Annotated in this window: 186 protein-coding genes, 1 other RNA gene and 5 pseudogenes (1 of these 192 cut by a window edge); 103 read left to right on the top strand and 89 right to left on the bottom strand. The window is 60.1% G+C overall.

Annotated elements, in window-relative coordinates:
- Positions 1 to 231 precede the first annotated feature (231 nt).
- Both AC1DRN_RS01215 and AC1DRN_RS01210 read right to left on the bottom strand, forming a co-directional pair.
- Positions 232 to 1,059: an amino acid ABC transporter permease gene (locus tag AC1DRN_RS01215; protein ID WP_223460535.1), complete on the bottom strand. Its 828-nt coding sequence runs from the start codon at positions 1,057 to 1,059 to the stop codon at positions 232 to 234.
- A complete protein-coding gene (locus tag AC1DRN_RS01210; RefSeq protein ID WP_108218844.1) occupies positions 1,056 to 1,877 on the bottom strand; it encodes an ABC transporter substrate-binding protein in 822 nt (273 codons plus the stop codon). The genes AC1DRN_RS01215 and AC1DRN_RS01210 overlap by 4 nt, the downstream gene beginning before the upstream one ends.
- 112 nt (positions 1,878 to 1,989) lie before the next feature.
- On the opposite strand from AC1DRN_RS01210, the gene AC1DRN_RS01205 reads away from it, so the two are divergent.
- The gene (locus AC1DRN_RS01205) at positions 1,990 to 2,889 is read left to right on the top strand and encodes a homocysteine S-methyltransferase family protein (RefSeq protein WP_457265681.1); all 900 of its coding nucleotides are present in this window, start codon (positions 1,990 to 1,992) and stop codon (positions 2,887 to 2,889) included.
- Between the two features lie 134 nt (positions 2,890 to 3,023).
- Here the strand turns inward: AC1DRN_RS01205 and AC1DRN_RS01200 are convergent, their stop codons facing one another.
- From AC1DRN_RS01200 to AC1DRN_RS01190, 3 genes are read right to left on the bottom strand one after another with little or no spacing between them, the layout of a single operon-like run.
- Positions 3,024 to 3,695, bottom strand: coding sequence for a GNAT family N-acetyltransferase (locus tag AC1DRN_RS01200; protein ID WP_457265680.1), 672 nt, complete (start codon positions 3,693 to 3,695; stop codon positions 3,024 to 3,026).
- Positions 3,696 to 3,704: 9 nt separating this feature from the next.
- Entirely contained in the window at positions 3,705 to 4,151 is a 447-nt protein-coding gene (locus AC1DRN_RS01195; protein ID WP_457265679.1) for a GNAT family N-acetyltransferase, read from the bottom strand.
- Between the two features lie 10 nt (positions 4,152 to 4,161).
- Positions 4,162 to 4,785, bottom strand: a complete 624-nt coding sequence (locus AC1DRN_RS01190; protein ID WP_457265678.1) for an FMN-binding negative transcriptional regulator — start codon at positions 4,783 to 4,785, stop codon at positions 4,162 to 4,164.
- 92 nt (positions 4,786 to 4,877) lie between these two features.
- Between AC1DRN_RS01190 and pdxR (AC1DRN_RS01185) the strand changes: the two genes are divergently transcribed.
- Complete coding sequence (pdxR, locus tag AC1DRN_RS01185) at positions 4,878 to 6,431, top strand: MocR-like pyridoxine biosynthesis transcription factor PdxR (RefSeq protein ID WP_457265677.1); 1,554 nt, start codon at positions 4,878 to 4,880, stop codon at positions 6,429 to 6,431.
- A 118-nt stretch (positions 6,432 to 6,549) separates the two neighbouring features.
- Here pdxR (AC1DRN_RS01185) and AC1DRN_RS01180 read toward each other — a convergent pair whose 3' ends face one another.
- From AC1DRN_RS01180 to AC1DRN_RS01155, 6 genes are all read right to left on the bottom strand, one after another.
- Entirely contained in the window at positions 6,550 to 7,650 is a 1,101-nt protein-coding gene (locus tag AC1DRN_RS01180; RefSeq protein ID WP_457265676.1) for a polyamine ABC transporter substrate-binding protein, read from the bottom strand.
- An 11-nt stretch (positions 7,651 to 7,661) separates the two neighbouring features.
- Positions 7,662 to 8,693: a histone deacetylase family protein gene (locus tag AC1DRN_RS01175; RefSeq protein ID WP_457265675.1), complete on the bottom strand. Its 1,032-nt coding sequence runs from the start codon at positions 8,691 to 8,693 to the stop codon at positions 7,662 to 7,664.
- Positions 8,694 to 8,961: 268 nt separating this feature from the next.
- Positions 8,962 to 9,954 (bottom strand): AraC family transcriptional regulator, encoded by a 993-nt coding sequence (locus AC1DRN_RS01170; RefSeq protein ID WP_223460516.1) that lies wholly within the window; start codon positions 9,952 to 9,954, stop codon positions 8,962 to 8,964.
- A gap of 160 nt (positions 9,955 to 10,114) precedes the next feature.
- Entirely contained in the window at positions 10,115 to 11,119 is a 1,005-nt protein-coding gene (locus tag AC1DRN_RS01165; protein ID WP_457265674.1) for an asparaginase, read from the bottom strand.
- A gap of 102 nt (positions 11,120 to 11,221) precedes the next feature.
- Positions 11,222 to 12,673 carry an alanine/glycine:cation symporter family protein gene (locus tag AC1DRN_RS01160; protein WP_477786605.1) on the bottom strand — a complete coding sequence of 484 codons (1,452 nt, stop codon included), beginning with the start codon at positions 12,671 to 12,673 and terminating at the stop codon, positions 11,222 to 11,224.
- Between the two features lie 418 nt (positions 12,674 to 13,091).
- Positions 13,092 to 14,516 carry an aspartate ammonia-lyase gene (locus AC1DRN_RS01155; protein WP_223460509.1) on the bottom strand — a complete coding sequence of 475 codons (1,425 nt, stop codon included), beginning with the start codon at positions 14,514 to 14,516 and terminating at the stop codon, positions 13,092 to 13,094.
- A gap of 180 nt (positions 14,517 to 14,696) precedes the next feature.
- On the opposite strand from AC1DRN_RS01155, the gene AC1DRN_RS01150 reads away from it, so the two are divergent.
- A complete protein-coding gene (locus tag AC1DRN_RS01150) occupies positions 14,697 to 15,608 on the top strand; it encodes a LysR substrate-binding domain-containing protein (RefSeq protein WP_223460507.1) in 912 nt (303 codons plus the stop codon).
- A 36-nt stretch (positions 15,609 to 15,644) separates the two neighbouring features.
- Here AC1DRN_RS01150 and AC1DRN_RS01145 read toward each other — a convergent pair whose 3' ends face one another.
- Positions 15,645 to 16,235 carry a zinc metalloprotease gene (locus AC1DRN_RS01145; protein ID WP_223460505.1) on the bottom strand — a complete coding sequence of 197 codons (591 nt, stop codon included), beginning with the start codon at positions 16,233 to 16,235 and terminating at the stop codon, positions 15,645 to 15,647.
- Positions 16,236 to 16,620: 385 nt separating this feature from the next.
- Between AC1DRN_RS01145 and purE the strand changes: the two genes are divergently transcribed.
- The 4 genes from purE to AC1DRN_RS01125 all read left to right on the top strand — a co-directional run bounded on the left by purE (position 16,621) and on the right by AC1DRN_RS01125 (position 19,343).
- On the top strand, positions 16,621 to 17,112 hold the full coding sequence (gene purE / locus AC1DRN_RS01140; RefSeq protein WP_046038893.1) for a 5-(carboxyamino)imidazole ribonucleotide mutase: 492 nt from the start codon (positions 16,621 to 16,623) through the stop codon (positions 17,110 to 17,112).
- An 11-nt stretch (positions 17,113 to 17,123) separates the two neighbouring features.
- The gene (locus AC1DRN_RS01135; protein ID WP_223460503.1) at positions 17,124 to 18,206 is read left to right on the top strand and encodes a 5-(carboxyamino)imidazole ribonucleotide synthase; all 1,083 of its coding nucleotides are present in this window, start codon (positions 17,124 to 17,126) and stop codon (positions 18,204 to 18,206) included.
- Positions 18,207 to 18,473: 267 nt separating this feature from the next.
- Positions 18,474 to 18,719, top strand: a complete 246-nt coding sequence (locus AC1DRN_RS01130) for a GlsB/YeaQ/YmgE family stress response membrane protein (protein ID WP_008018299.1) — start codon at positions 18,474 to 18,476, stop codon at positions 18,717 to 18,719.
- Positions 18,720 to 18,806: 87 nt separating this feature from the next.
- Positions 18,807 to 19,343, top strand: coding sequence for a DUF3299 domain-containing protein (locus AC1DRN_RS01125; RefSeq protein WP_223460501.1), 537 nt, complete (start codon positions 18,807 to 18,809; stop codon positions 19,341 to 19,343).
- 138 nt (positions 19,344 to 19,481) lie between these two features.
- Here AC1DRN_RS01125 and AC1DRN_RS01120 read toward each other — a convergent pair whose 3' ends face one another.
- Positions 19,482 to 20,381: a D-hexose-6-phosphate mutarotase gene (locus AC1DRN_RS01120; RefSeq protein ID WP_457265673.1), complete on the bottom strand. Its 900-nt coding sequence runs from the start codon at positions 20,379 to 20,381 to the stop codon at positions 19,482 to 19,484.
- A 69-nt stretch (positions 20,382 to 20,450) separates the two neighbouring features.
- The gene (locus AC1DRN_RS01115; RefSeq protein ID WP_007942704.1) at positions 20,451 to 20,855 is read right to left on the bottom strand and encodes an acyl-CoA thioesterase; all 405 of its coding nucleotides are present in this window, start codon (positions 20,853 to 20,855) and stop codon (positions 20,451 to 20,453) included.
- 364 nt (positions 20,856 to 21,219) lie between these two features.
- Here AC1DRN_RS01115 and AC1DRN_RS01110 point away from each other — a divergent pair, with 364 nt between their 5' ends.
- From AC1DRN_RS01110 to AC1DRN_RS01075, 8 genes are all read left to right on the top strand, one after another.
- Complete coding sequence (locus AC1DRN_RS01110; protein WP_457265672.1) at positions 21,220 to 22,518, top strand: MFS transporter; 1,299 nt, start codon at positions 21,220 to 21,222, stop codon at positions 22,516 to 22,518.
- A gap of 168 nt (positions 22,519 to 22,686) precedes the next feature.
- Positions 22,687 to 23,688, top strand: a complete 1,002-nt coding sequence (locus tag AC1DRN_RS01105) for a phosphate ABC transporter substrate-binding protein PstS (protein WP_007992839.1) — start codon at positions 22,687 to 22,689, stop codon at positions 23,686 to 23,688.
- A 163-nt stretch (positions 23,689 to 23,851) separates the two neighbouring features.
- Complete coding sequence (locus AC1DRN_RS01100; protein WP_477786604.1) at positions 23,852 to 26,134, top strand: ABC transporter permease subunit; 2,283 nt, start codon at positions 23,852 to 23,854, stop codon at positions 26,132 to 26,134.
- A 15-nt stretch (positions 26,135 to 26,149) separates the two neighbouring features.
- Positions 26,150 to 27,820, top strand: a complete 1,671-nt coding sequence (gene pstA / locus AC1DRN_RS01095) for a phosphate ABC transporter permease PstA (RefSeq protein ID WP_223460495.1) — start codon at positions 26,150 to 26,152, stop codon at positions 27,818 to 27,820.
- A gap of 184 nt (positions 27,821 to 28,004) precedes the next feature.
- Positions 28,005 to 28,838 (top strand): phosphate ABC transporter ATP-binding protein PstB, encoded by an 834-nt coding sequence (gene pstB, locus AC1DRN_RS01090; RefSeq protein WP_007995399.1) that lies wholly within the window; start codon positions 28,005 to 28,007, stop codon positions 28,836 to 28,838.
- A gap of 111 nt (positions 28,839 to 28,949) precedes the next feature.
- The gene (gene phoU / locus AC1DRN_RS01085; RefSeq protein ID WP_007992846.1) at positions 28,950 to 29,711 is read left to right on the top strand and encodes a phosphate signaling complex protein PhoU; all 762 of its coding nucleotides are present in this window, start codon (positions 28,950 to 28,952) and stop codon (positions 29,709 to 29,711) included.
- A gap of 167 nt (positions 29,712 to 29,878) precedes the next feature.
- Complete coding sequence (locus AC1DRN_RS01080; protein ID WP_223460492.1) at positions 29,879 to 30,787, top strand: response regulator; 909 nt, start codon at positions 29,879 to 29,881, stop codon at positions 30,785 to 30,787.
- 206 nt (positions 30,788 to 30,993) lie between these two features.
- A complete protein-coding gene (locus AC1DRN_RS01075; protein WP_223460490.1) occupies positions 30,994 to 31,890 on the top strand; it encodes a peptidoglycan DD-metalloendopeptidase family protein in 897 nt (298 codons plus the stop codon).
- A 46-nt stretch (positions 31,891 to 31,936) separates the two neighbouring features.
- Here the strand turns inward: AC1DRN_RS01075 and AC1DRN_RS01070 are convergent, their stop codons facing one another.
- The 3 genes from AC1DRN_RS01070 to phoB form a co-directional block, all read right to left on the bottom strand.
- The gene (locus AC1DRN_RS01070) at positions 31,937 to 33,277 is read right to left on the bottom strand and encodes a hemolysin family protein (protein WP_218431557.1); all 1,341 of its coding nucleotides are present in this window, start codon (positions 33,275 to 33,277) and stop codon (positions 31,937 to 31,939) included.
- A gap of 124 nt (positions 33,278 to 33,401) precedes the next feature.
- Complete coding sequence (gene phoR, locus AC1DRN_RS01065; protein ID WP_256357357.1) at positions 33,402 to 34,688, bottom strand: phosphate regulon sensor histidine kinase PhoR; 1,287 nt, start codon at positions 34,686 to 34,688, stop codon at positions 33,402 to 33,404.
- 75 nt (positions 34,689 to 34,763) lie between these two features.
- Positions 34,764 to 35,453 (bottom strand): phosphate regulon transcriptional regulator PhoB, encoded by a 690-nt coding sequence (gene phoB, locus AC1DRN_RS01060; RefSeq protein ID WP_003229608.1) that lies wholly within the window; start codon positions 35,451 to 35,453, stop codon positions 34,764 to 34,766.
- A gap of 153 nt (positions 35,454 to 35,606) precedes the next feature.
- Between phoB and AC1DRN_RS01055 the strand changes: the two genes are divergently transcribed.
- Positions 35,607 to 35,990, top strand: a complete 384-nt coding sequence (locus tag AC1DRN_RS01055; protein WP_223460489.1) for a COG4315 family predicted lipoprotein — start codon at positions 35,607 to 35,609, stop codon at positions 35,988 to 35,990.
- Between the two features lie 78 nt (positions 35,991 to 36,068).
- Here AC1DRN_RS01055 and ubiA read toward each other — a convergent pair whose 3' ends face one another.
- Together ubiA and AC1DRN_RS01045 are read right to left on the bottom strand one after the other, a co-directional pair.
- Complete coding sequence (gene ubiA, locus AC1DRN_RS01050) at positions 36,069 to 36,959, bottom strand: 4-hydroxybenzoate octaprenyltransferase (protein WP_223460487.1); 891 nt, start codon at positions 36,957 to 36,959, stop codon at positions 36,069 to 36,071.
- Positions 36,959 to 37,522, bottom strand: a complete 564-nt coding sequence (locus AC1DRN_RS01045; RefSeq protein ID WP_223460485.1) for a chorismate--pyruvate lyase family protein — start codon at positions 37,520 to 37,522, stop codon at positions 36,959 to 36,961. Before AC1DRN_RS01045 ends, ubiA begins: the two co-directional genes overlap by 1 nt.
- Before the next feature lie 200 nt (positions 37,523 to 37,722).
- Here AC1DRN_RS01045 and AC1DRN_RS01040 point away from each other — a divergent pair, with 200 nt between their 5' ends.
- The 3 genes from AC1DRN_RS01040 (at position 37,723) to AC1DRN_RS01030 (ending at position 39,530) form a co-directional block, all read left to right on the top strand.
- Positions 37,723 to 37,893, top strand: a complete 171-nt coding sequence (locus tag AC1DRN_RS01040) for a rubredoxin (protein WP_007995385.1) — start codon at positions 37,723 to 37,725, stop codon at positions 37,891 to 37,893.
- An 18-nt stretch (positions 37,894 to 37,911) separates the two neighbouring features.
- A complete protein-coding gene (locus AC1DRN_RS01035) occupies positions 37,912 to 39,060 on the top strand; it encodes an NAD(P)/FAD-dependent oxidoreductase (protein ID WP_223460483.1) in 1,149 nt (382 codons plus the stop codon).
- Between the two features lie 194 nt (positions 39,061 to 39,254).
- Positions 39,255 to 39,530 carry an HU family DNA-binding protein gene (locus AC1DRN_RS01030; RefSeq protein ID WP_223460480.1) on the top strand — a complete coding sequence of 92 codons (276 nt, stop codon included), beginning with the start codon at positions 39,255 to 39,257 and terminating at the stop codon, positions 39,528 to 39,530.
- A 133-nt stretch (positions 39,531 to 39,663) separates the two neighbouring features.
- Here AC1DRN_RS01030 and AC1DRN_RS01025 read toward each other — a convergent pair whose 3' ends face one another.
- The gene (locus AC1DRN_RS01025) at positions 39,664 to 40,014 is read right to left on the bottom strand and encodes a DUF6124 family protein (RefSeq protein WP_223460478.1); all 351 of its coding nucleotides are present in this window, start codon (positions 40,012 to 40,014) and stop codon (positions 39,664 to 39,666) included.
- A gap of 388 nt (positions 40,015 to 40,402) precedes the next feature.
- Between AC1DRN_RS01025 and AC1DRN_RS01020 the strand changes: the two genes are divergently transcribed.
- Entirely contained in the window at positions 40,403 to 40,786 is a 384-nt protein-coding gene (locus AC1DRN_RS01020) for a helicase (RefSeq protein ID WP_223460476.1), read from the top strand.
- Positions 40,787 to 40,883: 97 nt separating this feature from the next.
- On the opposite strand, the gene AC1DRN_RS01015 is transcribed toward AC1DRN_RS01020, so the two are convergent.
- The 6 genes from AC1DRN_RS01015 to exbB form a co-directional block, all read right to left on the bottom strand.
- Positions 40,884 to 42,284, bottom strand: a complete 1,401-nt coding sequence (locus AC1DRN_RS01015) for an aminoacyl-tRNA deacylase and HDOD domain-containing protein (RefSeq protein ID WP_223460474.1) — start codon at positions 42,282 to 42,284, stop codon at positions 40,884 to 40,886.
- Between the two features lie 78 nt (positions 42,285 to 42,362).
- Positions 42,363 to 44,438 (bottom strand): ATP-dependent DNA helicase RecG, encoded by a 2,076-nt coding sequence (gene recG / locus AC1DRN_RS01010; RefSeq protein ID WP_223460471.1) that lies wholly within the window; start codon positions 44,436 to 44,438, stop codon positions 42,363 to 42,365.
- A 9-nt stretch (positions 44,439 to 44,447) separates the two neighbouring features.
- On the bottom strand, positions 44,448 to 45,377 hold the full coding sequence (locus AC1DRN_RS01005) for a hydrogen peroxide-inducible genes activator (protein ID WP_008000272.1): 930 nt from the start codon (positions 45,375 to 45,377) through the stop codon (positions 44,448 to 44,450).
- A 286-nt stretch (positions 45,378 to 45,663) separates the two neighbouring features.
- Positions 45,664 to 46,413 (bottom strand): energy transducer TonB family protein, encoded by a 750-nt coding sequence (locus AC1DRN_RS01000; protein ID WP_015097375.1) that lies wholly within the window; start codon positions 46,411 to 46,413, stop codon positions 45,664 to 45,666.
- Complete coding sequence (gene exbD / locus AC1DRN_RS00995) at positions 46,410 to 46,838, bottom strand: TonB system transport protein ExbD (RefSeq protein WP_108217242.1); 429 nt, start codon at positions 46,836 to 46,838, stop codon at positions 46,410 to 46,412. Before exbD ends, AC1DRN_RS01000 begins: the two co-directional genes overlap by 4 nt.
- Before the next feature lie 6 nt (positions 46,839 to 46,844).
- Positions 46,845 to 47,789 (bottom strand): tonB-system energizer ExbB, encoded by a 945-nt coding sequence (gene exbB / locus AC1DRN_RS00990; protein WP_223460469.1) that lies wholly within the window; start codon positions 47,787 to 47,789, stop codon positions 46,845 to 46,847.
- A 188-nt stretch (positions 47,790 to 47,977) separates the two neighbouring features.
- On the opposite strand from exbB, the gene AC1DRN_RS00985 reads away from it, so the two are divergent.
- Positions 47,978 to 48,835: an SDR family oxidoreductase gene (locus tag AC1DRN_RS00985; protein ID WP_223460467.1), complete on the top strand. Its 858-nt coding sequence runs from the start codon at positions 47,978 to 47,980 to the stop codon at positions 48,833 to 48,835.
- 139 nt (positions 48,836 to 48,974) lie between these two features.
- On the opposite strand, the gene AC1DRN_RS00980 is transcribed toward AC1DRN_RS00985, so the two are convergent.
- The 6 genes from AC1DRN_RS00980 to AC1DRN_RS00955 all read right to left on the bottom strand — a co-directional run bounded on the left by AC1DRN_RS00980 (position 48,975) and on the right by AC1DRN_RS00955 (position 54,281).
- Positions 48,975 to 49,715 (bottom strand): hypothetical protein, encoded by a 741-nt coding sequence (locus AC1DRN_RS00980; RefSeq protein ID WP_223460465.1) that lies wholly within the window; start codon positions 49,713 to 49,715, stop codon positions 48,975 to 48,977.
- A 67-nt stretch (positions 49,716 to 49,782) separates the two neighbouring features.
- On the bottom strand, positions 49,783 to 50,163 hold the full coding sequence (locus AC1DRN_RS00975; RefSeq protein ID WP_003229509.1) for a RidA family protein: 381 nt from the start codon (positions 50,161 to 50,163) through the stop codon (positions 49,783 to 49,785).
- Between the two features lie 28 nt (positions 50,164 to 50,191).
- Positions 50,192 to 52,297 (bottom strand): bifunctional GTP diphosphokinase/guanosine-3',5'-bis pyrophosphate 3'-pyrophosphohydrolase, encoded by a 2,106-nt coding sequence (gene spoT / locus AC1DRN_RS00970; protein WP_223460463.1) that lies wholly within the window; start codon positions 52,295 to 52,297, stop codon positions 50,192 to 50,194.
- A gap of 57 nt (positions 52,298 to 52,354) precedes the next feature.
- A complete protein-coding gene (gene rpoZ, locus AC1DRN_RS00965; protein ID WP_007921129.1) occupies positions 52,355 to 52,618 on the bottom strand; it encodes a DNA-directed RNA polymerase subunit omega in 264 nt (87 codons plus the stop codon).
- Between the two features lie 166 nt (positions 52,619 to 52,784).
- Positions 52,785 to 53,405, bottom strand: coding sequence for a guanylate kinase (gene gmk, locus AC1DRN_RS00960; protein ID WP_223460460.1), 621 nt, complete (start codon positions 53,403 to 53,405; stop codon positions 52,785 to 52,787).
- Between the two features lie 12 nt (positions 53,406 to 53,417).
- On the bottom strand, positions 53,418 to 54,281 hold the full coding sequence (locus AC1DRN_RS00955) for a YicC/YloC family endoribonuclease (RefSeq protein ID WP_115948392.1): 864 nt from the start codon (positions 54,279 to 54,281) through the stop codon (positions 53,418 to 53,420).
- A 268-nt stretch (positions 54,282 to 54,549) separates the two neighbouring features.
- On the opposite strand from AC1DRN_RS00955, the gene rph reads away from it, so the two are divergent.
- The 3 genes from rph to gltS all read left to right on the top strand — a co-directional run bounded on the left by rph (position 54,550) and on the right by gltS (position 57,258).
- The gene (gene rph, locus AC1DRN_RS00950; protein ID WP_223460458.1) at positions 54,550 to 55,272 is read left to right on the top strand and encodes a ribonuclease PH; all 723 of its coding nucleotides are present in this window, start codon (positions 54,550 to 54,552) and stop codon (positions 55,270 to 55,272) included.
- 28 nt (positions 55,273 to 55,300) lie between these two features.
- Positions 55,301 to 55,669, top strand: a complete 369-nt coding sequence (locus tag AC1DRN_RS00945) for a DUF4870 domain-containing protein (RefSeq protein WP_007996522.1) — start codon at positions 55,301 to 55,303, stop codon at positions 55,667 to 55,669.
- 383 nt (positions 55,670 to 56,052) lie between these two features.
- Entirely contained in the window at positions 56,053 to 57,258 is a 1,206-nt protein-coding gene (gene gltS / locus AC1DRN_RS00940) for a sodium/glutamate symporter (RefSeq protein ID WP_223460456.1), read from the top strand.
- A 106-nt stretch (positions 57,259 to 57,364) separates the two neighbouring features.
- Here the strand turns inward: gltS and AC1DRN_RS00935 are convergent, their stop codons facing one another.
- Positions 57,365 to 58,144, bottom strand: a complete 780-nt coding sequence (locus tag AC1DRN_RS00935) for an exodeoxyribonuclease III (RefSeq protein WP_003176915.1) — start codon at positions 58,142 to 58,144, stop codon at positions 57,365 to 57,367.
- 81 nt (positions 58,145 to 58,225) lie between these two features.
- Here AC1DRN_RS00935 and pyrE point away from each other — a divergent pair, with 81 nt between their 5' ends.
- On the top strand, positions 58,226 to 58,870 hold the full coding sequence (pyrE, locus tag AC1DRN_RS00930; RefSeq protein WP_008047079.1) for an orotate phosphoribosyltransferase: 645 nt from the start codon (positions 58,226 to 58,228) through the stop codon (positions 58,868 to 58,870).
- 177 nt (positions 58,871 to 59,047) lie between these two features.
- Here pyrE and argB read toward each other — a convergent pair whose 3' ends face one another.
- From argB to coaBC, 4 genes and pseudogenes are all read right to left on the bottom strand, one after another.
- Positions 59,048 to 59,953 (bottom strand): acetylglutamate kinase, encoded by a 906-nt coding sequence (gene argB, locus AC1DRN_RS00925; RefSeq protein ID WP_008047078.1) that lies wholly within the window; start codon positions 59,951 to 59,953, stop codon positions 59,048 to 59,050.
- Between the two features lie 17 nt (positions 59,954 to 59,970).
- Positions 59,971 to 61,347, bottom strand: a pseudogene (locus tag AC1DRN_RS00920) (phosphomannomutase/phosphoglucomutase); the annotation flags it as partial.
- Between the two features lie 266 nt (positions 61,348 to 61,613).
- Positions 61,614 to 62,069: a dUTP diphosphatase gene (gene dut, locus AC1DRN_RS00915; RefSeq protein ID WP_007975171.1), complete on the bottom strand. Its 456-nt coding sequence runs from the start codon at positions 62,067 to 62,069 to the stop codon at positions 61,614 to 61,616.
- A 5-nt stretch (positions 62,070 to 62,074) separates the two neighbouring features.
- On the bottom strand, positions 62,075 to 63,283 hold the full coding sequence (gene coaBC, locus AC1DRN_RS00910; protein WP_477786603.1) for a bifunctional phosphopantothenoylcysteine decarboxylase/phosphopantothenate--cysteine ligase CoaBC: 1,209 nt from the start codon (positions 63,281 to 63,283) through the stop codon (positions 62,075 to 62,077).
- Between the two features lie 135 nt (positions 63,284 to 63,418).
- Between coaBC and radC the strand changes: the two genes are divergently transcribed.
- Entirely contained in the window at positions 63,419 to 64,093 is a 675-nt protein-coding gene (gene radC / locus AC1DRN_RS00905; RefSeq protein WP_477786602.1) for a RadC family protein, read from the top strand.
- A gap of 127 nt (positions 64,094 to 64,220) precedes the next feature.
- Here the strand turns inward: radC and AC1DRN_RS00900 are convergent, their stop codons facing one another.
- Complete coding sequence (locus tag AC1DRN_RS00900; protein ID WP_223460454.1) at positions 64,221 to 65,807, bottom strand: ABC transporter substrate-binding protein; 1,587 nt, start codon at positions 65,805 to 65,807, stop codon at positions 64,221 to 64,223.
- A 446-nt stretch (positions 65,808 to 66,253) separates the two neighbouring features.
- Here AC1DRN_RS00900 and rpmB point away from each other — a divergent pair, with 446 nt between their 5' ends.
- Complete coding sequence (rpmB, locus tag AC1DRN_RS00895; protein WP_007975166.1) at positions 66,254 to 66,487, top strand: 50S ribosomal protein L28; 234 nt, start codon at positions 66,254 to 66,256, stop codon at positions 66,485 to 66,487.
- An 11-nt stretch (positions 66,488 to 66,498) separates the two neighbouring features.
- On the top strand, positions 66,499 to 66,654 hold the full coding sequence (gene rpmG / locus AC1DRN_RS00890; protein WP_003177274.1) for a 50S ribosomal protein L33: 156 nt from the start codon (positions 66,499 to 66,501) through the stop codon (positions 66,652 to 66,654).
- 117 nt (positions 66,655 to 66,771) lie between these two features.
- On the opposite strand, the gene AC1DRN_RS00885 is transcribed toward rpmG, so the two are convergent.
- Positions 66,772 to 67,134 carry a cupin domain-containing protein gene (locus AC1DRN_RS00885; protein ID WP_223460452.1) on the bottom strand — a complete coding sequence of 121 codons (363 nt, stop codon included), beginning with the start codon at positions 67,132 to 67,134 and terminating at the stop codon, positions 66,772 to 66,774.
- Between the two features lie 235 nt (positions 67,135 to 67,369).
- Here AC1DRN_RS00885 and AC1DRN_RS00880 point away from each other — a divergent pair, with 235 nt between their 5' ends.
- Together AC1DRN_RS00880 and AC1DRN_RS00875 are read left to right on the top strand one after the other, a co-directional pair.
- The gene (locus tag AC1DRN_RS00880) at positions 67,370 to 68,863 is read left to right on the top strand and encodes an aldehyde dehydrogenase (protein WP_223460450.1); all 1,494 of its coding nucleotides are present in this window, start codon (positions 67,370 to 67,372) and stop codon (positions 68,861 to 68,863) included.
- Positions 68,864 to 69,049: 186 nt separating this feature from the next.
- Positions 69,050 to 70,195, top strand: a complete 1,146-nt coding sequence (locus tag AC1DRN_RS00875) for an MFS transporter (protein ID WP_223460448.1) — start codon at positions 69,050 to 69,052, stop codon at positions 70,193 to 70,195.
- Here the strand turns inward: AC1DRN_RS00875 and AC1DRN_RS00870 are convergent.
- Positions 70,192 to 71,766 carry a phospholipase D family protein gene (locus tag AC1DRN_RS00870; RefSeq protein ID WP_223460446.1) on the bottom strand — a complete coding sequence of 525 codons (1,575 nt, stop codon included), beginning with the start codon at positions 71,764 to 71,766 and terminating at the stop codon, positions 70,192 to 70,194. The genes AC1DRN_RS00875 and AC1DRN_RS00870 overlap by 4 nt on opposite strands.
- Before the next feature lie 60 nt (positions 71,767 to 71,826).
- Positions 71,827 to 73,260, bottom strand: a complete 1,434-nt coding sequence (locus AC1DRN_RS00865) for an aminotransferase-like domain-containing protein (protein WP_223460443.1) — start codon at positions 73,258 to 73,260, stop codon at positions 71,827 to 71,829.
- 179 nt (positions 73,261 to 73,439) lie between these two features.
- Here AC1DRN_RS00865 and AC1DRN_RS00860 point away from each other — a divergent pair, with 179 nt between their 5' ends.
- A complete protein-coding gene (locus AC1DRN_RS00860) occupies positions 73,440 to 73,685 on the top strand; it encodes a DUF1127 domain-containing protein (protein WP_223460441.1) in 246 nt (81 codons plus the stop codon).
- Positions 73,686 to 73,828: 143 nt separating this feature from the next.
- Here AC1DRN_RS00860 and AC1DRN_RS00855 read toward each other — a convergent pair whose 3' ends face one another.
- Positions 73,829 to 75,136: an NAD(P)/FAD-dependent oxidoreductase gene (locus tag AC1DRN_RS00855; protein WP_223460439.1), complete on the bottom strand. Its 1,308-nt coding sequence runs from the start codon at positions 75,134 to 75,136 to the stop codon at positions 73,829 to 73,831.
- A gap of 147 nt (positions 75,137 to 75,283) precedes the next feature.
- Here AC1DRN_RS00855 and AC1DRN_RS00850 point away from each other — a divergent pair, with 147 nt between their 5' ends.
- Positions 75,284 to 75,637: a YkgJ family cysteine cluster protein gene (locus AC1DRN_RS00850; protein WP_007975156.1), complete on the top strand. Its 354-nt coding sequence runs from the start codon at positions 75,284 to 75,286 to the stop codon at positions 75,635 to 75,637.
- A 141-nt stretch (positions 75,638 to 75,778) separates the two neighbouring features.
- Here the strand turns inward: AC1DRN_RS00850 and AC1DRN_RS00845 are convergent, their stop codons facing one another.
- A complete protein-coding gene (locus AC1DRN_RS00845) occupies positions 75,779 to 76,267 on the bottom strand; it encodes an Lrp/AsnC ligand binding domain-containing protein (RefSeq protein ID WP_007975155.1) in 489 nt (162 codons plus the stop codon).
- Positions 76,268 to 76,424: 157 nt separating this feature from the next.
- Between AC1DRN_RS00845 and dadA the strand changes: the two genes are divergently transcribed.
- The 6 genes from dadA to AC1DRN_RS00815 all read left to right on the top strand — a co-directional run bounded on the left by dadA (position 76,425) and on the right by AC1DRN_RS00815 (position 82,696).
- Entirely contained in the window at positions 76,425 to 77,729 is a 1,305-nt protein-coding gene (dadA, locus tag AC1DRN_RS00840; RefSeq protein ID WP_223460437.1) for a D-amino acid dehydrogenase, read from the top strand.
- The gene (locus AC1DRN_RS00835; RefSeq protein WP_223460435.1) at positions 77,701 to 78,054 is read left to right on the top strand and encodes a RidA family protein; all 354 of its coding nucleotides are present in this window, start codon (positions 77,701 to 77,703) and stop codon (positions 78,052 to 78,054) included. The genes dadA and AC1DRN_RS00835 overlap by 29 nt, the downstream gene beginning before the upstream one ends.
- A 97-nt stretch (positions 78,055 to 78,151) precedes the next feature.
- The gene (gene alr / locus AC1DRN_RS00830; protein WP_223460433.1) at positions 78,152 to 79,225 is read left to right on the top strand and encodes an alanine racemase; all 1,074 of its coding nucleotides are present in this window, start codon (positions 78,152 to 78,154) and stop codon (positions 79,223 to 79,225) included.
- A 127-nt stretch (positions 79,226 to 79,352) separates the two neighbouring features.
- On the top strand, positions 79,353 to 79,901 hold the full coding sequence (locus tag AC1DRN_RS00825) for a cupin domain-containing protein (protein ID WP_008023455.1): 549 nt from the start codon (positions 79,353 to 79,355) through the stop codon (positions 79,899 to 79,901).
- A gap of 182 nt (positions 79,902 to 80,083) precedes the next feature.
- On the top strand, positions 80,084 to 80,506 hold the full coding sequence (locus tag AC1DRN_RS00820; protein WP_223460541.1) for a c-type cytochrome: 423 nt from the start codon (positions 80,084 to 80,086) through the stop codon (positions 80,504 to 80,506).
- A gap of 267 nt (positions 80,507 to 80,773) precedes the next feature.
- Positions 80,774 to 82,696, top strand: a complete 1,923-nt coding sequence (locus AC1DRN_RS00815; RefSeq protein WP_477786601.1) for an acetyl-CoA hydrolase/transferase C-terminal domain-containing protein — start codon at positions 80,774 to 80,776, stop codon at positions 82,694 to 82,696.
- A gap of 142 nt (positions 82,697 to 82,838) precedes the next feature.
- On the opposite strand, the gene AC1DRN_RS00810 is transcribed toward AC1DRN_RS00815, so the two are convergent.
- The gene (locus AC1DRN_RS00810; RefSeq protein WP_477786600.1) at positions 82,839 to 83,411 is read right to left on the bottom strand and encodes a xanthine phosphoribosyltransferase; all 573 of its coding nucleotides are present in this window, start codon (positions 83,409 to 83,411) and stop codon (positions 82,839 to 82,841) included.
- A gap of 55 nt (positions 83,412 to 83,466) precedes the next feature.
- On the bottom strand, positions 83,467 to 85,476 hold the full coding sequence (gene rep / locus AC1DRN_RS00805; protein ID WP_477786599.1) for a DNA helicase Rep: 2,010 nt from the start codon (positions 85,474 to 85,476) through the stop codon (positions 83,467 to 83,469).
- Between the two features lie 263 nt (positions 85,477 to 85,739).
- On the opposite strand from rep, the gene AC1DRN_RS00800 reads away from it, so the two are divergent.
- Positions 85,740 to 87,413, top strand: a complete 1,674-nt coding sequence (locus AC1DRN_RS00800) for a putative bifunctional diguanylate cyclase/phosphodiesterase (protein ID WP_223460427.1) — start codon at positions 85,740 to 85,742, stop codon at positions 87,411 to 87,413.
- Positions 87,414 to 87,470: 57 nt separating this feature from the next.
- Here the strand turns inward: AC1DRN_RS00800 and AC1DRN_RS00795 are convergent, their stop codons facing one another.
- Positions 87,471 to 88,868 (bottom strand): NorM family multidrug efflux MATE transporter, encoded by a 1,398-nt coding sequence (locus AC1DRN_RS00795; RefSeq protein WP_223460425.1) that lies wholly within the window; start codon positions 88,866 to 88,868, stop codon positions 87,471 to 87,473.
- Between the two features lie 157 nt (positions 88,869 to 89,025).
- Between AC1DRN_RS00795 and AC1DRN_RS00790 the strand changes: the two genes are divergently transcribed.
- From AC1DRN_RS00790 to AC1DRN_RS00780, 3 genes are all read left to right on the top strand, one after another.
- The gene (locus tag AC1DRN_RS00790) at positions 89,026 to 89,946 is read left to right on the top strand and encodes a LysR substrate-binding domain-containing protein (protein WP_223460423.1); all 921 of its coding nucleotides are present in this window, start codon (positions 89,026 to 89,028) and stop codon (positions 89,944 to 89,946) included.
- Between the two features lie 185 nt (positions 89,947 to 90,131).
- A complete protein-coding gene (locus AC1DRN_RS00785) occupies positions 90,132 to 92,108 on the top strand; it encodes a methyl-accepting chemotaxis protein (RefSeq protein WP_223460421.1) in 1,977 nt (658 codons plus the stop codon).
- Between the two features lie 159 nt (positions 92,109 to 92,267).
- Entirely contained in the window at positions 92,268 to 93,482 is a 1,215-nt protein-coding gene (locus AC1DRN_RS00780; protein WP_223460419.1) for an aldose 1-epimerase family protein, read from the top strand.
- A 104-nt stretch (positions 93,483 to 93,586) separates the two neighbouring features.
- Here the strand turns inward: AC1DRN_RS00780 and pdxR (AC1DRN_RS00775) are convergent, their stop codons facing one another.
- Positions 93,587 to 95,089, bottom strand: coding sequence for a MocR-like pyridoxine biosynthesis transcription factor PdxR (gene pdxR, locus AC1DRN_RS00775; RefSeq protein WP_223460417.1), 1,503 nt, complete (start codon positions 95,087 to 95,089; stop codon positions 93,587 to 93,589).
- Positions 95,090 to 95,400: 311 nt separating this feature from the next.
- Between pdxR (AC1DRN_RS00775) and AC1DRN_RS00770 the strand changes: the two genes are divergently transcribed.
- The 3 genes from AC1DRN_RS00770 to glyA are packed head-to-tail and all read left to right on the top strand — an operon-like array spanning position 95,401 to position 98,790.
- Positions 95,401 to 96,651, top strand: a complete 1,251-nt coding sequence (locus tag AC1DRN_RS00770) for a benzoate/H(+) symporter BenE family transporter (protein ID WP_223460415.1) — start codon at positions 95,401 to 95,403, stop codon at positions 96,649 to 96,651.
- Complete coding sequence (locus AC1DRN_RS00765; RefSeq protein ID WP_223460413.1) at positions 96,651 to 97,469, top strand: YggS family pyridoxal phosphate-dependent enzyme; 819 nt, start codon at positions 96,651 to 96,653, stop codon at positions 97,467 to 97,469. The genes AC1DRN_RS00770 and AC1DRN_RS00765 overlap by 1 nt, the downstream gene beginning before the upstream one ends.
- 55 nt (positions 97,470 to 97,524) lie before the next feature.
- The gene (glyA, locus tag AC1DRN_RS00760) at positions 97,525 to 98,790 is read left to right on the top strand and encodes a serine hydroxymethyltransferase (protein ID WP_223460411.1); all 1,266 of its coding nucleotides are present in this window, start codon (positions 97,525 to 97,527) and stop codon (positions 98,788 to 98,790) included.
- 111 nt (positions 98,791 to 98,901) lie between these two features.
- Here glyA and AC1DRN_RS00755 read toward each other — a convergent pair whose 3' ends face one another.
- The 3 genes from AC1DRN_RS00755 to AC1DRN_RS00745 all read right to left on the bottom strand — a co-directional run bounded on the left by AC1DRN_RS00755 (position 98,902) and on the right by AC1DRN_RS00745 (position 102,015).
- Positions 98,902 to 100,395, bottom strand: coding sequence for a YifB family Mg chelatase-like AAA ATPase (locus AC1DRN_RS00755; protein ID WP_457265670.1), 1,494 nt, complete (start codon positions 100,393 to 100,395; stop codon positions 98,902 to 98,904).
- Positions 100,396 to 100,666: 271 nt separating this feature from the next.
- Positions 100,667 to 101,467: a hypothetical protein gene (locus tag AC1DRN_RS00750; protein WP_223460353.1), complete on the bottom strand. Its 801-nt coding sequence runs from the start codon at positions 101,465 to 101,467 to the stop codon at positions 100,667 to 100,669.
- A gap of 101 nt (positions 101,468 to 101,568) precedes the next feature.
- Positions 101,569 to 102,015, bottom strand: a complete 447-nt coding sequence (locus AC1DRN_RS00745) for a hypothetical protein (protein WP_223460351.1) — start codon at positions 102,013 to 102,015, stop codon at positions 101,569 to 101,571.
- A gap of 283 nt (positions 102,016 to 102,298) precedes the next feature.
- Here AC1DRN_RS00745 and AC1DRN_RS00740 point away from each other — a divergent pair.
- Together AC1DRN_RS00740 and AC1DRN_RS00735 are read left to right on the top strand one after the other, a co-directional pair.
- Positions 102,299 to 102,450: pseudogene (locus AC1DRN_RS00740) on the top strand (type II toxin-antitoxin system RelE/ParE family toxin); the annotation flags it as partial.
- 8 nt (positions 102,451 to 102,458) lie between these two features.
- The gene (locus AC1DRN_RS00735) at positions 102,459 to 102,764 is read left to right on the top strand and encodes a HigA family addiction module antitoxin (RefSeq protein ID WP_223460349.1); all 306 of its coding nucleotides are present in this window, start codon (positions 102,459 to 102,461) and stop codon (positions 102,762 to 102,764) included.
- A gap of 51 nt (positions 102,765 to 102,815) precedes the next feature.
- Here the strand turns inward: AC1DRN_RS00735 and AC1DRN_RS00730 are convergent, their stop codons facing one another.
- Positions 102,816 to 103,337 carry a BRO-N domain-containing protein gene (locus AC1DRN_RS00730; RefSeq protein ID WP_223460347.1) on the bottom strand — a complete coding sequence of 174 codons (522 nt, stop codon included), beginning with the start codon at positions 103,335 to 103,337 and terminating at the stop codon, positions 102,816 to 102,818.
- 418 nt (positions 103,338 to 103,755) lie between these two features.
- Positions 103,756 to 104,016 carry an accessory factor UbiK family protein gene (locus tag AC1DRN_RS00725; protein WP_008015521.1) on the bottom strand — a complete coding sequence of 87 codons (261 nt, stop codon included), beginning with the start codon at positions 104,014 to 104,016 and terminating at the stop codon, positions 103,756 to 103,758.
- 419 nt (positions 104,017 to 104,435) lie between these two features.
- Here AC1DRN_RS00725 and glnK point away from each other — a divergent pair, with 419 nt between their 5' ends.
- The 4 genes from glnK (at position 104,436) to sutA (ending at position 107,212) form a co-directional block, all read left to right on the top strand.
- On the top strand, positions 104,436 to 104,774 hold the full coding sequence (gene glnK, locus AC1DRN_RS00720; protein ID WP_002555808.1) for a P-II family nitrogen regulator: 339 nt from the start codon (positions 104,436 to 104,438) through the stop codon (positions 104,772 to 104,774).
- Between the two features lie 35 nt (positions 104,775 to 104,809).
- Positions 104,810 to 106,147, top strand: coding sequence for an ammonium transporter (locus tag AC1DRN_RS00715; protein ID WP_223460345.1), 1,338 nt, complete (start codon positions 104,810 to 104,812; stop codon positions 106,145 to 106,147).
- Between the two features lie 214 nt (positions 106,148 to 106,361).
- Entirely contained in the window at positions 106,362 to 106,787 is a 426-nt protein-coding gene (locus AC1DRN_RS00710; protein WP_223460343.1) for a secondary thiamine-phosphate synthase enzyme YjbQ, read from the top strand.
- Between the two features lie 101 nt (positions 106,788 to 106,888).
- The gene (gene sutA, locus AC1DRN_RS00705; RefSeq protein WP_223460341.1) at positions 106,889 to 107,212 is read left to right on the top strand and encodes a transcriptional regulator SutA; all 324 of its coding nucleotides are present in this window, start codon (positions 106,889 to 106,891) and stop codon (positions 107,210 to 107,212) included.
- 184 nt (positions 107,213 to 107,396) lie between these two features.
- Here sutA and AC1DRN_RS00700 read toward each other — a convergent pair whose 3' ends face one another.
- Genes AC1DRN_RS00700 through lptM form a run of 6 tightly spaced genes read right to left on the bottom strand, consistent with a single transcriptional unit; the run spans position 107,397 to position 112,010 of the window.
- The gene (locus AC1DRN_RS00700; RefSeq protein WP_223460339.1) at positions 107,397 to 108,104 is read right to left on the bottom strand and encodes an HAD family hydrolase; all 708 of its coding nucleotides are present in this window, start codon (positions 108,102 to 108,104) and stop codon (positions 107,397 to 107,399) included.
- Complete coding sequence (gene xerC, locus AC1DRN_RS00695; RefSeq protein WP_008015515.1) at positions 108,101 to 109,000, bottom strand: tyrosine recombinase XerC; 900 nt, start codon at positions 108,998 to 109,000, stop codon at positions 108,101 to 108,103. Before xerC ends, AC1DRN_RS00700 begins: the two co-directional genes overlap by 4 nt.
- A 2-nt stretch (positions 109,001 to 109,002) precedes the next feature.
- Positions 109,003 to 109,728, bottom strand: coding sequence for a DUF484 family protein (locus AC1DRN_RS00690; protein WP_223460337.1), 726 nt, complete (start codon positions 109,726 to 109,728; stop codon positions 109,003 to 109,005).
- A gap of 13 nt (positions 109,729 to 109,741) precedes the next feature.
- The gene (dapF, locus tag AC1DRN_RS00685; RefSeq protein ID WP_223460335.1) at positions 109,742 to 110,572 is read right to left on the bottom strand and encodes a diaminopimelate epimerase; all 831 of its coding nucleotides are present in this window, start codon (positions 110,570 to 110,572) and stop codon (positions 109,742 to 109,744) included.
- A gap of 4 nt (positions 110,573 to 110,576) precedes the next feature.
- Positions 110,577 to 111,824, bottom strand: coding sequence for a diaminopimelate decarboxylase (gene lysA / locus AC1DRN_RS00680; RefSeq protein WP_457265669.1), 1,248 nt, complete (start codon positions 111,822 to 111,824; stop codon positions 110,577 to 110,579).
- Between the two features lie 9 nt (positions 111,825 to 111,833).
- Complete coding sequence (lptM, locus tag AC1DRN_RS00675) at positions 111,834 to 112,010, bottom strand: LPS translocon maturation chaperone LptM (protein ID WP_218431702.1); 177 nt, start codon at positions 112,008 to 112,010, stop codon at positions 111,834 to 111,836.
- A gap of 199 nt (positions 112,011 to 112,209) precedes the next feature.
- On the opposite strand from lptM, the gene cyaY reads away from it, so the two are divergent.
- From cyaY to rnk, 3 genes are all read left to right on the top strand, one after another.
- Positions 112,210 to 112,542, top strand: a complete 333-nt coding sequence (gene cyaY / locus AC1DRN_RS00670) for an iron donor protein CyaY (protein ID WP_008050853.1) — start codon at positions 112,210 to 112,212, stop codon at positions 112,540 to 112,542.
- Positions 112,543 to 112,546: 4 nt separating this feature from the next.
- Positions 112,547 to 112,771 (top strand): DUF1289 domain-containing protein, encoded by a 225-nt coding sequence (locus tag AC1DRN_RS00665; RefSeq protein ID WP_223460331.1) that lies wholly within the window; start codon positions 112,547 to 112,549, stop codon positions 112,769 to 112,771.
- 125 nt (positions 112,772 to 112,896) lie between these two features.
- Positions 112,897 to 113,307, top strand: coding sequence for a nucleoside diphosphate kinase regulator (gene rnk, locus AC1DRN_RS00660; protein WP_477786598.1), 411 nt, complete (start codon positions 112,897 to 112,899; stop codon positions 113,305 to 113,307).
- Positions 113,308 to 113,314: 7 nt separating this feature from the next.
- Here rnk and AC1DRN_RS00655 read toward each other — a convergent pair whose 3' ends face one another.
- The 3 genes from AC1DRN_RS00655 to AC1DRN_RS00645 all read right to left on the bottom strand — a co-directional run bounded on the left by AC1DRN_RS00655 (position 113,315) and on the right by AC1DRN_RS00645 (position 117,116).
- The gene (locus AC1DRN_RS00655) at positions 113,315 to 116,158 is read right to left on the bottom strand and encodes a class I adenylate cyclase (RefSeq protein ID WP_223460329.1); all 2,844 of its coding nucleotides are present in this window, start codon (positions 116,156 to 116,158) and stop codon (positions 113,315 to 113,317) included.
- A 194-nt stretch (positions 116,159 to 116,352) separates the two neighbouring features.
- Positions 116,353 to 116,598: a TIGR02647 family protein gene (locus tag AC1DRN_RS00650; protein WP_007980796.1), complete on the bottom strand. Its 246-nt coding sequence runs from the start codon at positions 116,596 to 116,598 to the stop codon at positions 116,353 to 116,355.
- 233 nt (positions 116,599 to 116,831) lie between these two features.
- Positions 116,832 to 117,116 carry a hypothetical protein gene (locus AC1DRN_RS00645; protein WP_223456453.1) on the bottom strand — a complete coding sequence of 95 codons (285 nt, stop codon included), beginning with the start codon at positions 117,114 to 117,116 and terminating at the stop codon, positions 116,832 to 116,834.
- Positions 117,117 to 117,240: 124 nt separating this feature from the next.
- Between AC1DRN_RS00645 and AC1DRN_RS00640 the strand changes: the two genes are divergently transcribed.
- The gene (locus tag AC1DRN_RS00640; RefSeq protein ID WP_223456455.1) at positions 117,241 to 117,900 is read left to right on the top strand and encodes a glutathione S-transferase family protein; all 660 of its coding nucleotides are present in this window, start codon (positions 117,241 to 117,243) and stop codon (positions 117,898 to 117,900) included.
- A gap of 137 nt (positions 117,901 to 118,037) precedes the next feature.
- Here AC1DRN_RS00640 and argH read toward each other — a convergent pair whose 3' ends face one another.
- Entirely contained in the window at positions 118,038 to 119,432 is a 1,395-nt protein-coding gene (argH, locus tag AC1DRN_RS00635; protein ID WP_223456457.1) for an argininosuccinate lyase, read from the bottom strand.
- Between the two features lie 340 nt (positions 119,433 to 119,772).
- On the opposite strand from argH, the pseudogene AC1DRN_RS00630 reads away from it, so the two are divergent.
- The 8 genes and pseudogenes from AC1DRN_RS00630 to rsd all read left to right on the top strand — a co-directional run.
- Positions 119,773 to 119,895, top strand: a pseudogene (locus AC1DRN_RS00630) (sensor histidine kinase); the annotation flags it as partial.
- The gene (locus AC1DRN_RS00625; RefSeq protein WP_223456459.1) at positions 119,892 to 120,638 is read left to right on the top strand and encodes a LytR/AlgR family response regulator transcription factor; all 747 of its coding nucleotides are present in this window, start codon (positions 119,892 to 119,894) and stop codon (positions 120,636 to 120,638) included. The pseudogene AC1DRN_RS00630 and the gene AC1DRN_RS00625, both read left to right, overlap by 4 nt.
- 138 nt (positions 120,639 to 120,776) lie before the next feature.
- Entirely contained in the window at positions 120,777 to 121,718 is a 942-nt protein-coding gene (gene hemC / locus AC1DRN_RS00620) for a hydroxymethylbilane synthase (RefSeq protein ID WP_223456461.1), read from the top strand.
- A complete protein-coding gene (locus tag AC1DRN_RS00615; protein WP_223456463.1) occupies positions 121,715 to 122,482 on the top strand; it encodes a uroporphyrinogen-III synthase in 768 nt (255 codons plus the stop codon). The genes hemC and AC1DRN_RS00615 overlap by 4 nt, the downstream gene beginning before the upstream one ends.
- Before the next feature lie 16 nt (positions 122,483 to 122,498).
- Positions 122,499 to 123,662, top strand: coding sequence for a uroporphyrinogen-III C-methyltransferase (locus tag AC1DRN_RS00610; RefSeq protein ID WP_223456464.1), 1,164 nt, complete (start codon positions 122,499 to 122,501; stop codon positions 123,660 to 123,662).
- A complete protein-coding gene (locus AC1DRN_RS00605; RefSeq protein ID WP_223456466.1) occupies positions 123,659 to 124,897 on the top strand; it encodes a heme biosynthesis protein HemY in 1,239 nt (412 codons plus the stop codon). Before AC1DRN_RS00610 ends, AC1DRN_RS00605 begins: the two co-directional genes overlap by 4 nt.
- A 263-nt stretch (positions 124,898 to 125,160) precedes the next feature.
- Entirely contained in the window at positions 125,161 to 125,712 is a 552-nt protein-coding gene (locus AC1DRN_RS00600) for a disulfide bond formation protein B (RefSeq protein WP_223456469.1), read from the top strand.
- Between the two features lie 178 nt (positions 125,713 to 125,890).
- On the top strand, positions 125,891 to 126,349 hold the full coding sequence (rsd, locus tag AC1DRN_RS00595; protein ID WP_223456471.1) for a sigma D regulator: 459 nt from the start codon (positions 125,891 to 125,893) through the stop codon (positions 126,347 to 126,349).
- A 60-nt stretch (positions 126,350 to 126,409) separates the two neighbouring features.
- Here rsd and AC1DRN_RS00590 read toward each other — a convergent pair whose 3' ends face one another.
- Positions 126,410 to 127,075 carry an FKBP-type peptidyl-prolyl cis-trans isomerase gene (locus AC1DRN_RS00590; protein WP_223456473.1) on the bottom strand — a complete coding sequence of 222 codons (666 nt, stop codon included), beginning with the start codon at positions 127,073 to 127,075 and terminating at the stop codon, positions 126,410 to 126,412.
- A 192-nt stretch (positions 127,076 to 127,267) separates the two neighbouring features.
- Between AC1DRN_RS00590 and AC1DRN_RS00585 the strand changes: the two genes are divergently transcribed.
- Entirely contained in the window at positions 127,268 to 128,395 is a 1,128-nt protein-coding gene (locus AC1DRN_RS00585; protein WP_223456475.1) for an AlgP family protein, read from the top strand.
- Here AC1DRN_RS00585 and AC1DRN_RS00580 read toward each other — a convergent pair.
- Positions 128,392 to 128,856 (bottom strand): TIGR02444 family protein, encoded by a 465-nt coding sequence (locus tag AC1DRN_RS00580; protein WP_223456477.1) that lies wholly within the window; start codon positions 128,854 to 128,856, stop codon positions 128,392 to 128,394. The genes AC1DRN_RS00585 and AC1DRN_RS00580 overlap by 4 nt on opposite strands.
- A gap of 50 nt (positions 128,857 to 128,906) precedes the next feature.
- Here AC1DRN_RS00580 and AC1DRN_RS00575 point away from each other — a divergent pair, with 50 nt between their 5' ends.
- From AC1DRN_RS00575 to AC1DRN_RS00555, 5 genes are all read left to right on the top strand, one after another.
- Positions 128,907 to 130,817 carry an ATP-binding cassette domain-containing protein gene (locus AC1DRN_RS00575; RefSeq protein ID WP_223456479.1) on the top strand — a complete coding sequence of 637 codons (1,911 nt, stop codon included), beginning with the start codon at positions 128,907 to 128,909 and terminating at the stop codon, positions 130,815 to 130,817.
- The gene (locus AC1DRN_RS00570; protein WP_223456481.1) at positions 130,817 to 131,398 is read left to right on the top strand and encodes a mechanosensitive ion channel family protein; all 582 of its coding nucleotides are present in this window, start codon (positions 130,817 to 130,819) and stop codon (positions 131,396 to 131,398) included. Before AC1DRN_RS00575 ends, AC1DRN_RS00570 begins: the two co-directional genes overlap by 1 nt.
- A gap of 222 nt (positions 131,399 to 131,620) precedes the next feature.
- Positions 131,621 to 132,253 (top strand): homoserine/homoserine lactone efflux protein, encoded by a 633-nt coding sequence (rhtB, locus tag AC1DRN_RS00565; protein WP_108217186.1) that lies wholly within the window; start codon positions 131,621 to 131,623, stop codon positions 132,251 to 132,253.
- Positions 132,254 to 132,415: 162 nt separating this feature from the next.
- Positions 132,416 to 134,314 carry a cytochrome c/FTR1 family iron permease gene (locus AC1DRN_RS00560; protein ID WP_223456483.1) on the top strand — a complete coding sequence of 633 codons (1,899 nt, stop codon included), beginning with the start codon at positions 132,416 to 132,418 and terminating at the stop codon, positions 134,312 to 134,314.
- A gap of 124 nt (positions 134,315 to 134,438) precedes the next feature.
- On the top strand, positions 134,439 to 134,894 hold the full coding sequence (locus AC1DRN_RS00555; protein WP_223456485.1) for a YaiI/YqxD family protein: 456 nt from the start codon (positions 134,439 to 134,441) through the stop codon (positions 134,892 to 134,894).
- 133 nt (positions 134,895 to 135,027) lie between these two features.
- Here the strand turns inward: AC1DRN_RS00555 and elbB are convergent, their stop codons facing one another.
- Positions 135,028 to 135,696, bottom strand: coding sequence for an isoprenoid biosynthesis glyoxalase ElbB (gene elbB, locus AC1DRN_RS00550; protein WP_223456487.1), 669 nt, complete (start codon positions 135,694 to 135,696; stop codon positions 135,028 to 135,030).
- 115 nt (positions 135,697 to 135,811) lie between these two features.
- Here elbB and AC1DRN_RS00545 point away from each other — a divergent pair, with 115 nt between their 5' ends.
- Positions 135,812 to 137,047, top strand: a complete 1,236-nt coding sequence (locus tag AC1DRN_RS00545) for a sterol desaturase family protein (RefSeq protein WP_223456490.1) — start codon at positions 135,812 to 135,814, stop codon at positions 137,045 to 137,047.
- Here the strand turns inward: AC1DRN_RS00545 and AC1DRN_RS00540 are convergent.
- Positions 137,028 to 137,660 carry a DedA family protein gene (locus AC1DRN_RS00540; RefSeq protein ID WP_223456492.1) on the bottom strand — a complete coding sequence of 211 codons (633 nt, stop codon included), beginning with the start codon at positions 137,658 to 137,660 and terminating at the stop codon, positions 137,028 to 137,030. The genes AC1DRN_RS00545 and AC1DRN_RS00540 overlap by 20 nt on opposite strands.
- Before the next feature lie 205 nt (positions 137,661 to 137,865).
- Here AC1DRN_RS00540 and hemB point away from each other — a divergent pair, with 205 nt between their 5' ends.
- A complete protein-coding gene (hemB, locus tag AC1DRN_RS00535; RefSeq protein WP_223456495.1) occupies positions 137,866 to 138,879 on the top strand; it encodes a porphobilinogen synthase in 1,014 nt (337 codons plus the stop codon).
- 18 nt (positions 138,880 to 138,897) lie between these two features.
- The gene (gene ppk1 / locus AC1DRN_RS00530; RefSeq protein ID WP_223456497.1) at positions 138,898 to 141,126 is read left to right on the top strand and encodes a polyphosphate kinase 1; all 2,229 of its coding nucleotides are present in this window, start codon (positions 138,898 to 138,900) and stop codon (positions 141,124 to 141,126) included.
- A gap of 166 nt (positions 141,127 to 141,292) precedes the next feature.
- On the opposite strand, the gene ppx is transcribed toward ppk1, so the two are convergent.
- The 5 genes from ppx to AC1DRN_RS00505 form a co-directional block, all read right to left on the bottom strand.
- Entirely contained in the window at positions 141,293 to 142,795 is a 1,503-nt protein-coding gene (gene ppx / locus AC1DRN_RS00525) for an exopolyphosphatase (protein ID WP_223456500.1), read from the bottom strand.
- 234 nt (positions 142,796 to 143,029) lie between these two features.
- Positions 143,030 to 143,767, bottom strand: coding sequence for an amino acid ABC transporter ATP-binding protein (locus tag AC1DRN_RS00520; protein ID WP_223456502.1), 738 nt, complete (start codon positions 143,765 to 143,767; stop codon positions 143,030 to 143,032).
- On the bottom strand, positions 143,754 to 144,404 hold the full coding sequence (locus tag AC1DRN_RS00515; protein ID WP_223456504.1) for an amino acid ABC transporter permease: 651 nt from the start codon (positions 144,402 to 144,404) through the stop codon (positions 143,754 to 143,756). The genes AC1DRN_RS00520 and AC1DRN_RS00515 overlap by 14 nt, the downstream gene beginning before the upstream one ends.
- Positions 144,401 to 145,069: an amino acid ABC transporter permease gene (locus tag AC1DRN_RS00510; protein ID WP_223456506.1), complete on the bottom strand. Its 669-nt coding sequence runs from the start codon at positions 145,067 to 145,069 to the stop codon at positions 144,401 to 144,403. The genes AC1DRN_RS00515 and AC1DRN_RS00510 overlap by 4 nt, the downstream gene beginning before the upstream one ends.
- A gap of 22 nt (positions 145,070 to 145,091) precedes the next feature.
- Complete coding sequence (locus AC1DRN_RS00505; protein WP_223456508.1) at positions 145,092 to 145,877, bottom strand: transporter substrate-binding domain-containing protein; 786 nt, start codon at positions 145,875 to 145,877, stop codon at positions 145,092 to 145,094.
- A gap of 256 nt (positions 145,878 to 146,133) precedes the next feature.
- On the opposite strand from AC1DRN_RS00505, the gene AC1DRN_RS00500 reads away from it, so the two are divergent.
- The 5 genes from AC1DRN_RS00500 (at position 146,134) to AC1DRN_RS00480 (ending at position 151,374) form a co-directional block, all read left to right on the top strand.
- The gene (locus AC1DRN_RS00500) at positions 146,134 to 146,841 is read left to right on the top strand and encodes a FadR/GntR family transcriptional regulator (RefSeq protein WP_223456510.1); all 708 of its coding nucleotides are present in this window, start codon (positions 146,134 to 146,136) and stop codon (positions 146,839 to 146,841) included.
- A gap of 121 nt (positions 146,842 to 146,962) precedes the next feature.
- Entirely contained in the window at positions 146,963 to 147,292 is a 330-nt protein-coding gene (trxA, locus tag AC1DRN_RS00495; protein ID WP_003206727.1) for a thioredoxin TrxA, read from the top strand.
- A gap of 247 nt (positions 147,293 to 147,539) precedes the next feature.
- Positions 147,540 to 148,799, top strand: a complete 1,260-nt coding sequence (gene rho, locus AC1DRN_RS00490; RefSeq protein WP_057712815.1) for a transcription termination factor Rho — start codon at positions 147,540 to 147,542, stop codon at positions 148,797 to 148,799.
- A gap of 140 nt (positions 148,800 to 148,939) precedes the next feature.
- On the top strand, positions 148,940 to 150,406 hold the full coding sequence (gene ubiD / locus AC1DRN_RS00485) for a 4-hydroxy-3-polyprenylbenzoate decarboxylase (protein WP_108217171.1): 1,467 nt from the start codon (positions 148,940 to 148,942) through the stop codon (positions 150,404 to 150,406).
- On the top strand, positions 150,406 to 151,374 hold the full coding sequence (locus AC1DRN_RS00480) for a CDP-6-deoxy-delta-3,4-glucoseen reductase (protein ID WP_223456512.1): 969 nt from the start codon (positions 150,406 to 150,408) through the stop codon (positions 151,372 to 151,374). The genes ubiD and AC1DRN_RS00480 overlap by 1 nt, the downstream gene beginning before the upstream one ends.
- Positions 151,375 to 151,386: 12 nt before the next feature.
- On the opposite strand, the gene AC1DRN_RS00475 is transcribed toward AC1DRN_RS00480, so the two are convergent.
- Entirely contained in the window at positions 151,387 to 151,863 is a 477-nt protein-coding gene (locus AC1DRN_RS00475) for a sn-glycerol-3-phosphate transporter (RefSeq protein WP_223456514.1), read from the bottom strand.
- Between the two features lie 313 nt (positions 151,864 to 152,176).
- Between AC1DRN_RS00475 and AC1DRN_RS00470 the strand changes: the two genes are divergently transcribed.
- Positions 152,177 to 152,845, top strand: coding sequence for a gamma-glutamylcyclotransferase (locus tag AC1DRN_RS00470; RefSeq protein WP_223456517.1), 669 nt, complete (start codon positions 152,177 to 152,179; stop codon positions 152,843 to 152,845).
- Positions 152,846 to 152,967: 122 nt separating this feature from the next.
- On the opposite strand, the gene AC1DRN_RS00465 is transcribed toward AC1DRN_RS00470, so the two are convergent.
- Positions 152,968 to 153,945 (bottom strand): NADPH:quinone oxidoreductase family protein, encoded by a 978-nt coding sequence (locus AC1DRN_RS00465; RefSeq protein WP_223456519.1) that lies wholly within the window; start codon positions 153,943 to 153,945, stop codon positions 152,968 to 152,970.
- A gap of 150 nt (positions 153,946 to 154,095) precedes the next feature.
- On the opposite strand from AC1DRN_RS00465, the gene AC1DRN_RS00460 reads away from it, so the two are divergent.
- The gene (locus tag AC1DRN_RS00460) at positions 154,096 to 154,503 is read left to right on the top strand and encodes a flagellar basal body-associated protein FliL (RefSeq protein WP_223456521.1); all 408 of its coding nucleotides are present in this window, start codon (positions 154,096 to 154,098) and stop codon (positions 154,501 to 154,503) included.
- A 142-nt stretch (positions 154,504 to 154,645) separates the two neighbouring features.
- On the opposite strand, the gene AC1DRN_RS00455 is transcribed toward AC1DRN_RS00460, so the two are convergent.
- On the bottom strand, positions 154,646 to 155,098 hold the full coding sequence (locus tag AC1DRN_RS00455; RefSeq protein WP_223456523.1) for an EVE domain-containing protein: 453 nt from the start codon (positions 155,096 to 155,098) through the stop codon (positions 154,646 to 154,648).
- Between the two features lie 195 nt (positions 155,099 to 155,293).
- Here AC1DRN_RS00455 and AC1DRN_RS00450 point away from each other — a divergent pair, with 195 nt between their 5' ends.
- The gene (locus tag AC1DRN_RS00450) at positions 155,294 to 155,449 is read left to right on the top strand and encodes a hypothetical protein (RefSeq protein ID WP_007978897.1); all 156 of its coding nucleotides are present in this window, start codon (positions 155,294 to 155,296) and stop codon (positions 155,447 to 155,449) included.
- A gap of 35 nt (positions 155,450 to 155,484) precedes the next feature.
- Here the strand turns inward: AC1DRN_RS00450 and AC1DRN_RS00445 are convergent, their stop codons facing one another.
- The 4 genes from AC1DRN_RS00445 to AC1DRN_RS00430 form a co-directional block, all read right to left on the bottom strand.
- Positions 155,485 to 156,090, bottom strand: coding sequence for a 5-formyltetrahydrofolate cyclo-ligase (locus tag AC1DRN_RS00445; RefSeq protein ID WP_223456525.1), 606 nt, complete (start codon positions 156,088 to 156,090; stop codon positions 155,485 to 155,487).
- 87 nt (positions 156,091 to 156,177) lie between these two features.
- Positions 156,178 to 156,356, bottom strand: a non-coding RNA gene (gene ssrS / locus AC1DRN_RS00440) — 6S RNA.
- A 30-nt stretch (positions 156,357 to 156,386) separates the two neighbouring features.
- Positions 156,387 to 156,704: a cell division protein ZapA gene (locus AC1DRN_RS00435; protein WP_008055229.1), complete on the bottom strand. Its 318-nt coding sequence runs from the start codon at positions 156,702 to 156,704 to the stop codon at positions 156,387 to 156,389.
- A complete protein-coding gene (locus AC1DRN_RS00430) occupies positions 156,701 to 156,910 on the bottom strand; it encodes a TIGR02449 family protein (protein ID WP_007982902.1) in 210 nt (69 codons plus the stop codon). Before AC1DRN_RS00430 ends, AC1DRN_RS00435 begins: the two co-directional genes overlap by 4 nt.
- Positions 156,911 to 157,105: 195 nt before the next feature.
- Between AC1DRN_RS00430 and AC1DRN_RS00425 the strand changes: the two genes are divergently transcribed.
- The 9 genes and pseudogenes from AC1DRN_RS00425 to gcvH all read left to right on the top strand — a co-directional run bounded on the left by AC1DRN_RS00425 (position 157,106) and on the right by gcvH (position 166,263).
- Positions 157,106 to 157,663, top strand: coding sequence for a YecA/YgfB family protein (locus AC1DRN_RS00425; RefSeq protein WP_223456527.1), 558 nt, complete (start codon positions 157,106 to 157,108; stop codon positions 157,661 to 157,663).
- A gap of 27 nt (positions 157,664 to 157,690) precedes the next feature.
- The gene (pepP, locus tag AC1DRN_RS00420) at positions 157,691 to 159,025 is read left to right on the top strand and encodes a Xaa-Pro aminopeptidase (protein WP_223456530.1); all 1,335 of its coding nucleotides are present in this window, start codon (positions 157,691 to 157,693) and stop codon (positions 159,023 to 159,025) included.
- A complete protein-coding gene (ubiH, locus tag AC1DRN_RS00415) occupies positions 159,022 to 160,209 on the top strand; it encodes a 2-octaprenyl-6-methoxyphenyl hydroxylase (protein ID WP_223456532.1) in 1,188 nt (395 codons plus the stop codon). The genes pepP and ubiH overlap by 4 nt, the downstream gene beginning before the upstream one ends.
- A gap of 38 nt (positions 160,210 to 160,247) precedes the next feature.
- Positions 160,248 to 160,358 (top strand): annotated as a pseudogene (locus AC1DRN_RS00410) (tetrameric acyl-CoA thioesterase); the annotation flags it as partial.
- Between the two features lie 9 nt (positions 160,359 to 160,367).
- Positions 160,368 to 161,585: a 2-octaprenyl-3-methyl-6-methoxy-1,4-benzoquinol hydroxylase gene (locus tag AC1DRN_RS00405; RefSeq protein ID WP_223457000.1), complete on the top strand. Its 1,218-nt coding sequence runs from the start codon at positions 160,368 to 160,370 to the stop codon at positions 161,583 to 161,585.
- 247 nt (positions 161,586 to 161,832) lie between these two features.
- Complete coding sequence (locus AC1DRN_RS00400; protein WP_223456534.1) at positions 161,833 to 162,837, top strand: extracellular solute-binding protein; 1,005 nt, start codon at positions 161,833 to 161,835, stop codon at positions 162,835 to 162,837.
- A 138-nt stretch (positions 162,838 to 162,975) separates the two neighbouring features.
- Complete coding sequence (locus tag AC1DRN_RS00395; protein WP_477786597.1) at positions 162,976 to 164,592, top strand: ABC transporter permease; 1,617 nt, start codon at positions 162,976 to 162,978, stop codon at positions 164,590 to 164,592.
- Between the two features lie 156 nt (positions 164,593 to 164,748).
- The gene (gcvT, locus tag AC1DRN_RS00390; RefSeq protein ID WP_223456536.1) at positions 164,749 to 165,831 is read left to right on the top strand and encodes a glycine cleavage system aminomethyltransferase GcvT; all 1,083 of its coding nucleotides are present in this window, start codon (positions 164,749 to 164,751) and stop codon (positions 165,829 to 165,831) included.
- A gap of 48 nt (positions 165,832 to 165,879) precedes the next feature.
- Positions 165,880 to 166,263: a glycine cleavage system protein GcvH gene (gene gcvH, locus AC1DRN_RS00385; protein ID WP_150716298.1), complete on the top strand. Its 384-nt coding sequence runs from the start codon at positions 165,880 to 165,882 to the stop codon at positions 166,261 to 166,263.
- Positions 166,264 to 166,317: 54 nt separating this feature from the next.
- Here the strand turns inward: gcvH and AC1DRN_RS00380 are convergent, their stop codons facing one another.
- Positions 166,318 to 167,460, bottom strand: coding sequence for a DegT/DnrJ/EryC1/StrS family aminotransferase (locus AC1DRN_RS00380; RefSeq protein WP_223456537.1), 1,143 nt, complete (start codon positions 167,458 to 167,460; stop codon positions 166,318 to 166,320).
- A gap of 154 nt (positions 167,461 to 167,614) precedes the next feature.
- Here AC1DRN_RS00380 and gcvP point away from each other — a divergent pair, with 154 nt between their 5' ends.
- A complete protein-coding gene (gene gcvP / locus AC1DRN_RS00375) occupies positions 167,615 to 170,488 on the top strand; it encodes an aminomethyl-transferring glycine dehydrogenase (RefSeq protein ID WP_223456538.1) in 2,874 nt (957 codons plus the stop codon).
- A gap of 194 nt (positions 170,489 to 170,682) precedes the next feature.
- Here gcvP and AC1DRN_RS00370 read toward each other — a convergent pair whose 3' ends face one another.
- The 5 genes from AC1DRN_RS00370 to AC1DRN_RS00350 all read right to left on the bottom strand — a co-directional run bounded on the left by AC1DRN_RS00370 (position 170,683) and on the right by AC1DRN_RS00350 (position 174,745).
- Positions 170,683 to 171,000 (bottom strand): DUF2388 domain-containing protein, encoded by a 318-nt coding sequence (locus AC1DRN_RS00370; protein ID WP_150753894.1) that lies wholly within the window; start codon positions 170,998 to 171,000, stop codon positions 170,683 to 170,685.
- A 68-nt stretch (positions 171,001 to 171,068) separates the two neighbouring features.
- Positions 171,069 to 171,518: an NfeD family protein gene (locus tag AC1DRN_RS00365; RefSeq protein ID WP_223456539.1), complete on the bottom strand. Its 450-nt coding sequence runs from the start codon at positions 171,516 to 171,518 to the stop codon at positions 171,069 to 171,071.
- Between the two features lie 8 nt (positions 171,519 to 171,526).
- Complete coding sequence (locus tag AC1DRN_RS00360; protein WP_223456540.1) at positions 171,527 to 172,447, bottom strand: SPFH domain-containing protein; 921 nt, start codon at positions 172,445 to 172,447, stop codon at positions 171,527 to 171,529.
- Positions 172,448 to 172,531: 84 nt separating this feature from the next.
- Complete coding sequence (gene tfpB, locus AC1DRN_RS00355) at positions 172,532 to 174,316, bottom strand: type IV pilus assembly ATPase TfpB (RefSeq protein ID WP_223456542.1); 1,785 nt, start codon at positions 174,314 to 174,316, stop codon at positions 172,532 to 172,534.
- Positions 174,317 to 174,406: 90 nt separating this feature from the next.
- Complete coding sequence (locus tag AC1DRN_RS00350; protein ID WP_223456544.1) at positions 174,407 to 174,745, bottom strand: hypothetical protein; 339 nt, start codon at positions 174,743 to 174,745, stop codon at positions 174,407 to 174,409.
- A 126-nt stretch (positions 174,746 to 174,871) separates the two neighbouring features.
- Between AC1DRN_RS00350 and AC1DRN_RS00345 the strand changes: the two genes are divergently transcribed.
- Complete coding sequence (locus AC1DRN_RS00345) at positions 174,872 to 175,336, top strand: Lrp/AsnC family transcriptional regulator (RefSeq protein WP_008015415.1); 465 nt, start codon at positions 174,872 to 174,874, stop codon at positions 175,334 to 175,336.
- 111 nt (positions 175,337 to 175,447) lie between these two features.
- Here the strand turns inward: AC1DRN_RS00345 and AC1DRN_RS00340 are convergent, their stop codons facing one another.
- The gene (locus AC1DRN_RS00340; RefSeq protein WP_223456546.1) at positions 175,448 to 176,815 is read right to left on the bottom strand and encodes a CYTH domain-containing protein; all 1,368 of its coding nucleotides are present in this window, start codon (positions 176,813 to 176,815) and stop codon (positions 175,448 to 175,450) included.
- Between the two features lie 157 nt (positions 176,816 to 176,972).
- On the opposite strand from AC1DRN_RS00340, the gene argE reads away from it, so the two are divergent.
- Both argE and argA read left to right on the top strand, forming a co-directional pair.
- On the top strand, positions 176,973 to 178,121 hold the full coding sequence (argE, locus tag AC1DRN_RS00335; protein ID WP_223456549.1) for an acetylornithine deacetylase: 1,149 nt from the start codon (positions 176,973 to 176,975) through the stop codon (positions 178,119 to 178,121).
- Between the two features lie 270 nt (positions 178,122 to 178,391).
- Positions 178,392 to 179,690 carry an amino-acid N-acetyltransferase gene (gene argA / locus AC1DRN_RS00330; RefSeq protein ID WP_223456551.1) on the top strand — a complete coding sequence of 433 codons (1,299 nt, stop codon included), beginning with the start codon at positions 178,392 to 178,394 and terminating at the stop codon, positions 179,688 to 179,690.
- Positions 179,691 to 179,707: 17 nt separating this feature from the next.
- On the opposite strand, the pseudogene tauA reads toward argA, so the two are convergent.
- Positions 179,708 to 179,827 (bottom strand): annotated as a pseudogene (gene tauA / locus AC1DRN_RS00325) (taurine ABC transporter substrate-binding protein); the annotation flags it as partial.
- Positions 179,828 to 180,320: 493 nt separating this feature from the next.
- On the opposite strand from tauA, the gene AC1DRN_RS00320 reads away from it, so the two are divergent.
- The 9 genes from AC1DRN_RS00320 (at position 180,321) to AC1DRN_RS00280 (ending at position 189,351) form a co-directional block, all read left to right on the top strand.
- Positions 180,321 to 181,661 (top strand): OprD family outer membrane porin, encoded by a 1,341-nt coding sequence (locus AC1DRN_RS00320; RefSeq protein ID WP_477786596.1) that lies wholly within the window; start codon positions 180,321 to 180,323, stop codon positions 181,659 to 181,661.
- A gap of 415 nt (positions 181,662 to 182,076) precedes the next feature.
- On the top strand, positions 182,077 to 183,420 hold the full coding sequence (locus tag AC1DRN_RS00315) for an OprD family porin (protein ID WP_223456555.1): 1,344 nt from the start codon (positions 182,077 to 182,079) through the stop codon (positions 183,418 to 183,420).
- A gap of 292 nt (positions 183,421 to 183,712) precedes the next feature.
- The gene (locus AC1DRN_RS00310) at positions 183,713 to 184,351 is read left to right on the top strand and encodes a peroxiredoxin (RefSeq protein ID WP_223456557.1); all 639 of its coding nucleotides are present in this window, start codon (positions 183,713 to 183,715) and stop codon (positions 184,349 to 184,351) included.
- Between the two features lie 332 nt (positions 184,352 to 184,683).
- Positions 184,684 to 185,277 (top strand): NADPH-dependent FMN reductase, encoded by a 594-nt coding sequence (ssuE, locus tag AC1DRN_RS00305; protein WP_223456559.1) that lies wholly within the window; start codon positions 184,684 to 184,686, stop codon positions 185,275 to 185,277.
- Between the two features lie 90 nt (positions 185,278 to 185,367).
- Positions 185,368 to 186,333 carry a sulfonate ABC transporter substrate-binding protein gene (locus AC1DRN_RS00300; protein ID WP_223456561.1) on the top strand — a complete coding sequence of 322 codons (966 nt, stop codon included), beginning with the start codon at positions 185,368 to 185,370 and terminating at the stop codon, positions 186,331 to 186,333.
- Between the two features lie 25 nt (positions 186,334 to 186,358).
- A complete protein-coding gene (gene ssuD, locus AC1DRN_RS00295) occupies positions 186,359 to 187,507 on the top strand; it encodes an FMNH2-dependent alkanesulfonate monooxygenase (RefSeq protein WP_223456563.1) in 1,149 nt (382 codons plus the stop codon).
- 9 nt (positions 187,508 to 187,516) lie between these two features.
- The gene (gene ssuC, locus AC1DRN_RS00290; protein ID WP_223456565.1) at positions 187,517 to 188,299 is read left to right on the top strand and encodes an aliphatic sulfonate ABC transporter permease SsuC; all 783 of its coding nucleotides are present in this window, start codon (positions 187,517 to 187,519) and stop codon (positions 188,297 to 188,299) included.
- On the top strand, positions 188,296 to 189,102 hold the full coding sequence (gene ssuB / locus AC1DRN_RS00285; protein WP_223456566.1) for an aliphatic sulfonates ABC transporter ATP-binding protein: 807 nt from the start codon (positions 188,296 to 188,298) through the stop codon (positions 189,100 to 189,102). The genes ssuC and ssuB overlap by 4 nt, the downstream gene beginning before the upstream one ends.
- A gap of 33 nt (positions 189,103 to 189,135) precedes the next feature.
- Positions 189,136 to 189,351 (top strand): TOBE domain-containing protein, encoded by a 216-nt coding sequence (locus AC1DRN_RS00280; protein WP_007967989.1) that lies wholly within the window; start codon positions 189,136 to 189,138, stop codon positions 189,349 to 189,351.
- A 207-nt stretch (positions 189,352 to 189,558) separates the two neighbouring features.
- On the opposite strand, the gene AC1DRN_RS00275 is transcribed toward AC1DRN_RS00280, so the two are convergent.
- The 3 genes from AC1DRN_RS00275 to AC1DRN_RS00265 form a co-directional block, all read right to left on the bottom strand.
- Positions 189,559 to 190,191, bottom strand: a complete 633-nt coding sequence (locus AC1DRN_RS00275; RefSeq protein WP_223456567.1) for a TetR/AcrR family transcriptional regulator — start codon at positions 190,189 to 190,191, stop codon at positions 189,559 to 189,561.
- A 90-nt stretch (positions 190,192 to 190,281) separates the two neighbouring features.
- A complete protein-coding gene (locus tag AC1DRN_RS00270) occupies positions 190,282 to 191,034 on the bottom strand; it encodes a carbonic anhydrase (RefSeq protein ID WP_223456568.1) in 753 nt (250 codons plus the stop codon).
- 216 nt (positions 191,035 to 191,250) lie between these two features.
- Positions 191,251 to 192,627, bottom strand: coding sequence for a glutamine synthetase family protein (locus AC1DRN_RS00265; RefSeq protein WP_223456569.1), 1,377 nt, complete (start codon positions 192,625 to 192,627; stop codon positions 191,251 to 191,253).
- 667 nt (positions 192,628 to 193,294) lie between these two features.
- Between AC1DRN_RS00265 and AC1DRN_RS00260 the strand changes: the two genes are divergently transcribed.
- Positions 193,295 to 193,489, top strand: partial view of a glutamine synthetase family protein gene (locus AC1DRN_RS00260; RefSeq protein ID WP_223456570.1) — the beginning only. 1,164 nt of this gene lie beyond the right edge of the window; 195 of the gene's 1,359 nt are visible here — the first part of the coding sequence; the start codon lies at positions 193,295 to 193,297; its stop codon lies off the right edge, out of view.

Below are 193,489 nucleotides of genomic sequence, written 5' to 3'. Positions count from 1 at the left end.
CCCGTCGTTGGTGGGACAACAGTCGATGGGCCTTGAATTGGGTGCTTAATCTCGCGTGGTTTGATCGCTTGGGACTTCCACGTCTCTCCTGACCTCAATCCCTCGAACCGCCCGGTGCGGACCCGCATGCCGGGTGGTGTGGCAGGGGTACGGTCTATGAAGGCCGTCCCCTATGCCGATTCGCGTTGTTAGCCGAGTCGTTTTTATGGCGTCACCACGCATCAAGTGAACTCATCGGTTATGCAAATACGCCTTCCCGTAGTGACGCTCCATCCTTGCCTGAACCAGCTCCAATCCAATCGACATCACCCAATAAATCACCGCTGCGGTCGTCAGCATCTCGATGTACCGATAGCTCGACCGCCCATACGATTGCGCCAAAAACATCACTTCCCAAACCCCCATCACTGAGATCAGCGACGAGTCCTTGAGCATGGAGATGAACTGGTTGGTGGTCGGCGGGATGATGGTGCGCATGGCTTGGGGCAGGGTGACGCGCCAGAAAATCACGGTTTCGCGCATGCCCAGGGCCAGTGACGCTTCCCGTTGGCCGTGGGAAACGCCGAGGATGCCGGCGCGGAAGATTTCGCTCAGGTAGGCGCCGTAGTTCAGCGACAGGGCGATGATCCCGGCCGCGATGGCGCCGGGTACTACGCCCAGTTGGGGCAGGCCGAGGTAGATCAGCAGAATCTGGATCAGCAATGGTGTGCCGCGAAAGAACGAGGCGTAGAAACTGGCGATGCCGAACGCCACGGCGCTTTTCGACAGCCGCCCCAGGGCGGTGATGAAACCCAGCAGCGACGAGGCGACTATTGAACACAGGCACAGAAACAACGTCAGCGCCGCGCCTTGCAGGAAGCCGTTGGGCGCCAGGTGCACGCCGACGAGGTTGGGCAGTTTGTCGAGGATGATCGAGAACTTCAGGTCGAAGCTCAGGAAGAAACTGGCGAACAATCCGAGCATCGCCGCCCAGGTCAAGTACAGCCGTGTGCGGAAACCGAAGATCCGTTGCAGCCGTGACTCAGCCGGCGGCTGGGGAGGTTTGGGGAAAGAAGTCATTTACTGATATCAGCGCCGATCCATTTTTGCGAGAGCTTGCTCAGTGTGCCGTCCTGTTTCAGCTGAGCGAAGACGTCACGCACTTTGGCGTCCCACTGGGCGTCGCCTTTTTCAATGGCCACCGAGTTCGGCTCCGAGTACAGCGGCTCGCCGGCGAGTTTGAAGCGCTTGTCTTCGGTCAGGCGCGGTTGGGCGGTGACAAGGTTGGTGAGGATCGCGTCCAGTCGCACGCCAGCGCCCAGGCCGAGGTCCTGGAACGCCACGTTGTCAGTGTCATACGGGGCGATCTGCACGTCCTCGAACGGGTACTGCAATTGGGTGTCTTCGGCGCCTTCGATCACCAGGTTTTTGTTCAGGTAGCTTTCATAGCTGGAGGCGCTGGTGAGGCCGACTTTCTTGCCGCTCAGGTCCTTGGCGCTGTGGATGCTGTCGTCCTTGGCGTTGACCACGATCACCGCTGGCGAGGCGTAGTACTCGACCGGGAAGTCGAAGACCTCGGCGCGGGCCTTGCTCGGGGTCATGGAGCAGATGCAGATGTCGTAGCGCCCACTCCAGCGGCCGGCAGCGATCACGTCCCAGGACGGGGTTTCGAGGCGCAGTTTGACGCCCAGTTTGTCTGCCACGGCCTTGGCCACGTCGACGTCGAAGCCATCGAGCTGGTTCTGATCATTGAGGAACGAGAAGGGTGGATAGCTTTCCATCAACACGCCCACCAGTTCTTTTTTTTGCTCGACGCGATCCAGCGTGGCGCCGCCAAAGGCTTGGGTGGAGGCAGCCAGAATCGTCAGGCCCAGGGCCAGGAGTGGTTGGAATTTCACAGTCGATTCCTGATAAAAAAGAGGTTGTCATTAACCGGATGGTGCGTATTAAATAGTTATAAGAACGACTCCGATAGTGAGTTATTTTCATAAGCTTATGAGTGAAAAGCATATGGGCGCAGCAAGCACAGTGATTCTGGATGGCGGCATGGGTCGTGAGTTACAGCGCCGAGGCGCGCCGTTCCGGCAGCCTGAGTGGTCGGCGCTGGCCTTGAGCGAAGCGCCGCAAGCGGTAGAGGCGGTGCACTCGGCTTATATCGAAAGCGGTGCGAACGTGATCACCAGCAACAGTTACGCGGTGGTGCCGTTTCACATTGGCGAAGAGCGTTTTGCAGCAGAAGGGCAGGCGCTCGCGGCGTTGGCCGGTGAGCTGGCTCGGCGCGCGGTAGAGGCTTCGGGCAAAGCGGTGCGTGTGGCCGGTTCATTGCCGCCGCTGTTTGGGTCCTATCGCCCGGACCTTTTTGATGCTGGTCGGGCGACTGAATTGTTGGCGCCGCTGGTGAAGGGTCTGGCACCTCATGTCGATCTGTGGCTGGCAGAAACCCAGAGTTCGATCGTTGAAGCGCGAGCGATCCACGCCGGTCTGCCAACGGACGGCAAGCCGTTCTGGCTGTCGTTTACCCTGAAGGATGAGGACACGGACGAAGTGCCGCGCTTGCGTTCGGGCGAGCCGGTGGCTGAAGCCGCCGCCGTGGCGGCTGAGTTGGGCGTCGAAACGTTGCTGTTCAACTGCAGCCAGCCGGAAGTAATCGGTGCTGCGATTGATGCCGCGCGGGAAACCTTCGAGCGTTTAGGGGTGAAGATTCACATCGGCGCTTATGCCAATGCCTTCCCGCCGCAACCGAAAGAGGCCACGGCCAATGACGGTCTGGACCCGTTGCGTGAAGACCTTTATCCGCCGGGTTACTTGCAGTGGGCGGCGGATTGGAAAGAACGCGGCGCCAGTCATTTGGGCGGTTGCTGCGGGATCGGGCCGGAGCATATTGCGGTGCTTGCCCAGAAACTCGCCTAAAAGCATCGCGGGGCAAGCCATGCTCCTACAGGTTTGGTGGCGTCCACAGATCGTGTGTCCGGCCCATATCCCGTAGGAGCAAAGCTTGCTCCGGGCGGCGTTCCGACGATAGCGTCCGTCCAGGCGCTACCGAATCAGGTGCGGCACTCCGCCAACGTTTTCACCTGCCCCGAATCCGTCTGGTTCTTATCGGATAGCCACCGCTCAAACCCCGCCCCGATCGCTGGCCATTCCGAGTCCAGAATCGAATACCACGCCGTATCCCGGTTCTGCCCCTTCACCACCATATGCTGACGAAACACGCCCTCAAAACTGAACCCCAGCCGCTCGGCCGCGTATTTGGAGCGGGCATTGCCGTTGTTGCACTTCCACTCCAGACGGCGATAACCCAGCGCAAAGGATTCCTTGGCCAGCAAATAAATCGCCTCGGTGCTTTTCGGCGAGCGCTGCATCGGCGCGCCGAACGTGACATGGCCGATCTCGATCCGCCCTTGTGAAGGGACAATCGACATCAAACTGAGGATGCCCTGCACATCGCCGCTAGCACGGTCGATCACGCTGAAGAAATACGGGTCGCTATTGGCCGCATGATTGTTCAGCCAATCGTTGAAAACGCTGCGCTCCGGGAAAGGCCCATAAGGCAAATAATCCCAGAGTTTCGGGTCGGCACCCGGGCCTTGCAGGGCCTTCCACAAACCATCGGCGTGACGCGCCGGGTCGAGTTTTTCCAAGCGGATGTAACGCCCTTCGATCAGTTGAGCGGTGGGTGCCGGGACGCCTTTCCAGTCGGCGAGTGAAATCGACATGCTGTTCTCCTAGATGGCTTTGCGAAACTGGATGAAACCGGGGCGTTCGGCGATGCGCTCGTAGAGCTGGATCGCGGTGGCGTTGGTTTCGTGGGTCAGCCAGTGGACCTTGTTGCAGCCGTCGGCCTTGGCCGTGGTGTAGACGAATTCGATCAGTTGCCGGCCGACGCCGGTGCCGCGGGTTTCCGGGGCTACCAGCAAGTCTTGCAGGTAGCAGGAGTTTTCGATGGCCCAGTTCGAACGATGGTAGATGAAATGCACCATGCCCACCGCTTTGCCGTCGGCCCAGGCGAGTGCGGCGTGGGTTGGCTCGTTCGGATCGAGCATGCGCTGCCAGGTGCTTTGGGTGACGGCCTCCGGCAATTCGGTGTTGTAGAAATGCAAGTAGGCTTGCCACAGCGGCAACCAGGCCGCGTGATCACCGGCGGCGACCTGGCGAATGTCGATTTGACTCATGGTGATTTCCTTAGCGCATCAATTGGGCGAGGGTTTGGTCATTGATGTCGGGGCTGGCGGCCAGGCCTTCGCGCACGCCGGCGATGTCGGCGGGGCTGCGGTTTTGACTGAGCTTGCGCTTGCCTTCCAGGCGGTCGATGGGGATGGCGAAACCGACGATGGCCTTGAGCATGCCGTCGATGTAATCGGCGGGGGCATCGGCCACTGACCACGGTTGGGCGCGGCCAGCTTCATGACGGTCGGTAAGGGTGCTGACGATGTCGAGCAGCCGCCCGCCATCGCTGAAGGTTTCGGCTCGGCCATAGGCGTGTACAGCGACGTAGTTCCAGGTTGGCACGACTTTGCCGTGTTCGGCCTTGCTCGGGTAGAGGCCGGGGCTGACGTAGGCGTCGGCACCGGCAAAAATCAGCAGGGCTTCGGCGCCGTCGCGCAGGTCTTTCCACTGTGGATTGGCTTTGGCCAGATGCCCGTACAACGTACCGTTCGAGCCTTGTTCGCAATGCAGCAGCACCGGTACATGGCTGGCTTGCAGGCCGCTTTCACCGTAGGTCACCAATATGGCGAGGCGGGTGGCGAGGATCAGTTCATGCAGTTGGGACAACTCGTCGATGGCAAAAGCACGTGGTGTGTACATGGAGATATTTTCCTTGGCGAATGTCTGCATCCTAGGCAGGCTATTGGTCTGTTGTAAGAGCCATTAATGACCAATTTCATGGGTCCATTGCGATGACCAGCGAACCACTGTCCCTGACCTTCAACCCGGCGGGTATCGAACTTGATCGTCGCCAGGGGTTGAGTCGGCAGCTCTATCAGGCATTGCGGATGCGGGTACTCGACGGGCGACTGGCCAGCGGCACGCGTTTGCCGGCCAGTCGGGATCTGGCTGCCGCGCTGGCGATTTCCCGCAACAGCGTAGTGCGCGCCTACGATCAGCTTTACGCTGAAGGGTTTATCGAGGGGCGGGTAGGTGACGGGACTTACGTCGCGCAATTACCCCATGCAACCTTGCCGGCAAAAAAACTATCCACAAAAGTATCCACAGGGTTTTCAACAGGCTTACCCACAGCTTTATCCACAAATTGGCTTGATTTGCCTGTGGATTCATCCAGCAAAGTTACCCACAGGGACGCCTTGACCCGTGTTGAAAAGAATCATTTACCCATGCCGCCCAGCGGTCCGCCCAAGGCTTTTCGGGTCGGTGTTCCTGCGTTCGATCTGTTTCCGTTCGAGGTCTGGGCCAAGCTGAATGCGGCTTTCTGGCGTAAACCGGATTTGCAGCAACTGTGCTACGGCGATCCGGCCGGCGATGCACGCTTGCGCGGGATGATCGCCGCGTATTTGCGCAGTTCCCGTGGCATGCAGTGCACGGCTGAGCAAATTGTGATCACCAGTGGTGCGCAGCAGGGGATCAGCCTTTGTGCACAGCTGCTGGTGGGGCCCGGTGACGGGGTGGCGATTGAAAATCCGGGGTATCGGGCGGCCGGTCATGCGTTCGCCGTGGCAGGTGCCCGGCTGCATGGGGTGGCGGTGGATAGCGAGGGTATCGACTGCGGTGAACTGGCACAGCTGAGCGATTGCCGTCTGACCTACGTCACCCCGTCCCATCAGTACCCCACCGGGGTGGTGATGAGCCTGGCTCGCCGTCTGGAATTGCTGGCCTGGGCCGAACGCACGCAGGGCTGGATCGTCGAGGATGACTATGACGGCGAGTACCGCTACAGCGGTGCGCCGCTGGCACCTTTGGCAGCACTGGATCGGCATGGCCGGGTGCTCTACGTCGGCACGTTCGGCAAAGTGGCGTTTCCGGCATTGCGCCTGGGTTACCTGGTGTTGCCGCGTGGTCTGGTTGAGGCTTTCGCGCGGCGCCGTGCAGTGGATGTACGGCATTCGGAGGTCAGTACTCAGGCGGTAATGGCCGAGTTCATGGCGGCCGGGCATTTCCAGCGACATATCCGGCGGATGCGGCGTGCGGCGCTGAGCCGGCGTAATGCGTTGCTCAGCGACTGGCCGGCGGAGATTCCCGGTGTCGGCCCGTTACCCGTGGTCGCCGCCGGATTGCACATGACCGTGCCGGTCGACAGTGTGGCGCGTGAACGTGAACTGATCGAGTTGGCACAAAGTGTCGATGTCGAGATCAACGGCTTGAGCAGTTATTGGTTGCCCGATTCCGCGACGCCGATGGATCAGCGCGCGGGACTGGTACTGGGCTTTGCCGCCGTGCCCGAAAAGGCGATCGAATCAGCATTGGAGCGATTGCGCAGGGTGTGGAAGGTGCTCTGAGGAGGGCGGCCTGCTCGGTCCGCCTACGAGCATGCACCATGAGCGGTAAATAAATATCGCGGGCAAAAAAAGACCTGCGCGAGCGCAGGTCCTGGTGACGGCGGGAACGAGACAGTTATCAGGTGCCGGACTTGATCTTGGTCCAGGCCCGGGTGCGCGCCCGTTCGGCATCGCGGGGCAACGGTTGCAGGGTGTAGAGCGTGCTCATCGCCGTGTCGGTCGGGTACAGGTTCGGGTTGTTGCGGATCACCGGGTCGACCATTTCCGTGGCGTCCTTGTTCGGGTTCGGGTAGCCGACGAAGTCACTGACCGGTGCAATCACTTGAGGCTGCAGCAGGTAGTTGATGAAGGTGTAGGCGTCTTCGGGGTTTTTCGCCCCCTTCGGAATCGCCAGCATGTCGAACCAGATCGGCGCGCCTTCCTTCGGCAAACGCATGTCGACGACCACACCGTTCCTGGCTTCCTTGGCGCGGTTGGCGGCTTGCGAGAAGCTGCCGGAATAACCGACTGCGACGCAGATGTCACCGTTGGCAATGTCGGCCATGTACTTGGACGAGTGGAAGTAGGTGATGTACGGACGGATCTTCATCAGCAGCGCTTCAGCCTTGTCGTAGTCCGCAGGCTTTTTGCTGTTGGGGTCCAGGCCGAGGTGTTGCAGGGCCAGCGGCAGGATCTCCGACGGCGAGTCGAGCAGGGCGACGCCGCACTGCTTGAGCTTGCTGATGTTCTCTTCCTTGAAGATCAGGTCCCAGCTGTCCAACGGCGCGTCGACACCCAGCGCTGCTTTGACTTTATCCGGGTTGAAGCCGATCAGGATGGTGCCGTACATGTAAGGCACGGCGAACTTGTTGCTCGGGTCGTTGGCTTCGATCAGCTTCATCAGCTTGGGGTCGAGGTGGTTCCAGTTCGGCAACTTGCTGCGATCCAGCGGCTGGAACACGCCGGCTTCGATCTGCTTGGCGAGAAACACATTGGACGGCACCACCACATCGTAGCCGGAATTGCCTGTCAGCAGCTTGGCTTCCAGCGCTTCGTTGGTGTCGAAAATGTCGTAGACCAGTTTGGACTGGGTGTTCTGGGCTTTGAAGTCTTCCAGGGCCTTGGGGGTGATGTAGTCGAACCAGTTGTAAACGCGCAACGTGCGCTCCTCAGCGTGCACGGCACCGCCAAGCAACGTGGCGCAAAGCGCGGGAGCGATAAAGCGCTTGAGTCTGTTCATTGTTTTTTTCCTCACTGAGCGCTTTCAAAACCTTCGAGAACGTTCACGGCGTTGATGCCGATTTCCTCTACGGCATAGCCGCCTTCCATGACAAACAGCGTGGGTTTGCCGAGCGTCGCGATGCGCTTGCCCATGGCCAGGTAGTCCGGGCTGTCGAGCTTGAATTGCGAGATCGGGTCGTCCTTGAAGGTATCGACGCCCAGGGACACGACGATGATGTCGGCGCCGTAGTTTTCGATCTCCTTGCAGGCCTGTTCCAGTGCCGCACTCCAGGTGTCCCAGCCGCTGCCGGCGGGCAATGGGTAGTTGAAGTTGAAACCTTCACCGGCGCCTTCGCCACGTTCATCTTCATAGCCAAGGAAGAATGGGAATTCGGCTTCCGGATGACCGTGGATCGAAGTGAACAGCACGTCGCTGCGTTCGTAGAAAATCGACTGGGTACCGTTGCCGTGGTGGTAATCGACGTCGAGGATTGCGACCTTCTTGTGGCCCTGATCGAGGAAGGCCTGGGCGGCGATGGCGGCGTTGTTGAGGTAGCAATAACCACCCATCAAGTCGCCGGCGGCGTGGTGTCCCGGCGGACGACACAGGGCGAAAGCAGAACGGGCGCCGCGCTGGATTTCCGCTTGGGCGGTGAGCGCGACTTGCGCTGCGCTGTACGCCGCTTGCCAGGTGCCGGCGGTGATCGGGGCGCCGCCATCAAAGCTGTAATAGCCGAGCTGGCCGTGCAGGCTGGTCGGTTTGACGTGGCGTAACGTGCGGGCTGGCCAGGTGTAGGGCAGCAGGTCACCGTCGGTGTTGAATTCGGTCCAGCGTGCCCAGGCGCCCTTGAAGAAATCGAGGTAGTCGCGGCTGTGGATGCGCGCGATGGGCTCCAGACCGAAATCCTTCGGTGCTTCTACAGGGCCCAGGCTCTGGTTTTTCACCCGTTGCAGCACGTGGTCGGCACGGGAAGGCATCTCGAAGCAGGGCTTGAGTTGTCCATCGATAAGTTCACAACGGCCGTGGTGCAGGTGGTGATCGTCCGAGTAGATCGTCAGCATTTCTTGTTCTCCGCAGGCTGATTCGGTTGAACACAGTCTTGCGGTGCAGACGGTTTAGGAGAACGGCAGGAAAGGCCAAAAGGGGATCGATATGGCCAAAACATTTGACCGAAATTCGCCCCTTGATAATGCGGAGCTCTCGCGGCCGCCATCGCGAGCAAGCTCGCTCCCACAGGTGAGCCTCAGTGCCCGCGATTTTTGTGTAAAACGCATAACCCTTGTGGGAGCGAGCTTGCTCGCGATGGCGGCAGATCGGCCACTACAGCCATCAGGGCCGAAACTGACTGGGTGCCACACCACTCCAGCGCACAAACGCATGGCGAAAACTCGCGGTCTCGCTGAAACCCAGGGCTTCGGCGATTTGATAGATCGGCAGCTGATCCTCGCAAAGCATTTGCTTGGCCTGCTCGAAGCGCAGTTCGTCGAGCAGTTCCTGATAGCTGCAACCCATGTCCTTGAGATGCCGGCGTAAGGTCCGCGCCGAACAGTTCATTTGCTCGGCCAACCCCTCCAGCCCCGGCGCCGCATTCAATTGCGCGCTGAGCAATTGGCGGATCCGCCCCAGCCAGGCCTGGCGCCCGGTGAACTCGATGTTCTGTTTGCGGCAGCGTTCGGCCATGGCCTGGTGGGTGATGATATCGGCCAGCGGCAGAGGCTGGTCGAGCCAGCGCTTGTCGAAGGCGAAGGCGTTGTTCCGCGCGCCGAAGTGCACTGGGCAGTTGAAGTGTTCGGCGTAGGTCACTTCGTAATCGGGCGCGGCGTGTTCAAAGCGGGCGCCGAGCAAGGGCAGGGGATGGCCGAGCAGGTCGTCGCAGGTGACTTTCAGCGACACCAGGCAGAACTCGGCGTTGAACACCGCCATGGCCGGGCTCTCGCGGTAATCAGCGGCGGCGAACCAGATGCGCTCGCCATCGTTTTCAAGGCTCAACTCGAAAAGTGTTCCCAGCAGCGCCGGATAACGCATTGCCAGACGCAAAGCGTCACCGAAGGTGGCACTGGTGAGCAGGGCGTAACCGAGCATGCCGTAGCAGGAAACGTGCATCCGCCGGCCCAGTTCCAGGCCGATGTCACGTTTGAGGGCAACGGCGTTGGCACAGACCTGCATTTCCTGATTGGTGGTGATGCACGTGTCGGCACGGTTCAGATCCGCCGCACTGATGCCGCTTCCGGCCAGCAGCGCTTCGCTGGACAAGCCTTGTGCCTTGAAGGCATCGAGTACCAGGGAGACCGCGTTGAGCGTGGTGAGGTGGGAGTGGAGCATGAGGACTTCCAGCCTTGGGATGCTGGAATGCGGAGCAAGTTGTGTGCCGATGACCCTGTGGGAGCGGGCTTGCTCGCGAAAGCGGTCTGTCTGTCACATCAATATTGGATGTGCCGTCGTCTTCGCGAGCAAGCTCGCTCCCACAGGGTTATGTGTTGATTCAGCTCAATTCGCCGCAAAGGTCGAGTTCGACAAGCCGACGGACTTCGTCCGTTTCAAGCCCCGCACCCAACAGCCCATGCAACTTGCCGAACGCCGCCTCACGGGTCATGCCGCCACCGGACAACACCCCAACGCCACGCAGGCGACTGCCCGCCTCATACACGTCCAGCTCGACACCGCCTTCATGGCACTGCGTCACCGCGACCACGACTACGCCGTTGTCCCGCGCGCGCCCAAGGCTGGCGAGAAACCCGGGGTTGTCGCTCGGGCCGGTGCCGCTGCCGTAGCACTCCAGCACCAGGCCTTGAATGCCACTGTCGAGCAAACCATCCAGCACCTCGGCGCTGATGCCGGGGAAGAGCGGCAGCACGGCGACGTTCGCCAATTGTTTGGGCTGATTGTAATTCAACTGTGTTGGGAGCGAAGGCACCTTCACGCCACCGCCCTGACGCTCCAGTCGTTTGAACGGATGTCGGCCAAAACTGCGTACCTTCGCGCAGCGGGTCGGGTCCAGCAGTTCGCCATGGAAGTACAGATGTACGTCCGGCGCGATGCCTTGGCCCAAAGCGACCAATGCGCCGCTGAGGTTTTCCCAGGCATCGCTGTCGGTGACGCCGGCTGGCAGCATCGAGCCGGTGAAGCACACGCGGGCGTGCAGGCCGAGCAACTGGAAACTCATGGCGGCGGCACTGTAGGCCAGGGTGTCGGTGCCATGCAGGATCAGCACGCTGTCGCAGCCCTGAACATCCACCGCGTCGACCACCGCTTCGCGCAGTTGTTGCCAATACGCCGGGGTCATGTTGGCGCTGTCGATCAGCGGCGACATTTCGCGAAAGCGCCATTGCGGCACCACCAGTTCAGGCTGGCTGTGCAGATAGTCGCGCATCCGCGCTTCGAAACCGGACGCTGGAGCCAGGCCGTTTGCGCTAGCCTGCATGCCGATGGTGCCACCGGTATAGAGCACCATGACGTGCTGGGCGGCAGGGTAGGTCGAGGAATTCATGAAGATTCTCCGAAAGGAAGAGTTCCTGTGGGAGCAAGCTCACTCCCACAGTTTTTCGCACTTTAACTGACAGGCGCAGGGGATGCGCCTGTCGTTTACCGATCAGCGTTGCGCTGCAGGCACACCTTGCGACTCAACTTCAGTCTTGCCGACAGCGGCTGGCGGATTGGCCGGCCAGGCGTTGCGGTCCAGGTCCAGGTCCGGGAACTTGGCCGAGTCGAACACTGGCGTCTTGATGCCAGCGGCGCGCTGGTCATCGTAGTCACGCAGGATGCGCATGCCGACCTTGAACAGCAGGAACAGCGCGATCAGGTTGACGAATGCGAGCATGGTCATGGTGATGTCGGCGAAGGCAAATACGGTGCCGAGGTTTTCGATGGCGCCCCAGAAAATCAACACCAGTACCAGCGCGCGATAGCCCATCAGCGCCTYGCGGTTTTCACCGATCAAAAAGCGCAGGTTGCTCTCGCCCAGGTAGTAGTTGTAGAGGATCGAGGTGAACACGAACAACGCCAGGGCCACGGAGATGAACATCCGGCCCCAGTCACCGACCACGGCGGCCAGGGAGTTCTGGGTCAGGGCAATGCCGTCGCCTTCGAAGCCCGGGGTGTAGAAGCCGGAGAGCAGGATCAGCAGCGCGGTGCAGGTGCAGATCACGAAGGTATCGAGGAACACACTGAACGCCTGCACCACACCTTGTGCCACCGGGTGCTCGACCGCCGCAACCGCCGCCACGTTCGGCGCACTGCCCAGGCCTGCTTCGTTGGCGAATACGCCACGCTTCACGCCCATGACGATGGCGCTGCCGATCAGGCCGCCGAAGGCCTGGTCCAGACCGAAGGCGCTCTTGACGATGGTCATCAGCATGCCCGGCACATGGTCGAACTGCAGCACGATCACGTAGAGGGTCACGCCGATGTACACCAGGGTTTTCACCGGCACCAACAGGTCGGCGACCTTGGCGATGCGCTTGATCCCGCCGATGAACACCAGGCCCAGCAGCACGGCCAGGCCGATGCCGGTGTAAGTGGTGTCGAGGCCGAACGCGTTGTTCAGCGAGTGCGTCACGGCGTGGGCTTGCAGGCCGTTGAAGGCGAACCCGAAAGTCACCAGCAAAAGGAACGCCATCAGCATGCCCAACCAGCGTTTTTGCAGGCCGTGCTGGATGTAATAGGACGGGCCGCCACGGAACTGGCCGTCGGAATCGCAGCGCTTGTAGAGCTGGCCGAGGGAGCATTCGAAGAAGCTGCTGGACATGCCGACCAGCGCGGTCACCCACATCCAGAACACGGCACCGGGGCCACCGAGGGTCACGGCAATGCCGACCCCGGCGATGTTGCCCGCACCGACGCGGCCGGCGAGGCTGAGCATCAGGGCCTGGAACGAACTGAGTTGCCCGGCGCTGCTTTTGAGGCTGTCGCGGAACACCGCGAACATGTGGAAGAAATGACGCAGTTGAACGAAACGCGAGCGGATCGTGAAGTAGCTACCGAGCCCGACAATGAGCACGATCAGTACTTTCCCTGAGAGGAAGTCGTTAATGACTTCGAGCATGGATTATTCCTCGCTGTTTTTTGTGTAGGCGGATGCTGGCCGGATAGACATATCGAGTTACACCCGCTGGCACACGGCACAACAGGCGGGTCAACGTTCGTCCCGGTTTCATATCGCGGGTTTGTTATTAGTTCGGGTTTCGCATGGGTTGAGGCCTCGCTACCGACGACCGCTCACACGAAGAGGGGCGGCACTATACCGATGCTTTCCTGTGGGAGCGAGCTTGCTCGCGATTGCGATAGTTCCTTCAACATTTGTGTCGACTGACCGGACGCCATCGCGAGCAAGCTCGCTCCCACAGGTTTTGCTTTTGCTGCGGTTAAAAAAAAGGGCCTGGAGATTGATCTCCAGGCCCTCAAAAGGTGAGAGGTGTCTAGTCCCTCGACCTGGTGAGCGGTGCTAAAAATAACGCGTCGGGTTATGCCTTCAGAGGCACCAGACGCGGAGCAATCATGTTTTCCGGGCGCAGGATATCGGCGAGCATGGCTTCGTCGAGCAGACCTTCTTCGCGCACCAGTTCCAGCACGCCGCGGCCGCTTTCAAGGGCGAGGCCGGCGATGCGGGTGGCATTTTTGTAGCCGATGTAAGGGTTCAGCGCGGTGACCAGACCGATCGAGTGCTCGACCAGTTCACGGCAGCGTGCTTCGTTGGCGGTGATGCCGACGATGCAGTGCTCGCGCAGCATGTCCATGGCGCGTTGCAGCAGGCGGATCGAGTCGAAGATCTTGAAGGCGATCAGCGGCTCCATCACGTTCAGTTGCAGCTGGCCGCCTTCAGCCGCGATGGTCAGGGCCAAGTCGTTACCGATGATCTGGAACGCCACCTGGTTGACCGCTTCCGGAATAACCGGGTTGACCTTGCCTGGCATGATCGAACTGCCTGGCTGACGTGCCGGCAGGTTGATCTCGTTGATGCCGGTACGTGGGCCGCTGGACAGCAGGCGCAGGTCGTTGCAAATCTTCGACAGCTTGACCGCGGTACGCTTGAGCATGCCGGAGAACAGCACGAAGGCGCCCATGTCGGAGGTAGCTTCGATCAGGTCGGCGGCCGGAACCAGCGGTTGACCGCTGATCACTGCCAGGCGCTGAACGGCCAGGAGCTGGTAACGCGGGTCGGCGTTGATGCCGGTGCCGATCGCGGTGCCACCCAGGTTCACTTCAGTCAGCAGTTCCGGGGCCAGCGTCTTCAGACGGGCCAGGTCTTCACCCATGGTGGTGGCGAAAGCGCGGAATTCCTGACCCAGGGTCATCGGCACGGCGTCTTGCAGTTGGGTACGACCCATCTTCAGGACGTGGTTGAATTCTTCACCCTTGGCCGCGAACGCCTGAATCAGGCTGTCGAGACTGGCGAGCAGGGCATCGTGACCCAGCAAAAGACCCAGACGGATCGCCGTCGGGTACGCGTCGTTGGTCGACTGCGCCATGTTCACGTCGTCGTTCGGGTGCAGGTACTGGTATTCGCCTTTCTGGTGACCCATGGCCTCCAGCGCGATGTTGGCGATGACTTCGTTGGCATTCATGTTGGTCGAAGTGCCAGCGCCGCCTTGAATCATGTCCACCACGAATTCTTCGTGGAAGTCGCCGCGGATCAGACGTGCACAGGCTTCGCTGATGGCAGCGTGCTTGGCTTCGCTCAGGTGACCCAGCTCACGGTTGGCGTCAGCAGCGGCCTGTTTGACCATGGCCAGGCCGACAACCAGTTTCGGGTAGTGCGAAATCGGAACGCCCGAGAGGCGGAAGTTATTCACCGCTCGCAGGGTCTGAATACCGTAATACGCTTGAGCGGGTACTTCGAGAGCGCCAAGCAGGTCATTTTCTGTGCGGAATGATGCAGCGGAGGACATGATAGAAATCATCTCAATATGGACCCGGTCTGTGCCGGAACGCTGTGAATGCTAGGCCTGTACAAAATTTTGGGCCAATGCTGTTAAACACTAGGCTATGCATATTCGGCATAATGCCCGTGTGACGCCGGCTTGACGGCGAACGTGTGACCTAAATTGGTGCGTGTCCGGGAGGACGTGATGAATCTGGAAAGCAAATGGCTGGAGGACTTCAGTGCCCTGGCCGCCACCCGCAGTTTCTCCCAGGCCGCCGAGCGGCGTTTCGTGACGCAGCCGGCGTTCAGCCGGCGAATCCGCAGCCTGGAGGCGGCGCTGGGGCTGACCCTGGTCAACCGTTCGCGCACGCCGGTGGAGCTGACGGCGGCAGGGCAATTGTTTCTGGTCACCGCGCGAACCGTGGTCGAACAGCTCGGCGAAGTGCTGCGCCATCTGCATCACCTGGAAGGCGGGCAGGGCGAAGTGATGCAGGTCGCTGCCGCGCACTCTCTGGCACTTGGTTTCTTTCCGCGCTGGATCGCGCAGTTGCGCAACGAAGGCCTGAACATCGCCACGCGGCTGGTGGCGACCAACGTGGGCGATGCGGTGCATGCGTTACGCGAAGGCGGTTGCGATCTGATGCTGGCGTTCTACGATCCGGACGCCGCGATGCAGATGGACCCGGAAATCTTCCCCTCGCTGCACCTTGGCCACACCGAGATGCTGCCGGTGTGTGCCGCCGACGCCGACGGCAAACCCCTGTTCGACCTGGAAGGCGAAGGCAGTGTGCCGTTGCTGGCGTACAGCGCCGGTGCGTTTCTCGGCAGGTCGGTGAACATGCTGTTGCGTCAACGGGCGCTGCGTTTCACCACGATCTACGAAACCGCCATGGCTGACAGCCTGAAAAGCATGGCCCTGGAAGGCCTGGGCATCGCCTGGGTGCCGCAACTGAGCGTGCGCGCCGAACTGGCGCGCGGTGAGTTGGTGGTCTGCGGCGGGCCGCAGTGGCATGTGCCGTTGGAGATTCGCCTTTACCGCTGTGCGCTTGTGCGCAAGGCCAATGTGCGGTTGTTGTGGCGCAAGTTGGAAGGTGGTGCAGCGAGCCCGGCTTCGTGAGAATGATTATGGCGACTTTCGCAAGGTAGCTTGAACTTATGGAAAGCGATTGAGATATTCGCGAATATTTTCCCTGTTCTTGTCGCTGAAGCGGTAAACGTTTCCACGTACATGAGAAAACTCATCGGCGAGCATGATTGTGTCGTGCCACCAGCCGTCATAGATCACTTCACTGTCTTCGTGGGTCGCGCCAAGCATATGACCTATTTCATGTGCGGGAATACGATAAGAGGTGATCGATGCAATTGCGCAATGACCTTTGAAAAAGGCATATCCGCCTATGCCCCCCAAGAGTCCGCCCAACTTTTCGTGGATATTCTCTCGGGTCAACAAGAGGATTTTGGTTAAATTCACGTCATGACGATCGCTTGCCAAAATTCCTGCATACCAATTTTTAATCAAGTCTTTCCAGCCATTCAGTGCAGCTACAGCATCCTCATTTTTGTAGTCGTATACTGACATTTCAGGGATGTCGCTCTGACGATGCATATCGATCTGGACGGTGCGTCCCGAGATATATTCAAGTTCGGTTTTAAGCCAGGCAAAATAGTCTGAATATAAACTGTTTTTTTGATGATGTTGAAGGTCGTTGTGGAGGATGATGATGAGGCTGATAGGTTTTTTCATGTTTTTTAACTTCCTGTTCAGTTAGGGGTTTCCTGAGATTTGATAGTTGACGGTGATCGGCACTTCCGGCAAGTTTAAGTTTATTTAAAATTGTTTTAAGTGTACTGAGGTGGTCGCTTCTGCTGCGACTTTTATTAAAGTAAGAAAATGAATAGTTCACGTCATACCTCGGTTTAGCCGGCTGACTCGATAGTCAAGAAATGGGCATTTTCAGACCGCATGACAGATGGTCGCACCGGGGGCTGTTTATCTGCCTCATTACGGTATACTGCGCGGCCTTCGGCCGGTTACGACTGGCCATAATTCGTACAATCAAGCCACGCATTCTGCGTGGCTTGTTGTTTTTTGATGCGCCTGCGGGCGCCCAGAGAGAAGAGGCACGACGATGAGTGCACTGGTTGGCGTGATCATGGGCTCCAAGTCCGATTGGTCCACCCTTAGCCACACCGCCGATATGCTGGAAAAGCTCGGCATCCCCTACGAGGTGAAAGTGGTTTCTGCCCACCGCACCCCGGACCTGCTGTTCCAGTACGCTGAAGAAGCCGAGGCGCGGGGCATCGAGGTGATCATCGCCGGTGCCGGTGGCGCGGCCCACTTGCCAGGCATGTGTGCGGCCAAGACCCATTTGCCGGTGCTGGGCGTACCCGTGCAGTCCGCTATGCTTTCGGGCGTTGATTCGCTGCTCTCCATTGTGCAGATGCCAGCAGGCATTCCGGTTGCCACTCTGGCCATCGGCAAGGCGGGCGCGATCAACGCAGCGCTGTTGTCGGCGAGTATCCTGGGCGCCAAGCACCCGCAGTTCCACGCGGTGCTGAAAACCTTCCGTGCTGAGCAGACAGACAGCGTCCTGGACAATCCAGACCCACGCATCGCCTGAGGTTGTTGACGATGAAGATCGGTGTAATCGGTGGCGGCCAGTTGGGTCGCATGTTGGCACTGGCGGGCACTCCGCTGGGCATGAACTTCGCTTTCCTGGACCCGGCGCCGGATGCTTGCGCAGCCGCGTTGGGCGAACACCTGCGAGCCGATTACGGCGATCAGGATCACCTGCGTCAGCTGGCCGATGAAGTCGATCTGGTGACCTTCGAGTTCGAAAGCGTTCCGGCCGAGACCGTGGCTTTCCTCTCGCAATTCGTCCCGGTCTACCCGAGCGCCGAAGCCCTGCGCATCGCCCGCGATCGCTGGTTCGAGAAGAGCATGTTCAAGGATCTGGGGATTCCTACCCCGGCGTTCGCCGACATCCAGTCCCAGGCCGACCTGGACGCCGCCGTGGCTTCCATCGGTCTGCCGGCGGTGCTGAAAACCCGTACTTTGGGTTACGACGGCAAGGGCCAGAAAGTCCTGCGCACGCCAGAAGATGTGGTGGGTACCTTTGCCGAACTGGGCAGCGTTGCCTGCCTGCTGGAAGGCTTCGTGCCGTTCACCGGTGAAGTCTCGCTGATCGCCGTGCGTGCCCGCGACGGTGAAACCCGCTTCTATCCGCTGGTACACAACACCCACGAAAGCGGCATCCTCAAGCTGTCCGTGGCCAGCACCGATCACCCGTTGCAAGCCCTGGCCGAAGACTACTCCAGCCGTGTGCTCAATCAGCTGGATTACGTCGGCGTGATGGCGTTCGAGTTCTTCGAAGTCGACGGTGGCCTCAAGGCCAACGAAATCGCCCCGCGCGTGCACAACTCCGGGCACTGGACTACCGAGGGCGCTGAGTGCAGCCAGTTCGAAAACCACCTGCGGGCCGTCGCCGGTCTGCCGTTGGGTTCGACGGCCAAGGTCGGCGAAAGCGCGATGCTCAACTTCATCGGCAAAGTGCCGGACACCGAGAAGGTCGTGGCCATCGCCGATTGCCATCTGCATCACTATGGCAAGGCCTTCAAAGTCGGCCGTAAGGTCGGTCACGCCAACCTGCGTTGTGCGGATCGCGAAACGCTGACCGCGCAGATCCTCAAGGTCGAAGCGCTGATCGCCGAATAGTTTCATGTGGCAGCGGCGGAACCATTCAGGGGCCGCCGTTCTCTCATGGCAGGATGCCAAAGTCTGACTAGGCTTTGGCTAGGTGTCCTGTCTCACCAATACTGTTCCTTTTTGACGGGGTCTGTTGCCGTCATGCTGCGTTGCCGCTCCTCGCCATAGCCAGCTATGACTCGTCGCGGCGCCTTGCCTGACAACAACAGTCACTCGCCAAAAGAGGAACATTATTGGTGAGACCGGACACAGCCACTTCATTCAGAGGGAAATGCCATGGGAATTATCGGAACCATCTTTATCGGCTTGATTGTCGGCCTGCTGGCACGGTTCCTGAAACCGGGCGATGACAGCATGGGCTGGATCATGACCATCCTGCTCGGTATCGGCGGTTCGCTGGCGGCCACTTACGGCGGTCAGGCCCTGGGCATCTATCAGGCTGGCCAAGGCGCAGGTTTCATCGGTGCGTTGGTTGGCGCGGTCATCCTGCTGGTGATTTACGGCCTGGTCAAAAAGAACTGAGCCAATCGACAAAGTCCTCTCGGCGGCACAAGCCGGGAGGGCTAGAATGCTCGGCGTTTCCTGTTCTTCCCTTTGCCGAGCACCTTCATGCGCCGTCTTTTGTTGACTCTTGTTTTACTGGGTTCGGGCCTTGCCCATGCCGGCGAACTGCCGGAAACCGACTGGCTTGAATTGATGCCAAAGTCGGACCAGAAGGCCCTCGAGGCCATGCCTGAAATCGACCACAACTCCCCTGAAGCCAATGGCACTTTCACCGACAAGGGCGGAATGAAGCAGGCCAAAGGCTTGCCGGCGGTGATGTACTCGACCAAAACCGTAGCGTCGATGAACGACAAGAACATCCGCATCGGTGGTTATCCGGTGCCGCTGGAGTCCGACGCCAAGGGCCGCAGTACATTGTTCTTCCTGGTGCCGTACCCGGGCGCGTGCATCCATGTGCCGCCGCCGCCGCCCAACCAACTGGTGCTGGTGCGTTATCCAAAGGGCTTGAAGCTGAACGATATCTACACGCCGCTGTGGGTCACCGGCACGCTGAAAGTCGAGAAGGTCAGCAATGACCTGGCCGATGCGGCGTATGCGCTGGATGCGCAGACGGTCAGGGTAGTGAAAGAGTCGGATCTGTAACGCGCCGCCAGAAGGCCTGGCACAAGAAACTGTGGGAGCGAGCTTGCTCGCGATGAGGCGATAACATTCAACATTTATGTTGCCTGTTACACCGCCATCGCGAGCAAGCTCGCTCCCACATTTGTTTTGTGGTGTTGCTTAGAGCGGCTTGCTACCGACGCTCACGCCCAGCGTATGGCTCGCCCCTGGTGCCAGGTTCACCACATCGCTCATCACGTTCGCCGTCTCGATGCACAGCATGCGCTGCCAACCGTCGTCGGCCATGTCGCTGAACGCGGCGGCGCGGTCGATCCACGGGTTCCAGATCACCGCCGTACGCGAGCCGGTGCTGGTCAGTACGATGCGTCGCTCCCAGGCCGGATCGACGATGTTCAGCTGTGGCGGGACGTCGAGATAGATGCGGTCAGTTTCGCCGGAAAAGCGCAGATCACCGGATTGTTGCTTGGTTTTCCAGTCTTCCAGCGTTTCGATGTAGCTCAAGTCATTCAAGCCTTCGACATGCACGTCGCGCACATCACTGACGGCAAAGTAACTGTGCAGCGCCTGGCTGATGCTGACGGTTTCGGCGCCCCGGTTGTGGCTGGTCAGCTGGATGTGCAATTGCTCGTCGAGGTGAATATTCAGCGTCAAATCCACCTGGTGCGGCCAGCCGGGAAAGCCGCCTTCGGGGTAGGGCAGAAGGAATTCGACCTTCAGGCTTTCGCCTTCGGCTTTGATGCCGCCCAGCTCCCAATCCATCGCTCGCACTAAGCCGTGAGCCGACGGCGCTTCATTGCTGACGCGCATCGCCTGCACGCTTTGCGGGTTGCGCGCAAAGTTGCCGAACCACGGCCAGCACACCGGCACGCCGGCACGGATGCTTTTGCCTGTCTTGAACACGGCTTCGTCGTTGAGCCAGATCAGCGGCGGCTGGCCGGCCAATTGATAGCTGAGGATGTGCGCGCCTTGCTGGGCCACCAGTAATTCGGCTTGACCGTGGCGGATGCGCCAGCAGTTCAGTTCATCCAGTTTTACAGCTTCAACATTGGGCGTGCTCATGGGACAGCTCTCGATCAGTAACGTGGACGACTATCGACCGCAAAACGGCTACCAGGTTTAGAAGCTCTTTCAGCGAGCCCGAGGCGGAACCGAACGGGTGCGACCGCTGCCGTCGATGGCAACGAATACAAACACCGCTTCGGTAACTTTACGCCACTCGCTGGACAGTGGATCGTCGCTCCAGACCTCGACCATCATCTTGATCGAGCTGCGGCCGATTTCCAGGGCCTGGGTATAAAAGGAGAGCTGCGCGCCCACCGCCACCGGAACCAGAAAGGCCATGCGGTCGATCGCGACGGTGGCAACGCGTCCGCCAGCGACTTTGCTGGCCATAGCGGTGCCCGCCAAATCCATCTGCGCCACCAGCCAGCCGCCGAAAATATCGCCGAAGCCGTTGGTTTCGCGAGGAAGCGCGGTGATTTGCAGGGCCAGGTCGCCTTGCGGGATCGGATCTTCTTGTTCGAGCTCTATCATTCCGGGGGTGCCTCTGACCCGTGACTCTTCGTTGGTATTGCTGGTGGTAGCCGTCTTCGGGAAAAACGATTCAGCACCGAACATACTACGTTCGTCACGTTTTCCATAAGGCGCCTAAAGGGAAACTCTGCGAAATCGCCTATGAACCCTGACAGGCGTTTTCGCACAGCAACCCCTCAAAAACCGGAGCAGGCTTTGAGTATATCGGTCGGTAGACTCCGCGACGACCGTCCGGTTCTCATTTTGACCGTCAAAAACGCACCTCTATGTGCTTTTTCGAACAATTTGCTATCGTGCCGGACCTGCTCAAACCTCAGCCAGCGTTGTTGAGGTTGCAGATCCGACTATAAGAGAAKCCCTTGCCATGACCACAGCGCCCTCGAGCATCGCGCAGCCAGACCAACCCGCACGTCCGCTGACCCGCAACGACTACAAGACTCTATCGTTGTCTGCTTTGGGCGGCGCGCTGGAGTTCTACGATTTCATCATCTTCGTGTTCTTCGCCACGGTGGTGGGCAAGCTGTTCTTCCCGGCGGACATGCCCGAGTGGCTACGTCTGATGCAGACCTTCGGCATCTTCGCCGCCGGCTACCTGGCACGGCCACTGGGTGGCATCGTGATGGCGCACTTCGGCGACCTGCTGGGCCGAAAGAAAATGTTCACCCTGAGCATTTTCATGATGGCGGTGCCGACCTTGATCATGGGTCTGCTGCCGACTTATGCACAGATCGGCATGTGGGCACCGATCCTGCTGCTGCTGATGCGGGTGATCCAGGGCGCGGCCATTGGCGGTGAAGTGCCGGGGGCGTGGGTCTTTGTTTCCGAACACGTTCCGCAGCGGCATGTCGGCTACGCCTGCGGCACCCTGACCAGCGGCCTGACGGCGGGTATCCTGCTCGGCTCGCTGGTCGCCACGGCGATCAACAGCATCTACACCGCGGTGGAAGTAGCGGATTACGCCTGGCGCATTCCGTTCCTGCTGGGTGGCGTGTTTGGTTTGTTCTCTGTGTACCTGCGTCGCTGGTTGCACGAAACCCCGGTGTTCGCCGAGCTGCAACTGCGTAAGGCCCTGGCCGAAGAGGTGCCGCTGCGGGCGGTGCTGCGTGACCATCGTGGTGCGATTGCCATTTCGATGTTGCTGACCTGGCTGCTGTCGGCCGCCATCGTGGTGCTGATCCTGATGACCCCGACCGTGTTGCAGATGGTCTATCACGTCTCGCCAACCACGTCCCTGCAGGCGAACAGCGTGGCGATCGTATTCCTGAGCTTTGGCTGCATCATTGCCGGCGCACTGGCCGATCGCTTCGGTGCGGGACGAGTCTTCGTGATCGGCTGTACAGCGTTGCTGGCCAGTTCCTGGACCTTCTACCACAGCCTGGCAGACCATCCCGACTGGCTGTTCCCGATGTACGCCCTGACCGGTCTGCTGGTCGGCACCATCGGCGCGGTGCCGTACGTGATGGTCAAGGCGTTCCCGCCCGTGGTGCGTTTCAGCGGCCTGTCGTTCTCGTACAACGTCGCCTATGCGATTTTCGGTGGTCTGACGCCGATGATCGTCAGCCTGTTGCTCAAGGAGAGTGCGATGGGGCCTGCTTATTATGTGGCGGTGCTGTGTGGGGTGGGGATTCTGGTAGGTGCATATCTCTGGAAGAAGGGCCGCTGACAGCGAACGATCACAGCACTCCTCACATCTATAGTTACAACTGAAAGGGCAGCCTTCCGAGCGGAGTGCTGGCCTTTCATCCAATTGTCATATTTCAGCCATAGAGTGTTCACACGGCCTGCTGATACTTGGCCCCGAATAACACACCCTATCTGCTAGGAGTAAGGCATGAAACTGAAGCGTTTGATGGCGGCAATGACTTTTGTCGCTGCTGGCGTTGCGACTGCCAACGCGGTTGCCGCTGTTGACCCTGCTATCCCGAGCTACACCAAGACCACTGGTGTGTCGGGCAACCTGTCCAGCGTTGGTTCCGACACTCTGGCCAACCTCATGACCCTCTGGGCCGAGAACTACAAAAAAGAATACCCGAACGTAAACATCCAGATTCAGGCCGCTGGCTCCGCCACTGCACCACCTGCGCTGACTGAAGGCACCTCCAACCTGGGCCCGATGAGCCGCAAGATGAAGGACACCGAACTGGCTGCCTTCGAGCAGAAGTACGGCTACAAGCCAACCGCTATCCCGGTTGCCGTGGACGCCCTGGCTGTATTCGTACACAAGGACAACCCGATCCAGCACCTGACCATGGAGCAGGTCGACGCGATCTTCTCGTCGACTCGTCTGTGCGGCGCTAAAACCGAAGTCAAAACCTGGGGCGACCTGGGCGTGACCGGCGACCTGGCCAACAAGCCGGTTCAACTGTTCGGTCGTAACTCGGTATCCGGCACTTATGGCTACTTCAAGGAAGAAGCCCTGTGCAAAGGTGACTACAAGCCAAACGTGAACGAGCAACCAGGTTCGGCTTCGGTCGTGCAGTCGATCAGCTCCTCGCTGAACGGCATCGGTTATTCGGGCATCGGTTACAAGACCGCTAGCGTGAAAACCGTTGCTCTGTCCAAGAAGGGCAGCACCGAGTTCATCGAAGACACCGAAGAAAACGCCCTGAACGGCAAGTACCCGCTGTCCCGCTTCCTGTACGTATACGTGAACAAAGCCCCGAACAAGCCTCTGGCCCCGCTGGAAGCCGAGTTCGTGAAACTGGTTCTGTCGAAACAGGGCCAGGAAGTTGTTGTGAAAGACGGTTACATCCCACTGCCGGCCAAAGTAGCTGCCAAAGCTCTGGCTGACCTGGGTCTGGCGGAAGGCGGCGCTGAAGTCGCAAAAAAGTAACAAATTGAGTCTAGAGTGAATCGCTCTGGACTCACATGGGGGCGGCAGGAGCCGCCCCCATACACCTCGAATTCTCTATCCACTGCTGGTTACCGCTAGCGGCGGATTTGTCGCGTCACTGCATTGTCATCTTTCTGTCATACAGGATCGCTAGGGTGTGCGCATGAATGATCTGGCCAATTCCAACATGACTACTAATCCCCCCAAGCGAATTGACTTCAATACGCCTGAGCTACAACGCAAGCGCCGCATTCGCGCGCTCAAAGATCGCCTGACCCGCTGGTACGTCCTCGTTGGCGGCCTAGCTGTACTGGGCGCGATCACCTTGATCTTCTTCTTCCTTGCCTACGTCGTCGCGCCCCTGTTCCAGGGTGCCAGCCTGACCGCCAAGGACGCCATCACGCCGGCCTGGATGCAAGACGCCGGCAAGCCGCTGATGATCTCCCTGGAAGAGCAGAACCAGGTTGCGATGCGGGTTTCCGACAAGGGCCAGGCATTGTTCTTCGACATCGACAGTGGCGCTGAATTGAAGCGCGTCGATCTGTCGATCCCGGCCGGCACCACCGTGACATCCATCGGAGAAGATCAGCCAGGTCACCCGCTGGTGGCCGTGGGTCTGTCCAACGGTCAGGCTCTGGTGTTCCGTCACACCTATAAAGTCAGCTACCCGGAAGGCAAGAAAACCATCACCCCGGCCGTCGAGTATCCGTACGGCGAAGCGCCAATCGCGGTCAACGAAGCCGGCGGTGCGCTGGAGCACGTCAGCCTCAACGCCAACGATTCGACCCTGATGCTGGTTGGCGCCACCGGTTCGCAACTCAATGTTCTGTCGCTGACCAGCGAAGAGAACATGATGACCGGCGAAGTCACCAACGAGCAGAAGCGCATCGACTTGCCGCAGATGAACGAGCCGGTGAAGAACATCTTCGTCGACCCGCGTCAGCAGTGGCTGTACGTGATCAACGGGCGTGCCCAGGCCGACGTGTTCAGCCTGCGCGACAAGAGCCTCAACGGTCGCTACAAGCTGCTTGAAGACGGTGAAGCTCAAGTCACTGCCAGCACCCAGCTTGTGGGCGGTATCTCGCTGATCATCGGTGACTCCAAAGGTGGCCTGGCCCAGTGGTTCATGGCTCGCGACCCCGATGGCGAGCAACGCCTGAAGCAGATCCGCACCTTCCAGATGGGCACCACGCCTATCGTTGAAATCACTGCTGAAGAACGCCGCAAGGGCTTCGTTGCCCTTGACGCTTCCGGCAAGCTTGGCGTGTTCCACAGCACCGCCCACCGCACCTTGCTGGTGGAGCCAGTCGCTGAAGGCCAAGGCGTTTTCGGTCTGTCGCCTCGCGCCAACCGCGTGATCGTGGAAGCCGGCGGCAAGTTGCACCCGCTGCTGCTCGACAACCCGCACCCGGAAGTATCGTGGAGCGCACTGTGGAGCAAGGTCTGGTACGAGAACTACGACGAACCTAAGTACGTCTGGCAATCGACCGCCGCCAACACCGATTTCGAACCCAAGCTGAGCCTGTCGCCGCTGACCTTCGGTACCCTGAAAGCCGCGTTCTACGCCATGCTGCTGGCCGCTCCACTGGCCGTTGCCGCTGCGATCTACACCGCGTACTTCATGGCCCCGGGCATGCGCCGCAAGGTCAAGCCGGTGATCGAGTTGATGGAAGCGATGCCGACGGTGATCCTCGGATTCTTCGCTGGTCTGTTCCTCGCGCCGTATGTGGAAGGGCACTTACCGGGCATCTTCAGTCTGCTGATGTTGCTGCCGATCGGCATTCTGGTCGCCGGTTTCACCTTCAGTCGCCTGCCTGAGTCGATCCGCCTGAAAGTCCCGGATGGCTGGGAAAGTGCGCTGCTGATTCCAGTGATCCTGTTCGTGGGCTGGCTGTCGCTGTACATGAGCCCGTTCATGGAGAACTGGTTCTTCGGTGGCGACATGCGCATGTGGATCTCCCACGACCTGGGCATCACCTACGACCAGCGCAACGCCCTGGTGGTCGRCCTGGCCATGGGCTTCGCGGTCATCCCGAACATCTACTCCATCGCCGAAGACGCCGTGTTCAGCGTGCCTCGCGGCCTGACCCTGGGGTCCCTGGCCCTCGGTGCCACGCCGTGGCAGACCATGACCCGCGTGGTGATCCTCACCGCCAGCCCGGGCATCTTCTCGGCGCTGATGATCGGCATGGGCCGGGCGGTCGGTGAAACCATGATCGTGTTGATGGCAACCGGTAACACCCCGGTCATGGAAATGAACCTGTTCGAAGGCCTGCGCACCCTGGCAGCCAACGTTGCAGTGGAAATGCCCGAATCGGAAGTCGGCGGCAGCCACTACCGCGTGCTGTTCCTCTCGGCGCTGGTGCTGCTGTTGTTCACCTTCGTCATGAACACCCTCGCAGAACTGATTCGTCAGCGTCTGCGCAAGAAATACTCGTCGCTTTAAGAAAGGTAGAAGTCTGTGAAACAGAACTCCCTGAAAGGATGGTTCAAGAGCGGCGCCCCCGGCGTCTGGATCAGCGGTGGCGCGGTGTCCATCGCGGTCATCATGACCATTGGCCTGCTGGCAGTGATTGCCGTGCGTGGCCTGGGTCATTTCTGGCCGGCGGATCTGATCCACGCCAGCTACGACGTACCGGGCCAGGGCCAGCACCTGGTCATTGGCGAAGTGGTGCAGAAGGAAGAAGTGCCACGTGCCCGTCTGAAGAGCGCCGGCCTGCCGGTGCCTGACGAAGGCCCTGAATTCATGACCCGCGAGCTGATCAAGGTCGGCAACCGTGACCTGAACGGCAACGACTTCACCTGGATCGTCGGCGAGTGGCTGACCAACCAGGCGACACCGCCAGAGCTGATGGCCGTCGAGCGTCGCGAGTGGGGTAACTTCTACGGTTATCTGGTCAACGTCAAACAGGATGGCAAGGTCATCGCCGAAGGCGAAGCGGCATGGCCTGAGTTGCAGGCCCGTGTCGACCGCGTCAACAAGCTGGCTGCACAGCTCAAGAACCTGGAAAAAACCGACATCGGCGCGATCAACGCCGGTCTCGAGCGCATTCGCTTGCACGGCCGCAAGCTTGAGCTGGAAGGCAAACTCGACGCCACCGCACAAGCGGACATGGAATCCGAGCGCGCCGAACTCAATGCTCGCTATCAGGATGTTGAAGCGCGCCTGAGCGACCTGCACGCGCAGTTCAACCGCGACAGCCTGACCGCCCGCGATGCGAACGGTAAGGAAATCGAAATCGGTATCGGTAAAGTGGTTCACGCCTATCAGCCGAACGCCATGAGCACGACCACCAAGATCGGTTTCTACTTCAGCAAGGTCTGGGAATTCCTGAGCGACGACCCGCGTGAAGCCAACACCGAAGGCGGGATCTTTCCGGCCATCTTCGGCACCGTGATGATGACCCTGATCATGGCGATGATCGTGACCCCGTTCGGCGTGCTGGCGGCGGTGTACCTGCGTGAATACGCCAAGCAGAACGCGCTGACCCGGGTGATCCGCATCGCGGTGAACAACCTGGCGGGCGTTCCGGCCATCGTTTACGGCGTGTTCGGCCTGGGCTTCTTCGTCTACGTACTGGGTGGCTCGCTCGACCGTCTGTTTTTCCCGGAAGCACTGCCGGCACCGACCTTCGGTACACCGGGCCTGCTCTGGGCTTCGCTGACCCTGGCGCTGCTGGCGGTGCCGGTGGTGATCGTGGCCACCGAAGAAGGCCTGGCGCGGATTCCTCGCACCGTGCGTGAAGGCTCGTTGGCCCTCGGCGCGACCAAGGCGGAAACCTTGTGGAAGATCGTGCTGCCGATGGCCAGCCCGGCCATGATGACCGGCATGATCCTCGCCGTGGCTCGCGCCGCGGGTGAAGTGGCGCCGCTGATGCTGGTGGGTGTGGTGAAACTGGCGCCGTCGCTGCCGGTGGACGGTAACTACCCGTACCTGCACCTGGACCAGAAGATCATGCACCTGGGCTTCCACATCTATGACGTCGGCTTCCAGAGCCCGAACGTCGAAGCTGCGCGGCCGCTGGTGTACGCCACGGCGCTGCTGCTGGTGCTGGTGATTGCGACGCTGAACCTGTCGGCGGTGTACATCCGTAACCACCTGCGCGAGAAGTACAAGGCTTTGGACAGCTAAGACAAATCCTGTGGGAGCTGGCTTGCCAGCGATGGCATCACCGCGGTGCTACTGGCAGACCGAGTCACCTGCATCGCTGGCAAGCCAGCTCCCACAAGGATCGGCGCAAGCCTCAGATTTTCAGTAACCCATTGGCCAGGCCAGTGGTTAAACGAACCGAATTTGTTAGCACAGGGAGCCTCCCATGCAGCACGAAGCACATACCCACGGCATCAACATGTCGGCGCTGGGTCGCGACAAGCAGAGCCTGAACCTCGAGCAGGAAACCGTGGCCATCGAAGTGCCGGGCCTGAGCCTGTTCTACGGCGAAAAACAAGCGCTGTACGACGTCAGCATGAATATCCCGAAGCAGCGCGTGACCGCCTTCATCGGCCCGTCCGGCTGCGGCAAGTCCACGCTGCTGCGTACCTTCAACCGCATGAACGACCTGGTGGATGGCTGCCGTGTCGAAGGCGAGATCAACCTGTACGGCAGCAACATCTACCGCAAGGGCGAAGACGTGGCCGAACTGCGTCGCCGCGTCGGCATGGTGTTCCAGAAGCCGAACCCGTTCCCGAAAACCATCTACGAAAACGTGGTTTACGGTCTGCGCATCCAGGGCATCAACAAGAAACGCGTGCTCGACGAAGCTGTCGAGTGGGCGTTGAAAGGCGCGGCATTGTGGGACGAGGTCAAGGACCGTCTGCACGAGTCGGCACTGGGCCTGTCCGGTGGTCAGCAGCAGCGTCTGGTGATCGCCCGCACCATCGCCGTGGAGCCGGAAGTGCTGCTGCTCGACGAACCGTGCTCGGCACTTGACCCGATCTCTACGCTGAAAGTCGAAGAGCTGATCTACGAACTGAAATCCAAGTTCACCATCGTCATCGTGACCCACAACATGCAACAGGCGGCGCGGGTGTCCGACTACACCGCGTTCATGTACATGGGCAAACTGGTGGAATTCGGCGACACCGATACCCTGTTCACCAATCCGGCGAAGAAGCAGACCGAAGACTACATCACCGGTCGCTACGGCTAGCAGCAGCCACAAGCCGCACGCTTCAAGCGGCAAGTAGGAGCGGTTCGGGTACGACACACATCAGCTTGCAGCTTGTAGCTTGCAGCTCACAGCTTTTGCGGAGCAGACAACATGATTTCTAAGGAAGGCCTTACACACCACATCTCCCAGCAGTTCAACGCCGAACTGGAGGAAGTGCGCAGCCACCTCCTGGCCATGGGCGGGCTGGTCGAGAAACAGGTCAATGACGCGGTGACCGCGCTGATCGAGGCCGACTCCGGCCTGGCCCAGCAGGTGCGCGAGATCGACGACCAGATCAACCAGATGGAACGCAACATCGACGAAGAATGCCTGCGCATTCTGGCCCGTCGTCAGCCGGCGGCTTCCGACCTGCGCCTGATCATCAGCATTTCCAAATCGGTGATCGACCTGGAGCGCATCGGTGACGAAGCGACCAAGATCGCCCGTCGCGCCATCCAGCTGTGTGAAGAAGGCGAAGCGCCGCGCGGTTACGTCGAAGTGCGCCACATCGGTGACCAGGTGCGCAACATGGTCCGCGATGCACTGGATGCCTTTGCCCGTTTCGACGCCGAGTTGGCGTTGTCGGTGGCGCAGTACGACAAGATCATCGACCGCGAATACAAGACCGCACTGCGTGAGCTGGCGACCTACATGATGGAAGATCCGCGTTCTATCTCGCGGGTTCTGAGCATTATCTGGGTGCTGCGTTCGCTGGAGCGTATCGGCGACCACGCACGCAATATCTCGGAGCTGGTGATTTACCTGGTGCGCGGCACTGACGTGCGGCACCTGGGCCTCAAGCGCATGAAGGAAGAAGTTGAAGGAACCAGTGGCGAAACCGCTAATGTTCCGGGCAAAACTGACGATAAGTAAGATTGCCCAAGTAAAGCGCCCGGCCTTTTGGCCGGGCGTTTTTGTTTGCGGCTTACAAATTCGAAAAGCAGCACCCGCGAACGAAAAGTCCGGCGTGACTGAAGGTTTTTGGCAATGTGCCATCAGCAAGGCGGTATGCTGGCCGGGATTTTTTAAAGGGGTGGTGGATGAGTAAGGTCAGTGTGTTGGTCGTGGACGACGCGTCGTTCATTCGTGACTTGGTGAAAAAGTGCCTGCGCAATTATTTCCCGGGCATGCGGATCGAAGACGCGATCAACGGCAGAAAGGCCCAGGCCATGCTGGCCAAGGAAGCCTTCGACCTGGTCCTGTGCGACTGGGAAATGCCGGAAATGTCCGGCCTGGAATTGCTGACCTGGTGTCGTGAGCAAGACAACCTCAAAACCATGCCATTCGTGATGGTGACCAGCCGTGGCGACAAGGAGAACGTCGTCCAGGCGATCCAGGCCGGAGTTTCCGGTTACGTCAGCAAGCCGTTCACCAACGAGCAACTGCTCACCAAGGTCAAGCAGGCGCTGCACAAGGTCGGCAAACTCGACGCCTTGATCAACGTAGCCGCGACCAAAACAAGCTCGGCATTCGGTAACGACTCCCTCGCCGCCTTGACCGGTGGCAAGGCGCCCGTTGCCACGCCAACGGCCGCACCCGCACCTGCACCGTCCAAGGGCTTGCTCAACAATCCGCCGGTCAAGGCGCCAGCGGCCTCTTCGGCACCCGCCAGCGGCCGTGGCCAGGGTCAACTGCGTTTGCCGAACGGCATCCAGCAATGTGTGATCAAGGCCTTGAGTCTCAAGGAAGCCCTGCTGGTGGTGAAGCGCAGTGAGACCCTGCCGCAGATCCTCGACAGCGCCGTGCTGGACCTGGAGCAAGGCGACAATGCCGAAGTCGCCCGCCTCAACGGCTATCTGCACGCCGTCGTGGCCCACGAACCGAAGCCTGACAGCGACTGGCTGCAACTGACCTTCCGTTTTGTCGATCAGGATGCGCAGAAGCTCGATTACATCTCGCGCCTGATTGCGCGGGGTACGGCGCAGAAGCACTTCATTCCTGGCGCTTAAGGCGCGTCGCCTGACAGTCCGCCATCGCGAGCAAGCTCGCTCCCACAGGTCCGGCGTGAATCCTGTGGGAGCGAGCCTGCTCGCGAAGGGGCCATCACTGCTACCGCATATCTGCTGAACACCTTTTCTGAAACATCTGCCGACTACCCGGGTCCATTGCAGCTGCTAGGCTCAATCCCAGGCCTCACTCGACAGAATCCTTGCTCATGTTCACGCGCCTGCTGTTTTTATGTGGCCTGTTCATGGTCGCCACCTCGGCCATGGCCATGACTATCTACAAGTCCAAAGACGCTTATGGTGTGGTTTCCTACAGCGACCGCCCCAGCAAAGGCGCCCACGTGTTCGTTTTTCGCGATGGCATGGTCGAGCACCTTGAGCGTCAGGTGCGCCTCGTCGTCATGAAGAAAAATGGTGTGCACAGCGTTTACGTGCGCAATGACCTGTATGCGCCGGTAGAAGTCGAATTGAGTTTTGCCGGGGTGAAGAACGCCAGCGGTGTGCCGGGCGGGACGATTCGGCGCGTGATACCGCTACGCAGCAGCGTTCGCCTGGCGCAGCTTACGGCGACTAAAGGTGGAAGGCCCCTCGCGTACGTCCCGAAGTTCAAATACTCCCTGGGCGACCCCTCAGGGCCCACGGTGGGCTATCGGTACCCCTTGCCCTGGCGTGGCGGACCGTTCCGGATCAGTCAGGGTGCCAATGGCCCCTACAGCCATTTCGGGCCCAAGAGCCGATATGCCATAGACATCGCAATGCCTGAGGGTACGCCGATCATTGCCGCGCGTGGCGGCGTGGTGGTGAAAACCGAAAATCGCCAGAGCGGGCGCGGCACTGATGCATCCGGCAATTTCGTGCGGGTGCTGCACGATGACGGGACCATGGGCGTTTACCTGCACCTGAAGAAAGGCTCGGTCTGCGTTCGGGAAGGTCAGAGGGTAAAGGTCGGCAGTGCGTTGGCGTTGTCCGGCAACACCGGCAACAGCACCGGGCCGCATTTGCACTTCGTGGTGCAGCGCAATACCGGGCTGGGGCTGGTGTCGATTCCTTACCAGTTCAACCAGCCGGTGGGTGCGTTGCCCAACTTTGCGTTGGGCAAGAAGTGAGGCGTTGTCTGGTCTGACGCCATCGCGGGCAAGTCGGATAAGCCGGTTAATCCAGCATCAACACCTTGGCCAGAACGATCTTCGGCCCTTTCATCTTCTTGATGATGATCCGCAGGCCTTCGACTTCCAGCACTTCTTCCTCTTCCGGAACACGCTTGAGGCTCTCGTAGACCAGCCCGGCGAGGGTTTCGGCTTCGACGTGGTCGAGGTCGATGCCCAGCAGTCGTTCAACCTTGAACAGCGGTGTATCGCCCCGCACCAGCAGCTTGCCCGGCTGATACGCGAGGATCCCGCGTTCGGCCTTGCGGTGTTCGTCCTGGATGTCGCCCACCAGCACTTCCAGCACGTCTTCCATGGTCAGGTAGCCGATGATGTTACCGTCGGCCTCTTCGACTACAGCGAAGTGCGAGCCACCCTTGCGGAACTGCTCCAGCAACTGCGACAACGGCATGTGCCGCGACACGCGCTCCAGCGGTCGGGTCAGTTCGGCCAGGTTGAACGACTCGGGAATGTGGTCCAGCGCCGCCAGTTCCAGCAGCAGATCCTTGATGTGCAGCAGGCCGACGAACTCCTGGCGTTCGCTGTCGTACACCGGATAACGGCTGAACTTGTGGCGACGGAACAACGCCAGGATTTCCTTGAGCGGCGCATTGAATTCCAGGGTGACCAGGTCTTCTCGGGAGTTGGCCCAGTCGACCACTTCCAGCTCGCCCATTTCCACCGCTGACGCCAGCACGCGCATGCCTTGGTCGCTCGGATCCTGGCCACGGCTGGAGTGCAGGATCAGTTTCAGTTCTTCGCGGCTGTAATGGTGTTCGTGGTGCGGGCCGGGCTCACCTTGGCCAGCGATGCGCAGGATCTGGTTGGCGCTGGCGTTGAGCAGGTAGATGGCCGGGTACATGGTCCAGTAGAACAGGTACAGCGGCACGGCGGTCCACAGCGACAGCAATTCGGGTTTGCGGATCGCCCAGGATTTCGGGGCCAGCTCGCCGACCACGATGTGCAGGTAGGAAATGATGAAGAAGGCGGTGAAGAACGAAACAGCCTTGACCACTTCAGCGGAATCTACGCCCACGGCACTCAGTACAGGCGCCAGAAGGTGCGCAAACGCAGGTTCACCCACCCAGCCCAGGCCCAGGGAGGCGAGGGTGATACCCAATTGGCAGGCCGACAGGTAAGCATCGAGCTGACTGTGCACGGTGCGCAGGATGTGCCCGCGCCAGCCGTTTTTGTCAGCGATGGCCTCGACCCGGGTCGAGCGCAGCTTGACCATGGCAAATTCCGCCGCAACGAAAAACCCGTTGAGCAAAACCAGGATCAGAGCAAAAAGAATCATGCCGAAGTCGGCGAAAATTGTAGCGAGGGTCAAGCCAGGGGAAGGGTCCATGATGGAGTTTTGCGGGTTCCGTATAATCGAGAGGGAAGTAAAAAACCGCGCCTGAAAGGCAGGCGCAAGTCAGCCAATGTAGCGGCTGACCGGCCAGTTGCCTAGTGGTGCGTGCTGACCGGTATCAGTCGGCGGTGCTGATAACCCGGGATTTGGTGACCTGGGCCGGGGCAAAGTGGCAGGTGAAGGTGCTGCCGTGGCCCGGTACGCTGCTGATTTCCATCCGCGCCCGATGCCGTAACAAGACGTGTTTGACGATCGCCAGCCCCAGGCCGGTGCCTCCGGTGTTGGAGTTGCGGCTGGAGTCGACGCGATAGAAGCGTTCGGTCAGGCGCGGCAGGTGTTTGGCATCGATGCCGATCCCGGAATCCTGCACGCTCAAGTGCGCCCCTTGGTCATCGCCCCACCAGCGAATGCGGATATTGCCTTCGGCCGGGGTGTATTTCACCGCGTTGAACACCAGGTTGGAAAACGCGCTGCGCAACTCCGCTTCGCTGCCCTTGAGCAGAATCGTCGGGTCGGCTTCCAGGGTGATTGTCTGGTTTTTCTGGCCGGACAACTGCTGCGCATCGCTCTTGATCGATTGCAGCAAGCCGTCGATCGGCACCGGCTGGTTGTCCGACGGATAATCGGTGGCTTCCAGCTTGGCCAGCAACAACAGATCGTTGAGCAAGGTCTGCATGCGTCCGCCTTGTTGCTGCATCTGCTGCAAGGCACGGCTCCAGCGCGGGTTCACCTCGTCGACGTTATCGAGCAAGGTTTCCAGGTAGCCGCAGATCACCGTCAACGGTGTGCGCAGTTCATGGGAAACGTTGGCGATGAAGTCTTTGCGCATTTGCTCAAGCTGATGGATACGTGTCACATCGCGCACCAGCATCAAGTGTTCGTTGTTACCGTAACGGGTGATGTACAGCTGGATGCGCACGCGGTCGTTGGTCGGCGAAGGAATTTCCAGCGGCTCGGCGTAGCTGTCTTGCTCGAAGTATTCCTTGAAGCGCGGATGGCGCACCAGGTTGGTCACCGGCTGGCCGCTGTCCTGCGGGGTCTTGAGGCCCAGCAGGGTTTCGGCGGCGCGGTTCCACCATTCCAGGTTGCCGTCGCTGTCGAGCATGATCACCGCGTCTTTCAGCGCGGCGGTGGATTCCTGAACCCGGTCGATCACCGCTTGCAGGCGTCCGCGTACCCGTTGGTCGCGGCGTTGCAGGTGATAAATGCTGTCGAACACTTCCCCCCACAGGCCATAGCCGTCGGGTGGTGCTTCATCGGGTTTATGCAGGCGCAGCCACTCGTGCAGACGCAGCAATTGCTTGAGGGTCCAGGCCAGGTAAAGACCCAGGCCTGCGGCGAGGCTCCAGCCGTAATAGCCGGTGATCAGGCCGATCACCAGGCAGGCGGTGACCAGCAGCAGCATGTGGCGAATCAGGGTGCCATGCCAGTTTTGGTTCACGAAAAAAATACGTCCTTGAAAGTGGAACCGCTGCGATCATCAGGCCTTGGTCGAGAACCGGTAGCCAGTGCCGCGCACGGTTTGTACCAGATTTTCGTAAGCATCGCCGAGGGCTTTGCGCAGGCGTCGAATGTGCACGTCAACCGTACGCTCTTCGACGTAGACGTTGCCACCCCAGACCTGATCCAGCAACTGGCCACGCGTGTAGGCGCGCTCCTGGTGGGTCATGAAGAATTGCAACAGGCGGTATTCGGTCGGACCCATCTCGGCGGGACGGCCATCGATGGTCACGCGGTGGCTGATCGGGTCCAGCAGCAGGCCGCCGACTTCGATCGGTGCTTCGCCATCGGTCGGGCCGGCACGGCGCAGCACGGCCTTCAGGCGCGCGACCAGCTCACGGGGGGAAAACGGCTTGGTGATGTAGTCATCGGCGCCGACTTCCAGGCCCTGGATCTTGTTGTCCTCTTCGCCCTTGGCGGTGAGCATGATGATCGGGATGTCCCCGGTCAGTTCATCACGCTTGAGACGACGGGCCAGCTCGATGCCGGAGGTGCCGGGCAGCATCCAGTCGAGCAGGATCAGGTCCGGTTTGCGGTCGACGATAATGGCGTGGGCCTGCTGGGAGTTTTCAGCCTCCAGGCAGTCATAGCCGGCCATTTCCAATGCAACGGCGATCATTTCGCGAATAGGCGCTTCGTCGTCGACGATCAGAATGCTCCTGCCAACCATGCCCTTAATCCTCTTGTCATTTAACTGTCTTGCGCCGCATTAGATAACGGAATTATTGCAGTCGTGTGACAGTATTTTAGTCGGTCGGCGATTGGCTGGATCCTGGGCTAAGCTTTAAGTCCGAATCCTGACAACCACAAAAGGAAGGTTTCCATGAACTACATTGCTCAATCCTGGAAGGCTTTGCTGGTCACTGCTGCGTTAACGCTGCCGACACTGGCCTTTGCCGCCGAACCGGGCATGATGAAAGACGGCATGATGGTCGACCACAAAGGCATGACGGTCTACACGTACGACAAGGACGCGGGTGGCAAGTCGATGTGCAACGGCGACTGCGCCAAATACTGGCCGCCAATGATGGCGCCGGCGGGTGCCAAGGCCGAAGGTAAATGGACAGTCATCAAACGTGATGATGGCAAGATGCAATGGGCCTTCGACGGCAAGCCGCTGTACTACTACGAGGACGACAAAAAACCCGGAGACATGACGGGTGACAAGAAAAAAGACGTCTGGCACGTTGTTCACGAGCATATGTAACGGTTGTAGCGTGCCGCACCAGATCGCTGCCTTCGTTGCTCTGCAGGAGCTGCTGAAGGCGGCGATCTTTTTGATGCTTCAACGCAGCGCGTAATCCAGCACAATCCCGACGAAAATCGCCAAACCCGCCCAGTGATTGTGCAAAAACGCCTTGAAACAGCGCATCCGGTCCTTGCCTCGGGTGTACCAGAATTCCCACGCAAAACAGCCCGCCGCCGCCAGCAAGCCGAGATGGAACCAGCCACCGAGCTCGAACTTCGACCCGGCCAGCAACAAGCAGGCCAGCGCCAAGCCTTGCAGGGTCAGGATGATCACCCGGTCTGCATCGCCAAACAGAATCGCCGTGGATTTCACGCCGATTTTCAGGTCGTCATCGCGGTCAGTCATCGCGTAATAGGTGTCGTAACCCACCGTCCACATCAGGTTAGCGATCCACAGCAGCCACGCGACAGCCGGCAATTCACCGGTTTCGGCGGTAAAGGCCATCGGCATGCCCCAGGAAAACGCCGCGCCCAGTACCACTTGCGGGTAATAGGTGTAGCGCTTCATGAACGGGTAACTGAACGCCAGCGCCAGGCCGCCCAATGACAGCCAAATGGTCGCGGCATTGGTGCACAGCACCAGCAGGAAACTCACGCCCATCAGTAACGCGAAGAACACCAGCGCCTCTTTGGAACTGATCTTGCCGCTCACCAGCGGCCGCTGTTCGGTACGCTTCACATGGCCATCGACTTTGCGGTCCGCCCAGTCGTTGATCACGCAGCCGCCGGCGCGGGTCAGCACCACGCCGAGGACGAAAATAACGATATTGGCCAGGGACGGCGAACCCTTGCCAGCAATCCACAGCGCCCACAGCGTCGGCCACAGCAGCAGGTAAATGCCGATCGGCTTGTCCATGCGCGTCAGCTGAATGAAGTCCCAGGCCCGAGGATTCAAGCGGTTCAAGGACTTGAGCAGGCTTTGGTACATCAGTGGTTCTCCGGTTGGACGCGGGCGGCGTTCCATAGGGAAGGCAGGAAAATTTCGGCCACCAGCACGCTCAGCGCGCCACGGTCAAAACGCGAACGGCGGCCCCACAGCCCTGGCGATTGCACCTCGGCGGGCAGCCACGCTTGCGGATAATGGCAAACCTCGATGGCCCGGCGCTGAAAGGCCTGATCGCAAAACAGCAATTCGCCCAGCGAGCGGCTGCCCAGTTCGTCCATGTGCAAGCCGTCGCCTTGCAATGCACTGCGTGACGCCACGCTGCGCGCAAACACCCACGCCTGGCCGTGACCGCGCAAATACACCTCACGAACCCAGCCCTCACTGCCTTCGGTCAGGTCCAGTGCTGCGCATTCGTCGGCACGCAGGGGCTGCCAGCCTTCGAACGTCGGCGAGACGCTGAAGGCATCATTCGACAGATGAATCAGACGTCTGGTCAGCGAGCCTTCGTCGAACAGCCAGTCGAGGGTGGAGGCATCGGGGAGGGGCGCCAGTTCGCTGCGCGAGAGCCAGAGAGGAGCTGGAGAGGGGGATTCTGTGTGTTGCACAATGAGTCATTATTGGCAGCAAATGAGGCGGCGAGCTTAACATGTTGGCCGCTGATATCGATTGAAATGGCCTGCCGTTGCGCCGAACAGGCTTGCATCCGGCGGCCCCGATCAGTACAAAACGCGCTGAGTTGGGCGGCAGTGCTACAACCATCGACCGTCCGGCCGGCAAAACGCCTGAACCCTGAGGAAGTACCTGAATGAAAAAGTGGCAATGTATCGTCTGCGGCCTGATCTACAACGAAGCCGACGGTTGGCCGGATGACGGCATTGCGCCGGGCACCCGTTGGGAAGACGTCCCGGCAGACTGGCTGTGCCCGGACTGCGGTGTGGGCAAAATGGATTTTGAAATGATCGAAATCGCTGCCTGAATAATTGAGGAGTAAGGAATGAACGCACCTGTCGTAATCATTGGTACCGGCCTGGCGGGCTACAACGTGGCCCGCGAGTTTCGCAAACTCGATAGCGAAACCCCGCTGCTGCTGATTACCGCCGATGACGGACGCTCCTACTCCAAGCCGATGCTCTCCACCGGCTTCGGCAAAAACAAGGATGCCGACGGTCTGAGCATGGCCGAACCCGGCGCCATGGCCGAACAGCTCAGGGCCGAAATACGCACCCACACCCGCATCAGCGGCATCGACCCGGGCCACAAACGCCTGTGGATCGGTGAAGAAGCGGTGATCTACCGCGACCTGATCCTGGCCTGGGGCGCCGAAACCGTGCGCGTGCCCATCGAAGGCGACGCGGCGGACTGCGTATTCCCGATCAACGACCTGGAAGACTACGCATGCTTCCGTGCGGCGGCGGCCGGCAAGCGCCGCGTACTGCTGCTCGGTGCCGGCCTGATCGGCTGCGAGTTCGCCAACGACCTGACCCTGGGCGGCTACGAAGTGCAACTGGTTGCACCGTGCGAACAAGTCATGCCGACCCTGTTGCACCCGGCGGCCGCCGCTGCGGTGCAGGCAGGCCTCGAAAGCCTCGGTGCGCGTTTCCACCTCGGGCCGGTGCTCAACCGCCTGCAGCGCGTGGCTGACGGCCTGGAAGCGCACCTGTCCGATGGCCAGGTGATCCCGTGCGACGTGGTGGTCTCGGCCATCGGCCTGCGCCCACGGGTCGACCTCGCGGCAGCGGCCGGTCTGCAGGTCAACCGCGGCATCATGGTCGATCGGCACCTGAAGACCTCCCACGCCAACATCTACGCCCTGGGCGACTGTGCCGAGGTCGACGGGTTGAATCTGCTGTACGTCATGCCTCTGATGAGTTGTGCGAGGGCGCTGGCGCAAACCCTGGCCGGCACCCCGACCGCCGTCACCTATGGGCCGATGCCGATCACCGTCAAAACCCCGGTGTGCCCGTTGGTGGTGTCCCCGCCGCCACGGGGCGCAGAGGGCATTTGGACCGTCGAAGGGCAGGGCGCCGACATCAAGGTTTTATGCCGCGATGCCGCGGGCAAGCTGCTCGGTTACGCCCTCACCGGTGCCGCCGTGATGGAAAAACTGGCCCTGAACAAAGAGCTTCCAGCTCTGTTGGCGTAAATACCGGTCGTTCTGTCGGAATCACCCCCCTTTTGCCCCAACAATGGCCGCGCCGATACTGGCGCGGGGCCTCACTGCGTGCCATCCTCACTCCTGTCTGCCGCAGAGTAGAGCACCTGCGGCGCTTTGGGCGCTGCTCCGCAGAGAGCAGCACGGACATAACAACAACAAACCGTCAAAGGGGCTTCACTCACATGCGTAAACCAGAACTCGCTGCAGCCATTGCTGAAAAAGCAGACCTCACCAAAGAACAAGCCAACCGCGTTCTCAACGCCGTTCTTGAAGAAATCACCGGTGCCCTGCACCACGGAAAAAGCGTGACGCTGGTGGGCTTCGGGACCTTCCTGCAACGCCATCGCGGTGCACGCACGGGCAAGAACCCGCAAACCGGTGAGCCAGTGAAAATCAAGGCCAGTAATACCGTTGCGTTCAAGCCGGGCAAGTTTTTGAAAGACAGCGTTAATCCGTAATCCGTTTTCACCTCCCGCGCAGCGGGGGAGTGGAATAAAAAATGGGCACGCCAACCAGGGTTGGGTGCCCATTTTTTGTGGGGGGGGCGAATCAGCCGAGCCCGCTTTGTTGTTTGGCGAGGATCGCCGCCATTTACGGCTCATCCAGATGATCCAGTGCCCGCTCTACCAGCAAATGCGCCCCCTCAGCCACGCGACTGATCGCCAGGGCTACTGAGCGGCGCGAGCCGTCTACATCATCGGCCAGGTCAGCGGCGATGGCGCTGATGGACAGCAGATCTTCCGAGGCATTGGCCAGTAGGGTTTCGGTATGGATGTCCGGGCAGACGCTGAAGAGCTGACCCCTGCGTTTCGACTTTTCTTGTTCTGGTGGAGCGAAGTGGTGGTCGAGGACGCGTTCGGCAGCCTCGTGGAGTTTTTTGGAATCGAGGGATTCGTAGGGGGATGTGGCTTCGTTTTCGGATGCGTCGGGTATCGGAGTCATTGGTGTAAATCCTTGGTTAAGAAGTTTTGCTCCCGATTTCGGACTTGCACATCCGGTCGCCGTTTTTGGTGGTGACGATCAGAGGTTATCGATGAATTCAAAATTCGCCTAGTTCATGTATAAGGCAGCATTTTGAAGGAAGTTTCCGATAGGTTTGCAGGGTAGAGGGATCAAAAGATCGCAGCCTTCGGCAGCTCCTACAGAATGTGTTTCTTCAGGTACAGAAGTGGCGTGTGGAGTGGCTGGAGTGATGTGTTGATAATTGTGACTTAGTAGTCATCGTGCAGGTAATGGTAATGATCTTCTGCTAATGCAGCTGGATACTGGTGTTATCACCTGAAGCCGTTAAACTGCCCCGGCCGTTCATTTTTCTCTTGAGGCTGTGCGCATGAAATTTCGTTTTCTGCTGTGGATGCTGGGTTTATTGATGGGTAAGGCCAGCCGGACCAATCCGGCGTTTCAGCAGCAACTGGGTGACAAGGACCTGGTGTTTCAGCTGCAGACCCTGGACGGAAAAGTGGCGCGGCATTTCCGCGTGAAGGAGCAACGCATCACCAGCCAATCGGGTGTGCATGCCGAGCCAGCGTTTGCGATTGCCTTTAAAGACGCCGCGTACGGCTTTGCCACGATGCAGGCGAAGAACAAGCAACTGGCGTTCATGACGGGGATTCAGGACAAGTCGATTCAGATCAAGGGCAACCCGGCGCTGGTGATCTGGTTTCAGGGGTTGACCAAGTATTTGAAGCCGAAGAAGGCCAAGCCCAAGGCTTGAGGCCTTTCAGGTAGACCGAGTGATATTCATTGCGAGCAGGCTCGCTCCCACAGGGTTCASCTGAAYCCTGTGGGAGCGAGCCTGCTCGCGATGCTTTTCAGCCTTGAGTGAACTGCGAAGCCAGTTCACGCAGCAGCAGTTCAGCCTCAAGCACTTTACTGACGACATCGTCGGCTTTGTCGCGACTGATGCCCAGGCGTTCGAGCAGGGCGTCGGGGATGCCTTCGTCGGGGCCGGAGCCGATGCCACGGCTGCGCAGCAGGCGCACCGACAGGCACACCAGGTTCGGGTATTCGGCGTAGGCGCCATCGTAGGCCGGGTCGTGCTGGAAGCGCAGGGCGGTGGCCAGTTCTTCAGGCATGTCCCAGAAACGCATCAGCCATGAGCCGATCTGTTCACGACTGATGCCCAGCAGGTGTTGTTCCACGAAGCTGTGGCACAGGTGCGGGTTGACCTCCAAGTGGCGGCAGATCAGTGAAAAGTGCGGCGGGAACACGTGGGCCAGCAGCAGGTAGCCGAAGTTGTGCAGCAGGCCGGCCAGGTAGGTCAGGCCGGCTTCCGGACGCTGTGCACGAGGCATGGCGCGGGTCAGGCCTTCGATGACGGCGGCGGTGTAGATCGATTGCTGCCAGTACGGCGTGGAATGTTGCGGGTGATCCTTGGGCAGGCTCAGGGTTTTACCCAGGGCCAGGCCCAATGCCAGGTTGATCACCAGGTCGAAGCCCAACACGCGCACGATGGCATCTTCCACCGAGCGGATCTTGCCCGGCGAGGCGTAATACGGCGATGCCGCCCAGCTCACGACTTGTGCAGCCAGCGCCGGGTCGGTTTCGACCACGCCGGTGATGTCGTCGATGGTGGCATTGGGGTCGACGCGCAGCTTGATGATTTTTTGCGCGGTTTCGGCCAGTGGCGGAATTTCGATGGTCGCTTCCAGACGCTGCTGGATGCGCCGCGCGGTGAACGCCTGGACGGCCTGGGTGATTTCCTCGCGGTCGTCATCGGGGCGGTCGAGGTTGGGACGAATGCTGGACAGGTTTTCGCCGAAGTTGGCGGCGCTGGCCTTGGTCAGCATGGTCTTGAAGTCTTCGCTGGAGATTTCCAGCAGCACGCCCGGCTCACCGGAATTGACCAGCAGCTTTGGTTCGCGCAGCAGGCTTTCTTCGTACAGGCACGGAGAACTGGTGAGCGCCGGCAGGCCAGGCAACAGGCTCAGGTTGTGTTTGCCGAGCATTTTTTCCAGGCGTTCGACGGGTACGGCAGTGAGGCGGCGACCGGTGAGTTCGGTCAGGCGATTGAGGTCGAGCAACTGGCTCTGCGGGAACAACACCATCAACGCACCGACGCTGTCATCCAGCAGAACGGCCTGCACTTTGCGCGCGGCATTGAGGCCGTGATGGTCCAGCACTTCTTCGTAGGCAATGGCCAACTTGCCCAGCATCAGCCGAATAACCGACGGAGCGTGCGGGGTGGCGGGTGCGAGGGCAACTTCGGTCATGGACTGTATCCGTTTCAAAACAATTGCAGGAGTATAACCAGCTTGCTCAAACCCATGGCCCGGAAACTGCGACGGTGCTTACACTTGGCCGTATTGCTGCCCGTGACGCAGCCAGCGGTCGAGTAGCGGGCTGACGTGGGTCGGCCAGCGTTCGAGCAATGCCTGGGCTGCATCCCGTACGGCGGGCAACAAATCGGCATCGCGCATCAGGTCTGCGACCTTGAATTGGAGCAGGCCGGTTTGCCGGGTGCCGAGCATTTCGCCGGGGCCGCGCAGTTCCAGATCCTTTTCGGCGATGACGAAACCATCGTTGGTTTCGCGCATGATACCCAGGCGCTGGCGGCCGATCTGCGACAGCGGCGGATGGTAGAGCAGCACGCAATGGCTGACGGCACTGCCCCGGCCGACGCGGCCACGCAACTGGTGCAGTTGCGCCAGGCCCAGGCGTTCGGGGTTCTCGATGATCATCAGGCTGGCGTTGGGTACGTCCACGCCCACTTCGATCACCGTGGTCGCGACCAGCAGTTGCAGGTTGCCGGCCTTGAACTCGGCCATCACCGCGGCTTTTTCTGCAGGCTTCATGCGGCCGTGGATCAGCCCGACCTTCAACTCGCCGAGGGCGGCGGTGAGGTCCTCATAGGTGGTTTCGGCGGCCTGGCAGGTCAACTCTTCCGACTCTTCGATCAGTGTGCAAACCCAATAGGCCTGACGCCCTTCGGCGCAGGCGCTACGCACCCTCTCGATGACTTCGACCCGCCGGGTGTCGGTGATCAGCACGGTGTTGACCGGGGTTCGGCCGGGGGGCAGTTCGTCGAGGATCGAGGTGTCGAGGTCGGCGTAGGCGCTCATGGCCAGCGTGCGCGGAATCGGCGTGGCGGTCATGATCAACTGGTGCGGGCACATGCGCCCGCCGACGCCCTTCTGCCGCAAGGCCAGACGCTGCTGCACGCCGAAACGATGTTGTTCGTCGATGATCACCAGCGCCAGGTTCTTGAATTGCACTTCGTCCTGGAACAGCGCGTGGGTGCCAACCACCATCGGTGTGCCGCTGGCGATTTGCTCCAGCGCGGCTACGCGGTTCTTGCCCTTGAGCTTACCGGCGAGCCACGCGACTTCGATGCCCAGCGGTTCGAGCCAGCGCTTGAAGGTGATGAAGTGCTGCTCGGCGAGAATCTCGGTGGGCGCCATCAGCGCGACCTGATAGCCGGCCTCCAATGCTTGCAGCGCTGCAAGGGCGGCTACCACGGTTTTACCGGCGCCAACGTCGCCCTGGATCAGCCGTAGCATCGGCTCGTGCTGGCTGAGGTCGTAAGCGATTTCGTTGCCGACCCGTTGCTGGGCACCGGTCGGGTTGAAGCCGAGGTTGGCCAGGTATTTGGCCGGCAGTTGCGTGGCTTTGGGCATCGCGGGCGCACGCAGGGAGCGCATGCTTTCGCGCAGACGCTGTTGTGACAATTGATGGGTCAGCAGTTCTTCGAAGGCCAGGCGGTGCTGTGCCCAGTGGTGACCGAGGGCCAGTTCATCGACGTCGGCATCGGCGGGCGGGTTGTGCAGGTAGCGGATCGCATCGGCCAGCGGCGCTAACTGGTAGTCGCGGGCCAGTTCGTTCGGCAGCCAGTCGGGCAGGCTGCTGGGGCCGAGCAGGGTGAGGGTCTGCATGCACAACTGGCGCAAGCGCTGTTGGGTCAGGCCTTCGGTGAGCGGGTAAACCGGGGTCAGGGTTTCATCCACCGGAGGTGGTTCGTCGCCGGTGATGGCGCGGTATTCCGGGTGGTAGATCTCCAGCCCCGAAGCACCGGGCCGCGCCTCGCCGTAGCAGCGAATCCGCGTGCCGCGTTTGAGGCCTTCTTTCTGCGCGTTGCTGAAATGGTAGAAACGCAGGCTTAAGCCACCGGTGCCGTCCTGTAGTCGAACCACCAGGCTGCGCCGACGGCCCATGACCACGTCGGCGCCGCTGACGGTACCTTCGATGACCGCGTCCTGTCCGGGTCGCAAAGCGCCAATCGGAACCACGCGGGTGCGGTCCTGATAGCGCAGCGGCAGGTGAAACAGCACGTCCTGGAGGTTTTCCAGGCCGACTTTGGCCAGTTTCTCGGCCATGGCTTCACCGACACCCTTGAGTGCCGTCACCGACACTTGCGACAACTCGCTCATGACCGTTGCTTAGCCCGCAGCGACTTGCGTCGCTGGCTTGGCCACCGAGCACAGGCGAATGGAGTCGGCGAGGATTTCAATCGCCTTCGGACGCGGGAAGCTGGCGCGCCAGGCAATGGCCACGGTGCGGAACGGTACGGGTGCCGAGAGCGGGCGCACTTCGATCACGCCGGGGGCGTAGTGATGGCTGTCGACTGCCGATAACGGCAGGATCGAAATACCCAGGCCGGACGCGACCATGTGGCGAATGGTTTCCAGGGAGCTGGATTCCACCGTGGTGTGCTTGGCGCCGTCGTTGCCTTTGGTCAGGGTCGGGCAGGCTTCCAGTACCTGATCGCGGAAGCAGTGGCCTTCGCCGAGCAGCAGCAGGCTCTTGTCGTTGAGCAGGCTGGCGTCGATGGATTCTTTTTGCGTCCACGGGTGCTGCGCTGGCATGAGCACGTAGAACGGCTCGTCGTAGAGTTGCAGGGTCAGCACGTCGGCTTCATTGAACGGCAGGGCGATGATGATCGCGTCGAGTTCGCCGTTGCGCAGTTTGTCGCGCAGCACGTGGGTGAAATTTTCCTCGATGTACAACGGCATCTGCGGGGCGACCCGGTGCAGTTGTGGAATCAGGTGCGGAAACAGGTAAGGCCCGACGGTGTAGATCGCGCCGACTTTGAGCGGGGCGGTCAGTTGATTCTTGCCGGCTTGGGCCAGTTCGCGGATGCCCTGGGCTTGTTCCAGCACTTTTTGCGCCTGGGCAACGATGCCTTCGCCGACTGGGGTCAGGCGCACGGCGCTTTTGCTGCGCTCGAAAATCAGCACACCGAGTTCGTCTTCAAGCTTTTTCACGCCCACCGAAAGGGTCGGCTGGCTGACGTGGCAACGCTCGGCCGCGTGGCCGAAGTGCTGCTCTTGGGCGAGGGTAACGATGTAGCGTAATTCTGTAAGAGTCATAGCAAGCGTCCATGAAGTTGCGGGCCAAGCATACCGGCTGCAATCGATAGACGCACGTTATCAGACTGAGTGTGTCGAGTGACACCGGACAATGCCGGATTGCCGCTGGCAGATAAGCGAAAGGCACCTTTCGGTGCCTTTTGGGCTTGGAACGCGACCTTCCTGCTGGCAGAAACCTCTGTGGGAGCGAGCTTGCTCGCGATGACGGTTTAACATTCAACGTAGATGTCGAATGTTATGCCCTCATCGCGAGCAAGCTCGCTCCCACATGGGCTGGCGGTGTTTTTTAGCGCCGGCGTTTTTCCAGCGAGTAAACAAAGGGTGCAACAATTTCGATGGAGCCATTGGTCAGCATGTCGGCCGGTGGCTTGGGCAGCGGTTGGGCGCGGCGGATCATTTCCAGGGTGGCCCGGTCCAGATCGGCAGTGCCCGAGGCGCCTACCAGCTCAAATGACAGTACATTGCCTTCGGCATCCACAACGAAACGCAAGCGGTTCATGCCTTCCTTGCCCCGCGCCTGTGCGCTCGCAGGGTACTTTTTGTACTTCTGCAGGTGCGCCAGCAGCGTGCCTTGCCAACTGGCCTTGGCCGCCAGTTGAGCCGGCGAAGGGCCGGGCGCAGGTTGCGCGGATTTCTCCGTTGGCGCCTGAGTCTGTTGCGTTTCGGCCGGTTTCTCTTCGGCCGGCTTTTCCTTCGGCGGTTCGGGTTTCTTCTCTACCGGCTTGGGCGGCTGCGGCTTCGGCTTGGGTTTGACCGGCTTGGGCACGGCAATTTCAGCTTTCGGCGCTTCGGCGAGCTTGGGTATCGGCAGTTCTTCAACCGGAGCCGGTGGCTGCGGCGGGGTGACTACCTTCGGCGGAGCAGGCGGTGGCGGGGCAGGAACCGGTGCCAACTCGACCATCATTGCCTGAGGGGGCAATTCGATGGGCGGACGGGCGGACCAGTTCAGCGCCAGCGCGATGGCCAGCGCGTGAACACCCAGCACCACGGCCAGGCTACCGCTGTAACGCGTCAGCTTATGGCGCGTCGTGATCATTTTTTGGCTGCCGACTCGAGACCGACCAGACCCACCTTCAGGTAACCGGCAGAGCGCAGGTTGTCCATCACGCTCATCAGGTCGCCGTAATCCACGCCTTTGTCGGCCTGGAAGAAGATTGTCGTGTCTTTCTTGCCCTGGGTTTTGGCATCGAGCGTGGCGCCGAGTGCTTCGGCCTTCACTTCGTCTTCGCCGAGGAACAGGCGCTGGTCAGCCTTGACGCTGAGGAACACCGGTTTCTCTGGCCGCGGCGCCGGTTTGGCGGTCGAGGCGGGCAGGTCGACCTTGATGTCCACGGTGGCCAGAGGGGCCGCCACCATGAAGATGATCAACAGCACCAGCATCACGTCGATGAACGGCGTGACGTTGATTTCGTGGTTTTCGGACAGATCGTCGTCTGCCCCTTCTTTCAAATGCAGGCCCATGGCCGATTACCCCACTTTCACCATGTGCGGTTGCGAGCTGCGCTCAGGCTGGTGGTCGAGGTCGCGGCTGACCAGCAGCAGGACCTGTGCCGAAGCGTCGGACACCTGGGCCTTGTAGCCGGCAATGGAGCGGGCGAAGACGTTGTAGATCACGACTGCCGGGATCGCTGCAACCAGGCCCAGCGCGGTAGCCAGCAGGGCTTCGGCGATGCCTGGAGCGACGACGGCGAGGTTGGTGGTCTGGGTTTTGGCAATGCCGATGAAGCTGTTCATGATGCCCCACACGGTGCCGAACAGACCGACGAACGGCGCAGTCGAGCCGATGGTCGCCAGTACGCCGGTACCGGTGCTCATGTTGCGACCGCAGGCCGCGACCAGGCGCTCAAGACGGAAGCTGACGCGTTCCTTGATGCCTTCTTTCTCACGGCTGTTGACCGACAGGCGCATCTCTTCGAGGGCGTCATGTACCAACAGGTTGGCCAGGGTGCCTTCCTTCGCCGCAGTGACGCTGGCTTCCTTGAGGGAGGCAGATTTTTTCAGTTGGGCGATTTCACCACGCAGTCGACGCTTGGCGCCCATCAGCTCAAGACCCTTGGCGATCCAGATGGTCCAGGTGATGATCGAGGCGATGGCCAGGCCGATCATCACGATTTTCACGATGATGTCGGCATTCTTGTACATGCCCCACGGCGACAGGTCATGGGCCATGCCCAGGGTGTTGTCGGCTTCGAGGACTTCAGGAACGTCTTCACCCAAGGTTTCTGCCGGTGCTGCCTGGGCAGGATCGGTCGCGGCCGGTGCAGGTGCTGTAGCGGCGGCCGGAGTAGCGGGTACCTGGGCATCGGCGAAAGCGGCGACTGGTGCGAGCATCAGGCTGAGGAGCAGGGCGGCCACCGCGCTCCAGGCGCGAGGTCGATTGGTTGGCGAAGCGGAGAATTGATTGCGTGTCATGCTGGCCGGACCTGAGAGAAAAAACGGGTGATGTTCTTCCAGGCCTCGAAGGCCGAGAACAAAAGTGGGGAGGCATTATTGCAATTAATTCTTGTTAACAAAAGTAATAGCGTCTCTTTTTTTCCTGCATTGCTAGCCGCCTGTCTATTGCCGGCGCTAGTCTGTGGCTTTCCGATGGGAGTTTTCTGATGTCTGCGCCTACTGTTTTGATCGCCGGCTGCGGTGACGTCGGCAGCCGCCTGGCCACACAATTGCTGGCGGCGGGGTGGGAGGTCCATGGCCTGCGACGCGACGTTTCACGTCTGCCCAAGGGCGTCATCGGTGTTGCCGGTGACCTGTTCGACAAAGACTGCCCGGCTACCTGGCCAATCGGCGCGGTGGATTATCTGGTGTATTGCGCGGCGGCCACCGATCACGACGAAGCCGGCTACCGCGCTGCGTATATCCAGGGTCTGGAGCATGTGCTGGAGTGGCTGAACGACTACGGGCAGATGCCCAATCGCCTGTTGTTCGTTTCCAGCAGCAGTGTTTACGGTCAGCAGAATGGCGAATGGATCGACGAGACTTCACCGACCGTGGCGGCGGGCTATTCCGGGCGTGTGATGCTCGAAGCCGAGCAGCTTGCCCTCAAAAGCGGAATTCCGGCGAGTATCGTGCGCCTGACCGGCATTTATGGTCCGGGCCGTGAGTGGCTGCTGACTCAGGTTCGTCGGGGGTATCGCGTGGTAACCGATCCGCCGTTGTATGCCAATCGGATTCATGCCGACGATGCCGCTGGGTTGATGGCGTGCCTGCTTGAGGCGGATCGGCGTGGCGTGGCGCTGGATGATGTCTACATCGGCGTCGATGACGCACCGGCCGCGCTGGCGGATGTGGTGGGCTGGTTGCGTGAGTATCTGGGTGTGACCGAATGGGCCGATGACGACAGCGTGCGTCGCACTGGCAGTAAGCGCTGCAGCAATTCGCGGGCGAAGGCCTTGGGCTGGAAGCCGAAGTACCCGAGTTTTCGCGAGGGGTATGCGGCGATTCTTGAGGGGCGCTGCTGACTTTCAGGCACTCTGAAACAACTGTGGGAGCGAGCTTGCTCGCGATGAGGCCATAACATCCAACATCATCGTTGACTGTTATGCCGCCATCGCGAGCGAGCTCGCTCCCACAGTGTTTTGTGGTTTTCTCAACGGACGCTTACTGCTTTTCGAGCAACCACTTGCGCTCACCCGGGGTGAACGAGGGCATCTCGTCCGCCTGCGCGGTGTTCACGGTCTGGAAAATCTCCAGTTCCTTGCCCTTGCGCGCAAAGATCCAGGCGTTGCCCTGGCCATTTTGTTGCAGCCACATATTGTCGTTGCCGCCGCTCATGGATGCGCAATCGCCGGCCAGGCACAACGCATAGCGGTCGCTGCCTGGCAGGCCGGTCACCTGGCCATCGGCCTGGAATTGCACGTTGCTGCCTTCGCCGGGACCGCTGACGATTGTCCAGCCGCCGCCCATGTAGGCTGAATACAGTGCACGCTCGAAGCTGGCGCCGATCGGAGCGCCCTCCGGCACCGGGATCTGGGCGCGGTCGAAGACCTGTTCGGGCTCGTTGTCGCTGGCGGACTGGCTCAGTTGCTTGCCGTCACGCTTCAGCTCGCTGGCCGAACTGCCATAAAAGTCGACTTTCCAGGCACCGGACTCTTCACCCAGCAGTTTGCCTTCGACGTTTTCAAAGCCGTTGGTGTAGCGGGCCTGACTGGCCTTGGTGTTGATGTCCCATTCCAGATTCGGGCCATAGGCCTGGAGCGCTTCACGCAGGGGGACACCTTTGGCTGCAGCATCGATCGCCACCTGGTTGATCCAGGTGCCGCTGACATCACGATCGGCAGGGTTGCTGGCACATCCGCCCAGGAACAGGGCGAGCAGCGAGAGAGCGAGCGCGTTGCGCATGGTGGAATCCTTTCAAGCTTTCTTTACAGCAGAGCAGTCGGCGCAGATTGGGGCTGCGCCGCTCGCATTACTCGATGACCAGGATGGCATCCATTTCAACCTGCGAACCCTTTGGCAGGGCTGCTACACCGATGGCGGCGCGGGCAGGGTAAGGCTGGTCGAAGTACTTGCCCATGATCTCGTTGACCTTGGCGAAGTGGCTCAGGTCGGTGAGGAAGATGTTCAGCTTGACGATGTCCTTGAACGAACCGCCAGCGGCTTCAGCCACGGCCTTGAGGTTCTCGAACACCTGGACGGTCTGGGCTTCGAAGCCTTCAACCAGTTCCATGGTTTTTGGGTCCAGGGGAATCTGACCCGACATGTAAACGGTGTTGCCAGCCTTGATCGCCTGGGAGTAAGTACCGATGGCGGCCGGGGCCTTGTCGCTGGTGATAACAGTCTTGGTCATGTATGACTCCTTGTAATGTGTTGGCGAGCTATGCACGCATGCGGGTGATGCGAATCACCCCGGACAAGGCGCGCAGTTTCTTGATCACGCGGGCCAGGTGCACGCGGTCGTGCACGCTGACCACCAACTGGACCACGCTGATGCGACCATCGCGTTCGTCCATGCTGATTTTCTCGATATTGCCGTCGGCCGCGTTGACGCTGCTGGCCAGCAGGGCGATCAGGCCGCGCTGGTGCTCCAGCTCGACGCGCAGCTCGACGTTGAATTCGCCGGTGACATCCTTGGCCCACGAGAGCTGGATGCATTTTTCCGGGTTGTGGCGGATTTCGCTGATGTTGCGGCAATTATCCAGGTGCACGACCATGCCTTTGCCGGCGGACAGGTGGCCGACAATCGGGTCGCCCGGGATCGGCGTGCAGCACTTGGCGTAGCTGAGCACCAGGCCTTCGGTGCCGCGAATCGCCAGCGGGCCTTCCGGACTTGGCAAATGTTCGCCTTCGCCCAGCAGTCGGCGGGCCACCACATAGGCCATGCGATTGCCCAGACCGATGTCTTCGAGCAAATCTTCGATCAGTTCGAGACGGTACTCGGTAAGCATGGCCTTGACGCGTTCAGCCGGGATTTTCTCCAGCGCGCTGTCGAAACCGTTGAGGACCTTGTTCAGCAGGCGTTCGCCGAGGCTGATGGATTCGGAGCGGCGTTGCAGTTTCAGTGCGTGGCGGATGTGCGTGCGCGCCTTGCCGGTGACCACGAAGTTAAGCCAGGCCGGGTTCGGGCGGGCGCCGGGGGCGCTGACAATCTCGACCGTGGAGCCGCTTTGCAGCGGTTCGGACAGCGGCGCGAGACGACGATTGATTCGGCAGGCAATACAGCTGTTGCCCACGTCGGTGTGCACTGCGTAAGCGAAGTCGACCGCGGTGGAGCCCTTGGGCAGCTCCATGATCCGGCCTTTGGGGGTGAACACGTAGACCTCGTCCGGGAACAGGTCGATCTTCACGCTTTCGATGAACTCCAGCGAGTTGCCGGCGCGTTGCTGCATTTCCAGCACGCCTTTGACCCACTGGCGGGCGCGGGCATGGGTGCCTTTGGGCTGCTCGTCGCCACTGGATTTGTACAGCCAATGGGCGGCGATGCCGTTGTTGGCCATCTCTTCCATTTCGCGGGTGCGGATCTGGATCTCGATCGGTACGCCGTGCATGCCGAACAGCGTGGTGTGCAGCGACTGATAGCCGTTGGCCTTGGGGATCGCGATGTAATCCTTGAAGCGTCCCGGCAGTGGCTTGTACAAATTATGTACAGCGCCCAGCACGCGGTAGCAGGTATCGACCTTGTCGACGATGATCCGGAACGCGTAGACGTCCATGATCTCGTTGAAGGCCCGACGCTTGCCGCGCATTTTCTTGTAGATGCCGTAGAGGTGTTTCTGCCGGCCGCTGACCTCGCCCTGGATGCCATCGATAGCCAGGCAGTGGCTCAAGGACTCTTCGATCTTGTTGACGATTTCCTTGCGGTTGCCCCGGGCGCGTTTGACCGCCTGGTAGATCCGCGCGGAACGCATCGGGTGCATGGCCTTGAAACCGAGGTCTTCGAATTCTATGCGGATGGCGTGCATGCCCAGCCGGTTGGCGATGGGCGCATAAATTTCCAGGGTTTCCTTGGCGATGCGTCGGCGTTTTTCGCCGGACAACACTTCCAGGGTGCGCATGTTGTGCAGACGGTCGGCTAGCTTGACCAGGATCACGCGAATGTCGCGGGCCATGGCCATGGCCATTTTCTGGAAGTTTTCAGCCTGGGCTTCCGCCTTGGTCTCGAAATTCATCTGGGTCAGTTTGCTGACCCCGTCGACCAGTTCGGCCACGGTTTCGCCGAACTGCGCTTGCAGCGCTTCCTTGGCAATGCCGGTGTCTTCGATCACGTCATGCAGCATTGCAGCCATCAGGCTCTGATGGTCCATGTGCATGTCGGCAAGAATATTCGCAACCGCGAGTGGGTGCGTGACGTACGCCTCGCCGCTACGGCGGCGTTGGCCGTCGTGGGCTTGTTCGGCGTAGAAATACGCTCGGCGGACCAGGTTTACCTGGTCCTTGCCGAGGTAGGTCGATAAGCGATCGGCGAGGGCGTCTATGCTCGGCATGATATCTCCTGCCGTAAGCTTTTATCCCGCGCCGTGCTACGTCGACCAGGCATAGGCTTAGACGGCCTCGTTGGACTCGTCCTCGAATGCAGCAAAAAGCGGTTCATCTTCAACGATTTCGGCTTCGGCGATAGCTGCGTAGTCGATCAGGCCTTCAGCGATTTCGCGCAGGGCGACGACGGTAGGCTTGTCGTTTTCCCATGCTACTTTCGGCTCTTTGCCGCCGGTGGCCAGTTGACGGGCACGCTTGGTAGAGAGCATGACCAGCTCAAAGCGGTTATCCACGTGTTCTAGGCAGTCTTCAACGGTTACGCGGGCCATGGTCTTCCTCGTAGCAAATGCAATATGCGCGCTGCCCGGATGGGCGAGCGGACTCAACAGTTTAAAAAATCACCAGCGATTAGGGAAGCGCTGATTTTTTGACCAAGCCCTTCAACGCGCTGCAAGTACCAATGTAAAGCCCTTGCAGCTGTTTTGGGAAGAGCTGTCAGGCAAGCAATTCAGCAAGTAATTTGCCGTGGCGCTGCTGCTGGCGTTTCTGAATCAGCTGATTGGCGCGGAAAATCGCCTTCAGATCGTGCAGTGCGTGGGCGAAATCGTCGTTGATGATCAAGTAGTCGTAGTCGACATAGTGGCTCATTTCGCTGACGGCTTCGCGCATCCGRCCGTCAATGATCTCGTCACTGTCCTGGCCGCGATTGGTCAGGCGCTGGTGCAGGGCCTGTAATGACGGCGGCAAAATGAAGATCGAGCGGGCCTGAGGCATCAGCTTGCGCACTTGCTCGGCACCTTGCCAGTCGATTTCCAGAATCAGGTCGTGGCCTTCGTCCAGGGTCTGCTGCAGGTGGCTTTGCGAAGTTCCGTAGAGATTGCCGAACACTTCGGCGCGCTCGAGGAAATCTCCGTGCTCGATCATTTTCACGAACTCGCTACGGTCGACGAAGTGATAGTTCACGCCATTCACTTCACCGGGGCGCATGGCGCGGGTGGTGTGGGAGACCGAGACGCGGATCTCCGGATCGGCGTCGGTCAGGGCCTTGACCAGACTGCTCTTGCCCGCGCCAGAAGGGGCGGAAATGATGTACAGGGTGCCAGTGCTGTGTGTCATGTCGGGGTAGCCTTACTCAATATTCTGCACTTGTTCGCGCATCTGCTCGATCAACACCTTGAGGTTGACCGCAGCCTGGGTGCTGCGCGGGTCGAAGGCTTTGGAGCCCAGTGTGTTGGCTTCGCGATTGAGTTCCTGCATCAGGAAGTCCAGGCGCCGACCGGCAGCGCCGCCGGATTTGAGCACCCGGCGAACTTCGATGATGTGGGTGCTCAGGCGATCCAGTTCTTCGGCGACGTCGCTTTTTTGCGCGAGCATGACCATTTCCTGTTCCAGGCGCTGCGGGTCCATCTCGGCCTTCATGTCGGCGAAGCGGTCGAGGACTTTCTGGCGCTGGGTGGCGAGCATTTGCGGGACCAGTTCGCGCAAAGTCACCACGTCGTCTTCGATGGAGGTCAGACGCTCGTTGATCAGCCGCGCCAACTCCGCGCCTTCGCGCTCGCGGCCGGCCTTGAGTTCCTTGAGGCCCTGATTGAACAGAGCCAGCGCTTCGGCGTTCAAGGCTTGCGGATCGATGGCGTCGCCTACCAGTACGCCGGGCCAGGCCAGGACTTCCAGCGGGTTCAGCGCAGCCGGGTTCTTGATCAGGCTGGCGATGGTCTCGGCGGCGGCGACCAGTTGCGCGGCACGTTCCTGATCAATTTGCAGCGCCTTGCCGGTGTTTTCTTCGGTGAAGCGCAGGGTGCATTCGAGCTTGCCCCGCGATATACCCTGGCGCAGGGCTTCACGAACAGCGCCCTCGAGGTCGCGAAAGGACTCCGGCAGGCGCAGGTGGGGTTCCAGGTAGCGGCTGTTGACCGACCGCAGCTCCCAGCTCAGGGTGCCCTGGACGCCGGCGTTTTCGACGCGGGCGAAGGCGGTCATGCTGTGCACCATGGCGGTACCTCGCAATGCAGATCGGCACCGAACCGAGGTTCCGGGAATCCGATATCAATGAATTAAAGCCGACTGACGGCAAAGGCGCAGGATTGTAGCGCAGTGGCGCGGATGCGCCCAAACACACGGTGTGACAAAGAGCGGCAGGCCTTCGCCGACGTGCGGTGCAGAGCCCTCGGTCGTCGGCGGAATTTTTTAGACGTGCCCAGTGGCGGCCGGCGGCTCTATAATGCTCCGCAGTTTTCCGTCCCCAGTACAGGTACTCCCTATGATACGTCCAAGTGGTCGCGCTGCCGATCAGCTCCGCTCGATCCGCATCACCCGCAACTACACCAAACACGCCGAGGGTTCTGTGCTGGTCGAGTTCGGTGATACCAAGGTCATCTGCACCGTCAGCGTTGAGCCGGGCGTACCGCGTTTCCTGAAAGGCCAGGGCCAGGGTTGGTTGACTGCCGAGTACGGCATGCTGCCGCGTGCTACCGGCGAGCGTAACCAGCGTGAAGCCAGCCGTGGCAAGCAAGGTGGTCGCACCCTGGAAATCCAGCGTCTGATCGGTCGCTCCCTGCGCGCTGCGCTGGACATGTCCAAGCTGGGCGACGTCACCCTGTACGTCGACTGCGATGTGATCCAGGCCGATGGCGGTACCCGCACGGCTTCGATTACCGGTGCCATGGTTGCGCTGATCGATGCCTTGAAAGTCATCAAGAAGCGTGGCGGCCTGAAGGGTGGTGACCCGGTCAAACAGATGATCGCTGCTGTCTCCGTGGGCATGTACAAGGGTGAGCCGGTGCTTGACCTCGACTACCTGGAAGACTCGGCCGCCGAGACGGACCTGAACGTGGTGATGACCAGCGCTGGTGGTTTCATCGAAGTCCAGGGCACTGCCGAAGGCGCGCCGTTCCAGCCTGAAGAGTTGAACGCCATGCTCGAGCTGGCGAAGAAAGGCATGAACGAGATCTTCGAACTGCAAAAGGCCGCATTGGCCGACTGACCGGACTGCTCCAGGCAAGGAGGACGCCATGAGTGATGAGCAACTGCCACTGCCCACGCCGAGCCAAGAGGTGCGTCAGTGGGCCATGTTTTGCCACTTGTCCGCCTTGCTGGGGATCTGGATTCCGTTTGGCACGATCATCGGCCCGCTGATTCTCTGGCAGATGAAGCGCGAGATGGACCCGTTCATCGATGCTCAGGGCAAGGAAGCGCTGAACTTTCAGATCTCCGTCGCCATTGCCTCGGCCATTTGCTTCTTGCTGATGGTGGTGATTATCGGGTTCTTCCTGTTTGGCCTGATCGCCATCGGTGCGCTGGTGCTGACGATCATCGCCGGGGTGAAGGCCAATGAAGGGCAGCCTTATCGGTATCCGTTCACCTGGCGGTTGATCAAGTAAGCCAGGACGCTGATGCTGTTTTAAGCGCAGTTCAATACAAATGCCCCGACATGTTGGGGCATTTGTATTTTTGCAATCAGATTAATCTCTAATGTTGCGTACTTGGTCGCTCGCTGTTCAAGCGAAGTTCATTCGTGCAAATAAAACTTCTTACACGTTTAGTCACAAACTGCAAAGCTCAGTGCAGCTTGTATGCTTGGCAATGAGGCTTGGCGATTGATAAAGTTGCCGCAAGTAATATTTATAATGAAATATTTCGATATATTCGGACCATTGACGGCCTCTGAATCCAATACTAGTCAGTGTTGAGATGGATCAACCTGTTCAAGAGGCGTGCCCAGGTAAAAAGTTCGCCCCTGAATGTTACGGCAAGAATATCCCAAATGCTTCAGCTCGATTTTTATGGAACACTTGTTGCCGCCTCTTTAGTACTTTTGCTGGGGCGCGCTCTTGTCTCACGTATTGGCTTTTTACGTATTTATAATATCCCGGAGCCTGTAGCAGGCGGCCTGGTGGTTGCTTTGGGCCTTCTGGCTTTGAGAACCCTCGATTTTGAAATCCGATTTGATACCTCGCTGCAAACTCCCTTGATGTTGGCGTTTTTTGCCACCATCGGCTTGAGTGCAGACTTCGCCAGCCTGAAGAAGGGCGGGCGCGTCGTGGGGATCTTTCTGCTGGCGGTTGTCGGACTTCTGGTGATCCAGAATGCGATGGGCATCGGACTCGCAACGGCGTTGGGGCTCGATCCCTTGATGGGCTTGCTGACGGGTTCGATTACCTTGGCAGGCGGCCACGGTACAGGTGCTGCGTGGGGGGCGACGTTCAGCGAGAAGTTCGGTCTGGCGTCTGCCTCTGAACTGGCCATGGCCTCTGCGACGTTTGGCCTGGTGCTGGGCGGTTTGATTGGTGGGCCGGTTGCCCGCCTGCTCATCAGCCGTGTCCAGACACCCGGCCTCGAGCAGGAAAAGCCACGGTTGCCCAAGGGTTTTGAGCAGCCGAACAAAGAGCGCTCGATCACGTCATTTTCACTTGTCGAGACACTGGCTCTGATCGCGGTCAGCCTGCTGACGGGCTCACTCCTGAATGGGTGGCTTCAAGGAACCGCATTTGAGTTGCCGACATTCGTTTGCGTGTTGTTCGTGGGCGTGGTTTTACGAAACGGGCTTTCGGCGCTTGGCGTGTATCAGGTGTTTGAGCGTGAAGTCTCAGTGCTGGGGAACGTCAGCTTGTCGCTGTTTCTGGCGATCGCTCTGATGTCGCTCAAGCTGTGGGATCTGGCTGCACTGGCTTTGCCGATCTTCATCATCCTGGCTGCACAAACGCTGGTCATGGCACTGTTCGCGATTTTTGTGACGTTCAGGATGATGGGCAGTAACTACGATGCGGCTGTACTGGCGTCAGGGCACTGCGGTTTTGGACTGGGTGCCACGCCAACAGCCATCGCTAACATGCAAGCGGTGACACAGCGCTACGGACCTTCGCAGATAGCCTTCCTGGTGGTGCCAATGGTGGGTGCTTTCTTCATCGACATCATTAATGCGATCGTGATCAAGTTGTACCTTGCACTGCCGTTTATCGCCGCGGCTTGAAGTTCAGGTCGCTGGGAGCCCCTGGATAGAGCGCATAAAAAATGCCCGTATCTTGCGATACGGGCATTTTTTCGACTGTCTATCAGACTGCTCAGTGAAAAATCACTTAGATCGTCAGCGTCCAGTCGTAGTCCACGATCAGCGGTGCGTGTTGCGAGAACCGCGGCTGGCGTGGCAAGCGTGCGCTACGCACGAAGCGGCGCAGGCCTGGGGTCAGCAGTTGATAGTCGAAGCGCCAACCGAGGTTAAGCATCTCCGCCTGTTCGTTGTCTGGCCACCAGCTGTACTGGTCGCCTTCACGGCTGACTTCACGCAGGGCATCGACATAACCCATGTTGCCGACAATCTCGTCCATCCAGGCACGTTCAGGTGCCAGGAAGCCCGGAGATTGCTGGCTGTCGCGCCAGTTCTTGATATCCAGCTTCTGTTGCGCCACATACAGCGAGCCACAGTAAATGTACTCGCGACGTTTGCGCCGCTGTTTATCCAGATAACGGGCGAAGTCGTCCATTAGCTTGAACTTCTGATTCAAGTCTTCATCGCCGTTCTGCCCCGAAGGGAGCAGCAAGGTCGCGATGCTGACCTTGTCGAAATCGGCTTGCAGGTAGCGCCCGTAGCGGTCGGCCGTCTCGAAACCGAGACCGCTGATGACAGCCTTCGGTTGCAACCGCGAATACAAAGCCACGCCGCCTTGGGCGGGGACTTCGGCATCGCAGGCATAAAGGAAGTAGCCATCCAGTTGGAAGGCTGGGTCATCCAGTTCAAAGGCGGAGGCACGGGTGTCCTGCAGGCAGATGACGTCGGCATTCTGTGCTTGCAGCCAACTGAGCAAACCACGCTCGACTGCAGCCTGAATACCATTGACGTTCACACTGATGATCCGCATAAATGGCCCCAAAAATCGCGTGCGTGTATGATACACGGCGTCAAGCTAATTAGCTAAATCCGTGGTATTTGGGGTTTTTTCATGCAAGCGTATCAGCGCGATTTCATCCGTTTTGCCATCGATCGCGGCGTTTTGCGCTTCGGTGAGTTCACCCTGAAGTCCGGGCGCACCAGTCCTTACTTCTTCAATGCGGGCCTGTTCAACTCGGGTTCGGCCCTGGCGCAACTGGGTCGTTTCTACGCCGCTGCCATTGCCGAGAGCGGCATTGCGTTCGACGTGCTGTTTGGACCGGCTTACAAAGGCATCCCGTTGGCGGCGACCACCGCCGTGGCACTGGCCGAACATCACAACCGTGACCTGCCATGGTGCTTCAACCGCAAGGAAGCCAAGGCCCATGGCGAAGGCGGCAGCCTGGTCGGCGCACCGTTGACCGGCGATGTGCTGATCATCGACGACGTAATCACCGCTGGCACCGCGATCCGTGAAGTGATGCAAATCATCGCTTCCCAGGACGGCGCCAAGGCCGCCGGCGTGCTGATCGCCCTGAACCGTCAGGAACGTGGCAACGGCGAATTGTCGGCGATCCAGGAGGTCGAGCGTGACTTCGGCATCCCGGTGATCAGCATCGTTTCGCTGAATCAGGTGCTGGAATTCCTGGCGGATGACCCGCAGCTCAAGCAGCATCTGCCGGCCGTGGAAGCCTACCGCGCCCAGTTCGGCGTCTGATGGCTTTGTGACATACCTGTGGGAGCGAGCTTGCTCGCGATAGCTATTTATCAGCCAGCATAACCGTCGACTGACACTCCGTCATCGCGAGCAAGCTCGCTCCCACAGGGAAGGCGACACAAATAAAAAGACCCCGCTCAGCCAGGCCGAGCGGGGTCTTCTTGTTTGCGCTATCGCTTAAGGACGCTTGCGATTGCTGATCAGGGTGCCCACGCCGGTATCGGTGAAGATTTCCAGCAGGATCGCGTTCGGCACGCGACCGTCGATGATCAGCGAGCTGCCCACGCCGCCCTGGACCGCTTCCAGTGCGCAGCGGATCTTCGGCAGCATGCCACCGTAGATGGTGCCGTCGGCGATCAGGTCGTCGACTTGCTGGGTTGTCAGGCCGGTCAGGACCGTGCCCGACTTGTCCATCAGGCCGGCGATGTTGGTCAGCAGCATCAGCTTCTCGGCTTTCAAAGCTTCGGCGACTTTACCGGCCACCAGGTCAGCGTTGATGTTGTACGACTCGCCGTTGGCGCCGACACCGATGGGTGCGATCACCGGAATGAAATCGCCCTTGACCAACAGGTTCAGCAGGTCGGTATTGATGCCGACTACTTCGCCCACGTGGCCAATGTCGATGATTTCCGGGGTGGTCATTTCCGGCGTCTGACGGGTAACAGTGAGCTTCTTCGCGCGAATCAGCTCGGCGTCTTTACCGGTCAGGCCGATGGCGCTGCCGCCGTGACGGTTGATCAGGTTGACGATGTCTTTGTTGACCTGGCCGCCGAGGACCATTTCCACCACGTCCATGGTCGCCGCGTCGGTGACGCGCATACCGTCGACGAAATGGCTCTCGATCGACAGGCGCTTGAGCAGGTCACCGATTTGCGGGCCGCCACCGTGAACCACCACCGGGTTGATGCCCACGGCCTTCATCAGCACGATGTCGCGGGCGAAGCCGGTTTTCAGCTCCTCGCTTTCCATCGCGTTGCCGCCGTATTTGATCACCAGGGTCTTGCCGACATAACGGCGGATGTAAGGCAACGCTTCGGACAGGACCTTGGCGGTGTTGGCGGCGGCTTCGCGTTCGAGGGTCATTCAGGGCTCCGGGTGAATCAGAACGGTAGTTGGAGATCAGGTGCAACGCGCTTGAGCTGGATGTGGAACACATCCTTGATGCGTTGCAGTTCAGCCTCGTCATCGGCCTCGAAACGCAGCACCAGCACCGGTGTGGTGTTGGATGCGCGTACCAGGCCCCAGCCTTTGGCATAGTCGACTCGCACGCCGTCAATGGTGGTCAGGTCGGCGCCTGCGCCCCACTGCGCATCGTGCAATGCATCAATGATGCTGAATTTGCTCTCTTCGGTCACATGGATATTGATTTCCGGCGTAGAAATATCGTTCGGGAAGGTCGCGAACAGCTCTTCGGCCGAGGATTTTTCCTTGCTGAGGATCTCCAGCAAGCGCGCGGCGCTGTAAATGCCGTCGTCGAAACCGAACCAGCGCTCCTTGAAGAAGATGTGCCCGCTCATTTCGCCAGCCAGCAGGGCGCCGGATTGTTTCATTTTCTTTTTGATCAACGAGTGACCGGTCTTCCACATTAACGACCGGCCACCGTATTCCTTGATCAGCGGAATCAGGCGGCGAGTGCATTTGACGTCGAAGATGATCTCGGCGCCCGGGTTGCGCGCCACGACGTCGCGGGCGAACAGCATCAGCAGGCGGTCCGGGTAGACGATGCTGCCGGTGTTGGTCACCACGCCGACGCGGTCGCCATCGCCGTCGAAGGCCAGGCCAATGTCAGCGTTGGTTTCCTTGACCTTGGCGATCAGGTCCACGAGGTTTTCAGGCTTGCCCGGGTCCGGGTGGTGGTTCGGGAAGTTGCCATCCACCTCGCAGAACAGCGGGATGACTTCACAGTTCAGCGCTTCGATCAGTTGCGGGGCGATCACGCCGGCGGCGCCGTTGCCGCAGTCCACGACCACTTTCAGGCGACGGGCCAGCTTGATGTCCTGGACGATTTCGGTGGTGTAGCGGTCGAGGATCTCGACCTGGGTGATGCTGCCCTGGCCGCTGCTCAGGTTGTTGGTCTTGAGGCGGTCATGCAGGGCCTGGATCTGTTCGTTGGCCAGGGTGTCGCCGGCAATGACGATCTTGAAGCCGTTGTAGTTCGACGGGTTGTGGCTGCCGGTAAGCATCACGCCGGATTTGCCGGCGAGCACGTTGGCGGCGTAGTAGAGCGCCGGAGTCGGGACCAGGCCGACATCACTGACGTGGCAGCCGCTGTCGGCGATGCCTTTGATCAGTTGCGCGACCAGCTCCGGGCCGGACAAGCGGCCATCGCGCCCGACGGACACGTTTGGCTCGCCCTGGGCCAGGCTTTGGGAGCCGACGGCGCGGCCGATCCAGTAAGCGGTTTCAGCGTTCAGGAATTCCGGGACGGTGCCGCGGATGTCATAGGCGCGAAAGATGCTGTCAGGGAACTTGGGTGCGACTTTGGCCGGGGTGTTCATCTGTGGAAATGCTCCATCTCGAAAGTGGCTGGACAGGCCGCCGATTCATTCGGCAGCAGGTTCAAACTGAAGGGTATGACGGCGTTTTCCACAGAGAGTTCGTGGTATGAAAGGGCCATGATGCCCCTGACGGTAGGGGTTTGACCGGGCAATGCCTTGATTTTCGGAGCTAAACCTTGCAGATGACAATTTGAATTTTGTGGCGAGGGAGTCCGTTCCACCGCCACAAGAAGAGCGTGACCGGATCAACGGGTACCGGTATGACCGAAACCGCCAGTGCCGCGCTCGGTTTCAACAAACTCTTCAACCATTTCGAAGTGAGCCTGCACTACCGGTACCAGCACCAATTGCGCCAGGCGCTCGCCAACCGGCATGGTGAATTCGGTCTGGCCACGGTTCCAGCAGGAGACCATCAATGGGCCTTGGTAGTCGGAGTCGATCAGCCCCACCAGGTTGCCCAGCACGATGCCGTGCTTATGGCCCATCCCCGAGCGCGGAAGAATCAGCGCTGCCAGGTTCGGGTCGCCGATATAGACCGACAGACCAGTGGGGATCAGCACGGTTTCACCCGGCTTGATCACGGTGTCCTGTTCCAGCATGGCGCGCAGGTCGAGGCCGGCGGAGCCCGGTGTGGCGTATTGCGGCAGCGGGAATTCGGTACCGATGCGGGGGTCGAGGATCTTGGCTTGCAAAGCGTGCATGTAAATTAAACCTGGTTCAGACGTTCGGCGATAAAAGTGATCAGCTGGCGAGCAATCTTGCTCTTGCTGGTCTGGGCGAAAAGTGTGGCGTGTAGCTCACGGTCGATCACGCTGCAGGCGTTTTCTTCGCTGTTGAAGCCAATGCTCGGGTTGGCGACGTCGTTGGCGACGATCAAATCGAGGTTCTTGTCTTTCAGCTTGCGCGCAGCGTAATCGAGCAGGTGTTCGGTCTCGGCGGCGAAACCGACACTGAACKGGCGGTCGGGGCGGGTGGCGATGGTGGCCAGGATGTCCGGGTTACGCACCATCTGTAGCAATAAGCCGTCGCCGTTTGTAGGATCTTTCTTGAGTTTCTGTGGGGCAACGACTTCCGGGCGGTAGTCCGCGACTGCTGCCGAGGCGATGAACAGGTCGCAAGGGATCGCCGCTTCACAAGCGGCCAACATGTCGCGGGCGCTGACCACATCGATGCGGGTGACGCGATCCGGGGTCGGCAGATGCACCGGGCCGGTGATCAGGGTTACGCGGGCACCGGCTTCCACGGCGGCTTCGGCCAGGGCAAAGCCCATTTTCCCGGAGCTGTGGTTGGTGATGTAGCGCACCGGGTCGATGTTTTCCTGGGTCGGACCGGCCGTGATCAACACGTGTTTACCGGTCAGTGCCTGACGCTGGAAGCAGTCGGCAGCGCATTGGGCGAGTTCAAGGGCTTCGAGCATGCGCCCCAGGCCCACGTCGCCGCAGGCCTGGCTGCCGGAAGCCGGGCCGAAGACCTTGATGTCGCGGCTTTCGAGGGTTTGCAGGTTGGCCTGGGTCGCCGGATCGCGCCACATCGCCTGGTTCATTGCCGGTGCAACGGCGACCACCGCGTCGGTGGCCAGCACCAGCGTGGTCAGCAGGTCGTCGGCAATGCCTTGGGCCAGACGGGCGATCAAGTCCGCCGTGGCGGGGGCGATCAGTACCAGGTCGGCCCATTTGGCCAGTTCGATGTGGCCCATGGCCGCTTCGGCCGCCGGGTCCAGCAGGTCCAGGTGGACCGGGTGCCCGGACAGGGCCTGCATGGTCAGCGGGGTGATGAACTCTGCGCCGCCACGGGTCATGACCACGCGCACTTCCGCGCCCTGATCGATCAGGCGGCGAACCAGGTCGGCGCTCTTGTAGGCAGCGATGCCGCCGCCGACGCCCAGAACAATGCGTTTCCGATACAGCCGCTGCATAGGCCTGCCTTTCAATTCGTTGGTGACATACGTGGCGAACCCCCCTCCCCAGGGTGAATTCGCCCGCAAAAAAGATGGGCTACGATATCACAGCGACCGCTATGGAACAGCGGTGCCCACAGACAGGGAGGTGCTATGAGTATTCGCGATTGGCCGGCGGCGGAACGGCCGCGGGAGAGGTTGCTTGAACAGGGCGCGGGAAGCCTTTCGGATGCCGAACTGCTGGCGATCTTTTTACGCACGGGCGTGGTGGGTAAAAGTGCAGTAGATCTGGCGCGACACCTGTTGAATCAGTTTGGCAGCCTGCGTTTGCTGCTTGAGGCCGATCAGGAAACGTTCAGCAAGCAGTTGGGACTTGGGCCGGCGAAATTTGCACAGTTGCAGGCTGCGCAAGAAATGAGCAGGCGTCATCTGGCCGAGCGTGCGCGCCAAAAATCGGCACTGGAGAATCCTCACGCGGTTCGCGAGTACCTGAAATCGATGCTGCGCCATGAGCCACACGAGGTATTTGGTTGCCTGTTTCTCGATTCCAAGCATCAGGTGCTGACGTTTGAGACGCTGTTTCGCGGCTCCATCGACAACACCAGTGTTCATCCGCGAGAGGTGGTCAAGCGCGCCTTGRCCAACAACGCAGCGGCATTGATCCTCTGCCACAATCATCCTTCGGGCAACACCGACCCCAGTCAGTCCGACCGGGTGCTGACCAAGCGCCTGCAAAAGGCGCTGGAGTTGATTGACGTGCGGGTGCTTGACCATTTCATCATCGGCGACGGCGATCCGTTGTCCATGGCGGAGTATGGGTGGATGTAGGCAGGATGATGCGAGCCCCTGTAGGAGCGAGCCTGCTCGCGATGGCGTCGTGTCAGTCACCTTGTCCGATAATTGAAAGAATGCAATCGCGAGCAGGCTCACTCCTACAGGTTTTGTGTATGGCGGGTTATTTGAAATTGACCTTCGAATAATCCTGTCGACCGAACGGGCTGACCGAGTATCCCTCGACATCCTTGCGCGTCAGCGCGAAAGCAGTTGGGTGGGCCAGGGGCAACCACAGCGCCTGCTGCTGGATCTGCGTCTGCGCCTGTTCGTAGAGCTTGCTACGCACACCTTGCTCGCCAGTGGTCTTGCCGGCGCTGATCAGCTTGTCCAGATCCTGGTTGCAGTAACGGGCGAAGTTGGTCCCGGACTTGACCGCGGCGCAGGAAAACTGCGGCGTGAGGAAGTTGTCCGGGTCACCGTTGTCGCCAGCCCACCCCATGAACAGCAAGTCGTGTTCACCGGCCTTGGCGCGGCGGATCAGCTCGCCCCATTCGATCACACGTATTTCTGCCTGAATGCCGATTTCGGCCAGGTCGGACTGCAGCAGTTGCGCACCGAGGCTCGGGTTGGGGTTGAGCAGGCTGCCGGAAGGGCGGGTCCAGATGGTGGTCTGGAAGCCTTCCTTGAGTCCGGCTTTGGCCATCAAGACTTTGGCCTTTTCGATGTCGTGAGGGTAGCCCGGCAGGTTTTTCGCGTAGCTCCAGGTGTTGGGCGGGTACGGACCGTTGGCCGCCTCGGCGGTGTCTTCGAACACGGCTTTGACATAGCTGGCCTTGTCGAAGGCAAGGTTGATGGCCTGACGCACTTCTGGCTTGTCCAGCGGCGGATGCTGGCTGTTGATGCCGACGAATGCGGTCATGAACGCGTCAGTCTTTTCGACTTTCAGAGCCGGCTCTTTCAGCGCTTCCTGTACGTCCAGAGGCTTGGGCGACAGGGCGATCTGGCATTCGTTACGGCGCAATTTCTGCAGGCGCACGTTGGCGTCCGGCGTGATTGCGAAGATCAGCGGGTCTACAGAGGGTTTACCGCCGAAGTATTCGGGGTTGGCTTTGTAGCGAACCGAGGCGTCCTTCTGGAAGCGCGTGAAAACGAACGGCCCGGTGCCGATTGGCTGGCTGTTGAGCTTCTCCGGCGTGCCGGCTTTCATCAGTTTGTCGGCGTATTCGGCCGAATAGATCGAGGCGAAGCCCATGCTCAGGGTCGCCAGGAAGGTCGAATCCGGGTGGTCGAGGGTGAAGCGCACGGTCTGCGGATCGAGGGCGTCGATCTTCTTGATCAGTGCAGGCAACTGCATCGATTGCGCATGCGGGAAGCCGCTCTGGGCGACTTTGTGCCACGCATTGGCCGGGTCGAGCATGCGTTCGAAGCTGAAAATCACATCCTCGGCGCTCAGGTCACGCGTTGGGGTGAAGTACTCCGTTCGATGGAATTTCACCAGCGGGTGCAACTTGAAGACGTAGGTCAGGCCGTCGGTGCTGACTTCCCAGCTGTCGGCGAGGCTGGCGACCACTTTGCCACTGGCTGTGTCGAAGTCCACCAGGCGGTTCATCAGCACATCGGCCGAGGCGTTGGTGGTGGTCAGCGAGTTGTACTGCACCACGTCGAAGCCTTCAGGGCTGGCTTCGGTGCAGACGCTCAGGGCGGCGGCAAAGGCCTGTGGGCTCAGCAGAAGCGGGGCGAGCAACAGCGGTAGGGCAGCGAGGCGCATGGTCGGCTTCCTTTACAGATCGAAGGCCCATCTGCAAGTGCAGTCTGGAAAAGGCTTACCCTAGTGGGCTCTTTTGCAAATGACTATCCCCTTTTTCATTTTGAGGAGACTATAGGCGACTGAATTTGCTGTGCAGCGGTTGAGCAAACTCCCTGGTCGGCTCGGTGAGCGATACTCTGCGACGAGCGGTCGCCATCGACGATAGCCTTTGTCCAAGGCGCTCGAAGCCCGGAAAACGGGGATTTTGTGAATTCTACGCACACTRAATGTTGTTGCTCTCCAGTCTTTCTGGTATAAAGCAGCGCTCTTTTCTAGGGGCCCGGTTCCTTCACTGTAGGTGTAGCCGGTAAGACCTCTAAAGAAACGCGGCGCCTGGCGCCAAATGACTGAGAGATTAAGCGGCCAACCCATGCCGGGTTGGGCATGTGGTTTTAGAGGGCTGAGGCATGTCTAGAGTATGTCAAGTTACCGGTAAGGGTCCGGTAACCGGGAATAACATTTCCCACGCAAACAACAAAACCCGTCGTCGTTTCCTGCCGAACCTGCAGCATCACCGCTTCTGGGTTGAAGAAGAGAAACGTTTTGTGCGTCTGCGCGTATCTGCCAAAGGCATGCGTATCATCGACAAGCGTGGCATCACTGTCGTGCTGGCCGAACTTCGCCGCGATGGCAAGGTTTAAGGGAGCTAATCATGCGTGAATTGATTCGTTTGATTTCGAGCGCCGGTACTGGTCACTTCTACACTACCGACAAGAACAAGCGTACTACCCCGGACAAAATCGAGATCAAGAAATATGATCCGGTTGTTCGCAAGCACGTGATCTACAAAGAAGGCAAAATCAAGTAATTGATTTTTCCCTCTTACAAAAAAGGCCCGTATCKCGMGATACGGGCCTTTTTTGTTGCCTGAGGGTTTTTGTGTCGGCTTTCAGGGGCTCTTCGCCGGCTCAAACACCTGAAATCTTCAAGCCTTCTGTTCAAACGCCACGTAGATCTTGCGGCATGGCTCCAGCACTTCCCAGGTGCCTTTGAACCCGGCCGGAATGACGAAGCGGTCACCGGCGCGCAAGGTCTTGGCGTTGCCGTCGCTGTCGCGTAGCACCGAAACACCCTGAACGATTTCGCAGTATTCGTGTTCGGTGAAGTTCACCATCCACTGGCCGACGGCACCTTCCCACACACCGGCGTTCAACTGACCACAAGGGCTGTTGTAGTGGTTGTAAACCGCTTGCTCCGGGTCGCCCTTGAGCACTTTGGCCGGGTCCGGACGGTAGCGTTCGGCGACGGTGGTAGCCTGGCTGAAGTCGACGACGTTCTGGATGTTCATTGTTGTTTTCCCTCCGTGATTACGGCGCGAGTGGTTGGTCAGCCCAAAGTCTATGTTTATTAAAATGAACATCGCAAGGCCGTTTGCCGGCGTTATGTCAAATATATTGAAACTTCATGGGCGGCTGGTTTAGGGTGGCGGATGCCTTGGGCCGAATAGCAGGCTGGCCGGGCAGAATTCCTGACAGCGCCCGCGAAGAACGCGGGTGTCGTATCAATAAGAGGAGGACATTCGCATGACCACCCTGACCCGTGCCGACTGGGAACAACGTGCCCGCGACCTGAAAATAGAAGGCCGCGCTTATATCAATGGCGAATACACCGACGCCGCCTCTGGCGAGACCTTCGAGTGCATCAGCCCGGTCGATGGCCGTCTGCTGGGCAAGATTGCCAGCTGTGACGCCGCCGACGCCCAGCGCGCCGTGGAAAACGCCCGCACCACCTTCAATTCCGGTGTCTGGTCGCGCCTGGCGCCGACCAAACGCAAATCCACCATGATCCGTTTCGCCGGCCTGCTCAAGCAGCACGCCGAAGAGCTGGCCCTGCTTGAAACTTTGGACATGGGCAAGCCGATCAGCGATTCCCTGCACATCGACGTTCCCGGCGCGGCGCAAGCTCTGAGCTGGAGCGGCGAAGCCATCGACAAGATCTACGACGAAGTCGCTGCAACCCCGCACGATCAACTGGGCCTGGTGACCCGTGAGCCGGTTGGCGTGGTCGGTGCCATCGTGCCGTGGAACTTCCCGCTGATGATGGCGTGCTGGAAGCTGGGTCCTGCGCTGTCCACCGGTAACTCGGTGATTCTCAAACCGTCGGAAAAATCGCCGCTGACGGCGATTCGCATCGCTGAACTGGCTGTCGAAGCCGGCATCCCGAAAGGCGTGCTGAACGTATTGCCGGGTTACGGTCACACAGTCGGCAAGGCCCTGGCCCTGCACAACGACGTCGACACCCTGGTATTCACTGGTTCGACAAAAATCGCCAAGCAGCTGCTGATCTACTCCGGCGAGTCGAACATGAAGCGCGTCTGGCTCGAAGCCGGCGGCAAGAGCCCGAACATCGTGTTCGCCGATGCGCCGAACCTGCAAGACGCTGCCGAAGCGGCTGCCGGTGCCATCGCCTTTAACCAGGGCGAAGTTTGCACTGCCGGTTCGCGCCTGCTGGTGGAGCGTTCGATCAAGGATAAATTCCTGCCGCTGGTGATCGAGGCGCTGAAAACCTGGAAGCCGGGCAACCCGCTGGACCCGGCGACCAACGTTGGCGCGCTGGTCGATACCCAGCAGATGAACACCGTGCTGTCCTACATCGAGTCCGGCCATGCCGACGGCGCCAAGCTGGTGGCCGGAGGCAAGCGTACGCTCCAGGAAACTGGCGGCACTTACGTTGAGCCGACGATTTTCGACGGTGTGAGCAACGCGATGAAAATCGCCCAGGAAGAAATCTTCGGCCCGGTACTGTCGGTCATTGCATTCGACAGCGCCGAAGAGGCCATCGCGATCGCCAACGACACGCCGTACGGCCTGGCCGCTGCGGTCTGGACGGCCGACATCTCCAAGGCTCACCTCACTGCCCGAGCACTGCGTGCCGGTAGCGTGTGGGTCAACCAGTACGATGGCGGCGACATGACCGCTCCGTTCGGTGGCTTCAAGCAGTCCGGCAACGGTCGCGACAAGTCCCTGCACGCGTTTGACAAGTACACCGAGCTGAAGGCGACCTGGATCAAGTTGTAGGTCGTTAAGGGAGGCCTGTTGTAAGCAGGCCTCCTGAACGACACAGATCCCTTGTGGGAGCGAGCTTGCTCGCGATAGCGGTGTAACAGTCGACTTCAATGTTGAATGTTGTACCGCTATCGCGAGCAAGCTCGCTCCCACAGTGTTTTGTGTTGTACATAAAAAATATCCACAGGAGCGTGGAACATGCGTTGGGCGACTTATTTCGCCGTTTTGGCATCTGTCCTGAGTGTCGGCCTGGCCCTGGGTGTCAGCATGCCGCTGGTGTCCTTTCGTCTGGAGAGTTGGGGCTACGGCTCGTTTGCCATTGGTGTGATGGCGGCGATGCCGGCCATCGGCGTCCTGTTGGGGGCGAAAATCTCCAGTCATTTGGCGGCGCGCTTCGGTACGGCCAATCTGATGCGCCTGTGCCTGTGGGCCGGGGCGGTTTCGATCGGTTTGCTGGCGCTGTTGCCGAGCTATCCGATCTGGTTGGTGTTGCGGCTGATGATCGGGGTGATCCTGACCCTGGTATTCATCATCGGTGAAAGCTGGATCAATCAACTGGTGGTCGAGCAATGGCGCGGGCGGCTGGTGGCGCTGTATGGCAGCAGCTACGCACTGAGTCAGCTGGCCGGGCCGGTGTTGCTGGGCTTCCTTGGCACCGAGCACGATTATGGTTTTTGGGTCGGCGTCGGTTTACTGATGGCTGCTCCGTTTCTGTTGCTGGGGCGCAGTGGTGCACCGAGCAGCGAGGCCAGCAGCGTGACCTTGAGTGATTTGCTCGCGTTCTGTCGTGGCCTGCCGGCGATTGCCTGGGCGGTGTCGCTGTTCGCCGCGTTCGAGGCGATGATTCTGACGCTGTTGCCGGTCTATTGCCTGCGCCAGGGCTTCACCACGGAGATCGCCCTGGCGATGGTCAGTACAGTGGTGGTCGGCGATGCAGTGCTGCAATTGCCGATTGGTGCGTTGGCCGATCGCTTGTCACGCCGTGCGTTGTTTACCGGCTGCGCAGTCGTCTTGCTGCTGTCGAGTCTGGCGATTCCGATGCTGATCGACACATTGCTGATCTGGCCGCTGTGGGTGTTGTTCGGCGCCAGCGCTGGCGGGTTATTCACCTTGTCGTTGATCCTGATCGGCGAGCGTTATCGCGACGATGCGCTGGTGCGGGCTAACGCCCACATCGCCCAGCTGTGGGGGATTGGTTGTCTGATCGGGCCGCTGTTGGCGGGCGCCGGCAGCCAGTGGATCAGCGGTCATGCGTTGCCGTTGCTGATGGCGGTGGGGGCCTTGGGCGTATTGATCGTGGTGTCGCGGCAAGGTGCGTTTGGGGCGATTGTCGAGCCGGCCTAGAGCATTTTCTCCAGCCCAACCGTATTGCTCAGCCACGCATTGAATCGCCGCCACGAACTACCTGGCTCCTTGGTCAGGGTGTGCATTTTTCCGTCGTCTTCGGTGGTCCAGACGATCTGATCGTTTTCCAGCTCCACCTGATAACTCAGGGCCGGTGCCATGCCCTGCAACGCCAGTTCACGGACCTGTGCGGCCAATTCCGGGCTGTCCACCAGCACGCCGACTTCGGTGTTCCACAGCACCGAGCGCGGATCGAAATTGAAAGAGCCGATAAAGGATTTCTGCTGGTCGAAGATCATCGCCTTGCTGTGCAGGCTGGAGTCAGAGCTGTGATAGGCGCTGCTGGAAAACAGATGCGGCCCGCTACCGCTGCCGCCGCCCTCACCGGGCTGGCTACGCAATTCGTAGAGCTTCACGCCGTGCTCCAGCAGCGCCCTGCGATAGGGGGCGTAGCCACCGTGTACGGCGGGAACGTCCGTGGCTTCCAGTGAATTGGTCAGCAAACTCACGGAAACGCCGGCATCGGCGCGCCCGGTCAGGTACACCAGTCCCGGCTGGCCGGGCACAAAGTAGGCCGAGATCATGATCAGTTCTTTGCTGACGTTGTTGAGTTCAGGTGCCAGTTGCGTGGTCAGCAGCAACTGCGGATCGGGCTCGCCCTTGGCCAGTACCTTGCTCGGCGCATCCCACAATGCCTGGTTCCAGGCCCAGATCAGTTCGCGGCGCCAGATGTCCAGGCGCGGGTGGGTGGTGAAGGTCATCAAGTGTTTGTAGAGCGCGTGATTTTGTTTTCGCGTTTCCGCCAGGGACTCTTCCAGCCGGGTGCGGGTGTTTTCCAGGTCCTGGGGGGAAGGTTTGCTCGACAGGAACTCGTCGATCGGCTTGCTCAGGGCGCTGTTCCAGTACTGGTCGAAACTGTGCCCGAGTTGCTCGGCAACCGGACCGACACTGAGCATGTCGATGTCGGTGAAATTCATGTTGGGCTTGGCATCGTAATACTCGTCCCCCAGATTGCGTCCTCCGACGATGGCCATGCTGTTGTCCGCCAGCAACAGCTTGTTGTGCATGCGTCGATGTTGTTGCGACAGATTGAACAGCCGGCCCACGGTACGGGTCACGCCGGTGCTGCGACCAAGATTCAGCGGATTGAACACGCGGATCTGGATTTTCGGATGCGCGGCGAGGGTGGCGATGACCCGGTCCAGGCCGTCGCTGGCGGTGTCGTCGAGCAGTACCCGCACCCGTACGCCCCGATCGGCAGCTTTTAGCAATTCCTCGATCAACATGCGCGTGCTGATGCCGTCGTGCACGATGTAGTACTGCAAATCGAGGCTGCTTTGGGCATTGCGTATCAGTTCGGCACGGGCGGTGAAGGCCTCGGTGCTGTCCGATAGCAGGCGAAAGCCCGATTGCCCCTTGTAAGGTGCAGCCTGTGCCTGGACCGAGCGACCGAATGCCGAGTCTGAAGCCGGTAGCGCCTGGCTCGGTACACGCTGAACGTCGAAGCTGGAGCAACCGCCCAGGAACGTGGCGAGCAGCAAAAGAGCAAGCAGGGGCTTTCTGGCTCTCACGTAGGATCGTTCCGTTTGGCGGCGCAGTTAGGCATATGGACGCTGATTCCCGAATAAAAGTCAGTCGCTCAGCTGATCGGTTTCCGCCAGCAGTTTGAACGCTGTCGCACCGACCTTGCGCACCGCGTCTTCGATCTGCGGTGTTGGTTTGGCAGCGTAGTTCATGCGCAGGCAATTGCGGTACTTGCCCGAGGCGGAGAAGATGCTGCCCACGGCAATCTGTACGCCCTGGTCGTGCAGGGCACGATTCAGTTTCAGGGTGTCGAAGCCGTCCGGCAATTCCACCCACAGCATGAAACTGCCTTGCGGACGACTGGCACGGGTGCCGGCCGGGAAGTAGCGGCTTACCCAATCGATCATCAGGTCGCGATTGCGTTGGTATTGCGTGCGCATCCGCCGCAAATGCGGCTCGAAATGGCCGCCCTTGAGAAATTCGGCGATGGCGATCTGCGGTTGTGGCGCGGTGGAGCCGGTGCTGATGTATTTCATGTGCAGCACCCGTTCCAGATAACGGCCCGGCGCGACCCAGCCGATACGCAGGCCCGGCGCCAGGGTCTTGGAAAACGAACTGCACAACAGGACGCGACCGTCCTCGTCGAAGGATTTGATCGTGCGCGGGCGTGGATAGGTATAGGCCAGTTCGCCATACACATCGTCCTCGATGATCGCCACGTCAAACCGTTGCGCGAGCGTCAACAACGCACGTTTGCGCGACTCGGGCATGATGTAGCCCAACGGGTTGTTGCAGTTGGGGGTCAGCTGTATGACCTTGATCGGCCACTGCTCCAGCGCCAGTTCCAGCGCTTCGAGGCTGATGCCGGTCAGTGGATCGGTGGGGATTTCCAGGGCTTTCATGCCCAGGCCCTTGAGGGTCTGCATGGCACCGTGAAAGCTCGGCGAGTCCACCGCCACAATGTCCCCCGGCTCGCAAGTCGCGCGAATGCTGGTGGACAGCGCTTCATGGCATCCAGTGGTGACCACCAGATCGCTGGCGCCCAACTGGCAGCCGGAATCGAGCATCAGGCGAGCGATTTGTTCGCGCAGTTCGAGGTTGCCGTGGATATTGTCGTAATACAGGCCAGGCATATCCTGCCGCCGGCTGATTCGCGCCAGGTCACGCAGCAGAGGCTTCATGGTCGGACTGGTGATATCCGGCATGCCGCGCCCGAGTTGCACCACATCTTTGCGTGGTACGGCGCGGATCAATTCCAGCACCTGATCCCATTGCGAAATGTCCACCGGCCTTTGAGCCGGGCGGCCGACTGCCGGCAAGTCCGGCAATTCGCGACTGGCCGGAACGAAGTACCCGGACTTGGGTCGTGGCATGGCCAGCCCGCTGTCCTCCAGCACCCGATAGGCCTGCTGCACCGTGCTCAGGCTGACGCCGTGCTCGACACTCAGCGCCCGTACCGAGGGCAGCCGGTCACCGGGGCGATAGAAGCCCTGTTCGATACGTGTGCCGAGCAACTCGGCGAGGTTGACGTAAAGGGTCATGATGCAGCCTCGATTGGTGGGATTCGGTTAACCAGTACAGATCAGGCAAGAAATCAGGATTCAGTGGCGGAATCGACAAAACTGTATTGAGTTAATACAGTTGTTTTGAATCTGTAATGCTTTTTCGCGCCCGCGCATCATGGAACCTCTGGCTACCCAAGTAAACAGGAGCATCCAAGATGAACGGTTTGAGCGATGTGCGGCTGACGTTACACAGTCAGGAACTGGCGGCAGGGCAGAACAACGGCACGCGGGAGGCGGGCATGCACAATGTGTCGTCCGGCCAGAGTCGTTGGGATCAGTTCTGGCGTCGGCTGCACACGCGCAAGGCGTTGCTGGCGCTGACGGTCGACCAGCTCAAGGATATCGGGCTGACGCGGGAGCAGGCGCGAGAGGAGGGGCTGAAGCCTTTCTGGAGGATCTGAGTTTTGCGACGGCCTCCCGGGCCTCTTCGCGGGCAAGCCCGCTCCCACAGGTTTCGGCGGTGTACACACATCTTGTGAACACTATCAATCACTGTGGGAGCGGGCTTGCCCGCGAAGGCGTCTGAGCTGACACCGACAATCTTTCAGACCAACTCTTTAAGCCGATGCCACAGCATCCCCAACGCCAGCAACGGCGAACGCAAATGTTTGCCGCCGGGGAAGGTGATGTGCGGCACCTGGGCAAACAGATCGAAGCCGCCACTGTGCTGGCCGCTGATAGCTTCGGCCAGTAGCTTGCCGGCCAGGTGCGTGGCATTCACGCCATGACCGGAATAGGCCTGTGCGTAGTACACGTTCGGCTGGTCCTTGAGTCGCCCGATCTGCGGCAGGCGATTGGCGCCGATGCCGATCATGCCGCCCCATTGGTAATCGATCTTCACTGCGCTCAATTGCGGGAAAACCTCGAGCATTTTCGGGCGCATGTACGCGGCGATGTCTTTCGGGTCGCGGCCCGAGTAATGGCAGGCGCCACCAAACAGCAGGCGCCGGTCCGCCGAGAGCCGGTAGTAATCCAGCGCCACCCGCTGGTCACAGACCGCCATGTTCTGTGGCAGCAGGGCGTGGGCCAGTTCTTCGCTCAATGGTTCGGTGGCGATGATGTAGCTGCCGGCGGGCAGGACTTTACCGCTGAGTTCCGGATTGAGGTTATTGAGGTAGGCATTGCAGCCCAGCACCAGGGTCTTGGCGCGCACCGAGCCCTCGGCGGTATGGACCTTGACCTCGGGGCCATAGTCGATGCGGGTCACGGCCGACTGCTCGAACAACTGGACCCCCAGTCGTTGTGCCGCGGCTGCTTCGCCCAAGGCCAGGTTCAGTGGATGCAGGTGCCCCGAACCCATGTCGATCAGGCCACCGACGTAACGCGTGGAACCGACCACGGTGTGCATCTCATTGGCTTGCAGCAAACGGGTCTCGTAGCGATAACCGAGGCTGCGCAGTTCTTCGGCATCCTCGGCGAAGCCTTCAAGGTCACGGGGCTTGTTGGCGAGGTCGCAGTAACCCCAGGTCAGGTCGCAGGGGATCTGGCAGCGCTCGACCCGTTGCCGGACGATTTCCACGGCTTCCAGGCCCATGAGTTTCATTTGCCGCACGCCTTCGACACCGATGACATTGGTGAACTGATCGAGGCCGTGGCCGACGCCGCGAATCAGCTGCCCGCCATTGCGTCCACTGGCGCCCCAGCCGATCTTGTGGGCCTCAAGCAACACCACGCTGAGGCCACGTTCGGCGAGCTCAAGCGCCGTGTTCAACCCCGAAAACCCGCCGCCCACCACACAGACATCGGCCAGCACTTCGCCTTTGAGCGCCGGAAGTTCGGGCTGCGGCAGGCTGCTGGCGGCGTAGTAGGAAGCAGTGTGGTTCAGAGCAGGCTGTTGAGCACGGGCATTCATGTGCGTGATCCTGATTCTTGCGTTTGGAAAACCTGACGGAGCATAAGCCGGACCTTTCCGGACGGGCAACATTGGTCGGCTGGTGCTGTCTGGATCGAAGCTTTTGCGTCAGAATCCGGCTCTATTCCGCTATTGGTCACCGCTTCAATGAGCTGCAACAGCCAGACAATCCGTACCCTGCGCCAGCAGATTCCCTCGTTCGAGTGCGTTCCCGGATGCCATGACTGCTGCGGGCCGGTGACCACCTCACCGGAAGAAATGTCGCGCCTGCCGCGCAAGACCCGCGCCGAGCAGGATGCCGCCATGGAAGAGCTCAACTGTGTGCATCTGGGACCGAATGGTTGCACCGTGTATGACGAGCGGCCGCTGATCTGCCGGTTGTTCGGCACCACCAAGACCTTGCCGTGCCCCAACGGGCGCGGGCCGGTGGAGCTGATTCATCCGCGGGTGGAGAAGCAGGTGTTCGAGTACATGGCCAGCACTCGGCAGGTGTTGGTTTAAGCGGCGGCGTACTTCAGCAGAACCGAGTCGACTTCATCGCGGGCAAGTCGGATCGCCGCACCGCCGCTCCCACAGGTGCTGCACCGACCCTGTGGGAGCGAGCTTGCTCGCGATGGGGTCTGAACAGACACCGGAAAATCCTCAATCCGGAATCGGCAAGGTCAGGCTCTCTTTCACCTCTTCCATCACGATATAGCTCTTGGACTCGCGCACATGGGGCAGCTTGAGCAGGATGTCGCCCAGCAATTTGCGGTACGAGGCCATCTCGGAGATCCGCGCCTTCACCAGGTAGTCGAAATCCCCTGACACCAGATGGCACTCCAGCACATGGGGTAATTTCAGCACCGCGCGTCGGAACTCTTCGAAAGTATCGCCGGATTTGTAGTCCAGGCTGATCTCGACGAACACCAGCAGACTACCCTTCAGGTGCTGCGGATTGAGCCTGGCGTTGTAGCCCATGATGATCCCTTCGCGCTCCAGACGCCGGACCCGCTCAGTACAGGGCGTGGTCGAGAGCCCGACCTTTTCTCCAAGCTCCGTAAAGGAAATCCGCCCGTCCGCTTGCAGGATCCGCAGGATGTTGCGGTCGATCTTGTCCAGCTCACGTTTGGTCTGAGTGTTGGTACGCATAGGGGATGCGCCTCCGTGAAAAGGGTTTTTGCCGAGAATTGTCGCCAAATATAGGCGCTTATATAGTGAAAAGCACTGGCAGATCTTTTTTACACTGCGCGCATCTGAAGCTCTGAATAACAAACGTCAGCGGTTAGCCGCGATGAGGGATATGAAAATGCGCGTCATGGTCTTGGGTAGCGGCGTCATCGGTACCACCAGTGCTTATTATCTGGCCCGTGCCGGATTCGAAGTGGTGGTGGTCGACCGGCAGCCGGCTGCTGCCATGGAGACCAGTTTCGCCAACGCCGGCCAGGTGTCGCCGGGTTATGCCTCGCCGTGGGCTGCGCCGGGCGTACCGCTCAAGGCCATCAAGTGGCTGTTGCAGCGCCACGCACCCTTGGCGATCAAGGCTACTGCCGACATCGACCAGTACCTGTGGATGGCACAGATGCTGCGCAACTGCACCGCCAGCCGTTACGCGGTGAACAAGGAGCGCATGGTCCGTCTGTCCGAGTACAGCCGTGACTGCCTCGACGAACTGCGCGCCGAAACCGGCATTGCCTACGAAGGCCGCAGCCTCGGCACCACCCAACTGTTCCGCACCCAGGCTCAACTGGACGGCGCCGCGAAAGACATCGCTGTGCTGAAAGAGTCCGGCGTGCCGTTCGAACTGCTCGACCGCGACGGCATTGCCCGCGTTGAGCCAGCCCTGGCCAGCGTCACTGACATCCTCGCCGGTGCCCTGCGCCTGCCGAACGATCAGACTGGCGACTGCCAGATGTTCACCACCAAGCTTGCCGAGATGGCCGCAAACCTCGGTGTGCAATTCCGTTTCGACCAGGACATTCAGCGCCTCGACTTCGCCGGTGACCGCATCAACGGCGTGTGGATCGACGGCAAGCTGGAAACCGCTGACCGCTACGTGCTGGCCCTCGGCAGCTACTCGCCGCAACTGCTCAAGCCGCTGGGGATCAAGGCGCCGGTGTACCCGCTCAAGGGCTACTCCCTGACCGTGCCGATCACCAACCCGGCAATGGCCCCGACATCGACCATTCTCGACGAGACCTACAAGGTCGCGATCACCCGTTTCGACAACCGCATCCGCGTTGGCGGCATGGCTGAAATCGCCGGTTTTGACCTGTCGCTGAACCCGCGTCGCAGGGAAACCCTGGAGATGATCGTCAACGACCTTTATCCTCAGGGCGGCGATCTGGCCCAGGCCAGTTTCTGGACCGGCCTGCGTCCGACCACTCCCGACGGCACGCCGATCGTTGGCGCCACCCCGTTCAGGAATCTGTTCCTGAACACCGGTCACGGCACACTCGGCTGGACCATGGCGTGCGGCTCCGGTCGCTTGCTGGCTGATCTGATGGCAAAGAAAAAGCCGCAGATCAGCGCCGAAGGCCTCGATATTTCCCGTTATGGCAACAAAACCCAGGAGCCTGCAAAGCATGTCAGTCCAGCGCCAGCTCACCAATGAGCGCATGAGTCAGATCGTCACCCATAACGGCACGGTTTACCTGGCCGGACAGGTCGGCGATGACCTGAGCGCCGGGATTGAACAGCAGACCCGTGAAACCCTGGCCAATATCGAGCGTTTGCTCGATCTGGCGGGCACCGACAAAAACAATCTGTTGTCGGTGACGATTTACCTGAAAGACATCGACGCGCATTTCGAAGGCATGAACGCGGTGTGGGACAAGTGGCTGCCAAAAGGCGTCGCCCCGGCCCGTGCCACAGTCGAATCGAAACTGTGCGAACCGCAAATCCTGGTCGAGCTGTCGGTTGTCGCCGCTCTGCCATAAGCTTTCAGACAGATCCCTCTCCCGGTGCTGCTGGCGGTTCACGCCGTCAGTCAGCGCCGGTTTTTCTTCCCGATAACCCGACCAGAAGTCTGCCGCCATGCGTCCTGCCCGTGCCCTGATCGATCTTCAAGCCCTGCGTCACAACTACCAAGTCGCCCGTGAACTCACGGGGGCCAAAGCCCTCGCGGTGATCAAGGCCGATGCCTATGGCCATGGCGCGGTGCGTTGTGCCCAGGCGCTGGAAGCCGAGGCAGACGGGTTTGCCGTGGCCTGCATCGAAGAGGCCTTGGAGCTGCGGGCGGCGGGTATTCGTGCGCCGGTGCTGCTGCTGGAAGGTTTTTTCGAAGCCGACGAGTTGTCGCTGATCGTCGAGCATGATTTCTGGTGCGTGGTGCATTCGCTGTGGCAACTCGAAGCCATCGAGAAAGCCACATTGAGCAAGCCGATCACCGTGTGGCTGAAACTCGATTCGGGCATGCACCGGGTGGGGCTGCATCCGGCGGATTATCAAGCGGCCTATCAACGCCTGCTGGCCAGCGGCAAGGTCGCGAAAGTAGTGCTGATGAGTCACTTTGCTCGCGCCGATGAACTGCATGAGCAGGCCAGTGCCGATCAGGTGGCGGTATTTGAAGCGGCGCGCAAGGGCTTGTCCGCCGAGGTCAGTCTGCGCAACTCGCCGGCGGTGCTCGGTTGGCCGCAGATTCCGAGCGATTGGGTGCGCCCAGGCATCATGCTCTATGGCGCTACGCCCTTCGAAGAAGCCAACGAAGCAGCATCGCGCCTGCAACCGGTCATGACCCTGGAATCGAAAGTGATCAGTGTGCGCGAGTTGCCGGCTGGCGAGCCCGTCGGTTACGGCGCCAAATTCATCACCCCTAAACCGATGCGCATTGGCGTCGTGGCCATGGGTTACGCCGACGGCTACCCGCGCCTGGCACCGACCGGCACGCCAGTGCTGGTTGCCGGGCAGCGCAGCCAGCTGATTGGCCGGGTATCGATGGACATGCTCTGTATCGATCTGACCGATGTGCCGCAGGCCGGCCTCGGTTCGACCGTCGAGTTGTGGGGCAAAAACATCCTCGCCAGTGATGTGGCCATGGCTGCCGGCACGATTCCTTACCAGATCTTCTGCAACCTGCGTCGGGTGCCACTGCTCTATTCCGGGGCTTAGTGCGCGGGGCTCCAGACCGGAAGTCGCCTCGCTGAGCAGGATTCAGGTCAAAGTGTTGTAAATACTGAACGCTGTCGCCATGATAACGCTCACTATTCCAACAACCTGAATCCTGGAGGCGCAAGCTTTGGACGTCGGTGAACGACTGCAATCCATCCGTAGGCTCAAAGGCCTTTCCCAGCGTGAGCTCGCCAAACGGGCGGGGGTCACCAACAGCACGATTTCGATGATCGAGAAGAACAGCGTGAGCCCTTCGATCAGTTCGCTGCGCAAGGTGTTGGGCGGGATTCCCATGTCCATGGTCGAGTTCTTTTCCGAAGAAATCCTGCAGGAAAAACCGACTCAGATCGTCTACAAGGCCAACGAGCTGATCGATATTTCCGATGGCGCCGTGACCATGAAACTGGTCGGTCGGGCGCACCCGAGCCGGGCCATCGCATTCCTCAATGAAATCTATCCGCCAGGCGCCGACACCGGTGACGAGATGCTCACCCATGAGGGCGAGGAAACCGGCATCCTGGTCGAAGGAAAACTCGAACTGGTGGTCGGTCTCGAAACTTTTGTCCTCGAAGCCGGCGATAGCTACTACTTTGAAAGTACCAAGCCACACCGTTTCCGTAATCCGTTCGATGTGCCGGCGCGACTAATCAGCGCAGCCACGCCGGCGAACTTCTAAGAAAAGAGGCGTCCTGCCAGCATCGCGGAGGCGCCCGGGCTGTTTTTCCGCCGCAGCCTAAGACCCCTCCGACTTTGGGGTTGTTTCAGTGCGACGGGCTTACCGCTATACTTGCGCCCGCCTGCGAACCGTGGCCGTAGGCGTGACTAGCCACCATTGAGGGTGAACGCGTGAACCTAATTATGAAAATGCTGGCTGCACCAGCAACCGTATTGGCCCTATGGGCAGTCAGTGTCAGCGCTCAAGCTGCGACCAACGACGAAATCGCCAAACGCCTTGAGCCAGTCGGCCAGGTTTGTGTTCAGGGTAAAGAGTGCAAGGGGATGGAAGTGGCCACTGCCGCTGGCGGCGGTGGCGGTGCAAAAACTCCGGATGAAGTGATTGCGAAACATTGCAACGCTTGCCATGGCACCGGACTGTTGGGCGCACCGAAAATCGGTGATGCCGCCGCTTGGGGCGAGCGCGCCAAGAAAGAAGGTGGTGTTGACGGCCTGCTCGCCAAGGCGATCTCCGGCCTCAACTCGATGCCGCCAAAAGGCACCTGCGCCGATTGTGCAGACGCCGAGCTAAAAGGCGCCATCCAGAAGATGTCCGGCCTGAAATAAGCCTGAGTCTTGCTGCTGAAAAGCCGCTTGCGAGCGGCTTTTTTGTGCCTGTGATTTCTGCTTTGGTTTGTTGTGAACTCTTGTAGGAGCGAGCTTGCTCGCGATGAGTTCGAATGCGCCTCGGGGTGTCAGGTTCCATGCGTTATCGTTGACGACCATCGTCGGAGCGCCGCCCGGAGCAAGCTCGCTCCTACAGGGCTGTTCATTGCGGTAAAGACCCGGCAAGCTCGGACCAACCCCAATTCATGGAACGTGAGGGAGGATCCGATGGTTCAGCTGTGTTCTATCGAGCAGGCGGTCGATGACGTACTGGCGCGGTTGCCGGTCCACATTCACATGGGCCTGCCCCTGGGCCTGGGCAAACCCAACCACTTCGTCAACGCGTTGTATCGACGTATCGCGCAACTGCCCGAGCGGCGGCTGACGATCTACACCGCGCTGTGCCTGGGCCGTCCGCCCTTGGGCGACGGATTGCAAAAGCGATTTCTCGAACCCTTTATCGAACGGGTGTTCGGCGATTATCCGGAGCTGGAGTTTCTCGCCGATCTGCGTCGCGACCAACTGCCGGGCAACATTCACATCCAGCAGTTCTTCATGCAGCCTGGCAGCTTGCTCAACAGTGCCACGGCGCAACAGGATTACGTCAGCAGCAACTACAGCCATGCGGCGCGGGACATCAATGYCGCCGGGTTGAATCTGGTGGCGCAGCTGGTGGCCAGCGATGCCGAACATCCCGACCGCTTGAGCCTGAGCTGCAACCCGGACATCACCCTTGACCYGTTGCCGATGATCGCCAAGCGCCGCGCCGCCGGAGAAACCATCCTGATGGTCGGCCAGGTGCACAACGATCTGCCTTACATGCCCGGCGATGCGGAGCTCGACATCGACACCTTCGACTTGCTGATCGACCAGAAGGACAACACCACGCTGTTCTCCACGCCGAACATGCCGGTAGGATTTCAGGATCATTTCATCGGCCTGCATGCCAGCACCCTGGTACGTGACGGCGGCACGTTGCAAATCGGCATCGGCTCCATGGGTGATGCGCTGACGGCGGCGCTGCTGGCGCGACAGGCCGACAACGACGCGTACAAGGCGTTGCTGGCCGAGGTGAACCTCCGTCAGTGGGCGCAACTGATCGAGCGCGAGGGCGGCCTCGAGCCGTTCGCCAGCGGCCTGTATGGTTGCAGCGAGATGTTCGTCAACGGCTTATTGGTACTGGCGGATGCCGGGATCGTGCGGCGCAAGGCTTACCCGGACGTGGCGACCCAACAACAGGCGAATGCCGGCACCCTCGACGAGACTGCGCAAACCGACGGCATCTCTGTCCATGGTGGCTTCTTTCTCGGCCCGCGCAGCTTCTATGACCGCTTGCGCGAGTTGCCCCAGAGCAAGCGGCTCGAATTCAACATGACCCGCATCAGCTTCATCAACGAGCTCTACGGCCAGGAAGAACTCAAGCGCTTGCAGCGCCTCGATGCGCGGTTCATCAACACAGCCTTCACCGTGACGTTGCTGGGGGCCGCCGTGGCAGATCAGCTCGAAGACGGGCGTGTGCTCAGCGGCGTAGGCGGGCAGTACAACTTCGTGGTTCAGGGCCATGCGCTGCAAGGCGCGCGATCGGTGTTGCTGCTGCGCAGCTGGCGTGAATCCGGCGGCGACGTCAGCTCGAACATCGTCTGGGAGTATGGCCACTGCACGATTCCCCGGCACTTGCGGGACATCGTGGTCACCGAATACGGCATCGCCGATCTTCGCGGCAAGACCGATGCGGCGGTGATCGAGGCCTTGCTCAACATCAGCGACTCGCGTTTTCAGCCGGGATTGATTGAGCAGGCGCAGAAAGTCGGCAAACTGCCCAAGGACTTCCGTCTAGATCCGCGCTTTACCGATAACAGTCTGCAGCGTTTGCAGGCGATTCAGGCGCGGCACCCGCAGCTGTTTCCGGAGTATCCGCTGGGCTGTGATTTCACCGAGGTCGAGCGTGATCTGTTGCGGGCGCTGAACTGGCTCAAGAGCAAGTTCAAACTGAGCGAGGTGCTGGAATTAGGCAGGGCAGCGCTGGATGCGCCGGAGCCTGCGTTGTTCCCGGAGCATCTGCAGCGCATGCAACTGGCCAACCCGGAGGGGATGAAGGAGGATTTGTATCAGCGGTTGCTGCTCACAGGCCTCAAGGCGACTGCGCAGTAACTGATCACCGAAAACAACTGTGGGAAACAACTGTGGGAGCGAGCTTGCTCGCGATGAGGCCATCACATTCAACATCAATGTTGTCTGTCAGGCCGCCATCGCGAGCAAGCTCGCTCCCACAGGGGATGTGCGTTATGGCGGCTTACTCGATAAAGGTCACGACACCTTCGGCCAGCGACTTCACGCGAGCCAAGGACTCTACACGATAACCCTGCGAATCCAGCTCCGCACGGCCACCCTGGAACGACTTCTCGATCACGATGCCCAGGCCCGCCACGGTGGCGCCGGCCTGTTTGATGATCGAGATCAGTGCCTGGGRCGCCTTACCGTTGGCCAGGAAGTCATCGATGATCAGCACACGGTCGCTGCTGGTCAGGTGGCGCGGGGAGATCGCGACGGTGCTTTCGGTCTGCTTGGTGAACGAGTACACAGTCGCCGACAGCAGGTTTTCGGTCAGGGTCAGGGACTGGTGCTTGCGGGCGAAAATCACCGGCACGCCGAGGTTCAGGCCGGTCATGATCGCCGGCGCGATGCCCGAGGCTTCGATGGTGACGATCTTGGTGATGCCCGAATCCTTGAACAGCGTGGCGAATTCGTCGCCGATCAGCTTCATCAGGGCCGGGTCGATCTGGTGGTTCAGAAAGGCGTCGACTTTCAGGACCTGGTCGGAAAGCACGATGCCTTCTTCGCGAATTTTCTTGTGCAGGGCTTCCATGAAGCTGTCCTCTTTTGGCGCCTGTGCGCCGAAGGTCATATAAAAGTGGTCAATTCTAGCGCTTTAACATCGCGCGTATATCCGCCAAAGCGTTGTTGCCTCGCACGGCTTTGACTTCGGTCGGTGTGTCGTCGTTGCCTTCCCAGGCCAGATCGTCCGGCGGCAGTTCATCGAGGAAACGGCTCGGTGCGCAATCGATGATCTCGCCGTACTGCTTGCGCTTGGCGGCGAAGGTGAAGGCCAGGGTCTGGCGCGCGCGGGTAATGCCCACGTAGGCCAGGCGACGCTCTTCTTCGATGGTGTCGGCTTCGATGCTGGAACGGTGCGGGAGGATTTCCTCTTCCATGCCCATGATGAACACGTAGGGGAATTCCAGACCCTTGGACGCATGCAAGGTCATCATCTGCACGCCTTCGGCGCCATCTTCCTCTTCCTGCTGACGCTCGAGCATGTCGCGCAGGACGAGTTTGCCGATGGCGTCCTCGACGGTCATCTCGCCTTCTTCGTCTTTCTCCAGGGTGTTCTTGAGCGCCTCGATCAGAAACCAGACGTTACCCATGCGGTAGTCGGCGGCCTTGTCGCTGGAGCTGTTGGTGCGCAGCCAGTTCTCGTAGTCGATGTCCATGACCATGCTGCGCAGGGCCGAGATCGGGTCTTCGCCGGCGCACTGCTCGCGCACCCTGTCCATGAAGCGTTTGAAGCGCGACAGACGATCGGTGAAACGCGAGTCCAGATGCTCGCCCAAGCCGATCTCGTCGGTGGCGGCGTACATCGAGATCTTGCGCTCGGTCGCATAGTTGCCGAGCTTCTCCAGCGTGGTCGAGCCGATCTCGCGGCGCGGCACGTTGATCACCCGCAGGAAGGCGTTGTCGTCGTCCGGGTTCACGATCAGGCGGAAGTAGGCCATCAGGTCTTTTACTTCCTGACGTCCGAAAAAGCTGTTGCCGCCAGACAGGCGATACGGCACCTGGTGATGCTGTAACTTCAGCTCGATCAGTTTGGCCTGGTAGTTGCCGCGATACAGGATCGCGAAATCGCTGTACGGGCGGTCGGTGCGCAGGTGCAGGCTGAGGATTTCCATGGCCACGCGCTCGGCCTCGGCGTCCTCGTTGCGGCAGCGGATCACGCGGATCTCGTCACCGTGGCCCATTTCACTCCACAGCTGCTTTTCGAACTCGTGGGGGTTGTTCGAGATCAGCACGTTGGCGCAACGCAGGATGCGGCTGGTGGAGCGGTAGTTTTGCTCCAGCATCACCACCTTCAAGGACGGGTAGTCATCCTTGAGCAGCATCAGGTTTTCCGGGCGAGCGCCGCGCCAGGCGTAGATAGACTGGTCGTCGTCGCCTACCACGGTGAACTGGTTGCGTTTGCCGATGAGCATTTTCACCAGCAGGTACTGGCTGGCGTTGGTGTCCTGGTATTCGTCGACCAGCAGGTAACGCACCTTGTTCTGCCACTTTTCCAGGATGTCGGCGTGCTCTTCGAACAGCTTCACCGGCAGCAGGATCAGGTCGTCGAAGTCCACCGCGTTGAACGCCTTGAGCGTGCGCTGATAGTGGGTGTAGACGATGGCGGCAGTCTGTTCCTTGGGGTTGCGCGCGTTTTCCAGGGCCTGGGCCGGCAGGATCAGGTCGTTTTTCCAGGCGCCAATCATGTTCTTGATCTCGTCGACGCCGTCGTCGCCCGAGTATTCCTTTTGCATGATGTCGGTCATCAGGGCCTTGACGTCGGTCTCGTCGAAGATCGAGAAGCCCGGTTTGTAGCCCAGCCGCACGTGTTCCTTGCGGATGATGTTCAGGCCCAGGTTGTGGAACGTGCAGACCGTCAGCCCACGACCTTCACCGGCACRCAGCAGAGTGCCTACCCGTTCCTTCATCTCGCGGGCAGCCTTGTTGGTAAAGGTCATGGCGACGATGTACTGGGCGCGAATGCCGCAGTTCTGGATCAGGTGCGCAATTTTGCGCGTGATCACGCTGGTCTTGCCGGAGCCGGCGCCGGCGAGCACCAAAAGAGGGCCGCCGACGTAGCTCACGGCTTCTTGCTGCCGGGGATTGAGTCGGGACATAGGTAAATTCAGGAGTCAGTCACAAAATGGGCCGGCATTTTAACAGGCTCAGTAAATTGTGCTGCTCTGTCCGACTTGTGACGTACCACGCTATCTGTAATTGCCGGTTTTGTTACTTTCACGCAGGATGCGCAATGAATTTGCGGCTAATGTTCGTAATTCCAGATGCAAAGGGCCGATTTGATAACTGATGTCATTGTCATTGGTTATCGGAACGGCATAATGCCCGTCGCCTACATCTTTGCAGAGTCTAGGGAGCTAGCTTGTCTACGCCTGTCGAACCCTTGCGTTTGCTGCTACTGGCTGAAGAGCCAGCGTGGGCAGCGTTGTTGCGCGAGTGTCTGGCTCCTATGGGGAATTCGGCCGTGCTCATCAGTGCGCCGAGTTGGGAGTCGGTCAGCAGCCTGTTCGATGACAACCGCAGCGCGGTGTTATTGACCATCCCGCAACTTCAACCGGCGCCGGGCCGTTGCAGCCTGCCGACGGTGTTGCTGCTCGACCATGAGCCGCTGACCCCGCCCGACGGTGTGAGTGACTGGCTGGTGCGTGATCTGCTCGATACCGGCATGTTGCGCCGCTGCCTGCGCCATGTGCGCGAGCGTGGCGTCCTGGAAAACACTCTGCAACGCCTGGCCGAGCAAGATCCGCTCACCGGCATCGCCAATCGCCAGGGCTTCCAGACCCTGCTGACCGCACGGCTGGCGGAAAACGACGGTCGCGGCCTGGCCCTCGGTCATCTCGATCTCGACAACTTTCGTTATGCCAACGATGCCCTTGGCCATCAGGCCGGTGACCGTTTGATTCTGCAAGTGGTGGCGCGGCTCAAGAGCCAGCTTGAGGCCGGCGATCAACTGGCACGCCTGGGCAGCGATGAATTCGCTCTGTTGATCGACACCCGCCGCGCTCCCCAGCGTGCCGAGTGGATGGCCGAACGCATCAGCGAAGCATTGGCCGAGCCTTATTGGGTCGATGGCGAAAGCCTGCTGATCGGTTCCAGCCTGGGCATCGCCTACGCCCGGGCCCAGACCGATGCGGATCCGCTGATGTGGCATGCACATATCGCCATGCAGCAGGCCAAAAGCACCCAGGGCTGCACCTTTCACATTTTCAACGAACGCATCAACCGCAATGCCCGCAGCATCGCCGACCTCGAAACCGAGCTGCGCCGGGCGCTGCGCCGCGATGAGCTGGAATTGCACTACCAGCCACGGTTGAACCTCGAAGACGGGCAGATCGTCGGCCTCGAAGCTTTGGTGCGCTGGCGGCATGCCGAGCGCGGCCTGCTGGCACCGAGCGAATTCGTGCCGCTGGCCGAGCAAAGCGGTCTGATCGTGCCGCTGGGCTACTGGGTGATTTCCCGGGCCTTGCGCGACATGCAGGCGCTGCTTGAGCTGGGTTTGCCACCGTTGCACATGGCGATCAACCTGTCGTTCCGGCAGTTCCAGGACAGCCAGTTGTTGTCGACCCTGAGTCGCCTGATTGCCGAGCGTGGCGTCGAGGCGCAGTGGCTGGAATTCGAGCTGACCGAAACCGCGGTGATGCGCCGCAGCGATCTGGTCAAGCAGACCATGGACGCCCTCGGGCGTCTCGGTGTGCGCTTCTCCCTCGACGACTTCGGCACCGGTTTCTCGTCCTTCGTGCACCTCAACAGCCTGCCGATCACCTTGCTGAAGATCGACAAGAGCTTTGTCGGCGGCATGGAACAGCGTGAGGAAAACCGCAAGCTGGTCCACGCGATGATCAACCTGGCGCACAACCTCAACCTCGAGGTGGTCGCCGAAGGTGTGGAAACGCCGGAGCAACTGGATCTGCTGCGCGGGTTTGAATGCGATCAGGTGCAGGGATATTTGATCAGCAAGCCATTGCCGCTGGATGAGTTGGTGGAATATCTGATGTTTGGCTCCAGTCAGCAGCAAGTGCTGGAAGTGGTGAGCTAACCGGTTCTGGAAACCACCACGAATCCCTGTGGGAGCAAGCTCGCTCCCACAGGTTTCTCAGTCAGGCTGAGCCATCTGGAAACCACTCTCTGCCGAAGGCTCCCGCCGAATCATCCGCTTCATCTTCCACTCAAACCCCAGCGTCAGGCTCACCGCCGCGCACGCCAGCCCCAGCGCCAGGCCCCACCAGACACCCGTTGGCCCCCACTGCAAATGGAACGCCATCCACCACGCCGCCGGTGCGCCGATCAACCAATAGCAACCCAGGCCGACGAGGAAAGTAGTCTTGGCATCCTTGAGTCCGCGAATGCAGCCCATGGCAATGGTTTGCACGCCGTCGAACAGCTCGAACCAGGCGGCCACCGTCAACAGGCTCACGGCAAGATTGATGACATCGCGAAATGCCGGGTCATTGTGGTCGAGGAACAGTCCGACCAACTGGTTCGGCAACAGCCAGAAGACCATGGCGAAACACAGCATCGCCGCCGCCCCGAAGGCAATACCGACCCGCCCGGCCAGCCGCGCATCCAGCAGTTGTCCGGCACCGTAGTGCTGACCGATACGCATGGTGATCGCGTAGGAAATACCCGCCGGGACCATGAATGCCACCGAGACGATTTGCAGGGCGATCTGGTGCGCGCCCAGTTGCGTGCTGCCCATGGTGCCCATGCACAGCGCAGCGAAGGCAAACAGTCCGACTTCCACGGCATAGGTACCGCCAATCGGCAGGCCCAGACGCCACAGCTCCTTCAGGTACTGGCGGTTCAGCCGCGACAGGCCCTGACGCAGCGGATAGGCCTCATAAGCCGGATGCCGACGAATGTGCCACGCCAGCGCAAGTGCCATCAGGTTGGCGACAATCGCCGTGACCAGCCCGATACCCGTCAGCCCGAGTTTCGGCAGGCCGAACATTCCGGTAATCAGCGCATAGTTGAGCAGGAAATTGGCGACCGTACCGCCAAGGCTGATGACCATCACCGGTGTCGCACGGCCAATGGCGCTGGTGAACCCGCGCAGGGCCATGAAGCTCAGGTAGCCGGGCAGGGCGAACGGCAGGAAGATCAAAAACTGCCCGGCCGCATGGACGTTGGTTTCGGTCTGGCCGAACAGCAGCAGCACCGGTTTGAGGTTCCACAGCAGCAAGCCGGCAACCAGCGCCATCAGCCATGCCAGCCACAGCCCGGCCTGGGTCAGTCGGGTAGCGCCGACAATATCACCGGCACCCTGACGGATCGCTACCAGTGTGCCGACCGCCGCGATCACGCCGATGCAGAAGATCGACACGAACGAATAGGTCGCCGCACCGAGTCCGCCACCGGCCAGTGCTTCGGGACTCAGGCGCGCCATCATCAGGGTGTCGGTGAGGACCATCAGCATGTGCGCCAACTGCGAGGCAATCAACGGCCCCGCCAGCCGCAGGATGGCCCGGAGTTCAGTACGTGCTGGATGCTGCATGATCATCACGCTCGATTGTCAGAGAAAACAGGAAGCCTCGATTCTCGGCGCTCTGCGGGGTTTGCACAAAGGGATAAAAAGGATGGGTGGCATGATTAAAACTCATATGAGAGAGTTTCCGATAAATTGAAGCAATCGCGTTGTAGGAGCTTTCCTGATGTCACGTCGTCTTCCTCCCTTGTATGCCCTTCGAGCATTCGAAGCGGCGGCGCGGCATAGCTCGTTTACTCGCGCCGCCGAAGAACTGTCGATCACTCAAAGTGCGGTCAGCCGACACATTCGTACGCTCGAAGAGCATTTCGCCTGTCGGCTGTTTCATCGCAGCGGGCGCAACCTGCAACTGACCGAATCGGCGCGGCTGATCCAGCCCGGCATACGCGAAGGCTTCACTGCCCTTGAACGGGCCTGCAATACCTTGCGCGCCGAGGACGACATCCTGCGCATGAAAGCCCCGTCGACCCTGACCATGCGTTGGCTGTTGGCGCGGCTCAGTCGTTTCCGGCACCTGCGACCGGGGAACGAAGTGCAATTGACCAGCGCCTGGATGGACATCGATACGGTGGACTTCAACCACGAACCCTTCGACTGTGCCGTCATTCTCAGCAACGGGCATTTTCCACCGGACTGGGAGGCTACTTGCCTATTTCCCGAAGAGCTGATCCCGGTGGGCGCGCCGAATCTTCTGAAGGATCAACCGTGGGACGTTGAGCGCCTGGCCAGTACCGAGCTGCTGCATCCGACTCCGGACCGCCGTGACTGGCGCAACTGGCTGGAGCGCATGGGCCTGACCGATCGAATCTCGCTCAAGGGCGGGCAAGTGTTCGATACGCTGGAGCTGGGCATGATCGCTGCCGCTCGAGGTTACGGCGTGTCCATGGGCGATTTGCTGATGGTGGCAGAGGATGTTGCGCAGGGACGTCTGAGTTTGCCGTGGCCGACCGCCGTCGCAAGTGGTGAGCATTATTACCTGGTCTGGCCAAAAACCCGGCCCGGCGGCGAGCGCTTGCGTCGACTCAGCGATTTCCTGCAAGGCGAGGTCCGGGCCATGGAGTTACCGGATGTCGAACACCTGGGCTGAATCGATGGAGCCGCCGCAATGGCGGCCTTGAGCCATATCCCGGTTAATCACTCAAGTATTCAGTTTTGCCGCCGAAAATCTGCTGATGGAACCTTCGTGCCAGGCTCCACGTTTACCCCACTATCAGAAATTTTGCCGAGTGCGACGGGATAAGGATGATCCGGCCCACTGGGTCAGGAGCTGTCATGTCTCAACCTCGTGCTCGGATTGCCTCACAGCTGGGTCTTGCGCTTGCCGTGATACTGGCGGTTGTCATCAGCGGCAGCACCGTGTTTGCCCTGCGCTCGCTGGACGCTGCCAACCTCGCTACCCGCGAAGAGCACCTGGCCAGCGAGGCACGGCTGCTGGCCGATCAGTTGAGCACGTTCCACGGCACGTTGCGTGAAAGTACCCAGCGTCTGAGCGGTCTGTTCGAGAAGCGCTTCAGCGCCGGTTTGAGCGTGCACCCGGATGAGCCGGTGGCCGTGGCGGGTGTGCAGACCCCGGGCCTGCACCTGGGCAGCGAAGTACTGAACAACAACTTCAAGGAAGTGGACGAGTTCAAGCAAATGACTGCCGGCGTCGCGACGCTGTTCGTGCGCAGTGGCGAAGACTTCATTCGGGTCAGCACGTCCCTGAGCAAACAGGACGGCACCCGGGCCATCGGCACATTGCTGGATCACGCCCATCCGGCCTATGCGCGCTTGATGGCCGGGCAGAGCTACGTCGGTCGCGCCTTGCTCTTTGAACGGTCCTACATGACTCAGTACACCCCCGTACGCGACAGCGGTGGTAAGGTGATTGCCGTGCTGTTTGTAGGATTCGATTACACCGACGCACAGAATGCTCAGTTCGAAAACCTCAAGCGCTTCCGCATCGGCCAGACCGGCTCCCTGGCGCTGCTCGACGAGCAGAACAAATGGCTGGTGCCGATCGCCGGTGTGCAGGCATTGGACGTGGCAGTCCCGGCCATCGTCGGTCTGGCCAAGACACCGGGCAAGGGCGATTTCTGGAGCGACAAGTCGCAAGACTTCTACAGCATTGCCGTGCCGTTCGAAGGTGGGCCGTGGTCGGTGGTGGCGAGCATGCCGAAAGCCGAAATCCGCGCGGTGACCTGGAGCGTCGGCATTCGCCTGGCCATCGGCAGTCTGCTGGCGATGTTGCTGGCGGTGGGTTCGGCGGTCTGGTTGCTGCGCAGCAAACTGGCGCCGCTGGGTGATCTGGTGCGTCAGGCCGAAGCCTTGGGCGCGGGTGATTTGAGCGTGCGCCTGAACGTGTCGAGCAACGACGAAATCGGTCAGTTGGCCCGCGCCTTCAACCAGATGAGCCAGGCGCTGTCGACCATGGTCGAGCACATTCGTAGAGCCTCGGAAGAGGTCAACAACCGCGCCCAGGCGTTGTCCGGCTTGTCCGGTGGTGCCTATGAAGGGATGGAGCAGCAATCCGGCGAAATCACCAGCATGGCCGGCGCCGTGGAAGAATTCAGTGCCACCTCGCTGAACATTGCCGACAATATGGGCAGCACCCAGCGTCTGGCGCAGGAAAACGCACAACAAACCCGGATCGGTCGTACGTCAATGGACGAAGCGTCCTCGTCCCTGGAGCAAATCGCCGGTGCACTGAACAGCACCGCGACGGTAATCAACACCTTGGGCCAGCGCTCCCAGGAAATCGGCGGCATTGTCGGGGTGATCACCGCGATCGCCGAGCAAACCAATTTGCTGGCGCTCAACGCCGCCATCGAAGCCGCCCGTGCCGGCGAGCAGGGGCGTGGGTTTGCGGTGGTGGCCGATGAGGTGCGCAACCTGGCCTCACGTACTCGCCAGGCCACTGATGAAATTTCCGGGATGATCCACAGCATCCAGCAGGAAACCGGCAACGCGATCAGTACCATGGAGCAGGGTAACGTGCTGATGCAGGAAGGCTTGTCGCGCAACGCCAACGTAGCCTCGGCCCTGGCGCGTATCGATGAGCAAAGCCGTTCCGCCGGTCAGCAATTCGCCGCCATCACCACCGCGACCCAGGAACAAAGCAGCACCGCCACCTTGCTCAGCAGCAACCTGCAAAGCATCGCCCTGGCGAACAGTGAGCAGCGGGAAGTGGTTTCGAACCTGGCGGTGACAGCCAAAGAGCTGGAGAAGCTCGCCGCGGATCTGCGGCATGAGGTTGACCGGTTTCGTTGAATCGCTGCCCAAATCGCCATCGACTCGATTCTGCGCGTTATCCACAAGCCCCGTATCGACGATCTCTTGGCGTTTGCCACCGTTATTTCGATTTTTATGCTTGCTGAAACGTTTCTGCAAGTCTATAAAAATGGCACAAATCCAAGAAAGGCTGCTGCCATGACCCCGCTCAAACTCTTCGTTGCCCTCAGCGCACTGTCCGCTGCCTCCCACGCCATGGCTTGGGATTACGTCCTGCTCGACACCGACAAAGCCGCCCAGAACTGGCAAATCACCAGCCAGCAACTCGGCGTAAAAACCGACAAGCCTTTCAGCGTGACCCTGCGCACCTTGCATGGCGGTCGGCAGGAAGGCGTCAGCATCGTCGACATCGATAACGGCACGATGAAACTTTCGGTAGTTCCAACTCGCGGCATGAACGTCCTGCAGGCCTCTGTCGGTAACGTGCGCATGGGTTGGGATTCGCCAGTCAAGGAAGTGGTCAATCCGTCCTTCATCGAGCTCAACGGCCGTGGTGGCCTGGGCTGGCTGGAAGGTTTCAATGAGCTGGTCACCCGCTGCGGCTACGAATGGGTCGGCCACCCCGGCATCGACAACGGCGAACTGCTGACCCTGCATGGCCGCGCCGCCAACATCCCGGCCAACAAAGTCACGCTGCATATTGATGAGAAGCCGCCATACGCCATCAGCCTGCGCGGCGAACTGAAGGAGCAGGCATTCAAGAAAGTCGACTTCTCAGTCGCGACCGAACTGGTCACCGAGCCCGGCAGCGTAGCGTTCGCCCTCAACGACACCCTGACCAACAATGGCGACTATCCGAAGGAATACCAGGCGCTGTATCACAGCAACTTCAGCACGCCGTTCCTGGAGCAGGGCGCCCGCTTCGCCGCGCCGGTGAAACAGGTGTCGCCGTTCAACGACAAAGCCAAAGGCGATCTGCCGGACTGGCAAACCTACCGCGCACCGACCAAGGACTACGACGAAACCGTCTACAACGTGGTGCCGTACGCCGATGCCAAGGGCGATACATTGACCGTCCTGCATAACAAGGCCGGTAGCCTGGGCGTCTCGGTCGGCTTCAACACGCAAACACTGCCCGTGTTCTCCCTGTGGAAAAACACCGATACCCAAGGGCAGGGCTATGTCACGGGGCTGGAGCCAGGCACGAGTTTTTCCTACAACCGCCGGTATCAGCGGCCACTAAACCTGGTGCCGACGATTGGGCCGAAGGAGCACAAGCAGTTCCGCATCAGCTACAGCTTGCTGGCGGATAAGACCGCTGTGGATAAGGCGCTGAAGCAGGTGAGCGAGATTCAAGGTGGGCGGGAGACTGAGGTGCGGCAGACGCCGTTGGTTGATCTCAGCAAGGGGTGATGTCCCGTTTTGGCGGACGGCTCTGACGGGAGAACGAGTCGGATTGACGGGCAGTTGGCGGCGGGGGAATGCACAAGCCTCCCAAAAAGCCGCTTGACACTGCCCTACCTGGTTTTCAGCGCATTGGCCAGGCGCAGCATGGCCGCTTCGATTTCATAAGCGGTCAAGGACGAGTAGCCCAATAACCAACCTTGTTTTTTCTCCTGATCGCCGGCGTATAGCCGGCTGAGGCCGGAAAGCTGCACGCCAGCGCTGGCTGCTTGGCGGATGGTTTTCTCTTCCGACCAGCCATCGTGCAGCAGGCAGGGAATTTGCAGTCCGCCTTGGGGGCGCAAGGCGGTGACGATGCCGTCCAGGTGCTTGCCAATGGCGTCGAGCATGATGGATCGGCGCCCGGCATAGAGCTTGCGCATGGCCCGGACATGGGCGTTGTAATGGCCGTCTTCCATAAAACGCGCCAGGGTCAGTTGCAGGATCTGTGGTGTATGGCCGTCCATCATGCTGCGCGCGTAGGTGAAGGCTTTGATCAACTCGTAGGGCAGTACCATGTAACCCATTCGCAGGCCGGGGTAGAGGGTCTTGCTGAAGGTACCCAAATAGAGGGTGCGCTGATATTTGTCCAGGCCCTGCACGCAGGCGGTCGGCTGCCCGTCGTAGTGAAACTCGCTGTCATAGTCATCTTCGATAACCCACTTGCCCTTTTCTGCTGCCCAGTTGATCAGCTCAAGACGACGTTCCAGCGGCAAGGTCGCGCCGGTGGGGTATTGATGAGACGGCGTGACATAGACGCAATTGGCGCCGCTGCGGTCGGCGTACAGCAGGTCGGTGCGTATGCCCAGTTCATCGACATCGATAGGCAGGACCTTGGTCTCGGCGGTTTCAAAGGCTTTCCTGGCGCCATAGTAACCCGGGTTTTCCAGCAGGATCGGTTTACCGGCATCCACCAGCAACTGCGCACACAGAAAGAGGGCCTGGCGAGTGCTGCTCAGCACCATGATCTGGTCGGGAGAGCATTTGGCCCCGCGCTCGAGGTTCAAGTAGGTGGCGATGGCCTTGCGTAGCGGCTCGGCGCCTTGCGGGTCGCCGTGCAACAGCACGTTGGCGCGATAGTCCTTCATCACCTGGCGCTGCAGGCGCTCCCAGACATCGGTGGGGAAGGTGCGGGTTTCCGGCAGGCCGGTCGCAAATGCCTTGATCACCTGCTGATCGTTCACGCCGCCACTGTCGAGGATCATCCGCCCGCGCTGGCTCAACCCCGCCCCCGGTGCCGCCTGGCTGCTTTTGACCGCTTGTGCCTTGATGCGTCGGCGCGTCGCACCGCGCAATTCGGTGCCCAGCGTTTGGCAGACATAACTGCCCGACCCCTCGCGCCGCACGATAAAACCGTCCCGGTGCAGTTGCACGTAAGCGTTCTCCACGGTATCGCGGGCGATCCCGAGTGACTTGGCCAGGCCCCGGGTCGCGGGCAGCTTCAAGCCCGGGTCAAGGGCACCCTCGAGGATCAATGCCCGCAATGCGCGCTGAATCCGTTGGTGCAGATCCAACAGCTGAAACTCAACATCGTTGAGGCGCATTTTCAGCGTTTCCAGCTCGAACGTGTTCGCCATGCGGTCTGCCTGATCTTAATAAATTGGCCTGCAAAGGCAGGCCATCCTATCCGTAGAATCCGCCGCTCGCCACTGCCTTTGCGCTCGGCGATCACGTGCATTGCGAGCAATTTTGAACAGGGGTTGACCGACTTCATGAAGGGTTTTGCCCGCGTGCATGGCTGAGGCAAGGATCGCTTCAGTCACAGCAAGCGGTCCGGTAAGTGGTCTGCTCCTCAGCGAGAAAGTGTAGGGACGAAACGTGCCATTTCAGCGCTATAAATCACCCCTCACCGAAGCCAGCGCCTCGTTTTGCAAGGAGCAAAGCAATCATGTCTTCTACAGCATTCCCATCGCCCCTGCGTCCACGCGACCTTCTGCATCCGATTGTCGCCGGGCTGATTTCAGTCATCGTCAACTATGGCGGCACGTTTATCCTGGTCTTTCAGGCTGCCAAGGTTGCCGGGCTCAGCCCCGAGATGACGGCGTCGTGGGTATGGTCGGTGTCAATTGGCGTGGGTATTACCGGGCTGTTTCTCAGTTGGGTGAGTCGTGAACCGATCATCACTGCCTGGTCAACGCCCGCCGCAGCCTTTCTGGTCGTCGCACTGTCCAATACGCCCTACGCCGAGGCAGTAGGTGCGTACATCATTTCAGCCGCCGCCTTCGTGCTGCTGGGTTTGTCCGGCTGCTTCGAAAAAGTCATTCGCCTGATACCGCCGGGTGTGGCTGCGGGCCTGCTGGCCGGTATCTTGCTGCAGTTCGGTATTGGCGCGTTTGGTGGCATGAGCCTTGACCCAGTGTTGGTCGGGTTGCTGATTGCCGCTTACGTTGTGCTCAAGCGCTTTACCGCGCGCTATGCGGTGGTGGGCATTCTGGTGCTGGGGCTGGCGTTTCTTCTGACGCAGGGCCGTGTAGAGCTGTCGGGGCTGGCGCTGCAATTCGCGGCACCGGTATTCACCCAGCCTGAGTTTTCGATCAATGCGCTGCTCAGTGTGGCACTGCCGCTGTTCCTGATCACCCTCACCGGCCAATACATGCCAGGCATGCTGGTGCTGCGCAACGATGGCTTCAGTACCAGCGCTAATCCCATCCTGACTGTCACGGGGCTGGGCTCCTTGCTGATGGCGCCATTCGGTTGTCATGCCTTCAACATTGCGGCCATCACGGCGGCCATCTGCACCGGTAAAGAAGCCTCGGAGGATCCGTCCAAGCGATGGATCGCCGGGGTTGCCGCAGGCGTGTTCTACATCTTCGTAGGGATTTTCGGGGTGACCCTCGCCGCAGTGTTCATGGCATTACCGGCCACCTTCATTACGACGCTGGCCGGGCTGGCCCTGCTCGGCACTATCGGCGCCAGCCTGGCCAGCGCCATGGCCGACGTCAAAACCCGCGAAGCCTCGCTGATCACCTTTCTGGCATCCGCCGCGAACATCACCTTGCTGGGGGTTGGTGGGGCGTTCTGGGGGGTGCTGATCGGTCTGGCGGCCTACGCCTTGCTCAATGCCCGTTTACCGCGTCGTGAGACGGTGGTCATTCCGGCTGCCGACGCTGTTGTGACGACCAAAGGAGTCACCCATTGATGCTCGATCAACTGGAAGAAACCGTCACCCTGCACGAGCGTCATGGCCGTTACCCACAGGCCACCAGCGTCGAAGATTTTCGCCGCAACCTGGCGGCCGTGCAGCAGCGAATCACTAACGCCTGTCAGCGGGTCGGACGTGACCCGGCGAGTGTGCGTCTGTTGCCGGTCAGCAAAACCTTTGACGAAGCTCATCTGCGTCTGGCCTACGCCGCCGGCTGCCGCCTGCTCGGTGAGAACAAGGTGCAGGAAGCTCAGCGCAAGTGGCAAGCCATGAGCGACATTGCCGACCTGCAATGGTCGGTTATCGGCCACCTGCAAATCAACAAGGCCAAGCAGGTGGCGCGTTTTGCCAGTGAGTTTCAGGCGCTGGACAGCCTGCGAGTGGCCGAGGCCCTGGATCGTCGCCTGCACATCGAGGGGCGCCAACTGGATGTGTTCATTCAGGTCAATACCTCCGGTGAAGCCAGCAAATATGGCTTGGCGCCCGAAGCCGTCGCGGACTTTTTGTACACCCTGCCGACGTTCTCGGCGTTACGAGTACGCGGGTTGATGACGCTGGCGCTGTTTTCGGCCGACGTGGTCCGTGTCCGCCCTTGCTTTGTACGGCTGCGCGAATTGCGCGAGCGTTTGCGCCAGCACGCTCCGGCGGGCGTCGGGCTGGAGGAACTGTCCATGGGCATGTCCGGTGATTTCGAAGTCGCCATTGAAGAAGGGGCCACTGTGGTACGTGTCGGTCAGGCCATCTTCGGCGCACGTGCCATGCCGGATGCCTACTACTGGCCGACCGCGGATGCCTGTCCGGGAAGTGATGAGTAGTCGCCGCTGACACCCCCTTAACATCTTTGATCCAGCTCTACAGGAAGCCAATCCGATGTACGACTCAACGCTGACCCTTGAAGCATTCGACGCCGAGCTGTGTGAGGCGATTCATAACGAAGAACATCGTCAGGAAGACCACGTCGAACTGATCGCTTCCGAAAATTACGCCAGCCCTTTGGTGATGAAAATCCAGAGCACCGTGCTCACCAATAAATACGCCGAAGGTTATCCAGGCAAGCGCTACTACAGCGGCTGTGAGTATGTCGATGTGGCCGAACGCCTGGCCATCGAGCGGGTCAAGGCCCTGTTCAACTGCGACTACGCCAACGTACAACCGCATGCAGGTGCGCAGGCGAACGCCGCGGTATTCCTGGCACTGATCAATCCCGGCGACACGGTGATGGGCATGAACCTGGCCCAAGGCGGCCACCTGACCCACGGTAACCCTTCAAACTTCTCGGGCCGTCATTACAAGATCGTTCCTTATGGCCTTGACCCGCAGACGGGCCTTCTCGACTACGACGAGATGGAGCGTATCGCCCTGGAAACCCGGCCGAAGATGCTGATCGGTGGTTTTTCCGCCTACTCCCGGTACAAGGACTGGGCGCGCATGCGGGCCATTGCCGACAAGGTCGGGGCCATTTTCTGGGTCGACATGGCCCACGTCGCAGGGTTGGTCGCCGCGGGAGAATACCCGGACCCATTGCCGCACGCCCATGTGGTCACCAGCACCACGCACAAGACCCTGCGGGGCCCACGGGGTGGCTTGATATTGTCCAAGGGGCAAGATGAAGCGTTCTACAAAAAGCTCGATTCTGCGGTATTCCCGGGTGTCCAGGGTGGCCCATTGATGCACCAGATCGCCGCCAAGGCCGTCGCCTTCAAGGAAGCACTGAGGCCCGAGTTCAAAACCTATCAGACCCAAGTGGTGATCAACGCCCGGGCCATGGCGGCCGTGCTGCAAGAACGCGGTTACAAGATCGTTTCCGGTGGCACCGATAACCATATGATGCTAATCGACCTGTCCGACAGGACTTACACCGGCAAGGAAGCCGATGCAGCCCTGAGTAGTGCCTATATCACTGCAAATAAAAACTCGGTGCCCAATGACCCGCGCTCACCGTTCGTGACCTCCGGGCTGCGCATCGGTACCCCAGCCATCACCACCCGTGGTTTCGGCGTGATCGAATGTGAACAATTGGCGGGCTGGTTGTGCGACGTACTGGACGCCCTGGAAAACGGCGACAGCGAGAGGGTCGGGCACCACGTGCGCGAACAAGTGGTGGAGCTCTGCCGCCGTCATCCTGTCTATCGTTAACCCTGTTACCCCGGGCTACTACCAGGCTGATGTCATCATTGGGCGAAAAACCAGTCGCGCGGCAAGGCACCCGGGATGTACGGGCGCACTCGATGCCAATCTGTCGAGTCTCTAGCTGGAGGCTGATGGCCGATATTGCAGTGCTTCGGCTACGTGGCTGCGACCGATAGCGTCTACTTGTTCCAGATCCGCCAGGGTACGGGCGACTTTCAGTAGACGGTGAGCAGCACGAAGCGAAAGGGTCAGTCGCTCGCAGGCGCTTTCCAGCCAGCCTTCATCTGCTTTGGACAGCGCGCAATGCTGGCGTAGCCCTGGCAGGTCGAGAAAGGCGTTGGCGCAGCCCTGGCGTTGTTGCTGGCGCTCCCTTGCCTGGGCGACCAGGGCAGAAGCGCTGGTTGTGTCGTCACCGGTTTTGATCGGATTCAGCGCCGTGCTTTCCCGGGCTACGGTCAGGTGCAGGTCGATGCGGTCCAGCAAGGGCCCGGACAACTTGTTGCGATAGCGCTGAACCATGTCCGGTGTACAGGAGCAACGGCCGCTCGGTTCGCCAAGATATCCACAGGGGCAGGGATTCATCGCGGCGACCAGTTGAAAGCGCGCCGGAAAACGCACGCGGTCCTTGGCGCGGGAAATCACGATGTGGCCGGACTCCAGTGGCTCTCTCAACACCTCCAATACCTTGCGATCAAATTCCGGGAGTTCATCGAGGAACAGCACGCCATGGTGAGCGAGGGTGATTTCGCCGGGTTGCGGTTTCGAACCGCCGCCCACCAGTGCCGGGCCGGAGGCAGAGTGATGAGGTTGGCGAAACGGTCGTTGCGGCCAATGACTCAGCGGCACACAACTGGCGACCGATTGAATCGCTGCAACTTCCAGTGCTTCGTTCTCGGCCAGAGGTGGCAGCAGCCCTGGCAATCGGCTCGCCAATAGCGTCTTGCCCGTACCCGGTGGCCCGCTGAACAGCAGGTTATGTGCACCCGCTGCCGCAATCAGCAGTGCGCGTTTGGCTGCCATTTGCCCCTGAACTTCATTCAAGTCGGGATAGGGTTTGCTGGCGTAGAGCAACCCATTGGAAACGTAAGGCTCGATAGGTGTGTGCCCATTGAAATGCGCCACTGCCTGCAGCAGATGGTCCACTGCGATGACCTTCAACCCCGACGCCAGGCAGGCCTCCTCGGCATTCGCCTGCGGTACCATCAACCAGCGCCCGGCCTTGCGCGCCGCCAATGCCGCCGGTAACACCCCGCGGACCGGCCGCACTGCGCCGGAAAGCGCCAACTCGCCCAAACACTCCACATCATCCAGTGTCAGCGTCGGCACCTGCACGCTGGCCGAGAGAATCCCCAGGGCAATCGCCAGATCGAATCGCCCGCCATCCTTAGGCAAATCCGCCGGCGCCAGATTCAACGTGATGCGTCGCGCCGGAAATTGCAGCCCCGAATTGATGATCGCACTGCGCACTCGGTCCTTGCTTTCCTTCACTGCCGCCTCGGGCAGGCCGACCATGGTCAGCGACGGCAAGCCATTAGCCAGATGGACTTCAACAGTGACGGCTGGCGCTTCCACGCCGACCTGAGCGCGGCTGTGTACGATGGAGAGGGACATGGTCGTTCCTTGAGCTAAACGGGGCCGCTTCCTGCGGGTTGTTGAAGGGTAGTCGTGGAGTCTGGTCGGAGAGTAGGGAAACGTTCGCAGAATGTTGCAGAAGCCACGATCTTTAACAGCAGCCAAACGCTGCGTTCGGCTGCGGTGGCAAACCCATCTCCTGAGCAATCGCACTCCTCAACACCGTTTGCGAATTGCATAAGGATCGCCTGCGAAACTTATCGCACGTATTTGACCTCTCGGATTTATTCAGTTTGTAAAATAAAATAACTTATGTTGCGACAGTTTCTTTGGAAGGAATTATGTTGTCGAACAAGCTGCTGTCACCCTCTATGATTTTTCTGGTGAAGCTCTCGGTATCCATCTTGTTTTTACCTTCCGCGATATGCGTAAAATAGTTGAAGTCCAAATCTATCCAGTCATTAAGCTTGGTTTCGTAGTTGTTTGGATACTGAGCTTGCTCCACTGGGGGCAGACCCTTGTAATGGTCGAGGACACTTTGGAAGAATTTGGTGAGCTTTCCAGTGTTGTTATATTCATATTCTGCTTCGGCCACCACTTTCTTTCGCCATGCGTACTCTTGTTTGGCTGATTCTTCCAGTGCTGCCCGTCTTTCATTGACGGTAAAGGTGTCGCTGTCATCGTAAGTGATTAAGGCTAGTTGATCCATGGGCATTCCAGAAAACGGATTTCTGCCGAGCCCGTTTGTATACTGTGTTGCATTTTTGGCACGCGCTAATAATGTGGGGTTATCTGAGTCGGGAGCTTCAGCATCGTATTTTGATTTGTTGGCAGTGTAATTGGCGCTCTCCAACTCGTTGAGTGTATTTCTAGCCATCGAACCCAGTTCCGCTCTAGTGAGGCGCACATCCCGGGCCTGTGCGCGTACTGAGGCTTCGCTCAACTGGTTCGCTAGCGTGGAAACGGTACTGCTGTCTCGTACGTCGCCAGATGGGCCTTGGGGTGTGCTTTGGTTGACAGCTGGTGTTTTGCTGGGAGTCGCTGTCAATGTTTTTGCTCCAGCCAGCGCTGTGCCGCTGTTAGCTGCAAAGTTGATTGGTGAATTAACCATTTATTGCCACTCCCTGCTCGAAGACTAAAATATGATATATCGTCTAATGATGTTGATGCTTTAGCAAAACCTTACGCGCACCTTAGAGGTCGCTATATGCTTTACTTCATGGTGATTTCTACTGACCAAGCATAGGAGGACGGATTTGTTTTAGTCACTTTTATGGTGCAGGTGGCCCCGCCACTAGGTGTGGCCGTATTATTCCATTTTGGAATTTTGCTCGCGCCTGAGCCAGTAGCGGCCACAAATGTAGCCAGGTAAACGCATTTTTTGTTGCCAATTTGATATCGTAAGTTAGCATGGTTGTAATCAGGCGATATCAGGCTTTGTATGGTGTAGGTGTCTGTGCTATTTGCGATCACGGACGCTTGTGGAGTAGGTGATGCGTTTGCTTTCGTTATAGCTTCGTTGTTGGATATAGGGGTGTACGTTGCAGTCTGGGTTCCAAGATTCTTAAATGTGACCGTTACAGGTGGTCCCGCGACAACTGGGCCTGTATAAAGTGCAGTCAATGTGAAAGCGGCAATCAGAGCCTTATAGGTTTCCATGGGCATTGCTCCTTGTGGTGTTATGAACATTCCTTTGGGTGTATCGCACTTGTCATAATCCATTATTCAAGCTGGACTGAATTTTTTCCGAGCGAGTGCAGCGCTCGCGCTTTGAGAAGTGAGCTTAGAAAGGGTGGCTTTGAGGCGCAATCAGACCGCGGACGAGAACGTTGTAGGGCATTGCCGGGATTACTGCGGGCGGAAAGATCTCAGGCTCGGCAATTCCTACAGGTAAATCTGAAGGTCGTTCCGACTTTATCGCAAGCAGGCTCGCTCCCACGTAGATCTTCGATCTCCACCGGATAATCGCCTGGAAGCGTTGGAGGGAAATCGAAAAGGTCAGTACAGCATCCGTATCAACGCTCAATGGCGAATTTGCTTCATTTGGGGGGGGCTAGCGGACCAGAGAATGTCGAATTCGTCGATTATCACTGATGTGAGTAATGACTAAGAATGGTATGCGCCCGGTTCACCCTGGCGAGATCCTCAAAGAGGAATACCTGGAGCCTCTGAGCCTTACGGCTGCAGCATTGGCCAGAGCGCTGAGCGTTTCGACACCCACGGTGAACGATATCGTGCTCCAGCGTCGAGGAATCAGTGCTGATATGGCTCTCAGGCTTTCTATTTGTCTGGACACGACCCCTGAGTTTTGGCTGGACCTGCAATCGACTTACGATTTGCGCAAAGCCGAAATCGAACGAGGGGCTGCGATCCGGGATCAGGTTGAGCGACTTGCGCACTGCGCCTGATTGTTGTCTTGGATTTATTGAACCCCACGCCGAAAGCGTGGGGTTTTTTATTCAGAATGCGTGAAGCATCTTCGCGGCTCTTTTCCACCAAGGCGCATTGATAGCAGGCCTGGGAGTAACCGGATCAGGCAATAGTTGCGGCACATCCTGCAACCGAATCCACGGCTGGTTGTTCCAGTGCAGCAAACTCAACGACATTTCCGGCCAGTTGAGCAGGCTCAGTTGCGGGCGTTCGGTTGTGGTGGGGTATTGGGCATCTCGCAGGGCGGGAACAACTTCGTGGGTGAGCCATTCACGTAACGCTCGGTACTCGGGGCAGTAGTGATAGACGAGCATGGCGTAGACGCCGGATTCGCTGATCAGCAGGGTGTTTTCGATGTGTCCGTGGATTAGGGTTTTGGCTGTTTGGTATTGGTCGGGATCGAGTTTTCGGAGTTGGCGGTCGTTGAGGTAGATGCGTAGCAGACGGCCCAGGTCGCGGGCGCTGAACCAAGGTTGGTTTTGTATCAGGAGGGCGTGGAGGTGGAGCTTGTGGCGGGTGAAGACATGAGGGATTAGATAGCTTTCTTTCATTTTGCAACTCCGGATGCGTATGAAGGAAGCTGCCTCTGTTCGTCGCCAAACGAAAGGGTGGCAGCTGCGCGCGGGTTGGCGAACCGGTGCATCCGGACAAACCGGCAGACCTGAAGGTCTCCCACGCACAGCCGCCATAATTCGAGATGGGATAATTCCCTGAATCGAATGTGGTCGCAGTGCGTCGGATGCTATCCAGGTCGCCAAACCCGGTGCTGAATATTCAGCTGGGGATGAGCTTAGAGATCGGATACTTCGCGACGCAATCGGACGGCGGTGTGATTTTTGTAGGACGTTGCCGGGATTGTTGCGGGGCTTGAGATCAAAAGATCGCAGCCTGCGGCAGCTCTACAGGTGAAGCGCAAGGTCGTTCCGACCTTCAATTGCGAGCAGGCTCGCTCCCACAGGGATCGTGGTGTTACTCGGCTGGTGGATTGAGCTTCGCTTCAAGCTCGGCGACTTTCGCTTCAAGACTTTCCAGCCGAGCCCGCGTGCGTGCCAATACAACCATCTGGCTATCGAATTCTTCCCTACTCACCAGATCCAGTTTGCTGAAGCCGCTCTGCAGCAACATTTTGAACTGGCTTTCGATTTCAGCTTTCGGCAGAGGCGTGTCGCCGCTGAAGAGGCGGGAGGCGGTGCCGGTCAGGGCGTCGAGGAAGTCTTTTGGCGCGAGCATGGGCAATGTCCTGGAAACAATGACGGGCAGTGTACCACGCAGTGTCTATAGTCATTTTCGCGGGCAAGCGGTGCACGCTTTTCGCGCATGGGGACGGACGGCCTCGCACCGTTGTTGTGCGTAACGTGCCGGGTGTTGTCGCTAAGTATTCACTATCCGCCGGTAAAGACTTGAAAACAGTCAGTTTTGTGGAGATGGCAAGCTTTCTGCTTAGATGCTGGTAACCCATGCACTGATGCAGTCGCTGTGACGAATGCAGTGCGCCAGGCGGAACGCGGGGAGTGTTTCGCAAGGAGCGGTTAGCTGGCGTCGGACGGGCAGGTAAGGCCGACGATGCGTTACAAAGCCAGGCACTGCGCTTAGACTTGAGACGGGTTTGTTTTCCTGGGGCAAGTCCACCAATTCGGGAGAGAGTTTTCATGAAGCTAGTCACTGCCATCATCAAGCCGTTCAAGCTGGACGACGTACGCGAGTCGCTGTCCGAGATCGGCGTGCAGGGCATTACCGTCACTGAAGTCAAAGGCTTTGGTCGGCAGAAGGGTCACACCGAGCTGTATCGCGGCGCGGAATACGTGGTCGATTTCCTGCCCAAGGTGAAGATCGACGTCGCCATCGACGACAAGGATCTGGACCGGGTAATCGAGGCCATCACCAAGGCGGCCAACACCGGCAAGATCGGTGACGGCAAGATCTTCGTGGTCAATCTGGAACAGGCGATTCGCATCCGTACCGGCGAAACCGATACCGACGCAATCTAAGCGGCCACAAACCCAACGCCCCAGGAGAAAACAATATGACTCTGCGTAAATTCGCAGGGCTAGGAGCCCTGTTGTCCCTCGTAATGCCCAGCCTGGCCATGGCGGCAGACGAAGTGGCGGCCCCAGTCCTCAACTCCGGCGACACCGCCTGGATGATGACCTCGACAGCCTTGGTGCTGTTCATGACCATTCCCGGCCTCGCGCTGTTCTACGGCGGTATGGTTCGGTCGAAAAACATTCTTTCCGTGATGATGCAGTGCTTCGCCATTACCGGTCTGATCAGCGTCCTGTGGGTCATTTATGGCTACAGCATCGCGTTCGACACCACGGGCATGGAGCAGGGCGTCGTCAACTTCAACTCGTTCGTCGGCGGCATGGGCAAGGCATTCCTCGCCGGCATCACGCCAGCCAGCCTGACCGGGCCTGCGGCGCTGTTCCCGGAGGCGGTGTTCGTCACCTTCCAGATGACCTTCGCGATCATCACCCCGGCGTTGATCGTCGGCGCCTTCGCCGAGCGGATGAAGTTCTCCGCGATGCTGGTCTTCATGGGCGTGTGGTTCACCCTGGTTTACGCGCCGATTGCGCACATGGTCTGGTCCGGTAACGGTGGCCTGTTGTGGGACTGGGGCGTTCTGGACTTCGCCGGCGGCACCGTGGTGCACATCAACGCCGGTGTGGCCGGTCTGGTTGCCTGCCTGGTGCTGGGCAAGCGCAAAGGTTTCCCGTCCACGCCGATGGCGCCGCACAACCTCGGTTACACCCTGATGGGCGCGGCCATGCTGTGGGTCGGCTGGTTCGGTTTCAACGCCGGTTCCGCCGCTGCGGCCAACGGCACCGCCGGTATGGCGATGCTGGTGACGCAAATCGCAACCGCCGCTGCGGCACTGGGCTGGATGTTTGCCGAGTGGGTCACCCACGGCAAACCTAGCGCATTGGGTATCGCATCTGGCGTGGTTGCCGGTCTGGTGGCAATCACCCCGGCTGCCGGCACCGTTGGCCCGATGGGCGCGCTGGTCATCGGTCTGGCGGCTGGCGTGGTGTGCTTCTTCTGCGCGACCACCCTGAAGCGCAAGCTCGGCTATGACGACTCCCTGGACGCCTTCGGTGTGCACGGTATCGGCGGTATCCTCGGCGCAATCCTGACTGGTGTGTTCGCTGCGCCGTCCCTGGGCGGCTTCGGCACTGTCACCGACATCGCCGCACAAGTGTGGATTCAGTGCAAAGGCGTGGGCTTTACGGTGATCTACACCGCGATCGCCACATTCATCATCCTCAAGGTGCTGGATGCGGTCATGGGCCTGCGCATCAACGAAGAAGAAGAAGCGGTCGGCATCGATCTGGCGCTTCACAACGAGCGCGGCTACAACTTGTAAGCACGCCCGTAAAAAACTTGCCCGGCTTGCCGGGCATTTTTTTGTCTGGAATTTGTCATTGAAAGCTGAGCTGAAAGGTTTTTTCCTATAGGTTTTGCGATGTTTGCGCCGGGTGTTTTTGTGCGGTCGAAGGCTTACAGGAATGAAGGAATATTAGGGCCTTTGTTTTTTCCCAGAGCGCGCTAGAATGCGCCCCGAACGTGCGGAGAACTGTATGTGGCAACAGACTCTGATTACCTTGCGGGCGAGGCCCCGGGGCTTTCATCTGGTAACGGACGAGTTACTCGCCGGCTTGCCTGAACTCAAGGCGTGTCGGGTCGGTCTGTTGCATTTGTGGCTGCAGCATACCTCGGCGTCGTTGACCATCAACGAGAACGCCGATCCGGCGGTACGTCGCGACTTCGAACGATTTTTCAATCGTCTGATCCCACAAGGAACAGGCGGCTATGAGCATAACGACGAAGGCCTGGACGACCTCCCGGCGCATTTCAAGGCCAGCGTGCTTGGCTGTCAGCTCAGTTTGCCGATTTCGGCGGGCCGGTTGGCGTTGGGAACCTGGCAAGGCGTTTACCTGGGCGAGCACCGTGATCATGGCGGTGCCCGTAAAGTCCTCGCCACCGTGCACGGTGAAGGGGCATAACCGCTGGTCAGCAGCGGCTGTTGATTTTTTTCCGGCAGCCTTCGACAGAGGGCAAAGCTGGGCTATAACTAATCTGCTTTTCGCAAGTCATGAGGTAGAACATGAGCGACGATGATCTGGAAAACGACGACCTCGAAGTAGGCGACGAAGACGAAACCGAAGAAGGTCTGGAAGCTGCGGCGGAAGACGTCGCTGAAGACGACGGCGGTGATGCGCCGGTTCCGACCGCCAAAGGCAAGGCCAAGGCAGCGGTATCGATCGATGAGTTGCCGAGTGTCGAAGCCAAGAACAAGGAACGCGATGCTCTCGCGCGGGCCATGGAGGAGTTTTTGGCCAAGGGTGGCAAGGTGCAGGAAGTGGAGGCCAATGTGGTCGCCGATCCGCCCAAGAAACCTGACAACAAGTACGGCAGCCGGCCTATCTGAGGCTGCTACCTGCTTGCTGAAAAAGCCCGCCGTCGCTGCGGGCTTTTTCGTGCCTGAAACAAATTTCAGAATGTGTGGTAATCCCTGTGGGAGCGAGCTTGCTCGCGATGGGGGCATTACATTCACGATTTATGTCAGCTGATCCACCGCTATCGCGAGCAAGCTCGCTCCCACAGGTTTTGTGTCAGGCCAAAGTCTTGTTCCAACTCGCCAGCAACGCCGGCAAATCGGTCAGGCTGCGAATCTCCGCATCGGGCAAGCGCTCGGCTTCCCAGACCTTGCCCGCCGGGTTGAACCAGATCGCCCGCATTCCCGCCTGCTGCGCACCGGCAATGTCATCGCCTGGATGATCGCCAATGTGCACCGCCGATTCAGCGGTCGCACCACCGCGCCGCAAGGCCTCCTGGAACAGTCGCGCATCGGGTTTGGCGATGCCGATGTCTTCGGCGCACAGCGCAAATTTGAAGTAATCCGCCAGGCCCAGTCGACGCACATCGGCGTTGCCATTGGTGACCACGCCAAGGGCGTAATGGTTGGCGAGGATTTCCAGGGTCGGTTCGACCTCCGGAAACACATCGATCTGATGGCGGGCGTGCAGAAACACTTCAAAACTCTTGTCCGCCAGATCCGACGCCTCGTCATGCCCGTAACCGGACTCTTCCAGCGCATGGAACAGCACCCGCCGACGCAACGCGCTGATGCGGTGCTTGAGGCTTGGCTCGTTGCTCAATACACGCTCGCGAATAGCCCACAGATGCTCTACCGGCACAGCCCCAAGGTTGGGCGCGTGCTCGGTCAGCCACTCACGCAAAACGGCTTCGGCACTGACGATCACGGGGGCGGTGTCCCACAGGGTGTCGTCGAGGTCGAAGGTGATCAACTGAATACTCATGAATCGTCGCCTTTCATGCGTTTGGCCCGTGGGTGGGCGCTGTCGTAGACCGCTGCCAGATGCTGGAAGTCCAGGTGGGTGTAGATCTGCGTGGTCTTGATGTCCGAGTGTCCGAGCAGTTCCTGCACCGCGCGCAGGTCCTGGGAGGACTCCAGTAAATGGCTGGCGAAGGAGTGCCGCAGCATGTGCGGATGCAGGTTTTGCCCCAATTCGCGTTCGCCGGCAGCCTTGACCCGCACCTGGATCGCCCGCGGACCGAGACGGCGACCTTGTTGGCTGACAAACACCGCATCGTCTGCCGGGTTGGCCATGGCCCGCAGTGGCAACCACTGCTCCAGGGCTTCGCGGGCCTTTTTTCCTACCGGCAGCAGACGGGTCTTGCTGCCTTTGCCGAGTACCTGGACCATACCGTCAGCCAGGTCGAGCTGGTCGAGATTGAGCCCCGTCAACTCCGACAACCGCAGCCCGGAGGAATAGAACAGCTCCAGAATCGCCTGGTCCCGACGTGCCAGAAAGTCATCCTCGACCCCGCCCTCAAGCAGTTGCAGTGCGCGGTCGGTGTCGAGGGTTTTCGGCAGGCGGCGTTCGCCTTTGGGCGGCGCGAGGCCATTGGCCGGATCGTGGTCGCACAGGCCTTCGCGGTTCAGGTAATGATAGAGCCCGCGAACGGCCGACAGCAATCGCGCCAGGCTGCGGGACGATTGGCCCTGGGCATGCAAGCGGGCAATCAGGCTGCGCAGGCGCTGGATGTCCAGCGCCGCCCAGCTGCCGATGTTCTGTTTGACGCACCAGCCCAGCACTTTATCGAGGTCGCGGCGGTAGGCCGATAGCGTGTGCGGCGACACCTGCCGCTCACTGCGCAGGTGTTCGCAGTAAGCGTCCAGTTGTCGTTCCATGTTCAGCGTACCGAGCGCAGGGAGTTGTTGACCCGTGGCAACACGCGACCCATGACTTCAGCGATGTAGCTCAGGAACAGGGTGCCCACCGAGCTTTTGTAGTGCTGCGGATCACGGCTGGCGATGGCCAGGATGCCGTGGATGCCTTGGTGGCTGATGACAACGACGGCGGTGGAGCCAATCTGCTTGCGCTGTTCTTCACCGAACAGGAAGTCCAGTTCGTGCTCGCGCAGGCTGCCGCTGACGCTTTTGTCTTCCGAGAGCAAGCCGCCGATGGCCACTTGTGCTTCGTCGTGAGTGGCCCAGCGGCCGACCGGCATGGCGTTGTCGCCGAGCAGGATGAGGCTGACGAAGGGCACCTGGAACTCCTGGCGCAGGCTGTCTTCGACGCACATCACCACGTCTTCCAGGCTGGCGGCATCCATCAACGCCAGGATCAGGCGACGGGTCTTTTCGAACAGCCGGTCGTTGTCCCGGGCCACGTCCATCAAATGCGACAGGCGATGACGCAGTTCAATGTTGCGGTCGCGCAGGATGGTCATCTGACGTTCGACCAGCGACACGGTATCGCCGCGTCGATGGGGAATACGCAGGGACGGGAGCAGTTCTTCGTGCTCGACGAAGAAGTCCGGATGAGCCTCCAGGTACGCGGCAACAGCCGCCGCCTCCAGGCTTTCGGACGGTGATTCGTCAGCTTGTCGTGCGGGTACCTGAGGCTTGTCGGTCATGGATTTCGCTCACTCAAAGACGCACTTGTCCTTCATATACGCGCACTGCCGGGCCGGTCATCATCACCGGTTGGCCAGGGCCTGCCCATTCGATGGAGAGACGCCCGCCTGGCAGGTCGATCAATAGCGGCGAATCCATCCACCCCTGGCTGATCGCGGCCACTGCGGCGGCACAGGCGCCGGTTCCGCAAGCCTGGGTTTCCCCGGCTCCACGCTCCCAGACGCGCAACTGCGCGCGGCTCCGGTCGATGACCTGGAGAAAACCGACATTGACCCGTGCCGGGAAGCGCGGGTGATGTTCGATTTTCGGCCCCAGTTCATGCACCGGCGCATTGTTGATATCGCTGACCCGCAGCACGGCATGGGGGTTGCCCATGGACACGGCAGCCAGATCGACCGGGATGCCGTCGACGTCGACCTGATAACTCTTGGCCTGCTCCGGCGCCTGGAACGGAATATCCGCAGGCACCAGACGCGGGGCGCCCATATTGACGCTGATCTGGCCGTCGTTTCGCACGTCCAGTTCGATGACGCCGCTTTTGGTCTCGACGCGGATCTGCCGTTTTGCGGTCAGGCGCTTGTCCAGTACGAAGCGGGCGAAACAGCGCGCACCGTTGCCACACTGTTCCACTTCGGAACCGTCGGAGTTGAAGATCCGATAGCGGAAGTCCACGTCCGGGTTGCTCGGCGCTTCAACGATCAGCAACTGGTCGAAACCGATGCCGGTGTGCCGGTCACCCCATTGCTTGGCGTGCTTGGGCAGAATGTGTGCGTGCTGGCTGACCAGGTCGAGGACCATGAAGTCATTGCCCAGGCCGTGCATCTTGGTAAAACGCAGCAGCATGGTTTTACTCCGGCAGCAGGCTTTCGCCAGCAAACAACTCGGCTACCGTCTCGCGGCGACGCACTTCAAATGCCTGATCACCGTCCACCAACACTTCAGCGGTACGGCCGCGGGTGTTGTAGTTGGAACTCATGACAAACCCGTAGGCACCGGCCGAATGCACGGCCAGCAGGTCGCCTTCTTCCAGTGCAAGTTGACGATCCTTGGCCAGGAAGTCGCCAGTCTCGCAGATCGGGCCGACGATGTCGTAGGCGCGGGCAGCGGAGGTGCGCGGGCGCACGGCAGTGACGTCCATCCAGGCCTGGTACAGCGCCGGGCGGATCAGGTCGTTCATGGCGGCGTCGACGATGGCGAAGTCTTTGTGCTCGGTGTGCTTGAGGTATTCGACCTGGGTCAGCAATACACCGGCGTTGGCCACGATGAAGCGGCCCGGCTCGAACACCAGCGCCAGGTCACGACCGTCGAGACGCTCGCGCACGGCCTTGATGTAGTCGGCAGCCAGTGGCGGCTCTTCGTCCTTGTATCGCACGCCCAGGCCACCACCGAGATCGATGTGACGCAGGTAGATGCCGCAATCGCCGAGGCGGTCGACCAGGCCCAGCAGGCGGTCGAGAGCGTCGATGAATGGAGGCAGGGTGGTCAGTTGCGAGCCGATGTGGCAATCGACGCCAACCACTTCCAGGTTCGGCAGTTGCGCGGCACGCACATACACGTCTTCGGCGTCGGCGATGGCGATGCCGAACTTGTTCTCTTTGAGACCGGTGGAAATGTACGGGTGGGTGCCGGCATCGACGTCCGGGTTAACGCGTAGCGAAATCGGCGCGCGAACACCCAGTTCTGCGGCGACCACCTGCAGGCGCTCCAGCTCGTCGGTGGATTCGACGTTGAAGCAGTGCACGCCGACTTCCAGTGCGCGACGCATGTCGTCACGGGTCTTGCCGACGCCGGAGAACACAATCTTGTCGGCGCTGCCGCCAGCGGCCAGTACGCGTTCCAGCTCGCCACGGGAGACGATGTCGAAACCGGCGCCCAGGCGCGCCAGGACATTCAGCACACCCAGGTTGGAGTTGGCCTTGACCGCGTAGCACACCAGGTGCGGCGTGCCGGCCAGTGCATCGGCGTAAGCCAGGTATTGGGCTTCGATGTGCGCGCGGGAGTAAACGTAGGTCGGTGTACCAAAGCGCTCGGCGATGGCAGACAGGGCAACACCTTCCGCGAACAGTTCACCGTCACGGTAGTTAAAAGCGTCCATGAGGTTCCCTTATTGGTAGACGTCGTGCTTGTGTGCTTTCGATGCAGGCTGCTGTTGCGACGATATGGCCTGCTCGGCAGGGTCCTGATTTTCGTCAGGCAGATACAGCGGGCCTTTTTGACCACAGGCCGACACAAGGCAGGCAACCGCGACGATTGCAGCAAGGGAAGAGATCAGGCGCTTCATGGCGAAATCCTTGAAAAAGCATTAATTGCGCCGGAGTATACCGGCCACCCGGCAGCTTGCCTATGCAACGGACCGCCCGTCCGGCGGGGCTTGGCCGCAAGCACATCGCTCCCACAGGTCGTTATCCTTTGCAATCGACGGGGCTCGGTCGTATCTTGCGGCGCTTGAGCCTGATCAGACACTTTTTGAGGTTGCCGTAATGAGTTTGTCCGAAGCGCGTTTCCATGACCTGGTCGATGCCACCCAGCAAACCCTGGAGGACATCTTTGACGAGAGCGACCTGGATATCGACCTCGAAAGCTCGGCCGGTGTGCTGACCGTCAAGTTCGAGAACGGCAGCCAGTTGATCTTCAGTCGCCAGGAGCCGCTGCGTCAGCTGTGGCTGGCGGCGGTGTCCGGTGGTTTCCACTTCGACTACGACGAAGAAAGCGAGCGCTGGATGTGCGACAAGAGCGAAGAGCAGTTGGGTGAGATGCTCGAGCGTATCGTCCAGCAGCAGGCTGGTGTCGAGCTCGATTTCGAAGGCCTGTGAGATCGTGACCCAGCCTGCACCTGTCCGTGCTCCCAAGCCGCTCTACAGCAACGTCAGCCCGGCGGTACCGTCGCCCTGCAGCGGTGTGTGCCGGCTGGACGAGCGGAAAGTCTGCCTGGGCTGTTTCCGTCACGTCGAAGACATCCGCGAATGGCGTTCGGCCGATGACGAGCGTAGACGCGTGATTTGTGCGCAGGCCTCGCAGCGCAAACAGGGCTCCGGGCCATGACTTGTATATTTTTTGAGCTGTGATAGTGTCCGGATATGCCTCAACCCATCGAGGCTTGTGAAAACCCCGCCTTTTCTGGCGGGGTTTTGCTTTTTTCGTGCAGAAGAAAGGAGTCTGCCCTGATCATGACCGCACCTTCCATCACACTTACCCGTCTGGACGTTCAGCGTCTGGAGCGTCTGATCGACAGCCTGGATGACACGCTGCCGGGCGTTATCGCGTTGCAAACCGAACTGGATCGCGCCGATACACTGGTCGGCCACGATGAAGTGCCGGCGGATGTCGTGACCATGAATTCCCGTGTGCATTGCCGTGAAGAAGGCAGTGGCAAGGACTACCACCTGACCCTGGTGTACCCCAAGGATGCGAACGCCGACGAAGGCAAGGTCTCGATCCTGGCGCCGGTGGGCAGCGCGCTGCTTGGCCTGAAGGTTGGCCAGCACATCGRTTGGCCGGCTCCGGGCGGCAAGACCCTGAAGCTGACGCTGCTGGAAGTCGAATCGCAGCCGGCCAATGGCGGCGCGTTCCCCGAGTGACACCCCCTCAGACCTGATCGAGCGCCTCGTTCAATGCGTGTTCCAGGTCAGCCTTGTAGCGCAGGTACAGATGAGTGGAACTCTGCCCTTCGCCGACCAGGCCTGACAGGTCGAGGTCAGTGATGTAGCCGCGGTAGCGTTCGGTCTCCCGGCGCTGCCCGACGATTTCCCGGGCGACCACGCGGAACAACCGGTCGCCATGTTCCAGCTCGGAAAACTCCCGTTGATTGCAATACAACGTCACCTGCACCTGACCCGGTGCGGCTTTGCCGACGATCGCCTGCACGTCGTAGAACGGCTTGTTCACCGGCGTCTGCGGTGTCGGCCGGGCTTCGATGCGGCGCGCCCGGCCAGGGCCTGACGGCAGCAGCTGGCAATACAGGGTGTCGAGGTTCAAGGGGTGGGCCGCCTCCATTGGCAACAGGGCATCGCGGCGATACTGGATCGATTGCAGGAAACGCTGCAGTGGCACCAGCAGGCTTTGCTCATCATGCCAGGGCAGGCGTTGCTGCCACAGGGCATTGAACTCATCGAGCACGTACAGATCGGCCTGATCTTCGTTGACTCGATAGAACACTTGTATGCAGTCCGGCTGGCCCGTCGGCAGGAACAGCGCTAGGTCGTGGTCTTCCAGTGCCTTCGGATCCAGGTGCAACGGGCTGTAGCTGGCCATTTCCTCGCCCAGGTAATCGATCAGCGTCGGTAGAGTAGCCAGCGCGACGTGCTGGACCTGGCCCGACACCAACTCCAGCACGTGGTAGTGCTGCTGGACCTGGATCAGGTAGCGATGATTGAGCCGGCTCAACAGCAGGTTCTGCGCGGTATCGAGGATTTCTTCCACTCGTTGGGCGATGAACTGCGCGCGGTTATGGCAGAAGCAACGTACCCGCAGCTTCGGCTGATGTGGCCCGGCCGGCAGGTTGTTGAGGTAATCGCGGATGCAGTCGAGCAGGGCGTGGGGGCCGTCGTAGCGACCGACCAGCACTTCGTTCCAGCTGTTGAGCGTGACCTGGTCCAGGGTCAGCACCAGGTTTTCCCGGACACCGGCGTAGCTCAGGGAGTCGGTGCGCTCGGTAGTCATCAGGATGTTCAGGTCGCGATGGTGCTTGAGCGGATCGATGCCGACATTCACCAGAATCAGCACTTCACTCGGCACGCTGGCGCGCAGCAGCGGTTCTTCGGCGACGGTGGGCAAGGGCAGGGCGATGGTCTGTTGCAGGCTGCCGAGCAGGTTGAACAGTTCGAATTCGCTCAAGTCGCTGGTGCCGGGGTGCAGGGCCAGGCGGGTACTGCTGTCGATCACGCCATTGCGGTGGCACCAGGTCAGCAGCTCGAGCAAGTGATGACTGCGTTTGATCGGCGCGAAATGCTCCCACTCCAGTGCCGTCAGGCTGCCGTTGTACAAGCCCCACTGGCTTTGCCCCGGCTCTTTCCTGTTCGGTGCGTGCACCAGCGTCAGGGTGTCTTCAGCCAGGTCCGGGGCGATACCGGGGTTGATGAACTCGACTTTGCCGGCCTTGCGCTCGAACGCGGCGTACAGGCGACGGCCGAGGACACTCAGGTCGCGCTTGTTGATGCGGCTGACCGTTTGTTCGTGACGGGCAAACTGGGTGAGGAAGCGGTAGCTGTAGTTCAGCTCGTTGACGAGTGCCCGCCGCTCGGAGCTGACCTGGCGGACTTTCCATTGGCTGCGGCTGTCGAGCAGGGTCAGTTGGCGCTGGTCCCAGTGCCATTCGCGGGCCAGGCGCTCGAGCAACGAGCGCTGCCAGCTCTGGGTGCGGCTGTTGCCAGTGAGTTTACGATTGACCTTCAGGTACAGCGCGCGACGCACCAGTTCCAGCCGTTCCGGTTCGTTGCGGGCGTTCAGGTATTCCTCGATACGCCGGTACACCACGACATACGGATCCAGTTCGTCGAGGTCGAGCTGGTTGGCGAACACCGCTTGCTTGAAGCGCAGGCTCAGGCAATGGACCCTGGGGTGTTCACTGGCGTAAACCTCTGTCAGCAGCAGCTTGAGTACCGACTTGTAGGGTGACTCGATGCCCTTGAACAACTGCCAGAGCCCGGCGCCGATAAATTCACCGGGCGGGATGAAGGCCAGGTTGCCGAGGTCGAGGGTTTCATCGGCGCGGATAAAGCGTTTGGAGATCAAGGTATGGGTGTAGCGGTCGTAGCTCGACTCTTCGTAGACCGGCACCAACCACCAGATCGGTGTGCGCCCGGCGAGCCAGATCGCGGTGCGGTAAAACTCGTCCAGCAACAGGTAGTGCTGGGTGGTGCCGCAATCTTCCGAACTCAGCTGGGTATCGCGCTCGCCACGGACGAAACGGATCGGGTCGATCAGGAAGAAGTGCGCTTCGGCGCCCTGGCTGGCAGCCCAGGTTTCCAGCAACTGGCACTTTTTGCGCAGCTCGGCGAGTTCGTTCTCGGTCAGGTCCGGCCCATGGCAGACCCACACATCCATGTCGCTCTGGTCGGCCTGCGCCAGGGTGCCGAGGCTGCCCATCAGGAACAGTCCGTGAATCGGCCTTGGCGGGTTGCTGCCGTGGCGCGGTTTGTAGGAAAACGAGCGGGTCAGGCGCTGGGCTTCAGCGAGGACATTGGCATCCGGTTCGAAATTCGACAGCCCGGCCGGCGTACTGCCGGAAACGTAGCCGGGCAACAGCGGATGATTAACGTGGAAAAACAGCGGCAGCAAGGTCAAGACCCCTTGCTGGCGGGTCGACAACCCTTCCATGGCGCGAGCCATGCGCCCTTCGTTGAGTTTCAGAAAACGTGCGCGCAGCTGGCCGAGAACCTTGCGGTCAATTCCCTCGTCCAGATCGGGGCGGATTTCATGGGTGCGCGTCATGTCAGCTCAAACCGGCTCGCAGGGCTCGGACGTGGGGCTCTTCGGATGAGGGGCAGTTTAGCGCCTTGAGGCGAGGACCTTTAAGCTGATTTTGTTTTTCTGGCGTCAGATTTCTATCGATTGGAGACAGAAATCAGGGGAGTGTGCCCGCGGAAATCCCTGGGTCGGGGTCTCCGTGGGCGATGCGGCAGAATTCAGGCTGTTACTTCGGCGTTAAGAATGGTCAGCACGGATTGCACATTTTGCGCGGCGTCACGACCCAGGCTGGTCAGGTAACCGCCATCAGGCTGGTCGGTCAGTTCTTTTTCAAAGAGGCGTTTGGCGGCGGCAATGTGTTTCGGGGCAGCGGTCTGATGAATTTTCAGACCTTCCTGGGAACTGTCCAGGTTGAAGAGTGCGAGGACTTCCAGTTCGGCAACCAACTCAGGGGTAAGCGACATAAGGACTCCAGACTTTCTAGGAATTGGACGACAGCGCCCCTAAGGTGAACCCGCTTGTCCGGCATGTCCAGTGCTCGCGACAGGGTTTTTTCTCTGTAGGAGCAGCCGGTCGACGCTCGATTGCTCGCGAAGGTCGTCAACGATGACGCGTAAACCAGATGCCCCGTGGCGCTCTCGGGTTTTTCGCGAGCAATCGAGCGTCGACCGGCTGCTCCTACAGGGAGGGCGTGGGTTTATTGCTTTTCCGGCGGCAACTCGGGCAATGCGCGCAGGGCAGCTTCATACCATTGGGTGTTGAACGCGCGGTCTTCTTCGAGGATCGCGTCGATTTCTACCGCCAGAACATGAGCCATCAGGTTGAGGATTTCTTCGCGCTCATAGCCCACCAGCGTCAGCTTGTTGAACGTCGCTTTGGCAGCTGGCGGGTTGTCGCTTTCGATCTGGTTTTCGATGGCCTGGATCAGGGTACTTTCGGCGAACTCTTCTTCGTCGTTGTCGATATCGGTTGGCTCGCTCATGGCAGGCTCCTCAGGGAAAGGTGGCCAGTTTACCCGCATTCAGTCGCGTGATGCTGCTGGCAAGAATCCCGGCAGCGCTCTATAAACAGACACCGCCCACCCCGCACGGCCTGGAGGCTTTGTGATGTTTAAACTTTATGGATTCTGTGTCAGCAACTACTACAACATGGTCAAACTGGCGTTGCTGGAAAAAGGTCTGCCGTTCGAGGAGGTCATGTTCGTCCCGACCCAGACCCCGGAGTCATTGGCGATCAGCCCGCGGGGCAAGGTCCCGGTGCTGGGCGTCGAGCAGGGCTACATCAACGAAACCAGTGTGATTCTCGAGTACATCGAACAAGCTCAAAAGGGCAAGCCGCTGCTACCGAATGAGCCGTTCGAGCGCGCGCAGGTGCTGGCGTTGGCCAAGGAAATCGAGCTGTACATCGAACTGCCGGCGCGAGCCTGCTTCCCGGAGGCATTTTTTGGCATGACGGTGCCGGAGGCGATCAAGGAAAAAACCAAAGCCGAACTGTTGCTGGGGATGGCATCGCTGGGCCGGCACGGCAAATTCAGCCCTTATGTGGCTGGCGATAGTTTGAGCGTGGCGGATCTGTATTTTCTGTTCAGTGTGCCACTGGCGTGTGGCGTAGCGCAAAAACTGTTCGGCATTGATTTGTTGGCTGAAATGCCGAAGGCCAAGGCGTTGCTGGAACGGTTGGGGGGTAACCCGAACGTGCAGCGTGTGGCGGCGGACCGGGAGGCCGCGCTGCCGGCGTTCATGGCGATGATTGCTGCCAAGAAGTAGTTCTGTGGGGTCTTGAGGTCAGTCATCGTCGGAACGCCGCCCGGAGCAAGCCTGCTCCCACAGGGTTGGATGTGCGAACACTATCCAGTGTGGGAGCGAGCCGGCTCCGGGCGGCGWTCCGACGATGCTTTTGGCTTTTAACGGCTGGCCAGCAACGACTGGCCACGAGCCACGGCAGCCTTCACCTGCGCCGGCGCGGTGCCGCCGATGTGGTTGCGGGCATTGACCGAGCCTTCGAGGGTCAGCACGGCGAACACGTCCTGATCGATCTGGTCGCTGAACTTGCGCAGTTCTTCCAGGCTCATTTCCGCCAGGTCCTTGCCGCTGTCCACACCGTACTTCACGGCATGACCGACAATTTCGTGGCAGTCACGGAATGGCAGGCCGCGACGCACCAGGTAGTCGGCCAGGTCGGTGGCGGTGGAGAACCCGCGCAGCGCCGCTTCGCGCATCATCGCGTGCTTGGGCTTGATCGCCGGAACCATGTCGGCAAAGGCGCGCAGCGAGTCGCGCAGGGTGTCGGCGGCGTCGAACAGTGGTTCCTTGTCTTCCTGGTTGTCCTTGTTATAGGCCAGAGGCTGGCCTTTCATCAGGGTCAGCAGGCCCATCAGCGCACCGAATACGCGACCGGTCTTGCCACGCACGAGCTCCGGCACGTCCGGGTTTTTCTTTTGCGGCATGATCGAGCTGCCAGTGCAGAAGCGGTCGGGCAGATCGATGAACTGGAATTGCGCGCTGGTCCACAGCACCAGCTCTTCGGAGAAGCGCGACAGGTGCATCATCGCGATGCTGGCGGCCGAACAGAATTCGATGGCGAAATCGCGATCGGAGACGTTATCCAGCGAATTGCCGCCAACCGCGTCGAAGCCCAGCAGTTGGGCGGTGTACTCACGATCGATCGGATAGGTAGTGCCGGCCAGCGCGGCGCTGCCCAGCGGCATACGGTTGGTGCGCTTGCGGCAGTCGACCAGGCGTTCGTAGTCGCGGCTGAGCATTTCGAACCAGGCCAGCATGTGGTGCCCGAACGTCACTGGCTGTGCAGTCTGCAGGTGGGTGAACCCCGGCATGATGCTGGCGGCTTCGCGCTCGGCCTGCTCCAGCAGGCCTTTTTGCAGGCGGGTGATTTCGGCCAGGATCAGGTCGATCTCGTCACGCAGCCACAGACGAATGTCGGTGGCGACCTGATCGTTACGGCTGCGGCCGGTGTGCAGTTTTTTACCGGTCACGCCGATGCGGTCGGTCAGGCGCGCCTCGATGTTCATGTGGACGTCTTCGAGGTCGATGCGCCAGTCGAACTGACCGGCCTCGATTTCGCCCTGGATGGTCTTCAGGCCATCGATGATGCTGTCGCGCTCGGCATCGGTCAGCACGCCGACCTTGGCCAGCATGGTGGCGTGGGCAATCGAGCCCATGATGTCGTGGCGATACAGGCGCTGGTCGAAGGTGACGGAGGCGGTGAAGCGGGCGACGAAGGCGTCGACGGGTTCACTGAAGCGGCCGCCCCAGGACTGATTGGTCTTGTCAGTGCTCATGAATTCGCTCGTATCGGCTTGAAGTAGGAAGGCGTGGAACGCTGGCGCGGATAATAACAGGGTTGCCAATCCTGTCGCTGACGCTGGTCGACAGGTTTTTTTTGGGGACGAGTCCAGGCTTGGGCAAGCCCCGCGCATTTTTGCGCAACGATATTTTCCAATTGAGCTGTATCGTCCCGGCAACCGTCTACAGTTGGACAGTAGGATCAGCGCACTTTTCGTTGCAGCCGCTGATTATAAAAAGAGGGGGGTGTTCAGATTGCGTAACAACAAACCCTGTGGCGATGTATCGCCAATGCGGGCCTGGGCCGCCAATCGCCCGGCAGATGAAAATTTAGCCGCCGGACCAGCGGCACTTTTTGACGCTCGCGCTAGTCTTAGCGTGGATCGCGGTGACGGACGTCACTTCACCTGTCTACGCTATCCTTGTGCGAGACTCACGCAGGAATCCAGCGCAATATGAATGTCCTGATCGTTGATGACGAACCCTTGGCCCGCGAGCGCCTGAGCCGAATGGTTGGCGAACTCGAGGGATACAGTGTCCTGGAGCCTAGTGCCACGAATGGCGAAGAGGCGTTGGCACTGATCGACAGCCACAAACCGGATATCGTGCTGCTTGATATCCGCATGCCCGGCCTCGATGGCCTGCAAGTGGCTGCGCGGTTGTGCGAACGTGAAACCCCTCCCGCCGTGGTGTTCTGCGCCGGGCCCGATGAATTTGCCGTGGAAGCCTTACAGGCCAGCGCCGTAGGCTATCTGGTGAAACCTGTGAGAACTGAACAATTACATGACGCATTAAAGAGAGCCGAGCGCCCCAATCGTGCCCAGCTCGCCGCCCTGACCCGCCCTGCTGCCGAAAGCGGCAACGGACCGCGCAGCCATATCAGCGCCCGAACCCGTAAAGGGATCGAGCTGATTCCGCTGGATCAGGTGGTGTATTTCATTGCCGACCACAAATACGTGACCTTGCGCCACGAAGGCGGCGAAGTGCTACTCGATGAGCCGCTCAAGGCCCTCGAAGACGAATTCGGTGACCGTTTCGTGCGTATCCATCGCAATGCACTGGTCGCCCGCGAGCGTATCGAGCGACTGCAGCGCACCCCCTTGGGACATTTTCAGCTGTTTCTCAAAGGTCTCAACGGTGATGCACTGATCGTCAGCCGGCGCCATGTGGCTGGCGTACGCAAAATGATGCAACAGCTTTAAACAGCTGTTCGCAGGCGAATTTCACACCCGATTGCCGGACATCCGGGGCCAGGGAGGCCGAGTAGTATCTGATACAAGTCAAAGTGGATTTGGCTGAGATGTTATTATCCGCCGTATCTATTCAGTACGGATTGATCCATGTCCTCTCGTCAGATCCGCATCGCCACCCGCAAAAGCGCTCTCGCCCTGTGGCAGGCCGAATACGTCAAAGCCCGTCTTGAAGTGGCGCATCCGGGCCTGCTGGTCACCCTCGTCCCCATGGTCAGCCGTGGTGACAAGCTGCTTGACTCACCGCTGTCGAAAATCGGTGGCAAGGGCCTGTTCGTCAAGGAGCTCGAAACCGCGCTGCTGGACAATGAAGCCGACATCGCCGTGCACTCCATGAAAGATGTGCCGATGGACTTCCCCGAAGGCCTTGGTCTGTTCTGCATCTGCGAGCGGGAAGACCCGCGCGATGCGTTCGTTTCCAACACCTACGCCAGCCTGGATGAGTTGCCCCGGGGCAGCATCGTCGGCACTTCCAGCCTGCGCCGCCAAGCTCAATTGCTGACCCATCGTCCGGACCTGGAAATCCGCTTCCTGCGCGGCAACGTCAACACTCGCCTGGCCAAGCTCGATGCCGGCGAATACGACGCCATCATCCTCGCCGCTGCCGGCCTGATCCGTCTGGGATTTGAAGATCGCATCACCTCGGCCATCAGCGTCGACGACAGCCTTCCAGCCGGTGGCCAGGGCGCGGTGGGTATTGAATGCCGCAGCGCCGACCGTGAAATCCATGCTCTGCTGGCGCCCCTGCATCACCAGGACACCGCCACCCGCGTGACCGCCGAACGTTCTCTCAACAAGCACCTCAATGGTGGCTGCCAGGTGCCGATTGCCTGCTACGCCGTGCTGGAAGGTGAGCAGCTGTGGTTGCGCGGGCTGGTGGGCGATCCAAATGGTGGTCTGCTGCTCAGCGCAGAGGCCCGCGCTCCTCGCGGCGATGCCGAAGCGCTGGGTGTGCGGGTGGCCGAAGACCTTCTCAGCCAGGGGGCCGACGCCATACTCAAAGCGGTCTATGGCGAGGCTGGTCACGAGTGATCGGCTGGCGCTTGCTGCTGACGCGTCCCGCCGATGAGTCGGCGGCGCTGAGCAGTCTTTTGGCTGAGCAGGGGATATTCAGTAACAGTCTGCCGCTTTTGGACATCATGCCGATTGCGGTCACTGACACAATGCGCCAGGTGATTCTGGCGCTGGACCAGTTCTGCGCGGTCATTGTGGTCAGCAAGCCAGCCGCCCGGATCGGCGTCGATCTGCTCCAGCGATATTGGCCAGTGCCCCCCGGTGTGAAGTGGTTCAGCGTCGGCGCGGCGACTGCGCAGATCCTCGAGGATCACGGATTGGACGTGAGCTTCCCGGCAGAGGGCGATGACAGTGAAGCCTTGCTCGAATTTTCCCGACTACGCGAGGCTATCGCACATCCCGATGCGCGAGTGTTGATCCTGCGCGGGGAGGGCGGGCGCGAGTTGCTGGCGGAGCGTTTGCGTGAGCTTGGTGCTAGTGTCGAGTATCTGGAGCTGTACCGCCGGGCATTGCCGATTTACCCGCCGACACTGCTGCTGCAACGGATCCAGGCGGAACGCCTGAACGGGCTGGTGGTCAGCAGTGGACAAGGTTTTGAGCACCTGCATCAATTGGCCGGCGACGCCTGGCCGCAGTTGGCGCGGTTGCCGTTGTTTGTACCGAGCCCCAGGGTTGCCGAAATGGCGCGTGCCGCCGGGGCCAAAACAGTTGTGGATTGTCGCGGCGCCAGTGCCGCGGCCTTGCTGACGGCGTTACGGGAGCATCCCGTACCCGTTTTCTAATGCAAAGGATGGATACGTGAGCGAAACAGCCTTGCCTAAAGATGACTCGCGACCGGTGCTTGATGCACCTGTTGATGCCCCTGTTGATAAAATGCCGCCACCACCACCTGCCGCCGAGCAGCGTCGAGGCAATGGTCTGGCAGTCATCGCGCTGCTGTTGGGTGCGGCCGGTGTCGCGGTGGGCGGTTGGGGTGTCTGGCAGGTGCGTCACCTGCAAGCCAATAATCAGCAGCAACTGAGCCAGGTGCAGGCGCTGAATGACCAGGCGCAAAACCTCAAACTCAATGAGGAGCGCCTGAGCGCACGCCTGGCGCAATTACCTCCCGCCGATGAACTGGAAGCACGTAGCCGTCTGGTCATTCAGTTGCAAGGTGATCAGCAGCGGTTGAACCAGCGCCTGGAAACCATACTCGGTGCCAGTCGCAAGGACTGGCGTCTGGCCGAGGCGGAGCACCTGCTGCGTCTGGCCAGCCTGCGACTGTCCGCCTTGCAGGACATCAGCAGCGCCCAAGCGCTGGTCCAGGGTGCCGACGAGATTCTGCGCGAGCAGAACGACCCAGGCGCCTTTGCTGCTCGCGAGCAGGTGGCCAGGACCCTGATTGCCTTGCGCAGTACCGAACAACCGGATCGCACCGGGCTGTTCCTGCGTCTGGGCGCGCTGCGCGATCAAGTGGCCAGTCTCACCGAGCTGGCGCCGGAGTACAAGGACCGTGGCGATTCGTTGCTGGGCCTGACCGCCGATGGCGACGGTGCCAGTCGCTGGGCGCAATGGTGGGATCAGATTTCGCGCTACATCCGTATCGATTTCAATGCTGACAAAAACGTTCGTCCATTGCTGGCCGGCCAGAGCCTGAGTCAGGTACGCCTGGCCCTGAGCCTGGCGCTGGAGCAAGCGCAGTGGGCCGCACTCAATGGCCAGGCGGCGGTTTACTCCCAAGTGCTGGACGAAGCGCGGGACATCCTCAAGGGCAACTTCAACCCGGACAACGCACAAAGCAAAGTGATGCTTGAGCAGGTGGCCGAGTTGAGCAAGCAACCCGTCACCGTAGTCACACCAGATATGACCGGCACCCTGAGCGCGGTGCAGGGGTATCTGGAACGGCGCAACGTCAACGCCGAGGACTCGGTCAAGCCAATGGCCAGGCCTGCCGCGAACGCTACGCCGGAGGCCACGCCATGAGACGCCTCTATGTGATCGTGTTCCTTGTGATCGCCGCTGCCGCTGCGCTGGGGCTGGCGATTGCCGAACACTCCGGTTACGTGCTGATTGCCTACAAGACCTTCCGCTATGAGTCGAGCCTGTGGGCTACTTTGGCGCTGGTGGCTGTGCTCTGGCTGGTTTTCTGGGGCATCAAGTCGCTGGTCGAACTGGTGATGGCTTCCAGTGGCGTGGTCAATCCGTGGTCGCGGCGTAACCGCAGTCGTCGGGTGCAGGTGGCGATCGAGCACGGTCAACTGGACCTGGCCGAGGGTCGCTGGGCCAGTGCGCAACGTCACTTGCATCGGGCCGCCGAAGCCGAGCGCCAGCCGCTGCTTTACTACCTCGGTGCGGCCCGTGCCGCGAACGAACAAGGCAATTACGAAGAAAGCGACAACTTGCTGGAGCGCGCCCTGGAGCGTCAGCCTCAGGCCGAGTTGGCTATCGCCTTGAGCCACGCTCAGTTGCAGACCGATCGCGGTGATACCGAAGGTGCCCTCGCCACCCTGCAAGCCATGCGTGAACGCCATCCTCATAACGCACAGACCCTGCGGCAGTTGCAGCGCTTGCTTGAGCAGCGTGGTGACTGGTCGGCAGTGATTCGCCTGCTGCCGGAGCTGCGCAAAGACAAAATCCTGCCGGCGGCCGAGCTCGCCGAGCTGGAGCGTCGGGCCTGGGGGGCGAACCTGTCTCTGGCAGCGCAACGGGAAGAAGACGGAACGGTGGGGCAGCAATCGCTCGAACGTGCCTGGCAACAACTGACCTCGGCACAGCGTCAGGAGCCGCAACTGGTGCTCGCGTATGCCGAACAACTGCGGCAATTGGGGGCTCAGGTCGAGGCCGAAGAAGTGCTGCGTACCGCTCTCAAACGCAGCTACGACAGTCATCTGGCACGACTCTACGGACTGGTTCGCGGCAATGATCCGGCCCGCCAGTTGCAGGCTGCCGAAGGCTGGCTCAAGGACCATCCGGCTGATCCGGGCCTGCTGCTGACACTGGGTCGTCTATGCCTGCAAAACAGTTTGTGGGGCAAGGCCCGGGACTATCTGGAAAGCAGCCTGCGTGTACAACGCAATCCGGAAGCCTGTGCGGAACTGGCGCGCTTGCTGGCGCAAATGGGCGATACCGAGCGCAGCAACCAGCTGTTTCAGGAAGGCTTGGGGTTATTGGATGAACGCTTGCTCGCGGCCCCTCTGCCAGTGCCAGCCCGCGCTTGACCCGTTCGCTGGCGCCAGGTTCCGGCGTCTGAGCGATGACCTGCGGCGAAGGAGCGATCGTCCTCGCCGCAGTGCGATGATGAGTTGAAATTCAGTTGCCGCATCTCGTCGCAGGCAAAGTCCTACAGAGGACTACACTTTATCCTCTCGTCTGCGTCGGGATTTCCCTACACCTGTGCTGAAGTCTCTGTGGGCACTTGCCTTGTAAGGCCGTCGCGCTTTCCTCTACCGTAATGGTCTGTCACTACTTTTACGGAAAAGCCATGTCTTTGGCCTGCTCACGTTCCTTGTTTTTCATGGCCTTCATTGCGGGCGCTCTGGCGATGGGCGTTTCCTACTACCTGGAATATGCAGTCGGCCTGCGGCCTTGTGGATTGTGTCTGTTGCAACGGTTTTGCATGGCGCTCTTTGCCGGTGTCTGCCTGTTGGCTTCGGTCCATGGCCCTGGTCGCATCGGAAACGTTCTGTATTGGCTGCTCAGTCTTTGTTGCAGTCTCGCCGGCACTGTCACCGCGTGGCGACAGGTCCTGCTGCAAAGCCTTCCGACGGAACAGACAGCGGCGTGCTCGACCCATCTGGCGGACCTGTTGGCCAGTTCTCCGTGGCTATCCGTCGTACAACAAATGTTCAAGGGCGCTGCCGACTGTGTGGAAATTTCCTGGACGCTGTTCGATCTGAGTCTCACCGAGTGGAGCCTGTTGTTCTTCGTCGCGATGATGATTCTGGCCGTTTACCAGTCGTTGCGACTGGTCTGGATCAGCGATCAACGACCACTCAGCGGCGAGTCGTCGCACCGGGCCTTTGCGGGCGATTAAACACTTGTATGAACTTTATCGCCTGCGTACCTTGAAGCCAGTGTCGTGCGGGCATAATCTGGCCCGCACGTGTCATTGGAATTATGTTGCTCGATGACGCTCTGCCTGAAATCGCCCCCGACGTAACAAGAGGGCGACGGGCATAGAGCAGCTGACCCACAAGGGAAGAGAGATCACCATGCTCGAAAGTTGTCAGAATGCTCAGGAACGCTGGGGTGGAGTGCACCTGCTGATCGATCGCTGGTTGCAGGAGCGCAAGGAGCTGATCGATGCATACGACAAGCTCGGTGCCGATCCAGAGGCACTGTCCACGAATCGCAAGCCCTTGCAGGAATTCTGCGGCGTGCTGGTCGATTACGTGTCAGCCGGCCACTTTGAGATCTACGAACAACTTACCGGGGAAGCCAAGGCTTTCAACGACAAGCGTGGTCTTGAACTCGCGGAGACGATCTACCCGCGTATCGACGTAATTACCGAGAAGCTACTGGCGTTCAATGACCTGTGCGATGAGGGCAAATGCGTCGCCGAGAAGTTCAAGGAACTGGGTGGCCTGTTGCACGAACGCTTCGAACTGGAAGATTGCCTGATCGAAGTGCTGCACACGGCTCACAAGGAAACCGATCCGGTTCAGGCCTGAAGCACTTCCTGCAAGACCCCGAAACGGCGTGCCAAGGCACGCCGTTTTTCATTTCCGCTGTCAGCTGGTTGCACCACGCAATTCAACCTCGAACACCAATGGAGTGAACGGTGCGATCACGTCGCCGGCACCGTCGGCGCCATAGGCCTGAGCCGATGGAATCACCAGTCGCCATTTCGCCCCGACCGGCATGTTTTGCAATGCACTGCGCCATCCGGCGATCACGCTGTCGAGACTGAACCATTGTGGCTGGCTGTTCTGATCGAACACTGTGCCGTCGGGCAAGCGACCGATGTACAGCACCTGCACTTTGCCGTTCGGTCCGGCCTTGGCGCCAGTGCCTGGCGTCAACTCCTTGAGCAACACACCATCAGCCAGTTCGCGCACGCCGGGCTTGGCCTTTTCTGTGGCGAGAAAACGCTGTTCCTTTTCCAGTGCCATTTCGCTTTGCGGCTCGGCTGACTGCATGGCGATCCGGGCTTCGTGCTCGGTCAATATCTGCTGGATCTGCTCGTCCTTCAGCGCCAGCGGTTTGCCCTGATAGGCCTGCTGCAATCCTTCGACCAGTGCCTTGAGTTGCAGGTCGGGAGCCTCCTGGCGCAAGCGTTCGCCAAGGCTCGCACCCAAGCTGTATGCGAGATCGTGGGCTTCATTTTCCTGCGTTGTTGCGGCGGCTTGGGCCACCGAAAAAAACACACACAGAGATAAAAAAAGGCAGCGCGACATGGGCATTCTCCGACCTGAATTGCGGGCGATTATGCCAGTGAGAATGCGCGCAACGGTGAACTGCTTTTGCGTCGCGGCAGAAGTTTTTCGATCCTTTGCAACGCGGGGCTTTCGATAGTGTCAACATGCCCTAGCGGCGGTTGCAGCAGAGGTCTAGTATGAGCCGCACTCACTTCAGCCAGGAGGTAAACCATGTCGGCCACCAAGAAGCCAGTAAACACTCCATTGCACCTGCTCCAACAACTATCGAGCAGCCTGCTCGAGCATCTGGAAACCGCTTGTTCCGAAGCCTTGGCTGATGCTGAAAAACTGCTCGCCAAACTGGAAAAGCAGCGCGGAAAAGCGCAAGAAAAACTGCACAAATCCCGTACCAAATTGCAGGACGCTGCGGCGGCCGGAAAAGCCAAGGCACAAGCCAAGGCCAAGGACGCAGTGGCCGACCTTGAAGAGCTGCTCGATGCCCTCAAGGATCGTCAATCGGAAACCCGCGGCTACATTCTGCAACTCAAGCGCGATGCTCAGGAAAGCCTGAAACTGGCCCAGGGCGTCGGTCGTGTACAAGAGGCTGTCGGCAAGGCGTTGTCCCTGCGTGCAGCCAAACCTGCTGCGGCACCTGCGAAGAAAGCCGCTGCCAAACCGGCTGCTGCAAAAGCACCGGCCAAGCCTGCTGCCGCAAAACCGGCAGCTGCCAAACCAGTAGCGAAAACTGCCGCAGCCAGACCTGCTGCAAAACCGGCTGCGAGAAAACCGGCTGCTGCCAGCACCGCAAAACCTGCGGCTAAAACCACGGCTGCCAAACCAGCCGCTGCACGACCTGCCGCTGCAAAAGCCGCTGCTGCCAAACCAGCTGTGGCTAGAACCGCCGCCGCTAAACCGGCTGCAAAACCAACTGCAAAACCGGCCGCTAAACCGGCAGCCCGGACCGCTGCGGCGAAACCTGCTGCCAAGCCGGCCGCCAAACCCGTCGCTGCAAAACCAGCAGCCAAGCCAGCGGCAAAACCTGCTGTAAAAGCGGCTGCCAAACCTGCTGTTAAACCAGCCGCAAAACCAGCTGCAGCGAAACCAGCAGCTGTCGCCAAGCCAGCCGCTGCCAAACCAGCTGCGGCCAAGCCCGCTGCAAAACCAGCGGCCAAACCCGCTGCAAAACCTGCAGTGAAAAAGCCGGTTGCCGCCAAACCAGCCACCGCACCGGTTGCCAAGCCAGTCGCTCCGGCTGCGTCAGCAGCACCTGCTCCGGCAGCCACTACCTCGACAGTCGCGCCAGCACCTACGCCGACCGCAACTTCGAGCGCTGTAACCACCCCAACCAGCGCTTCCTAAGTGCCGGTTACCGCGACGCGCAGCTGATGCAGCGCGTCGCGGTGCAGGTGGGCGACCTCAGTCGTCGCACCTTCCAGCCAGGCCGATAGATCGGTCTCGGCACCTTGCGGCCAACTCTGCGCCGCTCTCTCCAGCCGCAACAACAGATGCCGTTCGGCTTCCAGCTCCAGCGCCTTCACTTGTTCACGCAGGGTATGCAAATCAGTGTCTGCCGTGGCCGCGGCCTTCCATTGTGTGCGCAAGGCGCGTAACGGCCGCACGACATCGGTGTCCCACGAGACGGCCACGCTGCGTAGTTGCTGCAAGCGCTGCTCATCGCAGGCCACGCCTCGTTGTCCCAGCCACGCACAACACAGCAACAGGCACACATTGACCCCCGCCGACTGCAATTGCAGGCATGCCTGCTCAACGCCCGGGCGGGCGTAAATGGTCAGGGAAAAGCTCCACAGGTCAGAGGACATAGTGCTACTCGCGCCAGTTGCGAGCGAAGCTGGTAGACTCCGCCGCCATTATGATTCGACTTCAGAACCTGACTTTACAGCGTGGCCCGCAACGTCTGCTAGAAGACGCCGAGCTGACCCTGCACGCCGGCCACAAAGCCGGTCTCATCGGTGCCAACGGCGCCGGCAAATCGAGCCTGTTCGCCTTGCTTCGGGGCGAGCTGCACCCGGACTCGGGTGATTGCTTCCTGCCGGCCGACTGGCGTATCGCCCACATGCGCCAGGAGGTCGACACCCTCGAACGCCTGGCGGTCGACTACGTGCTCGATGGCGACCTGCGCCTGCGCCAGGTGCAACGCGACCTGGCGGCAGCCGAAGCGGCCCATGACGGTGCCGCACAGGCCCGCCTGCACTCCGAACTCGACAGCGCCGACGGTTACACCGCCGACGCCCGGGCGCGCAAGTTGCTGGCCGGTCTCGGGTTCACCAACGAGCAGATGGATCGTCAGGTCGGGGATTTCTCCGGTGGCTGGCGGATGCGCCTGAACCTGGCGCAGGCCTTGATGTGCCCATCGGACCTGCTGCTGCTCGACGAACCGACCAACCACCTGGATCTCGACGCCATCATCTGGCTTGAGGAATGGCTCAAGAGCTATCCGGGCACCTTGATGCTGATTTCCCACGACCGCGACTTCCTCGATGCCGTGGTCGATCACGTGGCCCACGTCGATCAGCGCAAGATCACCCTGTACCGCGGTGGCTACAGCGCCTTCGAGCGCGCCCGTGCCGAACGCCTGGCCCAGCAACAGCAGGCGTACGAGAAGCAGCAGGTGCAACGTGCGCACATGGAAAGCTACATCGCCCGCTTCAAGGCCCAGGCCACCAAGGCCCGTCAGGCCCAGAGCCGGATCAAGGCGCTGGAGCGGATGGAAGAGCTGACCGCTGCCCACGTCGATTCGCCGTTCGACTTCGTCTTTCGTGAATCGCAGAAAATCTCCAGCCCGCTGATCGACCTGTCCGATGCCCGCCTGGGTTACGGCGACAAAGCCGTGCTGGAGAAGGTCAAGCTACAGCTGACCCCGGGTGCGCGAATCGGTCTGCTCGGCCCGAACGGCGCCGGTAAGTCGACCCTGATCAAGAACCTTGCCGGTGAGCTCTCGCCATTGGCCGGCCGCTTGACCCGTGGCGAGAACACCGTGGTCGGTTACTTCGCCCAGCATCAGCTCGACTCTCTGGATTCCAAGGCCAGCCCGTTGCTGCACCTGCAGCGCCTGGCACCGACCGAGCGCGAGCAGACCTTGCGCGATTTCCTCGGCGGCTTCGACTTCCGTGGTGCGCGAATCGACGAGCCGGTGTTGAATTTCTCTGGTGGCGAGAAGGCGCGTCTGGCTTTGGCATTAATTGCCTGGGACCGGCCGAACCTGCTGCTGCTCGACGAACCGACCAACCATCTGGACCTGGAAATGCGTCTGGCGCTGACCATGGCCCTGCAGGAATTCAGCGGTGCGGTACTGGTGGTCTCCCACGACCGGCATTTGCTCAAAAGCACCACCGACAATTTCTATCTGGTGGCGGACGGCAAGGTCGAGGAGTTCGACGGTGACCTGGAGGACTACACCCGTTGGCTGGTGGACTACCGTCAGCGCAATGCCCCGGTCAGCAACACCCCGGTCAACCCGGACAAGACCGACAAGAAAGCCCAGCGTCAGGCCGCTGCTGCGTTGCGCCAGCAACTGGCGCCGCACAAGCGTGAAGCTGACAAGCTTGAAACCGAGCTGGGCAAGCTCCACGAAAAGCTGGCGAAAATCGATGCCAGCCTCGGCGACAGTGACATCTACGAACCGGCACGCAAGAACGACTTGCGTGATCTGCTGGCCGAACAGGCCAAACTGAAGGTGCGTGAGGCGCAACTGGAAGAAGCGTGGATGGAAGCCCTGGAATTGCTGGAAAGCATGCAGGCGGAGCTGGAGGCGCTGTCCTGATGGACGCCTTCAAGCTGCCGCTGCCGGCGGTGTGGGCCGAGCCGATCTGGCTTGGCGTGCAAATCCTGCTGATCCTGCTCGCCGGTTACTTCGCCCAGCGCTTTGTTGCCAAATGCCTGACTCGTCTCGGTGAGCGCTACCCGTTTCCGCCGCAGTTGCTGATGCCGCTGCGCGGGGGCCTGCGCTGGCTGATCATGGGCAGTGCGCTGATTTTCGTCCTGGAGCGACTCGGTGTATCGGCCACGGTGCTCTGGACCGCGTTGTCCGGTTTCGTTGCGGTCGCGGCGGTGGCGTTTTTCGCCATGTGGAGCGTGCTGTCGAACCTGCTGTGCGCGATCCTGATCTTTACCGTCGGCCCGTTCCGCATCGGCGACGTGGTCGAGCTGGTGGACACCACCGACAAGCCTGGCGTCAAAGGTCGGGTGGTGGCGATCAATCTGCTCTACACCACGTTGATCGAGGCAGAAGAGCTGGGTACTGGCAGCACCATGGTGCAAGTGCCCAACAGTTTGTTCTTCCAGCGTTCTGTTCGGCGCTGGCGCGGGACGGATGTGTTTCCTTCCAGCGGGTTTGAGAAGTAAGCCTTCTGTTGCCTGATACACCGCCATCGCGAGCAAGCTCTCTCCCACATTGTTTTGTGTAGCACCCGGATATTGCGTCCGCAGCAGATCCCTGTGGGAGCGAGCTTGCTCGCGATGGGGGCCTCAAGTCAGCAGTCGCCATGTCCTGCAAAAAATCGGTAGTCATCGGCCCAAAGCCGCATTAGCTTAGACATCTGTCACGAGTCTGAGTCGAGGTGTGAAATGGAGCTTCAAACATGGCTGGCGTTTTTTGCCGCTTGCTGGGTGATCAGCCTGTCCCCCGGTGCCGGCGCCATTGCGTCGATGTCCAGCGGTCTGCAATACGGATTCTGGCGCGGCTACTGGAACGCCCTGGGTCTGCAATTGGGTCTTGCAGTGCAGATCGCCATTGTCGGCGCCGGTGTGGGCGCGATTCTGACGGCGTCGGCCACAGCCTTCTATGCGATCAAATGGTTCGGCGTGGCGTACCTGGTCTACCTCGCGATCAAGCAATGGCGTGCGCTGCCCAGCGATATGAGCGATGACGCGGCGGTGCGACAGATCGGCAAGCCTCTGGCGCTGGTGTTCCGTGGTTTCCTGGTGAACATCAGTAACCCCAAGGCGCTGGTGTTCATGCTGGCGGTGTTGCCGCAGTTCATCGACCCCCATGCTCCACTGCTGATTCAGTATCTGGTGATCGGCGTGACCATGATCTGCGTCGACTTGATCGTCATGGCGGGCTACACCGGTCTGGCGTCCAGGGTGCTGCGTCTGCTGCGCACACCGAAACAGCAAAAACGCATGAATCGGACCTTTGCCGGACTATTCATCGGTGCGGCAGCATTCATGGCGACGCTGCGCAAAGCTGCGATCTAAGCCCGCGGAAATCCAGGAGGGCGACCCATGAGGTCGCCTTTTTCATTGGTGTATCAATACCTTGGAGAGCCCGTGATTTCACCGGAAGTCCCGACAATGCTTGAGCGAAACCCGTTGGGCGTTAACAATATGTAACTTCGTTTTTCCAACTGAGATTCATTCATGATTGCCCCCTCCCGTTTGCTGGCCTGGTTGCTGCTGCCGCTGTTCGCGGCGTGCAGCGTTCAACTGCTGGCCGCCCCCGCCGAAGGTGCGCCGCAGGCGCTGCACTTGCTCGATTACATCGGCGCGGATTACCCGGACACGGTGCAGGCGGGCAGCATCACGGACCAGGCCGGATTTCGCGCGCAGCAAGAATCGGTCAAGACGCTGGAAAGTCTGATTGAAGCCCTGCCAGCCAAACCGGAAAAGACGGTGCTGGAGCAAAGCCTGACCGCGTTGGGTAACTCCATCAGTACCCGTCAGGACGGTGCCGACGTCACTCGCCAGGCTCGGCAACTGGGCGCGAAGCTGGCCGTGGCCTATGAAGTCAGCCAGGCCCCGGTCATTACGCCAGATCCGTCGCGTGGGGCGCCGCTGTACGCTCAGCATTGCTCGGTCTGCCATGGCGATTCAGGGGCCGGCGACGGCCCGGCGGGTGTCGGCATGACGCCACCGCCATCAAATCTGCGCGATACCAGACGACTGGATCGGCTGAGCCTCTACGCGATCTACAGCACCTTGGGCCAGGGTGTCGAAGGGACTGACATGCCGGCCTTTGCCGATCAACTCGATGATCGTCAGCGTTGGGACCTTGCCACCTATATCGCCAGCTTCAGTGTTGATCCGGCGACGGCCAAGGCTGAAAAGACCTACAACATTGCCGACCTGGCTCGTCAGACCCCGGCCGAAGTACAGGCCGCCGAAGGCCCGCAAACCGCCGCGACCTTCCGTGCCCAGCGGGCGCAACCGCCGCAGGTCAAGCGTGGCCCGGCACAACTGCTCGACTACACCGCAGCCACTCTGGACAAGAGCATCGCGGCGTATCGTGCCGGTGAGCATGACCAGGCTTATGACTTATCGGTAGCGGCGTACCTGGAAGGCTTTGAACTGATTGAAAGCTCGCTGGACAACGTTGATGCCAACACGCGTAAAGACACTGAAAAATCCCTGATGGCCTACCGTCAGTCGTTGCAGGATGGTCTGCCGGTGAGCGACGTCGAACAGCGCCTGGAAGCGGCCAAGGCCAAGTTGAAGGCATCGGCCGGCCTGCTCGGCAACGACGGTTTGAGCTGGTCGCTGAGTTACATTTCCGGCCTGCTGATTCTGCTACGCGAAGGTCTGGAAGCGATTCTGGTGCTGGCGGCGATCCTGGCTTTCCTGCGCAACACGGGTCAACAGGCGGCGGTGCGCAGCGTCAACGCCGGTTGGGGACTGGCGTTTCTGGCGGGGCTGGGTACCTGGGCGCTGGCAGCCTATGTGATCGATGTCAGCGGTTCGCAGCGCGAATTGCTGGAAGGTGCGACGGCGTTGTTTGCCAGTGTCATGGTGTTGTGGCTGGGCGTGTGGATGCATGACCGTCGTCACGCGGCGGCCTGGCAGGATTACATCAAGACCAGCCTGGTGGGTGGCGGTGGGCGTTTCGGCTTTGCGACCCTGGCGTTTTTCTCGGTGTATCGCGAACTGTTCGAAGTGATTCTGTTCTACGAAACTCTGTGGTTGCAGGCGGGTCCGGCGGGGCATAACGCGGTGCTGGCCGGCGGGGCCACGGCGCTGGTGCTGCTGGTCGGCCTGGCCTGGGTGATTTTGCGCGGTTCGGCGAAGCTGCCGCTGGCGCTGTTCTTCAGCATCAACGCCGGTCTTTTGTGCGCCTTGTCGGTGGTGTTTGCCGGGCATGGCGTGAAAGCGCTGCAAGAAGCCGGGATCTTCGGCACGCGGCCGGTGCCGTTCTTTGATTTCGACTGGCTGGGGATCCATGCCGATGCGTATTCGCTGAGTGCCCAGGCTTTGGCGATCATTGCGATTGTCGTGTTGTATGGTCGTAGCCGGGTGGTTGAGGGGCGGCGGGTGCAGGTTTCCTGAAAAGCATTCGCTTCGCTCACTTTCGCGGGCAAGCCACGCTCCCACATGGGCGATGTGTATCCTGTGGGAGCGTGGCTTGCCCCGGGCGGCGTTCCGACGATGCTTTTCAACAGAGGAAAATTCAATGCGTGTGTGGATCGATGCCGATGCCTGTCCGCGGGCAGCCAAGGATCTGGTGGTGAAGTTCGCCCTCAAACGCCAGTTCGAAGTGGTGCTGGTGGCCGGACAGCCGCAGACCAAACCGGGGCTGGCACTGGTCAAGTTGATCGTGGTGCCGAGCGGTCCGGATGCGGCGGACGATTATCTGGTGGAACACGCGGTGCCCGGTGAGCTGGTGATCTGTAGCGATGTGCCGCTGGCCGATCGTCTGGTGAAGAAGGGCGTGGCGGCGCTCGATCCGCGGGGCAAGGAGTTTGATGCGCAGAACATGGGAGAGCGGCTGGCGGTGCGCAACCTGTTCACCGATTTGCGCGAACAGGGGCAAATGGGCGGTGGACCGGCACCCTTTGGCGAACGTGAGAAGCACGCGTTTGCCAATGCGCTGGACCGGATTCTCACTCGTTTGGCGCGCAAATCTTAAGACCAGTGGTGGACCCTGTGGGAGCGRGCTTGCTCGCGATAGCGGACTTACAGACAACATCAATGTTGAATGTGCTGGCCCCATCGTCGGAACGCCGCCCGGACCAAGCTCGCTCCCACATTTTTGAACCGTGTCAGGCATCGTTTTCGTGGGTCAGTTCGAGCACGCGGTCCACGAGTTTGTTGATGCCGGACGCCACCTCACTGATCGATTGCGCCAGCATGTAAGCCGGTGTGCTCACCAGTTTGCGTGCCTTGTCCTCGACGATGTCACTGACCGCGCAATCGGCATGGGTGGCGCCCATCTTGTTCATCGCGGCAGCGGTGTCGGTGTCATTGCCGATGGTGCAGGTGACGCCGGGGCCGTAGATCTTTGCCGCCAGGGCTGGGGAGATACACATCAACCCCACCGGCTTGCCGGCCTCGGCAAAGGCTTCGGTCAGTGCCAGGACATCCGGTTGAACGGTGCAGCCAGCACCTTCGATGGCGAAGTTGGACAGGTTCTTGGCCGAGCCGAAGCCGCCGGGCACGATCAGCGCATCGAACTCATCGACGTTCGCGTCACGGATATCCTTGATGTTGCCCCGGGCTATCCGTGCCGACTCCACCAGCACGTTGCGCGATTCGGGCATTTCTTCGCCGGTCAGGTGATTGATCACATGCAACTGCGCGATGTTCGGTGCGAAACACTGCACCTGGGCACCGCGCTGGTCCAGACGCAGCAGGGTGATGACGCTCTCGTGGAGCTCGGCGCCGTCGTACACGCCACAACCGGAAAGGATCACTGCAACTTTTTTGCTCATGGGCTTTTCTCCAGATTCATGGCGTTAAATGTCCACTAATTTGTCACTCGTTGCCATAGGGTTAATTCACGGCTACACATAGCATCTGTCCTCAAGATTCCGGTCAGGGCGCGTCATGGACTTCATTCTGTATGCGGTGCCGTTTTTCTTTGTGCTGATCGCCGTCGAACTGCTGGCCGACCGTTGGCGCGGGGTAAGTAATTATCGGGTGGCGGACGCGATCAACAGCATCAGCACCGGCGTGCTGTCGACCACCACGGGGTTGCTGACCAAAGGCGTGGGGCTGGTGACCTACGCGTTCGCCCTCAAGTACCTGGCGCTGTTCGAACTGTCGGTCGACAGTGTGTGGGTCTGGGTGTTCGCCTTTGTCTTCTATGACTTCTGCTACTACTGGCTGCACCGCATGGGCCACGAGCGCAACATCCTCTGGGCCGCCCATTCGGTGCATCACCAGAGTGAGGACTACAACCTGTCCACGGCGTTGCGCCAGACCAGTACCGGATTCCTGCTGAGCTGGATTTTCTATCTGCCGATGGCGGTGTTCGGCGTGCCGCTGCTGGTGTTCGTCAGCGTCGCGGCGCTGAACCTGCTGTACCAATTCTGGGTGCACACCCGGCACATTCCCAAGCTCGGCTGGTTCGAATGGTTCTTTGTCACGCCATCCAATCATCGGGCTCACCATGCACAGAACGCTCTCTACATGGATCGCAACTACGGCGGCGTGTTCATTATCTGGGACCGTCTGTTCGGCTCGTTCCAGGAAGAAGACGACAACGAGCCGGTGATTTTCGGCGTGACCACGCCGCTGGCGAGCTGGAATCCTGTGTGGGCGAACGTGCAGTTCTACGCGCAGTTATGGGCAGATGCGCGGCGTGCCGAGAGCACCTGGGACAAGCTGCGGATCTGGTTCATGCGCACCGGTTGGCGCCCGGCGGACGTGGCGGCCAAATACCCGGTGAACAAGCCGGACCTGAGCCAGTTCCGCAAATTCGAGGTGCCGCTGGACGGGCGTCAGCAGCTCTACGTCTTGTTGCAGTTCTGCGCCTACATCGCGCTGGGCAGCTACTTGATGAATCTTGAGCCGAAACTGCCAGTCGCCGCCCTGATGTTGGGCTGGGGGGTGGTGGCGTTCGGTCTGTTTGTGCTGGGCGTGGCCCTGGAGAGTCGCCCGTGGGCGTTGAAGCTGGAGTGGGTGCGGCTGGCGTCGAATCTGCCATTGGTATGGCTGGCCCCGATGGTGGGGTTGTGGCCGGCCAGCGCGGTGGGCTGGGTCGGCCTGCTCAGTTACAGCCTGTTCAGCGGCATCGGTCTCTACTGTTGCAGGAACCGCATCACTCGGTTGGCGTCGTAGGGCCTTCGGTATTGGTCTGTGCAGCTTTCAGGGCTTGTTCGTCGGCATAGACCTGCTTGGCCAGGCGGGCATTCTTGAAGCGCCGGCGCAGCCACAACACGAAGCCCAGGGCCAACAGGGCACCGAGTACCCAGAGTTCGTACTTCTTCACACTGCCGAGCATGCCTTCGAGCACGGCGCCGAAATGGTACGCGGCCGCCGCCAATGCGGCGGCCCAGATCGCCGCGCCAATTCCGTTGAGCAGCAGATAACGGCCCGGCGGATAGCCTGACAGCCCGATGGCCACCGGCATCACCGTACGCAAACCGTAGACGAAGCGGAAGCTCAGCACCCAGATGTCCGGATGCTTGCGAATGTGTTCCAGCGCCCGGTCGCCCATCATTTGCCAGCGCGGTTTGCGCGCCAGCAACTTGCGCCCGTGCTTGCGCCCCAGGAAATACCACAGTTGGTCGCCGGCATAGCTGCCGAAGAAGGCCACGACCACCACCAGGTTGATGTCCATGTATCCACGGAACGCGAGGAAGCCCGCGAGTACCAGAATGGTTTCGCCTTCGAAGAACGTGCCTAGGAAAAGGGCAAAATAGCCGAAGTCATGCAGAAATTGTTGGAGCATTGTCTGGGTGCTGGCGAAATGAACGCGCAGCCTAACCCTTCGGACACATTCAGGAAAGTGTCCAAATGTGTCTCGACGTGAACATTTCCTACAAGGACAATGGAATGCGGCTACCTGTCGCAGCGTGCACATAACTGTCACACGTTCGTCATAATGGCCGCTTATAACTGTCACGCTCGCACGTCTGCGGGCTCAGGAGTCTGCCGTGAGCTTTACCCCCGCCAATCGTTTGTTCCCCGCAACCCGCCTGCGCCGCAACCGTCGTGACGACTTCTCGCGTCGTCTGGTCCGTGAAAATGTCCTGACCGTCGATGATCTGATCCTGCCTGTATTCGTGCTGGATGGTGAAAACCGTCGCGAAGCGGTGGCCTCGATGCCGGGCGTCGAACGCCTGACCATTGACCTGTTGCTGGAAGAGGCAGCCAAGTGGGTCGAACTGGGGATTCCGGCGCTGGCGCTGTTCCCGGTAACACCCTCGGAGCTCAAGTCGCTGGACGCCGCCGAAGCGTGGAACCCGCAAGGCATCGCCCAACGCGCGACCCGTGCGCTGCGTGCGCAATTCCCTGAGCTGGGCGTGATCACCGACGTCGCCCTGGACCCGTTCACTACCCACGGCCAGGACGGCATTCTTGATGAAGAAGGCTACGTGCAGAACGACATCACCGTCGACGCACTGGTCAGGCAAGCCCTGTCCCATGCCGAAGCCGGCGCCCAGGTCGTGGCGCCATCGGACATGATGGACGGCCGCATCCAGGCGATCCGCGAAGCCCTCGAGGTGGCAGGTCACGTCAACGTGCGGATCATGGCCTACTCGGCCAAGTACGCCAGCGCCTATTATGGCCCGTTCCGCGATGCGGTCGGTTCGGCGCTGAACCTGGGCAAGGCCAACAAGGCCTCCTATCAGATGGACCCGGCCAACAGCAACGAAGCCCTGCACGAAGTGGCGGCGGACTTGTCAGAAGGTGCAGACATGGTCATGGTCAAGCCAGGCATGCCGTACCTGGACATCCTGTGCCGGGTAAAAGAAGAATTCAAAGTGCCGACGTTTGTTTATCAAGTCAGCGGCGAATACGCCATGCACATGGCGGCAATCCAGAATGGCTGGTTGAGCGAAGGGGTTATCCTCGAGTCCCTGACCGCTTTCAAACGTGCAGGGGCAGATGGCATCCTGACGTACTTTGCCGTTCGTGCCGCTCAATTGTTACGAGAGCAGAAATAGCCCTCCCAGGAACATTCGATGAATACCGAAGTACTCACTGAAGTTGCCGTTAAAGACGCTCAACCCGTGGTGGAGCAGGTCGACGAGACCCCGCCGGAGCTGGAGCCAGCTCCGCCCGCGGCGGTCGTCGAAACCGCTGCCGCTGCGCCAGCGCCGGCGGTGGCCATTCCCGGTCTGGATGACAGCAGCCTGTACATCCACCGCGAGCTCTCGCAACTGCAGTTCAACATCCGCGTGCTGGAGCAGGCGCTGGACGAGTCCTACCCGTTGCTGGAGCGGCTGAAGTTTCTGCTGATATTCTCCAGCAACCTGGACGAGTTCTTCGAAATTCGTGTCGCCGGCCTGAAGAAGCAGATCACCTTCGCCCGTGAACAGGCTGGCGCCGATGGTCTGCAACCGCACCAGGCCCTGGCCCGCATCAGTGAACTGGTTCACGGTCACGTCGATCGCCAGTACGCGATCCTCAACGACATTCTGTTGCCGGAGCTGGAAAAACATCAGGTCCGCTTCATCCGTCGCCGCTACTGGACGACCAAGCTCAAGACCTGGGTGCGTCGTTATTTCCGCGACGAGATCGCACCGATCATCACTCCAATCGGCCTCGACCCGACGCACCCGTTCCCGTTGCTGGTGAACAAGAGCCTGAACTTCATCGTCGAGCTCGAGGGCATCGACGCCTTTGGCCGCGATTCCGGCCTGGCGATCATCCCGGCGCCACGCCTGCTGCCGCGCATCATCAAGGTGCCGGAAGAAGTCGGCGGCGCAGGCGACAACTATGTGTTCCTGTCGTCGATGATCCACGCCCACGCCGATGACCTGTTTCAGGGGATGAAGGTCAAGGGCTGCTACCAGTTCCGCCTGACCCGGAACGCCGACCTGGCGCTGGATTCCGAAGACGTCGAAGACCTGGCCCGCGCCTTGCGCGGCGAACTGTTCTCCCGTCGCTACGGCGATGCGGTGCGCCTGGAAGTGGCTGACACTTGCCCGAAACACCTGTCCGACTACCTGCTCAAGCAGTTCAACCTGAGCGAGACCGAGTTGTATCAGGTCAACGGTCCGGTGAACCTGACGCGGCTGTTCAGCATCACTGGCCTCGACAGCCAGCGCGAGCTGCAATACCTGCCGTTCACCCCGCAGATTCCGAAACTGCTGCAAAACAGCGAGAACATTTTCAGCGTGATCAGCAAGCAGGACATCCTGCTGCTGCACCCGTTCGAGTCGTTCACCCCGGTGGTCGACCTGCTGCGCCAGGCCGCCAAGGACCCGCACGTATTGGCGGTGCGCCAGACGCTGTACCGTTCCGGCGCCAACTCGGAAATCGTCGATGCGCTGGTGGATGCGGCGCGTAACGGCAAGGAAGTCACGGCGGTGATCGAACTGCGTGCGCGGTTCGACGAAGAATCCAACCTGCAACTGGCCAGCCGTCTGCAAGCGGCCGGTGCAGTGGTCATCTATGGCGTGGTCGGCTTCAAGACCCACGCCAAGATGATGCTGATCCTGCGCCGCGAGGCCGGCGAGATCGTGCGTTACGCGCACCTCGGCACGGGTAACTACCACGCCGGCAACGCCCGCCTGTACACCGACTACAGCCTGCTGACCTCCGACGATGCCTTGTGCGAAGACGTTGGCAAACTGTTCAGCCAGTTGATCGGCATGGGTAAGACGCTGCGCATGAAGAAGTTGCTGCATGCGCCGTTCACCCTGAAAAAGGGCATGCTCGACATGATTGCCCGCGAGACCCAGTTCGCCCTCGACGGCAAACCGGCGCACATCATCGCCAAATTCAACTCGCTGACCGATCCGAAGATCATCCGCGCGCTGTACAAGGCCAGCCAGTCAGGCGTGCGCATCGATCTGGTGGTGCGTGGCATGTGCTGCCTGCGGCCGGGTATCACCGGGGTTTCCCACAACATCCACGTGCGTTCGATCATTGGCCGCTTCCTGGAGCACACCCGGGTCTTCTACTTCCTCAATGGCGGTGACGAGCAGATGTTCCTGTCCAGTGCCGACTGGATGGAGCGCAATCTCGACAAGCGCGTCGAGACTTGCTTCCCGGTGGAAGGCAAGAAGCTGATCATGCGGGTCAAGAAAGAACTGGAGTTGTATCTGACCGATAACACCCACAGCTGGAGTCTGCAGTCGGACGGTCGTTATGTCCGTAACACGCCGACCGGCAACCAGAACCCGCGCAGCGCCCAGGCTACGTTACTGGAGCGTTTGGGTAGTCCGATCCTGGCCGTCCGGTAACGCATATACCCTGTAGGAGCGAGCCTGCTCGCGATAGCGGAGTGTCAGTTGACATCAATGTTGGCTGATCCGACGCCATCGCGAGCAGGCTCGCTCCTACAGGTTTAGCTGTGTCTGCAGAATCTCGAATACAAAAAAGGCCTTCCGAAGAAGGCCTTTTTCAATTTCAGCGTGCGTTCAGCACAATATCGACGCGAGTGAGCCATTCCGCTTCGATGGCGAAGTCGGCCTGGGTCAGCTGGTTTTCGTCCAGCCAGTTGTCCGGGAACACCACTTCCAGGCTGTTGCCATAGGCGTTCAGTTCCACCTGGGGCATTTGCTGGGTGCCACGGATGTGGTGGAACAGGATCGCAAATCGCAGCAGCACGCACAGGCGAATCAGCTTGGTGCCGTCATCGCCGAACTCGGCGAACTTGTCCTTGGGAATGTTGCGACGATGGCCGCGCACCAGTAGCGCGAGCATCAACTGGTCTTCGCGGGAGAACCCGGCGAGGTCGGAGTGCTCGATCAGGTAGGCGCCGTGCTTGTGGTACTGGTAGTGAGCGATGTCCAGGCCCACTTCATGGACCTTGGCCGCCCAGCCGAGCAGTTCGCGCCAGACGCCGTCTTCCAGATCCCAGTCCGCGGCCACCTGATCGAACGCATGCAGCGCCTTGCGCTCGACCCGTACCGCTTGCTCTTGATCGACGTGGTAGCGCTCCATCAGCGAAGTGAGGGTGCGCTCGCGCACGTCTTCGTGATGATGGCGGCCCAGCAGGTCATAGAGCACGCCTTCGCGCAGGGCGCCTTCGCAGTGATCCATGCGTTGCAGTTCGAGGGCATCGAAGATCGCTTCGAGGATCGCCAGGCCGGCCGGGAAAATCGCCCGGCGATCCGGTTTGATTCCTTCGAAATCGATTTTCTCGACATCGCCCAGCTTGATCAGTTTGCGCTTGAGCCAGGCCAGGCCTTCGGCATTGACCTCGCCGGTGCCGTGGCCGCCAGCCTTCAGCGCCAGACCGATGGCGCGGATGGTGCCCGAGGAACCGATGGCTTCATCCCAGGTCAGGCGGTGCAAGGCGTGCTCGATGCTCATGATCTCCAGCCGCGCCGCGGTGTACGCCTGGGCGTAACGGGCCGGGGTGATCTTGCCGTCCTTGAAATAGCGTTGGGTGTAGCTGACGCAACCCATCTGCAGGCTTTCGCGCAGCAGCGGTTCGAAGCGCTGGCCAATGATGAATTCGGTACTGCCGCCGCCGATGTCGGCCACCAGGCGCTTGCCCGGGGTATCGGCGAGGGTGTGGGACACGCCGAGGTAGATCAGGCGCGCTTCTTCACGACCGGAAATGACTTCCACCGGGTGGCCGAGGATTTCTTCGGCGCGACGGATGAAGTCGGCGCGGTTGCGGGCTTCACGCAAGGCGTTGGTGCCGACGATGCGAACGGCGCCGGTGGGCATACCGCTGATCAGTTGGGCGAAGCGCTTGAGACAGTCGAGCCCGCGCTGCATGGATTCTTCGCTGAGATGGCGTTCTTCGTCGATGCCGGCGGCCAGTTGAACCTTCTCCCCGAGACGTTCGAGAATACGGATTTCACCGTTCTGGGCCTTGGCCACGACCATGTGAAAGCTGTTGGAGCCCAGGTCGATTGCGGCGATCAGGGACAGATTCTTGGCTTGGGATTGCGGCATGGTCAGGAGTCTCGGTCGATAACCTCGACATCGTGCCACGATCAAGGGCTGGCGCCAACGCACAGTGTTCAATGCCTTGATCCAGTGCAGCAAAGTCGGTGACCGCTGCGCGGTCAATCGCGAGCAAGCTCGCTCCCACCGGTTTTTGCGTCGGACACACAATCCTGTTCCAACATAGAACCCTGTGGGAGCGGGCTTGCCCGCGATGGGGCCATCACAGGCCCTCAAGAACTTTCAGACTGTCGCTTCCACAGTACCAATGAAATTCGCCAGCTCCGCCGTCTGCGGGTTGGCGAACAGTACTTTCGGATCCCCAACCTCATGCACCTTGCCCAGGTGCATGAACACCAGCTTGTCCCCAACTTCCCGGGCGAAGCGCATTTCGTGGGTGACCATGATCAGTGTCATGCCTTCCCTGGCCAGTTGCCGGACCACGCTCAGTACTTCATTGACCAGCTCCGGGTCCAGGGCTGAGGTGATTTCATCGCACAGCAGCACTTTCGGCGACATCGCCAGGGCACGGGCAATCGCCACCCGCTGTTGCTGGCCACCGGACAGCCGATCCGGGAAGGCATCGAACTTTTCCCCCAGCCCGACCCGTTCCAGCATTTGTCGCGCCAGTTCGGCGGCCTTGGCTTTCGGTACTTTTTGCACCACTTGCGGCGCGAGCATGACGTTTTCGCCCACGGTCAGGTGCGGGAACAGGTTGAACTGCTGAAACACCATGCCGACCTTCTGCCGCAGGCTGCGCAGATCGGCACGGGCAGCGTCGAGGTATTCGCCGTCGACTTCGATCACGCCGTCGTTGATCGACTCCAAGCCGTTGAGGGTGCGCAGCAGGGTGGATTTGCCCGAACCACTACGGCCGATGATCGCCACCACCTGGCCTTCCTCGATGCTCAGGTCGATGCCTTTGAGCACATGGTGATCGCCGTAGTATTTATGCAGGGCGGAAATTCTAAGCAGAGGCATGCAGTCTCCTTTCCAGGTAGCGCGCACTGAGCGACAAGGGATAACAGAGCAGGAAATAGCCGAGAGCGACGAGGCCGTAGACCATGAAGGGTTCGAAGGTGGCGTTGGCGAGCATGCCGCCGGTCTTGGTCAGTTCGGTGAAACCGATGATCGAGGTGACGGCGGTGCCTTTGATCACTTGCACGGAGAAGCCCACCGTCGGCGCCACGGCGATACGCAGGGCTTGCGGCAGGATCACGTAGCGCAACTGCTCCAACGGATTCAACGCCAGGCTCGACGAAGCCTCCCATTGGCCGTTGGGAATCGACTCGACGCAACCGCGCCAGATCTCCGCCAGGTAAGCACTGGTGAACAGCGTCAGCGCGATTGCGGCCGCCATCCACGGCGAAATCTCCAGCCCGGCCAGCGCCACGCCGAAAAACACCAGGAACAGCTGCATCAACAGCGGCGTGCCCTGGAACAGTTCGATGTAAGTGCGGGCGAAACTGCGCGGCAATGACTTTTTCGAAATGCGCATGACCATGATCAGCAAGCCGATCAGCCCGCCACCAATGAACGCCACCAGCGACAGCGCCAGCGTCCATTGCAGGCCCATGAGCAGGTTGCGCACGATGTCCCAGAAGGTGAAGTCGCTCATCGGCTGCTCCTTGCAATGAAGCGGTGGCCTATCCAGTTCAGCAACTGGCGGATCAGTAGCGCCATGCACAGGTACAGCAGCGTGGTCAGGGCGTAGGTTTCAAAAGCGCGAAAGTTGCGCGATTGAATGAAGTTGGCAGCGAAACTCAGCTCTTCGGTGGCGATCTGCGAACACACCGCCGAGCCGAGCATGACGATGATGATCTGGCTACTCAGCGCCGGCCAGACTTTGCCCAATGCTGGCAGCAGCACCACATGGCGGAACGCTTCGAAGCGCGTCATCGCCAGTGCCGCCGCGGCTTCCAGCTGGCCTCGGGGAATCGCCTGGATGCCGGCGCGGATGATCTCGGTGGAATAGGCGCCGAGGTTGATGACCATCGCCAACACCGCCGCCTGCCATTCGGAGATCTGCGCGCCCAGGGACGGCAAACCGAAGAAGATGAAAAACAACTGCACCAGAAATGGTGTGTTGCGGATCAACTCGACATAGACCGCGAAAATCCCCGCGAAAGGCCGGATGTTCCACGCTCGCACCAGCGCCCCGACGATGCCCAGCCCCACGCCGAGCACAGCGCCGATCGCTGTCAGCTCAAGGGTGAACAATGCACCACGCAGCAACAGGTCGGTGTTGTTCACCACCGGCAGGAAATCGAACTGATAAGCCATAAAACGTCTCCAGCGCGCCGAATCAGAGATCGGCCGGCAGCGGTTCTTTCAGCCAGGTCAGGGCGTTTTTCTCCAGTGCGCCGTCGCTCTTGGCGGTGATGAGGATCTGGTTGACCTTATCCAGCAGCGCCGGCTCGTTCTTGTTCACGCCGACGTAGACCGGCGAATCCTTGAGCTTCACTTTCAGCGCTGGCACGCGTTTCGGACTTTTCTCGCTGATCGCCACCATCACCACGTTGCCGCTGGCGATCAGGTCGACCTGGCCCGCGAGATACGCGGCGATGGTCGAGTTGTTGTCTTCGAAGCGCTTGATGGTCACGCCTTCGGGGGCGACCTTGGTCAGCTCAATGTCTTCGATGGCGCCGCGGGTGACGCTGATGGTCTTGCCCTTGAGATCGTCCAGACCTTTGACATTGGCGTCTGGCGGGCCGAACACGGCGAGGTAGAACGGCGCGTAGGCGCGGGAGAAGTCGATGACTTTTTCGCGTTCCGGGTTCTTGCCGAGGCTGGAGATCACCAGGTCGACCTTGCCGGTGGTGAGGAACGGGATGCGGTTGGTGCTGTTGACCGGGGTCAGTTCGAGTTTGACCTTGAGTTGGTCGGCCAGCAGTTTCGCGGTGTCGATGTCGAGTCCCCGGGGTTGCATGTCCGGGCCGACCGAGCCGAAGGGCGGGAAGTCCTGGGGCACGGCGACCTTGAGGACGCCGCGCTTGACCACATCGTCCAGACCGTCGGCGTGGGCGGGGACCTGGCTCAACAGCAGGCTGGCAAACAGGGCAGCGAGGAGGGCGCGGTAACGCTGGGTCATGGCAAATCTCCGAATCGACGAGGAGTGATTTCTGCGGATCGACAGAGCATGGGCCATGCCAACTTAGGGTTTTGGGGGCGCCAGAGCGCGGTTTTGCTGGTGCGGAACGGTCTTACTGGTCTGAACAGTCAGGTTGTATTTCGCACCCCGATAGCGCAGCCAGGAAAATTGTCGAACCCCCATGGGGCACGACTTGCCGGGCGTAGTGAATAGCTTTACAACTGAGCGCACATTGTCCTGGTTCGTTTGGAAAACCATGAATTCGATCTCCCGTGCCGTACCTGAAGTGGCGCTGCAGGCCATCCGCAAACTGATTACCGAGCAGGGCTTCGGACCGGGGGATGCCTTGCCCTCGCAACGGGACCTGGCGGTGCAATTGGGAGTTAGTCGGGCGTCGTTGCGCGAGGCGTTGTCATCGTTGAGTGCGCTGGGCGTGATCAGCATCCAGCCGGGCAAGGGCGTGTTCGTGCAGGCGCCGGTGGAGCTGCCGCGAGGCGAAGCAGCGCCAGGCTGGCCGTTCGCGGCGCAGGCTTCGCCGCTGGATATCTTCCAGTTGCGCTACGCGCTGGAGGGGTTTGCCGCGGGGCTGGCGGCCGTGACCTTGAGCACCGATGAACTCGATGCGCTGCAAGACAATGTCGCCGCCATGCGCAACGAACTGAAAGCCGCCGATTTCGAAGCGGCGGCGCGGCTGGACTTTGAATTCCACCGACGCATCCTGCTGGCCAGCGGCAATCAGGCGATGCTGAGTATCCTGACTGCCAGTGCCGACATCTTCCTGGAGAGTCAGAAGCTACCGTTCATCCGGGCCGAACGGGCCATGGAAACCTGGCAGGAACACCGCAAGATCCTTCGCGCGCTGGCGCGCCGAGCCTCTGGCGCCGCGCAGAAAGCCATGCACGAGCATGTGCGTAACGCGGCGTTGCGCACTGGAATCGCCTTCGTCGCTCCCGCCACGGCGTGACCTGGGCTATACCCAAACTCATGGAACACCATAGCGAGAGTCAATCAACTGCACCTTCCTGAACGAGGGAAGGGCGGCTATGATGGGCCACGTTTTTTTGCTTACAACCCTGGAGAATTCCATGAGCAGCGATCTTATCAAACACGTTAGCGACGCTAGCTTCGAGGCCGACGTACTCAAGGCTGAAGGCGCTGTACTGGTCGATTACTGGGCTGAGTGGTGCGGCCCTTGCAAAATGATCGCTCCTGTTCTGGACGAAATTGCCGAGACCTACAAAGGCAAGCTGACCGTTGCCAAGCTGAACATCGACGAAAACCAGGAAACCCCGGCCAAGCACGGCGTGCGCGGTATCCCGACCCTGATGCTGTTCAAGAACGGCAACGTTGAAGCGACCAAGGTCGGCGCACTGTCGAAGTCGCAACTGGCTGCTTTCCTCGACGCCAACATCTAAGCGTCGCCGCAAAGTGTCCTGAATAAGCCCCGCAAATAGCGGGGCTTTTTGCGTATTCAGGGCTAGACGCTCCTAAACTCAGGTGGTACATTCGGCCCCGCACTGGTTTCTCCATTGCCCCCTGCTAGCCGTCGCCGACGCACTCCTTTTCGAATAAGTACGCGATCCTGTCGCCTTCTCCGCGGCGCGGCCTCATTAAGCCAAAAGCTTAATTTCCCCCCTCCATAAATGATTACGTCATTCCTATATGAATCTGACTGAACTCAAGCAAAAGCCGATTACCGAACTGCTCGAATTGGCCGAACAGATGGGCATAGAAAATATGGCCCGTTCGCGCAAGCAGGACGTGATTTTCTCCCTGCTCAAGAAGCACGCGAAAAGCGGTGAGGAAATCTCCGGTGATGGCGTGCTGGAGATTCTCCAGGACGGCTTCGGCTTCCTGCGCTCCGCTGACGCTTCCTATCTCGCCGGTCCGGACGATATCTACGTCTCGCCGAGCCAGATCCGTCGTTTCAACTTGCGCACCGGTGACACCATCGTTGGCAAGATCCGTCCTCCGAAGGAAGGCGAGCGTTATTTCGCGTTGCTCAAGGTCGACACCATCAACTTCGACCGTCCGGAAAACGCGAAAAACAAGATTCTCTTCGAGAACCTGACCCCGCTGTTCCCGACCGTGCGCATGAAGATGGAAGCCGGCAACGGTTCCACCGAAGACTTGACCGGTCGAGTCATCGACCTGTGCGCCCCGATCGGTAAAGGCCAGCGCGGCCTGATCGTTGCACCGCCGAAAGCGGGCAAGACGATCATGCTGCAGAACATTGCCGCGAACATCGCGCGTAACAATCCTGAAGTTCACCTGATCGTGCTGCTGATCGACGAACGTCCGGAAGAAGTGACCGAAATGCAGCGCACCGTGCGCGGCGAAGTGGTTGCCTCGACGTTCGACGAGCCGCCAACCCGCCACGTGCAGGTTGCCGAAATGGTGATCGAGAAGGCCAAGCGCCTGGTCGAGCACAAGAAAGACGTGGTGATCCTGCTCGACTCCATCACCCGTCTGGCTCGCGCCTACAACACCGTGATCCCGAGCTCCGGCAAGGTACTGACCGGTGGTGTCGATGCCCACGCCCTGGAGAAACCGAAGCGTTTCTTCGGCGCCGCGCGGAACATCGAAGAAGGCGGCTCGCTGACCATCATCGCCACCGCGCTGGTTGAAACCGGCTCGAAGATGGACGAAGTGATCTACGAGGAATTCAAAGGCACCGGCAACATGGAGCTGCCGCTGGATCGTCGTATCGCTGAAAAGCGCGTGTTCCCGGCCATCAACATCAACCGTTCCGGCACCCGCCGCGAAGAGTTGCTGACCGCCGACGACGAGCTGCAGCGCATGTGGATTCTGCGCAAGCTGCTGCACCCGATGGATGAAATCGCTGCCATCGAGTTCCTGGTCGACAAGCTGAAAACGACCAAGACCAACGATGAGTTCTTCCTGTCGATGAAGCGCAAGTAAGTCGAGCAGGCACAAAAAGCCGGGGAAACCCGGCTTTTTGCTATCCGATTTTTGATCAGGTGGCAGTTCGTGGTTCTGAACCGAAGGGTTCGGCGCTAAACTGCCTGCCCCGAACGCCACGGCCAACACGAGGCTCACGCATGCAGTATCGCGACTTGCGCGACTTTATCAGCGGCCTGGAACAGCGCGGTGAACTCAAGCGCATCCAGGTTCCGGTGTCCCCAGTACTGGAAATGACCGAGGTCTGCGACCGCACCTTGCGCGCCAAGGGTCCGGCCCTGCTTTTCGAAAAACCCACCGGTTATGACATTCCCGTGCTCGGCAACCTGTTCGGCACCCCCGAGCGCGTGGCATTGGGCATGGGCGCCGAGGCAGTCAGCGAACTGCGCGAAATCGGCAAGCTGCTGGCGTTCCTCAAGGAACCCGAGCCGCCGAAAGGCTTGAAGGATGCCTGGTCCAAGCTGCCGATCTTCCGCAAGATCATTTCGATGGCGCCGAAAGTCGTCAAGGACGCGGTGTGCCAGGAAGTGGTCATCGAAGGCGACGACGTCGACCTGGCCATGTTGCCGGTGCAGACCTGCTGGCCGGGCGACGTTGGCCCGTTGATCACCTGGGGCCTGACCGTCACCAAAGGCCCGAACAAGGATCGCCAGAACCTCGGCATCTATCGTCAGCAAGTGATCGGTCGCAACAAGGTCATCATGCGCTGGCTGAGCCATCGTGGCGGCGCGCTGGATTACCGCGAATGGTGCGAGAAGCATCCCGGCCAGCCGTTCCCGGTATCTGTGGCATTGGGCGCGGACCCGGCAACCATCCTTGGTGCCGTGACTCCGGTTCCCGACAGCCTTTCCGAATACGCTTTCGCCGGCCTGTTGCGCGGCAACCGCACCGAGCTGGTGAAATGCCGCGGCAATGACCTGCAAGTGCCGGCCACCGCCGAAATCATCCTCGAAGGCGTGATCCATCCGGGCGAAATGGCCGATGAAGGCCCGTACGGCGACCACACCGGTTACTACAACGAAGTCGACAGCTTCCCGGTATTCACCGTCGAGCGCATCACCCACCGGATCAAACCGATCTACCACAGCACCTACACCGGCCGTCCACCGGATGAACCGGCGATTCTCGGCGTTGCGCTGAACGAAGTGTTCGTGCCGATCCTGCAGAAGCAGTTCCCGGAGATCACCGATTTCTACTTGCCGCCCGAAGGCTGCTCGTACCGCATGGCCATCGTGACCATGAAGAAGTCGTATCCGGGCCACGCCAAGCGGGTAATGCTGGGTGTCTGGTCGTTTTTGCGACAGTTCATGTACACCAAGTTCGTTATCGTCACCGACGACGATATCAACGCCCGGGACTGGAACGACGTGATCTGGGCCATCACCACGCGCATGGATCCCAAGCGCGACACGGTGATGATCGACAACACGCCGATCGACTACCTGGACTTCGCTTCGCCGGTGTCCGGCCTGGGTTCGAAAATGGGCCTCGATGCCACACATAAATGGCCGGGCGAAACCACCCGCGAGTGGGGCAGGGTCATCGTCAAGGACGATGCCGTGACCCAGCGGATCGATGCCATCTGGAATCAGTTAGGAATAGATTGATGCGTGTAACCTTGCAGCCCTCCGGAGCAGTGCTTGAGATATTGCCCGGCGAGCGGATTCTCGATGGCGCACGACGTCTGGGCTACGAATGCCCGCAAAGCTGCCGCAACGGCAATTGCCACGTGTGCGCCGCGCTGCTGGTGGAAGGGCGGGTCGAGCAGGCCGGCAATGTGCGTGATCATGGCGAGTTCTACACTTGCATAGCGGAGCCGCTGGAAGACTGCATCGTGCTGTGGGATGGCGTGCTCGCCTTGGGAGAACTGCCGGTGCGCAGCGTGTCGTGTCAGGTCATTGAGTGCAAGGACGTGGGCGGCGACACCTGGCGCGTGCGTCTGCGGGCTCCGGCCGGTAAACCGCCACGCTACCACGCCGGTCAGTACCTGATGATCGAACGCGAGAACGGCGAAAAGTCCGCCTTCTCCCTCGCCTCGGCACCGCATGCGGGACGCGACCTGGAAATCCACGTGCTGGCGCGCGAATCCAGTGCGCTGGGTCTGATCGAACAGCTTCAGCGCAACAGCATGGTGCGGGTCGAGTTGCCGTTTGGCGATACCCACCTGGAAGAGTTGCCGGACGGTCCTCTCGTGCTGATCGCCGCTGGCACCGGCATGGGCCAGATCCATGGCCTGATCGAACATTGCCGGGCCTCGGGTTTCAAACATCCGGTGCACCTGTATTGGGGCGTGCGTCGTCCAGAAGACTTTTATCAAGTCGAGCATTGGGACGAATGGCTGAAGCTGCCCAATCTGTTCCTGCACAAGGTCGTCAGCGATCAATGCAACTGGGAAGGGCGTTGCGGCATGTTGCATGAAGCGGTCTGTGAAGACTTCCCTGACCTCAAGCCGCTGCACGTGTACGCCAGCGGCTCTCCGGCCATGGTCTACGGCACGCTGGATGCGCTGGTGGAAGCGGGAATGGATGCGCATCAGATGCGTGCCGACGTTTTTGCCTACGCACCACGCTCGTAGGTCAGCGAGGGGTCAGAAGCGCACGCCAGTGGTCACCATGGCGGCGTTGAAGCCGAGCAACACCAGCTCGGCTGCCACCGGACCGTAATGTGTGCCCAGTGAGGGGATGATCGCCGGTGCGACCCCGAAGCGATTCAGGGGGATCTTGTCCTTATGTTTGCCACGGTAGCCTTCCAGCAGGCCGCCCGTGAATTTGATATACACGGGATAGGAGGCGCTTTCGTAGCGTTTACCCGCGTAGACATAATGTGAGCGCTGACTGTACGAATTGCGAAAAGTGGCAGCGCCAAACAGCCAATCGGACGCATCGATACGTTCAAGACCAATAAGATCCTGATTGTTGTTGTGCCTGGGGTCGGGCGAATAGTGCTTCGTATAAACACTGGTCTGCAAATACCAGGAACCGGTGTCGTTTGAGCTTGCATGCTGTGCCAGCGCCAATGGCGCCAAGACCATCGACAGCACTGCGTAAAACCATGGTTTTTTCATCGGCGGCCCCCTGTGAAGGCAGTCTGGCTTGCGCCTGTGTGGCCGTTATACGCGACGCCCGATGGAGGCCGGAAGGCGACAAATCTGAAGGGGGAGTAGGACGTTTCTGGCAGGCGGCTTTATTCCCGGAAGGACTCAATGCTTATGCATATTTCATTCTGGTATTTAAGATATTTGCAGAATGACATTAGGGTATATAGACAGTCAGGTAAACGTCCTTTATCACTTTTAGTTTTACCTTTACTGCTATATGTTCTATTACATTAATAGTGTTTACATTTTGTAATGCTTGCGGGGCCGAACAACTGTTGCCATGAGCGCCATTGAATCTGCTTTTTTGAATCTGGCTTACCCTCCGCGGCTCGATCTGGGGCCGCAGCTCACTCACGAACAACTGCTCAGCTCGATGCAATCGACCATGGCGCGCCACAAGGGCGGGCCGGTGTGGCTGTTTGCGTATGGTTCGCTGATCTGGCGACCTGAATGCACGGCGGTTGAACGGGTTCGCGGCCGGGTGCATGGCTACCATCGCGGGTTATACCTGTGGTCCCACGAACATCGCGGCACACCGGAAATGCCCGGCCTGGTGTTTGGCCTGGATCGCGGCGGTTCTTGCAGCGGTTTCGCCTATCGCTTGCCCGAAGAGCAACTCGAAGCATCGCTTTATGCACTTTGGCAGCGCGAGATGCCATTCCCTTCCTACCGCCCGCACTGGCTCAACTGCCGTCTCGAAGATGGCAGCCAGGTACAGGCATTGGGTTTTGTGCTGGAGCGACACCTGCCCAGTTATGCCGGCAACTTGCCGGACCATGTTCTGAGCCATGTGTTCGAAAACGCCTGCGGGCGCTACGGAACCACTCGCGATTATGTCGAGCAGACCGCGCATGCCCTGCGCAGCCACGCCATGCCAGACCGGAATCTGGAGGCGCGGCTCAAGCGCTGTAAATCGAAGTCTGACCAGGCGAATGTCGCGCGGCCCTGACTGGAGACTGGTTCGCAACACATGAGCTTTTTGCCTGAAGATCTTCGCCAGTTGCTTTGATCTACGTGCCAATGAAAAGCGATCTGAATGACGTCTTTCGAAGTTCAGATCGCTTGCCTCGCTCAGCGAACCTGCACAACAACCTTCCCGACCGCCTTGCGTTGGCCAAGATCATTGATGGCTTGCGCCGCATTGCTCAATGGATAAACCCGCGACACCAGCGGTTTCAACTTGCCTTCGGCAAACCAGCCGAACAGTTGCTGGAAGTTCGCCGCGTTGTCTTGCGGCTGACGTTGGGCGAACGAGCCCCAGAACACGCCGAGCACTGCTGCGCCCTTGAGCAGGGCCAGGTTCACCGGTAGCTCAGGAATGCGCCCACTGGCAAAACCGACCACCAGCAGGCGGCCGTTCCAGGCGATGGCGCGGATGGCCTGGTCGAACAGGTCGCCGCCTACCGGATCGTAGATCACGTCAGCGCCCTGGCCGTCGGTCAGGCGCTTGATTTCGTCCTTCAGGCTGGTTTCGCTGTAGTTGATCAGTTCGTCGGCGCCGGCGGCCTGGGCCACGGCGAGTTTCTCTGCGCTGCTGGCTGCGGCGATCACCCGGGCGCCCATGGCTTTGCCGATTTCCACCGCCGCCAGGCCGACACCGCCGGAGGCGCCAAGCACCAGCAGGGTTTCGCCAGGTTGCAGGTTGCCGCGCTGCTTGAGGGCGTGCATCGAGGTGCCGTAGGTCATGCTGAAGGCGGCGGCGGTGTTGAAGTCCATGGACGGCGGGATCGGCAACACGTTGTAGCCCGGCACGACGACCTGTTCGGCAAAGCTGCCCCAGCCGGTCAGGGCCATGACCCGGTCACCGACTTTCAAGTGGCTGACCTTTTCGCCCACGGCGCTGACCACACCGGACGCTTCGCCACCCGGAGAGAACGGGAAGGGCGGCTTGAATTGGTATTTGCCCTCGATGATCAACGTGTCGGGGAAGTTGACCCCGGCGGCGTGCACGTCCAGCAGGATTTCATTCTTCTTCGCGACAGGACTGGCGACGTCTTCCAGCACCAGCGATTCGGCAGGGCCGAAGGCTTTGCACAGCACGGCTTTCATCAGGGCTATTCCTTTGGGAGTGATGGCCGATAAGTGTAGGTGTGTGAGTTGATGGGTCAACGAGCATGCCTGGCCCTGATAGTCAGCCATAAGCTTGTGCTGGCGTGACGGGTCGTTATGCTAGGCCGCAAACCGGATAAGGAGCGAATTTTGAAAGCGTGGATCATGTTGATGCTGGCCCTGTCTCTGCCTGTGACAGCGGTGGCCGAAGAAGCCAAAGAGGATGCAGCTCCGAAGGTCAGTTACATCACCCTGAGCCCGCCGTTCGTGGGTAACTACGGGCTGGACGGCACGCCGAAACTGAAGGTCTACAAGGCCGATGTGGCGTTGCGGGTGACCGGTGACGAGGCGGCCAAAGCGGTGAAGGCCAATGAGCCTTTGATCCGCAATCAATTGGTCGCGCTGTTCGCCCAGCAGACTACCGAGACGATGAACAACGTCGAGGCCAAGGAAAAGCTGCGTCAGGAAGCGTTGAAGCAGACCCAGCAGGTGATGAACGACGAAACCGGTAAGCCGGTGGTTGAGGACTTGTTGTTCAACAACTTGATCATTCAGTAAGTTTTTCGCTGCTCCTGCCGGCCTMATCGCGAGCAAGCTCGCTCCCACAGGGTTCTGTGATGGATATGTGATTGTGCTTCAACACAAATCCACTGTGGGAGCGAGCTTGCTCGCGATTAGGCCAGTCTTGGCGATAAATGACTCAAGGTTTTAAAGCGATCACCGCCGCCCACTGCTCCGGGGTTACTGGCATCACCGACAGCCGCGAACCTTTCTGCACCAGCGGCAACTCGGCCAGCGCCGTCTGCTGCTTCAGGTAATCCAGCTTCAACACCCGGACAAACGTCTCGACATGCGCGACATCGATCGCGCTCCAGGCATTTTTGTCCGGGGTGGCCTTCGGGTCAAAATAATGGCTCTGCGGCTCCAGTGCCGTCGGGTCCGAATACGCGGCTTCGATAATTTTGCCGATTCCGGCAATACCAGGCTCAGGGCAGCTGGAATGATAGAAAAAGAACTCGTCCCCCACCGCCATGGCCCGCAGGAAATTGCGTGCCTGATAGTTGCGAACCCCGTCCCAGCGCGCTTTACCGAGCTTTTCCAGTCCTTTGATCGAGAGTTCGTCGGGCTCGGATTTCATCAGCCAATAGGCCATGTCTGTTGCTCCTTGCGTGGTGATTGAGCAGCTTGTCGGCAATTTTATGACAAACCGACAGTCGGTTGACGTCAGCATTTGCGCAGCGGTTCACGTTGTCGCAAAATGCCGGCCTTTAAAGCTTGACGCTGCTGCACGGCCTACAAACGGAAACCGCTGCTGTCATCGTGTAGATATGCCTTTGGGGGGTAATCGATGAAACGCAAACCGGATTTACTATGGATTTTGGTCATTTTGTTTGGCCTTGGCGTCGTGACCACTGGCTATGCCCAAAGCCTGTGGGCCAGCAAGACCGATGCACCAGTCGAGCTCGCCCAATTGCAGCAACAGTCGACAGCCTTCAAGCGCTGATCCTGTTGCCTCGGCGTCGCTGATCGAAGTGGCGCCTACCCTGCGTAATACCAGGCCTTGTCCGTCACCGTTCCTTGTAGCGGCACATCCCAGCTTGCCTGAGCCAATCGCCCCACCTTCTGACATTCATGGGCAAGTCCCAACAGCGTCGGCTTGCGCCAGTCGTTTCGTCGCGCCAGGTAGGCCAGGCTCCGATCATAGAAACCGCCGCCCATCCCCAAGCGTCCGCCGACATCGTCAAACCCCACCAAGGGCAACAACACCAGGTCCAGCGCCCAGATCTTGCGTTGCCGGGCGAGGTTGGCCCGTGGTTCGAGAATGCGGAAGCGGTTGGGTTTGAGCTTTTCCCCGGGTCGGATGCGCTGGAACACCATTTTGGTTCGCGGCCAGGCGCTCAGGACCGGCAGATAGGTGGCCTTGCCCCGGCGCTGTGCGGCACGCAGCAACAGGCGTGGATCGATTTCACCGTCGGTCGGCAAGTAGAGCGAGATGTGTCTGGCGCGGCGGAACAGCGGTTGCTGGGCCAATTGCCTGTACAGCCCGCGAGCGGCCTGGCGCTGCTGGCTGGGGGTCAGTGCGCGGCGGGCCTTGCGCAGCATGCGTCGAAGTTGCGGGCGGGGGAGCAGCGCAGGTTCGGTCATGTATTCGGGCTTCAACAGTGCGGATACGTGAAGCGTACCCGTAAAAACGCCAATGCCGGTATCAAAACCGGCATTGGACTGGAAATCAGGCTCCCCGAATGTGCCGCTGTCGACTTAGCCCTTGAACCCGAAAGTTCAAGGTGGAAGATGCAGTAGGCTTTAAGGCTTTCCGTCTAGCGGACATGCACACCAGCCCAACGTGCAACCTCCAGGGTATAGCAAATCGGCTCAGGGACATCGCCAACTGGCAAGCACCCCAGGGAGTGAGGGGATTATACCGCAAGCGGCGGCGCGAATCAGCCCTTGGTGACGTCCGGATCGGTGGCGAGCACCAGATCGACACGATCGAGCAGGTCACGCACCTGTTCGCGGGTCGAACCGCTGGCCTGGATATCCGGGCGTTCTTCCTTGTGTAGCAGGTCGTGGGTGATGTTCAGCGCTGCCATCACGGCGATACGGTCGGCGCCGATGACTTTGCCGCTGCTGCGGATCTCGCGCATCTTGCCGTCCAGATAACGGGCAGCGCTGACCAGATTACTGCGCTCTTCCTGAGGGCAGATGATCGAATACTCTTTGTCGAGGATCTGCACGGTGACGCTATTGCTTGAACTCATGAGTCTTGCTCCAGGGCCTTGAGGCGCGAAATCATCGATTCGACCTTACGCCGGGCGATTTCGTTTTTTTCAATGAGGTGCGCGCGTTCCTCGCGCCAGGTCTTTTCCTGAGCTAGTAAGAGTCCGTTTTGACTCTTAAGTTGCTCGACTCGTGTAATCAGCAGCTCGAGTCTGGCCATCAGCGCTTGCAGGTCGGTGTCTTCCATTGTCTTCACTGTCTGATGGGTGTTGGACTTGTAGGAGCGAGCTTGCTCGCGATGGTCGCCAACGTTAACGCCGGGTCCCTGACACCCCGTGGTGTTCTCGGGTTCATCGCGAGCAAGCTCGCTCCTACAGGGGTAGTCGATGTAGGATACAAGGCCTTCATTCTAGACATAGCGCCGTCTGGCGCCTAGCTGCCCATGACCATTCAGAATTCCCCGTACCAAGGCTTCGCCACCCTGCTGACTTCCAGCGGTCACAACGTCTCGCCTGCCGAACTGCATGGCCTGTTGCTCGGTCGCAGCTGCGCCGGCGCCGGTTTCGACGCCGAAGGCTGGCTGATCGACGCCGCCGAACTGCTCGAAAGCGAGCCGCAGGACAACGTTCGCAACGCCCTGATCGGCCTGCAAGAGATGGTCAAGGGCGAGCTCACCGGCGATGACGTGACCGTCGTTCTGCTGTTGCCGACCGACGACGCCCCGCTCACCGAGCGTGCCGTCGCACTGGGCCAGTGGTGCCAGGGCTTCCTCAGCGGTTTCGGCCTGAATTGCCGTGACAGCAGCATGCTGAGCACCGAGGCCACCGAAGTGTTGCAGGACCTCGCGGCCATTTCCCAGGTGCAGGATGCCCTGGAAGAGTCCGAAGACGGCGAGAGCGACTACATGGAAGTCATGGAATACCTGCGCGTCGCACCGCTGCTGCTGTTCTCCGAGACCAAAAAAGACGTGTCGGCCGCCGCCAAGCCGTCTCTGCACTAATCGTTTGCCAGGGAACGCCATCTGCCCATGATCCACATCCCGAAATCGGAATACAGCCGTCGCCGCAAGGCCCTGATGGCGCAGATGGAACCCAACAGCATCGCCATCCTGCCCGCCGCCGCGGTGGCCATTCGTAACCGCGACGTCGAGCACGTTTACCGTCAGGACAGCGACTTTCAGTACCTCAGCGGTTTTCCCGAGCCCCAGGCCGTGCTGGTGTTGATGCCGGGGCGTGTGCATGGCGAATACATCCTGTTCTGCCGCGAACGTAACGCCGAGCGCGAGCTGTGGGATGGTCTGCGTGCCGGGCAGGAAGGCGCGATTCGCGACTTCGGCGCCGACGACGCCTTTCCCATCACCGATATCGACGACATCCTGCCGGGCCTGATCGAAGGCCGTGACCGGGTGTATTCGGCCATGGGCAGCAATCCCGAATTCGACCGCCACCTGATGGAGTGGATCAACGTGATCCGCTCCAAGGCCAACCTTGGTGCCCAGCCGCCGAACGAATTCGTTGCCCTGGATCATCTGCTGCACGACATGCGCCTGTATAAATCGGCGGCAGAAGTAAAAGTGATGCGCGAGGCGGCGCGGATTTCCGCCCGGGCGCACGTACGGGCAATGCAGGCCTGTCGCGCCGGGTTGCACGAATTCAGCCTGGAAGCCGAGCTCGATTACGAATTCCGCAAGGGCGGGGCGAAGATGCCGGCCTACGGGTCGATCGTCGCGGCGGGGCGCAACAGCTGCATCCTGCATTACCAGCAGAATGACGCGGTGCTCAAGGACGGTGATCTGGTGCTGATCGATGCCGGTTGCGAGATCGATTGTTACGCCAGCGACATCACCCGGACCTTTCCGGTCAGCGGCAAGTATTCAGCGGAACAGAAAGCGATTTACGAATTGGTGCTGGCCTCACAGGAGGCTGCCTTTGCCGAAATCGCCCCGAACAAACACTGGAACCAGGCTCACGAAGCGACGGTCCGGGTCATAACGGCCGGGCTGGTCAAGCTGGGGCTGCTTCAGGGCGATGTTGGCGAACTGATCGCCAGCGAAGCCTACAAAGCGTTTTACATGCACCGCGCCGGTCACTGGCTGGGCCTGGATGTACATGACGTCGGCGAATACAAGGTCGGCGGCGAATGGCGCGTGCTGGAAGTCGGCATGGCGCTGACCGTGGAGCCGGGGATCTATATCGCTGCGGACAACCAGAGCGTGGCGAAGAAATGGCGCGGCATTGGCGTGCGCATCGAGGACGACGTAGTGGTCACCAAAACCGGCTGTGAAATATTGACGAACGGCGTGCCGAAAACCGTCGCCGAGATCGAGGCCCTGATGGCCGCCGCGCGGACACAAGCGGCATGAGTCGAGTCAATCTGGCAATCATCGGTGGCGGGCTGGTCGGTGCGAGTCTGGCGCTGGCCCTGCAAGCTGGAGCCAAGGCCCGGGGCTGGAAGATCGTGCTGATCGAACCGTTCGCCCCCGGCGACACGTATCAACCGAGTTACGACGCCCGTTCTTCGGCGTTGTCCTTCGGTTCCCGGCAAATTTATCAACGGCTGGGCGTCTGGCAGGAAGTCTCCCGCCGCGCCGAACCGATCAAGCAGATTCATGTTTCCGACCGTGGGCGTTTCTCGACGGCGCGGTTGTCGGCGATGGAAGAGGGCGTTCCAGCACTGGGTTATGTCGTTGAAAACGCCTGGCTCGGCCAATGCCTGTGGCAAGGCCTGGACAAGGACGTGATCAGTTGGCGCTGCCCGGCGGAAGTCACCCGCATGGAGCCGCTGACCGATGGCTATCGCCTGACCCTCAATGATGAAACCACCCTGGAATGCGACCTCGCAGTGCTCGCCGATGGTGGCCGCTCCGGCCTGCGCGAGCAATTGGGGATCGGCATCCGCAAGCGTCCGTACAACCAGAGCGCGCTGATCGCCAACATCACCCCGAGCGAAGCCCACAACGGCATGGCTTTCGAGCGTTTCACCGACGAAGGCCCGATGGCGTTGCTGCCGCTTCCGGATAATCGCTGCGCACTGGTCTGGACCCGCCTGGGCATGGACGCGCAACGCCTGGCGGCCCTTGATGAGCGCAGTTTCCTCAGTGAATTGCAGGGCGTATTCGGTTATCGCCTCGGCACGTTGAAGCAGGTCGGTGCACGGCACTTGTATCCGCTGACGCTGGTCGAAGCCGAAGAACAGGTGCGTCCGCACCTGGCGGTGCTCGGCAATGCGGCGCACAGCCTGCATCCGATTGCCGGCCAGGGGTTCAACCTGTCCCTGCGCGATGCCGATGCCTTGGCCGCAGCACTGCTCGCCAGCGACAAACCGCTGGGCGACTTCGCCACGTTGCAGGCTTATCGCGAGCGTCAGCGTCTGGATCAAAATCTCACCGTAGGCTTCTCCGATCAGGTCACGCGCCTGTTCGGCAGTACTCAGCCGCTGGTATCCCTGGGGCGCAACATCGGACTGCTCGGCCTCGATCTGTTGCCACCGGCCAAACGCTGGTTTGCCCGACAGGCGATGGGTCTGGGTACGCGACCGGATGCGTAACGGGTCGATCCGCCGGTTCGGCAAGGCGCGATTGATAAAAATACCTGCCGCAATTGCAGGTCGACATTCATGACGACGCCGGCCACCTGGTGGCGCGGGTCGGGAAAACCCTTTACGTGCGGCTCAAGCCGCAAGAGAGACAGGCTTAAAGCATGGAAATGCGCGCAGATCTGCTGATTGTCGGGGCCGGAATGGTCGGCAGCGCCTTGGCGCTGGCGTTGCAGAACAGCGGGCTGGAAGTCCTGCTGCTGGACGGCAGCCCCATGAGTGTCAAACCCTTCAACGCTCAGGCCGCGTTTGAACCGCGGGTGAGCGCCCTGTCGGCCGCCAGCCAGCGGATTCTCGAACGCCTGGGTGTCTGGGATGGCATCGCCGGGCGGCGCAGCAGCCCCTACACCGACATGCAGGTCTGGGATGGCAGCGGCACCGGGCAAATCCATTTTTCGGCGGCCAGCGTGCATGCCGAAGTGTTGGGGCATATCGTCGAAAACCGCGTGGTCCAGGATGCCTTGCTTGACCGCCTGCACGACTGCGACCTGGGGTTGCTGGCCAATGCGCGACTGGAACAGATGCGCCACTCCGGCGATGACTGGCTGCTGACCCTGGCCGATGGCCGCACCCTGCGCGCTCCACTGGTGATCGCAGCGGATGGCGCCAACTCAGCGGTGCGGCGCCTGGCGGGGGTCGCAACCCGCGAATGGGATTATTTGCACCATGCCATCGTCACCAGCGTGCGTTGCGCCAAACCGCATCAGATGACGGCCTGGCAGCGCTTCACCGATAACGGTCCGTTGGCGTTTCTGCCCCTTGAGCGCGATGGCCAACAGGATTGGTGTTCGATCGTCTGGTCGACCACACCTGGCGAGGCCGAACGCCTGATGGCGATGGATGACCAGAGTTTCTGCAAGGAGCTGGAGCGCGCCTTTGAAGGTCGACTCGGCGAAGTACTGAGCGCCGACCCGCGCCTGTGTGTGCCCCTGCGCCAGCGACATGCCAAGCGTTATGTGGCGCAAGGCCTGGCGTTGATCGGCGACGCGGCCCACACCATTCACCCGTTGGCCGGGCAGGGGGTGAATCTCGGATTCCTCGATGCCGCCGTGCTGGCCGAAGTGTTGCTGCAAGCGGTAACACGTGGCGAACGTCTGGCAGATGTGAAAGTCCTCAGTCGTTACGAGCGTCGGCGCATGCCTCACAACCTGGCACTGATGGCGGCGATGGAAGGCTTCGAGCGCTTGTTCCAGGCCGATCCGTTGCCGGTGCGCTGGTTGCGTAATACCGGATTGAAAATGGTTGAGAAGATGCCGGAAGCCAAGGCCTTGTTCGTGCGTGAAGCGCTGGGGTTGACCGGGGATTTGCCGGCGCTTGCCAAGCCCTGAGATTTTCGCTGTGGCTTATGGCCCCATCGCGAGCAAGCTCGCTCCCACAGGAATTCAGGTGTTAATGCAATTTGTGTGAGCGCTGGAGAACCCTGTGGGAGCGAGCTTGCTCGYGATGGCGGCAGCTCAGGCACCTCATATTCCAGCTCAAGCAACATCTGGTAACTCCTCCACAGCCAGCTTCGATTGAGAAGCTAAATGTGAGTCCTTATCATTTGCCCTCATTTTCAACCGAGGGACCGCTCCCATGTTGGCACCAAAGCGTCTACTGACCGCACTGGCCCTGACCCTGATCGGCAGCACCGCCGCCCAGGCCGCTGACGAGGTGGTGGTCTACTCCTCGCGTATCGACGAGCTGATCAAGCCAGTATTCGATGCCTACACCGCCAAGACCGGCGTGCAGGTGAAGTTCATCACCGACAAAGAGGCACCGCTGATGCAGCGGCTCAAGGCCGAGGGCGCGAATACGCCGGCCGACCTGCTGCTCACCGTCGATGCTGGCAACCTCTGGCAAGCCGAGCAGATGGGCATCCTCCAGCCGTTCACCTCGAAAACCATCGACGCCAACATTCCGCTGCAATACCGGGCTGCCTCTCATGCCTGGACTGGCCTGAGCCTGCGGGCGCGGACCATCGCCTACTCCACTGACCGGGTGAAGCCGGGCGAACTGACCACCTACGAAGCGCTGGCCGACAAGCAATGGGAAGGCCGCCTGTGCCTGCGCACGGCGAAGAAGGTCTACAACCAGTCCCTGACCGCGACCATGATCGAAGTGCACGGCGCCGAGAAGACCGAGGAGATCCTCAAGGGCTGGGTCAAGAACCTGTCCACTGACGTGTTCTCCGACGACACCGCCGTGCTGGAGGCGATCAACGCCGGCCAGTGCGACGTCGGTATCGTCAACACCTACTACTACGGCCGCCTGCACAAGCAGAAGCCAGACCTGCCGGTGAAACTGTTCTGGCCGAACCAGGCTGACCGTGGCGTACACGTCAACCTGTCGGGTATCGGCCTGACCCGACACGCGCCGCACCCGGAAGCGGCCAAGGCCCTGGTGGAGTGGATGACCACCCCTGAAGCGCAGAAAATCTTTGCCGACGTGAACCAGGAGTTCCCGGCGAACCCGGTGGTTGCACCTTCTGAGGAAGTGGCGGCCTGGGGCAAGTTCATTGCCGATACCTTGCCGGTGGAAATTGCCGGCAAGCGCCAGGCTGAGGCGATTCGTATGATGGATCGGGCTGGCTGGAACTGAGCCTGCTGTTTTAAAGGTCAAAAGATCGCAGCCTTCGGCAGCTCCTACAGGTTGATCACCAACCCAATGTAGGAGCTGCCGAAGGCTGCGATCTTTTTGTGCTTTCTCTACACTTCAAAATTTCGCGAGAGATTTTCCTTGGCCCACCCCGCCCAACGCCGCTGGTATCCCGTCGTCTTCGCCATCGCTGCGCTGGTCCTGTTGCCCCTGAGCRTCCTGCTGCTGTCCTGGCAAACCGTCGACACTCAAATCTGGTCCCACCTGTGGGACACGCAGATGCCGCGCCTGCTGGGCAATACCCTGACGCTGGTGCTCGGTGTCGGTGCGGGTGTCACCCTGCTGGGCGTCAGCCTCGCCTGGCTGACCAGCCTCTGTGAATTCCCCGGCAGGCGCTGGCTCGATTGGGCGCTGATGCTGCCCTTCGCGATACCGGCCTACGTGCTGGCATTCGTGTTTGTCGGCCTGCTGGATTTCGCCGGGCCCGTACAAAGCCTGCTGCGCGAGTGGTTCGGTAGTGGCCTGCGGCTGCCGCGCGTGCGTTCCACGGGCGGGGTGATTGTGGTGTTGGTGCTGGTTTTCTATCCCTATGTATATCTGCTGGCCCGCACGGCCTTCCTCGCCCAGGGCAAAGGCCTGATGGAAGCCGCGCGGGTCCTTGGCCAATCGCCCTGGCAAGCGTTCTGGCGGGTGGCAATGCCCATGGCGCGGCCGGCCATCGGTGCGGGTGTGGCATTGGCATTGATGGAAACCCTGGCGGACTTCGGCGCAGTGTCGGTGTTCAACTTCGATACCTTCACCACCGCCATCTACAAGACCTGGTACGGTTTCTTCAGCCTGTCTTCCGCCGCGCAACTGGCCAGCCTGTTGCTGCTGGTGGTAATGCTCGTGCTCTACGGCGAGCGGCGTGCCCGTGGGGCCAACCGGGCGAGCAACGAGCGACCACGGGTCAAGGCGCTGTATCACCTGCGAGGTGTCAAGGCACTGGCAGCCACGACGTGGTGCTGCCTGGTGTTCGCCTGTGCTTTCGTTATCCCGATGCTGCAATTGGTGGTGTGGTTCTGGTTACGCGGGCGCTTCGATCTCGACGAGCGCTACACCGGCTTGATCATCCATACCTTGTACCTGGGGGCGATAGCGGCGTTGATCACCGTCAGCGTCGCCTTGTTACTGGCGTTTGCCCGACGATTGGCGCCCACCCGGGTCATTCGTTCCGGGATCAGTCTGGCCAACCTGGGCTACGCCTTGCCCGGTTCGGTGCTGGCGGTGTCGATCATGCTGGCGTTCAGTTACCTGGATCGCGAACTGGTGATCCCGCTCTCGAGCTGGCTTGGTGGCGCGGGCAAGCCGCTGCTGCTGGGCAGTCTGTCAGCGTTGTTGCTGGCCTATCTGGTGCGCTTCATTGCGGTGGCCTACGGGCCACTGGAAAGCAGCCTGGCGCGTATACGGCCATCTTTGCCCGAAGCGGCACGTAGCCTGGGCGTCAGTGGGCCACGACTGTTTTTCAAAGTGTATCTACCGTTGTTGTTACCCGGCACGTTGAGCGCAGGGCTGCTGGTGTTCGTCGACGTGCTCAAGGAAATGCCCGCGACCCTGCTGATGCGCCCGTTTGGCTGGGACACGCTGGCGGTGCGGATCTTTGAAATGACCAGCGAAGGCGAATGGGCGCGGGCATCTTTGCCGGCGTTGACCCTGGTGCTGGTCGGGCTGTTACCGGTCATCGGATTGATCCGGCGCTCGGCACATCGAAACAGCTAGGTGTCAGTCCTACACCTTGCGGCTACAATGCGCGGCATTCGGTGCGGTCCGTCTGACAGACCAGGTAGCTGAAATCGGCTAAAGGCCTTTTGTTTCAAGGCATTCAGTCCGTGCAGCGCTTGTCCGCACCTTCGCCACGCCCGGAAGGAGAAACCCATGGGACAGCGTACGCCTCTGTATGACCTTCATCTCGCACTTGGCGCGAAGATGGTCGATTTTGGCGGTTGGGACATGCCTCTGCATTATGGATCGCAGGTCGAGGAACACCATCAGGTGCGCCGCGATTGCGGTGTCTTCGATGTATCCCACATGACCGTGATCGACGTCGGCGGCTCCCAGGCAAAAGCCTGGCTCCGGCATTTGCTGGCCAATGATGTCGAACGCCTGCACAGCCCCGGCCGTGCGTTGTACAGCACCATGCTCAACGAACAAGGCGGGATCGTCGACGATATGATCGTCTACCGTCTCGATGCGGGTTATCGCTTGGTGGTCAACGCCTCCACCCGCGATCAGGACATAGCCTGGATGCAAGCGCATCTCGACGGTTTCGACGTGCAACTTCGCGAGCGTTCCGAGTTGGCGATGCTGGCCATCCAGGGCCCCCACGCCCGGCAAAAAATTGCCGAGCTGGTCAACCAGTCCCGCGGCAACCTGATCCAGCTCCTCAAGCCCTTCGAAGGCCTGCCTGATGGTGACTGGTTCATCGCGCGCACCGGTTATACCGGCGAAGACGGCCTGGAAATCATTCTGCCGGCCGATCAGGCGCCAGGCTTTTTCAACGATCTGGTCGGTGCCGGGATTTCTCCCATCGGCCTTGGCGCGCGGGATACCTTGCGGGTCGAAGCCGGCATGAACCTTTACGGTCAGGACATCCAGCAAGATGTTTCACCATTGGCCTCCAATATGGCCTGGACCATCGCCTGGGAACCTGCCACCCGACAGTTCATCGGGCGCAAGGCGCTGGAAGCCGAAAAGGCCGCCGGTGTGCAGCACAAACTGGTCGGTCTGGTCCTTGAGGAACGCGGTGTTTTGCGTGCTCATCAGGTGGTCCGCATCGCCGATGTTGGCGAAGGGGAGATCACCAGTGGTAGTTTCTCTCCTACGCTAAGCAAGTCGATTGCACTGGCGCGCGTGCCGATGGCAACAGCCGACCGCGCTGAAGTGGAAATCCGTGGCAAGTGGTACCCGGTCCGAGTGGTCAAACCGACCTTCGTACGCCACGGCAAAACCTTGATCTAACCTTTTCTGGCGGGCATGCTCGCCGACCATTTCCTGAGGATACAGAACATGAGCGATATCCCTGCCGACCTGCGTTTTGCCGAAAGTCACGAATGGGCACGTCTGGAAGCCGATGGCACCGTCACCGTGGGCATCAGCGATCACGCGCAGGAAGCGCTGGGTGATGTGGTGTTTGTTGAGCTGACTGAAGTCGGCAACGTGTTTGCTGCCGGTGATCAGTCGGGTGTCGTTGAATCGGTTAAAGCCGCTTCCGACATTTATGCGCCGATCAGCGGTGAAGTGATCGCTGTCAATGAAGCGCTGAGCGGTGAGCCTGAGCTGCTCAACTCCGATCCGTACGGCGCGTGGATCTTCAAGCTCAAGCCAAGCAACACCGCCGAGCTGGAAAAACTGCTGGATGCCGCCGGCTACAAGGCCGCCATCGGCGAATAAGCCTGTCGCAACATCCCAAAGCCCCGATCCGTCGGGGCTTTTTCATTTGCGGGCTCAGGCGTCGCGTAAAACCGCTTTCACGGCCGCTACCGAACGTTCGACATCCGCTTTGCTCATCGCCGTGAACATTGGCAACGAGACAATCAGCCGACCGACCCGCTCAGCGACCGGGAACATGCCTTCCTTGAAACCGCGTTCGCGGTAAAGGCTCAACAGGTGAATTGGCGGGTAGTGATAGCCGATCCCGACACCCAATGCCTGCATCTGCTCCATGAAAGTCGCCCGCGTCGGTTTGCCGTCCGTACGTTCCGGTAATACCAGCTGGAACAAATGCCAGTTGCTGTGGGTGAAATCCGCCGGAGGCAATTGCGCCCCGTACTGCGCTTCGAAATCCGCGCCAAAACAGGCGAAATAGTGCCGGGCCAGGTCACGGCGATGAGCGGTGATGGCTTCGAGATGAGCAAACTGACCCAGGCCAATGGCCGCGGCGACGTCGGTCATGTTGAATTTGCCACCCAGCACGTCGACATCCAGGCCATCGAAGCCGTTGCGGGTAACGCCCTGCAGCCGGTACTTCTCTGCCAGTCGTACTTCTTCGGCCGTATTCAGCACCAGGCAACCGCCCTCGGAGGAGGTGACGTTCTTGTTCGCCTGGAAACTGAAGGACACGAAATCACCCGTCGAGCCAATGCGCTGGCCGTTCCAGCTGGAACCCAGCGCTTGGGCTGCATCTTCGACGATCCGCAGGCCGTGCTTTTTCGCCAGGGCGTACAACCGCGTCATGTCCACCGGCAACCCGGCGAGGTACACCGGGATGATGGCTTTGGTGCGCGGAGTGATTGCTGCTTCCAGTTGATCCAGATCGATGTTGCGGGTCACCGGGTCGATGTCGGCAAACACCGGGGTGGCGCCGACTTCCAGGATGACGTTGGCGGTGGCCACCCAGGAAATCGGCGTGGTGATCACTTCATCGCCCGGCCCGACCCCGGCAATGCGCAAGGCGATTTCCATGGTGCAGGTGCCGGAATTGAAGGTGCGTACCGGGCGCCCGCCAAAAAACTCCGAAAGCTGCGCTTCGAATGCCTGGACCTTGGGGCCGCTGGTAATCCAGCCCGAGCGCAATACGTCGCCGACAGCGGCAATCGTGGCTTCATCGATGGTGGGTTTGGAAAACGGCAGGAAAGGCAGTTGGCTCATGGATACAGTCACCCGATCAGCGGACATTAAGTTGGCGCCGGACATGATGATCCGGATTGGTCGAGCGCGCCACGTCATCCACGCGGATATCGACTGCTATGCTGGTTTGACTGTGTTGCATCGACGTTGAGCGCCAGTCAAGAGAGAGCCCGTCATGTCCAAGATGCCGTCCCTGAGCCAGTTACGCGACCCCAATACCTTTCTGCGCCGCCACCTCGGACCCGATGCCGCCGAGCAACAGGCAATGCTCGACAGCCTCGGTCTGGGCAGCCGGGTTGAATTGATCGAGCAAACGGTGCCGCCGGGCATCCGCCTCAACCGGGCGCTGGACCTGCCCCCGGCACTCGATGAGGAGGCCGCACTGGCCAAGCTGCGAGGTTATGCCGAGCAGAATCAGGTCTGGACCAGCCTGATCGGCATGGGCTACCACGGCACCCTCACACCGGCGGTCATTGTGCGTAATGTGCTGGAAAACCCCGGCTGGTACACCGCGTACACACCCTATCAACCGGAGATCGCCCAGGGGCGGCTTGAAGCGCTGCTGAACTTCCAGCAACTGACCATCGATCTGACCGGTCTGGAACTGGCCAACGCCTCGCTGCTCGATGAGGCCACTGCCGCGGCGGAAGCCATGGCCCTGGCCAAGCGGGTCGCCAAGTCCAAAAGCAACTTGTTCTTTGTCGACGAAAACTGCCACCCGCAAACCATTTCCGTGGTGCAGACCCGCGCTGAAGGTTTCGGCTTCGAGCTGATCGTCGACGCTGTGGATAACTTGAAGCAACACCAGGTGTTCGGCGCACTGCTGCAATACCCTGACACCCACGGCGAGATCCACGACCTGCGGCCGCTGATTGCTCACCTGCACGCGCAACAGGCCCTGGCCTGTGTCGCCACGGATTTGCTGAGCCTGTTGTTGCTGACCCCGCCGGGTGAGCTGGGCGCCGATGTGGTGTTCGGCTCTTCCCAGCGATTTGGCGTGCCCATGGGCTACGGCGGGCCCCATGCGGCATTTTTTGCCAGCCGCGATGAATACAAGCGAGCGATTCCCGGGCGGATCATCGGTGTTTCAAAAGATGCGCGGGGCAACACCGCCCTGCGCATGGCCCTGCAAACCCGCGAGCAACACATCCGCCGGGAGAAGGCCAACTCCAATATCTGCACGGCCCAGGTGCTGTTGGCCAATATCGCCAGTTTCTATGCGGTCTACCACGGCCCGGAAGGGCTCAAGCGGATCGCCCAGCGGGTTCATCGGCTGACCTGCATCCTTGCCGCCGGGCTTGAGCGCAACGGTATCAACCGGGTCAACCGGCACTTCTTCGACACCCTGACACTGGAGGTCGGCGGAGCCCAGACCGCGATCATCGAAAGTGCCCGGGCCGCACAAATCAATCTGCGCATTCTCGGGCGCGGTCAACTGGGCTTGAGCCTCGACGAGGCCTGCGACGAAGCCACCGTGGCGAAGCTGTTCGACGTGTTCCTGGGGGCCGATCACGGGCTCAGCATCGAGGACCTGGATGCCGAAGCCTTGCCTGGCGGAATTCCCGAAGGGCTGGCGCGAACCTCGCCTTATCTGCGCCATCCCGTGTTCAGCGCCCATCACAGCGAAACCGAGATGCTGCGCTACCTCAAACAACTGGAAAACAAGGACCTGGCGCTCAATCAATCGATGATCCCACTGGGGTCCTGCACCATGAAGCTCAACGCCACCAGCGAGATGATCCCGATTACCTGGCCGCAGTTCGCCAACCTGCATCCGTTCGTGCCCAAGGAACAGGCTGCCGGTTATGGGCTGATGATCGAAGAGCTGGAGCGCTGGTTGTGTGCGATCACCGGTTTCGACGCGATCTGCATGCAGCCCAACTCCGGCGCTCAGGGCGAATACGCCGGGCTGCTGGCAATCCGCAAATACCATGAGAGCTGTCAACAGGGTGGCCGCGACATTTGCCTGATTCCTTCGTCGGCTCACGGCACCAATCCCGCGTCGGCGCAAATGGCCGGGATGCGCGTGGTGATCGTCGAGTGCGACGAGGCGGGCAACGTCGACCTCGATGACCTCAAGGAAAAAGCCGCGCAGGCGGCAGATAAACTTGCCTGCCTGATGGCGACTTACCCTTCGACCCATGGCGTGTATGAGGAAGGTATCAGCGAAATCTGTGAAGTGATCCACCAGCACGGCGGTCAGGTGTACATGGATGGCGCCAACCTCAACGCTCAGGTCGGGCTGGCGCGGCCCGCTGATATTGGCGCCGATGTCTCGCACATGAACCTGCACAAGACCTTCTGCATTCCCCATGGTGGCGGTGGGCCGGGCATGGGACCGATCGGGGTGCGAGCGCATCTGGCGCCGTTCGTGGCCAACCATCCGGTGGTGCCGATCGATGGGCCGCACCCGCAAAATGGCGCCGTCAGCGCAGCGCCCTGGGGCAGCGCAAGCATTCTACCGATCAGCTGGATGTACATCGCCATGATGGGGCCGCAATTGGCGGACGCCAGCGAAGTGGCGATCCTGGCCGCGAATTACCTGGCGCGGCATTTGTCCGGTGCCTTCCCGGTGCTGTACACCGGGCGCAACGAACGGGTGGCGCACGAATGCATCCTCGACCTGCGGCCGCTCAAGGTGTTGACCGGCATCACCGAAGAGGACGTCGCCAAGCGCCTGATGGACTACGGCTTCCATGCCCCGACCATGTCGTTTCCGGTGCCGGGGACGCTAATGGTCGAGCCGACCGAAAGCGAGTCAAAGGCAGAGCTGGACCGGTTCATCGGGGCGATGCTGAGCATCCGTGCGGAAATCAACGAGGTTCAGAACGGTAACTGGCCGGCTGAAGAAAACCCGTTGAAAGGTGCGCCGCATACGTTGGCCGATATCACTGGTGTGTGGGAGCGGCCGTACAGCATTGTGCAAGCGGTCACGCCGGACGCGCACACCAAGGCTCACAAGTATTGGCCGGTAGTGAATCGGGTGGACAATGTGTATGGGGACCGGAACCTGTTTTGTGCGTGTGTGCCGGTGGATGATTACCGCTGACATTTCAGGCTGTACATAACCAATGTGGGAGCGAGCTTGCTCGCGATWGCGGTGTGACAGTCAATGAAGTTTTTACTGATCCACCGCWATCGCGAGCAAGCTCGCTCCCACAGGGGGGCTCGGTGAACATGGGATTTGTGTCCACAGGGAAAAAAATGCCGCTCAAGTGAGCGGCATTCTTGTGTTCGCGACTGTTACTCCGAAGCCACGGCATTCTTCGCCAGGATCGCGTTCGCCAGTTCCATGTCCGTGGCTTGCAGGCCCGGGTTATCGGCGCGGACCTTCTGCATGGCCGCTTCCAGGTACGGGCCGCGGATGCCGCCGTCACTGGCGACGAAGCTGCTGGCGTCGTCCTGGGCCGCGACGACCAGCTTGTTATCCTTGGATGTCAGATAGCTCGAACCGGTGGTTGCACCGGACGTAAGAACGTTACGCCAAAAAGTATCGGCCATCGCCGAACCGACAGGCAGGGACAACAGCGCGACGGTAGCGACAGCAAGTTTGAAACGCATGACAGGGTGACTCCACTGGGTTGACTACGCCGTTGGATTGCCAACCCCCAATCGAGTTCCGTGGTCGCCTATTCCGCCGCTTCGACCAGCAGGATCGCGCCTTGCTGGCCGACCACCCGCACGCGGCTGCCAATGGCAGTGTCCGGCCCGCGGGCCATCCACACGCCGTCGGCCACCTTGATTTTGCCGCGGCCATTGATAATCGCTTCATGCACCACGAAGGTTTTGCCAATCAGTTCCTGGCCGCGCAGATTCAGGTGCGGCTGATCGCTCGGGCGCGCCGCCGTGCGCTGACGCCGCCACCAGTAAAACGCGGTAGCGATCGACAGCAGGCCGAACAATAGAAACTGCCATTCCCAGGACAGGCCCGGCAGGAAGAAGGTCAAGACGCCCACGGTCGCTGCCGCCATGCCGATCCACAACAGGTAGCCGCCGGCGCCGAACACTTCGAGAATCAACAGTACTGTGCCCAGCGCCAACCAGTCCCAGAACGAAAGATGCTGCAAAAATGCCCACATGGCACGCCTCAGGCTTTCTTGTTATCGAAAGTGGCCTTGACGATTTCGCCAATGCCGCCCACCGCACCGATCATCGAACTGGCCTCCAGCGGCATCAGGATCACTTTGCTGTTGTTGGCCGAAGCCAGCTTGCCCAGCGCATCGATGTACTTCTGCGCCACGAAATAGTTGACCGCCTGCACGTTGCCGCTGGCGATGGCTTCGGACACCACTTTGGTCGCCTGGGCTTCTGCCGCGGCTTGTCGCTCGCGAGCTTCGGCCTCAAGGAAGGCGGCCTGGCGACTGCCTTCGGCTTCGAGGATCTGCGCCTGCTTCTTGCCTTCTGCGGTCAGGATCGCTGCGGCACGCAGGCCTTCGGCCTCGAGGATCTGTGCACGTTTGATCCGCTCGGCTTTCATCTGCCCCGACATCGCCGCCATCAGATCGGCGGGCGGGCTGATGTCCTTGATCTCGATCCGGGTGATCTTGATGCCCCACGGCGCGGTCGCTTCATCGACGGTGCGCAGCAGTTTTTCGTTGATCCCGTCACGCTGGCTGAGCATGGCGTCGAGCTCCATCGAGCCGAGTACCGTACGGATGTTGGTTTGCAGCAGGTTGCGGATGGCATGTTCGAGGTTGTTCACTTCGTAGGCAGCCTGGGCTGTGTTGACCACCTGGAAAAAACACACGGCGTCGATCTGCACCGTGGCGTTGTCGGCGGTGATGACTTCCTGCGGCGGAATGTCCAGCACGCTTTCCATCACATTCATCTTGCGACCGATACGGTCCATGACTGGGACGATGACGTTCAGCCCTGGCTTGAGCGTGTTGGTGTAGCGCCCGAAACGTTCGACGGTCCATTCAAAGCCCTGGGGCACCACCTTGAAACCCATGAACAGAATGGCGACCACCAGGCCGACAAAAAGCAAAAGCACACTACCGATCTGCATAACGATTCCTTGTTGATGTGTGGATCTGTGGAGTTGCAATCGCTGGAGTGTAGCTGTGCCGATGACGGATAAGTACAGCCGGGCTCAGCTATGCTCGCTCTGGGGTGTCACGCGCAGAACCTCCTCGATGGTCGTCAGCCCGGCGCCGACCTTTTGCGCTCCTGACAGCCGCAGGCTGCGCATGCCTTCCTTGAATGCCTGACGCCGAACGGCCAGCAGATCGGTATCGGGACTGATCAGCGCTTTGAGGCTGTCGCTGAGCTGCATGATTTCGTAGACCCCGGCGCGACCGTGATAACCGGTGTCGCGGCATTCCACGCAACCGATGGCACGCTGGGCATTGGCCGGCAACGGTGCTTGCCAGGGACGGGTCAGGGTTTGCCAGTCGTCTTCGCCCAGCGTCAGCGGCGCCTTGCAGTGCGGGCACAGGGTCCGCACCAGGCGCTGGGCCATGACGCCGAGCACCGTGGCCTTGATCAGGTAGTGCGGCACGCCGAGTTCCAGCAGACGGCTGATGGCGCTGGGCGCATCGTTGGTGTGCAGGGTCGACAGCACCAGGTGCCCGGTGAGTGCAGCCTGTATCGCCATCTCCGCGGTTTCGAGGTCGCGGATCTCGCCGATCATGATGATGTCCGGGTCTTGCCGCATCAGCGCACGCACGCCGGCGGCGAAGGTCAGGTCGATGTTGTGCTGGACCTGCATCTGGTTGAACGCCGGCTCGACCATTTCGATCGGGTCTTCGATGGTGCAGAGGTTGACCTCCGGTGTCGCCAGTTTTTTCAGGGTGGTGTAGAGGGTAGTGGTCTTGCCCGAACCCGTCGGCCCGGTGACGAGGATGATGCCGTGGGGCTGGCGGGTCATGTCCTGCCAGCGGCGCAGGTCGTCGACGGAGAAACCAAGCTGGTCGAAGTCCTTTAGCAGGACTTCCGGGTCGAAGATCCGCATGACCATTTTTTCGCCGAAGGCCGTGGGCAGTGTCGACAAACGCAATTCGACTTCGCCGCCGTCCGGGGTCTTGGTTTTCACCCGGCCGTCCTGGGGTTTGCGTTTCTCCGCGACGTTCATGCGACCCAGGGTTTTCAGGCGACTGACGATGGCCATGGTGACCTGAGGCGGGAATTGGTAGACGTTGTGCAGCACGCCGTCGATGCGAAAGCGCACCGTGCCTTGCTCGCGCCGGGGCTCGATGTGGATGTCGCTGGCGCGCTGCTGGAACGCGTACTGGAACAGCCAGTCGACGATATTGACGATGTGTGCGTCGTTGGCGTCCGGCTCCTGGTCGCTGGCGCCGAGGTTGAGCAGCTGTTCGAAATTGCCCAGGTTGCTGACCTGGGGATCGGCGCTGTTCGCCCCGGTGACCGATTTGGCCAGGCGGAAGAATTCGACGCTCAAGCGCTGGATGTCCACCGGGTTGGCCACCACGCGCTTGATCGGCAACTTGAGCACGTGGGTCAAGTCAGCCTCCCAGCCACTGACATAAGGCTGGGCGCTGGCCACGGTGACCGCGTCGCGGTCGATCGCTACAGCGAGAATCTTGTGGCGCTGGGCGAAGGCATAGGACATCAGCGGGGTCACGGCCGCGACGTTGATTTTCAACGGATCGATGCGCAGGTAAGGTTGGCCGGCCTGCCGAGACAGCCACAGGGTCAGGCTTTCGAGGTCCAGCGGTTTGCCGGGACAGCTGAGATCGTCCAGCTGTTGACTGGCGATGAACTCCAACGGATGCACCTGGCCATGGGTGGCGTTGCGGCGGCGGGCATTGAGTGCGTGTTCGGCCGAATCCTGGCTGATGAAGCCCTGGGCGACCAGTTCGCGCAGCACATCATTGAGATCCAGCCAGCGGTCCTGAAGGGCAATATGTACGGACATGCGGGCTCCTTTTGAACGACAGTCGGCAAAGGATAGCCGTGGCCCGGCTGACCGCTGGGCCACTACCCGACGAAGCCGTTTCGGAGTTTTTCAACCCGCCGCTTGAACCGCTTCGGCCCAGGCAGAATCAGCTTCTTGCAGCTCCACCGAGCAGACGCTGATCAGGTTACGAAGTTTTTCCGCAATCACTTGCGCGCGGTGCCAGCTCAAACCGTCGATAACGATCTCGATGGCCAGCCAGTCGTCCTGGCGCTGCACGTTGACCTGTTCCGGCGTGAGCAATTGCAAAGCGAACAGATTGAGGGCACGACACAGCAGGTCCGGTTCTGCCTCGGCCAGCATTTGATAGCGAACCCGGCAATGGGCGTTGCCGACGTTCCAGACATCGGCACGGGCAGGTGGGGTGTTCACGGCTTCGAGATACGGCATGGTCTGGCTCCAAAATCATTGGAGAAATGTTTACATCCTGTGCCGGGTATTTCTTCTCTATGATTGGCCGTATTGCAAAAATGAAGAATCAATCAATTCACTTGTTACTCGGTTAAGGGTTTTTTTATGCAAAGCGAATTGGACAGCTACGACCGCAAGATCCTCGCCTTGCTGCAAGAGGATGCTTCGCTTTCCAGCGCACAGATCGCCGAGCAGGTGGGGCTCTCGCAATCGCCGTGCTGGCGGCGGATTCAGCGGATGAAAGAGGAGGGCATCATTCGCGGCCAGGTGACCTTGCTCGACCGCAAGAAAATCGGCCTGAACACGCAGATCTTCGCGGAGGTGAAACTCAATGCCCACGGGCGTTCGAACTTCACCGAATTCACCGAGGCGATTCGCGGCTTTCCGGAGGTGCTGGAGTGTTATGTGCTGATGGGGGCGGTGGATTTCTTGCTGCGGATTGTCACGGCGGACATTGAGGCCTACGAGCGCTTTTTCTTCGAGAAGCTGTCGATGGTGCCGGGGATTCAGGAGGTCAATTCGATCGTGGCGTTGTCGGAGATCAAGTCGACGACCAGTTTGCCGGTCTGAAATCTTGTGGTGACTTTACTGGCCTCATCGTCGGAACGCCGCCCGGAGCAAGCTCGCTCCCACAAGGACCGCATAAATCCTGTGGGAGCGAGCTTGCTCGCGATGGCGGTATTACAGACGCAGCAGCATTTTCCAGGCACGGTTCTGATACACCGCAATCGCCTGCTGCTTGCGCGCATCCAGGACTTCGTCGGTGATCGATTCGTTGGCCAGTTGCGCCAGTTTGTTCAGCTCACCGTACAGGCGATCCATTTCCGGGATCTCCAGCACGTTACGCGCATGGTGCAGCCAGACCTGGATGCGTTCGATGCGCGGCAGTTGTTCGGCCAGGTCTTCCGGTTGTTGCTGGTAGCGCTGCAATTGCAGCGAGTTGGCTTCTTCACCCAGCAGGCGCGGCAACCAGCTGCCCAGTTGCGCAGCGCCCTGGCGATTGCCACGGGTGTTACGGTCGGCGGCCCAGGTGCGGGCCAGCAGCCAGCGCGAGGTAGTCAGGGAGAACAGGCCCCAGCGCGGGTCTTCGAGTTCTTCGAGGAACTGCTCGGGCGCGGCTTTGCGCACGTCTTCATCTTCCAGGCCGGCCTGGACCAGCGGGCGCCAGTCTTCCAGCAAGGCATCGAGGGCGATACGCATGTCGTGGGTCGATTGACGCGGAGCGGCCTGGCCCAGGCTGCTGATCAGCGCGCGCATTTCCGCGAGGTTTTCGACCCAGTCCTGCAACAGACGCCAGTGACCATTGAAGCGATACTGTTCGGCCAGACGCTGGCTGCTGCCCAGCAAATGCCAGCTCAGCGCGGCGAACGCGTCGTCCAGCGGCGTTTCGGCGGTAATCTGCGGCGCCGGCAGGCTCAACGAGTAACTGTGGGCGTCGTACAGGCGATAACCGCGCTCGGCCTTGCTGATGTCGCACGGCATCAGGGCCAGTTTCTCGGCCAGCTCGGCAGCCAGTTCCAGCAACGCGGCCGGTTCGCCTTCGCGCAGTTCCAGTTCCAGCTCGCAGATTTCTTCTTTCTGCTTGCCGACCACGACGTGACCCAGGTCCAGCGCGGCTTCGATGACCACTTTGGTCTTGCCGCGACCCCAGGCGATTTCCGCCCGTTCGCGGACGAAGTCGGTGGTGAAGATCGGCTTCAGGGTTTTCTTGTCAAGCGTGGCCAGTTCCTCGGGCCAGCATTCGCCGTCGAGTTTCTTCAGGTCGAGCTTGGCCTTGGGCAGGTTCCAGTCGTACTCGTTACGCACCGACAGACCGGCGACGCTCTGGCCGCGGGTCTTGAGGGTCTGAATCACGTCGTCACCATCCTTGCGCAGGCGCAGGGCGACTTTGGCCTGGGCCAGGTCGCGCTCTGGGGTGTCGAAGTACTGGTTCATCAACTCACGGCGTTCCCAGCCACTTTTGTTGCGTTTTTTCAGTAACGGGTGCTCGCGCAGGGCGGCGAGGGTTTCGCGGCTGACGCGGAGTTTGATTTCGGTTTCTTTCTGCATGGCCGGAAAATCCAGGATCGGGAGCGCAGCCGGGGGAATGTGTGGCTGCCAAGGTCGTGCAGTGTACAGGACTCAAGGTTAGTACGCGCCGAGACGGTTTATTCCTGTCATCGGTTGGTTCTATGATGGACTTCAATTCGGGTGCCGGGAGTCAGCGATGCCATTGCCGTCGATGAAAGAACAATTCGCAGCGTTGATCGCTACACCGTCGGTCAGTTGCACCCAGCCCGGTCTCGATCAAAGCAACGGCCCGGTCATCGATCTGCTGGCGACGTGGCTCGGTGAGCTGGGTTTTACCTGCGAGATCCAGCAGGTCAGCCCCGGCAAGTTCAACTTGCTGGCCAGTTTCGGTTCCGGTCCCGGCGGCCTGGTGCTGGCCGGGCACAGCGACACCGTGCCGTTCGACGGTGCGCTATGGCAAACCGACCCGTTGAAGCTGACTGAAGTCGATGGTCGCTGGGTCGGCCTGGGCAGTTGCGACATGAAGGGTTTTTTCGCCCTGGCGATCGAGGCGGTCAAACCGCTGCTCGACCAACCGTTCAAACAGCCGTTGCTGATTCTCGCCACCTGCGATGAAGAAAGCTCGATGTCCGGCGCCCGTGCGCTGGCCGAAGCGGGGCGACCACTGGGGCGGGCGGCGGTGATTGGCGAGCCGACCGGGCTCAAGCCGATCCGCATGCACAAAGGCATCATGATGGAGCGCATCGACATCCTCGGGCAGAGCGGTCATTCCTCTGACCCGCGCCTGGGCCATAGCGCCCTGGAAGCCATGCACGATGCCATCGGTGAATTGCGTGGCCTGCGCTTGTTATGGCAGCGCGAATTCCGCAATCCTCAATTCGGCGTGCCGACACCAACGATGAATTTCGGCTGTATCCATGGCGGCGACAACCCCAACCGAATTTGCGGCCAGTGTTCGCTGGAATTCGATTTGCGGCCGTTGCCCGGCATGGACCCCAAAGTCCTGCGCGCCGAGATCCTGCAAAAGCTCAAGCCGGTTGCCGAGCGGCATCAGGTCAAGATCGATTACGCGCCGTTGTTCCCCGAAGTGCCGCCGTTCGAGCAGGCCGAGGACGCCGAACTGGTGCGCCTTGCCGAAAAGCTCACCGGTCACAGCGCCGAAGCAGTGGCGTTCGGCACTGAAGCACCTTATCTTCAGCGCCTTGGCTGTGAAACGCTGGTGCTTGGCCCGGGTGATATCGCCTGCGCCCACCAGCCGGGGGAATACCTCGAAATGTCACGTTTGCAGCCTACGGTGCATCTATTAAGGCAGCTGATTGAACATTACTGCCTGACAGTCCGCTGACCTGTAGGAGCGAGCTTGCTCGCGAAGGGCGTCAACGATTACGCGATCTTTCTGAATGGACGCGTCGTCCTTGCGTTCATCGCGAGCAAGCTCGCTCCTGCACAGGGTCTGTGATTTGCCTGACAAGCCGTATAAATTGCCGGTACCCAAACCCGTATTCATGAGGAGAGCGCGCGTGTCGCCAAGCCTGTTCCGACGATAACCATCAGCCCGCTGTGCGTTTTCAGTTTCGCCCTTTTTTCGGCTGCTATTTATTACAGGCCCAGGTTCATGCCCGAATACGTCAATTGGCTTCGTCACGCTTCGCCTTACATCAACGCCCACCGCGATTGCACCTTTGTCGTCATGCTGCCCGGCGACGGCGTTGAACACCCGAACTTCGGCAATATCGTCCACGACCTGGTGCTGTTGCACAGCCTGGGTGTGCGTCTGGTGCTGGTTCACGGTTCCCGGCCGCAAATCGAAGCGCGCCTCGCTGCCCGTGGCTTGACCCCGCATTACCACCACGGCATGCGCATCACCGATGCCGCGACCCTGGAGTGCGTGATCGACGCGGTCGGCCAGTTGCGCATTGCCATTGAGGCTCGCCTGTCGATGGACATGGCTTCGTCACCGATGCAGGGCTCACGCCTGCGGGTGGCCAGCGGCAACCTGGTGACGGCACGCCCGATCGGCGTGCTCGAAGGCGTCGACTATCACCACACCGGCGAAGTGCGCCGGGTCGACCGCAAGGGCATCAACCGTCTGCTGGACGAGCGCTCCATCGTGCTGCTGTCGCCGCTGGGCTATTCGCCGACCGGGGAGATTTTCAACCTCGCTTGCGAAGACGTCGCCACGCGCGCGGCCATCGATCTGGGCGCGGACAAGCTGCTGCTGTTCGGTGCCGACCTGGGCCTGATCGACGAACACGGGCGCCTGGTGCGCGAACTGCGTCCGCAGCAAGTGCCTGCGCATCTGCAACGGCTGGGCAGCAACTATCAGGCAGAATTGCTCGATGCCGCGGCCGAAGCTTGCCGTGGCGGCGTGGCTCGTAGCCATATCGTCAGTTATGCCGAAGACGGTGCACTTTTGACCGAGCTGTTCACCCGCGACGGTGGCGGCACCCTGGTCGCCCAGGAACAGTTCGAAGTGGTGCGCGAAGCGGCCATTGAAGACGTCGGTGGTTTGCTGGACTTGATCAGTCCGCTGGAAGAGCAGGGCATCCTGGTGCGCCGTTCCCGTGAGGTGCTGGAACGCGAAATCGAGCAGTTCAGTGTGGTTGAACGCGAAGGCATGATCATCGCCTGTGCGGCGCTGTACCAAATCGCCGATTCGGACGCGGGCGAGCTGGCGTGCCTGGCGGTGAATCCGGAATACCGCCATGGCGGTCGCGGCGATGAGTTGCTGGAACGCATTGAAAACCGCGCGCGGGCTCAGGGGTTGAAAACCTTGTTCGTCCTCACCACCCGCACCGCGCACTGGTTCCGCGAACGTGGCTTCGAACCCAGCAGCGTCGACCGACTACCGTCGGCGCGGGCGTCGCTATACAACTATCAGCGTAATTCGAAGATCTTCGAAAAAGCCCTGTAACCCAGCAGCTTTTTGTGCCAGTTGGCGAATGAATCCAGAGTAACTCTGGCGAACTTTGCCATGACCTCCGGATGATTTTCGGCGTAATCCTTGCGCGCCACCCAGACCTCAGAGGTTGGCGCCCCCCATCGGCCTGGGGACTTTGCTCGGGTCGATGCCGGTTTGGTAGCCGACGGTAAGGTTCGCCGCATGAGCGGCGAAAGAAAATGCGAACAAATACACAAACTGTAACAATTGGTCCGGATAGTGCGCGTTTAGACGTCATGGGACCGCCTTTCGGTATAAGATTTGTTTCCGAATTACGTCAGAAGCTAATCGATCTAAAAAAGCGAAAATAAATACCGATTAGGAATTAGCTTGTGAGCCAAACCGTCTATTCTGGGATGATTAGGGCATGGGGAGCTAAATTCCTAAACGGTATTGGAAAAGAATCGGGTAATTCTTTTCAGGTTCATGACGAATTCATGACCCTGCAGGGACCAAAAAACCGGGGGATTAGACTATGGTCGTAGACACACATGGTTACGATTGACTTGTGAGTCACGCTCTGGCGCTAATCGCACATCTTAGGATTTCGGGCGTCGACTCGAGACCAGGAACACAAGAATTAGAATCGAGAGGAGCTACACAATGAACAAGTCCACCTTGGCTTTGGCCGTGGCCGTTGGGGTTTTGGCGCAGCAGGCAGGCGCCGCAGGTTTCCTGGAAGACAGCAAGGCTTCCATCAGCTCTCGCACCATGTATTACGACGCCGATATGCGTGAAGGTGCGAGCACTCCTGCCAACCGTCAGCGAGAAACCGCTGAGGGTCTGAAGTTCGATTACCTGTCCGGTTTCACCCAGGGTACTGTCGGCTTCGGTATCGATGCCCAGGCGCTCGTAGGTATCCACCTGGATGGTGGCAAGGGGCATCACCCGACCGGTAACAGCAACTCATTCTTCCCTAGCGATGGCAATGAGGCGGCCGACGAGTGGAGCCGTCTGGATGGCAACGTCAAGGCGCGCTTCTCGAAGACCGAAGCCCACCTGGGTGGCGCTCTGGCACCTAACCTGCCGATCCTGATCGCGAACGACAGCCGTCTGCTGCCACAAACCTTTGAAGGTGGCACCATCACCTCCAAAGAAATCGACAATGTGACCTTTAACTTTGGTCAACTGGAGCACGCGTCGGGTCGTGCCTCCTCGAACTCCACTGGCCTGTCTGTGGCTGGCGCTACTCAGGACAGCAATAAATTCCAATACGCCGGTGCTGACTGGAAGGTCACCAAAGACCTCTTGCTGCAGTACTACTATGCGAACCTGGAAGACTTCTACAAGCAGAACTTCCTCGGCCTGGTGCACGTCTACCCGATCGCGGCCAATCAGTCGTTCAAGACCGATATCCGTTATTTCGATAGCAGCTCCGACGGCAAGAACGGCGATCCGGGTTTCCGTTTCAACAACAACAACGGTTTCGCCAAGAACCCGGGTGAGGTCGATAACAAGACCTGGAGCGCCATGTTCACCTATACCCTGGGTGGCAACGCGTTCCTGATCGGGCATCAGCGTGTCAATGATGACGGCGGCTTCGTTTTCTTGAACCAAGGCAACCTTGTCGATGGCAACGGTAATCCTGAAGGTGCCGGCGGCGCGAGCTTCTACTCGTTTACCGACGCCACAGTTGGCAGCTTTATCCGTGCCGGTGAAAACACCACGTTCGGTCAGTACTCCTATGACTTCGCCTCCCTGGGTGTACCAGGCTTGAAAGCTTCGATTGCTTACTTGAATGGCCAGGACATCAAGGCTACCAGCGGTGTTGGTAAAGACCTGAGTGAACACGAGACCGACGCGCGCATTGATTACGTGATTCAAAYGGGCGCACTGAAAGGGTTTGGTACGACGCTGCGTCACGGTACCTACCGTGGCAACACCAGCACCCTCGATCAAGACCAGACCCGTCTGATCTTCAACTACACCTACAGCTTCATGTAATAGCCGTAAGAAAAGAGCCCCGTCGATTGGCGGGGTTTTTTTTGCGTCGAATTTTATATTCCATAAACAAAGGGTCTATTTCTTTTTTATTCTTTTTGGTTTTTTAATCCGCGCCTTAAAGTGCACCTGTCCGACACTCATCCATGAGCTCGGATTTGGCATTTTCCTCCCTCGACAATTGATCAGTTACAGGAATTGGCCTCGCTGCCGATACCTCGGATCTGTTGTGGGAAGTCATATTCCAAAACGGCATTAAAAAACATTCAAAAAATCTTTTTGGCTTTAAGGCCATGTATCCTGCGGCCCGCCAAACGACCGGTCTAGACGGGTTACCGCGAATTTATGCATTCAGGATCCCGGGCAACAATCGATTCGGGACCAGGAACATCAGAATTAGAAACGAGAGGAGCGAAACATGAACAAGTCCACCCTGGCCATGGCTGTGGCCGTCGGGGCATTGGCCCAGCAGGCAAACGCCGCGGGTTTTATCGAAGACAGCAAGGCAACACTGGGGCTGCGTAACTTCTACATCAACACCGACTACCGTGACGGCACCGGCCCGAACAAAAACGAAGAATGGGGCCAAGGCTTCGATCTGCGTTTCATTTCCGGTTACACCCAAGGCACTGTCGGTTTTGGTGTGGATGCGATCGGCCTGTTGGGCGTCAAACTGGATTCGGGCGGCGGCACCAACGGCGCCACGGCGACCTCTTACGGCGGCACGGTTTTCCCGAGCAAATCCAATGGCGAAGCGGTTGATGACTTCTCCAGCCTGGGTTTGACTGCCAAAGCCAAGATCTCCCAGACTGAACTGAAGCTGGGTACCTTGCAGCCAAAACTGCCGGTGATCGTGTCCAACGACGGTCGTCTGTTGCCGCAAACCTGGCAGGGTGGCCAGATCAGTTCCAGCGACATCAAGGACCTGACCTTGATCGGCGGTCAGATCGAGCAGGTAAAAGGTCGTAACTCGAGCAACAATCAACAGTTGTCTATCTCCGGCGCCAACAGCCGTTCCGCTACAGGCCGCGACAGCAACAAGTTCATCTATGCCGGCGGCGACTACAAGATCACCAAGGACCTGACGGCCCAGTACTACTACGGCAACCTGGAAGAGTTCTACAAACAACACTTCCTGGGTCTGGTGCACAACTGGGCTATCGGCCCTGGCGTGTTGAAGTCGGACTTCCGTTATTTCAACAGCTCCGACGACGGTGCCAACGGTCACGACCCTCTGTTCTTCACCACTGGCAACTACAGCGGTGCAGCCAACGGTAAAGGCAAGGTCGACAACAACCTGTACAGCGGCCTGTTCCTGTACTCCGTTGCCGGTCACACCTTCGGCGCCGGTTACCAGGCCAGCAACGGCAGTAGCGACTTCCCTTGGCTGAACCAGGGTGACGGTTCGTCGAACTACACCATCACCGATTCGCAAATCCAGAAGTTCGGCCGTGCCGGCGAGAAAACCTGGCTAGCACGCTACTCGTTCGACTTCGCCAAGGTCGGCGTACCCGGCCTGACGGCGGGCCTGGTGTACCTGCATGGCGACAACATCGATACCGTTAACGCCAAGGGTGGCGAGGCGGCCAATGGTGCTTCCGAGTGGGAGCGCGATCTGAGCGTGGCTTACGTCGTTCAGGAAGGTCCGCTGAAAAACCTGGGGCTGGCGTGGAAAAACGCTACCTGGCGCACCGACCTGCCGAACACCCGTTCGCAGGACGAAAACCGCCTGATCCTCAGCTACTCGATCCCGCTGTTGTAATAGCGCTCGCGTAAACGAGACAAAAAAAGCCCCGCCCGGTTTTGCACCGGGCGGGGCTTTTACATGTTCAAGACGGGTTCACCCCCGTAATCCCGCCTTGAAGTTCCCTCTTTGCAGCAACTCAAGGCCTTCTCGAACCTCGTGGCCGATGTTCGGCGGGTTGTGTGTGCACGTCCAGTGAACAGATCTTTAATATTTCCTAATGATCTAAATAAATCGATATTTATTCTTTTTAATAGATAAAAAACACAGGCACAGTTGAGCCCATCAAGCACTCACAAGGAGCAGCACCATGGGCCTCAGACTTGGCGATATCGCCCCCGATTTCGAACAGAACTCCAGCGCTGGCATCATCCGCTTTCATCAGTGGCTGGGCGATAGCTGGGGCGTGCTGTTTTCCCATCCGGCGGATTTCACACCGGTGTGCACCACCGAATTGGGCTTCACCGCCAGGCTCAAGGATGAGTTCGCAGGGCGCGGCGTCAAGGCGATCGCACTGTCCGTGGACCCTGTCGAGTCGCACCACAAGTGGATCGAGGACATCAACGAGACGCAGAACACCGTGGTCAATTTCCCGATCCTCGACGACGCCGACCGCAAGGTCTCGGACCTCTACGACCTGATCCATCCCAACGCCAACGACACCCTGACCGTGCGCTCGCTGTTCGTGATCGACCCGAACAAAAAGGTCCGGTTGACCATCACCTACCCGGCGAGCACCGGGCGCAACTTCAACGAAATCCTGCGGGTGATCGACTCGCTGCAACTCACCGACAACTACAAGGTGGCCACACCGGCCAACTGGCAGGACGGTGATGAGGTGGTGATCGTGCCGTCGCTCAAGGATGAGGAAGAAATCAGGCAGCGTTTTCCCAAGGGGTATCGTGCCGTTAAACCGTATTTGCGTCTGACGCCGCAGCCGAACCGGTAAGTCTTCAGCATTTTCGGCGCAGCTGATGCCGCCATCGCGAGCAAGCTCGCTCCCACAGTTGACCGCGTACCCCTGTAGGAGCGAGCTTGCTCGCGAAGGCGTCGGGTCAGACACCACAGACCTCAAAGTTAACAGCACCCACAAAACAGGGGATTTCAGGCCATTCCGACGGCCTGTTTTTTTGTCTGGAAGAAACCAAATTACATATTTCTTTAATGCATAACCAAATGAATAAATATGATTTATGGATATATAAATCAGCTGTTAAGGTCACTCCATCKAAGCGAGATCGCAAACCGCGAATCGCCAACACCGTGCAAGGAATCGTCTGAATGTTGGTTGTCTCACTCGGTGGCAGTCCCAGCCAGCGCTCTCGTTCCGGGGTGCTGCTGGATCGCTCCCGGCAATGGTTACAAGAGCAGGGCGTGGAAGTGGTGAGTTATCAGGTACGGGACTTCCCGGCCGAAGACCTGCTGCACGCACGCTTCGACAGCCCCAAGGTGATCGACCTGCTGCAACAGATTGAAAACGCCGATGGCCTGCTGATTGCCACACCGGTTTACAAGGCATCGTTTTCCGGTGCGCTGAAAGTCGTGCTGGACCTGCTGCCCGAACGCGCCTTGAGCCACAAGGTGGTTCTGCCGATGGCCACTGGCGGCAGCATCGCCCACATGCTGGCGGTTGATTACGCACTCAAGCCGGTGCTGTCGGCATTGAAGGCCCAGGAAATGCTGCAAGGGATTTTCGCCGTCGACAGCCAGATCGCCTACGGCGAAGGCAGCGCACTGGCGCAGTTGGCGCCGGAGCTGGAACAACGACTGAATGAATCGCTGGAGCTGTTTTTCAGCGCCATGGCGCGACGGCCCAAGCCGCTTGATCCGAATCTGTTGAATGATCGTTTGTTGAGTGCTCGCTGGAGCATTTGAGCCTCACCGAAAAATTGAAGTACTGGCCTTACTCGCCCGCCAACGGGCAAGCAGGTGCAGCCAAAACCCAACTGCAAAAAGGAGAGCGCCATGCGCCCTGTCATTTTGCGTCGTGGTCTGGTCGCTCTGTTTGCTGCGGCTGTCACCTTCGGCGCCATTACTCAAGCTCAGGCCGAGACTTTACGAATCGGCTATCAGAAATACGGCACCCTGGTGCTGCTCAAAGCCAAGGGCACGCTGGAAAAACGCCTCGCCGCCCAAGGCGTGGACGTGCAATGGACTGAATTCCCCGGTGGCCCGCAACTGCTTGAAGGCCTGAACGTCGGCTCCATCGACTTCGGCGTCACCGGTGAGACTCCACCCGTGTTCGCTCAGGCGGCCGGCGCCGACTTGCTCTACGTCGCCTATGAACCGCCAGCGCCTCACAGTGAGGCAATCCTGGTACCGAAGGACTCGTCGGTCAAATCGGTGGCGGACCTCAAAGGCAAGAAAATCGTCCTGAACAAGGGCTCCAACGTGCATTACCTGCTGGTGCGTGCACTGGAAGACGCCGGCCTCAAATACACCGACATCCAGACCGTATTCCTGCCGCCGGCCGATGCCCGCGCCGCGTTCGAGCGTGGCAGCGTCGACGCCTGGGTGATCTGGGACCCGTACCAGGCTGCCGCCGAACAACAGCTGCAAGCGCGCACCTTGCGCGATGGCCAGGGCATCGTCGACAACCATCAGTTCTACCTGGCGACCAAGCCTTATGCGCAGAAAAATCCCGAGGTGATCAAGACCCTGGTCGAAGAAGTGCGCGCGGTGGGCGAGTGGTCCAGGGCTAACCCGCAAGAGGTGACCCAACAGGTTTCTCCGCTGCTCGGCCTGCCAGCGGACATCACCCTGACTTCGGTGAAACGCCAGGGCTATGGCGCGCTGTTCCTCACCCCGGAAGTGGTCGCGGCGCAACAGAAAATCGCCGACAGCTTCTACCAGCTCAAGCTGATTCCCAAGCCGTTGAGCATCAAAGACGTGATCTGGACGCCGCCGGCTGCCGTTGCCAAAGCCCAATAAATCGATTCCCCAAGGAGACCACTCCATGAGCCTCAATATTTTCTGGTTCCTGCCTACCCACGGCGACGGCCATTACCTTGGCACCGCCGAAGGCGCCCGCGCCGTCGATCACGGTTACCTGCAACAAGTCGCACAGGCAGCGGATCGCCTGGGGTTCGGCGGGGTACTGATCCCTACCGGCCGTTCGTGCGAAGACTCGTGGCTGGTGGCGGCATCGCTGATTCCGGTGACCCAGCGTCTGAAGTTCCTTGTCGCCCTGCGCCCCGGGATCATTTCCCCGACGGTGGCAGCGCGTCAGGCTGCGACCCTGGATCGACTGTCTGGTGGTCGTGCGCTGTTCAACCTGGTGACCGGCGGTGATCCGGAAGAGTTGGCGGGCGATGGTCTGTTCCTCAGCCACGAAGAACGCTATCAGGCCTCGGTGGAGTTCACCCGTATATGGCGTCGGGTGCTGGAAGGCGAAACCGTCGATTACGATGGTCAGCACATCAGCGTGAAAGGCGCGAAATTGCTGTATCCACCGATCCAGCAACCGCGTCCTCCGCTGTACTTCGGCGGCTCCTCGGAAGCCGCGCAAGACCTGGCCGCCGAACAGGTGGAAATGGTCCTGACCTGGGGCGAACCACCGGCCGCCGTCGCGGAAAAAATCGAACAGGTCCGCGCCAAGGCCGCCAAGCTTGGACGCACCGTGCGCTTCGGCATTCGCCTGCACGTGATCGTGCGTGAAACCAACGATGAGGCCTGGAAGGCCGCGGATCGACTGATCTCCCATCTCGACAACGACACCATCGCCCGTGCCCAGGCTTCGCTGGCGCGTTTCGATTCGGTCGGTCAGCAACGCATGGCCGCATTGCATGGCGGCAACCGCGACAATCTGGAGGTCAGCCCTAACCTGTGGGCCGGTGTCGGTCTGGTGCGCGGCGGTGCCGGTACGGCGCTGGTAGGCGATGGTCCGACCGTGGCGGCCCGTGTGAAGGAGTACGCGGACCTGGGCATCGACACGTTCATTTTCTCCGGTTATCCACACCTGGAAGAGTCGTATCGGGTCGCTGAACTGCTGTTCCCACACCTCGATGTCGAGCGTCCAGAACTGCCGAAAAGTGCCGGCTACGTCAGCCCGTTCGGCGAGATGGTCGCCAACGACATTCTGCCCAAAGCCGCGTCCCAGAGCTGAGGCGCGGTCATGAAGAAAATCATCCACAGCCTGGCGCCCTGGGCGTTGCCGGTGTTGTTGCTGGCGGTGTGGCAGTTGAGTGTGTCGATGGGCTGGTTGTCGACACGGATTCTGCCGGCGCCGATCGCCGTCATCGAGGCCGGCGTGAGCCTGGTGCGCAGCGGCGAAATCTGGACGCACCTGGCGATCAGTGGCTGGCGTGCCGCGCTGGGCTTCACCATCGGCGGCGGCATCGGCCTGACGCTTGGCTTCATCACCGGTCTGTCGAAGTGGGGCGAGCGCCTGCTCGACAGTTCGGTGCAGATGATCCGCAACGTGCCGCACCTGGCGCTGATTCCACTGGTGATTCTGTGGTTCGGCATCGACGAGTCGGCGAAGATTTTCCTGGTGGCGCTGGGCACGTTGTTCCCGATTTACCTCAATACCTATCACGGCATCCGCAACGTCGACCCGGCACTGGTGGAGATGTCGCGCAGTTATGGCTTGTCGGGTTTCGGTCTGTTCTGGCAGGTGATTCTGCCGGGGGCGCTGCCTTCGATTCTGGTCGGCGTGCGCTTTGCCCTGGGTTTTATGTGGCTGACGTTGATCGTGGCGGAAACCATCTCCGCGAGTTCCGGCATCGGCTATCTGGCCATGAATGCCCGGGAATTCTTGCAGACCGACGTGGTGGTGCTGGCGATTCTGTTGTACGCGGTGCTCGGCAAACTGGCTGACCTCGCGGCCCGTGGACTTGAGCGTGTGTGGCTGCGCTGGCACCCGGCGTATCAGGTTGCCAGGGGAGGTTCGGTATGACCGCCCAACAACCTCCACGCCTGCTGCGCGGGACTCCGCTGGTGGTGCGCAAGTTGCAAAAAACTTTCGGTGCACGGCAGGTGCTGCGCGAGATCGACCTGCACATTCCGGCGGGTCAGTTTGTCGCCGTGGTCGGTCGTAGCGGCTGCGGCAAAAGTACCTTGCTGCGCTTGCTCGCCGGTCTCGATCAACCCTCGGGCGGTGAGTTGCTCGCCGGTGCCGCGCCATTGCGTGAAGCGCGGGAAGACACGCGGCTGATGTTCCAGGAAGCGCGTTTGCTGCCTTGGAAGAAGATCATCGACAACGTCGGTCTCGGCCTCAAGGGCAACTGGCGGCCGCAAGCGCTTGAAGCCTTGGAAGCGGTGGGCCTGGCCGATCGCGCCAATGAGTGGCCGGCAGCGTTGTCCGGTGGGCAGAAGCAACGCGTGGCCTTGGCCCGTGCGTTGATTCATCAGCCGCGCCTGCTGCTGCTCGACGAACCCTTGGGTGCGCTGGATGCCCTGACCCGAATTGAAATGCAGCAACTGATCGAACGACTCTGGCAACAGCATGGCTTCACCGTGTTGCTGGTGACCCATGACGTCAGCGAAGCGGTGGCGATTGCCGATCGGGTGATCCTGATCGAAGACGGCGAAGTCGGCCTCGACCTGCATGTGGAATTGCCGCGCCCTCGGATACGCGGTTCCCATCGGTTGGCGGCGCTGGAAACCGAAGTCCTCAATCGCGTGCTGGCGCTGCCCGGCCAACCGCCGGAACCGGAACCTGTTTCACCCTTGCCTACGCAATTGCGCTGGGCTCAATAACTCAAGTCTTACCCAACGACAGGAATCAACATCATGACAATCAAGGCCATCAACGTTCGCAACCAGTTCAAAGGCTCCATCAAGGAAATCGTCCTCGGCGACGTGCTGTCGGAAATCGACGTGCAGACCGCGTCCGGCATCGTCACTTCGGTGATCACCACACGCTCGGTGAAAGAGCTGGAACTGGCGGTCGGCAGTGAAGTGATCGCATTCGTGAAATCCACCGAGGTGTCGATCGCCAAGTTGTAAGCAATATGCGTAAACATCAACCCCGAAGGGTTTGAGCCCTTCGGGGTTTTTTCATGTGTGTTTGTCTTGGGATAAGTGGCGCGGCCATCGCGGGCAAGCCCGCTCCCACAAGGATCTCCAGTGAATACAGATTTTGTTTTCGACCGATAAACCTGTGGGAGCGGGCTTGCTCCGGGCGGCTTTCCGACGATGAGGCCAGTGAGCGCGCTAGAGCTTCCGCTTGGGCAAATACGGCGGCAAATACAACCCCACATAAGCATCAAATACCCGCATCCCTTCTTCAGCCATGCGCGGCGTAATCTGCCCGTGCTGCTGCACCGAGCGCGCATACACCCGGTCGCCCAGCTCCATGGCCAGGGCGAACACATCGACATCGCTCGGCAATGTCGGCAGCTCGAAGTGATGGTCGAACAACTTGTGCATCAGGTCGCCCAGTTCGATGTCGTGCTGGCGGTCGGCCTGGGTGACTTCGGTCAGGCCGTGCTGGGCCAGAATGAGTTGGCGGGCGGCAGCGTCCACTGCATAGATATCGAGCATGCGTTGTTCCACCAGTCGCGACAGATCGCGCCAGCCATTCAAGGCGAGGTGATCGATGGGGGCTTGCAGGCAGGCGCGGAAGGCCGCATGGACGTCGGCGGTCAAGGCTTCGAGCAGGGCAGGCACGCTGGCGAAGAAGTGGTAGACCGAGGAGGGTGGAATCTCCGCGCGCTCGGCGACGCTGTAGATCGACAGACTGGCCACGCCCTCGGCGGCCAACAGCGTGCGGGCCGCATCGAGAATCGAATCGATCCGGGCCTGGCTGCGTGCGCGGGGTTTGCGGGGGGTGGCTACGCGTGTCATCGGAGTCTCCTGCGGGGCAGCGGGCATTGTACGAGTCGACTCGCCCCTTGTCTGTATTGACTCACCGCCTCGCTTGGCAGTCCCGATGACTCATTTACCGACCACCACGCTACGATCGTTCAAGGGTTGGATCGGGCGAGCATTCATTGGATATATCGCTCGAAAAGCCTCCAGTTGTGCCTGGGACAATTGCACCGCAGTCGTCAGCACGTTCCACCGTACACCTTCAGTGCACGGTGGCTCTGTAAGAGAACCCATGAAGGCATAGGCGTTATGGTTTTCAGGCAATAAATCGGCAATGTTCGCGTTGTTCAAGGTGACCATGCCGCCTGCATTCCTGGGCATGGCGGCGAAGATCGGTTCCAGTGCCGTGTTGTGTGCGCCCTCTTCATACATCAAGGCAATAATCGCCAGTTCGCCTGCGTCATTTCGGTGAACCAGATGTGCGCCCAATGGATAAGTGCGGCCCTGAATCGTTTCTTCAGCAGGTGTGTGAAAGTGTAATTGCACGAGGGAAAAAGTACCGGAGGGCAGGGAGACACTACCTGAATTTGGCGCAGACACCTGAATCGTATGGCCGTTGTTCAGTACGGTAACTTTGTTTGGGCGATAGCTGAAGGACGCCGGTTTGAATGGGTACTCGAACGCGTTTTGGATGTCGATCGGTGACTGTTCGTTCCCTGACTTGCAAAGGCTGTATTCGCTTTTCAGTTCGCCCCAGTTTTCCGGGCCAGAGGGTCCTGCGTAACTCCATGGGGCAGTATCGGGAGTTTTGGCCCACGCAGTGGCGCACAGACCAGCGACGATCAGGGTAATGGCGGTACCTAATGGAATTTTAGTCATAAATGCAAAACTCAAAACTCAACACTTGGAGGGGCGACCGGATCAAATCTCGGGACCCTGAAGTTTGATCTTGCGGCGAGGTAATCGATGTAATCACTGTCTGATGGTTGTGTAGGAGTTGTCCCGGAAATGCCAGTCATCACTCAGCCGAAATGAACCCATAAAAAAACGCCGTAGGCTGTGAGGCCGGCGGCGTTTTTTTACTACTGCAACCGATTAAACGGTATGCAGGTACCAGTTGTACTCGAGGTCGGAGATGGAGTGTTCGAACTCCTCCAGCTCGCTCTCTTTGCATGCGACGAAGATATCGATGTATTTCGGATCGATGTACTTGGCCATGACTTCGCTGTCGTCCAGCTCGCGCAGTGCATCGCGCAGGTTGTTCGGCAGGCTCTGCTCGTTTTGCTCGTAGCTGTTGCCTTCCACTGGAGCGCCAGGCTCGACCTTGTTGGTCAGGCCGTGGTGCACGCCCGCCAGGACCGAAGCCATCAGCAGGTACGGGTTGGCATCGGCGCCGGCCACACGGTGTTCGATGCGTACGGCATCGGCGGCACCGGTCGGTACGCGAATCGCTACGGTGCGGTTGTCCAGGCCCCAGCACGGCGAGTTCGGCACGTAGAACTGTGCGCCGAAACGACGGTACGAGTTGACGTTCGGGCAGAGGAAGGCCATCTGCGCCGGTAGGGTCTCGAGCACACCGCCGATCGCGTGACGCAGTGCGGCGTTCTGCTCGGGATCCTCACTGGCAAAAATATTCTTGCCGTCTTTGTCGAGAATCGAGATATGGACGTGCAGACCATTGCCCGCCTGGCCCGGATACGGCTTGGCCATGAAGGTGGTGTCCATTTCATGGTCGTAGGCGATGTTCTTGATCAGGCGCTTGAGCAGGACCGCGTAGTCGCAGGCCTTGATCGGGTCAGCCACGTGGTGCAGGTTGACTTCGAACTGCGCCGGGGCACTTTCCTTGACGATGGCGTCGGCCGGAATGCCTTGCTCTTTGGCACCTTCCAGAATGTCCTGGAGGCAGTCGACGTATTCGTCGAGGTCGTCGATCAGGTAGACCTGTGTCGAGTGCGGACGTTTGCCGGAAACCGGCGAGCGAGGCGGTTGCGGACGACCGTTCACGTTCTCCTGGTCGATCAGGTAGAACTCCAGTTCGAACGCGGCGCAGATGGTCAGGCCCATTTCGTCGAACTTGCGCACCACGTTGGCCAGCACTTCACGCGGGTCGGCGAAGAATGGCTCGCCTTCGAGTTCGTGCATGGTCATCAACAGTTGCGCGGTCGGGCGCTTCTGCCATGGCTCGTTGCACAGGGTATCGGGGATTGGATAGCAGATTCGGTCAGCATCACCGATGTCCAGGCCCAGGCCGGTGCTTTCCACCGTCGAGCCATTGATATCCAGAGCAAATAAAGAGGCCGGCAGGTTGATGCCTTTCTCGTAAACCTTGTGGAGGCTGGTGCGTTCGATGCGCTTGCCGCGCACCACACCATTCATATCCGCAATCAGAAGGTCAACGTACAGAACCTCAGGATGTTCCTTAAGGAACGCGTTCGCTTCGTTAAGCTGAACGGCACGCGGGGGTACCGACATGATGCAACACCTTTGTTGTTAAAAATATCAATCATTGATCTTTTCAGATTCCAGTCAACCCGAACGGCATGCCGAAGTCAAGCGAGGCCTTTTTTGCCCTAAAAAAGCGCTTGTGTGGCTTTTTTGAGGCGCTTTGGGGCGTTTTTATGCCTTTGGCCCCAGTGGCGCCCGCAGGCTTGAGCGGGCCGTGTTGTATTTTTTACGGGGGTGTTGTGTAAAAAAATGAACAAGGCTAAGCTCGAATCAAACCCATAACAGCAATAATACCGGGGTGCTTCATGTCTCGCCTGCCGATAATCGGCGTCACCGACTGCTCAAGACAGGTCGGTCGGCATGTTTATCACATCAGTGATGACACGTCCGTCCGTTCCGTGGCCTCGGCGGTTCCGGTGATCCTTGCGTCCCTGACGGTTCGACCGTCCCCGTCCGATATTCTGGACGGTCGCGATGGCACCCCCATTACGGTTACTCCATTCAATATAGAACCGATTCACAATAGCGGCCTGACCATCGTTCAGGGCTCCGCTCGCGATTCTGCACGCCCGGCCTCTGCAGCCGCGTTGGCAAGCACGATAATCTGCCGCGCAAACGCTCTACAACGCGACGCCGATGCGTCAAACAACGCCTGACCTTAAAAGGGTCAGACAACTCAAGCCTAGAGGCATTTATGAGTAACAACCTCGACCAGCTCACCGATTGGTTGAAAAACCACAAGATCACAGAAGTCGAATGCATGATCGCCGACTTGACCGGGATTACCCGGGGCAAGATTTCGCCGACCAACAAATTCATCGCCGAAAAGGGCATGCGCCTGCCAGAGAGCGTGCTGTTGCAGACCGTGACCGGCGATTACGTCGAAGAC

Source organism: Pseudomonas sp. P5_B3 (assembly GCF_056400405.1).
This window is presented reverse-complemented; position numbering and strand designations above follow the sequence as displayed.

Excerpts from the sequence above, each read along its gene's own strand:
- AC1DRN_RS01215 (WP_223460535.1), bottom strand. The coding sequence starts at position 1,059 with ATGACTTCTTTCCCCAAACCTCCCCAGCCGCCGGCTGAGTCACGGCTG.
- AC1DRN_RS01205 (WP_457265681.1), top strand. The coding sequence starts at position 1,990 with ATGGGCGCAGCAAGCACAGTGATTCTGGATGGCGGCATGGGTCGTGAG.
- AC1DRN_RS01200 (WP_457265680.1), bottom strand. The coding sequence starts at position 3,695 with ATGTCGATTTCACTCGCCGACTGGAAAGGCGTCCCGGCACCCACCGCT.
- AC1DRN_RS01195 (WP_457265679.1), bottom strand. The coding sequence starts at position 4,151 with ATGAGTCAAATCGACATTCGCCAGGTCGCCGCCGGTGATCACGCGGCC.
- AC1DRN_RS01190 (WP_457265678.1), bottom strand. The coding sequence starts at position 4,785 with ATGTACACACCACGTGCTTTTGCCATCGACGAGTTGTCCCAACTGCAT.
- pdxR (WP_457265677.1), top strand. The coding sequence starts at position 4,878 with ATGACCAGCGAACCACTGTCCCTGACCTTCAACCCGGCGGGTATCGAA.
- AC1DRN_RS01180 (WP_457265676.1), bottom strand. The coding sequence starts at position 7,650 with ATGAACAGACTCAAGCGCTTTATCGCTCCCGCGCTTTGCGCCACGTTG.
- AC1DRN_RS01175 (WP_457265675.1), bottom strand. The coding sequence starts at position 8,693 with ATGCTGACGATCTACTCGGACGATCACCACCTGCACCACGGCCGTTGT.
- AC1DRN_RS01170 (WP_223460516.1), bottom strand. The coding sequence starts at position 9,954 with ATGCTCCACTCCCACCTCACCACGCTCAACGCGGTCTCCCTGGTACTC.
- AC1DRN_RS01165 (WP_457265674.1), bottom strand. The coding sequence starts at position 11,119 with ATGAATTCCTCGACCTACCCTGCCGCCCAGCACGTCATGGTGCTCTAT.
- AC1DRN_RS01155 (WP_223460509.1), bottom strand. The coding sequence starts at position 14,516 with ATGTCCTCCGCTGCATCATTCCGCACAGAAAATGACCTGCTTGGCGCT.
- AC1DRN_RS01150 (WP_223460507.1), top strand. The coding sequence starts at position 14,697 with ATGAATCTGGAAAGCAAATGGCTGGAGGACTTCAGTGCCCTGGCCGCC.
- AC1DRN_RS01145 (WP_223460505.1), bottom strand. The coding sequence starts at position 16,235 with ATGAAAAAACCTATCAGCCTCATCATCATCCTCCACAACGACCTTCAA.
- purE (WP_046038893.1), top strand. The coding sequence starts at position 16,621 with ATGAGTGCACTGGTTGGCGTGATCATGGGCTCCAAGTCCGATTGGTCC.
- AC1DRN_RS01135 (WP_223460503.1), top strand. The coding sequence starts at position 17,124 with ATGAAGATCGGTGTAATCGGTGGCGGCCAGTTGGGTCGCATGTTGGCA.
- AC1DRN_RS01130 (WP_008018299.1), top strand. The coding sequence starts at position 18,474 with ATGGGAATTATCGGAACCATCTTTATCGGCTTGATTGTCGGCCTGCTG.
- AC1DRN_RS01125 (WP_223460501.1), top strand. The coding sequence starts at position 18,807 with ATGCGCCGTCTTTTGTTGACTCTTGTTTTACTGGGTTCGGGCCTTGCC.
- AC1DRN_RS01120 (WP_457265673.1), bottom strand. The coding sequence starts at position 20,381 with ATGAGCACGCCCAATGTTGAAGCTGTAAAACTGGATGAACTGAACTGC.
- AC1DRN_RS01115 (WP_007942704.1), bottom strand. The coding sequence starts at position 20,855 with ATGATAGAGCTCGAACAAGAAGATCCGATCCCGCAAGGCGACCTGGCC.
- AC1DRN_RS01110 (WP_457265672.1), top strand. The coding sequence starts at position 21,220 with ATGACCACAGCGCCCTCGAGCATCGCGCAGCCAGACCAACCCGCACGT.
- AC1DRN_RS01105 (WP_007992839.1), top strand. The coding sequence starts at position 22,687 with ATGAAACTGAAGCGTTTGATGGCGGCAATGACTTTTGTCGCTGCTGGC.
- pstB (WP_007995399.1), top strand. The coding sequence starts at position 28,005 with ATGCAGCACGAAGCACATACCCACGGCATCAACATGTCGGCGCTGGGT.
- phoU (WP_007992846.1), top strand. The coding sequence starts at position 28,950 with ATGATTTCTAAGGAAGGCCTTACACACCACATCTCCCAGCAGTTCAAC.
- AC1DRN_RS01080 (WP_223460492.1), top strand. The coding sequence starts at position 29,879 with ATGAGTAAGGTCAGTGTGTTGGTCGTGGACGACGCGTCGTTCATTCGT.
- AC1DRN_RS01075 (WP_223460490.1), top strand. The coding sequence starts at position 30,994 with ATGTTCACGCGCCTGCTGTTTTTATGTGGCCTGTTCATGGTCGCCACC.
- AC1DRN_RS01070 (WP_218431557.1), bottom strand. The coding sequence starts at position 33,277 with ATGGACCCTTCCCCTGGCTTGACCCTCGCTACAATTTTCGCCGACTTC.
- phoR (WP_256357357.1), bottom strand. The coding sequence starts at position 34,688 with ATGCTGCTGCTGGTCACCGCCTGCCTGGTGATCGGCCTGATCACCGGC.
- phoB (WP_003229608.1), bottom strand. The coding sequence starts at position 35,453 with ATGGTTGGCAGGAGCATTCTGATCGTCGACGACGAAGCGCCTATTCGC.
- AC1DRN_RS01055 (WP_223460489.1), top strand. The coding sequence starts at position 35,607 with ATGAACTACATTGCTCAATCCTGGAAGGCTTTGCTGGTCACTGCTGCG.
- ubiA (WP_223460487.1), bottom strand. The coding sequence starts at position 36,959 with ATGTACCAAAGCCTGCTCAAGTCCTTGAACCGCTTGAATCCTCGGGCC.
- AC1DRN_RS01040 (WP_007995385.1), top strand. The coding sequence starts at position 37,723 with ATGAAAAAGTGGCAATGTATCGTCTGCGGCCTGATCTACAACGAAGCC.
- AC1DRN_RS01035 (WP_223460483.1), top strand. The coding sequence starts at position 37,912 with ATGAACGCACCTGTCGTAATCATTGGTACCGGCCTGGCGGGCTACAAC.
- AC1DRN_RS01030 (WP_223460480.1), top strand. The coding sequence starts at position 39,255 with ATGCGTAAACCAGAACTCGCTGCAGCCATTGCTGAAAAAGCAGACCTC.
- AC1DRN_RS01025 (WP_223460478.1), bottom strand. The coding sequence starts at position 40,014 with ATGACTCCGATACCCGACGCATCCGAAAACGAAGCCACATCCCCCTAC.
- AC1DRN_RS01020 (WP_223460476.1), top strand. The coding sequence starts at position 40,403 with ATGAAATTTCGTTTTCTGCTGTGGATGCTGGGTTTATTGATGGGTAAG.
- AC1DRN_RS01015 (WP_223460474.1), bottom strand. The coding sequence starts at position 42,284 with ATGACCGAAGTTGCCCTCGCACCCGCCACCCCGCACGCTCCGTCGGTT.
- recG (WP_223460471.1), bottom strand. The coding sequence starts at position 44,438 with ATGAGCGAGTTGTCGCAAGTGTCGGTGACGGCACTCAAGGGTGTCGGT.
- AC1DRN_RS01005 (WP_008000272.1), bottom strand. The coding sequence starts at position 45,377 with ATGACTCTTACAGAATTACGCTACATCGTTACCCTCGCCCAAGAGCAG.
- AC1DRN_RS01000 (WP_015097375.1), bottom strand. The coding sequence starts at position 46,413 with ATGATCACGACGCGCCATAAGCTGACGCGTTACAGCGGTAGCCTGGCC.
- exbD (WP_108217242.1), bottom strand. The coding sequence starts at position 46,838 with ATGGGCCTGCATTTGAAAGAAGGGGCAGACGACGATCTGTCCGAAAAC.
- exbB (WP_223460469.1), bottom strand. The coding sequence starts at position 47,789 with ATGACACGCAATCAATTCTCCGCTTCGCCAACCAATCGACCTCGCGCC.
- AC1DRN_RS00985 (WP_223460467.1), top strand. The coding sequence starts at position 47,978 with ATGTCTGCGCCTACTGTTTTGATCGCCGGCTGCGGTGACGTCGGCAGC.
- AC1DRN_RS00980 (WP_223460465.1), bottom strand. The coding sequence starts at position 49,715 with ATGCGCAACGCGCTCGCTCTCTCGCTGCTCGCCCTGTTCCTGGGCGGA.
- AC1DRN_RS00975 (WP_003229509.1), bottom strand. The coding sequence starts at position 50,163 with ATGACCAAGACTGTTATCACCAGCGACAAGGCCCCGGCCGCCATCGGT.
- spoT (WP_223460463.1), bottom strand. The coding sequence starts at position 52,297 with ATGCCGAGCATAGACGCCCTCGCCGATCGCTTATCGACCTACCTCGGC.
- rpoZ (WP_007921129.1), bottom strand. The coding sequence starts at position 52,618 with ATGGCCCGCGTAACCGTTGAAGACTGCCTAGAACACGTGGATAACCGC.
- AC1DRN_RS00955 (WP_115948392.1), bottom strand. The coding sequence starts at position 54,281 with ATGGTGCACAGCATGACCGCCTTCGCCCGCGTCGAAAACGCCGGCGTC.
- rph (WP_223460458.1), top strand. The coding sequence starts at position 54,550 with ATGATACGTCCAAGTGGTCGCGCTGCCGATCAGCTCCGCTCGATCCGC.
- AC1DRN_RS00945 (WP_007996522.1), top strand. The coding sequence starts at position 55,301 with ATGAGTGATGAGCAACTGCCACTGCCCACGCCGAGCCAAGAGGTGCGT.
- gltS (WP_223460456.1), top strand. The coding sequence starts at position 56,053 with ATGCTTCAGCTCGATTTTTATGGAACACTTGTTGCCGCCTCTTTAGTA.
- AC1DRN_RS00935 (WP_003176915.1), bottom strand. The coding sequence starts at position 58,144 with ATGCGGATCATCAGTGTGAACGTCAATGGTATTCAGGCTGCAGTCGAG.
- pyrE (WP_008047079.1), top strand. The coding sequence starts at position 58,226 with ATGCAAGCGTATCAGCGCGATTTCATCCGTTTTGCCATCGATCGCGGC.
- argB (WP_008047078.1), bottom strand. The coding sequence starts at position 59,953 with ATGACCCTCGAACGCGAAGCCGCCGCCAACACCGCCAAGGTCCTGTCC.
- dut (WP_007975171.1), bottom strand. The coding sequence starts at position 62,069 with ATGCACGCTTTGCAAGCCAAGATCCTCGACCCCCGCATCGGTACCGAA.
- AC1DRN_RS00900 (WP_223460454.1), bottom strand. The coding sequence starts at position 65,807 with ATGCGCCTCGCTGCCCTACCGCTGTTGCTCGCCCCGCTTCTGCTGAGC.
- rpmB (WP_007975166.1), top strand. The coding sequence starts at position 66,254 with ATGTCTAGAGTATGTCAAGTTACCGGTAAGGGTCCGGTAACCGGGAAT.
- rpmG (WP_003177274.1), top strand. The coding sequence starts at position 66,499 with ATGCGTGAATTGATTCGTTTGATTTCGAGCGCCGGTACTGGTCACTTC.
- AC1DRN_RS00885 (WP_223460452.1), bottom strand. The coding sequence starts at position 67,134 with ATGAACATCCAGAACGTCGTCGACTTCAGCCAGGCTACCACCGTCGCC.
- AC1DRN_RS00880 (WP_223460450.1), top strand. The coding sequence starts at position 67,370 with ATGACCACCCTGACCCGTGCCGACTGGGAACAACGTGCCCGCGACCTG.
- AC1DRN_RS00875 (WP_223460448.1), top strand. The coding sequence starts at position 69,050 with ATGCGTTGGGCGACTTATTTCGCCGTTTTGGCATCTGTCCTGAGTGTC.
- AC1DRN_RS00865 (WP_223460443.1), bottom strand. The coding sequence starts at position 73,260 with ATGACCCTTTACGTCAACCTCGCCGAGTTGCTCGGCACACGTATCGAA.
- AC1DRN_RS00860 (WP_223460441.1), top strand. The coding sequence starts at position 73,440 with ATGAACGGTTTGAGCGATGTGCGGCTGACGTTACACAGTCAGGAACTG.
- AC1DRN_RS00855 (WP_223460439.1), bottom strand. The coding sequence starts at position 75,136 with ATGAATGCCCGTGCTCAACAGCCTGCTCTGAACCACACTGCTTCCTAC.
- AC1DRN_RS00850 (WP_007975156.1), top strand. The coding sequence starts at position 75,284 with ATGAGCTGCAACAGCCAGACAATCCGTACCCTGCGCCAGCAGATTCCC.
- AC1DRN_RS00845 (WP_007975155.1), bottom strand. The coding sequence starts at position 76,267 with ATGCGTACCAACACTCAGACCAAACGTGAGCTGGACAAGATCGACCGC.
- dadA (WP_223460437.1), top strand. The coding sequence starts at position 76,425 with ATGCGCGTCATGGTCTTGGGTAGCGGCGTCATCGGTACCACCAGTGCT.
- AC1DRN_RS00835 (WP_223460435.1), top strand. The coding sequence starts at position 77,701 with ATGTCAGTCCAGCGCCAGCTCACCAATGAGCGCATGAGTCAGATCGTC.
- alr (WP_223460433.1), top strand. The coding sequence starts at position 78,152 with ATGCGTCCTGCCCGTGCCCTGATCGATCTTCAAGCCCTGCGTCACAAC.
- AC1DRN_RS00820 (WP_223460541.1), top strand. The coding sequence starts at position 80,084 with ATGAAAATGCTGGCTGCACCAGCAACCGTATTGGCCCTATGGGCAGTC.
- AC1DRN_RS00795 (WP_223460425.1), bottom strand. The coding sequence starts at position 88,868 with ATGCAGCATCCAGCACGTACTGAACTCCGGGCCATCCTGCGGCTGGCG.
- AC1DRN_RS00790 (WP_223460423.1), top strand. The coding sequence starts at position 89,026 with ATGTCACGTCGTCTTCCTCCCTTGTATGCCCTTCGAGCATTCGAAGCG.
- AC1DRN_RS00785 (WP_223460421.1), top strand. The coding sequence starts at position 90,132 with ATGTCTCAACCTCGTGCTCGGATTGCCTCACAGCTGGGTCTTGCGCTT.
- AC1DRN_RS00780 (WP_223460419.1), top strand. The coding sequence starts at position 92,268 with ATGACCCCGCTCAAACTCTTCGTTGCCCTCAGCGCACTGTCCGCTGCC.
- pdxR (WP_223460417.1), bottom strand. The coding sequence starts at position 95,089 with ATGGCGAACACGTTCGAGCTGGAAACGCTGAAAATGCGCCTCAACGAT.
- AC1DRN_RS00770 (WP_223460415.1), top strand. The coding sequence starts at position 95,401 with ATGTCTTCTACAGCATTCCCATCGCCCCTGCGTCCACGCGACCTTCTG.
- AC1DRN_RS00765 (WP_223460413.1), top strand. The coding sequence starts at position 96,651 with ATGCTCGATCAACTGGAAGAAACCGTCACCCTGCACGAGCGTCATGGC.
- glyA (WP_223460411.1), top strand. The coding sequence starts at position 97,525 with ATGTACGACTCAACGCTGACCCTTGAAGCATTCGACGCCGAGCTGTGT.
- AC1DRN_RS00755 (WP_457265670.1), bottom strand. The coding sequence starts at position 100,395 with ATGTCCCTCTCCATCGTACACAGCCGCGCTCAGGTCGGCGTGGAAGCG.
- AC1DRN_RS00750 (WP_223460353.1), bottom strand. The coding sequence starts at position 101,467 with ATGGTTAATTCACCAATCAACTTTGCAGCTAACAGCGGCACAGCGCTG.
- AC1DRN_RS00745 (WP_223460351.1), bottom strand. The coding sequence starts at position 102,015 with ATGGAAACCTATAAGGCTCTGATTGCCGCTTTCACATTGACTGCACTT.
- AC1DRN_RS00735 (WP_223460349.1), top strand. The coding sequence starts at position 102,459 with ATGACTAAGAATGGTATGCGCCCGGTTCACCCTGGCGAGATCCTCAAA.
- AC1DRN_RS00730 (WP_223460347.1), bottom strand. The coding sequence starts at position 103,337 with ATGAAAGAAAGCTATCTAATCCCTCATGTCTTCACCCGCCACAAGCTC.
- AC1DRN_RS00725 (WP_008015521.1), bottom strand. The coding sequence starts at position 104,016 with ATGCTCGCGCCAAAAGACTTCCTCGACGCCCTGACCGGCACCGCCTCC.
- glnK (WP_002555808.1), top strand. The coding sequence starts at position 104,436 with ATGAAGCTAGTCACTGCCATCATCAAGCCGTTCAAGCTGGACGACGTA.
- AC1DRN_RS00715 (WP_223460345.1), top strand. The coding sequence starts at position 104,810 with ATGACTCTGCGTAAATTCGCAGGGCTAGGAGCCCTGTTGTCCCTCGTA.
- AC1DRN_RS00710 (WP_223460343.1), top strand. The coding sequence starts at position 106,362 with ATGTGGCAACAGACTCTGATTACCTTGCGGGCGAGGCCCCGGGGCTTT.
- sutA (WP_223460341.1), top strand. The coding sequence starts at position 106,889 with ATGAGCGACGATGATCTGGAAAACGACGACCTCGAAGTAGGCGACGAA.
- AC1DRN_RS00700 (WP_223460339.1), bottom strand. The coding sequence starts at position 108,104 with ATGAGTATTCAGTTGATCACCTTCGACCTCGACGACACCCTGTGGGAC.
- xerC (WP_008015515.1), bottom strand. The coding sequence starts at position 109,000 with ATGGAACGACAACTGGACGCTTACTGCGAACACCTGCGCAGTGAGCGG.
- AC1DRN_RS00690 (WP_223460337.1), bottom strand. The coding sequence starts at position 109,728 with ATGACCGACAAGCCTCAGGTACCCGCACGACAAGCTGACGAATCACCG.
- dapF (WP_223460335.1), bottom strand. The coding sequence starts at position 110,572 with ATGCTGCTGCGTTTTACCAAGATGCACGGCCTGGGCAATGACTTCATG.
- lysA (WP_457265669.1), bottom strand. The coding sequence starts at position 111,824 with ATGGACGCTTTTAACTACCGTGACGGTGAACTGTTCGCGGAAGGTGTT.
- lptM (WP_218431702.1), bottom strand. The coding sequence starts at position 112,010 with ATGAAGCGCCTGATCTCTTCCCTTGCTGCAATCGTCGCGGTTGCCTGC.
- cyaY (WP_008050853.1), top strand. The coding sequence starts at position 112,210 with ATGAGTTTGTCCGAAGCGCGTTTCCATGACCTGGTCGATGCCACCCAG.
- AC1DRN_RS00655 (WP_223460329.1), bottom strand. The coding sequence starts at position 116,158 with ATGACGCGCACCCATGAAATCCGCCCCGATCTGGACGAGGGAATTGAC.
- AC1DRN_RS00650 (WP_007980796.1), bottom strand. The coding sequence starts at position 116,598 with ATGTCGCTTACCCCTGAGTTGGTTGCCGAACTGGAAGTCCTCGCACTC.
- AC1DRN_RS00645 (WP_223456453.1), bottom strand. The coding sequence starts at position 117,116 with ATGAGCGAGCCAACCGATATCGACAACGACGAAGAAGAGTTCGCCGAA.
- AC1DRN_RS00640 (WP_223456455.1), top strand. The coding sequence starts at position 117,241 with ATGTTTAAACTTTATGGATTCTGTGTCAGCAACTACTACAACATGGTC.
- argH (WP_223456457.1), bottom strand. The coding sequence starts at position 119,432 with ATGAGCACTGACAAGACCAATCAGTCCTGGGGCGGCCGCTTCAGTGAA.
- AC1DRN_RS00625 (WP_223456459.1), top strand. The coding sequence starts at position 119,892 with ATGAATGTCCTGATCGTTGATGACGAACCCTTGGCCCGCGAGCGCCTG.
- hemC (WP_223456461.1), top strand. The coding sequence starts at position 120,777 with ATGTCCTCTCGTCAGATCCGCATCGCCACCCGCAAAAGCGCTCTCGCC.
- AC1DRN_RS00605 (WP_223456466.1), top strand. The coding sequence starts at position 123,659 with ATGAGACGCCTCTATGTGATCGTGTTCCTTGTGATCGCCGCTGCCGCT.
- AC1DRN_RS00600 (WP_223456469.1), top strand. The coding sequence starts at position 125,161 with ATGTCTTTGGCCTGCTCACGTTCCTTGTTTTTCATGGCCTTCATTGCG.
- rsd (WP_223456471.1), top strand. The coding sequence starts at position 125,891 with ATGCTCGAAAGTTGTCAGAATGCTCAGGAACGCTGGGGTGGAGTGCAC.
- AC1DRN_RS00590 (WP_223456473.1), bottom strand. The coding sequence starts at position 127,075 with ATGTCGCGCTGCCTTTTTTTATCTCTGTGTGTGTTTTTTTCGGTGGCC.
- AC1DRN_RS00585 (WP_223456475.1), top strand. The coding sequence starts at position 127,268 with ATGTCGGCCACCAAGAAGCCAGTAAACACTCCATTGCACCTGCTCCAA.
- AC1DRN_RS00580 (WP_223456477.1), bottom strand. The coding sequence starts at position 128,856 with ATGTCCTCTGACCTGTGGAGCTTTTCCCTGACCATTTACGCCCGCCCG.
- AC1DRN_RS00575 (WP_223456479.1), top strand. The coding sequence starts at position 128,907 with ATGATTCGACTTCAGAACCTGACTTTACAGCGTGGCCCGCAACGTCTG.
- AC1DRN_RS00570 (WP_223456481.1), top strand. The coding sequence starts at position 130,817 with ATGGACGCCTTCAAGCTGCCGCTGCCGGCGGTGTGGGCCGAGCCGATC.
- rhtB (WP_108217186.1), top strand. The coding sequence starts at position 131,621 with ATGGAGCTTCAAACATGGCTGGCGTTTTTTGCCGCTTGCTGGGTGATC.
- AC1DRN_RS00560 (WP_223456483.1), top strand. The coding sequence starts at position 132,416 with ATGATTGCCCCCTCCCGTTTGCTGGCCTGGTTGCTGCTGCCGCTGTTC.
- AC1DRN_RS00555 (WP_223456485.1), top strand. The coding sequence starts at position 134,439 with ATGCGTGTGTGGATCGATGCCGATGCCTGTCCGCGGGCAGCCAAGGAT.
- elbB (WP_223456487.1), bottom strand. The coding sequence starts at position 135,696 with ATGAGCAAAAAAGTTGCAGTGATCCTTTCCGGTTGTGGCGTGTACGAC.
- AC1DRN_RS00545 (WP_223456490.1), top strand. The coding sequence starts at position 135,812 with ATGGACTTCATTCTGTATGCGGTGCCGTTTTTCTTTGTGCTGATCGCC.
- AC1DRN_RS00540 (WP_223456492.1), bottom strand. The coding sequence starts at position 137,660 with ATGCTCCAACAATTTCTGCATGACTTCGGCTATTTTGCCCTTTTCCTA.
- ppk1 (WP_223456497.1), top strand. The coding sequence starts at position 138,898 with ATGAATACCGAAGTACTCACTGAAGTTGCCGTTAAAGACGCTCAACCC.
- ppx (WP_223456500.1), bottom strand. The coding sequence starts at position 142,795 with ATGCCGCAATCCCAAGCCAAGAATCTGTCCCTGATCGCCGCAATCGAC.
- AC1DRN_RS00520 (WP_223456502.1), bottom strand. The coding sequence starts at position 143,767 with ATGCCTCTGCTTAGAATTTCCGCCCTGCATAAATACTACGGCGATCAC.
- AC1DRN_RS00515 (WP_223456504.1), bottom strand. The coding sequence starts at position 144,404 with ATGAGCGACTTCACCTTCTGGGACATCGTGCGCAACCTGCTCATGGGC.
- AC1DRN_RS00510 (WP_223456506.1), bottom strand. The coding sequence starts at position 145,069 with ATGGCTTATCAGTTCGATTTCCTGCCGGTGGTGAACAACACCGACCTG.
- AC1DRN_RS00505 (WP_223456508.1), bottom strand. The coding sequence starts at position 145,877 with ATGACCCAGCGTTACCGCGCCCTCCTCGCTGCCCTGTTTGCCAGCCTG.
- AC1DRN_RS00500 (WP_223456510.1), top strand. The coding sequence starts at position 146,134 with ATGAATTCGATCTCCCGTGCCGTACCTGAAGTGGCGCTGCAGGCCATC.
- trxA (WP_003206727.1), top strand. The coding sequence starts at position 146,963 with ATGAGCAGCGATCTTATCAAACACGTTAGCGACGCTAGCTTCGAGGCC.
- rho (WP_057712815.1), top strand. The coding sequence starts at position 147,540 with ATGAATCTGACTGAACTCAAGCAAAAGCCGATTACCGAACTGCTCGAA.
- ubiD (WP_108217171.1), top strand. The coding sequence starts at position 148,940 with ATGCAGTATCGCGACTTGCGCGACTTTATCAGCGGCCTGGAACAGCGC.
- AC1DRN_RS00480 (WP_223456512.1), top strand. The coding sequence starts at position 150,406 with ATGCGTGTAACCTTGCAGCCCTCCGGAGCAGTGCTTGAGATATTGCCC.
- AC1DRN_RS00475 (WP_223456514.1), bottom strand. The coding sequence starts at position 151,863 with ATGAAAAAACCATGGTTTTACGCAGTGCTGTCGATGGTCTTGGCGCCA.
- AC1DRN_RS00470 (WP_223456517.1), top strand. The coding sequence starts at position 152,177 with ATGAGCGCCATTGAATCTGCTTTTTTGAATCTGGCTTACCCTCCGCGG.
- AC1DRN_RS00465 (WP_223456519.1), bottom strand. The coding sequence starts at position 153,945 with ATGAAAGCCGTGCTGTGCAAAGCCTTCGGCCCTGCCGAATCGCTGGTG.
- AC1DRN_RS00455 (WP_223456523.1), bottom strand. The coding sequence starts at position 155,098 with ATGGCCTATTGGCTGATGAAATCCGAGCCCGACGAACTCTCGATCAAA.
- AC1DRN_RS00450 (WP_007978897.1), top strand. The coding sequence starts at position 155,294 with ATGAAACGCAAACCGGATTTACTATGGATTTTGGTCATTTTGTTTGGC.
- AC1DRN_RS00445 (WP_223456525.1), bottom strand. The coding sequence starts at position 156,090 with ATGACCGAACCTGCGCTGCTCCCCCGCCCGCAACTTCGACGCATGCTG.
- AC1DRN_RS00435 (WP_008055229.1), bottom strand. The coding sequence starts at position 156,704 with ATGAGTTCAAGCAATAGCGTCACCGTGCAGATCCTCGACAAAGAGTAT.
- AC1DRN_RS00430 (WP_007982902.1), bottom strand. The coding sequence starts at position 156,910 with ATGGAAGACACCGACCTGCAAGCGCTGATGGCCAGACTCGAGCTGCTG.
- AC1DRN_RS00425 (WP_223456527.1), top strand. The coding sequence starts at position 157,106 with ATGACCATTCAGAATTCCCCGTACCAAGGCTTCGCCACCCTGCTGACT.
- pepP (WP_223456530.1), top strand. The coding sequence starts at position 157,691 with ATGATCCACATCCCGAAATCGGAATACAGCCGTCGCCGCAAGGCCCTG.
- ubiH (WP_223456532.1), top strand. The coding sequence starts at position 159,022 with ATGAGTCGAGTCAATCTGGCAATCATCGGTGGCGGGCTGGTCGGTGCG.
- AC1DRN_RS00405 (WP_223457000.1), top strand. The coding sequence starts at position 160,368 with ATGCGCGCAGATCTGCTGATTGTCGGGGCCGGAATGGTCGGCAGCGCC.
- AC1DRN_RS00400 (WP_223456534.1), top strand. The coding sequence starts at position 161,833 with ATGTTGGCACCAAAGCGTCTACTGACCGCACTGGCCCTGACCCTGATC.
- gcvT (WP_223456536.1), top strand. The coding sequence starts at position 164,749 with ATGGGACAGCGTACGCCTCTGTATGACCTTCATCTCGCACTTGGCGCG.
- gcvH (WP_150716298.1), top strand. The coding sequence starts at position 165,880 with ATGAGCGATATCCCTGCCGACCTGCGTTTTGCCGAAAGTCACGAATGG.
- AC1DRN_RS00380 (WP_223456537.1), bottom strand. The coding sequence starts at position 167,460 with ATGAGCCAACTGCCTTTCCTGCCGTTTTCCAAACCCACCATCGATGAA.
- gcvP (WP_223456538.1), top strand. The coding sequence starts at position 167,615 with ATGTCCAAGATGCCGTCCCTGAGCCAGTTACGCGACCCCAATACCTTT.
- AC1DRN_RS00370 (WP_150753894.1), bottom strand. The coding sequence starts at position 171,000 with ATGCGTTTCAAACTTGCTGTCGCTACCGTCGCGCTGTTGTCCCTGCCT.
- AC1DRN_RS00365 (WP_223456539.1), bottom strand. The coding sequence starts at position 171,518 with ATGTGGGCATTTTTGCAGCATCTTTCGTTCTGGGACTGGTTGGCGCTG.
- AC1DRN_RS00360 (WP_223456540.1), bottom strand. The coding sequence starts at position 172,447 with ATGCAGATCGGTAGTGTGCTTTTGCTTTTTGTCGGCCTGGTGGTCGCC.
- tfpB (WP_223456542.1), bottom strand. The coding sequence starts at position 174,316 with ATGTCCGTACATATTGCCCTTCAGGACCGCTGGCTGGATCTCAATGAT.
- AC1DRN_RS00350 (WP_223456544.1), bottom strand. The coding sequence starts at position 174,745 with ATGCCGTATCTCGAAGCCGTGAACACCCCACCTGCCCGTGCCGATGTC.
- AC1DRN_RS00345 (WP_008015415.1), top strand. The coding sequence starts at position 174,872 with ATGCAAAGCGAATTGGACAGCTACGACCGCAAGATCCTCGCCTTGCTG.
- AC1DRN_RS00340 (WP_223456546.1), bottom strand. The coding sequence starts at position 176,815 with ATGCAGAAAGAAACCGAAATCAAACTCCGCGTCAGCCGCGAAACCCTC.
- argE (WP_223456549.1), top strand. The coding sequence starts at position 176,973 with ATGCCATTGCCGTCGATGAAAGAACAATTCGCAGCGTTGATCGCTACA.
- argA (WP_223456551.1), top strand. The coding sequence starts at position 178,392 with ATGCCCGAATACGTCAATTGGCTTCGTCACGCTTCGCCTTACATCAAC.
- AC1DRN_RS00315 (WP_223456555.1), top strand. The coding sequence starts at position 182,077 with ATGAACAAGTCCACCCTGGCCATGGCTGTGGCCGTCGGGGCATTGGCC.
- AC1DRN_RS00310 (WP_223456557.1), top strand. The coding sequence starts at position 183,713 with ATGGGCCTCAGACTTGGCGATATCGCCCCCGATTTCGAACAGAACTCC.
- ssuE (WP_223456559.1), top strand. The coding sequence starts at position 184,684 with ATGTTGGTTGTCTCACTCGGTGGCAGTCCCAGCCAGCGCTCTCGTTCC.
- AC1DRN_RS00300 (WP_223456561.1), top strand. The coding sequence starts at position 185,368 with ATGCGCCCTGTCATTTTGCGTCGTGGTCTGGTCGCTCTGTTTGCTGCG.
- ssuD (WP_223456563.1), top strand. The coding sequence starts at position 186,359 with ATGAGCCTCAATATTTTCTGGTTCCTGCCTACCCACGGCGACGGCCAT.
- ssuC (WP_223456565.1), top strand. The coding sequence starts at position 187,517 with ATGAAGAAAATCATCCACAGCCTGGCGCCCTGGGCGTTGCCGGTGTTG.
- ssuB (WP_223456566.1), top strand. The coding sequence starts at position 188,296 with ATGACCGCCCAACAACCTCCACGCCTGCTGCGCGGGACTCCGCTGGTG.
- AC1DRN_RS00280 (WP_007967989.1), top strand. The coding sequence starts at position 189,136 with ATGACAATCAAGGCCATCAACGTTCGCAACCAGTTCAAAGGCTCCATC.
- AC1DRN_RS00275 (WP_223456567.1), bottom strand. The coding sequence starts at position 190,191 with ATGACACGCGTAGCCACCCCCCGCAAACCCCGCGCACGCAGCCAGGCC.
- AC1DRN_RS00270 (WP_223456568.1), bottom strand. The coding sequence starts at position 191,034 with ATGACTAAAATTCCATTAGGTACCGCCATTACCCTGATCGTCGCTGGT.
- AC1DRN_RS00265 (WP_223456569.1), bottom strand. The coding sequence starts at position 192,627 with ATGTCGGTACCCCCGCGTGCCGTTCAGCTTAACGAAGCGAACGCGTTC.